The sequence below is a fragment of the Lysinibacillus sp. Y5S-8 genome, assembly GCF_036894365.1.
In the GTDB taxonomy this organism is placed as follows: domain Bacteria; phylum Bacillota; class Bacilli; order Bacillales_A; family Planococcaceae; genus Lysinibacillus; species Lysinibacillus fusiformis_D.
This window is the reverse complement of sequence record NZ_CP145889.1, coordinates 523,699-754,384: the sequence shown is the minus strand read 5'-3', so window position 1 is coordinate 754,384 and position 230,686 is coordinate 523,699. Positions and strand designations below refer to the sequence as shown.

The window sequence follows — 230,686 nt, the reverse complement described above, 5'->3', positions numbered from 1 at the left end:
AAAAAACTCATGTTTGTCCCACCTCATTCATTTTTCTATCAAACTCTATCCTACCATGCGATGGAAAGGGTTTCAAACATTACAACAGTGTTCACATAATTTACATCAATTATAGCTCGACATCTCACAGCCTATCGAGTGTAGAAAGAAAAAATCCGCGGAGTAAAGACTCACGCGGATGGTTATCGTCATTATTCAAAATGGTTGACTAATGTACCAATGCCTTGAATAGATACTTTTACTGTATCCCCAGCCTTTAAGAACTGTGGCGGGTTCATCCCTTTTCCAACTCCTGCAGGCGTACCTGTTAAAATAACATCTCCTGGCTCTAATGTTACATGTTGAGATAGTATAGATACTAAGGTTTCAACAGAGAACATCATATCCTTCGTAGAACCGTTTTGGCGTACTTCATCATTGACCTTTGTCACCACTGTTAAGTCTTGTGGATTTGGAATTTCATCCTTTGTCACAAGGTATGGCCCAAGAGGGCAAGTACCTTCCAAGCTTTTACCTAAGAAAAATTGTTTATGTTTGTCTTGTAAATCACGAGCTGATATATCATTAGCAATTGTATAACCAAATACATAATCAAATGCTAAATTTTTAGGGATATTTTTACCACGTTTTCCAATAACAATCGCTAGCTCACCTTCATAGTCCATTTTTGAAGAAAGGTCAGCATGAATGGAAATTGTTTGTCCATCCGCCGCAATAGCAGTTGGTGATTTTGTAAATACCATTAAATCTGTTGGTGCTGCTTCTGCACCCATTTCTTTGGCATGTTCATCATAGTTTTTACCGATACACATAATATTTTTGGGTGTACGTGGAATTGGTGAAAGCCACTCGATATCTGTAAATTCACGTTTAAAACTATCGGCACGATCTGATTTTTCTGCTGCTTCTACTAATTTACGAATCTGTTCAACGAAATCAAAGCCTAAAGCAATGCCATCCACAATTGAACTTGAAAAAGAAGGGAGAACTTGAAGTTCATTTTGAATAGCGAGTACATCCCATACCGCTTCTTCTTTTTTTACTTTTGGTCCAAAGCTTACATGTCCACCTAATTTGAATGATAAAATTTTCATGATTTTAAGAGCTCCTTCTTTTTTCTACATAATACAACAATATGATAGAAATTGCCTTACTTTTGCGACAATAATTTTATAAGTTGTACTATCTTCATAAATTATGCATGTGAAGAGGCATATATTAACGTGATTCCACGTTTTGCTTATACGTTACTTTACGCCATATCGCCTCTAATGGTCCTTGTTTCCACTTAGATAACCAAACTTCAGCTAGGATCATTTGCACAACAATAATGCCGATAGCAATTAATACCCCTGTTTCCACAGTGACTTTACCGTACCAGCCAAAGCCAAATTGGTAGAATAAACAAGTACCTATAATAGATTGAAGAATATACATCGTTAATGACATACGACCAATTTTAGCAAAAGGACTAAGCAACTTCGGTACAATTGGCACTAAACAAAGTAACACAATGACCCCAATATACCCTACTGCTAAAATTGGACCACCTATGTATACCTTTAAATAATCTAGTAAATATGTTCTTGTAAACATAATTGGTAAACTTTTAACACCGATACCAATGACCAACCCCGTGATCGCTAATGTAAGCCAGAGCCATTTCAATTCTTTAGCTCGTTCTACTAGACGCCATTTTGACGCTGCGGCACCTATTAACATATACGGTAAAATGGTGAACAGTGCTGCAAACCACATCCCTATGCCTGCCTGCGTCGATAAATCTGTTAAGCGTTGCATAAAGGCATCTACCCAATTGCCTGTACCATAAGCCGTAATAGCCTTCTCTACAGATACGATATCTAAATAATCATCTACCTTGGTATTAAAAAGAATAATTCCTACAACGAATAACATAAAAACTTGCATTAAACTGTTAATAATAAATGCACTAGCTACTAACCAAATAGGACTAAAGCGCAGGAATAGCACTAAAAAAACGCCACAGAACGCGTACATCATTAATATATCGCCCCACCAAATCAGCACAGCATGTAGAAAACCAAAAACAAACAATACAGACAGTCTACGAAGACCTAGTGTGTAAAAATTTTGTTCACGGCTCTGTGCTTTTTGCCACTGCATGGCAAGCCCATAACCAAATAGCATTGCAAATAATGGGTAAAAGCTCCCCTGCACATATATGTCTATATTTTTTTGCCAAACGATATCAGATGGTGTTGTAAACCACGATGCCAAATCAATATGCGGCATTGGCAAATAAAAGGTATACATATTTACAAGTAAAATACCTACCAAACTAATGCCTCGTAAAATATCTAATGTTGCCATTCGTTCCTGCAACATGGTCGGTTTTGACTCCACGAAATAGCCTCCTCTTGACTAAATGCTATGGTGCAAGCAAGGCAAAAAAGGCTTGCCTGCTTTGCCATAACAAGTTCTTTATGCCTGTACGGCCTGTTCATTATCGAATAAATATAATACTTTATCGCTCACATTGATGTGTAAAATTGATTCAATGGCCTCACTATAAACACGAAGCTGTACAGCATAACGATTTCGTATTTCCTTTGTCAGGGCAGGCTCCTGTGCAAAATGCGGCAGGATACGGTCAGTTTTATAATCTAGCAAGACCCAATCGCCATATTCATCTTCAAATAAGCAGTCAATGATCCCTTGTACAATTTGAGCATCGCCATCTTCATCAACTCTACTAATGGTAAAGGGCATTTCCCTCCGTATTTGCTTTGCCTTTTTGAACCGCTGCCCTATTTCTGTCTCAAAAAAATGATAAATCTTCGCTAGTGGAACCATTTTTCCCTCTGCCTCGGTTAACAATTGTCTCACCACTAAATCATCTACAAAATCCTTCACATCTTGGATTTCAACAAAGCCATACTGTGGGACATGCTGCATCACTGTATGCACAGCTGTTCCAATTTCAGCACCTGTTAGCTGTTGTTCCTGTAAAAAGGCTGGTCGAGATGCAATGGAAGAAGCTTTTAGCTTGGCAGGTGTGGCAAAGTAAAATTCAGGTTCCGCCTGACGCTGTAAGTTTTCTAAACGCTTAATCTCACTAACAGATGTTTTAGAACGTTTTTTTGTAGACCTTTGGTAGGCGTACTGCGCTTGAAAGCGTGACGTAATTTCATCTAGTAATGCCTCGTCCTCTGGCATCGTGAGCCATTGTTGTACTTCTTCATCCATCGCATGTATTTCATATGAATAATGGCTTGTGTTGATCGCTTGTACCGACCAGCGGGAATGATCTTCTAACGCCCTATAAGAAGTGGTAGCAACTGTAGTAAAGTCTGCATGCCTTGCCACTGCTGGCCCTACCCAATCCAAATAGCTATTAGCTCTTGCTCGCAAATATTCCTGTAGCGGTGCATCTATCGGTAAACTTTGTGCATCCTGCCAGTTGTCACGTGTTTTCTCCCAATTCTTCACAGAGCCCACTAAAATTAGACGTTCCTTCGCACGAGTCATGGCAACATATAAAACACGCATTTCTTCTGCACGCATTTCCAGCTCTTTTTTTTCTTTTAACGCTAAAAACGGTAACGATGTATATGTGATGCGATTTTCTGGGTCAATAGCCTTGACAGCGAGTCCAAAATCTTGGTCGAATAAATAAGGCTGATGAAAATCCATTTTGTTAAACGGGCGTCCCATTCCTGCAACAAAGACTACTGGATACTCTAGTCCCTTTGAGGAGTGAATCGTCACAAGACGCACAACATCATCCTTTTCGCCAATTGATTTTGCAGTACCTAAATCATCCCCACGCGTACGCATTCGATCAATAAAGCGTAGAAAACGGAATAGTCCACGAAAGGCCGTTTTTTCATACATTAATGCACGGTCATGTAAGATGCGTAAATTCGCCTGACGCTGCTTACCATTTGGCATTGCACCAACCATTTCATAATAATGCGTATCTAAATAAATCCTCCAAATTAAATCGGATAATGACCCACGACGTGCTAAATCTCGCCAGTTTTCGAAGGCCAGCATAAAGCGTTGAAGCTTTTCAAATGTAGTTGATTGCACGCCATGCCCTTCGCTACGAATAAATTGACGTAAAGCATCATAGAACGGTACCTTCTGATCGGCTAAACGAATTTTTGCCAACTCATTTTCCGTTAAACCAACAAACGGTGCACGCAGTACAGAAGCTAGTGGTATATCCTGATAGGGATTATCGACTACCTTCAAGACATTTAACATAATCATCACTTCGAGCGCATCAAAATAGCCTTTAGATGACTCAGCATAGAGTGGAATCCCTGCCAGCTTAAATTCCTCCACTAAATCTGTCGACCATGTCATGGAGCGCATTAAAATCACAATATCACTATACTTTAATGGTCGCTCACACTTCGTTTTCGTATCATAAACAGTTGTCCCATCTTCCATCATCAGTCGTATACGATCAATGATAAAGCGCGCCTCATATTGTGATTTTTTCAATTCTTCTAGCTCTGTAGTAGCTTCATTGCCCATTTCCTCAAGCTCTTCTGTTGCTTCCTCATCCTGTGGCGGATGCATCACTACAAGCTCAACAGGTATTTCTTTTTCATCATAAGGTGCTGCTGGCTTTAATGATGCATTGTCATCATAAAGAATCTCACCAACACGCTCTCCCATAATTTGTGCAAATACGTAGTTCGTAGCATTCAACACTTCTTTGCGACTACGGAAATTAGCATTTAAATCAATTCGCATTCCCGTTACATCAGGCATCTCCAAAAAATCACTATATTTTCGCATAAAGAGCTTCGGTTCAGCTAATCGGAAGCGATAAATACTTTGCTTTACGTCTCCAACCATAAACAGGTTGCCATCCCTCTCTTCACCTGTTTTGACAAGCTGTAAAATGGTTTCCTGTAGCATATTCGTATCCTGATATTCATCCACAAGTACTTCTTTAAAACGTTTTTTCATATCTAATGCAACTGGCGAAGGCTGAAGTTCACCATCTACTTCTACCGTTAAAATTTGTAGCGCATAATGCTCTAAATCTGAAAAATCAATGATTCCCCGTTCTAGCTTAGCTAGGTGAAACTGTTCACTAAAAGTAGCGGTCAGATCTACTAGTGTGGCAATTATTGGCGCCATTAATCGTATTTCTTCAAGTAGGCGTGCAGGTGTACGAACAAAATACGTTTCTTTGATTTTATTCATTATTTTTTTAGCTGCTTCTCTTTTTTTCTTCGCAAGCTCCTGTAACTCTACATCTACTAATGCATCTTTGGATACTCGTTTTAACGTAGACCATTTGACCGTCGCAAAAAAATCAAATAGCTCCTGCCATGTACCGTTTTGGCTAATTCGAATCCCTTCTTGAATCATGGCAAAATCAACTTCTGCCGTTTCAGCATAAGGAGCCGGTCCGTCTGGCTGTAATGTAATCGCCCTCATTTCTGAAATTAACACGAAGGCTTCTTCCAAACTATGGCGAACGGTCAATTTAACATATTGAGAAAGCTCTAGATCATCAATTGTTACATCCTCTGCTAACTCGTATACCTGAGGAAGACTCCATAGCCATTTTTGAGGCTCTGCATGTACACGTGATGTATCATATAGTTTACTAATCAGCGTTTCGATTGCTTGATCATCACGATCCGAAGTAAAGCTATCAACAAGGCGATAAATAGCCTGTACTTGAGCCTCATCCTCAGCATCATAGGCATCTTCTAGAACATCCGTTAATACATCATCTCTTAATAAAGCGATTTCTGCTTCATTGGCGATACGAAAACCTGGATCTATATCAAGCAAGTATGCATATTGCTTCACAATGGCTAAACAGAACGAGTGCAACGTGGAAATTTGCGCTTTATTGACAAGACTAAGCTGGCGTCTTAAGTGATTAGATGTTGGATTTTCTGCGATTGCCTTTTCTAATGCCTCTGACATACGATGGCGCATTTCAGCAGCTGAAGCATTCGTAAAGGTCACTACCAATAGTTCATCCACATTGATAGGATTCTCGGTAGCAATGACTTTTTCAATCATCCGATTAATCAGTACTGCTGTTTTCCCAGACCCTGCCGCGGCTGAAACAAGTGTGTCTTGACCACTAGCATAAATCGCCTTCCATTGATCGTCTGTCCATGTGACATCTGCTGGCTTAATAGGAATTGTTTGTGCCATGCTACTCCATCTCCTTCCGAATTTTATCAACAATGTCATTCGGCTTCGTTTGCGCCAACTGACGATAGCTTTGTTTACCATCTGAAGGATCAAATTGACAAACTGCGGCGAATTGACAGTAATCACATGCTGTTTTGGCTTTTAATTTATAGGGGCTAATGGCTGTATCACCAGATAAAATGCCATTCCCTGCCTCCTGATGTTTACGTCGAACGAAATGTTGTAACTTTTTCATATCATTGACAGGAACAATGCGTGATTGTGATTCAGACGGTGTCCCATCCTTTTTCATATATACAGGAATAATTTTTGAGTGCCCACTACTTTCTTCTAATTGCTCGTCCATTGATAAAATCGCCTCAGCATTTTCTGACAGTAGACCCTTCATTTTATATTGCTTTAATCGATCTTCCTCTATTTCACTATCTGTTAAATCCTTATCTAGCTTTAACATTGGATTATGGACATGGACATACAGTACTCCAGCTGGTTCAGTTTGATCAGGTAGCCAATAAGAGCTATTTTCCATTGCTACATCTAAATACGTAAGAACTTGTAAGGACAATCCATAATAAACCTCATTTAAATCAAGATCACGAGCTGATGATTTATAGTCGACAACCCGCAAATAAGAACGATCATCGATTGTTGCACTATCCACTCTATCAATACGTCCTCGCATAAACATTTTCTTACCGCTAGTCAAATCAATTTCAAGCGGTGGTAGCTGTTCATGCTGCCCTGGACCAAACGACGCCTCAATAGCAATAGGCTTGAAGTGAGATACATTGGCATGCTGTGTCAGTGCAGTCATTGTGCGCTCAACAATGCGAATAAGTTTACGCTGAATATAGCGATAACGAGCACTCGACAATAAAATTTGATGTGAAAAGACGGGCACAATTTGCTCTACTGCTTGTCGTGCTAATTGTTTAATTTGCTGTGTTGTTAAACGAATCCACGATAACTGCTGGCGATGTGTTTCCTCTGTAATCCACTTTAATGCCTCATGGAATAAATCACCCATCGCAAAGGTTTCAAGTCGGTATTCAGCACGTTCTTCTAAACGTAGACCATACGTAGTGAAATGAGAAAATGGGCATCTAAAGTATTTCTCGATTCGTGACACACTTGATGTTAGCTTCTGACCATATAATTCCTGTGTAATGTATGTTTCAAGTGGCTCAGCTTCATTTTTATGGGTAATCGGATAGAGGACACGCTCAAAAATGAGTGCCCAATACGGATCTTGTTTATAAAATTTTTGTAATGCTAGCCATTCTGGTGCTAGTTCACGGCTATGCTCAGCTTGACGTAACTGCACCATCAGATGCGCTAAAGCTGTACGAGGGTGGCGTAAATAGGGTAAAACATCTCCGTTAAGTAATTCAATGGGATCCATCACCACTCGCTCAATAGCAACATCACTTAATAGACCAGCTGTTTTATCATTGCCAATCATTTTCTTGATATAAAGAGAGGATAGCAATGCCTTGCCCTCTTCATCTGCCGTCGGATATGTCATATACAGCCTGTTCGATGGTGTTGTAATAGCACGGTAGAATAAGTAATTTTCCTGTAATAAACGATTGGTGGAGGTTGGTGCAAGCTCATAGCCAATTTGGCTAAACCATTCTCGCTCTGTATCTGACAATAAACCCTCATATTCCATTCGAGTTGGATAAACACCATCATTCATACCCACTACAAAAGTAACTTTGATATTAGACAATCTGGCTAACTCAACAGTAGCGACCATGACCTCATCTAAGGTCGGCGGAATACGAGAAAATTCTAGCGTATCAAACCCTTCATCAAGAATTTTAGCTGCCTCCTCCAAAGTCATTTCTTGCTCCCCAAACATATAGACGAATTGGTCAAGAACACCAATCCATTCGTTCCAAGCTTGCTCATGTTCACTCGCTGCTAATGCGTCACCTCGCTCTAGCTCACGATCTTTCATTGCTTGAAGCTTATCATAAACCTGTAATGACTCCACTAGCTCAAATAATGCAGTCGCAATAGCTCTACCCGTTTTCGCACTATCAAGCTTATCTTGTAAATTCTTTAACGGTAGACGAATTTCATCTCGAATAGCCTCGATTTCCGCCTGCATAGCACGTTCCTCATCTGTTTGAACACGCGAATGGAATTCTAATCCGCGATACTTTTTATAAAACCAACGTGCCTCCTCAAACCACCGTTCTCCATAGATGCCTTGTGCCAAGCAATAGTTTTCTAATCGATCTGCTCGCTCACGCCAGATGGTTAGCTCAGCATGTAATGGGAAAAACAAATCTGTTTTCACACTACGAAAAACAGGTTCGTACTTCCAATTAGACGTCATGACCTCCAGTGCAGAACGACTTAGCTCGATTAGTGGATGATGTAACATCGTCTTTTTTGTATTTGTAAAAATAGGAATTTCATATTGTTGGAAAATACTTGTAATAAGTGGATCATATAGCTCTGCTTGTCTATATAAAAGAACTATATCCTGATAACGATAACCGTCTTCTCTTGTCAGCTTTGTTATTTCCCGGGCAATCGCATGTACTTCGGCTCGACGATTAGACGCTTCAAGTACCATCACATCTCCAGAAGATTTTTTCGTTTTGGGTACTAAATCAGTAAATTTAGCCTCCACATGCTGCAAATCTTCAGAATGAAATCTTTTAGTATTGTAAAAATGTAATGGTGCATCAACAGTGATGCCCTCTTCATTTGCGATGTCATGCAACCGTTGATTTGTTAAAGCCGCCTCATGGAATAGTGCCTGTTCATCAAATGCTTCATCTGAATGATCAAACGGAAGAACAATGGTTACTTGTTTAGTTACTTTTAACAACTCACGCACCAATTCTAACTGCCGCACAGTGAAGGCGGTAAATCCATCAATATAAATGGTTGCTTGCTTCATCGTATCAGCATACTGTAATTGCTCTGTTAAAATTGGATAATAGCCCTCACTGTCGACATATGTCGTGCCTAGTCGTTCCTCTAAGGCCTGTAACACTACATGTAAATCATTTGCTTTAGCCTGTAAGGTATTTGGAGCATCAATTGCCTTTAATGACTCCGTTACCTCTGCTAAGACTGAGCTATTGACGCTATAGCGGCTAAATTCTTTTAAAAGTGTTTCAATCTCCTCCGTAAAGCCACGTTTTCCTGCTGCTTGTCGGAATAAGGAAAACTCACTTTTTTGTTCCTCTAAAAGTTTACGTATGAGCATTCGATAGCCATAGCCATTTACTTCTTTGCGAGCAATCCCGCCAGTTTCCTGTAAAACCAGCCACGCTAAAAGCTTAAACGTCATCACTTGTGCACGGATCAAACCTTGTAAACCATGCTTATTCGTCAATTCATATTCTGTAGAATAAGACATCTGGTCGGGGACAATTATGAAAATCGGATGTCCCAATGGCTCCGTTTTAAGCTGTTCAATGATCTCCTGATGAATAAATGCGGATTTTCCTGTTCCTGAACGTCCTGAAACAATACGCAATGACATATTCTTTCCCCCTCCTCATTGACTTGCCCATTTTGGGTGAACTTTTGATGATTTGATTATTTGATACGCTTTTTGAGCATTCCTTTGCTAGTTAGTTAACATGCCTATGTTACAGCAACTTTAATCGTCTATCTTAAATTCTATCGAAAAAAACTAGTAAATACTATCTATCAACCTTCATGTGAGAAGATAATGACACAAAAAAACAGCCTCTTTAAAAATTAAAGAGGCTACAAACAATTGGTTAGCGAGCATGGTGATCCTGATTTTTCGTCAATTTTCGCGCTTGCTTCAAATCTCTTTCCACACGAGCGTTCAAGCGCTTCTCTATCAGCTTGCCGACCCACCATAAAATTACAATGGCTACAGCAGCAATGACCAATCTGACGGGGCTTGTCAATAACGATTTTAAGTCATAGCCCAACACACTCATGCCTAAAATCATCACGAACTTCCCAGCCAATAAAACGACTAAGTAAAACTTTTTATGAATATGGGATAACCCAGCAACAATATTGACAATAACAGATGGTGTAAAAGGGAAACAAAGGAGGACAAAAAGAGGGCTGATGCCATTCATATCCACCCATTTAATAAGTTTCTGAACTTTTTTACTACCTGTTAAAAATCGTAGCCTTGGATGCTTGCCAAAATGGCGAACAAGCAAGAAGACAGCATAGGAGCCCGCTACAGAGCCTAACCATGATAATAAAAACCCTAACCATAAGCCAAATGCACTTGCATTCGCTACAACAAATACGACTAATGGCAGAAAAGGTAAAAACGCTTCTAAAAATGGTAGCAGTAAACCAATGATTGGGCCAAATGTTCGATATTGTGCCGCAACCTGTTCAATATTTTCTACAGTAAACCATTCACTCAACATCGACACCTCTATTTATACTGTAAAATTAAATGAAAAACTGTTAGCCCTTCCGAAGTATTGCGATATTCATGGGGCTGATGCCCTGAGAATACTAGTGTATCCCCTTCATCCAGTAATTCATGCATATCCCCAGCAGAAATAACTGCTTGTCCTTTGATGACCATTACAGTTTCCTCTACCCCTTCTGTATGAGCTTCACTCCTACTAACTGCCCCTGGCTCCATTTCAACCTTATAAAACTCCCAGCCTCGCTCAGGATTATACGGAATAATGGAGTAGACACGATAGCGTCCCTCATCTTCATCCACATGTGGCACATCCTTACTGCTATAACGCATGTAATGAGCGGTTGGCGGCTGTAATAATGAAGAGAATGATATACGCATACCAGCTGCGATTTTCCAAATTGTTGAAACAGTCGGATTAGCCTCACCCTTTTCAATTTGTGCAAGCTGTGCTTTACTAACACCTGTCGCTTTAGCTACGTCATCTAGACTTAGATGACGCTGCTGTCTAATTTTCTTTAATTGAAATGCTAAATTTCGACTCATTTGTTCCATTTTAATCACCAATTTCTATTGTTTATTTTATCAGACATATGTATACTTTAATAAACATCAAGAACTATCAAACAATTCCATCAATAGTATACATGGAAATGATTAAGAAAGGATGGCCTATTTATGACAAGTACAACAGAGCTTCATCATGATGATTCCATAAGCCCTTCCAACGACAGCTTTCTACAGGGCGTCAAAGATTGCGTACCCACTTTACTCGGTTATATTAGTATAGGACTTGCATTCGGTGTTGTAGGTTCCGCTTCTGGATTATCTGTCCTTGAAATTGCCCTGTTAACGATACTTATTTATGCAGGATCTGCACAATTTATTTTTTGTGCACTTCTTTTAGCAAGCAGCCCTGCCTCTGCTATCATTGTAACCATTTTTGTAGTTAATCTACGCCATTTATTAATGAGTTTAACATTAGCACCTCATTTTACACGCTACTCTATGCTTAGAAATGTTGGCTTCGGTACATTATTAACGGATGAAACCTTTGGTGTCGCAGTAACAAAGCAAATGCAAACAGGCAAATTATACGGCAAATGGATGGATGGGCTTAACATCACAGCCTACATTTTTTGGATTCTCTCCTGTGTTGCAGGTGCCTTTTTAGGACAATGGGTAGCAAATCCCGAAAAATGGGGCCTAGATTTTGCTTTAATTGCCATGTTTGTTGCATTGTTAGTACTGCAATTGAGCAGTGTTGGCAAAAGCAAAATCATGCATTATATCAAGTTAATCGGCTATATGACAGTTATTATGTATGGCCTTTCTTATCTAGTTCCTTCACATGTAGCTGTGCTTCTAGCAACAGTCATTGTCGCAACAATTGGGGTGGTGACAGATAAATGACAACAACTTCTTATATGATCTGGCTTATTATTGGCTGTGCACTTGTTACATGGCTGCCGCGTGTCATTCCATTTATTTTTGTACGTAGTGTAACACTCCCTGATGTTGCACTCAAGTGGCTCAGCTTTATACCTGTTTGTATCTTAAGTGCTCTTGTAATTGAAAACTTATTCGATACTGAAAGTGGGAAAGTAGTGACTCTTGATTGGCCCGTCTTTGTTACATTTGTGCCAACTCTTATTATTGCACTTATCACAAAAAGTTTATCGATTACTGTCATTGCAGGCGTAATCATTATGGCAGCTGTTCGATTTTTCATGTAAAAAGGTCAATCCCCTTTGAGAGGACTGACCTTTTTATTTCTTCAATTTACTAGCTAACCAAAAGCCTACGGTTAATGAAAATGCATCCATCACATAAATAATAGGCGAAGATGTATAGCCTGCATAAACAGAAGCCGCGATAAGTGCAATCGCTAATAATAGCGCAACATAGCGGTTATAGGTAATTCTTGTAAACAATAATACAAGGATCGCTGGTATAAATAGCGCTAACATCATTTTCCCAAAAACATCCATTATATTTCCCTCGGCTCAGCTAGTAATAAACCAATACGATAATGATCATTGCTGTAAATCACATGCTGTGTTAAACGAATTTCATTGTTGCGATCCAACACTTCTAGACGACAGTGCGCTGCATTTAATTGCAATGCCTCGTATAGCTCATTCTCTGTAAAAATAGATTTCCCATTTACTTTACGAATACATTCCCCTGCAAGCAGGCCCATTTTTTCTGCTGGCGAATCAGGAAGAACAGCTGCGATAATGGCACCCTTTGTACTTGGTGCAACGGCATAATGATCTGTTTTATCCTGCTGTGCAAAGTAGATAGAGATGATGATACGTATAATTGCCCCAACTCCAAGTACGATGAAACCGATCATCGGCTTAAAATAAGCAGCTAAGCCACCTATTAAAATAAGCTCTCCAAGCAATAAGACAGATCGCCCTATTTTAGGTAATTTTATGACTGGTAATTCCTTTCTTGATAGCTTAGCAAAGCCAATGATAAGAGGGAATAAAACAAGTGCAAAGCTACTATCACCTATCGTAAACAGTGGCCAATATGGCAAGACAGCCGATATAGCATCACCAGGCATAACAAAGAAAATAGGTAATACCCATACATTTTTTGTGCGATAGACAATAGCCTGCATACCCCGCTTTGTTTTCTCTATGGAAGGCGTTGATACCTTCATGGCAGCACGACGGATTAATAGCCCCTCTGCGATAACACAAAGGCCTGCCAAAATGGTAATCGTAACGATTGCGCCATCCTCTAAATCGCTCCCCTTCAAGGAAAATATCCACCAAGAAAATGTCCAATTGTAATAGGACATGGCCCATATCGCAAGTGTTGCAATACCCATTGTCACTATGGGCGATAATGCATTAATAAGGTACAGGACTAGCGCTACTATAGAAATTACTATTAAAATGATTAAAAATTCTTTTGGTACAGTAAGCCCTGCGACAATACTGATAAGAGAAATGAGCAGTGCATAAAGCCATCCATCTTTCCATTGACCGATTAACTCTGTCCAGCCCCAAATAATACGTCTATTAAAATATTTACGCTCCTGTTTTACACGACGATATCCTAAAAAAATAGCAAATATTATGACTATATACAGTAATGGGTTGAGTAAAAAGCGGCCAATCGCTGTTACAATTTCTATTAAAATCTCACTAACCATACGAACACCCGCCATTTCTATCTTGAATACTATGAATTTATTGTATCAAACGACTACACTCTTGCGTAGTACAAACTCATAGAAAGCTTTGTAATATGTTATTTTTGTTCTGTCAGATAGGTTTATTGTTCAATAGTATGCAGTAAAAAGCTAGTGGCCATCTGGAATTGTTGATCATTTTGACGATCCGCTTTATAATTTTTTAACGTCTCATTTAAGCTATTGAAGAAAGTTGTATCCATATAAAATTCATCTTCTGCTAATTTTAATTTTTTCTGTTTGCGATAAAGGTTGACGGCCTCTGCAGTCGTTTCATCCATATAGCCATCTAAACGATCTATTTGATAGCCTAGTTTCTGTAAGGCAGTTTGTGAATAGGCGATCTCCTCACTCATATCACCGACTTTAAATTTACCTGTTAATGGATGTAGTTGAAAAGCAAATAATTCATTTTGCTCAATTACTAAACTTGCTTCAATGCCTTGCCCATGAATCCATTCGCGTTTTGGTGTCAGCCATTTATTAGTTGATAATTTCAGCTCTCCACCATTTGATAGCTCCCAAGATTCCTGCACAGTCCCTTTCCCAAAACTCTTGACACCAATCAGTGAAGCACGTCCCCAGCCTTTTAAAGCACCACTCAATACTTCACTCGCTGAAGCACTACCTTGATTTTGTAAGACAACGATTGGGATTTTGTTCATCGTTGCTACATATTTTTCATCAAAGCCTTTCGTTTGCGTTTTCAATGGTTCCATAGCACCTTCCGCATTTTGCATATATGCAAATACCTTGCCATTGTCCAATACCGTGCTCAGTAGCGCTGCGACGCTATGTAAATAACCACCTGGATTATCACGTACATCAATCACAATACCTTCAACATCTTTACGAAGCAATTTACTCGTTTCAGCAACCCATTCATTGGCCGTTTTTTCCCCAAACAACGAGATAGCCACATAGCCAATAGTTGTGTCTTCTACTTTTATAACCTCACTCGATACCGTTTTATTAGAGATTGCAGCACGCTCCATTGTCATCTTAATATGTTTATCCTCACTCGGACGGTAGACAACAATAGTTACCTTCGACCCTTTTTCACCTTGAATTAAATGCATTAATTCACTCATCGTTTTCCCATCTACACGCACTCCATCAACTTGTACAATTTCATCGAGTGAACGCATACCAGCTTTCTCAGCAGGTGAAGAACGAACTGGAGACACAACAATAAACTTCCCTTTATTTTCTGCTAGTTCAATCCCAATACCTACCCTTTCCTCAGCCAGCATTTGCCGATGTTGCTCGGCCTCTTCCTGGGAGTAATACGTACTATATGGATCCTTAATGGCATCAGCCATACCACGAAGAGCCCCCTCCACCAATGCATCCTTTTTTGTGCTGTAGACTGATTTTTCTTCAATAAGTGTCATGGCTTCACCAATTGTATCAACCTCCGTAACAGGCTCCTTTTTATCGTCACTAGAAAACCAATCAAAGTAAATACCACTACCTACCACCAAACTACTAAGCAGGACTCCGACACCGGCCGTTAATTTGCGCAATTCTTCCCTCCTCCGTCTCTTTTACTGTATGACTCTATTTTTTCAAACATACAAGATTACCTTTCAAATTTATGAAGAGAGAATATTTCACTTTTCTCATGGGTGTTGGTTGTTGCTTCGAGAGTATTTTCCTTTGTTCCGCGAGTATTTCCTCTGGCTCCGCGAGTATTTCCTCTGACTCCGCGAGTATTCCCTCTGGCTTCGCGAGTATTCCCTCTGGCTTCGCGAGTATTCCCTCTGGCTTCGCGAGTATTCCCTCTGGCTTCGCGAGTATTCCCTCTGGCTTCGCGAGTATTCCCTCTGGCTTCGCGAGTATTCCCTCTGGCTTCGCGAGTATTCCCTCTGGCTTCGCGAGTATTCCCTCTGGCTTCGCGAGTATTCCCTCTGGCTTCGCGAGTATTCCCTCTGGCTTCGCGAGTATTCCCTCTGGCTTCGCGAGTATTCCCTCTGGCTTCGCGAGTATTCCCTCTGGCTTCGCGAGTATTCCCTCTGGCTTCGCGAGTATTCCCTCTGGCTTCGCGAGTATTCCCTCTGGCTTCGCGAGTATTCCCTCTGGCTTCGCGAGTATTCCCTCTGGCTTCGCGAGTATTCCCTCTGGCTTCGCGAGTATTCCCTCTGGCTTCGCGAGTATTCCCTCTGGCTTCGCGAGTATTCCCTCTGGCTTCGCGAGTATTCCCTCTGGCTTCGCGAGTATTCCCTCTGGCTTCGCGAGTATTCCCTCTGGCTTCGCGAGTATTCCCTCTGGCTTCGCGAGTATTCCCTCTGGCCCCACAATTGTTCACCTTAATTCCTATAAAAATAAAAAATCTGCTCGTTTCTACTATAGAAAACGAACAGATTTTTTATGAATTAATCTAGTGCATCTACATAATCATTTAACATATCTACATCCATTGGTCCTCTGATGGCGCGTTGGATATAGCCGTTGGAATCAATAAAATAAGTGGTTGGAATGGTGATGATTTGATAATCTAAGCCAGCGTCATTGTCTGGGTCCAATAAAATGGGGAATGTTAGCTCAAAGCTATCTCTAAATGTCATCACTGTGTCTACTTTGGCATCGGCTGTCACATCCCGTTCTGCACTTGTTAAATTGACAGCTATAATTTCAACGTTTTTCTCTTTAGCATACTCATCGTAGAAGCTTTGCATATGCGGCATTTCCGCCTTACAAGGTGGGCACCATGTCGCCCAGAAATTTAGTACAACCTTTTTCCCACGCAAATTACTTAATGTGATATCTTCTCCGTCTAAGCTTGTTAAGGTGAAATCAGGCGGTATATCCCCTTTTTTTAAGCCAGTTTCTAGCTCCTCCATATCCTTACCAAGAGCAGACTTTTCAATAGCACGTTCTTCATTAATTTGTTGTCTCACATATGTACCAATCATCGCAATCACTAATAGCACAACGATCAGTAGCCCAATATTTTTTTTCATTCTTTACCTCCCACATTGATTCGTTCATATTGAATGGCTAATCCCAAACAAAGTAGTACTACACTCACACCCACAGTTGTTTGCCATATACCAAGGGTTTGGAAGAGAGCCACGATCAAATAGCCAACTGTATACAATAATAAAGCTTGTTTCATCGCTGCTAGTTTCCATAATATGATGATGGTTAATACACTTAGCACAACTAATGTAATGATTTCACTCGATGTAGTGTTGTCATTGAGTAGCACGACAATCATTTGGTAAATAGATTGCGTTAAAATAATAGCCCAGCTACAAGGGATAATATCTTGTTTTTCAAACTGCAGATTGTGCCGCTTTCTCCATATTTGTAAGGACACTACGATGACGCCGAGATAAACACCTATTGTACCGCCATTGAAATAAAGTAATGACATTGGATTATTCACAACAGCTTTGAAATCAGTCACAAGTAGGCTTAGTTTCCAAACAATGAGAAATGTAAAAATCGCATCAGCATATACTTCAGACCATTTTTTTGAAAATTGCACGCGTAATATGAGCCACACTATAAAAAATGTAATGAGTAAAGCCACTGCAGTAGCTGGTAAAGTTAGTGCTCGAATCGAGTACCATTCTGTATTAATCACTCCAACAAATCCTCCTCCGAAAGTTAGATACAGCATAGCATAGAACCCTTTTAAAATAAGAATATTTCACACTGTGTTCAGAAAATCTTCAGAAATTAACATCTGTTAAAAATACCCCACTATGTATATATTCATCATAACATTAAATAGAATCGTATAATAGCCGTTACTCATAGAGTAGGGAGTTCTTATCTTCTAAAGATATAGATGAAATAAAAAAAGCTATACACTAGAATTCTCTAATGTATAGCTGTTCTATTTTACAATGGAATATATTTTAGTGGGTTTACACTGCCCACAGCTTGTCCTCGCCAAGGACCAATATGCACTTCAAAGTGTAAGTGAGGGCCAGTAGAGCGACCTGTACTACCCATTGCTGCAATTTGCTGACCTTGTGTTACTTCTTGTCCTACACTAACATTAAATGCACTTAAATGGGCATAAACTGTTGTATAAATTTGTCCATCAACAGAGTGCGTCAAAATGACAACATTACCATAAGAACTAAGTGGTGCTGCATAAGAAACTACACCATCCGCCGCTGCCCAAATCGGTGTTCCTGTTGCATTTGCAAGGTCCACGCCGTAATGGAATTCAGGGCCAGCTCCAATATTACGCCAGCCATAAGGTGATGTTAGGCGGCCGTTCGTTGGTTTAATCCAAGTACCATTTGATTGAGGCGCGTTCACAGTACCACCTGATGAACCACCACCATTGTTGGCTGCTGCAGCCGCTGCCGCCGCAGCAGCTGCTTTACGTTTTGCTTCTTGTTGACGAGCAATTTCAGCTAAACGTTTTTGCTCTGCAATGATTTGATCTTGTAATTCTTGGCTTACTTCTAATGCTTCTGAGTACTCTTTTTCAAGTAATACTTTTTCAGATTTGAGCTTTTCTTGCTCTTTTTCTAATTGGTCAACTAGTTTATTTTTCTCAGCTTTTTGGCTATCTAAAGATGCCTTTAATCGTTCAAGCTCAGCTTTCTTGCCTTCCAATTTTTGACGTTTTTCTTCTACACTTTGCTTTTGCTCTTCTAACTGTTGTTTATCATCTTTTTGATCTTGAATAATTTGACGATCCGCTTCTAATAGTGCATTAACTGCAGAGAAGCGATCAATGAAGTCTACAAAGCTATTAGATCCAAGCAAAACATCTAAATAGCTTACCGAGCCACCAGCTTGAATCGCACGTGCACGTTCTTGTAATAATAAATCTCGCTCTTCAATTTTATGCAGAAGTTCTTTAATAGAAGCTTCTAATTTTTTTATTTCTTCATTTGTTGTATGAATATCTGCTTGAACATTTTTAATATTACTATTGGTTTTGTCGATTTCAGCGTTCAATGCTTGAATTTGATCTAAGATTTTTTGTTGCTTTTCTTGATTAGCCGTGATGGCATTTGACTTATTACTAATGGATGAATTTAAATCATATTTCTTTGTTTCAATTTGTTTCTTTTCTTCTTTTAAATCCGATAAACTTGTTGCATACGCTGATGGAGTTTGGATAAAAAGAAATAGAGCAGATGCTGCTGCAAGTGTTTTCAATGTTTTTTTCGCCTTACTTTTCACCGATTGAACTCCCCTTCGACTATTCTTTTTCTTCTTCACAAATATCCGTTGTGACTAAATTTTTAAAAACTTACGGACTGACATAAAGCTTCCCCAAACACCGATAAGCACGCCAATGAGTAACAGGAGACCGCTCACCTGATACACAAGTGGAGAAAAATCAAGTAATTGAATTAGCTCACCTTGTAAACGTGGTGCAATAATTTTATATACATTGTGGTAAAGGGTTGTGACAACCGCAATCGGAATAATCGAACCTAAAATTCCGAGCCACATACCTTCCAATAGGAATGGGATACGTACGAATGAATTCGTAGCCCCTACAAGTTTCATAATTTCAATTTCATCTCTACGAGCAATAATAGTAATACGAATTGTATTCGAAATTAAGAAAATCGCCGTGAATAATAACCCTAAAATAAGTACGATGCCTACATTACGACTAATATTTAAGAAATTAAATAGTTTTTCAACTTTTCCTTCGCCATACATAACGTCATACGTATACTCATATTTATCTATCGCTTTTGCTATTTTAGCTGTTTGCTGGGGATCAGCAGCTTTTACATAGATTACATTACGTAAAGGGTTGCTTTGTTCAAATAGCTTAAAATCATCACCAAAATCTTTTACTAACTTAGTTAACTCATCTTCCTTAGTGGAATAGGTCATCTCTGACACACCAGGCAATTTTTTGACTTTTTCGACGAGTGCTTTTTCTGCAGCTTCATCAGCTGTCTCATCAATTAAAACTTTAATCTCAACATCGTTTTCTAAATCAGTCGCTACTTTATTTAAATTCATCATAATAAGCGCAAAAACGCCTACTAGTATAAGCGTAACTGTTACGGCACTGACAGACGCAATGGTCATCCAGCTATTTCGGCCAAGTGATTTCACACTTTCTCGGAAGTGGCGCTTTACTGTATTAAATTTCATAGCCGTATTCACCTCCGTGTTCATCACGGACAATTAAACCGCCTTCAATTGCGATAACACGACGACGAATCGTATTGACAATTTCACGGTTATGGGTCGCCATCACAATGGTTGTCCCTCGAGCATTAATTTCCTCAAATAAATTCATGATTTCCCAAGATGTTTCAGGATCGAGGTTCCCTGTTGGTTCATCTGCAATCACCACTTTAGGAACATTGACGATTGAGCGTGCAATCGACACTCGTTGCTGTTCCCCACCTGAAAGCTCATTCGGGAACATTCTTGCTTTATGCTTTAATCCGACCAGTTCTAATACTTCCATCACACGACGTCGGATTTCATCTGGATTTTCCTCAATTACTTCAAGTGCAAATGCTACATTCTCATAAACATTCAAACGAGGTAGTAATTTGAAATCCTGGAAAACTACGCCAAGTTGACGGCGCAAAAAAGGGACCTTCTTATTTTTTAATGTTGCTAAATCAATACCATTGACTATAATTTGCCCTGATGTTGCCTTTTCTTCACGATACATCAATTTAATAAATGTAGATTTACCTGCTCCACTTGGACCAACTACATACACAAATTCGCCTTGCTTTATATTAACGGAAATACCATTTGTCGCAACTACACCGTTTGGGTACTTCTTTGTCACATTTTTCATTTCTATCATGATTAAACCACCTAAAACTCTCATCTATGTAAGAGGTATTTCTTTTACTATTATAGCACTCTATTTCTGTTTTTTTATTACAGTTTCATTTCAATACGTGCCAGTTCCTTCTATTTCGTTCTTTCATTGCCATTATCATTAAAAAAATGACAAAAATAAAAACAGCAATCGACGATAATCCAAGTCGAATACTGTTTGAAATAGCAAAAAGCATTCAAGCTTTCGCCTGAATGCTTCCCATGTTACATCTGTTGTTCGTCCGTTGTTGTGTAGCGCACTAAAACGGCGCCAGTTTTCGATTCGCCTTCGATAAATAAGCGATTTGCACTTTCAACTTCTTTATCAAAGCGTACTACTTTGGATAGGAATTGATCCTGTGACTCCATTTTAGAAACATCCTGAATGCCTACATCCACTTTCCCGAAATTCGTCACAACTTTACCACTTAATGAAATGGTACGTGGGACATATATTTCCACCGCTCCAGCAACTGTTTGAGCTTTTATTTTAGATGAATTTGTAGAACAAGTTGTTACCACTACATGTCCATTGACAGACTTCGCCTCTACCTCATCCAAAGCACCATCTAAATAAACACGTCCATTCAATGTTTCAGCCTCTAAATCCTTACCACGAACATTCGTTAATTCAATGGAACCATTAGAAGAGTCCACTTCCGCTTTTCCAAAATTAAACTTAGTGCCTTTAATAGCTCCGTTCAATGTTTTAACTTTTAATTCTTCAAATTCTATATCCTGTAGTGACGCACTACCATTCATGAGACGAACAGATAATTTTTCAAGTTTATCCTTAGGTACTTGCACCTTTACATTGACTTGAACAAGCTTTAATTGGCTTAAAATGCGAAGTGAATGCTCATCCTCTTTTACAACAAATTGCTCTAAAAAGTGATTGCGTGTTTCTTCCTCGCTCTCATTCATCAGCGGTGCTTTCACCTTACAAACTACCTGAATCGTATCTCCTTCACTGGCTTCCAATGAGAAATTACCATTTGGCAATTCAACAATAACATTGTCTACGTTAGCAGCTGCCACTTCTTCTGTATGTGTAAATTCAATTTTATCTCCAAATGGAGATGCTACATCAAATTCCTTTACCTTTTTAACAGCGGTATTCATCATATCCATAAAAAGAGAACCGATCTGCGTTAAATCCTTACGAAAATCTTGCATTTCATCTTGGAAATATTTCATAAAATCATCTTTTTTCTTGTCACCATCTTTTGATTTTTCTTCAAATAGTGACTCTTCTTTTTCAGTTGAAAAGGATTGCGCCTCTTTTGACACATCATCCATAACATTTTGAGTAGACTTGCCAGGTTGCTCTAATGCTTCTAGTAATGTAATCGCCTCTTGTGCCGAAATCGTTCCTTTTTCTACAAGTTCTAAAATTCGTTGACGTTCATTTTGCATAAATAAATAGCCTCCCTCAGTTCGTTATACTATTTATACGATTCATCATGTGAAAAGTTTCACTGCAAAATTGAATAAATTGGGTCTTTTAAGATTGAGACGCTTCTACTAGCAATGCATCCATTCGCAGACGATCACGTTCCAGGATAGGTTTTAAGTATTTCCCTGTGTAAGAGCCAGCGACTTTTACTACCTCTTCAGGTGTACCTGTTGCAACGATAGTGCCACCTTTATCTCCACCTTCTGGCCCTAAGTCGATGATATAATCAGCGGTTTTAATAACGTCTAAATTATGCTCAATGACTAATACAGAGTCCCCATTTTCAACAAGCCGCTGCAACACGACGAGCAATCGAGCAATATCATCGGCATGTAAACCTGTCGTTGGCTCATCCAAAATATAGAAGGATTTCCCTGTAGATCGTCGGTGTAACTCAGAGGCTAGCTTTACGCGCTGTGCCTCACCACCCGATAAAGTTGTAGCTGGTTGTCCCAATTTCATATAGCCCAAGCCCACATCGACAATCGTTTGTAGTTTACGCTGGATTTTAGGAATATTTTCAAAGAACACTACTGCATTTTCAATCGTCATATCAAGTATATCTGCAATACTCTTATCTTTATACTTCACTTCAAGTGTTTCACGATTATAACGTTTGCCATGACATACCTCACATGGAACATAAACATCTGGAAGGAAGTGCATTTCAATTTTAATAATGCCATCTCCTCGACATGCTTCACAGCGTCCACCTTTAACATTAAAGCTAAAGCGGCCTTTTTTATAGCCTCGTACCTTTGCTTCATTTGTTGCCGCAAAAACATCACGAATATCATCAAAGACACCTGTGTACGTTGCTGGGTTTGAACGAGGCGTACGACCAATTGGTGATTGATCAATATCGATTACTTTTTCAAGCTCATCTAGGCCCGTCACTTCTTTATGTTCTCCAGGCTTAACCTTTGAACGATTCAGCTTCTGTGCCAATGATTTATATAAAATTTCATTTATCAGTGTCGATTTCCCAGAGCCTGACACACCTGTCACCGCTACAAATAAACCCAGTGGCACATCCACTTTGACGTTACGTAAATTATTTTCCTTAGCACCTTTAATGGACAGCTTACGACCATTTGGTTGACGTCTTTCCACTGGTAATGGAATGAATTTTTTACCACTTAAATATTGCCCTGTTAGAGAGTTTTCATTATTCATAACTTCCTGTGGTGTACCTGCTGCCACAATTTGACCGCCATGAACACCTGCTCCAGGTCCCACATCAATAAGATAATCGGCTGCCAACATCGTATCTTCATCATGCTCTACCACAATTAACGTATTGCCGATATCACGCATATTTTGCAGCGTGCTAATTAAACGATCATTATCACGTTGATGCAAACCAATAGAAGGCTCATCTAAAATATAGAGAACTCCTGTTAAACGTGAGCCGATTTGTGTAGCGAGCCGAATACGTTGCGCCTCACCGCCTGATAATGTCCCTGCTGCACGACTCAATGTCAAATAATCTAAACCAACATTGACAAGGAAGCCCAATCGTTCTTCAATTTCTCGTAAAACCAGTCGAGCAATTTGCATATCCTTTTCAGTTAAATCCAACTCTTTGAAAAATGTGTCCGCTTCCTGAATCGAATATTGTGTGACCTCACCAATATGCTTATCTGCTACTTTCACAGCTAACGTCTCAGGCTTTAAACGATAACCTTTACAGGACGGACATGGCTGCTGTGCCATATATTTTTCCATTTGCTCACGAACATAATCGGATGTTGTTTCTTTAAAACGGCGTTCCACATTGCGCACAACACCTTCAAATTCAATCATTTGGTCTCGCACATTGCCAAACTCATTTTCATAATGGAAGTGAATTTTGTCTTTTCCTGAGCCATATAAAACCTTATCCATCTTTTCCTTTGGTAAATCCTTCACAGGCACGTCCATTGGGATATCATAATGATCACACACCGCTTTTAATAATTGTGGATAGTACTGTGAACTAGTCGGTTCCCATGGAGCAATAGCATGCTCTAACAAGGAACGATCCCAATCTGGAACGACTAAATCTAAATCCACTTCCTGTGTTGAGCCTAAGCCATCGCAGCTTGTACAAGCACCAAACGGACTATTAAATGAAAACATACGAGGCTCTAGCTCGCCTATAGAAAAACCACATATCGGGCAGGCATGATGTTCACTAAATAATAATTCTTCATACTCCATCACATCAACAAGTACACGACCATCAGCCAAACGTAAAGCTGTTTCTAAGGAATCACTCAAACGTGAGGCAATACCTTCCTTCATAACAACACGGTCCACTACTACTTCAATCGAGTGCTTTTTATTTTTATCAAGATCAATCGCATCATCTAAATCCCGTAATTCCCCATCAATTCGCACACGAACAAACCCTTGCTTTTTTAAATCCTCTAGCAGTTTAACATGGGTTCCCTTGCGTCCAGAAACCATCGGCGCAAGAAGCTGCATTTTTGTTCTTTCTGGATATGATAATAAACGGTCTACCATCTGCTCAATCGTTTGGGAAGTGATTTCTATACCATGATTTGGACAGATCGGTTTACCAATGCGTGCATAAAGTAATCGTAAGTAATCATAGATTTCCGTTACCGTACCAACCGTAGAACGTGGATTACGACTCGTTGTTTTTTGGTCAATGGAAATAGCAGGCGATAATCCTTCTATTGCATCGACATCTGGCTTATCCATTTGTCCTAAAAATTGACGGGCATAGGCAGAAAGGGACTCAACATAACGACGTTGGCCCTCCGCATAAATTGTGTCAAATGCTAGAGAAGATTTTCCTGAGCCTGATAAACCTGTTAATACGACTAATTGGTCACGTGGAATTGTGACATTGATATTTTTCAAATTATGAGCACGTGCACCTTGCACGACAATTTCAGTATTTTTCACAAGTCATTCACCCTTCTACCTTCAATTCAAATATTGTATCTCGCAACTCAGCCGCACGTTCAAAATCAAGCGCTTTTGCTGCTTCCTTCATTTCGACCTCTAAGGAAGCCAAAAGCTGTTCTCTTTCCGCCTTTGTCAGCTTTTTGCCTTTCGTAGCCTTTGTCACATAGGATTCTTCTTCTTCTGCCACTTGTGTCGCACGAATTACATCTGGGATTTTCTTGATAATGGTTTGAGGCGTTATGCCATGCTCCTCGTTGTAAGCCATTTGCAATGCACGACGACGTTGTGTTTCATCAATTGCCTTTTTCATCGAATCTGTTACATGGTCCGCATACATAATGACATGACCATTTGCATTACGTGCAGCACGACCAATCGTTTGAATTAATGAACGTTCTGAACGTAAAAATCCTTCTTTATCAGCATCAAGAATCGCTACAAGTGACACCTCAGGAATATCAAGCCCTTCACGCAAGAGATTAATACCGATGAGTACATCGTACGTTCCTTTACGTAGCTCACGAATAATCTCAATACGTTCTAGCGTTTTAATTTCGGAATGTAGGTACTCGACCTTTAAGCCCATTTCTTTCAAGTAGGCCGTTAAATCTTCTGACATTTTCTTCGTTAATGTTGTCACTAAAACCCGTTCATTTTGGGCAATTCGATCTTGAATTTCATCGATTAAATTATCGATTTGCCCTTCAATAGGTCGCACTTCAATTAACGGATCCAATAATCCAGTAGGTCGAATAATTTGCTCAACCATTTCCGGCGTATGCTCCAGCTCATAAGGGCCTGGTGTGGCTGATACATAAATGGCCTGATGCACTCGGTTTTCGTATTCTTCAAAACGTAGTGGACGGTTATCAAGTGCTGATGGCAAACGGAAACCATGTTCTACGAGTACACCTTTACGAGCTTGGTCACCATTGTACATACCACGAACCTGAGGAAGTGTTACGTGACTTTCATCTACTACAAGCAAAAAGTCATCTGGGAAGTAATCTAGCAATGTATATGGAGTGGCACCTGCTCCACGCAATGTTAAATGGCGTGAATAGTTTTCAATCCCTGAGCAAAAGCCCATTTCACGCATCATTTCTAAATCATAACGTGTCCGTTGCTCTAGGCGCTGTGCCTCTAGTAATTTATCCTCTGCACGTAGCAACTCAAGACGTTCCTCTAATTCTTTTTCAATGTTTTCAATCGCTTTTCGCATTTTCTCTTCTCGTGTAACGAAGTGGGATGCCGGGAATATAGCAACATGCTCTCGATCCGATAAAATTTCTCCCGTTAAAGCATCCACCTCTCGAATACGATCGATTTCATCACCGAAAAACTCCACCCGAATACAATGCTCATCACGTGAGGCTGGGAAAATTTCCACTACATCTCCACGTACCCGAAATGTCCCCCGAGTAAAACTGACATCATTACGCTCGTATTGAACATCTACAAGTTTGCGCAGTAGCTGATTACGTTCAATTTCCATACCTGTGCGAATCGATACAACCATTTCTCGATATTCTTCAGGAGAACCTAAACCATAAATACAGGACACAGATGCAATAATGATGACATCATCACGCTCAAATAATGCAGAAGTAGCAGAGTGACGCAGCTTATCAATTTCATCGTTAATGCTGGAATCTTTTTCTATATAGGTATCTGTCTGTGGTACATAGGCTTCTGGTTGGTAGTAATCATAGTAGCTGACAAAATATTCAACAGCGTTATTCGGGAAGAACTCTTTAAACTCACTATATAACTGGCCAGCTAGTGTTTTATTATGTGCCATAATGAGTGTTGGTTTTTTAATTTGCTGGATGACATTAGAAATGGTAAACGTTTTACCTGTTCCCGTAGCACCAAGTAATGTTTGATGACGCTTGCCCGCTTTTACACCCTCCACTAATTCCGCAATTGCCTGTGGCTGATCCCCGTTAGGCTGATATGGCGCTTGTAAATCAAATGTTTGCACACATGTCCCCGTCCTTTCCTTCCAATTTGTACATATATTTTAGCATAGCAATATTAAAATTTCGAACATTTAACGAACGAATGTTTGTAAAAAATTTTTTTATCCCTAAAATTTAAATGAATAACCGTGAAGCGAAGAATACTTATTACTCTCATAATAGCCGCTTCAACACGTTTTCAAGCTTAATCTATTCAATAGATTTCGATTCTTGAGTAGAAGTCATAATATTTTCGGTAAAGGGCTTCTGCTTTTGTGAGCGGGGTAACAGATTTTTGGCGTGGGTTGCATTCTTTTATGAGCCAGGGCTCTTGCTTTGAGAGCGGATTTACTCCTGAGCAGGATTTCTTACTTTCTGAGCAACTCTCCCTCTTTTATAAGCGAAGACTCTCACTTTTTGAACGAGCAGCCCTCCTTCAATCAAAAAAATCCCGCTCTCCAATAGACATGGAGAGCGGGTTCGTTAGTATGATTCATCCTCTGTTTGCTGCAAGGAATGTAGTTCGGCTGCGTATTGGTAAAATGCGTTTTCATCTTTTTCATCGAGTACTCTGTCTATCAGAACCATGAGCTGCTCTTGACGATGCATACGCTGGATACGATTTAAAAATAAATCTAAATAAATCTCGTTTAATAATTTCTCTGCCTCATCAACTTTTTTCGACTGACCCACGGCTTTTAGAAAATCTGTGTACGAATAATATTTATCCAACGATCTCACCTCGATCCTTTTCTAAATTATATGAAAATTGAAATTAAATTGCAATGCTTACGAATCGAAAATAACTTGGATTAGCTATTAATCTCGTGACATTTGCAGCGAATTCTCTAAGCATTTCATACTTTTCTGAAGGGTTTTCAGCTACTTTGTCTATTTTTTGAAACTCTCATTTTGTTCTACACTACCGTTATCAACAGAAAAGGAGGCTTTCTCTATATGACTAGCAATTTTGTCAATAGCTACTTAATTTCATTCAACACTTACTTGCTTCAACCTATTCAGCACAACTCCAAGGTTTTCACTCATGTTATCGATAAGCACAATGAGCTGATCGTCACGCGTAAACCGATGCACGTGCTTCGAAAATCTTGTATCTCATTAGGTTCAACCTATGAAGCTGCAAAACTATCGGCTAAACGTTTCTTTGGCAATCAACACAAGCTACCAATCGTCGTGGCCTTTGACTACGGCTATCCCTGTATTTTTCTACCAACCTACTCCCCGAACTCCATTCATAATATATGGATTGGACTTCACGCGATTATCAATATTACCCCAAGTCAGACGGGGTGTGTTGTCACATTAAAAAACGGTAAAGCAATTGAACTACCTATTCAATATGCCTCGATTAGTAAACAGTTTTTGAATGCATCAATGCTCTATAAATATTACATGAACGAGCGCAAGCAGCTTAGCCAAGATGCGCCATATCATCCTCCCTTTTAACTAGAAAATCCCCCAAGAACACCTCTTGGGGGATTTGTGTATTAGCCAATTTTCGAGCGTAAATAGGCATTAATAAACGGATCTAAATCGCCATCCATCACTGCACCAACATTACCTGTTTCTTCATTCGTACGGTGATCCTTCACCATAGAGTATGGGTGGAATACATACGAACGAATTTGTGAGCCCCAGCCGATTTCCTTTTGCTCACCACGTATTTCATCTAGTTGCGCTTGCTGCTTATCTAACTCTAATTGATATAATTTCCCTTTTAGCATCGTCATCGCTTTTTCACGGTTTTTAATCTGTGAACGCTCTGCTTGACACTGTACAACAGTACCAGTCGGAATATGTGTAATACGAACTGCTGAATCTGTCGTATTAATATGCTGACCACCCGCACCTGTAGCACGATACGTATCAATTTTTAAATCCTCTGTGCGAATTTCGATTTCAATATTTTCGTCGAACTCTGGCATAACATCACAAGAAACAAATGATGTATGACGACGGCCTGACGAATCGAATGGTGAGATACGCACTAGACGATGCACGCCTTTTTCAGCCTGTAAATAACCGAAAGCATTGTGACCTTTAATCGACAATGTTACCGATTTAATCCCTGCTTCATCACCAGGAAGATAGTCCACAGTCTCCACTTTAAATCCACGTTTCTCCGCCCATCTTGTATACATACGTAACAGCATAGAACCCCAGTCCTGAGATTCCGTTCCACCGGCACCAGGGTGTAGCTCTAAAATGGCATTGTTTTGATCATATGGACCACTTAACAGCAATTGCAGCTCAAAATCTCCCATTTTTTGCTGGAATTCTGCTAGCTCTTTGCCTAGTTCTTCCTGTAACTCTTCATCTGGCTCTTCCTGTAAAAGCTCCAGTGTCATATCTAAATTTTCATGGGTTTCCACTAAATCTTTATATTCATTGACGATTGCTTTTAAGCCATTGCCTTCATTGATGGTCACCTGTGCCCCTTGCTGATCATCCCAAAAGCCAGGCTCTAGCATCATTTCATCTAGCTCCTGAATGCGTGCCTCTTTGTTTTCTAAGTCAAAGAGACCCCCTGAAGTCCGCCAGTTTTTTGGCTGTAGTGTCTAACACATTGCGTACATCTGCTAATTCAATCATTGTTAAATCCTCCGAACGTTAGTAATGGAGCTAACATTGCACTCACAAAGCTCCGTATCTTTTCATTATAACGTTTTTACAAAGGAAAACATACTATCTAGCAGTTGTTTTCTCGGAGTAATCAATGATCCTGTGTCTCGTCCTCTAGCATATTAAGAGCGAGACGCTGAAAAACCTTTACACGGTCATACTGAACAAGCAAATGCTTTGTTCGTTTTTCTAACCTATATTTTAATAAATAGGCTCTCTGAATACGATATTCTAACGCTTTAACACTGACATCCACTACCAGTTCCTTGCCATTCGTAAAAGTTATTTTTGCTCTCTTTTTATCCACAGCGATATATTCATCAATATGATGAACGGCGAACCAGATACATTCAGGCTGTAGAGGAGACTTACTTGGAAACCATAAAATATTACATCGTTCATCCACTACAATTGGATTTTTATTAAGCTTTCCTAAAATCATTTTCGAGCCATCAAATGCCCCTCTTAAACTCGAACCAAAATAACGAAGGTTATAGTCCATTAACTTCGTTGGTGCTAATTTCGATAGATATTCATTATTTTTCTCAATCACCCGCGTACATAAATTTCCAAAGGAATCATACACAGGCATATACATCATCGTTTCACTATTCATAATATCTTTTTTATGCACCTATAGTCCTCCTTTATACACTTTATGTTTTTTCAATTAAAATAAAAAGGGATATACCAATATTCGTACATTCCAGATGTTTGTGACTCGTAAAATTGCTTTATTATCATGCATAGCACCCCTTCCCTTTCTAGGTCTAAGTCTTCATAGCACCTTCTTATTTAGGATAATAACAGGAGCTTCCCTGAACTAAAATCCTAATATTACAGCTATTGTATACCCATATTTTTCAATTGTCTATAAATTCTGACTTTTATTCCTAAATTTCTTCCTAAAACAGTATGATGTCAAAAGAAAAAACCATTTCAACATGTAGTTAAAATGATTTTTTTCACTAATATATTATTGACCTGCACCATGACAGTTTTTAAATTTCTTGCCGCTTCCACATGGGCATAAATCATTACGACCAATGTTTTCAGACTTACGTACAGGTTGCTTTTTCGGAGCTGAGCCGCCTTCTTCCTTCGGATTAACCGCTTGGCCCTTCGCCACCTCTTCACGCTCAAGATTACTACGAATTTCTGCCTTCATTGCATATTTCGCGACATCCTCACGAATAGACGCAACCATATCCTCAAACATAACAAAGCCTTCTTGTTGATATTCTCGAAGTGGATCATTTTGTCCATATGCACGTAGATGGATACCTTGACGAAGTTGGTCCATCGCATCGATATGATCAATCCATTTCGTATCAATAGAACGTAATAAAATTACCTTTTCAAACTCACGCATACGCTCTGGTGTCAGTTCTGCCTCTTTTTCATCATAACGAGCATGAACAGCATCCGAAATCAACTGATTAATGTCTTCAGCAGACTTGCCTTGGAAATCTGCTACTTTAAGCTGACCCTCTTCTAACAGATTAGCCGCTACAAAATCTTCAATTGCTTTTAAGTTCCAATCTTTCTGCTCACCCTGAGTATACAGACCAACAACATTATCGATTGTCTCTTGAATCATAGACTCTACGAGTACACGCATATTCTCTGTTTCCAATACATCATAACGCTCTTTATAAATAATCTCACGTTGCTGACGTAGCACATCATCATATTGTAATAAGCGTTTACGTGCATCAAAGTTATTACCTTCGACACGTTTCTGTGCTGATTCTACAGCTCTCGACACAACTTTTGATTGCAATGGCTGAGAATCATCCATGCCTAAGCGCATCATCATCGATTTCATATTATCAGAGCCAAAACGACGCATTAAATCATCTTCTAGGGATAGATAGAACTGCGTAACCCCTGGATTCCCTTGACGACCAGAACGTCCACGAAGCTGGTTATCGATACGACGGGATTCATGTCGCTCTGTCCCGATGACCGCTAAACCACCAATTTCTAGTACACCTTCACCTGGTTTAATATCTGTACCACGACCCGCCATGTTTGTCGCAATCGTTACTGCGCCCTTAGTACCGGCATTTGCAATAATTTCTGCCTCGCGTTCATGATTTTTCGCATTCAAGACATTATGAGGGATTTTATGTTTATCAAGTAACTGCGAAATAATTTCAGATGTTTCAATCGCAACTGTACCAACAAGCACCGGTTGTCCTGCCTTATGACGCTCAGCAATATCGGCCGCCACCGCTTTATATTTTCCTTCCATCGAAGCAAAAATTAAATCTGGACGGTCATCACGAGCTATTGGTTTATTCGTTGGAATCGCAATAACGCTCATGTTGTAAATATTTCGGAACTCTTCTTCCTCTGTTTTCGCTGTACCTGTCATACCCGCAAGCTTTTGGTACATACGGAAATAGTTTTGGAACGTAATGGTAGCCATTGTCATTGATTCATTTTGAATGTCAACGCCCTCTTTGGCTTCAATTGCTTGGTGAAGTCCATCAGAATATCGACGTCCCTTCATTAAACGACCCGTAAAGCCGTCAACAATTACAATTTCGCCCTCTTGGACAACATAGTCAACATCATTATGCATACTCACATGTGCCTTTAATGATTGGTTTATGGCATGGTTTAAGCGTACATGTGTTAAATCAAACAAATTGTCGATTCCAAATGCTTTTTCTGCCTTTTCTACACCTGCATCTGTTAATGTAACACCTTTTGTCGACTCTTCGTATGTGTAATCTGTATCTGCACTTAACATGCGTACAAAAGCATTAGACTGTTTGTACAACTGTGCTGATTTCCCAGCTTGACCCGAAATAATTAATGGCGTACGAGCCTCATCAATTAAAATAGAGTCCACCTCATCGATTACAGCATAGTGAAGCGGTCGTTGAACACGTTCTTCTTTATAAAGCACCATATTGTCACGTAAATAGTCAAATCCTAATTCATTATTTGTACTATAAGTAATATCCGCTTCATATGCCGCACGCTTCTCTTCTTTTGACAGGCTATTTAAATTTAAACCTACTGTAAGACCTAAGAAATTATACAGCTGTCCCATTTCAGCTGCATCACGACTAGCCAAATATTCATTGACTGTTACAACATGTACACCTTTACCAGTAATCGCGTTTAAATAAACCGCCATAGTAGCTGTTAATGTTTTACCTTCACCTGTTTTCATCTCTGAAATGTTACCTTCATCCAGTGAAGCAGCCCCCATGATTTGAACACGGAAAGGATACATCTCTAAAACACGTTTAGATGCTTCGCGACAAACAGCAAAAGCCTCTGCACGAATCGACTCTAAATGCTCACCATCAGCATAACGCTTTTTAAACTCTTCTGTTTTTGCTTGTAATTGTTCATCTGAAAGCTGTTCCATTTGAGAAGCGAATCCCTCTACTTGGTCAGCGATTTTTTCTAATTTTTTTAACTCACGTTTATTGAAATCAAATAATTTATTTAATAGGTTTGCCATGAATGTTTTTCACTTCCTATATAGATTCAACTTCCATTTTACCATTGTGTAACAGTTTCATGCAAACAGTCACCCTACTTGCAGAAGAAAGTCATACAAAAAAGACTCTCGCCATCGCGAGAGCCTTTGTCATCATGAAGTTTTAAGTTGTTTCGATTAAGCCATATTTACCGTCTTTACGTTTATACACAATATTTGTGCCATTAGATTCAGCATCTGTAAAGACATAGAAATCATGTCCTAACATATTCATTTGTAAAACAGCCTCTTCTTGATCCATCGGTTTTAAATCAAATTGCTTTGTACGTACAATTGAGTATTCCTCTTCCTCTGTAGTAGCATCAGCGGCTGCTTGTGTAGTAGCAAAATAAAGGCCTGCACCTTCACGCTCACGGAATTTACGGTTTACTTTTGTTTTATGCTTACGGATTTGACGCTCTAATTTATCAACGATTAGATCAACCGCAGCATACATGTCATTATGACGCTCTTCAGCACGAAGAGTTAAGTTCTTCATCGGAACTGTGACTTCCACTTTTGTTTGCTTGTCATTATAAACCTTTAAATTTACGTTAGCATTGGCGTTAACATCTTCGTTAAAATAACGTTCAACTTTTTCGATTTTATTCTCAACATACTCACGAATAGCTGGAGTTACCTCAATATTTTCACCACGAATGTTAAAGTTTAACATGTAAACTCCTCCTTTATAACTGCTATACTATCTATTTCTACACAAGTGTGTGAAATTCCTCTAAAATAATTCTTTTTTTTACAAAAAATTTTTATAAAATTAATGGTTACTTTGCTTTTTTGCTTCTGCCGCTTCCTTTTTACGTCGCAGCTTTAATTCTTCTACAATCAAATCTTCTACTCGTGCCTGATCATTGAAATAAATGCCATATTGCTTGCCGCTACCAAACGGACGGCTCCAAATAACTTCACCATAAGCCCGCACCTCTTGTGTATCAAGCACAAAATGGATATCCAATGGTGGAGGATTCACGCCTAAATCCACTTCAGTAAACATCTTTAACCCACGTGGACTAATGTCCAGCAAGTCCGCCATAGCCGTTTGTCCATGATTGACCCTTCCGTTCTCATAAATAGCAAAAGTTATTTGAACAGGCTCCTCAAATTTAAATCGGAAACCTTCTTGACGCTTAAAGATCATATTCCCACCCCAGTACTATGTTAAACATTTATATTGCTTTGATTATGACACGATGCCCTTCTTACAGCTAGAGGGAATAAGTAACATATTTTACCGTCAAATAACCTAATTTATGACTATTTAGTGTTAATTTCTAGTTATTATTCCTGTCATATAGAAAAGAGACCATCTTCTGATGATGGTCTCTAATTTTGTCTAAATTTGTCCGTTGTTTCCCTGACCAAATTGCTGTTGTCGAGTAATGCGAATAACTTCCTTCCACGTATCGCGGAATTCCGTCACCAATCCTTCTACTTCTTCAATAATCGCTACATCATTTTGAATGTTCGCTTCGACTAAACGGCGATTCATATACTCGTAAAGAGGTAGCATTTGCTTCGAAATCTCAATATCCATATTGAGTGTAGACATCAGCTCGGCAATGATTGCCTGTGCCTTTATAAGATTTGTATTTTTTTCTTGGACATTTTTCTCTTGTATAGCCTGTTTTGCCTTATTCAAGAATTTCAGACATCCATTATAAAGCATTAATGTCAGCTCGCCAGGAGATGCAGTAGTTACACTATTTTGTTTGTACGCATTTTGTGCTGTTAAATTTGCTGCCAATAAAGGACAACTCCTTTGAAAGGTTACTTATTTACTAGTTTAAACCATTTTACGAAGAAAAGCTATTTGATCAATTACGCCTCGACGTAATTGTGTCGGGATTTTGAATTGTGTGATCATAATTCATCCTTTTAAAATTCTTGACGTCCGCTGGAGCTTTATCTTCCATTCGGTTGGCGACTTCCACCACGCTGACTGAAGATAAAATGTTAATTCTTTTTGTCATAATACATGCCATCCATCACACGAACATTCGAGTAAGGATTGTAATATTGCTGTTCACTTTTTTTCGTTTTTTGTAGGTTTGCCATATCTTGCTTAACTGCATCCATAACAGCTGCTAATCGTTCTTTAATACCATTATCTAGATCCAACAGTGTACGATGAATACGATTTTGTTCATCGAAATGAAAACCTTCTTGTTTCAAGCCTTTAATAATCGTTTCACGCTTGTCCAACATGTTGTTTATTGTGTCGATATATTCATCGCGGTCTTCGCCTTTTGGAATACCACCTAATAATTTATATAGATTCGCTGATGCCTGCAATAGTTGATTTGTTAATTGCATAAAATTCCCCACCTTGCTTCTTTAAAAACCTCATCAAGAACCTTGTGAGAACAAACTTGATTGTGAATTGGCTTTATTAATAGCTGCCTCCATAGCAGTGAATTGCTTCCAATAGCGAGCTTCGATACTTTCTAGTTTGCTCTTCCAAGTGCTAATTCGACTTTCTGTATCTATAAGATTTTTCCCAATTGTATATTGAGCGTCCGTCATTGTAGCACGACCAGCTTTTTTCTCAATACTGATTTCAAAAGATTTCATCGATTCACGTAATTTATCTATGTAACCACGTGTATCAACTGTTTTACCATCTACTACGTCTTCTTTTTTACCTTCACTATTTTTAAAAAGCTTTTCGACTGCATTTGGATCTTCTTCTAAAGCTTTTCGTAATTTATTTTCATCAATTTCAAGTGTTCCGCCATCATTGTAGTTTTTAGTTGTCGTAATTCCAATACTAAATAACGTATTATATTTAGAATCAATACTTGGATTAGCTTGATACACTAATGAACGCATACTAGACAGTCCTTCACGAATAAGAGTATCACCTCTTAATAAACCACTCTTCGCTTTTTCTTCCCAAAGTTTAATCTCACTTTCGGACATCTCTTCTTTTTGCTCGCTAGTTAATGGTGTATAATCACGATATTTTGTTTCTTTCGTTTGATCATTAAAATCTTTAATCAATCCGTTATAAGTAGTAACAAATTCTTTGATTTTTGCCATGATGTCATCAACATTTGTTGTTGATGTCATTGTGACTGCTTGTGCTTTTGGTGCAGCATTTACTTTCGCATCATCAATACTACCATCACCATTTAGGATACCAGCTGCATCAGCATCTGCTTTTGCCGCATTTTGCGTACTAGTAGCTTCATTTAAACGCGTAGTGGCTGCTTTTTCTTCAGCATCTGCAGTTAAGTACTCTGTACGCAAGATATTTTGTCCCGCTAATGCGTAAAATTTATCTTTTTCACCAGATGACAAATCATTCCAAATCTTCTTTTGTTCCTCTGATAAATCAGCCTCTTTTTTACTACCATCTTGTAAACCTTTTAATAAAGCATCGCCGAATTTGCTGTACTTTTGTTTTAAATCATCAGCTTGAGCTTTTTCTTGATAAGTTTTTAAAGTTGCCGAATCTGTTGCAATTAATTTAGTCAAATCATCTTTACTTAAAGATTTTAATGCATCTTTTACTTCTTGTGAAAATTCCGTATTATCATCTATATCTTTATGAATTTTTTCGATAGAATCATTACTGTTATATGGAAAGCTTTTTAATGCATCTATGGCATTTTGGTCAAAACCTTTTAATTTTGTACCATATTTTTCGTACTCAGCTTGAACTTTAAAATCTGTAAGTTGATTTTTATTTGTAAATAAAACGTCTAACGCTTCATTAGATAAACCCTTTAATTTGGCTTTGCTTTCATCACTTAAAGAACTTCCGTCTAGATTATCTTTAATACCTTGTACTGATGACTGGTTGTTGATGAAATCTATTTCATCATTTGATAAATTCCTCCATGTGTCACTTCCAATTTTGTTGTATTGCATACGCTGTGACAAAGTTAAAGTATTACCAAAGGCATCTGCATAAGCAGTTTCGTGTGCCGCTGTGTAGCTATTAATATCACTAGCACCATAAGCTCCTTTTTTTGTTGCCAGATTTGCTTGTTTATTTGCTAAATTAGTGGTAGCATTTTTAAATTCTTCCACAGCAGCCTTATACTTATCTGAAATTGTTTGAAGGCCATTGAATGTATCCTTTAACGTTACATTATAACCTGAAATCGTAAACGTATTTGTTGTTCGTTCAGTTGCTATGCCATTCACAGTGAAAATAGCATTTTTTCCTTCTGTATTTTGAACTTTATTTGGATCAGCAAACCCTAACTTGTTGAAAATGTCTAAACCGCCTACAACTTTAATTTCATCATCGCCTTTAACATCACCAGTGTTTTTGGCAGTAAATGAGAATCGGCCATTTTCAAATACAGCGCTGATCCCTGCATTACTTGTATTTACTTTACTAATAAACTGATTCACAGTCATATCAGAAGTAATTTCAATTTTTGTTGCTGCACTTGCTAATTGACCGTTGCTTTGAATAGCTTTAAATTCAATCGTCCCTGTTGCCCCTAAATCAGACATTTTCGTCGAACCTACAGCACTTACTTGATCACCAACTTTACGAGCCGCTGTAGCTAATTGCGAAACACCTTCAATTGACAGTGTTCCCGCAGCACTTCCTGTTGCAGTAGCAGATACTAAATTAGAGTTTGAACTAGCTGCCGTTTTAGATAGGAAACTTTTTAATACTAAGTTATCAGCAATGTAGGTATCCAATGTTTTTAATTTTGTATTAACACTACGATATGCGTCACGCTGCCACTCATATGTTTGTTTCTTTTGATATAACTTGTTTAATGGTGCTTTTTCCGCAGACATTAATTTTTTTACTATTGAATCTATATCCATCCCTGATGCTAATCCACTTATTCTATTTACCATTATAATTTCCTCCTAATTTTGCTTATATTTTTTCGTCAACAATCATCCCTAATAACTTTTGCATCTCATAAAATGCGTCTAAAAGTTTTTTAGGCGGGATTTCTTTTACAACTTCTTCTGTTTGGGTATCGACAACCTGTACGAAATAACGATCTAAACCGTCATGCAACACAAATTTTGAAGCGTTATGATTAATTTGTAAAAATTCATTTACTGTATCTACCACATTTTGCAGCTTGTCTTTCGATATTTCTTGCATCTCAGTAGTAGGTATTTTATCTCCCTGTAATTGCGTTACTGACTGAAATTTACTAGTAGTCGTCGCAGTTTCCTCTAAACCAGCTTTCTTAGAAATTGTCGATGACGTTGCATTTCCTACATCTGTAGACTGTCCCTGAGCTGCAATACGCATAATATGTAACCTCCTAAACATTTCTTATTCTTATATTTAATATCGGAAGTTTTTAGGAATGTTTCACCTTTTTACAGTAATCTACTTTTGCTGATACATTACTCAAAAAAAGCCTCTAGTTTAGAAGGCACTAACAGCCTTTTTTGAGACAGTAAGAAAACACCCTTTAAACAGCCAGTTGATAGTATTTTACCGGCGACTGGTAGTTTTGTTTTGTTTGGATACGAATATTTATAATAGTGTATATATTCTTCGACGATACGATTCACACAAGCATTAGCCGTGCTATGCTTCCTCTCAAGTTCTTTGTCCTTTTTAGTACTACAATTTGTTGTTTTAAGAAACTAATTTCAGCTTGTAAACGTGCCTCTTCTGTATCATATTCAAGACCTTTCCCAAATGAATATTGTTTCCCAAGTGGTTGTTGTAATCGTTGATGCCCTCCTTCACTGGCACACCAGCTAACCTCATTTCAATCGCTTTCATTTTTATTCTCAATGGGATAACTTACTCTTGTACCCATAGAAAAAACACCTCCACATTGATTGTTTGGTATTCAATACCCGTTTTTCAACGAAAGGTGTTTTTATTTGTCTTATATTTTTAGGTCAGTCCGAGAATTTGCTGCTGAACCAAAGGCTTTTTTATATTTCACGCTTTTATACTAAATATTAAACATAGTAAAATATTAGTCTACCCATAATTCTTGGTTCTTTTGGTCCCGTAAAACCTATGCCTTCTTTCGTAATTGAAAAACTACTGCTGCGTCTACCAAAGATAATGTTAAGTTTTTTCTGTTCCATTACCAACCGCGTGTAATATGCCTTGGATAAAAGACAAATGTTATAGTATAATAATTCTTCTCTTAATTCCTTATAAATACTAATCCATCAGCCAACATCATACGGTATATTCGTCTAATATAAACTTTGCATAATTAAAATCATTATGTTCTTTACTCTTTCTTTTCACTATGCTAGTAGTATATCTACCATTTCCTGGTGACACACTTTAAGATACGTTTGATATGTTTTCTTTTTAACTGTTATATTCCAACTTGTGTAGGAAGTATCTTCACACACACTTCCTACACCACTAAAGTCATTTAAATATTTAAGTATTAATATAGATCTCATTCTTCACACTTCATGAAAATCACAATCAATGATATTAATGTAATACTTTTCTAGAAACCACAACATATAAAAATGAGATCAAACAAGTTTGTTATACATCAGTACAAATAATCTAATTTAGACACTTCAAAACACCAATAATTTAACCTATTTTTTTGTATAATAATCGAAGAAATAGGCCCTTTTAATTTATCTGATGTAATAAAAGGCTGACAACATCATTAATATCCTGTTCTGTCATACTTGGATGGAGCGGCAATGTTAACGCCCCTTTATACCATGTTTCCGCTAAAGGACACAGTCCTTTCTTATAGCCTAATCCCTGATAATAAGGATGCCAGTAAATAGGTAAGTAGTGAACATGCACACCAATATTTGATTCTCGCATTGCCTCAAAAACTTGTTTTCTTGTTTTTCTAATATTTTGTTCATCCAACTGAATTGAATATAAATGCCACCCAGAATTTGTATTCTCCAATTGATAGGGAATAGTGATTCCATCTACATTACGTAATAACTCATTATAAAGTTTTGCTAGCTTTCGACGCTTTTCTATATAGTAGTCCAGTTTTTTCATTTGAGAGATTCCAAGTGCTGCTTGTATATCTGTCATACGATAGTTAAAACCTAGTGATGTCATTTCATAATACCATGCGCCCTGTTCTTCAGCGTAGGCTGTTTGTTCAATACCATGACTTCGGAATAACTTTAGCTGTTCAAAATAATGCCAATCATCTGTAACAATAACCCCTCCCTCAGCAGTAGTTACAGGTTTTACTGGATGGAAACTGAACATTGTCATATGGGCAAGTGTACCTACTTTACGCCCCTTATATTCTGCACCTAATGAATGAGCACCGTCTTCGATGACTACGAGATTATATCTCTTAGCCAGTTCCATTATCGAATCCATATCTGCTGGTTGTCCTGTAAAATCTACAGGAATGATTGCTTTTGTTCTTGGTGTAATTTTCTGTTCGATTTCTAATACATCAATATTATAGGTTTCTGTATTTATATCAGCGAATACAACATCGCCACCAACGTAACGTACACAATTAGCGCTTGCGGCAAAAGTAATAGGTGACGTTATCACCTCGTCACCATCCCCAATCCCCGCAGCAAAGCAAGCGGCATGTAACGCCGCTGTACCGTTAGAAAACGCTACTGCATATTTAGCACCAACATAAGTAGCAATTGTTTCTTCGAACTCAGCAATTTTAGGTCCTGTTGTTAAAAATGGGGACTTTAATGCTTCGACAACTGCAGCAATGTCATCATCATCAATACTTTGCTGCCCATAAGCTAAAAATTTTTCGCGTTTGTTCACAATAAAAGCTCCCAACTTAACGGCGTGCCCTTTTTAACATCTACTTTTATAGGTTTACCAAGTACAAGGTCATAATATTTTGTAGGTAAACCTTGACCAGGTCGAACATTACGTAGATTTTCAACGGTAAAAACATCGCCAGCTTTCATATCTTCACCTACATAGAGAGAGCGGCGGTCAGTCACTGATTTCAGTTCTGCTTCAGTTGGTCCATACTTGACCTTACCAATCGACTGCCATGCGTGCTCTGTTTCCTCAACAAGCATCTTTAATTCATGTGGTTCCATCGAAAATGATGCATCTACTCCACCTTCTGCTCTTGCTATTGTAAAGTGTTTTTCAATAACTGTTGCCCCTAATGTAACTGCCGCTACAGCAACGCCAACTCCCATTGTATGATCAGATAATCCTATCTCTAAATTAAATAACTCTCGCATATGTGGAATTGTTGCTAGATTTGAGTTCGCAGGAGTGGCTGGATAAGTACTCGTACATTTTAGTAAAATAATTTGGTCATTGCCTTCTTCTCTTGCCGCACTTACTGCCTCATCTAACTCCGCTGCTGAAGCCATACCTGTGGAAATAATGATTGGCTTTCCTGTTCGTGCTACCTTGCGAATTAATGGAATATCAACATTTTCAAACGATGCGATTTTATAAGCAGGTACATTCAATTTTTCTAAAAAGTCAACTGCTGTTTCATCAAATGGTGAACTAAATGCCATGATTCCTAATTCACTAGCTTTCTTAAATATAGCTTCATGCCATTCCCATGGTGTATAAGCCTGTTTATATAAGTTATAAAGTGATTGTCCCTTCCATAAACTATTTTCATTTGAAATGAAAAATTCGTTTGTATGTACATCTAGGGTAATCGTATCAGCTGTATAGGTTTGTAATTTTAATGCGTCCACACCTGCTTCTGCCGCTAATTCTACTAAACGCAATGCTCGCTCTAACGATTGATTGTGATTCCCCGACATCTCAGCAATAATAAATGGTTTCGCATCACGACCTATTTCACGGTCTCCAATTTTTATCATAATTATCAACTCCATTATTATATTCAAACGCTTGGGTATTTTCCTTCTTTGAATTTTTGTTAAAATAGTTTAAATAAATGTTCATACACTTTTTCTATATCTCTCATGCAACCTAAATTTATATCTGAATCAAGCTCAACAACAATTATTCATGGTCCTGTAAAATATTAAACTGCCACAACTCTCACACTTGAACAAATTAACGCATGGATTATTTTGAAAATTTTCATTACATGAACGTTCATCCAAAATACACAAACATCTCTTATCCTCGCCTGTATATAGGTTTAACAATAACATCGCGTTTCAACTTTTTATTTATCAAGACCTAATTCTCTTTGTCTAGCTAAAATAATGCTACAAACCTTATTTAGTCCATATCCATTTATAGTTTCAAAAGCATATTGCCCTATTCGATTTATATTTTCTAGATTACTTAATGCATGTACTAACTTAGTTAAAGTCTCATCATTAAAATCACCTAAATTTACCAACAAACCTAATGAACCTAGATAAGAAACATATTGGCCCATGTATTTCCACTCTATAGATAATACAGGTACACCTACATACATAGCCTCGTAAGAAGTAATCCCTCCCATAGTTATTAAAACATCAATTTCATTAAAAAAATCAGCAACTAATTTATTATCAATATATATTACATTGAATAATGTTTTACTCTTCAAAGATAATTTCCGATTTTTACTAATGCCGCTACCTAAAAAAATATGAAATGTGAATCCATAATAATCATTTCCTTGTAATTCATTGATGAATTTCTCTGTTAATAAGCCTGGATCAGATCCTCCAAACATAATTCCTATATTTCTTATTTGATGTAAGGTAGGGTATATCAATGGCCTATAAGTTTTCAAATCATTTCTTATAATTTGATATTCAGCACCAGCGTATTTTCTTGTATTATTAAAAATATAATTTTTACTATTATCTCCATTGATATATATACTCGGTTCAATATCTAAAGCATATTGATCATTAATTGAGATAACCTTTTCTCTTCTTTCCCTATAAAAATAAACTAATGCTAAGGGGGCTACTGGTATATCTATTACAAAAATACCAGTATGTCGATGTAATAAAGAAAATATCGTATCATTTTCGATAATAAAAATAATATTTGTTAAATCAAATTGACTTACTAACTCTTGATTTCCTTCCACAAGAAAAATACATTCTTCACCATCCATTTCAAGTTGCTTAAAAATAGAGTAACAACGGCTGAAATTTCCTATCCCTACCGTTACATTCAATATCGTATGAATAAGTATCATTTTTAACTCTCTTATAATCGCTTACTAGCTGTAAAAATCCACCAACTATGCTGTTCAGATAAATTATTTTTCCAAAAATCCTCGCGCTCTACATTTTCTATATAGAATCCAGCTTCCTCTAAGAGTCCTTGTGCTTCTTCTTTAGAAAAAAAGGTATAAAGCATACCTGAATATGTAGGATACGTTTCATCTAGTACAAAAGAACCCTCACCTACTTCTTGACCCTTACCATATAAAAAGTCGAATTCAGTTCTGAAATTGATTAAAATTTTCCCATTATTTCTAAGTAGATTATAAACAATGGATAAATCCCTTTTAATATCACTTTTTTGACGTAAAAACATCATACCGAATAATACCACTGCATCTAATGAAGATGTCTCAAAAGTATTTTCTTCTATGCTTTCTAACTTGAGATTAACCTGAGATCCTAATATTTTCTTACACTCATCTAAACAATCTTCACTATAGTCTATTCCATATGTATTAAATCCGTAATCTACCATTACACTCAAATGTCTTCCTGAACCAAATCCAACATCTAGTGCATTTTTGGCAATATTACCTTGTGTGTCAGGAAAATTTTTTGCAAAAAAAGAAACTACCCTTTCATTCGGGTATAGCATTTGATTTTTTCTAATAACTCTTCCCCATGCTTTTTTATTACTCTCATCATAATTCATTATTTTCTCCACCTTTAATTAAAAATAATTCTAATATTTTAATTCTGTTTTTTATTACCTCTTCTTTTGTATCGCCTTCTATAATAAAATAACCTCGTTGATAAATACCTAAGCCGTCTTTAACAACAGTAATTTTATCTCCTTTATTTAAATTACATTCGTACTCAGTTATAACCTTTAGTTTACTTATCTCTTTTGATGATGGTTTTCTATACAGTACTCCTTCTTCTTTAAAATCAAAGAAAAACAAGCCATAAAATTTACTATTTTTTTTCGATAATTCAGATTTCTTCTCTTTTATAACTTCTTTTAATAATATTGAAACTGGTGATTCCTCTACAATGAAAGGTAACAAATTTTGTGTAACTCTTAAACCTGATGGTCGAGCAGCTGCCTCTATTATATAAACAAAGTTATTAGACAATAGAATTAAATCTACTTGCATTATGCAATTATTTAATTTTAGCTCATCGATTATTTTCTGTATTTCAACAGCTATATTTTTTTCTAATTCGATATCGAATGAAGTAATGTATCCTATTTCTTGACGATATGGTAAGTTTGTCATGATTTTTTCTCTAACTGCTACAATTTCTAAATTGTCATTTCTAATTAGACAATCAACACCGTATTCAGTTCCTATAACATACTCTTCAATAACAGTATTTTCATTAGTTAATAAACTACTGACATGTTGTTCTATTAGATTATCATTATTAAAATTGTTATATAAGGTAACAACTCCTCTGCTTCCCGATCCATTAACTGGTTTTAAAATGCAAGGATAACTTAAAGTGTTTATTTCTTTCATTATGGTAAATAAATTTGGTTTATTAATAATTCTATGAGTAGGTGTAAACATATTTAATTTATTCAATAACTGTGAAAACAAATGCTTATCTGCTAATATTCTAGCAGCAACTTTCGAAACCCCTGGCAAATTTAATGCATCATTTACAGCACCAACAGTTACTAAAAAACGACCTATAGGCGAAGGTATTATGAATTTAACGTCATACTTCTTAGCTAATTCTATAATCTGCCGTTCTTCAGCAAGATCAATAGGAAAGCTATAATTTGCATATTGAAATCCTACTGCATTTGCATTACCATCTACTGCAATGACTGTGAATCCTAAGGCCCTTGCCTCGAGAATACTAAATACTTGTTCTTGTCCTGCTCCTATAGACAACACGTTCAATACTATCATCCCCTAACGCATTGAAATTCAAATAATTTCAACATAACGTTTTACCCTTTTAACTTTTTATTTTATTATTTTATTTAGTATAAAATAATAAATATGTATCTTCCTCTTTGTTTCGTTTTTATGATTCTTCATTGATGACAATTGAATACTTTTTACTTCTAAAAAGGAAAATTCCAACCTTCATATACATCAATTTATTTCCCTGAGCTTCAGGAAAAAATAACAAATTAATAGACTCATCCTCTTTTTATAACATAGAAGTAATAAATTTTCTTCTATATCACGGGTTTTTGCTCAATATGGGCATTTAAATTTGCGATATTTGGCGTTTCAATAAGAAAGCTAACTACTTCTGCACTTGAAACAAGCTCATCATTAAAATGGTTTGCAACAGCACGGCATAGTGCGTAATCCTCTTCTGTATCTAGTGTAATACGTAAATTCGGGTATTGACGGTTCACTGAGGGTTTATAGCCCACACGTGTAAATTCATCTTGAAATTCGTAGGCATAATACGTTACGTGTTCCCTATGTCTCTCTTCTCTTCCAACGTTATAAATACGGCATAGTGCGTCATATGAAATAACCTCAACAGCTAAACCCCGTGGTAGTTTTTCTATAATGTCGATAACTTCTACACCCGTTTCTTTTGCTAATGCCAGCATATCACTCCCAATCTCATAATCTACAAACGGGCAATCTGACGTAACACGCATAACATAATTTGGCTGATATATTTTTGCACATTTTACATAACGATCAAGTACATCTTTTTCTGAGCCTCTAAAACACGTTATTTCATTTTTTATACACCAATCTTCAATTACATCATCTTGCGAAAGCTGAGAAGTGGCAACTATAACCTCATTGACACCTACAATTTTTTGACATCGTGCAACGACAAATGACAGTACATCTTTTTCCCCCAATGGCATTAACACCTTGCCTGGAAGGCGTGTAGACCCCATACGCGCTTGAATTATTGTGATTGTTTTCATAGTACCCTCATCACCTTAATTTAGTTAATTATTTTTCTTGTATATGTGTTATTTTAGATTTCTGTTCCTCTCGTTTATACTTACAAAAGTCATCAATTATTTGGATTATTTATAAATACTTATAGAATAAATGTATTAAAGGGTACTCAATAACTTAATAACCTTTTATTACTTTAAACATTTTCATTACTGACAAAAAAATCCACAGTAGCATTTTTTAAAAGTTTATTCTTTAAATATTTGGTAATTCTAACGTGATCCGCATAACTGCATTTTTTAGGTTCAAATTTGTTCTAAACAAAATTCGTTACTCCATTATAGCTCTTCAACCATTTTAATTAGTTGCTCAACTGTTAACCACTCTGAATTGCTGTCACTTGTATAAGCAAAGCCATCTGATAATGCTTTTCCTTCTTCTGTATATGCCTTAGACCACCAATTAAATTCAGGCTGAATAACATAATAGGTATCGAATTCGCGTGTGTGACGTGCATCGTCTTCCATAATCATAGCCTCATGTAACTTTTCGCCTGGACGAATTCCGATTACCTCATGCTTACACTCTGGAGCAATCGCCTTCGCTAAGTCTAAAATGTTCATGCTTGGAATTTTTGGAACAAATATCTCTCCTCCATGCATTCGCTCTAAACTTTCGAGTACAAATTGTACACCTTTATCTAATGTAATCCAAAAACGTGTCATACGTTCATCAGTAATAGGTACAACTCCCGTTTCTTTTATTTTTTTAAAGAATGGTACAACACTACCTCGACTACCAACTACATTGCCATATCGAACAACTGAAAATCTAGTCTTCTTTTCACCTACATAAGCATTGGCCGCCACAAATAGTTTATCAGATGCTAATTTTGTAGCGCCATACAGATTCACTGGACTACATGCCTTATCGGTGCTTAATGCAATTACCTTTTCAACACCACGATTAATTGCGGCTTCTACAATATTTTGTGCACCGTGTATATTCGTTTTAATCGCTTCGAATGGGTTGTACTCACATGCATCCACATGCTTCATAGCAGCTGCGTGGATCACAATATCAACACCATCAAATGCACGATATAAACGGTCTTTGTCCCTCACATCGCCAATAAAGAAGCGAATGCGTTCATCTTGGAATTCTTGCTTCATTTCATATTGCTTCAGTTCATCGCGACTGAAAACAATAATTTTTTTCACACCTTGTGTAAGTGCTTTTCCGATAAATTTTTTACCAAAAGAGCCTGTACCGCCGGTTACTAACACTGTTTTATTAATTAGAGACATCATTTTTAAACTCCTATCTTATAACAATTCAAAATTATAATAGTACATAATCGAAAAACAATTTAAACATATTTTTTCTTGAATTTTATATGTTATATATCGACAAATTTTTAAAATAATAAAGAAAAACTCATAAATCTATGAGTTTTTAATAAGTTCATATAGTTGTTCTTCCTCTAGCAAAGAAACACTAGCAATTTTTGCCCCTTTTTTAGCAGTATTATAAACTTGACAATTAGTTACTCTACATTTTTGATTAAACCAATTTAAGTAGCTATATAAATTAGGCATTGTTTTAATAAGTTCTCCAGTGTTGGACTCTATTTCTATATATTCCTCGTTCTTGGACAACTTTCTTCCTGAAGTAGAATTAGTGGCATGTGTGTATTCATCCGTAAAACCTAAATCCTGACCAAACAGTACTATAGAATTAAACCCTAAGTACTCCAACAAACTAAAGCCAGTGGTAGCTACTGAACCACCCGTTTCTAACAATGGATAATTCATTTTCTTAGCGTATTGTTCTGCTAGTTCGTACCCTTTTTGTAATAATATATATTTATCTCCCTCATGAGACCTTACCGTATTAAAATCTGCAGTACTTAAAAAGAAGAGATCTCCGGTATATCCAGAATCACTTAATTGCTCTGAAATTGTTGGTTGACAATCTGATATAATGACCCCATCTGGAACAATGTCTTCCTCCAATAGAACTTTCAATGCAGATCCTACACATAGTAGGTACACCTTTCCATTAACTACTTCCAACCACTTTTTAGTAACATCTAAAGAAGGTCCGCTAGAAATTAGACAAGAAACCTTTTTCTGCTTTAAATTTTCTTGATAATATTGTAATGTGTAATACTGTTGCTTAATATTTGCATAAAAGTTCATTTCCATCATTGATGAGAAACGTTTAAACGACATCTGCTTCATTTTAATATCCATTAGCAAATAATACAATGGATGCTGTTTATCCATTACTTGTAGCCAAACGTTTGGTATAATAATTTGACAATCATTTACATTAGCAATTTTTCTATAGTCTGTAGTAATAGTAACATTACTCGGCAATTTTTCACCACAAGAAATAGACTTATATAAGTCTATTTCTTTACTATCCAAAGAATAAACAATAATTGGTTTCGAATTGGTACCTAGTTTTAATAATGCATGTAGATGGTAGCCTAATCCTAACCCAATTAATAAGTATCCTTTACTGTCACTATTAAACTCACTTTCAATGAACTTTTCCGCATCTGTAATAGGCCGATACTTACTATATAGCAATATATTATTTACCTTTAATGTGGAATTTCCATCCTTTGCTTCTATTTTTTCAAACTGCATCAGATTTTAGAAGCTCCTAAATCAATATTTGAAAAGAACGGAACAATCTCATACTCAAATAAATCTGCAACTAAATTATAATCACCAATTGACAATCCATCATTTATTTCCGATAAATAATCTACAATCTTTGTCATATCGAAAGTGATAGTCACATTATTTTCTTTTAATAACCTGCTTGCTTCCACTATCCAGCCTGCTCCTTCTGAAAAATCGCGGATATGATTAAGACCTTCGGCAATACGATCATCGCGAAGGTTACTAGCAATCATCATACATCCTTCAGGTAATCTCTCTATATATTCATTAAAGCTTTTAATTGTATCGTTTAAAAGTTCGTTCATCATCGTAACCTCACATTAATTTATTGGTGTTTTTTATTACATCCGAAACATATTGTCTAGAAATTTTAAAAGCTTCTAATAGTCTTGAATACAGTTCTTTATTTTGATTGAATGCTCTTTCATAAGCTGCTTGACTACTTTCATTTGGTACTGGTGCATAATTACGTAGGACATCCATTGTAATTGGATCAAATATATGATTCATTGCGGTTTTTTCCTTATATTTTTTAATCAATTTATCTATCTTATCTAATTCACGTAATACACTTTTTTCAAATATGACATTCGATTTATTATTATTTAACTTAGCTAGACCAACCTGAATTTCCCCAATAATATTATTATAAATTGCTATCTCCGCCTGCATTTTTTCAATAAAGAAATCACTATTTTTTGAATTCGGTTTAGATCGCACATTTACCTTATTGTTAGTTTCTCCAATAATATATAAATTACAAAACTCCGTGAATGGAATTTGTTCCATCCCTTCTATTTTCGCTCCCCCCTCTGTACAATTGAAAATAGGCGACGGATGCTGTATATGCCTATTAAGCCTTTCAAAATCCTTCTTCATAAGTAAAAACGCATAGTCGGTTAGAACTTTATCATTGTAGTATCCTGTTATTTCAAACATCCCACGACTCTTCTTGTATGCTTCGTCTACTTCTATAAAGTGTTTATTACTATCTTCATGAGATTTATTATCCGTATAGGCCAAGTCTTGTCCAATTATTGCAATTGGGCCGCTCGTCATATAACAAGCTACTGTAAAAGCAAAATTCGCTACAGAAGCTCCACCTGCAATAAGAGGCACCTCTAAACTAAATACGTTTTTTAAGTAATTTTGAAATTCACTATCTCCAATATCTAAAAGAGCGTATTTTTCGTTTGAAAATATCTCTTGAATTTTATAATGACTACTAAAACCAAAAATTAATTGGGACTTTATATTGCTAATTTCCTTAAAATGATTATAATTTGCTATTCCCCCATCTATAGATATTACATAATCAGGCTCAATTCCATGATGTAATAAAGAATTAATAGTTGACCCTGAGGCAATTGTAATAATGTTATCTTTTATTTCCTTCACCTTTAATATCTGTTTTTTTAAAGATGGACCGCCTGAGATTACGATAATTGGGCAGTCATAGAGTTTTTCTAATTCTATTAAAGAATGATTCATATATGAATGCAAAATATTATGTACATAATTCTCCTGCCAGTCTAAGGAAAATTGTCTTGACGTATTTTCTCCAATTTGATGAAGCCTTTGCACTGTTTTAATGGTTTCTAATACAACCAGATATTCCTCTCTTAAAATTTTATCATAATTCGGTGAGCATATTACTTTTACTTGGGTGCTTAAGTTAGCTAAATTGGTAGCTAAAGCCTCTTCTATAACTTCACTTTTCACCTCTTCTATAAGAGTAAATGAAAGAGTATTAGCTATTACTTCACCTTTGAACTCCTTAAATAAAGGATCAATAACAATTAATTTACCGTTTTTTCTTAATTTTCTATTCAACTCATCAATAATATAACCTAATCCATACCCAAAAACTACATGAACAAAATTGGGTTCGAACTCTTTTTCTACAATTCTCTTCGCTTCTTGGATAGGATTGTATTTACTATGTAAAAAGAAATTATTTACTCTAATTGTTTTTAAATTGTTATTTGTTGTTATATATTCGATATTATATTTACTCAAATTCAACCACCTCTTATCTATTATCGTCCTAAAATAAAAAAAATAAAGGAATCTGTCGAGGACAGATTCCTTTATTTTAACCTAAATGTTAATCAATTATTGTAATAATTGAAGAACGCCCTGTGGTTGTTGGTTAGCTTGAGCTAACATAGATTGAGCAGCTTGCATTAAGATATTGTTCTTAGTGAAGCCCATCATTTCTTTAGCCATATCTGTATCACGAATACGAGATTCAGCAGCTGTTAAGTTTTCAGAAGTAGCACCTAAGTTGTTGATTGTGTGCTCTAAACGGTTTTGAACAGCACCTAAGCTAGAACGTGCATCTGAAACTGTAGTAATCGCTTTGTTGATTGTATCAATTGCAGTGTTTGCGTTAGTTTGACTAGAGATACTAACCTTAGAAACTGATAATGCAGATGCTGACATATTACCAATAGTTAAATTGATTTTTTGGTCTTTATTTGCACCGATATGGAATGTTTTATCATTAAATGAACCATTTAGTAATTTTTGAGTATTGAACTCTGTATCAGTTGAGATACGTGTAATTTCTGCAGATAATGCGTTAATTTCTTTTTGTAGATCCCCACGGTCAGAAGTTACGTTTGTATCGTTCGCAGATTGTACTGCTAATTCACGCATACGTTGTAAAATTGAGTGTGTTTCGTTAAGAGCACCCTCAGCAGTTTGGATTAAAGAAATTGAATCTTGAGCGTTTTTAGTCGCCATATCAAGACCACGAATTTGTCCGCGCATTTTTTCAGAGATTGCTAAACCAGCAGCGTCATCGCCAGCACGGTTGATTTTGTAACCTGAAGATAGTTTTTCAAGATTTTTTGAAGCTTCAGTGTTGTTGAAAGAAAGGTTACGGTGTGTGTTTAAAGCTGAAATGTTGTGTTGAATTCTCATTTAGAATTCCTCCTTGAATGTTTGTTTTGTTATTCCACATCCTTGTGGAATATTGTCGGTTTAGGTTGTATGTATGTACTCCCCTTACCCTACAATCTATATATCGTTAGTAGTTGGAAAAGTTTAATAGTTTTTTAAAATTTTTTTTATTTTTATGTAATAGATTTGAAGTTCATAATTATCCTTTAAAATTTAGTTACTATTTTTTCTTTAACTGTTCTAAAAAGCTTGAAGGTGAAGACAGTGCTTCTTTATTTTGTGCTTGGATTGCTTCAAAAACTTCTGATCGATGTACTTTCACCGTTTTCGGTGCAACAATCCCCAGTTTGATTTGGTCACCTTCAACTGCTAATATTTTTATTTCAACTTGATCGCCTATCATAATTGACTCATCTTTTTTTCGTGAAAGAACTAGCATTACTTCGCACTTCCTTCCAATGGTAGCATTGGATAGCGTAAAGGAAAGGCTTTATTGTCTTGGAGAACGATTTGCTTACCGCGTTTTTTTTCTATATTTAGAATAACAGGTGCCAGCAAGTTAATCGTAGAGTCTTGAAATGCTTCTTTTAATGTTACAATAGCGTATGGAAGAACATCTTCTTGCTTTTCAATTTGTAATTGCTCACGATCTTCTTCACTAATATCAAAGCTATAATCTTGTTTGAATGCAAAAGGATAGGCTACGACAAAACCAATTTCTTTATTCTGAACAGATTGTAATAATGCAAGTGGGAGGTCTGCATCAATCGGTAACAAAACAAATTTTCTCTCCTCCTCTAATCCTAGTAAGCCATGCTCAAATGTAAGGATATCTTGTTCACTAATTTCGACTTCTCCTAAAAATTTAGTAGCAATTTTCATTTATAAACTCTCCTTTAAATGATGACATCGATGTCAACATCCGGTCTTTGTACCATTGTACCAGTTACTTTTCCTGGTGTGTATTCATGTATAGGTTTGTTCACTTTAGCGTCAATTACTGGTTCTCTTCGTTGGATATTGACATCCGTTGTACCTGGTGTGAAATTAATTTTGACTGATCCTACGGATGGTACAAATTTGACATTAAATTGTACACGGTGTGGACCGTGGTTTTGTTTAGCTATATTTTGAACTATTGCCCGTCCTTGATCTTTTCCAGCATTCTCCATCATTTGACGTCCCTCTTGTGCTCTGCGTGCCATTCCTTTTATTGCCTCTTTTTTTCCTTTTTCTGCGTAATTTGTACTTGATTCTAAAGGACTGATCATTCCTATGTCTCTTCTTGCCTGTGAGGAATCAATCTTCAAAACACTTCTCGTTGTATTTATATCTAAAGTAGCGGCTGGTTGTTCAATATGCTGTGTCGCTTTTGGCTGTTCAATATGCTGCTGAGGTTTACCAATATGAAGATCAATTTTGGCATCGATTGTACGAATTTGTATTTGTGGTAGCCTCACAATACTAGCTCTCCTTTCAAGAAAAGCGTTTGAACAAAGTGTCCAAACGCCTAAATTATATTAACGGATAAAATCCACTAATGTTTGTTGAATGATTTTAGAACCTACTGAAAGTGCAGCCTGATGAATTGATTCATGTGTCACCATTTCAGTAATGGCCTTTGCATAGTCGACAGACTCATTATCTCTGAGCTGTTTTGTGACGTTAACCTCACGTATACCTAATCGATTTTCCATCATCTCTACACGATTTTGTCGTGCACCAATATCCGCTTGTGCTGCTAAAACTTTATTATGCATAGCTGTAATATCATCATCAGTAGAAGATGATGATACACCTCCAAGCATATCTCCGATTTCTTCACCTGTTTTTGTTGGGTCGCCTAATAAATCAGAAATTTTCCCCATCATATCATCTATATTATTAAATAGATCTTTCCCTGGGGTATTCACAGAAAGTTGAATTCCATCATATATTTCTATTTTTACACCTTCTTGATTAGTATTCGGATTTATGGCTCCGCCAATAAATAAAGGCTCGTTAGTCCTAGTTCCGCTAAATATGTAACTGCCACCAATATTCGTATTTCCCACATCCTGCAATTGTTGGCGAATTTGGTCAATTTCTTTTTTTATTTTGTCACGATCCTCTGATGTATTTGAATCAGTGGCAGCTTGAATAACAAGTTCACGAACTCGCTTCATTTGCTCGCCAACCTGATTAAGAGATTCATCTGTCGAATCCAACCAGCTACTTGCCGTAATCGTGTTACGAGTGTATTGCTCTACTTTAGCTAAATCTCGACGATAGCCCATACCCTTTACTGCAATAACTGGATCATCGGATGGACGAGTGATTTTTGAACCTGAGTTTATTTGGTCCTGTAGCTTAGACATTTTACCATAGCTGTTATTTAAATTTCGTAGCATGTTATTTGATAGCATTGATTGTGTTACACGCATTTTATAAAAAACCTCCTTCTTGTAGGTTGATAAATTGGTCATAATTTACTTGATTCTATTGTTATAAACCAACTCGGCCCATACCGTTAATAATTTTATCCAATGTTTCATCGACAACCGTAATCATACGTGCATTTGCATTATACGCTTGTTGGAAAGTAATCATATTTGTCATTTCTTCATCTAAAGAAACCGCACTTACAGCATCGCGACTATTGGATACCATCAGAAGTTGGGATTCAGAAGTTGCAGCTATACGTAATGCCTCTTCACCATCTACACCAACTTTTCCAACAATCGCTTGATAGAATGATTGTAAGCTTGCATTATCTATATCTGCATATAATTTATGTTGCATATTGGCAAGTTCGTAAGCATTCTTACCATTTCCTTCTTCTGTTGGGTCAGAAGATACTGCTAAAAGGTTAGGATTTTTTAAGATATCTTCATTAACCTTGATTCCACCAGCACCAGTTCCTTCAAAGAAAACGCCGCCTGGTTTCGAAGGATTTATGATGTTTCCATTCGCATCTTTTTCTTCAAGGGTATAACCTTTTGCATGCTGCGCATTGAATTCTTTAATAAATGCATTGGCTAATTGATCTAATTTTTGTAAAGTTTCTGTGTAGTATCCTTTAATATCGCCACCCGCACTTTGATAACCATACGAATTAATTAGTGAAAGTAATTTTCCTTTTGATGCTTCAAAGTCTTGCTGTTTAATTGCCGTTTGTGCACTAGTGACAGCACCCGCTTCATGCGCATCTAAAGATTCCAATCCTGTTAATTGTAGTTCAGAGAAAGAATTTGTAATTTCATCGCCAGTCACCTTCGTGCCGTTTGTGCCCATTGCTGTAAATTGAGCGAAATCTTTACCGTTTACTAAATCTCTGATAACACCGTCATTACCTTTAAAAGTAATTTTTAAGCTTCCTTCTGCAACCTCTGATGCTAAACCACCAGAAGGAATACGTTCAATCGATACTGGAATATACTCATTTAGTTTATCAACTAGAGTATCACGCACATCATATAAATCATTTGGTACATGCCCACTAGGTTCAACCTCTTGAATTTGCTTATTAACGGCAGCAATTTGTTTAAGGATAGTATTAATTTGAGTTGTCGAAACATTAAGTTCATTTCCAAGATTACCCTGAATCATTTTTAACTGTTTATCAAGGTAATTTAAAGAATCAGCTAAGTGCTCCGCACGGCTAATGGCTACTTGACGTGAAGCACCATCTGCAGGCTTCGTCCCCACATCTTCAAGTCCCTTCCAAAACTGTTCAAAAGCTTTATCTAAACCGAATTCCGAAGGTTCATTCATAACATCTTCCATTTGAGAAATGGCATTTGTTCTAGATTCCCAATAACCTAACTTATTCGTCTCTTGACGATATTGACGGTCAATAAATTCACTGCGAATACGTTGGATCGAACTTGCTTCAACCCCAGTACCAAGATGTCCTGGATAAGTTGGTTGGTTTAAGCCGGCTGTTGGAAAACCTGGTGTCGCCTGCATGTTTACTCGTTGGCGTGAGTAACCTAATGTGTTGGCATTGGAAATATTATGTCCTGTTGTGTATAAAGCTGTTTGTTGTACGAAGAGGCCGCGTTTACTTGCTTCTAGACCCATAAATGTTGAGCGCATTTTTCTTCCTCCTTTTAGGCTTGTGAATCGAAATATGATTTTTTAGCTATGTTATTTGTGCCGTGAACCTCGTTGCTAGAGTAGTTCATTTGCTCTGTGCGAGGTCTTACAGCATCTAATGTTAGGTTGACGATTTGTAGTGATTGGAAAACAAGTTTTTGATTTAAGTCATTTTGTTTTCGTAGGTCAGTGATAATTTGCAGTAAACGATCGCGAACTACTGATAAGGTTGCTTTGTCAGCCTGTTGGTCAGCAGCCTCGATGACATCTGCGACAGTCGTTTTGTCAGATGAAGCAAGTCCCTTTGCTTCGAGGTAGTCCGTTACCTGTTTCTGACGCTGTTGCTCGAGCTTATCGATGGCCGCTATGTGTGCCTGCTCATCCTTGAGCAATTGGTCTAGAGCTTCGATATCGCCAGCTTTAATGATTTCTGTTTTTTTCAAGGCTAGTTCAAGTAAACTTTTATGCATTCTCTCTAGCATCGTTAATGTAGAATTAATCGCTTCTACAGACATATCGCTATACACCCTTTCTGCTATTCCCTAGAAACGATAATATTTCAGCATATCCTCTGCTACTTTGCGAGCATCTACTTTGTATTCACCAGAATCAATGTCTTTTTTCAGCTGTTGTACGCGGTCAGCTCGCTCTGTACTGTATGTTGATACGCTTTTCATATCTTGAGCAGCTTTCGAAATCTCAATTTTATCAGCAAAAGATGCTTTGTTTATATCTGATTTAACGTTACGTACTTGGTTTTTATAGGCGTTTACTGCATTAATTCCATAAGATGTAATTTTCATTTTGAAACCCCCCATCTAAAAATCTTATCTTCCTATTATTTCGGATTGTCTCACATAATGTTAAGTTTTCACATATAAAAAAGTGTGCTAATTTTGTTTAAAATTAACACACTTCCAGTTATTAGCGTTTTCGCTCTGCGTGATAGGTTACACGATCGCGTTGCTCTACACTGTCGCGGAATTCCTTAGCTGCTTCAAATGTACGTAAGTCTGCCTTTAATTCATCTTGACATTTTGTACAAAGCTTTCCCGTTGTTGTCAGGTGACCACAGTTATCACATGGATAGCCAAGGTTAGGGAACATAGCTGGCTGCAAGCGGCCTTTACGAACCCATTTATACAATAGCTCCTCTTCTGCTCCAGTTGCTTCTACAATACGCTCAACTGTTGCTGCACGGTTCTCACGTTTACGAAGGAAGCGATAAACGATTTGATAAAGCTCTTCCTCCGATTGTGCACACTTATGACATACTTCTCGAACCCCTGTATAATTAAAAAATTCATTACATTTTGGACAATTACGAACCTCAGCCATCTGCTTTTCCTCCTCTTTCAAGAAATCTTATCTACGAATGCTATACCCATCATCTATTATACATAATACATTGGAAAATTCATCCTTCAATTAATGTGAAGTATTGGACATTTTTAGCACCCGCCTGCATTAGCACATCTGCGGCATGCTGTATGGTTGTTCCTGTAGTTTTAATATCGTCAAAAAGAAGGTAATCTTTATGCTTTACTTGTGAGCCTACCTTTACGCGAAAAAGAGGTGCTACATGTATGCGCTGCTCTCTATTTTTGGAGCTTTGTGTCTCTGTTGTTGTCTTTTCTAATAGCTGAATGTACGGAATAAAAGCTGCCTTTAATAGTTCCTCTGTGTGTGAGAAGGTACGCTCCTGTTGCTTGAGGGGATGCATAGGAATTGGTAGAATCATCGCTTTCTCTTTTCTAAATCGAGCATAAAGCTCCTGTTGAAATACTTTTGCAAGAGCTACATCCTGAAGAAATTTAAACTGATGTAAGTAATCTTTCATCGCGTCATTATACTGATAGAGTGCTGTAGCTGACTGTGAATGTTCAAAGCGTTCAGCACACCTATCACATATAGTCGGTGAAAACTGCTTTGTTAATAGCATTTTCCAGGATATAGTTGATGTCAACGGCTGCGAGCAAATTAAGCAATGCGATTCTATTTTATTCATTGGGGAAATTCTTTTCTATTATATAAAGCAATTTTTGCACATGCCTCATCCATCTCTATTGTGATGCCGTGATGAAAGAACAAGACCTCACCAGCAGGAAATTGTCTATCCCGCCCAACACGGCCTGCAATTTGAATAAGAGCGCTGGCAGTAAAAATCAATGACTCTGCTCCGATTACTGCCACCTGTACATTGCTAATTGTAATGCCTCTTTCTAATATAGTTGTAGTTAATAATCCTGGAACTTCTTTATTTCTTAGCTTCAGCACCTTTTCCTTTCGCTCCGAATCTACTGCATGTACAGCTAATATCTTTTCATCTAGCAACTGAAAAAGGGGTTCTGCTCTATTCATTAAGGCGATTGTTGGAAAGAAGATTAAAAATGGCTGCTTTTGGCTAAGACGTTCCTCTGTCCACTTTTTTAACCTTTTGGGGATCGTACCTCGCTGGAAGCTTTTATCATAGCCCCATAAAGCACGCACTTGAGGAACTGGCAATGGATGATTGTGAAAGCGTTTTGGAATAAAGGAGTAGCTTTCTTGCTGAAAAGCATGTAGTAATGATGGTGATGGGGTTGCTGTAACAAATACAAGAGGAGCATGTTCTTTTTTAGCCTTTCCTACTGCTCTTTGTAGGGTTTCATCAAATGTATAAGGAAAAGCATCTGCTTCATCGACAATGATAACATCAAAAGCCTTGTCAAATCGGTAAAGCTGGTGGGTCGTTGCTATAACCAGCTGGGCATAGCCATGTTGTTGTGAGACACCACCGTATAATGCATGAATAATAGTTTCAGGTAATACTTGCTGGAAGCGTGGAGTCAATTCCAACACTACATCTGTGCGTGGTGTTGCAATACAAACACGTAGCCCTCGCTTTAGCGCATCATAAACCGTTGGAAAAAGCAGCTCGGTTTTTCCAGCACCACACACTGCATGGATTAAATGCGAACGCTTTGCTTTCACACTTGCTAAAGTTTCATTTGCAGCCTGTTGTTGGAGTTCCGTGAATTGCCCTGCCCATTTGAATAAATGCTTGTACGTCTTAATGGCTTTAGGACCAATCCAAACCATCAAATTCGTACAGCTGCTCACCCTCCCCATTTTGATACAATGCCGACAATATAAACATTGTTGCTGGCATTTTGAGCAATCAAATAGAGTGAATAATTGCGGGTTTGTATTGTGGCAGCGATTGCAACGAATAACTGGCTTCATTTGAATTCCTTCTATTAAATTAAAATATTTTCGCTCGATTGCGTTATCAATATGTGCTGATGAATATGGAGAATGATTTTTTAACCAAATGCGACCTTCATGGAAATCACGTAATGCTGGTGGTAACAGCCAACCTTTATATTTCATAATTTCTCTCCCTCCATAGAAAAAAGCCTCTACTTTGCTGTAGAGACTTTCTCATAGAAATTTTATTTTTTTGTCCAGCCTAAGCCCATCGATCCTTCACCTAAATGTGTGCCGATGACAGGGCCGAAATAGCTTAATTTAAAGCTTACGTTCGGGTACGCTTCTGCTAATTGCTCTAGCCATTCTTGTGCCTCTGCTTGGCAATTGCCGTGTATGACAACAGCGTCCATAGCTTCATACTTTCTCGCATCCTCTGCTAGCAATTCCTCAGCACGTTTTAATGCCTTTTTACGTGTTCGGATTTTTTCAAAAGGCACAATTACCTTGTCTACAAAATGTAGCACAGGCTTTACTTGTAATAAGCCGCCGATCAAGGCTGCCGCAGAAGACAAACGCCCACCACGTTGTAAATGAGCTAAGTCGTCTACAATGAAGTAAGCACGGATATACTGCTGCATGTCCGCTAATGCCGCCAGTATGTCTTGCGCTGAATGGCCCTCTTTCGCCATTTCAGCAGCTTTTAAAACATAAAAGCCCTGAACCGCACAGGAAATTTCACTGTCAAAGGCATGCACTTTTATGCCTTCCACCATTTCACCTGCCTGTACTGCCCCTTGATATGTTCCACTAATACCACTTGATAAATGGATCGAAATAACCTCGTCATAATCCTTCGCTAGCTCGTCAAAGAGAGCAACAAATTCTCCGATTGGAGGCTGTGTTGTTTTTGGGAATTCTTTTGCTCCACGCACCTTATCGTAAAACTCAGATGCTGTGATGTCTACTTCTTCTGCAAATAGTTCACCTGAGATATTAACACTTAAAGGTATCATGTGAATGTTTAAGCGTGCACGTTCCTCAGCTGAAAGATATGCAGTACTATCTGTTACGATTGCCGTCCTCATCCATGTCCACTCTCCTATGATTCTTAGTTTACAATCTATTTCTTCTTGGTGCAATTGTTGTTGTTTGTTCACTGTCGCACAGGATACGGAATGAAAACAAAAAGAAATGAATGTAAAATGAATGACGAACGTGAGATTCACGTTTTCGTTATTCATTTCGCATTCATTTTCTATGTATAGTAGGCGTATCTTCACTCAATTCTTATATTGAATGAAGATAGCTCCTGTTAGTTGCCTGTACTAGACTGTGAGTCATCACCAATATAAAAGACACTTGTAACCTTCCAATCATCGTCTTCCTTCACAAAGACTGTTACTTGACGTCCTGCACTTTCGTGTTCAACATTTGTCTCAATCTGAAGAGAGTGCATTTTCATGTTGGCAAACACCTGAGCCTCTTCTGGTTCATATTTAGCAATCGTTACGTTTTCTACATCACGCTTAATATCAAATTGATCGAATACTTCTGTTGCATATGTTTTTTCTTCATCGTATTTAAAACCCTTTGGATTTTTCGAGATTGTCTTCATATAACGCTCGATTTCTTCAGCATTTAATGCAGCAATATACTCATCGAAAGATGCTAAAATTGCCTTTTCATCTGCTGCTGGCACATTTTCAGCTTTTTCCACGTTACCACCCATCATCTCAAAGCCTACTGTACCATCTTCTATTACTTTTTCTCGATCCTCGTCACTCATCTTCTCTTCTTTATTACCACATGCAGTTAAAGTTAATACGAATAAGATTAACACTGCTAGAAAACTTTTCTTTAACATCAAAAAACCTCCCGCGCATATTGTAGCATATAAATGCTGTAGTAGGAATTTTGTTGTGCTTTTTCAACATTTAGGTGCTACATCTTTCTTATGACGCATTTACTTGTAAAATGTTGCACGTTCTGTTAGTTTTCATGTTTATACGTATAAACAGTCCCTTTTAGCAATGTTACAAAATTGTGAATAGCCTCTTCATGATTTCGTAAACCTTTATAAATAATTACCAAAAAACAATAAAAAACTGTTTTAAAAACTACTTCAATAGAAAGTAGCCTTTAAAAACAGTTTTAGCACTTATCGTACTTCCACCCAACCATTTTTAATGGCTGTTACAACAGCTTGTGTACGGTCATTAACATTCATTTTTTGTAGAATACTTGAAACGTGGTTTTTAACCGTTTTTTCAGAGATAAACAATGTCTCACCAATTGTACGGTTTGATTGACCATCTGTTAATAGCTGTAATACTTCACATTCACGTTTAGTTAATAAATGGAATGGACGACGAATTTCCGTTTGGTGGAAGTTCCCTTTATTTTCGTGTTCAGACAGGCGTTTGAACTCAGCTACTAGGTTTTTTGTTACTTTTGGATGTAAATAAGATCCACCATTAGCAACGACTTTGATCGCTTCAACGATTTCATCAGCATCCATCTCTTTTAACATATAGCCAAGAGCACCTGATTTTAATGCATGTGTCACATATGTTTCATCATCATGGATCGACAGCATAATCACTTTCGCATCAGGAAAATCATTGATTAACTCTGACGTTGCTTCTACTCCATTTTTACCTGGCATGTTAATATCCATTAATACAACATCTGGTTCGTTTTCAGCATATAACGTAACCACGTCAGTACCATCATCACCTTCAGCTACTACATCAAACGTATCTTCAAAATCTAAAATGCGTTTTACTCCTTCGCGGAATAGCTGGTGATCGTCTACAATTATAATCTTTGTCATTTGTCTTTACCCCCTAAATTTCTGCAACATTGCATCACTCTACTTCTAACGGTATTTTAAATAAAACCGTTGTCCCTCGATTGATTTCACTAGTAATCGTGATTGTACCATTTAAAATTTCGATACGTTCTTTCATTCCTAAAATCCCAAAGGAATGGTCTTTCACTACTTGTGGATCAAAGCCAATGCCATCATCTTTCACAACGATATTGACAGCTTCTTTTAACCACTCAAGCTTTACCCAAATGTCTTTACATTTTCCATGCTTCATGGCATTTGTTACGCATTCCTGCACTAATCGGAAAATGGATACCTCATAATTTGAAGGTATACGTTTTTCTGTACTTCTCGATTGGAAATGAACTTCAACACCTGGATTATATTCAGTTACTGTCGATAAATACTTCTTTAATGTCGGAACAATTCCCAAATCATCAAGTGCCATTGGTCGTAGATCATAAATAATACGTCGCACCTCAGATAAAGCATTTCGCACCGTTTTCTTTAAATCAGCAATTTCAGCCAATGCATTTTCAATACCCTTTTCACGATACGTTCTATCTATTAAATCAGTGCGCATTAGTACATTTGCAAGCATTTGAGCAGGTCCATCATGAATCTCTCTCGATAAACGCTTACGCTCTTCTTCTTGAGCTGCAATAATACGTATCCCAAAATCTTGCTTCATTTTTGCTTGTTCAAGCGCTAAACCAACATTTTTTAAATCTGAAGTTAAGTAATTCAAAATGACATTTACCTGATTGACAATATGATCAGCACGTTCAATCGTATCGAGTAATCCTCTTAATCTTCTCTCTAGATCATCTCTTTTATCGCGTAGCTGTTTTTCTTGCGTTCTAATAACGGAGAGCTTTACCTGGAAATCATGTGCAGTTTCATATGCTTCTCTAACTTGTTCTTCGGTATAATTATCAAAAGCTTTACTTACTAATACAAGTCTTTGCTTAGCAAGCTGCGTACTTTTTTCCAGAGCATCGCCTTCATCAATTACAATTGATATTTGTTTTCGAACAATTTCCAGCTCTTTTTGCATATCTTCAAAGCTTCTTCGGCTTTGTTCACTTATAATAAAGATGTCATCCTTTGAGCTCATGATTGTATCTAACATTCGATTGAAAATGTCATCAAGCGACTTTAAATCGAAGGTATCATTTGAAAACATAGTATACTCCCCAGTCTAATGTCTTATGATTACTCACTATTTTAATAGACCAATTTCATATATTCCATAGTCTACACCCATTATAGCATTACCATGCTAAAATTTAATGCTTTTTCTACACGAAAATTATAGAATAGAACTCTAATTAAAAGGAGATTGATACGGATGAGAGAAAACTATTTAACAGTAAAAGGATATGGTGAAAGCGAAATTGTTATTTCCAAATCCCGCTTTCTCACTTATATAGAACGTGCAGAAACGGAAGAGGATGCAATTTCCTTTATAGATCGTATAAAAAAAATGCATCATAATGCAACACATAACTGCTCAGCCTATATTATTGGTGAGCATGATCATATTCAAAAAGCGAATGATGACGGGGAACCTAGTGGTACGGCTGGCGTCCCTATGTTAGAGGTCTTAAAAAAACAAGGCTTAAAAGATACGGTCGTCGTAGTTACTCGCTATTTTGGAGGTATTAAGCTCGGTGGCGGTGGTCTCATTCGTGCTTACGGGAAAGCGACAACAGAGGGTCTCATTGCTGCACAGGTAGTTGAACGTAAACTTCATCATTTCATGAAAGTAGCCATTGATTACACATGGCTAGGGAAAGTCGAAAATGAAATAAGAGGTTCATCTTACTCTTTAGAGGAAATACGGTATTTAGAGGGTGTCGAAATCATTACTTCTGTGTTAAAAGAGGAAGAAGAGCAGTTCCGAAATTGGATTACAGAAATCACGAATGGACAAGCATCCATTTCATTCGAAGATGCTCAATTTATAGAATTTATTGTCAAATAAATAGTTTTAATTGTCGAAACTAAATATGCATAGTATAATTTTTTTGTTAGGCTATTTTTATTGACCATTCGTTTGCTTTATTGTAATTGAATAAAATTTAGCTTTATCGCATTATTATTCCCAATAATTAGAGGAGAATATATCTAATATGAAAAAAAGATCTGTTAAACCGTACAAAAAAAGATCTTCTAAAGCTTCCTTAATTATAAAAGTTACACTACTATTAGTTGCCAGCTTGGTGATTTGTGTAACGGCTTATGGTGTTTACCTTACAAAACAGGTAGAGCATGCTGCAAACTCAGCATACGAGGAATTAGAAGGTCGACAGGTTTCTACTCAGCGAGAAGAAAAAGTAGAGCCAGTACATGATAATGTATCTATTTTATTTGTCGGGGTTGATGATAGTGATAATCGTGGACAGGGTTCTGAAAACTCACGTTCCGATGCACTTATTTTAGCTACGTTAAATAACAAAACACATACAATTAAAATGTTAAGTATTCCTCGTGATTCTTACGTTTATATTCCTAAGGTCGGTTATAAAGATAAAATTACTCATGCTCATGCAATGGGTGGAACACTTACTACTATCGAAACAGTAGAACAACTATTTGACATTCCAATCGACTATTATGTGCGTATGAACTTCAATGCCTTCATTGACGTTGTCGATGCACTCGGTGGTATTGAAGCAGAGGTACCTTATGCTTTACACGAATTAGATGAATTTGATAAATTCACAATCAATTTACAGCCAGGCTTACAGCATTTAAACGGTAGTGAGGCTCTTGCCCTTGCAAGAACACGTAAGCAAGATAGTGATATTGAGCGTGGTAAACGTCAACAAGAAATTCTTTCAGCTATTATCAAAAAAGTTGCTTCTGTTGGTTCCATCACAAAGTATGATGATGTCATTAAAGCCCTTGGTGATAACATGAAAACAGATATGACATTCACTGAAATGAAATCCTTCATATCTTATTTATCAAAAGGTGCTCCACGTATCGACTCTTTAACATTGGATGGTACAGATGACATGTCTACTGGTATTTATTATTATCAGTTAAATCAGGATTCTGTAGATGAAGTGAAGGAAATCTTCAATAACCATCTTGGACGAAATGAAAGTTCATCAAGCCTAACAAGTGGCAATACTTCAGGAACAGACAGTGCTGCAAGCGATGATAATTCAGCCATTGAATAACCAGTAATGACTTTCCAAAGCCCTTAGACAAGCCATCTTGTCTAGGGGCTTTTTCTATTACTTCCCCAATGATTAAACTGCTCTTTTCATTTACCCTGTCATGAACTAGTTAAACAAGCCTATTTTAGCTTTCCTCCCTTTCCATTTCCTATACATTATAATGGTAATGTCCGTCAGTAATGGTTCACTCAAAGTTGCTATTTATGCTTATCAAGTAAGAAAGGCATTGAGAAGCGCTCTCTTAAGCTATACATCCAAGTAGCCAGTTTCTTTGGCAACAAAAGTCAGCCTCACCTGCATGAACAATGTTTTTAGATCTCTTAAGGTTTTCCATCACAATCCATGCTTTTGCTTCGCGTCCGCAAAGACACGTTCAATCGTCTCTTTGCGCTTTGCATAAATTTGTTTGCTGTCATAGGAATGTCGTAAATGTTCAGCTTCCTCTATATACAATTCCCAAATATGGTGTTGAATAAGTTTTTAGTGATTCTTATTTTCTGTACATTGTGATGCATGGACCTTAACACAAATCAAAGGCTTCGGTTTATATTGGCGATATGCCATATTCGTTGCGATTTCTTTCATTTTCGTACTAAATGCTTCTTAGGTACTAATGAATCAATCGTTAACATCTCTAATCGTTCACGATGAAGTATTTTATGTAGAAACTGATTGGTGCGAAGAACGGTGACTTCTGCGGGAAAAGTGGAGAAGTCGAGATTTGGGACTGAACCGATGCTTCTGTACGAAAGCGAAGTGGCGGCAATAACAAAGCGAGGGAAGTAGCTCGCCCCCGCCCTTAGCATAAATCAACGGTTTTAATAAAAAAAAGACTGTAGATAAACTCAATTTTTTTGAGTTTATCTACAGTCTGAGCAATCATACAAAATGTATGATTGCTTTCGTTTTATTTACTGAAAATCCGTACAAAGTTTAATAATGGTCTATAGTTTTTACCTGCTAGCCCAATGACCTCAACAAAGATTTCAATGGCTGTTAAAATAACAGCTACAAGTAAAATAGCTCCCCATAATTTTGCCATAGAGAAGATGATCGCTGCTAATCCAAACATCATCGCGATGCCATAAATAATTAATACAGTTTGACGATGTGTAAAGCCCATATCCAGTAAACGGTGGTGTAAGTGAGATTTATCTGGATCAGACCATTTCTTCTTCATGCGTACACGACGAACAATCGCAAAGAATGTATCAGAAATCGGTACACCAAGAATAATAATTGGGATAATTAAAGCTACGAATGCAACATTTTTAAAACCAAGTAATGCCAACACGGAAATCATAAATCCGAGGAACAATGCCCCTGTATCACCCATAAAAATTTTCGCTGGGTGGAAATTATAAAATAAGAAACCAAGTGAAGCTACAGCTAAAATGGCTGCTAGCGCTAAAACAAACATATTGCTCATAATAAACGCCATGATTGCTAATGTAATGAGTGCAATTGTAGAAACACCTGCTGCTAGGCCATCTAAGCCATCAATTAAATTAATAGCATTTGTAACCCCAACAATCCAAATAATTGTTAATGGGATACTTAGTAAACCAAAGTCTAATGTACCTAAGAATGGTAAATTAACCATTTCAATTTGAATTCCACCTACAAAAACAACAATTAGTGCGGCACCTAGCTGACCAATCATCTTTGCCTTGGCAGAAATCTCACGCATATCGTCAATAACACCAGTGGCAACGATAATACAAGCACCTATAATGATTGCTAACAAAGATTCGGGACTACCATGTTTAGTATGGATTAAAAATGAATATAAAATCGTCACACCAATTATAAACGCAAGGAAAATGGCTAAGCCGCCAAGTCTTGGCATAATTCGAGCATGTACTTTTCGGTAGTTTGGTGCATCAACAGCACCTATTCTAAACGCTAAACGTTTCACTAATGGAGTTAACAAAATGGATGCAACGAACGCTGCTATTAAAGACACGTAAAGCATGTCTCTCCTCCTCAAATAAATAATCTACATTGAAATCCAAATTGATTATAGCATGAACAAGCATTGAAATATACTTTTTCTAAACATTTTCCACGATTTCACAAATATTTTGTACATTTTAGCATTCATAGATTCCTATACAGTCAATTGTAGTCACCATTCGCAAAATTTGATAAAATAATGAAGTGTCTAGCATGTAGACAACTTTAAAGGAGCGTATATTTCATGTTCTCAATTTTCAAAAGTAACAAAGAGCAAACTAGTGCTCGTCAATTAAAGCGCTACTATAAAATAGTAGATCAAATTAATAATCTTGAAGAAACGTATGTTAACAAGTCAGATGCTGAATTAAGAGAAATGACTTTTATTTTCAAAAATCAATTAGAACAAGGTGAGCCTATTACATCAATCATCCCGGACGCCTTTGCAGTTGTACGCGAAGCCTCAAAGCGTGTATTAGGAATGCGTCATTTTGATGTACAGCTTATCGGTGGTCTTGTATTGACTGAAGGCAATATCGCTGAAATGCCTACAGGTGAAGGTAAAACACTCGTTGCTTCCCTTCCCTCTTATGTACGAGCATTAGAAGGTAAAGGTGTTCACGTTATCACTGTAAATGATTACCTTGCAAAACGCGACTATGAGTTAGTTGGTCAAATCCATCGTTTCCTTGGCTTAACTGTTGGTTTAAATGTACCGATGATGGAGCAAGATGAAAAAAAATTAGCTTACAACGCAGATATTACATACGGTGTTGGAACTGAATTCGGTTTCGATTACTTACGTGATAATATGGCCCATAGCTTGGCAGATAAGGTTCAACGACCATATCACTTTGCCATTATTGATGAAGTAGATAGTGTCCTGATTGATGAGGCCAAAACACCTCTCATTATCGCAGGTAAAATGGCATCGAATAACGAATTACATCAAATTGCTGCCATGCTAGCCAAACGTTTCAAAGTCGAGGAAGATTATGATTTTGATGAAGAAACAAAAGCTACTTCCTTAACAGACAAAGGTATTGAAAAGGTCGAGGCTGCCTTCAATATTGATAATCTGTATGATTTAGAACATCAAACACTTTTCCATTATGTGATTCAAGCAGTTCGTGCACACGTCATGTTTAAACGTGATGTAGATTACATCGTTAAAAACGACAAAATTGAGCTTGTTGATATGTTTACTGGCCGTATTTTAGAAGGTCGCTCACTCTCTGATGGCTTACATCAAGCAATTGAAGCCAAAGAGGGCGTTACCATCACGGATGAAAATAAATCAATGGCGCAAATTACAATTCAAAACTATTTCCGTATGTATCCGAGACTTTCCGGGATGACGGGTACAGCGAAAACACAGGAAAAGGAAATTCGAGAAGTGTACGGTATGGAAGTTGTGCAAATTCCAACCAACCGTCCACGTCAACGTGTCGATCAGCCTGATATTATTTTTAGCACCCAAGAGGCAAAATATAAATATGTTGCAGCTGAGACTAAAAAACGTCATGAAAAAGGTCAACCAATTCTCATTGGTACCACATCAATCTTACAGTCCGAAACGGTTGCTGATTATCTAAAAAAAGAAAAATTAACTTTCCAATTACTCAATGCAAAAACCGTAGAGCAAGAAGTAGAGCTTATTTCACAAGCAGGTCAAAAAGGTCGTATTACTGTAGCAACAAATATGGCTGGTCGTGGTACAGATATCGTACTAGGTGAAGAAGTGCATGATCTTGGTGGTTTATATGTAATGGGTACAGAAAAGCATGAAAGTCGACGTGTAGATAATCAGTTACGTGGTCGTTCAGGTCGTCAAGGAGACATAGGCGAAAGCCGCTTCATTCTCTCTATTGAAGATGATATGTTCCGCCGTTACGCAAAAGAAGAAGTTGAAAAATTCTCTGCAAAAATGGTCACAGATGAAAATGGCATTATTCAAAACAAAGAGGTGCAGGAGCTTATAGATCGTACGCAGCGCATTGTGGAAGGTTCTCAATACGGCATGCGTGAATACAACTTAAAACTAGATGATGTTATTAATGATCAACGCACGGTTCTCTATGGATTACGTGACAAAATTTTAGCTGGTGAAGACTTAATGGGCGAGCTGAAAAAAATGCTACGTGAAACAGTTGATTTTGCTGTTCGTGATGCTGCACCAGAAGATGTTTCTTCTATCGAATGGGATTATGATCGTATGGAGCAAACATTAAACTCACTATTTATTACGCCTGTCACAATCGATCGTGAGGTTGGAAGAATTAAACAGATACTAGCAGATATCGAACCATCTGAACTAGAACTACTCAATAAAATCGAAAAATTCTCTGAAAATGAGCAAATACTTCAAGCTATCCCTCAAGTTATGCTTAGCTACATCGATAGTGGCTGGGTAAGACATTTGGAAGCCATGGCGCATTTAAAAGAAGGAATAGGCTTACGTCATTATCAACAAGAAGATCCGATGCGAATTTACCAACGTGAAGGACTGGAATTGTTCGGTAAAAATTTCCAAGAACTACGTCGTTCAATCATTATAGAAATTACAAGCTTCATGAAAACAATTGAAGCACAGCAGGAGGAACAATAATGGGCTTATTTTCATTCTTTAAAAAATCAGACAAAATCGTTCAAGAAAACACAATTGACTCAAAAGACTTGCTAGGTACTGTTTCTACAAATAAAGGTGAAAACCGTGATGTTGAAACAAAGCTTTCTTTCCATCCAGAATGGGACGTACCTCAGGAGCAAAAATATATCTTTAACTTCCTTGCTAATGAGCTAGAACCATTGAAACCAAATCAATTATCTCTATCTTCTATAAGTATTGAAGAAGGTCGTGGTGGGAAATGGTTAGTACGTGCATTTTTCCGTTCATCTTTACCACAAGCGATTGAGCTAGGTGAAATCGAACTATTCATTATGGATAAAAATGATGAGCTTGTTGCATCTAAAAAATTCGATTTTAAAGCACTTGGCACAATTCCAGCAGAAAGTGCTCGTCCATGGGTATTCGAATTTGACAAGTCTACAATCAAAGTTGATGAGGTTCCTGAAGAAGGCTGGAAAATTGCCTTTAACCTTGTTTCGCTTCGCGGACACCAATTAGAGCTTGATCCATCTTGGGAAAAGCAATTACCAGCAGCTCAAAAAGAGGAGCTTGAAAAAATCGTTAAAACATTACCAGAGCTAGGCGAAACAGAGGTAAACTTCACAGGTTTACAGGCAAAGCTAGCTGAAAATGGTAATTTAAATGTATCGATCTTTATCCGCAATGGCCACAATAAAGCAATTAATCTTGAACAATTGCCATTAGAAATTATTGATGCAACAGGCAAACAGATTGCCAAAGGTTCATTTAAAATGGACCCAATCTTAACTGTGCAACCAAACTCAACTAAGCCTTGGACATTTGTTTTCCCAGCAGAGCTTGTTGATGCAAATGATGCTGATCTCTCCCGTTGGACAGCGCGTGTTACACAATAACATCAAAACCCCCTTCTTTCGTTAAGAAGGGGGTTTGTTTATGTCATATAAAAAGTGATTTCTGCGTAAGCAAAAATCACTCCTTTTTTATTTCACACTATCAAAACGTTTATAAGCTACTAGTTTAGAAGACCAGTAAGTGTAAGTAACATCTGAAATTTCTACGCCATCTGTGCCCGCGTGGATGAATTTATTATCCCCAATATAAATGCCCATATGAGAAATACCTTCTTTATATGTATTTTCAAAGAAAACTAAATCTCCTGGTACTGGGTTTTCCACAAGTGTTGTGTTGCCATTAAAATACCCCTCACTACTTGTTCTTCCTATTTTTAATCCGCCTTGATTAAAAGCATAGAAAATAAATCCACTGCAGTCAAGGCCCACTGGCGTATTACCACCGTATAGGTAGGGTGTCCCAACCAATGTATTTGCCACTTCAACTGTTTTTTTATAAATAGCTTGTCCATTTGCTGTAGGATCTTTATCTGTCACTTTGGATGGTGTGCCTGTATCTGAAGTCACATTATTATGTATAGATTCGCCCTCGGGTTTCACGGCTCCTGAAGAAATCTTTAGTACTTGTCCAATGTAAATTATGTCTTTCTCAAGCTTGTTCCATTCCTGTATATCTTTAATTGACACATTATATTGCTTTGCAATTTTTGATAATGTGTCACCTTTCGCTACTGTATGAGAGCCAGCGGTAGGTTTTACAGATGTTGATGGGGTTGAAGGTTTTGTCCCCTCACTCGTTGTTTGCTTTTGAATTTCAAGCTTTTGAGCTACAAAAATCGTATCTTTCGATAGATTATTCCACTTCATAATATCCTCAATCGTAACTTGATGATGTTGCGCGATTTTGGATAAAGTATCGCCTTTTTGTACGGTGTAAGTTGCTGCTTCTGCTGTTTGTAGTGCTAAAAATGAAGTTGCGATAGTACTTAAAACAAGAATTCTCCATTTTTTTGTCTTTTGCATACCAAATTGCCTCCGTTCGTGCTAGAATATTTCCTTGTGTGTCTATCATACTAGATAACTGCTTCATGAAAAATCGGAAATACTGACTATTTTTCAAACATTTTAGTAATCCTATAGAATACGACAAAATCCGACTATATTGCAATAATATATTCATTGCCAGATTCTTGTTCCTATGATAACATACACTTCTGTATTTAAAATTTTTAGAAAGTTTTATCTTTTCAATCTTAAAGGAGTTTTTATACTTATGAAAAACATCTTGCATTTCATCAAAGGAAATTTAGCAGTAGGATTGCTATTATTTGCCTTATTCTTGGGTGCTGGGAATATTATTTTTCCACCGTTATTAGGTCAACAAGCAGGTGAAAATATCACAGTTGCTATGATAGGTTTCTTAATAACAGGTGTCGGTTTACCACTATTAGCTATCGTTGCTGTCGCCAAAGCAGGAGGCGATTTACAGCTGCTTGCCAATCGTGTTAGCCCTGCTTTTGGCGTAATTTTTACATCCATTGTTTATTTAGCCATTGGACCGTTCTTCGCTGTACCGCGAACTGGATCTGTGTCCTATGAAATAGGGATTGTACCGTTCCTTCCTGAAGCATTGAAGGGGCATTGGGCGCCGCTTTTAATCACATCTATTTTATTTTTTGCCTTAATTCTTTATCTTTCTATTAACCCTTCGAAGCTTGTCGATCGAGTAGGAAAAATCTTAACGCCTGCCCTGCTTCTTGTTATTTTATTGCTCGCTGTCAAAAGCTTTATCTCTCCAATGGGAGAACCAGGGGAAGCGGTAGGAAAATATATTAGCTCTCCTTTTGCTGAAGGCTTTGTACAAGGATACTTAACAATGGATGTTCTAAGCGCACTTGTTTTCGGTATCGTTATTTTACAAGCATTACGTGATATGGGCATGACAGATAAGAAAAAGCAAGTTAATACGACGATTTTTGCCGGTGTGGTTGCAGCTATAGGTTTATCTTTTGTTTATATCTCACTCGGTCATATTGGGAATACAAGTATCACTGCAATTGGTGCCTCTGCCAATGGCGGAGATATTATTGCAAAATCAGCGGAAGTGCTTTTTGGTAGTTTTGGAAGTATTATTTTGTCTGCTACTATTTTACTAGCTTGTATATCAACGGCTGTCGGTTTATTAACTGCTAATGCCCAATATTTCCACAAGCTCTTCCCAAAAATCTCGTACAAGACTTTTTTGATTGTCTTCACTATTATTAGTGCAGCTATTACAAATGTTGGTCTTTCAACGATTATTAGTGCATCTTTACCTGTACTGTTAATCATTTATCCACTGGCAATGGTATTGATGGTATTATCATTAGCGGATCATTTCTTTAAAGGTGGACAAATTGTTTATATTTTAGCACTCATTCCAACTTTCCTTGTTAGCCTTTATGGTGGCTTAAAAGAAATGAAAGTGGAAATTGTGCCGTATGAAAACATGCTAAAAGCTTTGCCTCTGTATGAGCAAAATTTAGGATGGCTTTTACCAGCCATAGTTGGCGCATTCATTGGCATTATGATTCATAAGCTAACTAATTACGCCTCAGCGAAATAAAAGAATAATTTATTGGAATCTGCTTGCTGTTCATAACAAGCAGATTCTTTTAACTTATTTAATCCCCCCACAATTCCTACAGCTCATGTATAATAAAAATAGAGACTCAATTGTAAAATGTATCCATCCATTAAAAGCCTAATGAGCATAGTGCATTCCTTTTTTGAGTTCTAGAAAAGAGGTGTCCAATGAAAAAATTAATGTGGTCGTTTGTATTTGTTCTAGCCTTCTTTCTAATTCCTTTCACGGCTACTCATGCTGCAAGTAATGATCAACAGCTTATGAAGGAAATTAAGGAGATCATTAAAAATACTTATGTTGGAACAATCGATGGAAACTTAGAGAAAGCCACGTCCATCTCAGAAATTATGGAGATGCTTGATCCATATTCCACTTATTTTACAAAGCAAGAATTTGAGGATTATATGAATAGCATTAACCTATCAACAATTGGGATTGGTGTTATAATTGAAAAACACGAAGATGGGATTCATATTTTACAAGTAATTGAAGGTAGCGGCGCCTTTGAAGCTGGTATTAAGGCTGGAGACATCATCATTGCCGTTAATGGTGAATCTATTATTGGTCGCTCTACACAAGAAACCTCTTCCCTCTTAATCGGTAATGAAGGGACCCAAGTGAAGGTTACAATCAAGCATAGCAATGAAACGACAACGACTAAAACTATTGCACGAAAAAAATTCACATTACCAAATGTACAATCTGAATTACTGTTTGGGCATGTTGGCTATATTTCGTTGGCTTCCTTTTCTGAAGATGGCGCACAGCTTGTCAAAAAAGCGCTTATTGACTTAAAACAACGTGGTGCAACATCGTTCATTTTGGATTTACAAAATAATGGTGGGGGTTACGTGACAACAGCGGAAGAAATGACAGGATTATTCCCATCTGCTAAAATCGCCTATTTATTAGAGGAAGCACACGCCTCCTACACAATACCAGCAGTTCACCAAGATACAAAGTTTCCTAAAAATACTCGTATTCTCGTGAATCGTTATAGTGCTAGTGCTTCTGAAATGCTCTCCGCCTCACTAAAAGACCAAAAGGCGGCTATATTATATGGTGAAACAACCTATGGAAAAGGTGCTATGCAAGGCTTTTATACCTTACATGATGGAAGTTATTTAAAGCTAACAGTCGGTAAATTTACAGGACCTGCTAGTCAGACTATTCACGAAGTAGGCGTTAAGCCAAATATACAAACAACATCAGCTCCTATTTTCCAAGCACATTTTGATGCTCTAAAGGAGCAATATCCAAAATATAGAAAGTTATCTACTGCAAAGAATACTGCAACAAAAGAAAAAGTAAGTGTGAAAATCCCTGCAGTTCTTTCTTCACAAATTGCTAAAGGTCACGTTCAACTAGTTGCTTTAGGGGCAAATGAAGTATCTATAACTGCTAAAGTTGAAGGGCAAACACTTGTCGTTACCCCAGCAAAACCTTTAGTAGCAGATCAAGAATATATGCTACTTATTCATGCAAATAGCAAGGGTCAAAAAGGCTACTATCAGCATATAAAAATAAATCAGTAAAAAAAATCCTCTCATCGATAGACATTTTATCGTTGAGAGGATTTTTTATATCGTTTCTTTTGTTTTCCAAAAATATAATTGTATAATATCATTTGCTAGATCAGCAGGTAATCTTTTTTGCTCTAATAAATAAATTATGATGAGTCGCTCCATTGATCCGACTAAGCTGTCTATCATTATTTTCATATCCACACTATACATCTGCAAATCTTTGTCGCAATCATGAAGATAAATTAGGTGGATAATTTGCTGTGTCAGTTGTGTTTTCACTATATGGGATTGCTCTGATTCGATAAAACCGATTTTTGTCAATTTGGGATTTTCCGTAATATAAACGAACAAGTTTAATAACTTTTGCTCTAACAGAGTGACAAATCCTATTAAGCCGTTTTCAACAATTTCAGTTGATTGACTTTCCAGCGCTTCCAAAAATCCACTTTGGAATTGTATATTTAAATCATTATAAAGGGCATCCTTGCTTTTAAAATACAGATAAAAAGTAGGCTGTGTTACATTGGCAGCCTTTACAATGTCACTAATTTTTGTCTGATAATAACCTTTATCAGAAAATAGCTCTATCGCTTTTTCAAGTAATATTTGTTTGCTTCGCTCTCCATTTGAATTAAATTTTCTGCCTCTTGCCATACTTTCCACCTTATCTTAGTTTAAAGTAGTCATATTGCCTTCAGTATTACAAATCAAAAGTAACTATATCTTCACAAATTGTACATATTTTATCCATGATTATACACCATTCTATTATAATACACCCACTTTTTTTTTACTATGAACTACTATTAATATGATATTTATAATGGAAATAAAAAAAGTAATTATCTTAGAATTTCTTCTAAAGATAATTACTTTTAATGTTATACTAAAATACTAACAGGACTCAAAAATCAATTGAGCACCTTGATTAAATATCAGAAAATTCCCTTAACAAACACATACTTTGTATAATACACATACCTTTCAACATAATTCAAAACTATTATTTTGAAAAGTCCCTTTTATTGAAAAAATTTTTTTTATTTGTTTTTTTCACTTTCAAAAGTCAATCAATACAATAGTTTTCTCCCCTTATCGCTTCTTCAAAAAATTTTTTTCTAAAAATCTAGCCATTTTACTTTTCAAAAAAAGTGTTATAATCGCCAAGAATTTAAAATTTTCAATTTTGGAGGCATATGATGGTATTACGTGATTTTTTCATTTACTTATCAGAAAACAAATTATTAAATAGCGCTGCACAAAAATATGGTCTAAAAATGGGTGCTCAAAGTGTAGTTGCTGGAACAAGCTTACCTGAAGTTGTGCAATCGATTAGAGAATTAAACAATGCTAATATTTCATGTACAGTCGATAATCTAGGCGAATTCGTCTACGAAAAATCAGAAGCAACAGCTGCAAAAAATAATATTTTAGCTGTTGTTCAAGCTATTCATGATGAAAAGCTTGATGCTCACATCTCCCTTAAACCTTCTCAATTAGGTTTAGATATTGATTATGCATTTTGCTACGAAAACTTAAAAGAAATCGTGGCTCTGGCACATCAATATAACATTTTCGTAAATTTCGATATGGAAAACTACGAACGCTTACACAGCTCTTTTGAACTATTAGAGGAACTACACAAAGAGTTTGATAACGTAGGTACAGTTATTCAAGCTTACTTCTTCGAGTCAGAAGAAAATATTGAGAAATACAAAAACTTCCGATTACGAATCGTTAAAGGTGCCTACAAAGAGCCAGAAAATGTAGCTTATCAATCAAAAGGTGATATTGATCGCAACTATTTAAAACTAATCGAGTATCATTTATTACATGGTAAATTTACTTCGATCGCTACACATGACCATAATGTTATTAACCATGTAAAACAATTTGTGAAACAACATAATATTCCAAATGAAAAATTCGAATTCCAAATGCTATATGGTTTCCGTAAAGAAATGCAGCTAGATCTTGCACGTGAAGGCTATAACTTCTGCACATACCTACCATTTGGTAACGATTGGTACGGTTACTTTATGCGCCGTTTAGCAGAACGCCCACAAAATGTGGCACTTGTGACAAAACAAGTGTTTAATAAAAAAACAAATATGGCAATCGGCTTAGGAGCTGCGGCATTTGCTCTTGGTCGCCTTTCAAAAAAAGGAAAATAATCATTACAAGCTAGATGCTATCCATCAATTTAGTGATTCTATCCATCAGTTAGATAGTTCTATCCATCACTTTTGGGAGTCTATCCATCAAATCAACAATAAAAGCGAAAACATCGTTAATCAATGTTTTCGCTTTTTTTATTGAGCTTATAGTTTTTAACACGATATTGTAAGCTTTGACGACGAATCCCCAATGCCGCAGCAGTTTTAGAAATATTCCCCTGATGAAAATCCAACGCCTTCGAAATATAGTACTCCTCTACCTCTTTCATGTAGACGTCTAACGGTCGAATATCCTGCTGATTTTTAATTACAAACAAGTCACTCGTAGATACTTCTTTTTCCGTTTCCTCACATGAGCTTTGGATTTTCCATTTGAAATGGACAGGTAACATATGTGACTCCACAATCATTTCATTGGTAATCAACGACGTAATTTCATCCAATAGAACTTCCAATTCCTTTAGATTACCTGGCCAATCATATTTTAAAAAGGTTTCACGCACTTCTTCTGAAAGCCCTTGAATCGATGAGCCAAAGCTATCACGATGCCGTTTGAAATAGTCATCAATAAAGGGCATGATATCCTCTTTTCTTTCTCGTAAAGGTGGTACATATATTGTGATGCCAGAAAAAAGTCGATACAGCTTTTTAGATAGCTCTTGCTTTTGAATTAAATCAATTGGGTCTTTGCCAACACTAGCGATTAGAACATGCTGATGATTTGGGTGATTATTAAAAAGCTCAACAATCTTTTCCTGTGCTTCAAGCGATAAATATTCGATACGCTCTGCAAAAAAAGTGATTTTTTCCTTTTCAATAATATATTTTTCAAATTGCTTTAAAACCGTTTTTTCGTCTCGACGGCAAATTAAAGCAATAAACATATCATTTTGAACCTTTAGATCATGATGAATTCCCTCAGCCACCATATCAATACCTGTACCTGATTCCCCTATTAAGACAACAGGCATTCTACTTAGCGCTACAATCTTTGCTTTTTCAATAACATCCTTCATGACTGGGGATACAGCGGTGATAATATCAAATGTCAATGGCGCGCCATATCTTCTTAATGGCTGATACATCATATATTCAAGCTGTGTAATATCTCGCGCAAATTCCACAGCCCCCACTAAAGCACCTTCATAGTGCAACGGATAAATATTGCTTATATAGGTCACTTCTTGATTTTTTTTATTCCAATACGTTTTTTTGATATTGTAAATGGGTGTTTCAGAGCTGAGGACCTTATAAATATCACTTTTTTCAATCTCAAAATCAATAATCTCTAAGGCTCGCCTTTCCTCAAACTCATCTTCGTTAACACCCTCTAATTCCCTCATTTTTTTATTATATATGAGCAACTTGCCATCCGTATCTACGACGCAAATTCCCATATCACCTTTTTCAACGACATATTTATAAATACTTTGTAGTACATTATTATCCATCTTGTCCTCCTGTATTCCATTAAGCTTATTCTAACACCAATACGAAAAACAGATGCAAAAATTGAAAAAGTTTTAAGATTTGAGTTGATAAATGCCAAATTATATTGCATTATATAATTATCACAATCTTAAAAGGTGCATAATCATTTGGCATCACTTATCCATGGGGAGGAAACTGACATGATTCCATACAAACACGAACCATTCACAGATTTTTCACAAGAGGCAAACTACAATGCTTATGTGGAGGCTTTAAATAAAGTTGAAGGTTACTTAGGTCAAGACTACCCACTTATCATTGGTGGCGAGCGCATTACAACAGAAGATAAAATCGTTTCGTACAATCCTGCAAAGAAAACAGAAGTGATCGGCCGTGTGTCAAAAGCAAGCAAAGAGTTAGCTGAAAAAGCGATGCAAGCAGCGGATGAAACATTCAAAACATGGAAAAAAGTTGACCCTGCGATTCGTGCTGACGTTTTATTCAAAGCAGCAGCTATTATTCGTCGTCGTAAACATGAATTCTCTGCATTATTAACAAAAGAAGCAGGGAAACCATGGACAGAGGCAGATGCAGATACAGCGGAAGCAATCGACTTCTTGGAATACTATGGTCGCCAAATGCTACGCATTAAAGGCGGTCAACCAGTAGAAAGCCGTCCAGGTGAATATAACCGTTATGACTATATTCCATTAGGAATCGGTATCGTTATTTCTCCTTGGAACTTCCCATTTGCCATCATGGCTGGTACAACAGTGGCCGCTTTAGTAACAGGGAACACAGTCTTATTAAAACCAGCTTCTACAACACCAGTAGTGGCGTATAAATTTATCGAAGTATTAGAAGAAGCAGGTCTTCCAGCAGGTGCCGTGAACTTCGTACCAGGTTCTGGTGCTGAAGTAGGCGACTACTTAGTCGATCATCCAAAAACACGCTTCATCAGCTTCACAGGTTCACGTGATGTTGGTTTACGTATCAACCAACGTGCTTCTGTATTAAATGATGGTCAAATTTGGATTAAACGTGTCATCGCTGAAATGGGCGGTAAAGATACAATCGTGGTTGATAAAGAAGCAGACTTAGAATTAGCTGCACAATCAATCGTCAAATCAGCATTTGGCTTCTCAGGTCAAAAATGTTCAGCATGTTCTCGTGCAGTCATCGTAGAAGATGTATATGAGCAAGTTGTTAATCGTGTAGAAGAATTAACAAATGCTTTAACAGTTGGAGATCCAACGGATTTCAGCAACTTCATGGCAACGGTTATTGACCAAGCGGCATTCAACAAAATTACGGAATACATCGAAATCGGTAAAGGCGAAGGTCGTCTAGTGGCTGGTGGTACAGCAGATGATTCAGTTGGTTACTTCGTACAGCCAACTGTATTCGCAGACGTAGAACCTTCTGCACGTATTATGAAAGAAGAAATCTTTGGGCCAGTGGTAGCGATCGCAAAAGCAAAAGATTTCGATCACGCAATTGAAATTGCGAACGATACAGAATACGGTTTAACAGGTGCAGTCATCACGAAAAACCGTGTGAACTTAGAAAAAGCACGTGAAGAATTCCATGTAGGAAACCTTTACTTCAACCGTGGCTGTACAGGTGCCATCGTTGGCTACCAACCATTTGGTGGCTTCAACATGTCAGGTACAGACTCAAAAGCAGGTGGACCAGACTACCTACAACTGCATATGCAAGCAAAAACAACTTCAGAAATGCTTTAATATTTTTCAAAAATGCCGTCCATTCCAAACAATGGGCGGCATTATTTTTTGGGCTAAACAGAAAACCACTATATAATAGAAGAAACTCATATGAGTTTTGATTCACTCCCCCTCCCTTATTCCATACAAAATCTTTCTGCAAAAACGAAAAGCCTACTTATTTCCTAGAATTTGTTGGCATATTTTATGATATTTCTAACATTTGACCCTTAACTTGATTGTATAACTTTGTTAAAATGATATCAGTTTAGGAGGGTAAAACTATGAAAAAACGATCAATTTTTATGTTGCTTATGATGCTTATTAGTGTAGTCATTTGGCAACCCCAATCGGCCAATGCTGATGAGCTATCAGGCCATATGCACGAAAGTGGCTTGCGTTATTTAATCTCTAAAGATGCATTGATTAAAGATGCAAACGGTAGCTATCGTCCAAATGACACAGTTACACGCGGTGAATTTGCCACATACATAGCAAAGGCTTTAGATTTAGGTACAAAAAGCGACATGACGTTTACAGATGTCTCAGACACCTATTTATATGCAAATGAAATTAAGCTTGCTGCTACTGCTGGAATTATCACAGGGTATACGGATGGCTCTTTTAAGCCTGACGCACGCATTTCAAGAGAGCATATGGCAGTTATGCTAATTAGAGCGGTGGATTATTTAAAAATACCAAAAGGTACTTCTTCTATTACGTTTAAAGACAATGCCACTATTTTTAAAGATTTCCGTCAGGATATTGCCATTGGTGCACAATTAGGACTGATTAAAGGAAGCTCTAATGGCATGTTTTTACCTAGAGACAATGCCACTATCGGTGAAGCTTCAACATTCATTCTACGTTTAATTCTCCTTGCCGATCAAATGGATACTGAGAATAACGAAAACAACGGAAATTCAGAGAATAATGGCAATAATAATGGAAACGCTGGTAACAACGAAAATACTGGGAATAACGGTAATACTACAGCATATATCATCAAAGAAATTTCAAATGGCAATCTAGTAGACAAGCAAAGTCTTACTAGCTTTGAAGCAGCTGAAAAAGCGATGACAAGTAATTCGTTAGTGATTACTCAAAATAATAAAATTATAAAAATGACTTCGGGTTATGTTGTAACGAATAATTACGTTGCACTGAGCTCTGAAACAATTAAGGATCAAATCGCTGTTGCTGGAAATACAGAAATGGAGTATCTAGGCAGTGATGCCACACAAGTAAAAGTACGCTTAGCTGGTCATGTAGGCTATTTAAAACAGGCTGACGTTAGCTTAATTCCTTCTGCATTAGTAAAGGGACGTTCTTTCTATTCAAATGAAAATGGTGAAATCAAGCATACCCTATATGATTATAAAACCAATAAGTATTCCTCTAGTTACGTGTACGGTAAGGCTCCTAGCTTTATGAAGCAAGGTGAAAAATACTTTAGCTGGGATGGCATTAATTTTACAAATGCCAATGGTTCTTCAAAAGGAGAAGGCTATAATTACTATCAATTCCTACCCGCTCGTGCGACAACTCAATATACAGCAGAAGAGCTAGATCAATATATTTTGCAAAAACTAGCGGAAGTTGAAAGCTCAGGTGCTACCATTTATAAGGATGCAACAACCAAAAGTAAATTAATTGGCTTAGGCTCTGTGTTAAAGGAAGTAGAAGCGAATGCCCATATAAATGCTATGCTTATTTTATCTCTAGCACAGCATGAGAGTGCTTATGGGATGAGTGATCACGCACAAAACTTGAACAATCTATTTGGTTTATATGTCTATGACACAAACCCACTAAACAAAAAGTTTGATAGTGTTGGTGCAAACATCAATGAGCTTGTCGAAAGGTTCTTACAGCCTAATTATATTACACCAGGGGGACGTTATACGAATGGTGCAGTGGTTGGCTCTAAGGCTATCGGTTTCAATGTAAAATACGCTTCAGATCCATTCTGGGGCGCTAAAATTGCTGGACACTACTATCGTGCAGAAAAATCTTTAGGCTTTAAAGATGCAAATAACCCTTATAAAATTGCACTAACTACAACAGCGGGTCTAAATGTTCGTGCAGATGCATCAACAAGTCAAAGCCCATTATTCACATTTAGCAAAAGTAACATGCCCGTCATTGTCACAGATACAGGAGCAAATGGTTGGTATCAAGTTGTTTCAGATAAATTACACACTGAACCTGCCTATATTAGTAAGGATTATATTAAATTCATCAATACCGTGAAATAATAGTAAATGGCTGCCTCCTAAGAAACGAGGCAGCCATTTTTTATAGATTTGTTTGTATTTTTCGAATGCGAGTATATATATGAGTAAGAAAAACGATCCCAAAAGATAGCCCCCTTTTGGAATCGTTTCTTCAACTATTATTGTTTCTTATAATATTGCAAAATACCATTGTAAATAGATTCTGCAAATAATTTAACGTATTGATCATTCGTCATTTTATTGTGATCCTCTGTATTCGTTAAGAATCCTAGCTCCACTAAAATAGATGGAATCACCATGTTACGAATGACGTAGTATTGCTCTTGCTTCACACCACGGTTTTTCATATTTAAATTGTTAACAATTTGGTTATTAACAAATGTAGCTAAATCTATGTCCTCCTGATACATATCTCCTGTAGATATTGCATAATATGTTTCAGTACCCTGTGCTGACGCATTGGCAGCGGAGTTGACATGGACACTAACGAAAATCTCACCATAGTTTGCTTGTGTAAAATCTACACGATCTTGTAATGATGGATACGTATCACCAGTACGTGTCATATAAACTTTTGCACCAGCATTTTCTAGTAATTGCTTTACTTGTGTGCTGACTTTTAATGTAATACTTTTTTCAGAAACAGAGCCTTTTACAGTACCTGGATCTTTACCACCGTGACCTGGGTCTAAGATGATAATACGATTTTGTAAAGGCTTAGCTGTTTGATTTAATAGTTTTAAATAGGATTTATGAACATATCCTGTTTGACCATTATAGGTGATTTCTGCCCAATAACCATTAATGCTATTAACTTGGACATACTCTCCCTTGTTCAGCTTAAATAGCACTGGCGAAGTTGAGTTACCTTGACTACGCACATTTAGGTTAGCAACCGTTACCTTACCTAATACATCTCCAGAAGCTGGGGGTGGTGTAGGTGTTGGATCCGGATTAGGTTTTACTTCTCCAGTAGCATCCGTAGTACTGTTTGCTACAATATAACCTGGCAAACCATTTACTTGTGTTAAATAATAGCCACCGACTGTTTTGTAAACTGGTAATTTTTCGTTGGCTTTAACTGATGAAATTACTTTTGCGGAAGATGTTGGCTTCACATATAAGTTTACAGCACCATTTGTCGTAACTTCTTTTTCGACTGCTCCTAGCTCATTGCCATCTGCATCTAAAAATTCAGTGTATTGCTTAAAAACATAGGCAAATGCACCTTTATAAGTCACCTTTAACCAATTGCCTTCAACTGCATATACTGATAATTTACCGCCTGTATTGACTTTACCTACGATGTTAGTACTAGAAGAGGAATCCTTTGATTTACGGATGTTTAACCCCTCTGTAGTAACTTTTACTAAGCCAATCACTTGTGATGTATCTGGCACTTGTACACCTTTTACAGGTAGTTCTAAGCGATATTTTTCACTTTTTGCACGCGCAACGAATAAAGAAAATTGTGAACGAGTTACAGTACTATTTGGTAAATACTTATCACCCGTTCCGTTCGTAATACCATTATAGTAGATGGTATTAATGTATTTCACATATTCATGTGTAATCGCTACGTCCGTAAATGGTGAGTCAATTCCCTCATACTCACTAGTATCTAAATTGAATGCCTTTGTTAATACATAACTCATTTCTCCACGAGTTAGAGGCTTATTTGGTAGGAATTCACCTTTTATATTTTTGTCGAAAAATCCTAATTGGACAGCACGTTCTATGTAACCTGACATTTCAGTGCCTACTGTAACATCTGAAAAGCTTGATTTATTAACAACTAATGGTTTGTTACCTGAAGCAACTACAACCATCTTAGCAGCTTGTCCTCTTGTTACATTGTTATTTGGGCCAAATACTCTTTTACCATTGACAAAGTATCCTTGAATAACACCTAAACTTACTAAATAATTGATTTCTTCATAGGCTGGATGTGTTTTAGTGACATCTTCAAATGTTATATTTGAATTGGTAGCTGCACTGACACTTGCACTATGTATCGTAAACATAGAAGCCGAAATCAATAAGACGCACAAGATAAGACTAATTTTTTTGATGTTCAATGTCTTATTTCCTCCCTTCTTGTTCTCTTAACGTGTCCATTTTAACAAAATTAGCTAAATAATGCATCAGACAATAGAACTGTTAAAATTTAATTTTCCAAGTCACACCCTTTCCTACAAAATTATCATAAAAATAGAAGAGTCTGCGATTGCAAACCCTTCTTCCATTATACGCTATTCAAAAGATCAATTCTTGCAATCTATAACACAATTAAAGTGTTAACTTTATGAACTTATTGTTGAATTCGTTTGATAAATACTTTTAGTTGGTCAATTTTTAGTAACTCATCTGAACCGAAGCTACCGTCTCCATCGCCATTTGTAATACCATTTGATGCTAAAGTCGAAATATATCCATTAGCCCAGCTATTTTGAGGTACATCGCTAAATGCTACGCTGCCACCGTTGTTTTCAAGGCCAAATGCTACCACTAATACTTTAGCAATTTGTGCGCGTGTAATTGGTGAAGACGGGTTGAATTTACCATTCGCATCGCCCTCAAAGATGCCTAGTTTTGCCACAGCTGCGATTGCACCTGCATGAGCATAGGATGGTTTTACGTCTGCAAAACCAGCATTTGTATCAGATGTATCTAAGTTCAAAGCTTTCGCAATTTGGACAGCTACCTCTGCGCGAGAAGCATATACTGAAAAGTCAATTGCTGCTTGTTTAACTTCTGCTTGCTGTTGTGTATCAAATGTCGCAACGCGTTTAGCACCTACATAACGAGAACTCCAATAGTATGGATCATTCACATTTGAATAACTTACGCCTTGACCAGTTTGAGAGTGGATCATTTTACCATCACCTATGTATATAGCCACATGTGAAATACCACTACCACTTGTATTGAAAAATAGTAAATCGCCAACTTGTAGATCGCTCTTCGCTACTGCAGTACCTTGTTGATACTGTGAGCCAGATGTGCGATTTAATTGAATGCCTAAATCTGAAAATACTTTAGAAGTAAAGCCAGAGCAATCAAAACCACTTGTTGTTGTACCGCCGTATTTATATGGAATACCTACGTATTTAGAAGCTGTATCAGTAACATCTGCTTTAGTTGCTGCTTCAGCAGTGTTTATATGAGCTGTTGAAAATAACATAAAAGATGCAAAAATCGGTAATAACCATTTCTTATTCATACTTTTGTTATACCCCTCTCAAAACTTTTTTGCCTATACATAGACTATCACAAAAAAAGCGATTGTTATTTTTCAATTGTGTAACGGTTTTAGACAGCAAAAAAACGCTGTAATACCAACGTTTGGTGGTATTTCCAGCGTTCAAATGGAATTTTTTTTATCGTATTTTGGATCTTTCGTAACATTCCTGTAATATTAGAGACTCTTTGTTACACAACAACTTATTGACTAGAGAACATTTGAACCCAATAGTAATTTCCTTTGATGTCCTGTGCTATCGCAACACCTGTATTTGTATAATGTTCTTTTAAAATATTCTCTCGATGACTAGGAGAAGCCATCCATGCCTTTACAGCAATTTCAGGTGTTTTTATATTTCTGGCAATATTCTCGCCAAAGCTTGTGTAATCGTAATCAAATAATGTCGCTAAATCCCAAGGTGCACCATAAAATGGAGAAACATGTTCAAAATAATGGCGATTCACCATGTCCTGTGCTTTGATAATCGCGATTTGTGTCAGCTCTGGATCATAGACAACCTTTTCTAGCTTATTCTTTTTTCTTTCCACATTAATTAATTCAATGACCTTTTTAGACCACTCTGTAGAAAGGTTTACTGTTGGGATATATTCCTTCGCTAAATAATCATAGGCCACTTCCAGCTTCTTTATCTTTTGCTGAAAATTTATGCTGCGCTCAACAAAAACAGCAAACTGTGCACGCGTCACCAATTGGTCTGGTGCAAAATGTTTCGTATCCACTCCACTAACAATGCCTATATCTGCTAAGGATTCGATATAATCCTTTGCCCAATGTGTGCTAGCAATATCTGCAAACTGACTGTTGTTTTTGCTATCTACTTTAAACTGATAGGCAAGTGTTAGCATTTTCGCTACCTGCATTCGCTTCAAAGGCTCTTCTGGATGAAATTCATCACCTTTTTGAATAACACCTAGCTTAACGAGCTGACAAATTTCCTTGTAATAGGGATGTGTTGCAGGAACATCCTTAAATTTTGCTGAATTCGCAATGTCTACATTTACCTGGAGAGAACGAGCAATGGTAGCAGCAGCCTCTGCCCTCGTAATAGCTTGCTCAGGCTTAAATGTGTGATCGCTATATGTAGTCATATATTGTTTAGTGAGCATATGTTGAATCGAAGCATTTGCCCAGTATGAATTAGTCACATCTACAGCTTTTGCAGATGCAGCTTCTACCTGACTTAAATTAGTTAAACTTCCTACGGTTGCAGCTATTGAAAGGACCACTATATAAAGTATTTTTTTCAACAGGGCTACCTCCTCACTCTGTCAAATGAATATGTATCCATGATGCAATAAAAATAAGTAAGCACATTATAAGATACGAATTTCATCTGATATAGTTTCACTTTTTTTGGAAATTTATAAGTAGATCCATTATTTTCTCGTTATAAAAGGAGTTTTCCCGCAATATTCATTGGGAAAACTCCTTTTTCGTCAGACTATTGTATCATTTTTAGATATTCTTCTAAAATGCGGAAATTATAAACTAACCCCTGTTGCTCAATCGATAAATTACTATAATCTTTTTGAGCAGCTAATACTTTTTTCTCGAAGGATGAGCTTTCTGGATCAATGCTGCCAATGGCTTGGACAACTTTCAAAACAGCTGCCACATCTTTTTCAGCCTGCTTTAATACATCCTCATTGATGACTTGTCCTCGTACTTTTGAATCTAGCGCTTTATAAGCAGCAACTGCATTAGCCACATCTTCAATATAGGTTGGCGAGCTTGGTGAAAGTCCCGCTATTAACTCAACCACTTTCTTGACATCAGCCATGCTTTTCTCTGCCTCTAATAAAATAGAGTAGTTGGAAATACGCTGTTTATCTATTGTATTCAAGCTATCATACTCTCTACGCACCGCTTCGATCATACCAAAGTAGAACTTATCCTTCGGGTTCAAGTTAGCAATGCTATTATAAACTTTTATCACGTTGTCTAATGATAGCAATAGCTGGTCGTTATAGACATAGCGTCTTTGATCGGCATTGAGCTTATCATAGGCTTTTAAAATCTTTTGATACTGGCTGTTCATATCCTTGGCTGTTAATAGTCGGTCAATATCCTCTACCACACTAATAACAGGCTTAATTAGCTTCTCTTGATCTTGTAGCACTCTATAATTTTGTACAGCTCGCTGCTGATCCTTTGGTAAAGCATTATAAGCCGCACGAATCTCTTGAATACGTTTCACATATTGCTTTGGATCAATAGATGGTAAGTCATTGATCATCTGCATTACATTACCAGCACCTAAAATACTAGACTCAGCTGCTTGCAATAAATAATAGTTTGTCACATATTGCTGCAAATCAGCAGGCAGTGCATCGTACAATGATCGTGCTCGTGATGTATCCTGAAGGAATGTACTATTAGAAGATTTTAGTTTGCTAATCAATTCCATCACATTAGAAACGGGCTCAAACTTTAAGAGTATATCAATATTATCAATATATTTCTTCTGATCCTTTGATAGTTTGTCATAGGCCTTACGTGCGGCGTTAAACTTACTAACAAAGTTTTGCGCTTCTGGATCTAGTTCATTAATTTGAACCATCACACTTAAAATCGGCTTAACCGCTTTTTCACGTGTTGTTAAATCTTTAATATTTGTCACTAATTTCTTTTGATTCGATGACAGCTTATCATAGGCTACTCGTGCATTCATCAACTTCGTTAAATAGTCTGCATCTTGTTCTTCTGTAAAATTAATAAGCTCAATCACGCTCTGTGCTAAGCCCTGTTCATTTTCTGCTGCCACCAGTGCATCATAGTTGATGATAGCTTGTTGTTTCGCTTCAGGTAGTGAATCGTAAAGCTCACGGGCTGTTTTCATATCCTGATAGAATGTTTTACTCGTTGGCTTTAATGAAGCAATAAGACCAATCAAAGAAGCTACATCCTCAACTGCTGTCAGATTATCATAGTTCGTCACTCGTTTTTGAGATACTGTATCAAGTGCATTATAGGCTTTGCGAGCAGCAAGTACCTTTTTCGTATAATCCTTACTTGTTGGATTTAAGGCATCAATCATTTGAATAACCTTTACTACAGCCTTATTGTTTTTTTCATACGCACTTAACGTTTTGTACTCTTCCACCAGCTTTTTAACATTTTTATCCATTGTCTTATATTCTGCAGCTAGGTCGGCTACCTTTTTGACAAATGTGTCAGGATTCTCATTCGCCAATGCTGCGACACGGGCATCAAAGTTTTTGGCTATATCGATATACCCCTGTGCTTTTATTAGGTCAGCATAATTGACAACCTTCCCTTGAAGTGTTTCATCTGCTAATGCCGCGTATGCCTCTGTTGCTTTTGTTACATCCACTTTATACGTTTTTTTAGAAGGATTTAAAGCATTAATTTGAACAATGACATCTACAACTGGTACTATATCTTTTAAATCCTTGTAATTTTTTACATATACTTTATTATTGTCATCTAGCTTTGCATAGGCAGTAAAAGCTGACTTCGCTTTGGAAATATAGCTTTTAGAGGATGGATCAAGTTTTTCAAAGAGTGAGATGACATTCACAACAGCTTTATGTGATTTTTCAAAATCTGTTAAAACTTTAATGTTCGTTACACGACTTTTTGCTGCTGATGGTAGTGCATTATAAGCTGAACGGGCATCTAGCATATCCTGTACAAGATTAGATGATGTATTTAAACTGTCGATCTTGCTCATAACATCTGTTACTGCTGATGCTTCGTTTGTAAGAGCTGTTAATTTTTCATTGAGTTTATCTTTGATATTATCAAGTGCTGCTGCATATTCACTGCCCGAAGCATCTAAAGTAGCAACTGCAGTTTTCAATGTTTCAAGCTGTGCGTTGTAGTCAGACATAGAAGAATTTAGTGCATTAACTTTTTTCGATACATCCGCATATTTGAAAAACAGAGTTAGTTTATTTGTGCCTTGAACTAACGTCTTTTCACTTTCTCCAAGCTTATCGAAAGCAGCCTGTGCAGCTAATGTCTTGCTTTCAAAAGTAGAAGCTGTTGGATCAATACTGTCGATTAATTTATCCACAGTTAAAGACGCGTTATAAACCTTTTCCCACTTCGTTAACTCTGCTAGATTATTAACAATTTTTTTGACATTTGCCGCATTGATTGTTGTTCCAGATGGTGCTGGAGGAGCATCATAAGTAGTTCGAGCATCTTTAATTGCTTGTACTTTATCTGAAGCACCTGCAATTGCCAAGATAAGTCCTTCAATCTGTTGTGCAGAAGCAATATTCGCGACCGCTATTTCAAAATCAGCCGCATTCTTTATATATCCCTTTTCTAAGGTTAATTGATTATCATAAATATCTTTAATTGAAGCTACTTCTGTACGATAAGCAGCATCACTGGATACACGTAGTGCTGAAATTCGCTTGGAAATATCAGCCGCTTTTTTATACTCTTCAAGTATAGAAGCGTTTGTCACCAAATTTTTTGATGCCGTATCAAGACTGTTATATGCTTTTTCAACAGACGATACCGCACTAATGAAACTTGTTGCTGATGTGAATTCAGACGGTTGTTTTGCTTTCAGCTGATTAATACTTAAAATAACTTTTTCTACAGCAGACTGACTCGTTAGAGCTTCCTTATATTTTTTGAAGGGCGTTACGGAAGCATCGTTTGGATTATAAGCTTCAACCACCTTCTTTTGATCTGCAGTTAATGTATTATATCCAGTTGTAAAACTGTTTAGTGCAGTCGAAATATCTTCAAAACTTGCAGAACTCTCCAATAAATCAACTAAATCAACTAGCTCGCTGGCAATCAATTCAGTAGCTTCTACATCCTTACCTAATTTTGATAGTTTTCCAACATCCAGTCCTTTTTTGCCAAAATACGCATCACGTGCTGCCTTATCATAACCATATTGCAACACCGAGTTACGCATAGTAGGAGCAATACTACTTGCGTTATTTATAAGCGCTGTATCAATGGCCTGTTTAAATTGAGCTTGTACATATAGATAGGATGTTGTATCTGTTGGTTCTTTTTCCCCTAAAAATTTAACATATTCGTCATTTACAGCTTCAACTTCTTCAAAAAACGTTTTACTTGAATACAAAATTCCATTAACTTTATTGCCCATTCCTTTAAGCTTTGTTAATAGTTCGCGATGCTTTACTACATATTCATACTTCGCTTTTATAATTGCTTTTTCATCAGCATGAAAATCTCCAGAATTTTGTACAACAATGAGATTTCCTTCTGCAATCACCATCTCATCACCTGAAGAATTCTCAGATAACTTACCAAATTCTGCAATGAGCTGCTCTCTTGTCGTCGCAGCTGCTACCGCGTTGGGATAGCCAACTTGCTCTGTCTGTGGTGTCACACGAGTTTGCGCATCATTTTCCTGTGCATTCGCTATAGCCGTAGGTGCAAGTAAAAGACTTGTTATGACCCCTGCTGTCAATTTTCGATTCAATCGAACCACCCTTTCATCTTTTATGTATGGGAAAATGATTATGTTCATTTTCAATTATCTTGATTCAGAATTTATCCCCTTCCACTATATAGAGTTAAATTCTTGTTTTACTTTTTTCATCGATTGATCAAATGCCCACCGAAATAAGGGAACACCGTCTAAATGTGCCACGTCTTGTAGTAATGAAGGTTGTGTGACCAGCATCATGTAGCCCCAATACCTCTGGCGGATGTCACAGATTTTGAAATAAAACGTTTCGAGCAGGCTCGAAAAAATCCGGACGTAATTACAGCAAAATGTAATTAATAATCATTACTTTAGTATCGGTATAAATATCATGTTTTCAAGACATTCTAGTATATTTACAAAATTATGAGTATCAAAAGTAATTTTTCAAATTTACTAGCTAGAAAAACAGGAAGTTATTTCAATTATACTATACAATAGATTTATGTGATGTTTACATCAACCGACATGTAGTGACGGCATATGATTTTTTCTACGAAATTAATGAAAAAAAACAGCTAATTTCATATGTCATAATCTTTTTACAAGGTGTATACTACAACTTTGAAATCCTATTTTGGAAGAAAGGACACTGTTTATGTTTTACCATTATAAGTTCTGGCATAGCTTAAAAAATCCTACCTACTTTACAAACATAGTAGAGGAAGGTGAGGTCATCGGATATAAGAAACGCGTATTATCAGTGTTTATTTTATTTATCCTGTTGTATGCTGTACGCGAATATTGGGGAATGGGGACGGAAAACTTAACGACCTTATTCGCAATGGATCAACAAAATGATTATTTTGTAGCACGCGTACTTTCCATGCTCGGTGCTGTATTATGGGCAATCGTCTATTTTTGCTTCCATTATTATGGGGTTACCTATCTATTACATCTATTAACGGACATTCCTTACTCTTGGATTAAAAAAGTCCAGCTTTATGTTGTTGCTTTCCTATTAATCGAAAAAGCAATTCTCTTTGCTGTTTTCTACGCAGTAGGCTATACAACAATGTTTTCGTTCTTCTCATTAGCTCCAGCTGCCCTACAGGTGATTGAAACAGATTTCGTCTTATTTAGCATCAACCAATTAACAGTAACGACCGTTCTAATCATTATTGTGCAGTATCTATTCCTATCTAAATGGGAGGAAGCAGCTAGTAGAAAAATATTAGTAGTCAAATTGATTGGTGTACAACTATTTATGGCCTTATTTGTTGGGATGATTAGTGTGCTACCAATAAAAGAATGGATTGCTAGGGGGTTAGGATGATGGCATTTATCAAAGCAAGACCATGGACAAGTATGACCATTGTGTTGGCGATGCTAGTAATCGGTATAAATGCTTATTTAGTCTTCAAGAATGATAGCAACATCACACGATCCTACTTTATCGACGAGTTTCAAAAAGCTTATATCGGCACAAATACTGAGCGTGTCAATAAAGAAACGATTGTAGCACCTGCTGAAACGTTTACCATTACGGCTGATGCAACTACCTTATCGGCTGTGAATGTAAAGCGTGGTCAGGAAGTGATGATGAATGATTTGCTTGCTACCTATCAAACTGATGAGGTAGATGAAGAGATAACAAAGCTTGAATCAGAACGTACTGCCTATGAAACAGAATTAAGTGATTTACAGGATGCACTCGACCAAATTGAGGATGAATATGGAGATGGCTCTAATCCGAAAAGCTCGATTAATACGGACCAAATCAATGATAAACTATCTGTTACGCTAAAATTAGAGCTCGCTCAACAAAATTCAGCATCGACAGCCGTTGCACTGTTAAATCGACATATTGCCGAAACAAATCGTCAAATTGCGCTAATTGAAGCACAAATTACACAAATTCAATCTCGTCAAGGCATTGTTAGCCCTATTGACGGTATCGTATCTGCCATTAAAGAAGAAGCTGGTACAGTAACGTTTGAAATCTATTCTAATGAAAAAGCAATGTATGCCTATTTATCAGAAAAGGAATGGCAAAAGGTACAGGAAGGCCAAACCGTTGATTTTAAAGTCAAACATGTTAAAGATGCCTTATCAGGTGTGGTTTTAGAAAAACAAATGATCGCTACAGATGATCATACATTTTGGGCAAATGAGCTAGCCAAAACAGCAGCTTTACCACAGCCAACAAATTATGAAGTAACGTTACAGCAAGATGCTCCATTAGAGGACATCCCCTTTTCAACTACAGGCAAGGCATCCATTATTGTCAATGAAGCATTCGATTCTTACAAAGTCGATAAATCGTGGCTAGCGACGACTAAAAAAGGAAATAAAAAGCTTTATATTATCAATCAGGAGGGCAAAATCCAGCTGATCGATATCAATGTGCAATTTAACACAGCGAAATCCGCTATTTTTATGGACTATGTAGAGGAAGGCACGCCAATGCTCTCTAATGAGAAACGTAATATTGCAGCCTATACCTTCCGCACATTGCCTGTTGAGAAAATACAATGGAGCCATTTTAAAGATTTAACTTGGAAACAATATGTGAAATACATTGTATTCTAAATAAAAAATCCGCTTCGCTCTCTTATGAGCTAGGCGGATTTTTTCGTTATGAACGAATCCCCTGTAGTAGCTACAGGGGATTCATCAATATTATTTGAATGATAAGCATCTATTTAAGAAGCTTGCAAATTGAGCACGTGTAATTTGTGCATCTGGTCTAAATGTATTGTCTGGGAAACCTCCAGTTAAATTATTCGCCACAAGTGCTTGGATATTGCTATATGCCCAATGTGTTGATTTAACATCTGTGAAGCTTACCTTACTTGTACCTGTTAATTTATACGCTCTTGTTAAAATCGCAGCCATTTCTGCACGTGAAAGCTGTCCATTTGGATTAAACTTCCCTGCTTCTTGCCCTTTAATAATGCCAGCCTGCTCTACGGCAGCAATGGCACTGTATGCATAGTGGCCTTTACTCACATCTTTAAAGCTTGAATCCTTCGTCGTTGTTAGATTTAAAGCTCTTGCAATGATTGTCGCTGCCTCTGCACGAGTAATCGATGCTTCTGGCTTAAATGTTCCATTGGCATACCCTTTAATAAGCGATTTATTGTTTAGGCTTTGGATTTCAGAAAATGCCCAATGTCCTTTTGCAACATCTGTATAAATTAATTCCTCATGATTATCTTTATAGACAGCCTGTAATTGATCGAAGTATAGCTGCCCTTTCTTTTGAAGAGACGCTGTTGGTTGAGCAACATATAAACGTTCAAATTTCAATGGTTGCGCTAAATCACTCGGAATATTCGCCGTAACGTACTTCCAGCCATTCCAGTCTAAACCGCCCTGACTTGTGAAATCAATCGTATGCTTAGCGCCAGAACCATCAACAACTACACCTCTTAGCCAATGCTTACCGCCATCACCAAATACCCAAAGACCGATGTTTTTAGGCTGACCTGTCATCGCAATTGGTGTCTTAGCAACCATATAGGCCGCTTTTGTGCCTGTGCCTGCTGTCGTAAAATCATAGTTTAATTGTAAGCTAGCAGTTCCCTGTCTAGCATACTCTTTAGAGCTTGCTAATGAAGCATTGGCTTTTGCCACTTCAGTTGTCCAAGATGATACATTATCGAAGCTATCTAGTACGATAGGTTTTTCTGCTAAGTCTATTACTTTTACAGGTGTAGACGTACGAATTCCTTCGTATTCTGCGATAATTTTCCCTTCACCTTTTTGTGTAGCGGTAAAGGTTGCCCCATCCATTTTTCCGATATTTCCTTCCACAGTCCATTTCATATTGGCTGGGTTAATCGTCATCGGATTCAAGTATTGATCATAGGCACTTGCTACCTGCATATCTACAGACGAACCTTTCATTACTTGACTTACACTACTTAATGTAATCGATTTTGCTTGTCCTGGTGGCGCTGTATTCACAACCTGCAAAATGGCTGATACACGACGCTCACTGCCCTCTGATGGTCTGTTCACTAGATTGGCAAAATAGCCACCTGGATTACGCACGACCATCGCTGTAGAGCCGCCTCCATCTAAGTTAATAGCCGAAGAAGCGCCCATTGAAATTAAATGAGAAGCTAAATCTGATAAATTAACACCATTACTGTGACCGCTTATGCGACCATCAATTGTTACAAGAGATACCTTCGTACCAGTGGCATCCACTGCAACTGCTGTACGTGGACTACGTGTTGAAGCAAAGCCAGAATTCGTCGGCATCGAAATATCAACTTTGCCGTTTCGCACTAGCATTGGTCCAGCAGCTAAAATGAATTGAGCATCCATCCATTTTTGATCAATGGATAAGCTTACATCGACATTCGTGCCTGAAGTAATTGTACTTAATTCAGCAGCTAACTCTTTATTTTGAACAGAAATAACAAAGCCATCCGCTGGTACAGATGAGTTACCTTCTGCCCCATAGGCTGTTACATGCGAAACTGTGCCTGAAAACTGGTCGCCAAAATGCAAGACATTTGTATCTTGGCTAGCACCTGTCACCACTAATTCTACACCCCATGTATTCGTACCTGTCGTTCTTTTTTCAGGTGTATATAAAACTGTTTTATTCGTTCCTCGTTCACTATTAATGAGATCAATAGGATAGCTTTTGCCATTCACTTGGAACGTTAGATTTGTTGTATAATAATCTGCTATCGCTTTTCCTGATTTTGATAAACCAAACGCAACTGGTTTTTGTGTTGGGCTATCATAGGTATCTCCTAAAATACCATAGTTCACTATTTCATTTTTTTCCGCTAACAAGTTCGCGGGCATACCATTACCTAAAAAGTAAGAAGCATTGACAGCTCCCACAACACGATGTCCATCATACGTATTTTGCTTTGCCATCGCTGATGTTGTTTTTAATGAATTAATAGGATTGGGCATACCGATTTCTAATTTTGTATATGTATTATTTAAATTAACATCTAAAACATTTACAAACTCACGAATTGAACCTGAAGTATAGCTTTGCTGTATATGTGTTACCTGTGGTGAAACCTCCGTTTTAACTTCACTGACTTTATTGCCTAAACCGGCTGCTTGTCCATTGATTGGGCTAACTGTTAGTATAAGCACAAATAGAGCTACAATAATTGTTACTAGTTTTCTTGCCAATTTCTTCACTCCGAATATATTCAAAGTATGGCACGATCTCATGTCACATGACCCGTGCCAGTGACTTTTTTATTTTGTTCCTACATAGATAGCTACTGGAAGATTGACACCACCAGCATGCATTAGTTCTAATTCAATTGTTCCTGATGAACCATCAATTGTGTACTCTGGCAGCTCAACATATTCTGTTCCTACTCGTAAAGAAGGCACTAAATATACTTTACCATTGACCTTAATAGCACCACTATATAAACCACCACGACCAGCTAATTTCATCTTAATCGTTTTTGATGTGCCAGATGAATTCACCACTGGAATCGACACCTTATAGTTCATGCCAAAATGACCTGGATTCCCTACTGCTCCATTGATTTGGGAGAAGGAATTTTCAGCCGTTTGTAAATGGTCTGTACGTCCGTTAGAAATGTTATAGCCTACCTCTGGAGAATCTACTGTATAGGCTGGTAGCTCTGCTAGAATTGTAGCACTTGGCCACGCACCCCTTGGATGTTTAGCATATTCATCAACAGCAACCTGCTCTGATTGAATCGTTCTTAAGTCACTATTATCCTTTGTAAGCACTGTACGAATCGTATACTCTGGCTTTCCACCGTTAGCCGCTTGGATATCTAAATCATGTAAAAAACCAATGATATAGTCGTATTCTAAATCGTATGTTTCAATAACCTTTGTTTCTCCTGGTTCAATCACAGTACCTTTACTTGTTGATCTTTGAAGCTTGTTATTTAAAACAGCATCAGCAATTGTTAAACCAATATCGTGGCCTACCCAGCTGTTCCCAGTTTTTTGGTTAATGCCCTTCGATTCTGTTACCTTGATACTCTCTGTAGTAGATTTATTTTGAACCGTAATCCCAAGCTTCACATCTGTCCCTAATGTGTTATAATGCCAACCAAAGATACGGTGCTTATTCGTTGCTGCTGCTGCATTAACATCGTATTGTGCAAGCGTAGCATTTGATTTAGGAACTAATTTACGTGTTAAAGTTTCTGGGTTGTCACTAATAAATAAATCACGATCTCCCTCTAAACGAGCAGAAGGAACGGCTTCTGGATAAGCTGTTGAACCAAATGATTTTTCAAGGAAAGAGCTTGTATACATATAATGATAGACATATAAATACATTTCTCGTTTTTCACTTATATAACGCAAGTTTCCGCCTAATGCATTCACTACAAAGGTAATAGGAACGTACATCTTCCCTTTTTGAACAAAAGGAACCTCTTCTAATGTGACAACTTCATTATTCACTAAAACTTGATTACTGTTATCCTTAAAAACAAAGCTCATGCCAGCTATTTGTAATTCAAAAGAGTTATCTGGTAGCCACATACCTGTTGAATCATCAAGGTATTCATATATATAATTCGCTGGGATATAGGATCTTGATTGCTTCATCACAATTGGATCTTTCATCACAATGCGATGATTATTAATATGTAAAATATATGGGTTTTCTTGAGGTTGCTCTGGTGTTTCATCAGATAACGTAATATCTACACTTTGAGTATCGGGGTCCCAATTCACAGTGCCATCAAAGTTTTCACTGACAAAGCGTAATGGCATATAAGTTCGGTCCTTATACATAAACGGTGCGACATCCATCGCCACCTCTTCCCCATCTACTAATGCGTTCATAGAGTCAATCGTTAAATCGACAAGCTTACCATTTCGAGTAGCTGACGCTGTCAATGTATCCTTATTCCACTCCACATTCGCACCAATCGCCTCATATAATGCGCGCATCGGTAATAATAAGAAATCCGATTTATTTAAGATAGGGTCATTGACACTAATCGTCTCTCCATTAATCATAATCGAAACATTGTTTTTTATCTGAATTCCATCTTTACCAATAGCTGTTGCAGATGCTTGTCCAGGCAAAATGGTAGCCAAAGCAACTGCCGATACAATACATGTATTCCTAAGTTTCTTAAACATGCTAATCTCCTTTTTCACATTCCATAGTCTTTAACATCTTAACACGAAAAAACCCTAAAATGTGGGATTTTTATCGAAAAGAGTTGAATTCGGTACTAGAGTGCTAACCCCTCTCCTTCAAAAGCTTCATAGAAAGAAAAGGCTATTTCCAAATCTCCATGAACATTTTCTATCAAACTCATTGCTACTTGATAAATCCTTATGTATAACCCCCATCGTACTGTATTTTAAAGGTAATGAAGTCAGCTTTTTATCAAATTATATGTGAATAATATTTGATAAGTAACTTCATTACTATTAGAACTCCCAGTAAAGTTATATTTTCTTAATTAGACTCGTTTTATAGAAAAAAGTTACATAACTTTTGGGTAATCACCATAGAAAATGAAGTATGGAGAACAGAGCCTATTAAGGCTATCCAAGAAGAACAATCCACTTTAAATGTAAGTTAAAAATAAAAGTAGCTAATCTATCCAAAGATAAATTAGCTACTTTTTTTATTTTTTTAATTACCTAAAAATAGAAATTATACATATTTAATACGACGATTATTATAATTTTTTATATGTGTTCAGGGTTATCTTCCATAATATGCATTTTGGGGTTTGAAAGAGTCCACTTTTCATCAGATGCTTTTTAAACGCATTAGTGGCTTACTGCCTACAAATAAAGTTTTTTATATAAGTTACCTGTTCAACTTATTTATAAATTTTGATCCTAGTAATGTGACAATTGAGTAATCCGTTTCGTCACCTTCTATAATTACTCCAACTGTCCTTTTTACATCAATTGGGATATCAACTTTAATTACATTGTTATCTTTTGAGAGTGTATAAGTTTTTAATATTTCACCATCTCCAACAAAACTAATAGTAAATGGTGTTTGGTTTGTGTATTCATAACTATTCATCGTAGGTGAGTAAGATAAAGTCGTTTGGTATTTTCTAGGGACAGTTCAAAGAAGTTCTGTTTTTCAAAATATCCTTTACAAAGTATACACTCTAAATTAAGGTTGATAGGCTTTCACTTTCACTGATGTTTTCTAATTTGTGGATATTATATAACGATTAAACAACAATATAAATAAGCTATAATCCGCAGTGAATACTGATAGAGTTCGATTTTTATTTCCTGTTTAATTACAACAATTGTAAAATAATAGTTATAAGTAAAATAATTCCTTATTAACATACAATGTGATAATCTAGTATTAGCTGGTCACCCAAACAATATATTAGGAGGTTTGAAAAATGAAGAAACTCTATACATTTTCTATTATGACATTACTCACAATATTTTTATTGTCCACAGGTGCCTCAGCGGCCTCAGCGAATTATATTCAGTGGGAAACAGAACCGAACGATAGCTGGGCTACTGGCAGTCAGGTTATTACTTATAACATCGATGAGGCAATAAATAGAGGTTACATCAGTTCAGTAAATGATATTGATTATTGGAAATTTGAATATGGAATTAATTCTAATGGCTATCAAATTGCTTTGCAAGTTCCTGATGGTGGATACAATTATGGGGTAGTAGTATATGAAAAAATAAATGGAAAATATGTTGAAGTAGCCAGAGATAATGGAGACTTCTACCAAAATGTTTATTTAAACATTCCTGGCCTAAAAAGTGATGGCTCTGTGCCACAATATGTTATTGGCATATTCTCGCCATACAACATTATTTATACGCCGGATAAATACTATCAACTTGTGGTTTCTCCACTTTAATAGTTAAACGAGATCCCTGTTTAAATTCGTCATCAGTAAACAGTAAGCCCGTAATAAAAAAATAGCGCGAGATGGACTGCAATGTATTAGACTGTTAAGTTCGATAAAAAAAGTTCTAAAATAAAAGTTTGGGGACACAGAAAAAACGATCTTCAGCAATCAGGTACGATTATGGATTAAGGCATCTCTTTTCCTGTGAAAGAACTTAAACATCTTTCATTTTCTGTGGTATAGCTCTTATTTTAGTGCTACAGGAATGGCTAATGGAATCCTTTAGTAATTTTGATTCATGAAAATCAAACTACAAAAAACAGATTTATTCTACACGCTTTGTAGATTAAATCTGTTTTTTAATTTTAACAGCAACAATCTTTGAGAAAACTACCTTCTTTAAACAATACCTCCCTTCATACAAAAAGGGGTTATTTAATATCGGAATATCTTCTCGAGTGCTTTCCCAGTATTTCTTTATCTCTTTTAATCTTTTAACTCCTTTCAGATTAATAATTTAGTATAGTTATTTACCAAATTTATATTTTTTAAACTAATAAAATGGGATAGTTATATAAAAGGAAAGATTCAAAAGTTCATTCGAAATATAACCTAGAGACACATCTATATTTATGCTAAAAAACAAAATGCAAAAAGTTTTTTTAGTAAACCGAACAAGTTGCTGAATTTGTTGATGAAATAGCTAACGAAAATAATGTCTGTTATTTATCAATAATACGATATGACTCTAATCTATTAAGCATGCACTTCACATGAAGAATCTAAAAATTTTTCCGCTTATTATTGCCTTTATTACTATTGCTTATTAACTTCATATACGAGAAAGTGCCCCCCATTAGTATTAGTATTAGTATTAGTATTAGTATTAGTATTACCATATTTTAGACTTAATACATTTAACTGGACTAAATGATAAAATATTTTTATGAAGAAATTTATTATATTCATAATAAAAAAGCTCTGCTGACACTTCCTTTACAGAGCTTCAAGTATAAACTCTCTATTTAAATATTGATAAACAACCTATTAGTCATTTGATAAGATGTTTAATTATATCAATCCACTTTTCCATCCCCCTCTCAACAGCTCTATTTTGCCATTCAAACCAAATCCCAGAACATTCACCACAATGACTGTCTACCCCGTTCTTTCTATTCATATCTCTATAAGTAAATATAGTTTTTTACGGCAACCGTAGCAAAAGATTTCTTTTTCTTTATAAAATTCCATATTTAACCTACCTAATAATTTTTACTTATTCATCTCCTTTTTTCATTAAAGTTATTCAATAACTAAATACATAGGTGTTAAACTTTTAAGAGTTTGCTATTGCTTATTTATTGGTTTATTAAGAAAAGGTTTGTATTAAAAATCAGATTACATTGATTAAGAAATATAATAAACATTACAAAGTATCACTCTATATTAACTAAACTGGGAATTTTTCTTTCTTAAGTTTACTTTCTTTCATAGAGTAGATACAAAATAAAATAAGAGACTATCATATAATATGATTGCCTCTGAATTTAACTTTGGAAAGAAATAAATTCTGGAAATAAGTTTTTTATAAATCTACTCTAAATCCTACGCTTCTGCTAGTTCCAACCTTCACATATATTGCCATACAAAGTCCAAACGGCTAACTATAATACTTCAAACATTCCATACTTCCAACCCTCATATTGATTTTCTTAGGTTTTTACTATCCATGTATAAGAGCGATCGGTTTAACAGTCAATCCTTCAATTGCCACTAAAGGATTGCGTCTATAGTGAGTTCCTAAATTTAATATCGCAACCATAAAAAAGAAAAGTACTATAGAGAGTATCTCTCCACAGTACTTTACTTCTATTTACAATATTTTTTGGGTGCCAAACATTCCCTAATTATTGAGCAGCAACTGTAAGATTAATTGTTACAGTTTTTTCTTTACCATATTTAGCAACTTTAAATACTACATTACCTGTAGCATCAGGTGCTGGTAATGCTGGATGAGTAACTATACCAGTAGTATTTGCAATAGCAGCATTAGCTGAATTTTCAATTGTTACAGTGAAACCTGTAGCAACTAAGCCTTGAGCTTTATTTAGTACGTTTGCACCAGTTACTAATGCTGGTGTTTCTAGAGCTGCTTTAGTAATGTTAAGTGCTTCAGCATCAACTAAACCTTGCTCTTTAGTTTGAAGAGCTAATTCATTTGTAACTAATGTTTGTTGAGCAGTTGTTAATGCTACATATGCTGCTCTAGCAGCTTCAACTTCAGCAATTGTATTTGCACTAGCGATTTGTGAAATCACTGCATTAACTGCAGCATCTACTTTATCTAATTCTACAGTTGTCGCATCAATGTTTGCAATTGTATTAAGAGCAGCATCTTTAACGAAACGAGCATCTTTTGCAGAAACTGTAGCAGAAACTAATGGCTTATCTAAAGTTAAGATAATTGATTTAGAATCTCCAAGTGCTGATGCTACGTTAGTTACTGTAACTTTATTATTTTCATCTAAATTATCAACTACTACGAAATCAGATTCTGCATTAGTTGCAGTAACTGCTTCGTTGAAAGTAATTTTAATTTGGTTGTCTGCACCAGCAACTTTTACTACTTCTTTAACTGTCGCTTTGATTTTGTCAGCAATATCTTTTGATTCAGCAGTAATTTTTTTACCTAATACATCAACAGTAGATGGAGATGCTTTAACAGTAAGTTTACGTAGAGCTGGTGGGTTAGCTCCATTTAGTACATCTTCAGGTAAATCAGTTTTTAATGTGAAAGTTACTGTTTTACCATCAGTAGAAATCTCAGAGTGAGCAATCTCAGAACCCTCTACAGTGAAATCACCTTGAACTAGTGATTGAATTGGGTTAGTGAATTTTACTTCAACTTTATCTTTTGCAGTTGCTTTAACTGTGTCGATTTTAGTATCAGTTTGAGCTGCAACAGGTAATGTTTTAGATAATCCTTCTAAATAATTTCCAGCTAAATCTTTAACTAGTTGTACTTTAACTGTAAAGGTAGTACTTTCTGCTGGAAGAACATCATTGAAGTTAAGAATTACACCTTTTGCATCTTGAGTTACATTAAATGATGCAATTGTTAATGTTTTACCATCTGGCTTAGTAACAGTATATTTATCAGTATCAACGATTGAGCCGTCTCCACTTGTAGCCATTGCTTCGCTAAATGCAACATAAAGTTGTTTATCGTTTAAACGAGTAACAGATGTTAATTCAGGAGGTGTTACGTCTTTTACTGATAAAGTTGTAGTGTATGGAAGCATTACATTTTTCAATGTAGTGTTATCACTTACACCTGTTACACTTAATGTGTAATCAGAGTTATCTTTTAAATTACCAAGTAAAGTAATTGTTACTTCTTTGTCTTTTGAAACATCGACAGTACTAGAAATTGCTTGTACTTTACCGTCTTTATCTTTAATCACGTAGTTAGCAGCTTTTTTAGCTGTATCTGTGTCTAGTGATTTTGTAAATTTAATAGTAATTTTTTTGTTGTTTGAATCTTTAACAAAAGTAGAGCTAATTACTTCTGGGCGAGTTTGATCGATTACAGGCGTTACTTGAACTTTTGTATCTTTATCAATTACGTTGCCAGAGAAGTCTTTCACATTAGTTACAAATAAATCAGTTGTGTAAACCAGTTTATTGTCACCTACGAATGTAAATTCAAATGTATCATCTTTAAGTTGTTTTACAGAAGAAGCTTGTTTTTTAGCTCCACCTTGCATCCAGTAAACGTTAGAAGCAAATACTTGTTCAACTGGCTCAGAGAATTTAAGTACTACTTTTTCGAATGAAGCACTTACTACTGAAGCTACAGTTGGAGCAGTTTTATCTTCAACAACATTGAATTTAGTGTCAGCTTGAACTGTTTTGAAGTTATTGTAATCTTCAGTACCTTCAGCAGTTAGAGTGTGTTCTCCATCTGCTAAAGCAGAAGATAATTTAATGATTACAGTGTTTAAGTTCGTTTGAATAGAACCTACAACAACTTTACCATCAATTTTGAATTGTGAAGTTTGAGCTGGTTTCACTGGCTCGCTGAAGTGTACACGAATTGTTTTGTTACCTAAAGCTTCTACTTTAGATACAGTTGGTACTGTATTATCAAGAGGCTTGAATTTTAAATCTTTAGCATTGATAACTTTGTCGCCAGCTTTAATGTTGTTAACAGCTAATTTATATTCAGCTTGGTTTTCAAGTTTGTCAACAATATTTAAAGTTACAGAACGACCATCTTCTTCAACAGTTACTGAATCAACTGCAGGAGAATTAGTACCTGTAAGAGTGTAGTTTCCTTTTTCGCCAGCTGTAGATGGATCAACTTTACCGTCGAACTCTACTACTACTTGTTTAAGGTTAGTTGCAGATACAGATTTAACTGCAGTAGCTGTAGTTACAACATAAGTAACTTTAGCTGTGTACTCAACGTCTTTGATTTTGAAAGTAACTTCTGTTTCTTTGTTAGGCTCTAGAGCTTTTTCTAAAGTAACAGTTTCTTTAGTACCATCAGTTAAAGTAACGTTTAAAGTTTTAGCGTCAACTACTTCGATTTTGTCAACTTTTGGAGTTGCATCTACAGTATCAAGTGTACGTGAGAATACAACTGCGAAGTCTTGGCGAGTAATTGAAGCATTTGGGTTTAAGTTTGTTTTACCATTTGCTTCAGAACCTTTGATAACGCCGTTTGCTACTGCGATTTCAAGGTAAGATTTAGCCCATGATTTAACAGTTGAAGCGTCAGCGAATTGACCTAGATCTGCTTCACCTTCTAATTCGAAAGCTTCAACAAGAATTTTAGCTGCTTCTGAACGAGTTAATTGTTTGTTAGGAGCAAATTCAGTTGCGCTTACACCTTCAAAGATTCCATATTCTACAGTTGCAGCGATTGCATCGTAGTACCAAGCATCAGCTTTTACGTCTTTGAAGTCTACAGAACCTTCAGCTTCTAATTCTAGAGCATTTGCGAAGATTGTTGCAGCTTGTGCACGAGTGATTGTGCTAGTTGGGTTGAAGTTGCCGTTAGCATCTCCTTGAATTACACCACTGTCAACTAAAGCTTGAACTGCCTCTTTAGCGTAACCTGAAACTTTATCGAAATCATTTAATTGTGCTGCAGATGCTACAGGAACGATTGCTGATGCAACTAATGCAGCTGTTGCAGATGCCGCGAAAAACTTACGGCCTTTGTTTTGCTTTGCCATTATTTGTATTCCTCCCTAATATTCCTAAAAATTGATATTATTCCAATGAAAACTATAGTACCACCATAATTAGTTGCCTAAATTTATGTATTATAGCTTTCCTGAATAATTCAAAACTAAAGCAAATTTTCTTAGTAAAGTTACTAGAAAAAGAGTAGTAGAATACCATTCTAGTAAGCTTATTCACTTTCTACAATAATATAACACTCTTTTTTCCATAATTCAAGCACTGGGACATAAATTTAGTTATAGAAGATTTTTTTTCCATACCTAGTGTGGTATTTTATAGCAATGGAAAATCTCCCATCTATTTATCCCCTCATTTGGATTGGTAACATATAGTTCCGTTACCTATTATACCTGACTCTCCTTAATAACCAAGTGTTTTCTAGAATGGTTACTAAATTGTCAAAAATTAAAGACTCCCGTAATAATTTAGTAATAATTGTAAAGTTACAGTAATACTGTTTGTACTTTTCTGTAAAATCCAGACTTTTCAAGAGTTTCTACTATATTAATAAAAAGCAGTCTCTATCTGTCCTCATGTTGTAATGATAGATTGGCTATTTTTATGCTACACTTTTGATAGTTTGATAGAACATCATCAGCTATTGAAGGGAGCTAAAAAAATGAAACGTAAATTTCCTCTTTACGGGGCCGTGCTTGCTGGAATGTTATATCTGGCGCCTACTTCCGCTTCAGCAGAAGATCTTTCGAAGCACTGGGCCTACCATGAAATGAACTATCTTATTACCAACGATTTAATGAAAGGTGATGAATTCGGCAATTATCGTCCGAATGATGCTGTCACTCGTGCTGAGTTTGCTGCATTTCTAGTTAGAACACTTAATCTGCCAGCTGCTTCTAGTAACGCAACCTTCTCAGATGTTAAGAAGGGCGACTGGTATTATGGAGTCATCGAACAGGCAAGCTATCACGGACTGATCAAAGGTGATGAGCAAGGTAAGTTTAACCCGAATGATCATATTAACCGTCAGGAAATGGCGGCTATGTTAAAAAGGGCTCTCCATTATCAAAACATCAACACAACTTCCTCCCCTATTACGTTTAGTGATAATGCTCGTATTGCCAAATGGGCCTATGCAGATGTACAAGCTGTCGTCACGACAGGACTACTTGTCGGGAAGCCTAATAATCAATTTGCACCTCTTGCCCAAACAACTCGTGCCGAGGCAGCTACTGTGCTCTATCGTTTAATCCATTTGGAAGCACCTGAAACAGGTGGTAAGCAATACACTACGACGAACTACTCACACGATTACTCTACGGTGGTGCGTAATCAGGCGAAGAATAATCCAAAGGTCGATGGTGCAGGCATTTTCACGGCTAGCGAGGCACTAGTGTCATACTATGTGCACCCAAAAAGCTTTATGCAGGATAGCCCATCTTATTATCAATTTTTAAAATTATCTACTGTGGTGAATAACCTTAGTGCAAAGGAACTGAATGATAAGGTACTTGCGAATAAAGGAAGCTTAGCGAATACAGCTGATGCCTTTATAAAAGCGGGTGTCGATAACAATGTCAATGCCATTTATTTGGTGTCCCATGCCTTACATGAAACAGCCAATGGTGGCTCTTCACTTATTAAAGGTATCGAGGTTGGTTTAGATACTAATGGTAAACCGATGATGGCGACCGCAGAAAATCGTGAAAAATTAACAGCGATTAAGAAAACTTACAATGCTTATGGTATTGGTGCTATTGATGCAGATGCTAATAAATATGGGGCTGAGCGTGCCTATGCAAATGGTTGGTTTACTGTTGAGGATGCTATTATCGGTGGTGCGCAATTTGTAAAGGATCAGTATATTAGCAAGGGGCAAGACACACTATATAAAATGCGTTGGAATCCTGAAAATCCAACCGTTCACCAATATGCTACGCATGTGATGTGGGCAGTCATTCAAGCAAAAAAGATTTATGACATCTACGAATTAATTGGTGCTCATACAACAACCAATTTGGTGTTTGATGTACCTGCTTATCAAAGTCAATCTTCCGCGCCATCATTACCAAGCCCAACGAAGCAATATGCGTTGGATTTAGGTTTAGCTGGAGCAACAGGCAAGGCTACAATTAATCTCAATATGAGAACATACCCGACTACCACTGATAATGCTTCAATCATTACGAATTTACCAAAGGATACATCCTTTAAAGTCCTTGGCGAAAATGGTGGCTGGTTCAAAGTAAGTGTTAATGGACAAGAAGGCTGGGTATTTGATGATTATGTCGTTCTTGAAAATGGTCTACAGATTGTTAACATGAATATCACGCTCAATGTCAGAAGTGAACCTTCCACTACAAGCGCTATTTTAGGAACAGTGAAACCGAATGGCTTTATTATTGGTGAAGTCGATGACAAAGGTGAGTTCATAAAAAATGGTGCCTGGTATCAGGTAATCTACAACGGCAAAACTGGCTGGGTGCATGGTGATTATATTGTAAAAAAATGATTCGATTGCGATCATCTAAAAAAGAGTGCGACATTGCTGCGCACTCTTTTTATTGTTCATTTTTGTCCTACTATTTGATCGCTATATAATAGAAGAAACTCGAAATTATATGTTAGGATTATGAAAAAATTCTCCTAAAATTTAGTACAATTTTATGCTTATTTAGCTGTTTCATCGATCATGCTAAGTAATAGGCGCTACTCGACTATGACTATCGACATCCCTTTCCACTTTCATTCCCTTGTCTGAGATATACCCTTTTCCATAACGACTAAACCCCTATACGAAAATTTCCTGTCAATATTGCTTTTATGGTATGATAGATTGCAGTGAAAAAGGAATTACAGAAAGGTTTGAACACTATATGAGGCATGTAACAATTATGGGCGTACCCTTTTTACATATTAATCAGCAAGGGTTTGTTGATTTACTCGTTCATCGTATTGAACAGCAAGAAAAGACTTTCGTTGTAACAGCCAATCCAGAAGTTGTTATGCAGGCAAACGAAAATGCCACTGTGATGAATTATTTACAGCAGGCGACCTACATTTGTGCGGATGGCATTGGTGTCGTTAAAGCTGCACAAATCCTTGGTGAATCACTGCCAGAGCGTGTAACAGGCTATGATACGATGGTACGGCTGCTGGAAGTAGGTCAGCAGAAGCATTTTAAAATTTATTTATTAGGTGCACAAAAAGAAACAATCGAAAAGACGGTTGCGAATATTCATAAAAACTACCCGAATGTTGATGTCGTTGGTTATCATGATGGTTACTTCGACTGGAATAATAATGATTTTGCAAATGAAATCGCGACATTACAGCCTGATCTCGTGTTTGTAGCATTAGGTGTACCAAGACAGGAAAAATGGATTACAGAAAATCTGGATAAATTTTCAAAGGGTGTATTTATCGGTGTAGGTGGTTCATTCGATGTGATCGCTGGCACTGTAAAGCGTGCACCAGTCATTTGGCAAAAGTTAAACTTGGAGTGGCTCTACCGAGTGCTGCGTCAGCCAAGTCGTTTTGGCAGAATGCTCGTTCTCCCTCGCTTTGCTTTAAAGGTTTTTGCATTAAAGCTTAAAGGTCAGGGCAAAACAAAATGAGTCAGTCAACCTTTGTCAAAAGTACACTTATCTTAACAATTGCAACATTACTTTCTAAAGTAATTGGTAGTATTTTCCGTATACCACTGCAAAATATTGCTGGTGATGAAGTACTCGGTATCTTTAGTCTTGTTTATCCTGTCTATATGGTGGCACTGTATTTATCCGTTGCTGGTATCCCTATCGCTATTTCTAAGCTGATTGCGGAAGCTAGGACGAGTAAGGATACTGCCAAAATTAAGAAAATTTATGTGACTGCAAGAATCCTTGCATTATCCTTTGGCGTCATTAGTTTTACAATCATTTACGGCTTTTCAGAGCAGATAGCGAATGCACTTGGTGGCCCTTCAACGGAAATTGCATTAATCATTGTAGCCCTAACACTACTCGTTGCTCCCTATATGGCTGTCTATCGAGGATTTTTCCAAGGCTTTGGGGATATGCGACCTACTGCCATCTCACAAGTAATTGAGCAATTAGTACGTGTCGCTTTAATTTTAATTGTTGCGTATTTCTTAGTTGCGATGGATTATTCAAATGATATCGTAGCTGGTGGTATTATGGCAGGTTCTGTATTAGGTGCACTTGGATCACTTTTCTATTTACTCTTTAAATACTTCCGTTCTTCGGTAAAAGTGACGAGCAAAGAGAAATATTCTAGTAAGGACTTTTCCACATACAGTAAAACCATTTTAAAAATCTCCATACCCATTGCAATTGGTTCTGTAACAATGGCACTTTTTAATTTCGTTGACTCCTTCACAGTCACATATGGCTTAAGGAATGCTGGAGCAGATGCAAGTGAAATTAGCTTCCTTTACGGGATTTATGGTCGAGGACTGACATTAGTTCAAATCACAACGGTTTTCGCTTCTTCAATTATCTTACCACTTGTGCCGCTGATTACAACGAAGCTAGCAGAACGTAAATTGAATGAAACACGCAGTATTATTGAACGAACACATCGTATGACACATCTTATTTCTTGGCCAGCTGCTATCGGGCTGCTAGCCTTAACCTTGCCTTTAAATCTAGCTCTTTTCAAAGACTTAGAGGGAAGCTTAATGTTAGCCATCATTAACCTTAGCTCGGTCTTTACATCCCTGACACTACTTGGAACAGGTATTTTACAGGGCATGAATGCTGCCAAAACAGGAGCCATCATTATTTTGAGTGGAGTTGTCCTCAAGGTGTTTGCGAACATCTTCTTTATTCAAGAATTCGGTTTAGATGGTGCTGCGTATGCAACGTTATTGGTGTACTTAGTGTTGTTTATTGTGAATTCTGTCTTTATTTATCGTATGATTCGCTTCACTGTTCTTGGAAAAGATACGGTAAAAATGATTGTGTCTTCCATCGTGATGGGGGCAGCCGTTGGTTTACCAACGCTTTGGCTTGATTTTACACATTGGTCTCGAATGTTGGCGATGGGTTATCTAACTGTTGCAATCATAGTGGGAGGAGCTCTTTATTTCCTTCTTCTATGGATGATGAAAGCAATCCATAAACAAGATTTAAAGAAAATCCCTGTTATCGGAAAAAGATTTTCATAATTAAGAGAGGTAGGACACTTATGTCGAAACAGAAATGGCTTTGGGGAATCATTGTTCTTTTACTCATCGTTTCCTCCACAGGTATGATGATGAGGTGGAATGCTGAGCAATCGAATAATGCTTATGAAATTGTCATTCCCTATCATGAAATACAAACCGCAGAAAAAAATAGCGATTTAACAATGGATGAAATTCTTTCCTCCTTAAAGGATGCTGGACTGAATACGGTAAGTCTAGAGCCTTTAACATTAAAGGAAATGGAAAAGCAAAACTTCATTACGGTTTATAAAGAAAGCGAATTAGCAGCGCAATTATTATTTACACCTTATAAAGATGCTATTGATATCACTAAGGGTGGCTATTATATTCGAGTGCCTGAAAATGAAAGCTATCAGAAGCTTATCATGGAAAGCATGGAACCAGAGGAAGTACAAATAGGAGAAGAAGCTTTTTATTTCCTCCCTGCTTCTAACCACAATTTTGATTTAAAAACACCAATTGGCTACGATCAGCCTGCGATTGATATGATTAGTAAGCATGGACTAGCCCACATCTTTAAAGTGGAAAATGCAGATAATGAAGTAGCTAATGAAAAAATAGTGAATCAATTACTAGCGTTAAAAGATGCTTCTGCTGGTCGTTTGCTTGGCCAAGGCGATGAAGCCATTGGATTTGGACAAGAAGATGGCAATCAATTAGTTGAAAAATTAAGTGATGCTGGCTATTACTTCTACACAATTGAAAGCAACCCACTTAAAGGCGAAAGTAAAATCGCTCAAATGACGGATTATCATATGATTCGTTTGCATAGTATCAATATCAACAGAGAAACAAAATTAAAGTTAAATGCAAGTATTGACCGTACAACACGAGCTGTCAAAGAGCGTAATATTCGCTCCATCTTCTATCATATTAAAACAACAGGCAATGCCAAAGATAATATAGAAGACACGATTGAATACTTAAATGGTGTTCATGATACAATGCCCGATCATTTCCAACCAGGTGAACCAAAGCTATTTGATAAAGTTGCCGTTCCAGCTTGGGTCACAGCAACCGTATTATTAGCAGGTATTTTATTTACCTTTATCGTTTCAGAGTTAGTAAAATGGATGCCTCTTCGTATAGCGGCAGCTGGCTTTATGGCGTTACTAGCTATTGCGTACTTTATTCTAAAAAGTACTCTATTCTTACAAGCATTTGCACTAATTATTGCAGTCCTTGCACCAACTTATGCAGTCATCAAATCGGCGCAAGGCTCTACGAAAATGTCTAAAATCTTGGTGCAATATGTGAAAGCTGTAGCGATTAGCCTTATTGGGATTATCATTGTCATTGGCTTATTGAATGGTAATGCCTTTATGACAGGCTTTGCCGTATTTAAAGGGGTTAAGCTTGTTTATCTCATTCCAATTATGGGTGTTTTATTATTTACTGTAATTGAGATCAACCGACTAGCTGAGCAAAACATCAAAAAATCTTTATCGAATACCGTCACATTGTTAAACAAAGAACTAAAATATTGGCATGTGCTATTACTAGTGGTTGTCGCAGGTATCGGTTTATTTTACATTAGCCGTACAGGTAACTCTGGCTCTGTCAGTGATATGGAATTAGCCTTTAGACAATGGCTAGAAAATACATTGTATGTTCGACCAAGAACGAAGGAATTTTTAATTGGTTTCCCATTCTTTATTTTAGCGTTATATGTAATGGGGATTAATCGCAAATGGGGTAGTATCCTACTTGTACCAGGTGTTATCGGATTCCTATCTATCGTCAATACATTTACCCACCTACACATCCCAGTAGCTGTTTCTGTCTTGCGTACACTATACAGCGTATCTCTTGGTCTTGTAGTAGGACTAGTGTTTATCCTCATCTTCAAAATTGGTTATCGTTGGGTTTCTAAGGCAATCGCGAGGTGGTCATAATGCACGTTGTTTTATCTGGCTATTATGGATTTGATAATGTTGGCGATGATGCCATCCTGCTGTCCATTATCCACTCTCTAAAAAAGTGGCAGCATGATATAGAAATCACGGTATTATCCAATAATCCAGCAGCTACTGAGCAAACATACGGTGTCAAAGCCGTGAATCGTTGGAAAATGAAAGAAATACGCCAATTGCTTAAAAGTGCAGATGGACTTATCAGCGGTGGCGGTAGCCTTATGCAGGATCAAACAGGAATGAAAACCATTCCTTACTATGCGGGCGTTATCCAAATAGCAAAATGGTTGAAAAAACCAGTATTTGTTTACGCCCAAGGCATGGGCCCGATTAATCACTCTCTAAGTAAATTCATTGTTCGCTCTGTCTTTAATAAGGTAGAGCAAATTACAGTCCGAGATAAAGCCTCTCAAGCTCTTCTAACAGAGATTGGTGTGCGAAAAGAGGCTAAGCTTGTGCCAGACCCTGTTATGGGACTTAACGGCAGCGACTTTCATAGTGAATGGCTCGAAAGTGTCACATTATCAGCAGATAGCTATATCTCTGTAAGCGTGCGTGACTGGCCATCCGCCATAGCGTACAAAGAAAAAATTGCTCATAGCCTAGACGAATTAGTGCGTCAAGGTGAGCAAATTGTCTTCTTACCTATGCATGGTGAGCATGATTTAAAAACATCACAAGAAGTAGCTGTACTAATGAAGGAGAAAAGTTTGATTGCGCCAGCCGATTTATCCATAGAGGAGAAAATCGCAGTAATTGGACAATCTCAATTATTAATTGGGATGCGACTACATTCTCTCATTTTTTCTGCAATCTATGCGACTCCTTTTATCGCCATTTCGTACGATCCAAAAATCGATGCGTTTGCTGACATTGTCAGTCAGCCAGTTATTGGACATGTCGAAGCAGATGATTGGAACGGTGTGACATTGTTTGAACAAGCCGTCACAATCCTTGAATCGTTTACGACGGTTCAAGAAAATATGCGTCAGGCTATCATCCCCTTACAAAATGAAGCAACAGCAACGGCAAAATTAGCCATTGAGGTTTTTTCACAATAAACATGAAAAAATGATGAATTTCAATTAATATTGAAATTCATCATTTTTTTCCGATTTCTAATAATTTTAAAACAGACTGTGCTTGCTGCATATGCATAGCTAAGACATATTGACTAGCCTGCATCAAAATTTGAGCCTTCACCATATTCATCATCTCTTTAGCGATATCTGCATCTCGAATACGAGACTCTGCTGCTTGTAAATTTTCTGCGGTGTTAACATTAGCATTATAAGCATGCTCCAAACGATTTTGGTACGCTCCTAGACGAGAACGCTCATTAGATACACGTTTTAAAGCCTCATCCATTGAAGAAATCGCTTTATCTGCATCCTCACGAGTAGCAATGGACACATCCTTCAAACCAAGTGCTTCAGAGCCCATACCATTGATAAATAATTCTATATGCTGCCCTGCATTGGCCCCTGCCTGAATTTTAATGCTATTTGTCTCATGATCTCCATTGAGTAATGTCTTCGTATTAAATTCTGTATCCGTAGAGAGGCGCTGAATTTCCTTCTTTAATTCTTGGAACTCCAGCTCTAATTTTTCACGATCATCATCGGTTAATGTATCATTGGCTGCCTGCACTCCTAATTCACGCATGCGCTGAATCATCGCATGTGTCTCATTCAGTGCCCCCTCTGCTGTCTGCACGAGAGAAATGCCGTCCTGTATATTTTTAGCCTCCATATTCAATCCCCGAATTTGAGAACGCATTTTTTCAGAAATCGCCAATCCAGCTGGATCATCCGCTGCACTATTGATTCGATAACCTGACGAAATGCGTAGCATAGCTTTACTCATCGCACTTTGATGCCGATTCATATTATTCAGGATCGACATCCCCGTAGCTGACCACTTACCAAGCATGCTTTCACCACCTTCTTAATATGTATATCGGCCTATTCTCTATTCTATTAATCACCATTATGGAAATAGTTGCTAATTTTTTATGTATTATTAACAATTTATAGGCACATGACTCCTTTCAGCTTAATGGTGTCCAGATTTTTTAGTGGACCTATAGCCATTACGAGCGATGATGATTAGCTGACTTGCAAATCGCTCATTCAGCTTTGTGGCAATATGATAGTAGCAGATGTTTAATGAAGGTGTTCTCCTATCGTAGCTTGTGTTGGAATACAATTCTTCTCCTTCTGGAGATACATGCTAAATTTTAGTAAAAGCACCTGCTTATCATTTCTGAAAAGTAGGTGCTTACTGGGCATTCCATCTATTCAATTGTTAAACCTCCAAGTTGATGGCTCTTTTGCTGTAGCAGTTCGAAAAAGAGTTCTTTATCGTTCTCCAATAATGTTTGATCAATTAAATAATCAAAATTTTTCTCCTCTAATTCTGCGATAAGCTGATCGATTTCGCCAACCGTCACAGATGAAACAAGTGGAATTTGTTTCTTCGGTGTTGCGCTTTCAAGTATTGGTGCTAGATGCTCATGAACATTCGTAATAAGCAGTAGTTGATAAAGTGGTAATCGGATAAAACGATTTCCTTTTTGGAAAACAAAAACCTCAGATAAATTTTCAATTTGCTGTGTCTTCATGTTGATAATCATCTCTTTACCTTCTATGGGAATGAAATGGAAAATCTCATTCTCTTTTAAAATAGAGAAATATTGATAAGCAAATACGAGACGTAATTTGTCTCCAGTAACTTTTGTGTAAAACGGCTTCATGTATTGAACTTGCATCATCCTTCATCCCTCCTTAGTTATCTGATTATTCAGATTTTAACACAAATCAATTGGCTTGTTAACTATCTTTGAATTCATTTTTTTCTTTCTGATCATTCAGCTTATCATTACTGCATTTTAATCGTATAATGGAAGGACAGTCTTTTTTTCATTCTTACAATTAACAATGTTAAATATAGCCATACATGATGAAAGGAGTGAGGTTATGGCATTGTCTATATCGCAAATAGCTAAGGAACATCAAGCATTTGTGCTGACTAAATTAAAAGAAGCTGAACAAGGGCTACATCCTTCCTCTACGGAAGATGAAGAACTAGTGCGTCGTGCTGTCTTTTCTGTAAGAAATAAATCCATTGTTTTTGAACGTTTTAATGGAACAAGTTCTATATTATATGCAAGTGTTCAGGATGTCAGACCCGCTTCTGTTGAAATTGATTTTTACAAGGAAGAGCTACATTGTAACTGTCCACAACCTAAATGGTGTCGACATCAAGTAGGTGCTTTACTCGCTCTCTACCAATACTTTGACTCCGTGCAAAATTGGTCGAGTGCTTGGCGTGCTCAAAAATCGGTCCAGCTAAAAACCTTAGCAGAAGAACGTAGACCACAAAGCTGGTCGATGATGGTTGATGAAGTAATGAAGCGCTTATTACCATCTGGCCGAGTATTAGAGGGCTATGGCCTTTCTGCTGTAAGAACAGATGCATTGGAGCGTCTTCGCCGGCATATGCCCTTTGAACGTGAATGGCAACCCCTTTATAAGCTCTATATGGAATTAGCTATTTTTAATACTATATGGCGGCATTTAAATGCAACAGCTGGGCATTCATTAGATTCTCCTTATATGAAATACTTTATCGATCAAAGCATGCAATCCTTTGAGAGCATTCTTACTGAGTTAACGAATCGGTCACGTCTTTTTGCGACTGATCCTTTTTATGATGCCATTCAAGAGCTAGTAAGGGAATTTTTATTAGAAAGACAAGGGCTGTTTGCCCATCGACTTCGTCTATATATGCTGCTTTGGGCAGTGCTTTTTTATGAGAAGCCTCGACGCGAGCAGGAACTAACTTATTTAAATAAACTAGAAAACACTTCGGAAGAAATTTCTTTGCAATCATTAAAGCTATTATTTTATGTGTTATTACAGAAGGAGGATCTGCTGCTCGAAAATTTGGCACAGATTGATTTATCGCAAATGCAGGATTTATTTGAACTGGCTACTTTTGCTCAACGTGCTGGTGAGTCCTATTCATTAGCTGTCATTTTACGAGCTATATTACCATTGACTGAAGCCTTCCTACAGGAAGTTGTACCAGTCGTTCAAAGAGCCCAGTACGTAAGGCAATTTCAGCTTTTATTTGATGACATACAACTTACTGAAGAAGAGGAAGCAATGTTATACAGTGCATTTGGTGTGTATGGGCTTCAGCCATTTTCATCGTTTTTAATTAAAAAAGGACGTTACCGTGAATGGGCTGCTCTCCATCAATTAAATCCTTCATCTCTATCCTATTTAGAAATGTGTGGATTAAAGGACGTCTTACAGATTGAACCAGCTACTGTTTTACCTTTATACCATGTCTATGCAATGGCTGAAATTTCACAAAAATCACGTATGAATTATAAGCAAGCTGTGCGTATTTGGAAAAGTATGCGTAGTGCCGCAAAACGAGCTGGCAAAACAGCTTATTTTGAAACATATATGCAAACTATTCGTGCAGAATATAAACGATTACGTGCGTTACAAGAAGAAATTGAGAAAGGAAACTTAGTATGATGACAATAAATGCTCCTTCCCCCTTTTCCCAAACTCAACAGCTTCGTATTGATGTAGCACGGGAAGGATATTTTACATTGCAGGGTTTTACTGCAAATGGTACGACAATCGACGCTGATACATTAATTTCTTCATTATTCTTTACCTATGAAGCAAATGTCTATGGCTTATTAACCAATCGGACTGATTTCACGATTGAGGTTTCTACTGCTGAATTACTTGATATTTTTTCATCAAGCTTCCAACATCCCTTTATTAATTGGCTTGGTGCAAATGATGAAAGTAAGGAATGGCTCGGAAAAGTACTGGCGTTACAGGAATACTGGCAGGAGCCCTCACTTTGGTCATACGCTGTCATTGCGGAAGATTTTTCTTCGCTAACTTTTCCTATTGATCACGTCGATACAGCATTATTAGAAATAGCTGTTCAGCAAAAGCTTTCACAAGTTGGTCTAATACTAGCTGATTTACCAAAACTTCTACCCTTTTTCTTACGTGGTGGCTGGCCATTGGATCAGGCTCGTCAAGCCGGTGCAGTTTCAGTTTCTTTACGATTAAGTGAACCAGAAGATGAAGCCGATGTCTGGTTATTAGAAACAGTGCTCAGCACTGCTACGACAAAAAACTACTGGACTCCTGCTATTCGTAAGCAATCCTTACCAATTGAAGAGGCGCTTCCTACAAAATGGCGAATGTTCGCCACTGAAATTGAACAACAGCAACAACAAATTGTGAATCTTCTATCCAATGACGATATCAGAAGTGATACCTTTATTCGTGTGACATTGGAGGACTCAGAAGTACGGTCTTTTTTACGTGAGGATCTCGCCAGATTACAGGCACTTGGTTTTGATGTTGTACTCCCTGCATGGCTAAAAGATTTAAAACAATCCAAATTACGTGTACGTGTAACAACTAACAATGTCTCCACAAAGAAGGTAGCAGGATTAGATGATATTTTAACGTTTAAATGGCAATTTTCTATGAATGGGCAAACGATTTCAGCTGAGCAATTTAAAAAGCTGGTGGATGAGAAACGTGAATTTATTCGTATAGGTACGGAATGGTTCCGAGTCGATGCCAATTGGATGCACGAAATGCGCGAACTAATGCAGCAGGCAGAAGATGAAAGTTGGACTGTTCGAGAATTGTTGTTTAGAGAATTACCCGAAGACTTGTCTGCGCCTCTCGAAGAAGATGCCGATGATGCGCTAAGAGATGATCCAATTTTCGCACTGGAAATACAACAATCATTAAAATCATATATGGAGCAGCTTTTGGAGAAGAAGGGCTTGCCAGCAGTACCGATTCCTTTATCCTTACAAACCGAATTACGTCCTTACCAACAAGAGGGCTTTGAATGGTTAATCTTTATGCGTGAACAAGGTTTTGGTGCATGTCTAGCCGATGATATGGGTCTTGGGAAAACGGTGCAACTGATCACCTATTTACTTCATATTTATGAGACAGCAGCTGATTATACGAAGCCAACCATTATTATTTGTCCAACCTCAGTTCTCGGTAACTGGCAAAAAGAACTCGCTCGATTTGCCCCTTCACTGATTGTGCATACGCATTATCAGACAAATCGAGCTAAGGATGAGGATTTTAAAGAGCTAGTGACTGCCGAAAAACCACATGTTATTTTATCAACCTATGGTACTGTGTCGCAGGATACTGAATTTTTACAGAATATAGAATGGGCAACTGTTGTGCTCGATGAAGCTCAAAATATAAAAAACATGCAGACCTTACAATCAAGAGCCATTCGTAAATTGTTAGGAGACCATCATATTGCCCTTACAGGAACACCTGTAGAAAACCGCTTATCTGAGCTATGGGCTATTTTTGATTTCATTCATAAGGGTTATTTAGGTAGCTTTGGCCGCTTCAATGAAGAATTTATTTTGCCTATTGAACGAGACGAATCTGAATCACATAAGCAGAAGTTACGGGCTAAAATTCAACCTTTCTTATTGCGTCGTACAAAGCGTGATCCACATTTACAGCTTAACTTACCAGATAAGCTAGAATCGAACGAATACTGTCCATTAACAGCCGAGCAAGCTTCTCTCTATGAAGGCTATATTTTAGAGACACTCGATCAGCTAGAGCAGTTAACAGGTTTTCAAAAAAAGGGACGTGTTTTAAAGATGCTTAGTAAGTTAAAGCAACTATGTAATCATCCTGCCTTATATTTAAAGGAATCTTTCGAGGATGCCGAAACAATGCTTGCACGTTCGACTAAGCTAGAGCGCATTGTACAAATGGCAGCAGAGATTGTGGACAATGGCGAGCTATGCCTTATCTTTACACAATATATCGGAATGGGGCAATTGCTACAGCATTGTTTAAGTGAACTATACAATGTGGATGCACCGTTTTTAACTGGTGCTATGCCTAAGCAGCAGCGTGACCGCTTAGTAGAGGCTTTTCAGGCAGGAGACTTCCCTATATTTATTCTTTCCTTAAAAGCAGGTGGAACAGGTCTTAATTTAACAGCTGCTAATCACGTTTTACATGCAGATCGCTGGTGGAACCCCGCTGTCGAAAATCAAGCAACTGATCGTGCTTATCGCATTGGGCAGACACAATTCGTGCAGGTCCATAAATTTGTAACTATCGGTACAATTGAAGAAAAAATTGATAAAATGCTGGTGCAGAAATCTGCATTATCCGAAGAACTCATTCAATCAAGCCAGTGGTTGACCGAGTTAGAAGATCAAGAACTTCGTGATCTAATAACACTAGACATATAGTAATTAGATGCGCCAAGAGCTACATTGTTCTTGGCGCTCTTTTAGTGGAACCTCGTTACTTCTTTTCCCTACTTACTTCAAACATTCTTATTTAGTTGTGTCAAAACATCCATTGCTGTGCGGTCTTCAGCAATGTCTTTTTAATATGTGTATACATCATTCCTTTCTGTTGCTACGGTGCAAGAAATATAAGGAGAATGGCGGATCAGACAACGATATTTCTCTTGCTCCGTATGTAAATAGCTTGTCTATGGTAAGACAAAATCTTTTAAGTCTTCCTGTTCATTCGGTGGCTGTGGCGGTACAATAGCCGTTTCGTCACTATTCCTTTGTTTAAGATGATAAAATCGTATATCTTCTACGACCACCTCTGTCATAAAAATCTTAGTGTTTTCTTCATTTACAAATGATCTTGTTTGAATACGACCATTTGCACCGATTAAAGAGCCTTTACCGCAATATTTGACGATATGTTCTGCAAGCCTTCCCCAAGCTGTACAGAAAATAAAGTCTGCATCTACTTCTCCACGATTGTTTTTAAAATTGCGGTTAATGGCCAATGAAAAATGAGTCTGTACACGATTTCCAGATAAGTAACGTAACACCGGATCTTTCGTAAACCTTCCGACCAGTCCGACTTGATTCATTCGTTCACCACCTTTCTGTTGGATTGCTTTCATCTTACAAAAGGATATCCGCATTAGCAAAATACGATATTGTTAATTTCCTTTTGTTTTGCAGCATAAATTGGGTAAATTAGCATTTTTAATTTGCTAATTTTTTTAATTTTCTAGCTGAATGCTTTGGGCTGTAATGGCAAATGCTATTTCATGAAATCAGCATTTTCGCAGGTTTTGAAATATCGTCACAGGTGCACATAACAAACAGCCACTACTTCATGTGTTATAATAAAAGAATGACAGACTTAGGAGGAATATACATAATGAAAACATTTAAAATGCTTTCCTTTGACCTTGTCACGAAAGATGGCGTACAACCATTCCCTTTAGTCGATGGCATTATTATTAATCAGGAAAACAGCCATCAATCTTGGATACTAGAATTGTTTATGGAAAAACAATATCGCTCAACCTTTGATGAGCTCTTAGTAAATGCTACAGTCTGCAATGTCCGTGCAGTTATTTCATTTCCAGATAATGAACCCGCTCCTTTTCAGGTAATCGTACATACAGTTCAAGAAATTGGTGATCATGTTTCAGTACTACTAAAAGGAACACTCAAAATTAAACGCTCTAAATATGCTGAACAATTGCTTTCCGAGCTACTTGCTGAGGGTGTATCCCTAGAGGATTTACTGGAGCGCTTTACGAAAGATATGAAGCAGCGACCAAAATTAAAAAATGATTAGCGATGCGAATTTTGCATCGTTTTTTTATTGGACAAGCTGCCTTTTTTCAGTACAATACTATTTAAAAAGGAGCGTTACATTTGGTTATTGCTATCAGAGAGAAGCCTTTAAAATTATTATGGCTTGAGGCTGTGATGAGGAGGCTTTTAAAGAATGATGTTGAGTTTCACTATTATCAGGAACAATATCGCCGACTGGATGCAGGTTTTGCTGGTGAACAAAAAGTTGACCGCGAATGGCATGAATTACTATGTCCAAATACTTTTCTCGTATTACATAATTTGTGTCTCAAGAACACTGCTCAACATATGCATCAGCTTGATACACTCTTTATTTGCTCTCAATTTATCTTCGTTTTAGAAATTAAAAATATTCATGGTCGACTAGAATTTAATCAACTCACACATCAATGTACACGCACAAAGGCAGATGGCACAATAGAAGGATTTCCAAATGCGTTTACCCAAACTGAGCGTCATATACGTTTTCTTAAAAGTCTTTCTTACTCACTCCCCATTGAAGGTGCCGTTGTTATAGCAAACCCTTCAGCGATTATCGTTAATCCTTCTAAAGCGCTTCCTATTTTTCATGTGTCAGGTCTTCATCAACATCTCCAGTCACTTTTTAAAAAGCATCCGCACAAAATGCTAACAGATGATCAATTAGCTCAACTGGTTCAAGGGCTTCTCTCCAAACAAACGATCCCCCACATTCAAACTTCGATTGCCCCATCACGATTTCGGCATGGTGTGCTTTGTCCTAAATGTTCCTATCAACATAATATGTATTTCTATCGGGGCATTTGGAAATGTTCATTTTGTCATTATCGGAGTATAGAAATTTTTGCAGAAGCGATGCTCGATTATCAACTATTGGTTAGCCATTCTATCACTAATCAACAGTTACGTAAATTTTTCAAAATTGATTCTATCGTTACAGCTACACGATTGCTTCAGAAATTTCAGTTCCCTTATACCGGAACCTATAAAAATCGTGTTTACCATTTACCTGAAAATTTATTGGATTACATGAAGAGATTTTTTTGAGGGTTGATTGGCTCGCTTCACTGGCGAGAGTATTTGCAGCGAGCGCTCATGGGGCATTCACTTCGCTTTCGTGAGTATTCACTTTCCTTCCGCGAGTATTCACCTTCCTTCCGCGAGTATTCGCTTTCCTTCCGCGAGTATTCACTCTCCTTCCGCGAGTATTCACTCTCCTTCCGCGAGTATTCGACTTCCTTCCGCGAGTATTCGACTTCCTTCCGCGAGTATTCGACTTCCTTCCGCGAGTATTCGACTTCCTTCCGCGAGTATTCGACTTCCTTCCGCGAGTATTCGACTTCCTTCCGCGAGTATTCGACTTCCTTCCGCGAGTATTCGACTTCCTTCCGCGAGTATTCGACTTCCTTCCGCGAGTATTCGCTCCTTTTTATCAAAAAAGAGTGTTTTCCATTTAGGAAACACTCTTTTTTATGTTATCGGTTGTTCATACCATCACGGTACTTTTCAGTGTCTTTGACTTTATCGTCGACAATGTCATTATTATTGTTTACGTTGTCATTACGTTCAACACCGTTTACACCATTAGCATTTGGTACGTTGTCATAGCCGTTTGTGCTGTTGATATCGGCATTTGATCCAGGTGTTGTCGCTTCAGGCAATGTTGTATTTTCGTTAACAGTACCTCGGTTAGTACCATCTACGTTGCGATCGTATGCATCGTCACGATTATTCGGGTCTAATGCATCTTCCACATTGTCTACACCACGACGAACGTCATTTTCGACGTCTCGAACAGGGTGATCTTCGACTGCATTATTTCCCCAGTTACATCCTCCAAGGAATACAGTTGCAAGAATAATGGTTAAAAATGACATTTTCCACATAGTAAAAAACCTCCTTTCTTGGGTACTATGTCAGCAAATACATCGTGTGTATTTGTGATCCTACATAGATTGCCCGGGAAAGGAGGGAACTATCCGATATTTGTACAAACTATTTTTGTTTTTCTTTTAATACTTGTTCAATGTATGCTGCTTCTGCTTTACAGTCATAGCTATAGTTTGTGCCTAGCTCTTTTTGCAATGCCTCGATTGTTTCGATCTGCTGCGCTGTTGGTTCTTCATTTAAAATTTTAGCAATGACCTCATCGATTTTTTGTGCCATCTCTTCATGAAACTGTGCACTCAACAATATATCAGCAGGGATTTTTTCGATCCATGCGGCATTCTCCTGAAAATAGGTCTGCCAGCTTGCAATGAAGTCTTCCATAGAAAAACGTTCTTCATCCCAACCAATACTTGCTAAGTATGCTTCAAAAGATGTCGAAATCGAACGAGTAATGCTAATTTTAATACCTGAAGACAATTCCTTATACATCTTAATAATCCTCCTACGTTTGTAAAACCTAAAAATTACATCTATTTCAATTCCCAAACGCTTTTTCGCCACTGCAATTTAAGAACCTACTAATCAACTTTTAACTTGACTTTATCTATTTTATATCTTTTGGTCTACAAATGCAAATTAGGCTTGTTTAGGCTGTTCAGGTCCAATCGCAAATAGAATATCGGCTTCACATACAAGTTCTCCATCTACAGTCGCTATACCATGACCTTTACCCATTGCGCCACGAAGTTTTACAAATTCTACTTCCAATTTAAGTTGGTCGCCAGGAACTACTTGACGCTTGAAACGACAATTATCCACACCTGTTAAAAAGGCTAAACGTCCCTTGAATTCTTCTGCATTTAATAAAGCGACTCCACCCACTTGTGCTAATGCCTCTACAATTAATACACCTGGCATTACAGGATAGCCTGGGAAGTGTCCATTAAAGAAGTCTTCATTGATCGAAACATTTTTTAAACCTACTGCGCGTTTACCTTCATCTAATTCAACAATGCGATCAACGAATAGAAAAGGATAGCGATGTGGTAAAATTGCTTGAATTTGTTCTGCTGTTAACATGTCATTTCCCCCTCAAAATTAAGTATGTATACACAAAGTAAGGTAAAGAATATTGCTATTCTTTACCGTTCATAATATCAAATATATGCTGCCATGTTTCCCTTTTAAAAATATCCATAGCATTGCCTTCTCCAATCACACTGAAGCCAAACATTGCGCCTAATGCTGCGGCAGCAACGACTAAGACGAGAACAATTACAATGCGTAACCAAATCGGAATCAGTCGGATTTGCACCCAGCGAACCTCGCGTTGCTCTCCATTTGAGCGGCGTTCTTTCTTTTCTGGTTGCGTATCGGTTTCTTGTGTCGGCACAGAACGTCGACGTGAATCGTTTGTCATAGATTGTACTCCTCTTCATTCCTAACTATGTGTTTTTGGATGACTTTTTATCGAATGCCGTTAATTAGTCCTAGCATTTGATCTGCTAATGTAACCGCTCTTGCATTGAACTGATAAGAACGTTGAGTTTGTATTAGTTCTGTCATTTCCTTTGAGAGGTTTACATTGGACATTTCTAGTGTACCACTTTGCATGCCAATTTGCTGACGGTTCGCACCCACAAGCTCTGTCAGAACTTCCGCTTGTGTAAAGCCAAGTTCAGCTAGATTGTCTGGTAAACCAACATAAGAACCAGAAACATGTTCCATTAATTGTGGTTTTTGGAATTCTGTTACAGCTAAATCCGTGCGAATGATATCACCATTTGGATAAGATGCTTCTAAAACACCACCATCTCGAACGGCAAACTTTTGAACAGTATCTGGTAATGTAATAGCTTGTCCTGCTGCATTGGCTACGGGATAACCCTCTGCCGTTACGAGCATTACTGTTCCGTTATTCAACGGAGATAAATAAAAGTCACCTTGTCGAGTATACACTGTTTCAGTTCCATTTTCACCATTTGGCATTAAAATATTGAAATATTGTTTTGCTTTTGTGAAAGCAAAGTCTAAATCTCGATTCGTTGTTTGTAATGAGCCTTGCTTTTCATTGGATTTAATTTGTCCAAGCATGGCACCAGATCCATAGCGAATACCAACTGGTGTTTGACGTTCAGCTCGGTCCTGCTTATCATTGTTAAATTGCTGATAAAGTAGTTCATTGAAGGATGCTTCCTTCGTTTTATAACCAGTTGTACTACTATTAGCAATATTATTACTAATTGTATCTAGTTTATTTTGTAATTGACCCATTGTGTTCGTTGCTGTCATCATTGTACGTAGCATTTATAAAACGCCTCCTGTTCGCCCGTTAGATTTTCCCGATTTCATTCACTGCCTTTTCCATGCTGCGATCATAAGCTTGTAATACTTTTTGATTTGCTTCGAATGCTCGGTAGGATGTCATTAAATCTGTCATTGTGCGACCAGAATCTACGTTTGAACCTTCTAAAAAGTTTTGACGTAGCGTAAAGGAAACGCCATTCGCACCATAGGCTGTTGGTAAGTTCTCACCATTTTCTGTACGAATAAGACCATTATCCTGTTTACGTAGCATGTTCGGATTAGCAGCATATGATACACCAACTCGTGCTACTTGCTGATCGTTCACAAAAATGGCTCCATTTTCATCGAGGCGAAAATCATCGTTTGGAAGCTGGATACGTTGTCCTGCATCATTGAGTACGTATAGACCCTGCCCGTTTACTAAATAGCCTTGACCATCTAATGTGAAATTACCATTACGTGTATAGGCCTCACCACCAGCTGGATGTTCTAGACGGAAGAAAATTGAACCCGTAACCCCATCTTCATTTTGTGGTAAGTTTCCATCAATTAGCGCCATATCTGTTGTAAAATCAGTGCTATAGATTTGGCCTTGTATGTAATTTGGCAATGTTTCTTGTAAATATGTTCCTGTATTTAAAGCTCCTACTTGACTCATATATTCAGCGCCTGCTTGTTGATTGGCGGGAGCATTTGTTTTACCAATACTAGACATTAGCATGTCTGGAAATGAGCGAATAGTTGATTGATCTGCTTTAAATCCTGGTGTATTCGCATTTGATAAATTATTTGTTAGTAATTCTGTTCTTCTTTGTTGCGTGATCATACCTGTTGCAACTGTATAAAACCCTTTAAACAAAGAAATCACCTCATTTTATTTTTATAAGGATGCTGGCACACGATCAATGTTTTCTAGCATTATTCCCGTACCAATTGCTACACAATCCATAGGTCTCTCTGCAACGAAGACAGGTACCTTTAACTCTTCTATTAATAGCTGATCCATTCCATGTAATAATGCACCGCCACCTGTAATAATAACGCCACGGTCAATGATATCGGCTGATAGCTCAGGTGGTGTTTTTTCTAAGACATTTTTTGCTGATTGGACAATCATCGCTACAGACTCGTGCAATGCTCGTTCAATTTCCTCGGAATGAATTGTAATAGTACGTGGTAAACCTGTTACCATGTCACGACCACGAATATCCATTGTATCGTTGCGGCTACCTTTGAAAATTGTACCAATTGTCATTTTGATTGCTTCAGCTGTACGTTCACCAATTAGCAATTTATATTCTTTTTTAATATATTGCAAAATGTCGTTATCAAACACATCTCCTGCTACTTTAATGGATTCACTTGTTACAATATCACCCATTGATAGAACTGCGATATCTGTTGTTCCGCCACCTATATCGACTACCATATTACCACTTGGTTGGAAGATATCCATGCCTGCACCGATAGCAGCTACTTTTGGTTCTTCCTCTAAATATACTTTTTTACCGCCAGATTTTTCTGCGGCTTCACGGATTGCTTTTTGCTCAACACTTGTGATGTTCGTTGGACAGCAAATTAAAATTCGTGGCTTCGCCAAAAATCCTTTTACATTTAATTTATTGATGAAATGTCTTAACATCGCCTCTGTCACATCAAAATCTGCAATGACTCCATCTCTTAGTGGGCGAATTGCTGTAATATTACCTGGCGTTCTCCCTACCATTTGGCGAGCTTCTTCCCCTACCGCTAATACTTTGTTTGTCTTTTTGTCAATCGCCACCACAGATGGTTCATTTAGGACGATTCCTTTACCTTTAACGTGGATTAATACGTTCGCAGTTCCTAAGTCAATGCCAATATCTTTCGAAAACATTCTATAATTTCTCCTTCCCGCCAGTTCCAACTACATAACGTTCATTTTATCTCTTTATCTAGAATATTTTATCATATTCTATTGGTAATTTCACCTAAATTTAGTGAATGAGACTGTTTTCTTTTCAGGTTATGAACGGCTATAATATAGAATTACTATTCCATAGAATTCGTCATAAATACATTTCCAAGACAATAAAAAAGAACGAATCAGTCTTGACTCGCTCTCTCTTTCCACTTGTTTTTCGTTGCTTCTCCTCCACGAATATGACGTACGGCCTTATGGTAGGCGAGTATTTCTTTCACTTGGTCAGCTAATCCTTCATGAATTGTTGGTAATCGCTCTGTTAAATCCTTGTGCACCGTACTTTTTGAATAACCAGTCATTTTCGCGAGGACACGCACAGTCTCACGCGTCTCAATCAGTAATTCACCGAGGCGTATGCAGCGCTTCCGAATGTGCTCATGCACTTTCTTCGTCCTTTCCACACAATTTCACAAAATGCTTTGGCAATCAGATGCACATTTGCGCATTTCTTCACCTTATGTAAGGACAAAGCTATTCAGAACATTTTTTGCATTTTCCTGATAAAATGCTGACTTTTTATGCGTTACTAGCTTTTCGAATTAAAAAGCTAGTAATTTTTTCGGATTAATATATTTTCCGTCTTCAAGAACTTCGAAATGCATGTGGACGCCAGCCGCTTGATTCCACTCGTTATCAGTTGCTTTTCCTAATGCCTGACCTTGTGTAACCTCATCGCCTTCTTTAACAGCGATATCCTTTACAGAGCTATAATGTGTTTGCATACCATTTGGATGCTCAATTACAATCTTATTGCCTGTAAATGCGTCTAGTTTTACCTCTAGTACTTTACCACTCATAGCAGCTAGTACTTCAAATTCTTCACCATTCATAGCGATAGAGATACCAGAAGACGTTGTAAATGTTTGATTAAATACCATTAGTGCATTTTCACGGGACTCTTCATTTGCCTCTAACTCGTAGAACTCTTGTAAAACTTGTACTTTACTAAGACTCTCTTCTTTGAATGGGTACTTCATGTTTTCAGTACGTGCATTTGTTTCTACTACAGGACCTGGATCAACTTCCGCTAAATCTGGTAAAGGAGCCTCTTCTACTTTTGATACGAGACTATTGTAACCAAATAACAATCCTGCTAGAACTAGTGCACCACCTGTGTAAACTGCTGGCCAAAACCAAGGTTTCTTTTGTAATTGACCATTTTCCTTTTGATTTGGATTTTGGTTTTGAGAAGTTTTATTGTTTTTATCCTCTCTCATTTTCATCACCTCTAGTTGCAGTGTGAACAACTAGAAGTTATTTTAAACATGCATCTATTTTTTTTATTTCAATATCTTGATAATAATAGTGTAAAATTTCGGCAGCCGTTTTCCCTTCGTTTGCCATTGCCTCAGCTCCATATTGACTCATGCCCACGCCATGACCATAACCTTGGGTTGTCACATGGACCTTTCTTGTCTTCGCGTCATAGACAATTGTAAAATCAGTTGATGGTATGCCAAGAAGTGTTCTAACCTCTCTACCAGTCCAGACATTGCTCCCTAACTGTAAACGCTCTACTCGCCCTGACTCATTGTAAAATAGCTGGATACGATTAAAATCACTAGCTTGCCACTGTACAGGCCACAACTTATTCCATTGGGCTAATGTCCATTCTTGCTGAGCCTCAAACTTCGGCGATGCTTGATCTGAGATACTTGAAACACTTTTCAAATATGGAATATCATTCCCACTATAGCCAAAGGCACTTTCTGTTTTACCATTGCTTGTCGAGTGGAACATGGCTGTAATTAGTTCCTTATTATAAAGAAGAACTTGTCCTTTCGTTTCATTGATTGCTTCGACAATTTTCTTTTCATTTCCCAGGAAATTGCTAGCCCAATTCGCCTTTCTTTGCTCCTCATCATAAAAAACTTGCCTTGCCACAGTTGGAGCAATTGCAGTTTTACCGTAATTTGTCGTTTTCAGTGCGTATGTGCGTGCTGCAATCGCTTGGGCTTTCAATGCCTCCTTTTTAAAAGAAACAGGCATTTCCGCTGCAACAACACCTGTAATATACGTTTCCAAAGGGATTTTTTCCTCTTGTCCCTCCACTTCTATAAATATTTCACAGGCTTTCTCATCACTAGTTGGAGGTTTGACAGCCTCCCGTCTTTCACTAAGCCCTATAACAGGAAGCATGTATAATACTCCAATCAAACAAATGACACCTATACTAATCATCCATTTTTTCATAAGGAATAATATGCTAGATCTCTTAAAGTTATGAGCAAACAAAAAACCCTCTGCTTCAAAAGCAAAGGGTTGAGAAATCCATTTAGTTTGTAGGTAATTCAATTATTGTGTCTTCAACTGTCACTACTTCTTCAGTAAGTTCAGTAATACGTTCAATGTTGGCACCAAGCGATGCTAGCTTGCCATGGAAATCAACATAACCACGGTCTAAATGATGAAGCTTCGTCACACGTGTTATTCCTTCAGATACAAGACCTGCTAAAATTAGGGCAGCCGCAGCTCGTAAATCCGTTGCCATTACTTCAGCTCCCTGAAGATTAACCGGCCCCTCGATAAACACAGAACGTCCTTCTATTTTAGCACCAGCATTCATGCGACGGAATTCCTCAACATGCATAAAACGATTTTCAAATACCGTTTCTGTAATAATACTCGTACCTTCCGCAGTTAACATTAATGCCATCATTTGCGATTGCATATCTGTTGGGAAGCCTGGATGTGGCATTGTTTTAATATCAACAGCTTTTAATGTATGAGGAGCACGTACACGGATTCCCTCATCCAGCTCAGTAATCTCTACACCCATTTCACGCATCTTAGCAATTAAAGCTGTCATATGCTCAGGAACAGCATTTTCAATGACTACATCACCCTTCGTAATAGCTGCTGCCACCATAAATGTACCAGCCTCAATACGATCGGGAATAATATGGTGCTCTACTCCATATAATGTATCGACTCCTTCGATACGAATTGTATTTGTACCAGCTCCAATTACACGACCGCCCATGCTATTGATGAAGTTTGCAAGATCGACAATTTCGGGCTCCTTCGCAGCATTTTCAATTACAGTTGTCCCTTCTGCTAAAGATGCGGCTGTCATAATATTTTCAGTAGCACCAACACTAGGGAAGTCTAAATACACATTAGCCCCTTTTAAACGACCTTCCGTTTTTGCCTCTACATATCCGTGACCAAATGAAATTTTTGCACCCATAGCTTCGAAGCCCTTTAAGTGTAACTCAATTGGACGAGAACCGATTGCACAGCCTCCTGGTAGTGCCACGCGAGCATATCCATTACGAGCAAGTAGAGAACCCATCACTAAAATAGATGCACGCATTTTACTAACAAATTCAAATTGAGCTTCACTTGAAAGTTCTTTTGTTGCATCTATATATACGGCATTATCTTCAGGTATATATGTAACTGCTGCGTTTAAACTTTTAAGTACTTCGTTTATTGTAAAGACGTCTGCTAAATTAGGGACTTCTTTAATTACATTTTCTCCTTTTGAAGCAAGTAAAGCTGCCGCAAGGATTGGTAACACTGCATTTTTTGCGCCCTCTACACGTACTTTTCCCTGTAGTTTTTGGCCGCCAGTCACTATTATTTTATCCACCCTATGTCCCTCCGAATTCAATCTATTAACCTATCGAATTTTTATTTTAAAAAGAAGTATAATGTCATAATCAGTAAACAAACAACTCTATAGTACAACTTTTCTAACGCTCGTTCAAGCGTCCAAATCACTATTTTAAGGCATTATTAGATATTTTGCTATTTATTTATTGTACGCTGTCATTTTTTTTTTGTGAATGACCAATAACCCGTTCACTTTCAATACATACCCAAAGATATATGCACAAAAAACCTATTTTATCTTCATTCAGTAAAATATTCCCTTTACTATATCAATGCATCATGTACATATTTTGTTAGCGTGCGTCTTACCAATAACAGACGCATCGTAAGCTGTAATGATGCCAAGGCAAAACTGGTACGAAAGATTTTTATACATAGTTCAAAGGGCCACACAAATGGTATTATAAAGTCCTTTGAAGCATGTAGGTGCATAAATCTTATAGTATTTAACAACGATTGCTTTAAAATAAATAGGGAAGTTTGCCTGACCAGCTAGATATTTGGAGAAAGAAATTAGATACTGCTGAGCCTATCGTAATACTGAGTAAAATATAAATAAGTTGAATTTGAAATACTCGATTCTTCTTAAATAGTTTCTCAACCATAAAAGCTTGTAATGCGTAAAAAGTAATAGCAATAAAAAACAGATGAGATAAAATACCCAGTAATGCTTCTTGTCCTATCGCTTCATACAGTTCCATGCTATCCCTCCTTCAATTTACTTCACCTTAAAAAACGGGCAGATACTATATCTGCCCGTTAAAAATGAATTAGATATTACCCTCATGAACGTTGATACGATTCAACGCACGTTTTAATGCTAGGTCAGCACGTTTGAAATCAATGTCGTCTTGTTTACTTTGAAGACGTCCTTCAGCGCGTTTAACGGCTTCTTTAGCACGTTGAACATCGATATTTTCAGCAATTTCAGCAGAAGGCGCTAAAATTGAGATCTTTTCTGGACGAACTTCAATGAAACCACCGCTTACAGCAACAATATCAGTCGAACCGTTTTCTTTTTTCAGCTTCACTGCACCAATTGCAAGTGGAGCAACCATTGGAATATGGCCTGCAAGAACACCGATTTCTCCTGAAGTTGTTTTAGCGATTACCATTGATACTTCAGAATCGTATACTGGGCCGTCGGGAGTGACAATATTGACTTGAACTGTCTTCATATTTTTTCCTCCTCGTCCCTAGTATTAAACCTCTACGCCCATGCTTTTCGCTTTTTCAACTACTTCATCAATAGAACCAACTAGACGGAAAGCATCTTCTGGAAGGTGATCCCATTTGCCATCAAGGATTTCCTTGAATGAACGAACAGTTTCTTTTACAGGTACATAAGAACCTTTTTGACCAGTGAATTGTTCCGCTACGTGGAAGTTTTGTGATAAGAAGAATTGAATACGACGAGCACGTTCTACTGTTTGTTTGTCTTCATCAGATAACTCATCCATACCTAAGATTGCAATGATATCTTGTAATTCACGGTAACGTTGGATTGTACGTTGTACACCAGTAGCAATTGCGTAGTGCTCAGCGCCTACGATTTCAGGTGATAATGCACGAGAAGTCGAAGCTAATGGGTCAACCGCAGGGTAGATACCCATTTCTGATAATTTACGCTCAAGGTTAGTAGTTGCATCTAAGTGGGCGAAAGTTGTAGCTGGAGCCGGGTCAGTATAGTCATCGGCTGGTACATAAATCGCTTGGATAGAAGTTACAGATCCTTTGTTCGTAGATGTGATACGTTCTTGTAGTTTACCCATTTCAGTTGCAAGTGTTGGTTGGTAACCTACCGCAGAAGGCATACGTCCTAATAGGGCAGAAACCTCTGAACCTGCTTGTGTGAAACGGAAGATATTGTCGATGAATAAAAGTACGTCAGCGCCTTGCTCATCACGGAAGTATTCCGCCATTGTAAGACCAGTTAAAGCTACACGCATACGTGCACCAGGAGGCTCGTTCATTTGACCGAATACCATCGCTGTTTGCTTGATAACGCCTGAATCGCTCATCTCGAAGAATAAGTCGTTCCCTTCACGAGTACGCTCACCTACACCAGCAAATACAGAGATACCTGAGTGCTCTTGTGCGATGTTATTGATTAATTCTTGGATTAATACTGTTTTACCTACACCGGCACCACCGAATAGACCGATCTTACCACCTTTAATATAAGGTGCTAATAAGTCTACTACTTTGATACCTGTTTCAAGAATTTCAACTGTAGTTGAAAGTTCATCGAAAGATGGAGCTTCGCGGTGAATTGAATCACGACGAGCATCTGCTGGAATCTCTTCACCTAAGTCAATTACTTCTCCAAGTACGTTGAATACACGACCTAGTGTCACTTCACCAACTGGTACTGAGATAGCTTTTCCTAAGTCTGTTACTTCTGCTCCACGTTGTAAGCCATCAGTAGATGACATTGCAATTGTACGAACAGAATCATCGCCTAAATGAAGTGCAACTTCTAATGCAAGAGTTGTTGGTTCTTCATTAGGACGTTCAATCTTAACTGTTAATGAGTTATAGATTGCTGGTAATTGGCCGTTTTCGAATTTTACGTCGACAACCGGACCCATTACTTGAATAACATGTCCTTTATTCATTACTGTGTACCCTCCTATCGTATTCTTATACGACATTGGTGAGCTGAGCCTATTCTAAGGCTGCAGCTCCACCAACGATTTCTGTAATTTCTTGTGTAATCGCTGCTTGACGTGCACGGTTATATTGCAATGAAAGATCTGCAATAAGATCAGATGCATTATCAGTTGCATTTTTCATAGCAGTCATACGAGAAGCATGTTCACTTGCTTTTCCATCCAATAATGCGCCATAAACTAAGCTTTCCGCGTATTGTGGAAGTAATACTTCAAGAATTGCTTCGCCAGATGGTTCGAATTCATAAGAAGCTTTACTGTTTACAGGTGCTATATCTGTTAATGGAAGAAGTTTTTTCTCTGTCACTTCGTTAGCAATTGCGCTGACAAAGTGATTATAGTACATATAAAGCTCATCATACGTACCGTCAATGAACATACCAACAGCATTACGAGCGATTTCTTTAATATCAGCGAATGTTGGTTGGTCAGGAAGAGCAACAACACTGCTGATGACATTATGATCACGTTTCACAAAGTAATCACGAACAACACGACCTACTGCTAAAATAACGTATTCGTCTTTTGATTTATGACGCTCGTTAATTGTACGTTGTACTTGACGTAGGATACTTGAGTTGTAAGCACCTGCTAGACCACGGTCAGAACCAATGACTAAGTAAGCTGTTTTCTTTACAGGACGAGCAGTTAACATTGGGTGTCCACTGTCTTTTGTACCTGCTGCAATCGCGCCTACTACGTCTTGGATTTTTTCCATATAAGGAACGTAAGCTTTAGCATTTTGCTCTGCACGACGTAATTTTGAAGAAGAAACCATCTGCATCGCTTTCGTAATTTGTTTCGTACTCTTTGTTGAATTAATACGACCTTTTATTTCGCGTAAGTTTACCACTGGTATTTCACCACCTTTTGTTTTTTAATCAAGTGACTAGCTAGAACTTATTCTGATTTAGCGAATGTTTTCTTGAATGCATTGATTGCTGCTTCATAATCCGCATCCGGAGCAAGCTCTTTTGTAGTACGAACATGATCTAGAACGTTAGTGTGGTTTGAATCTAACCAGCTTAAGAATTCGTTTTCGAAACGAACGATATCTTGTACTGGGATATCATCTAAATGACCTTTAGTTAATGCATATAGGATAGCAACTTGTTTTTCAACTTTAAGTGGTTTGTTTAGGTCTTGTTTAAGCACTTCAACCGTACGTTTACCACGTTCAAGTTTAGCAAGTGTAATTTTATCTAAATCTGAACCGAATTGAGCAAATGATTCAAGCTCACGGAATGCAGCTAAGTCAAGACGTAGTGTACCCGCAACTTTTTTCATTGCTTTAATTTGAGCTGATCCACCTACACGTGATACTGAAAGACCTGCGTTGATCGCTGGACGTACACCTGAGTTGAATAAGTCAGATTGTAAGAAGATTTGACCATCAGTAATTGAGATTACGTTAGTTGGGATGTATGCAGAGATATCCCCAGCTTGTGTCTCTACGAATGGAAGGGCTGTGATAGAACCACAGTTGTAAGTTTCATTTAACTTCGCAGCACGTTCAAGTAAGCGGCTGTGTAAGTAGAATACATCACCAGGGTATGCTTCACGACCTGGAGGACGGCGTAGAAGAAGTGAAAGTTCACGGTAAGCTGATGCTTGTTTAGAAAGATCATCATACACGATTAAAACGTGTTTACCTTGTAACATGAATTCTTCTGCCATAGAAACACCAGCAAATGGTGCTAAGTATAATAATGGAGCAGGTTGAGATGCTGCTGCAGTTACAACGATTGTATAATCTAAAGCACCGTGTTTACGTAAAGTTTCAACAACACCACGTACAGTAGATTCTTTTTGACCGATTGCAACATAGATACAAATCATGTTTTCACCGTTTTGGTTTAAGATTGTATCGATTGCTACAGATGTTTTACCTACTTGACGGTCACCGATGATTAACTCACGTTGACCACGGCCGATTGGCACTAATGCGTCAATCGCTTTAATACCCGTTTGTAGTGGTTCGTGTACTGATTTACGAGCCATTACACCGAAAGCTGGGCTTTCGATTGGACGAGATTTTGTAGCGTTGATAGGACCTTGTCCATCCACTGGTTGACCAAGTGGGTTTACAACACGACCAATCAGTTCTTCACCAACTGGTACTTCCATGATACGACCTGTACGACGAACTTCATCGCCTTCTTTGATGTCAGTGTATGGACCTAAGATTACGATACCAACGTTACCTTCTTCTAGGTTTTGAGCCATACCCATAACACCGTTAGAGAACTCTAAAAGCTCTCCAGCCATGGCGTTGTCGAGGCCATGAGCAAGAGCGATACCGTCACCAATACGGATAACTGTACCAACTTCGCTTACTTTAAGTTCAGATTCATAATTCTCAATCTGTTGTTTAATCAGACTGCTGATTTCTTCAGCCTTGATGCCCATGTATGTCACCTCTCACATTTCTAAATTATTAACCGATTAATTCACGTTTTAGACGCTCTAGTTTGTTAACTACTGAGCTATCATAAATATGGTTACCGATTTGAACACGAATACCACCAAGTAAAGTTGGATCGATTTCGTTTGTAATGTTTAATGATTGTTTTCCAACAAGTTTCGCAAATGCTGTCGAAATATTAGCGCTTTCTTCTGCAGAAAGTGCACGTGTTGAAAATACTGTTGCATCTGCCATACCTTGTGCTTGTGCAGCAAGCTCAGCATATGCATTGGCAATTAGCTTAATCTCGTTTACACGTTTTTTCTCAACTAGAAGTTGAACCGTGTGTAAAACTTCTGGTGTTGCACCAGTGAAGATTTCAGCTACCATTTGTTTTTTACGTTCGATGGAGAACTTAGGCGCACTTAAAAGCGTTAAAAAATCAGGAGATTCTTTCATTACTTTTGTTAGTTCGTTTAAGTCTGCTCCAACTTCAGTAAGATTGTTTTTTTGTTGCGCTAATTCAAAAAGCGCTTGAGCGTAACGTTTTGCTACAGTTGAATTACTCATCGAGCTTCGCCTGCCTTCGCAATCGTCTCTTCAATTAGAGCACGGTTGTCTGCCTCAGAAATCTCTTTGCTAAGGACTTTAGATGCTGCAAGTACAGATAATGAAACGACTTCATCACGTACTGCTGCAATAGCTTTTTCTTTTTCAGACTCAATTTCACGTAAAGCCGATTCTTTTAAGCGGTTTGCTTCATTGCGCGCTACAGTAAGAATTTCTTCTTTTTGTAGTTCGCCTTGTTTCTTAGCGCCTTCAACAATCGATTGTGCTTCCGTACGAGCTTCTTTAAGAAGGCTCTTTTGTTCTTCTAAAAATTGGTGCGATTCTTTGCGCGCTTTTTCAGCTGCTTCGATTTCACTCGCTACTAATTCTTCACGTTGCTGCATGATGCCCATAAGTGGACCCCAAGCGAATTTCTTAAGTAATAACATTAACACTATGAAGATAACCAATGTTGAGATGATGTCACCATTGTTAAAACCTCCACCAGTGCCAGCACCTAGTACAAGATAATCTAAAAACACGATTGTTTCACTCCCTTCAAGAGCTTTAACTTCAACATAATTTAATGATTTAAAAAACTACCTATTTTAAAAAGCTATATTTACACATAGCTTTTATCCGTTCCAAAATGAAGGGCGAAGTTTCATCTGGTGAATCCTGCTTCGCCACTAGTAAAATTCAGTGTTCAACTGAATTATTTGTTCATTACGATGAATGCTACTACTACTGCGATGATCGGTAGGGCTTCAACTAATGCAACCCCGATGAACATTGTAGTTTGAAGAACGCCACGAGCTTCTGGTTGACGAGCGATACCTTCTACTGTTTTTGATACGATAAGACCGTTACCAATACCTGCACCAAGTGCACCTAAACCGATTGCGATTGCTGCTGCTAATAAACCTAATGAACCTGTCATTTGAAAATTTCCTCCTTGGAATTGTTTGTTTTTTTGTGATTCAAGCATAGGATATATGCTTTATATTAATGGTCATCGCTCACTTTATGAGCCATGTAAACCATTGTTAACATTGTGAAGATAAAGGCTTGGATAAAGCCGATGAAAATTGAGAAACCTTGCCATGCCATCATAGGAACGATTGCCCCGATGAATCCCACAGCACCTGATGATGCTAAACCTGCAAGTAAGCCAAGTAAAATCTCACCCGCGTAAATGTTACCGTAAAGACGTAAACCTAATGTTAATGTGTTTGCAAATTCTTCTACTATTTTCAGCGGGAACATGAATGACATTGGTTTGAAGAATGTACCAACATAATGACCTGTACCCTTCATTTTAACACCATAGTATTGCGTTAAGACTAAAATCATTGCTGCCAATGTCATCGTAACTGTAGGGTCAGCTGTTGGTGATTTCCACCATAGCTGATGATCATAGACGATAGAGAATGGAAGACCTAGTAAGTTAGATACTGCGATAAACATAATTAGCGTAATGGCTAGAACGTGGAATCGACCACCAGTTTTCCAGTCCATGTTGCTTTTAATAATATTCTTAACGAAATCCATAATCCATTCCATAAAGTTTTGCATACCAGTAGGTTTTAACTTTAGGCTTCTAGTTGAAATAAAGGCAATTAAAAATACGATAATTGCTGCAACCAGTAACATCATAACTGTCGATTTATTAAATGTTAAAAAACCGACTTCTAGTAACGGAGCTTCATGATTCATTGTTATTTTTCACCTCTCTTTCTAATTTAAAGCACATTAGCGGTTCCTTACATGTGACACAATTCTCTCGACAAAGAGAAAAACGTACGGAATCATTAGCCCTATAACCGTGCTAATTAAGTGAAAATAGTTTGGCAACGAAATGGCTATTGCGACTGCCGCAACACCTGATCCAAAGCGAAGCGCTGTACCAAGTGAGCCTATCTTCTTCCCTTCACTAATGGATCTGTCAAACTTCTCCATACGGCGAACTAGAATCCAAAAATTATACGTACCAAAAAATGCACCTATTGCGATGCCCGCAAAAACAGTTTGATAGGGAGTAAACCCCCAGCCTAATGCGCAGAGTGCAAGCAAAAAAAATAACGCCCTCTTCTGCACAGCAAAAATGTGATGCAAATCTAGCATTGGTTATAATCTCCTGAATCATTTTTTCGAGTAATGAAAACGTTTGCTGACCACTATGTGAAATCAGAAAAGAGCAGTGAAAGACACTACTCACAGCGGAATAGTAATGGGAGAGTCATTTCAATTACAGGTGTAAATGCCCAAAAATAACTTACACCCCTTACCGACTCGGTAAAAACCGAAACGCACAAAACGTTGCAAATCGACAGTTTTATTTTGAACTGTCAATTTAGTAGAAAGTTGATATAACAAGTGTTTCAACGTCCTATTTATGAACTGAAACCCTTATCATTCTTACCCTTTGTAAGCATACAATAGGTGATATTTGAAGTCAATTGGTAAAGGAGAAAAACTTCACAGCCTATATACTCTTGTCAAATTGTTGACAAATTTGTGTATGAAATTTCATAGTTTCAAAAGTTCCCAACCTTCTCACACGAAAAAAAAGCTAATTTACGACATGATTATGCTCGTAAATTAGCTTACCCATTTCAATAGGTACATTAGACTTATTTTTCCGAATTAAATATAGTACATTAATTAGTTCTTTGTAAAAATTCTAGCAGTGCCTCAACAATACGCTTCGATGCATGCCCATCTCCATATGGATTCGATGCTTTCGCCATTACTTCGTAGGCATTTTTATCTGTTAGTAATTCCTTTGCTAAGGCATAGATTGTTTCTTCTTCCGTTCCTGCTAGCTTTAATGTGCCAGCTTCAATACCTTCTGGACGTTCTGTCGTATCTCTTAGAACAAGCACTGGTTTCCCTAATGAAGGTGCTTCTTCTTGTACGCCACCTGAGTCCGTTAAAATCATATATGAATTTGCCGCAAAATTATGGAAATCAAACACTTCAAGAGGCTCTATTAAATGTACACGTTCATTGTCTCCTAAGATTTCATTCGCAATTTCTCTAACAGCTGGATTCATATGCACTGGATATACAACTTGAACATCCTCATGCTCTGTTAATATTCTCGTAATCGCTTTGAACATATGGCGCATTGGTTCACCCAGATTTTCACGACGATGTGCCGTTAATAAAATCATGCGATCTTCGCCAATCTTATCTAATACAGGGTGTGTGTAGTGCTCACTGACCGTTGTTGCTAATGCGTCAATGGCTGTATTTCCTGTCACAAAAATAGTGTCTGGATTTTTATTTTCATCTAGCAGGTTCTTTTTAGATACTTCCGTTGGAGCAAAATGTAAATCTGCCATCACACCTGTTAGCTGACGATTCATTTCCTCTGGATATGGTGAATACTTGTTCCATGTACGTAAGCCTGCTTCCACATGCCCTATAGCAATTTGGTTATAGAATGCCGCCAAGCTCGCAATGAAGGTTGTTGCTGTATCACCATGTACCAAAACGATATCTGGTTGTGCTTCTTTCATTACTTTATCTAAGCCCTGTAATGCGTTTGTCGTTACATCAATTAATGTTTGACGATCCTTCATTATATTTAAATCATAGTTTGGTGTTATGTTAAATGTCTCTAATACTTGGTCGAGCATTTGGCGATGCTGTGCTGTTACGGTTACAATAGATTCTATTTGCTCAGGATACTTTTGTAACTCCAAAACGAGAGGAGCCATTTTAATTGCTTCTGGTCTTGTACCAAAAATCGTCATTACTTTCCATTTTTTTATCAAAACGATCTACACCGTCCTTTTTGTTATTGTATGAAATGGTCAACTACATCTATTAATGGTCATCAATAGGCGTACTTGCCTACACATACTAGGAAACGCCCTTCAATTTGAAGGACGCTTTCACAAGTTATTAGTTTCCTAAATGAGGAAATTACATGTATTGATTTTTATTTTGTACCGAATAGACGGTCTCCGGCATCACCTAAACCAGGTACAATATAGCCATGATCGTTTAATTTTTCATCAAGTGCAGCAATATAAATATCTACATCCGAATGTTCTTCTTGAATAGCTTTTACACCCTCTGGTGCAGCGATTAAGCACATGAATTTAATGTTTTTAGCTCCACGTTTTTTCAGTGAGTGGATGGCTTCCACTGCTGAACCACCAGTTGCAAGCATTGGATCTACAATGATGAAATCACGCTCTTCCACATCTGCTGGAAGTTTTGCATAATATTCAACTGGTTTTAACGTTTCAGGATCACGATAAAGACCAATATGACCAACTTTAGCCGCTGGGATAAGCTTTAATACGCCATCTACCATACCAATACCTGCACGTAGAATTGGTACAATCGCAAGCTTTTTACCAGAAAGTACTTTTGTTTTGGCAATTGTTACAGGTGTTTCAATTTCAATTTCTTCTACTGGCATATCACGTGTGATTTCAAACGCCATAAGTGTTGCTACTTCGTCTACTAGCTCACGAAATTCTTTTGTTCCTGTGTTCTTGTCGCGAATATAAGTTAATTTGTGTTGGATTAGTGGATGATCAAATACATAGACTTTGCTCAAAGGGATTCTCTCCTCACCGTTCGGATTTCATTTTTATCTCAACTAGTATAACAGAAAAAAGGAGTCGCCTCAAAAATTAATTTAGGACGACTCCTTTTGTTATTTTATATTTGTCAAAAATAAGCTATTGATCAAGAATTTTATCTACTTGTTCAATGGGCATTGGCTTATAATAAAAATAGCCTTGTCCTACTGTACAGCCTAGTGCACGTAAAATTTCTACCTGCTCTTCCGTTTCAATGCCCTCTGCAACTGAAATCATCCCTAAGTTTAATGCCAACTGAATAATGGAGCGTACAATCGCAAGTGTTGCCGCATCTTCAATCGCATTAATAAAGCTACGATCAATCTTTAATTCAGTGAAGGGTAGCTGTTGTAGATAGCTTAATGATGAAAAACCTGTCCCAAAATCATCTACTGATGTTTTAAAACCATAGCTTTTTAATTCTTGAATAATTTTAAAGGCAGATTGAAAATCTACTAAACCAATATTTTCAGTCACCTCTAAAATAATATAGCTAGGGTCAATATTATATTTTCGAACAAGTTTCAGTGTATCCTGAACGAAATGCGTATAGTAAAAATGATCAGGTGAGATATTAACTGCAATTTTCACTAATTTCTTTCCTAGCCGTTGACGTTCTGAAAGCCATGAAAGCACAGTCTCTAAAACAAGAACATCTATTTCCAGAACCTTCCCGGTACTCTCAGCTACTGGAATGAAGATGGCTGGTGACACAAAGCCTAGTTTTGGAGAAATCCACCGTGCCAGTGCCTCAATACTGTGTATTTCACCATTACGTAAGTCTACCTTAGGCTGTAAATGGACTGTAATTTCTTTATTTTTGATTGCTTGTGATAAATGATTTAAAACCGTCATTTTCTGTATAAGCACATCATTTTTTTCTGTTGTAAAAATTTCAGTATGTGTACCTGGTCTATCAATTGCAAAGGAAAGAGCATTATCAGCAAAGCGAATCGCATCAATGATTTTTATATCATTATTATAGGAAGCGATTCCTGTTTTTAGCGTGATATAGATTTGCTTCCCCCCTATAATAAAGGGCTGCCGAATTGTTTCCTTTATCCGCTTATCATACTCCTGTAAATTTTCATTTTGTGCCAACGTAGACATAATGAGACTAGAGCTTGTAAATCTAGCAACATATTCATTATCTTCTGGCTTGTCTTGCTCCAATCTTTTAGCGAGTTGCCTTAAAAGCTCATCTCCAACCTCACGCCCGTAAAGTTCCACTACTTGATGAAATTCACTTGGTTTTAATATTTTGATAAAGCCGCTTAAACCATGCTCCACTTCTTTTTCAATCGAATTAACAAAGCTATGACGATTAGGTAGACCCGTTGTAATATCCGTGTAGGCTAAATCCCAAATTTTTTTTTGAGTTCGAGCATAGGTAACAGCCAACGCAACAAGTGACCCCATTTTTTGAAGCATATTTTTAAAAGACATTTGGTCGCTTCGTGTTTTTTGAAAATAGATCGAAAATAGCCCTATCACTTGCCGTTGTTGATTGCGTATAGGTACAAACCATCCATACGGCTTTTCAGATAATGTAGCATATTGTTTATGTTCCTCAGGGATATTTACTTCATCTAAATTTTCCACGAGCCTAGCATTTCCTGATTGCATTACTTCAATAAAAAATGCATTGTTTTCACAGCACCTTGGCACACTTTCCTCCGAATCATTACCTGTGAAAACTTGTAATTGATTGGACTCTGTTTTTACCAGAACCATACTTGTAATATTCGGCGTAAAAAAATCATCCAGTCCACGGCAAATAATTTTCATCTTTTGTTCAAGAGTGCTATCTCGCTCGATGGCCTTGTACATATCATTTTCTAATCTCATTAGGAAGTCTTCAGTACGGTAATACGTTACATCCTTCACAAGCACTAAAACATATTTCGTACGATTAGCCTCATTGCAAAATGGTAATGCTTGTATCTCTGCCCAAAAGGGCGACTTATTAATGCCATTATGATAGAGCTTTGCCTGGACCATTATGCCGTTATGTATTTTTTCTTTTATCATTTTTATGGTTGTCTTTTTTTCATCTATAGAGAGCCATGAAAAATAATCAGTATTTAGGATTTGTGAACGCGAAGCATTTGTAAGCATACAAAATGAATCATTACACGCTAGTATGCCATGATGATTTGTCGCATCAAAAATAACATAGCTTTCTTTCGAATTATCCCCTAATTTACGAATGCTACTTAATAAAACATCATTTTCTATGTCTAATGATTTAGTGACCATCCAATCCCTCCATCTCTATCACTTCATCCCATTTCCATTGTACATAAAATTCAAATAAATTTTCACCTTTATGAAAAAAAACTTCTTTTCTAGGACATTATCTGTCCTTAAACTATTATAATAAAACCCTACTTATCTATTTTATGTAAATTTATTCAAAAACAAGATGATTATTCTATTTTTTAGAAAAAATATGTTTTTTATAGTTTAGTCCTAAATTCACAAAATAAAAGGCTGTATTTAAAGTAACAAATGTACTTTAAACACAGCCCTCTCATTTCTATTATGCGTATAATGGGTGTCTATCTGTTAATGCTTTTACACGATCTTTTGCTTCTGCTTTAACTGCTTCATCTTCAGGATTTTTAAGAACCGCAGCAATAATTGCTCCAACTTCTTTCATATCTTCTTCTTTAAAGCCGCGAGAAGTAACAGCTGGCGTACCGATACGAATACCAGAAGTAACAAATGGAGATTCTGTATCGTAAGGAATTGTGTTTTTATTCGTTGTAATACCTACTTCATCTAGTGCATGCTCTGCTACTTTACCTGTTAAACCAAGTGATTTTACATTTAACAGTAATAAGTGGTTATCTGTGCCACCAGAAACGATTTCAACGCCTTCAGCAATTAGTACTTCTGCTAAAGCTTTGGCATTCGCTTTAATTTGCTTTGCATAGTCTTTAAATTCTGGTTGTAATACTTCGCCAAATGCTACAGCTTTTGCAGCAATGACATGCATTAATGGACCACCTTGAATTCCTGGAAATACAGATTTATTTAATTTTTGCTCCCACTCTTTTGAAGCAAGAATTAAACCACCACGTGGTCCACGTAATGTTTTATGCGTTGTTGATGTAACAAAATCAGCATACGGCACTGGTGATTGATGTTCACCAGCAGCTACAAGACCAGCAATATGTGCCATATCCACCATGAAGTATGCACCCACTTCGTCTGCGATTTCACGGAATTTAGAGAAGTCAATTTCACGTGGGTAGGCAGATGCACCAGCAACGATAAGTTTTGGTTTATGTTCTAATGCTTTTTGACGTACATCTTCATAATCGATTACTTGATTTTCTTTCGTTACACCATATTCCACAAAGTTATATAGGATACCAGAGAAGTTTACTGGAGATCCATGTGTTAAGTGACCACCATGAGAAAGGTTCATACCAAGAACTGTGTCACCTGGTTCTAAAATTGTATGGTAAACAGCCATGTTTGCTTGTGCACCAGAGTGTGGTTGTACATTAGCATATTCTGCTCCAAAAATTTCTTTCACGCGATCACGTGCAATATTTTCTACTACGTCTACATGTTCACAACCACCGTAGTAGCGTTTACCTGGATAGCCTTCAGCGTATTTATTTGTCAGTACTGATCCTTGTGCTTCCATAACCGCTTCGGAAACAAAGTTTTCAGATGCAATCAATTCAATATTTGCTTGTTGACGTTTTTTTTCTGCAAGAATTCCGTCTAATACTGCTTGGTCTTGTACTGCTAATTTTTCATATGCCATGTTTGAAAAAGCCTCCTAAAGTATCGTTAATTATCTATACCACTTATAATAAGGGTAATTATTTATATATTGCACGTTCTCCGCCAATTAGCTTTGGACGTGTTGTTGCAACCGTAACAACCGCTTCTCCCACCATTTTCACTGATGTTCGAACGGGAACAGCTACTGCTTTCAAATGCATACCAATTAATGTTTGTCCAATATCAATACCTGCATGTGCCTGTATTGTTTCAACAACCACTGGATTAGCAAATTGTGTATAGGCATAAGCAGACATCGATCCACCTGCTGTACGTACTGGAACTACTGCTACTTCATCATAGCCAAATCGTTCAGCCGTTGATGCATCCATAGTAATAGCGCGGTTAATATGCTCACAGCCTTGGAATGCTAAATGTAATTGATGTTTCGATGCAAATTCTTGTAACGGCTCAAAAATGGCTTCAGCTATTTCCAATGCCCCTGCTGTGCCAATTTTCTGACCAATCACTTCAGATGTAGAGCACCCTACAACAAAAATTGTATGAGGTCGTAACGTTACCTGCTCTTCAAACTCACTGAGTAACTGAGTCAAATGCGTTCGTATTTGTTTTACTACCATTAAGCTCAGCTCCTTCATCTATATCCATTAAAATCATGCCATATAGGACATCCTTGACGAATGCCATATATGGAATCATGAAACGATTATTGCTCTAGCTCAGCAATTTTTTCTATGCGGCGTGTATGACGGCCACCTTCAAACTCTGTTTCTAGCCAAGTTTGGACGATTTCACGTGCAAGGCCTGGACCAATGACACGTTCACCCATGGCTATAATATTTGAGTCATTATGGCAACGTGTTGCCTTGGCACTGAATACATCATGCACTAATGCACAACGAATGCCCTTCACCTTATTAGCAGCAATGGACATACCAATTCCTGTGCCACAAATTAAAATACCTTTATCAAATTCTCCATTAGCAACACCTTCAGAAACAGGTTTTGCATAATCAGGATAGTCTACTGAATCCGCAGATTGTGGACCAAAATCTTCGTAGCTAATATGAAGTTCATCTAATAGCTGCATAATCTCACGACGTAAGTTGTTGCCTCCGTGATCAGAAGAAATTGCTATTCTCACTGGGTTCCCTCTTTTCGAATTATAGTCACCCTTAGTGTACCACTTCTTTCTGAAGAATAACATGATTTTTCTTGTTTTTTTATGCTGATTTCTCCTAAAAGACGAACATTTATTGTATATTAACACAAAAATATTCACTTTTAAACTCATTTTTCTGTGGATAATGTGAATATCATGTTAATAAGTTCGGATAAAGGTCCTTTGTTGTAATATTCCATCTTCTGAATTTTTTTTAGCTTTTCACTTACGATGGACATAAATACTTTGACAGAACGTGATCCTAAGATGGACGCTCTCTAATAAAAAAGGCTATACATAAATCCGATTTTACGTCGCATTTATGTATAGCCTGTTGGACTATGCTTGTCTATCAAATTGTTGAATCATCTTATGCAATGCTTCCGATTGCTTTTTCAAACTTTGAGCCAAATGCTCTACCTGCTCGATAGCATAAGCTTGCTCCTCAGCGGCACTACGAACTTCCTGTGCACCTGCTGACGTTTCTTCAGCAATGGCTGCAACTTCTTGTGATTGGCGAGCTGTCGTTTCAATATTATGCATTTGCTGTTCAATTAACGAGGAAATTTCAACAATTGCTGTTGCCATTTCATGTACGTTGGAAGCCATACCTTCAACGGCTGTCGTTGTTTCAGAAACGCGATCAGCTTCCTTCGTCGCAAATGCTACTTGTTCATTCATTTGTTTAACAACTACCTCTACATTTTGCTGCATGGACTGAATTAAAGCTGTAATACCTTGGACAGCTTTCGCACTTTCATCAGCCAAACCGCGAACTTCCTCAGCTACCACTGCGAAGCCCTTTCCATGCTCTCCTGCTCGTGCTGCTTCAATCGAGGCATTTAATGCCAGTAAATTTGTTTGTGCCGCAATGTCACCGACTAAGCTAATAATCCGTTCTACTTGGCCAGCATTTTCTTCAAGTGCATGAATACTTTTTAGTGCCTCATTATTACCTGTAGCAATTTGCTGAATACTATTCACTAGTATTTCGATGGCCTTTGTTGTTGTCGATAAATTATGTAGAATCTCTTTTGATTGTGATGCTGATGCTTCTGCTCTACTATTTACTTCTGTTGCAAGAGCTCGCACATCTTCAATAGCTTCGGCAGTGTCTTGTACAGCTGTTGCAGATGCTTCTGCTCCTGCAGATATATGCTTCACAGTAGAGGCAATTCCTTCTGCCTTTTTAGTTGCCACTCCCGCCTCATCAGATAGCTGAATAATTGATTGATTTGTTTGCTGAAAGTTTTGATCGATACTTTCCACCATTTGACGCAGATTTAACACCATTTGTTGGAACGCTTCAGCAACGGATCGAATTTCATCATTTGTTTTAGGCATTTGTACATCCTGTCCAATTTTCCCTTCAGCTACAAGGATTGCTGAATGTTCGAGCTGCTGTAAAGGTTTGATTAAGATCACGCTTAACAACGCTGCTAATATACCTGACCATATAATACCTAATGCGTAAGTAATTACCTCAAAAACCATTCGATTCGTGTCTGGGAAGAAAGTAGGTTGTAAAAACTCAATGAATATAAAACTGACACTGTAGGTGATAAGCGCAAGTACACTAACAAATAATACCAATTTAAGCCGTAAACCAAATTGTTTTTTCATAGGGCCCCTCAATTCTTTTCAAGTTTTTGTATTAATTGATCAACTAATTCCTTTAATTCTGCAAATGTTGCTTCATATATTGCTTTATTGCCACCATAAGGATCTACTACATTTTCCAGACTGCCCTCATTTGTATATTCTTTCAAGGTAAATACTTTATGTTCAGCTTCTGGATAATTTGAAATCACGGCGTCTTTGTGAGCAGTCGTCATCGTTAAAATTAAGTCTGCCCATGCCATTTCTGTCATTGATAATTGCGTTGCAAAATGCTGATGTGACATTTGCGCTTCATTTAACACTTGTTGTGCATGTGCTGACATTTGTGCATTTGGCATGGCATAAATACCTGCTGAGCGCACCTCTACATTGTTGATTTGTTTATGTTTTAAAATAACTTCTGCCATCGGACTGCGACAAGTATTGCCTGTACAAACAAATAATATTTTCACACTTATCACTCTCCAATTTCATCTATTGTTGAATAGCTAGAATACTCATGATAATAAATATAACGCCAGCAGCTATTTGAATTTTATTGCCAAAAAATACTTGGCTTCTACGTGCAATGACTAATGACCCATAAGCGCAAATTAGAGCACTCAAGCCTGCACTCATGATAAAAATAGTTTTTTCTAAGTTAAGCATACCAAAAGAAACACTAACTGAAAAGGTATCTAGGCTTGCAGTCACAGCTAAAAGTACAGGTGATATTGTTACTTTTTCATCTCGATGAGAGAATAATAGTAAATGCATACCAATACAAAATAATAAAATACTTGAAATCCATTGTCCCCATTCTAATAGAAATCGAACTAAATAGCTTCCTAGCTCAAAGCCTAATAACGGGAAAAGCATATGCAATGCTGCTGTCCATAGTGACAAAAATAAGCGATATCTAACATTCGGCAGTAAGACATATAGACCAATCACATCAACAGACGTTAGTATACCTGCAAGAATTCCCTGCAAGAACGCACTCCTTCTCTCCCTAATATTTTATCATTTTATGCTCGAAAATACATTATTATCATAATTGTCCACAATAGTTTTTCTTTTATATTTTGTAATGATAAACAAAAAGGACAAAAGACATGATTTATATCAATGTCTTTTGTCGCTAATGTACCTGAACCATATTCATTTATAATGAATACCATTTACCTCCAGAGGCCTTTTCAAGTCTATTCATGATAGCTGCTCCTACACCTTCTGTTGAGGTTGTTGTTGCTAAAATAATGGTAGCGGCGGTTTTATCACATGCTCTAAGTGCATTGTATAAGTTCGCACCCATTTCTTGTTTACTTCCAGCTTCACCAATCGAGAAGTAAAAATCAGCTTTGATATCTGCAAAATTCACTGGTGCAAGCAATGCTACTATATGTCCTTCTCGCTGCATTCGCTGAACAGCCTCGCTGACTTTCTCATAATGGCAATCTATTAAATACACAGGAGCATTTGGAGCATAATGTGTATATTTCATGCCTGGTGCTTTAGGCGTTGTTTCTAGCTTCTGCTCTATATTGGTTGGTTGAATAACGGGACCTATCTTCGCCTCAAGCATTTCCTTTGTAATGCCACCTGGACGTAAAATTACTGGAGGTTCATGTGTCACATCTAACACAGTAGATTCGAGCCCAATGCCTGTAGAACCTCCATCCAAAATATAAGGTATGTATCCTCCCAAATCATCTAATACATGGACTGCCTCTGTAGGGCTTGGTTTACCGCTACGATTGGCACTTGGTGCAGCAAGCGGTTTTTGAAGCTGCTGTAACAATCCAAGTGCTACTGGATGATTCGGCATTCGAATGCCCACTGTTGATAACCCAGCTGTGACACTTTGTGCTAAAACATTTGGCTTTGCTGGCATTACAAGCGTTAAGGGGCCGGGCCAAAAGAAATCCATGCACTGTTTGGCTACTTCAGAAATTTGATCGATATAAATGGCTACTTCCTCTTTTGTCCCCACATGGACAATTAAAGGATTATCTGAAGGTCGGCCTTTCGCTTCAAATATCTTTTTCACTGCCAAATCATTTGTGGCCACTGCTCCTAAGCCATAAACCGTTTCTGTCGGAAATGCTACTACCTCTCCCGCATTTAAGATATCCACAGCTTGTGTATAATTAATCTGACTATTCACATTACTGTCCACAACCTTGCAAACGGTTTCCATCATTAAAACCTACCTTCAATTATTGGTTTTTACTGAATTATCCACATAATGTTTATAACTTACGAAAAAATGTGTATAAGTTATCTGAATTTGTGCACAATTCATTCAAAAAGTCCTTTAATCCATTCCCATATAAAGAATGTTACTTGCTCTTTTTCTTCTTTTACTTCTTCTTTTACTTCTTCTTTTTCAGGCTCACAAATAGATGGAAAGATACTGCACCACCAGTTATCCCCACGTGCATCACCAATCTTCACAACAATCGAGTGATACACATTTTGTGGATAGAGTACAGCACCTTGTCTTTTTGGTGGAAATAAGTTATCCCCAATGACAATTTGTGTATCCATCTGTGGATAATTTTCGCTCAATTCTGTTTCAATTTGTTGTTTTAGCGAAAGAATTTGCTCACTCCCTACATTGCCAGCAGTGGCTACTTGCATAAAGTATGGCTTTAATTCTTGGACAAGCTGCTCTTTCTCTAGCTGATCTTGTGTCGTATTACTGTTCGCAATAACACGTATACGAAAATCGTTTTCTTGCTCATCATTGGTAGCTTCCTTGGCAAAGCCTACTAATGATGGAATATATAAAATACATAATTGTAAAGCAATCGCGATTAATACTAGTCTAGCAAAAGCTAGAAAGATATTTTGTTTAGGTAATCTAATAATCTTGTATTCATTTAACATATAAATCCCTCCTTGCTCAACATTGTTGGCAAGATTAAGAAACTTTATACATGAATCTCACAAAAAATCATTCGAGGCTTACCGTTAATATCTTTTTCTATTGAAACTGTCGCATGTGGAAAACTATCTTGAAAGAATTTGGCTACTTGCTCACCTTGTGTATAACCGATTTCTAACCCAATCAATGCTGGTTTATTCATGTAGGCTGGTAGTTGCTCAGCTAATTTTCTATACAAAATCAGACCATCTTCCTCAGCAAATAGTGCATTATGTGGCTCATGCTCTAGTACAACATTCGACATTTCCTGTGCCTCATCAAAGGCAATATACGGTGGGTTTGATAAGACAACATCCAATTTTTCTCCTGCAAGTGGCGCTGTCAAATCGCCCAACCTAAAATCAATATCAGCCTCTAATCGTTGAGCATTTTTTTGCGCCGTTGCTAGTGCATCCTGTGATAAATCAGTGGCTATAACAGTTAGCGTTGGACATTCCAGTTTCATCGAAATAGCAATAGCTCCACTGCCTGTACCGATATCAGCCAACTTCAGGGTTTGTTGTGGAAATAGTTTAGGCAGGCGATTGATTGTACCAAGTACTAGCTCCTCTGTTTCTGGCCGAGGAATTAAGACAGATTCATCGACTAGGAAGGAGCGACCATAAAATTCCTCACTTCCAACACAATACTGTACTGGGCGTCCATTGACATGTTCTTCTATGAGCGCTTTAAACTGCATTTGCTGTGCTGCTGTTAATTCATCCTGTAAGTGCAACATAACTTTTGCATAACTTGTACCAAGTACATGTTGCATGACGATACGTGCTGCTGTTTGCTCACGACCATTACCCACTAAAAAAGAAGAAGCCCACTCTAGGGCCTCCATCACATTTTTATAAGTCATCATTTAATCGCTCTAACTTTGATGCTTGTTCTTCTAAAATAAGGGCATCGATAATCTCGCCTAGTCTTCCTTCGACGATTTGATCTAGCTTTTGAATCGTTAAACCGATACGGTGATCTGTTACACGGTTTTGTGGATAATTGTATGTGCGAATTCGCTCGGAGCGATCGCCTGAGCCTACAGCAGATTTACGTGTAGCATCAATCTCTTTTTGTGCTTCTTGCATATACATATCAGCAACACGAGCACGTAGAATTTTCATGGCTTTTTCACGGTTTTTAATTTGTGAGCGTTCATCCTGCATCGAAACCACAACACCTGTTGGTAAATGGGTCATACGAACTGCAGACATCGTTGTATTTACAGATTGACCACCAGCACCTGAAGAGGCAAATGTATCTACACGAATATCCTTTTCATGGATTTCAACATCTACTTCCTCCACTTCAGGTAAACACGCAACTGTTGCCGTCGATGTATGAATACGACCTTGAGATTCGGTAGCAGGGACACGTTGTACGCGGTGTGCACCATTTTCGAATTTGAATTTTGAATAGGCTCCTTGTCCGTTAATCATAAAGATTACTTCTTTATAGCCGCCCATTGGGTTTGGTGTAGCTTCCATAATATCAATTTTCCAGCCTTGTGTTTCCGCATAGCGAGAGTACATACGGAATAAATCACCCGCAAAAATATTGGCCTCGTCACCACCAGCTGCTCCACGAATTTCCATGATAACGTTTTTATTATCATTAGGATCTTTAGGAATTAATAAAATGCGTAGACGTTCTTCTAGCTCTTCCTGCTGTGCTTTCAATAGGTTAAATTCTTCCTTTACCATCTCATGCATATCAGGATCTTTTTCACTATCTAACATTTCACGAGTATCTACTATCTGCTCTTTAACACTTTTATATTCACGATAAGTATCCACTGTTTCTTGGATATCTGATTGTTCCTTAGAATATTCACGTAATTTCTTACTATCATTCACAATATCTGGATCGCTCAAAAGCTCTGTTAGCCTTTCATAACGATCCTCCACTGCTTGTAATCGATCAAACATGGATTTCACCTCTATTTAGTTTTTTAAGGTATGCCCCTTTTTGACAAAGAAGCTTTCATTCAGTAATTACAATGTTTATTTCCACTACTTAGTATAAGAAAAATTTCGCATGTATGCTACTTTTTCTTAGCGTATCCACCTGTCTATTGGCTTTAAAGTGGTGGCTGCGCGTGACATTTTCGACAAACCGGATAATACGAGTCATTACCACCAATTTGAATTTGATCACCTGTGTAGACTGGCTTTCCACTTTCATCTACTCGTAAATTCATTGTTGCTTTTTTATGACAGAACCAGCAAATTGTTTTCATTTCCTCAATTTTATCTGCATATGTAAGCATGTATTGGCTACCTTCAAATAGCTCATTTTGAAAATCATTTTTTAAGCCAAAGCCCATCACGGGGATGTCCAATTTATCCACAATGTTAGCAAGTTGTAAAACATGTGCTTTTTTTAAAAATTGAACTTCATCCACAAGCACACAGTATGGCTTGACAGTATTGGATTCCACTAGTTCAAAAATATTTGTATCCTCATAAACAGGGATGGCTTGTTGGCGTAAACCCACTCGACTGGAAACAAAGCCAACCTCATCACGTGTATCTAAACCTGAAGTAAACATCATCACAGGCTTTTGTTGTTCTTCATAATTATGGGCAACTTTTAGAATTTCTATTGATTTTCCACTATTCATTGCACCATGTTTAAAATATAGCTGTGCCATTCTGTCTTCTCCCTTTCTTTATGTCAATGTGGATTTTGAAAGGTCTTGCATCAAACGTGTATTATTTACTGAAAAAAATACCTGCCAAGCGCATGCTTGGCAGGTATTAAACTAACATTAGTTTTTAAGACCGTATTTTTTGTTGAAACGATCCACGCGACCATCAGTAGACGCGAATTTTTGACGGCCAGTATAGAATGGGTGACATTCGTTGCAGAACTCGACAACGATGTTTTCTTTTACTGAACCAGTTTTGAAAGTGTTCCCACAAGAGCAAGTTACTGTTGCTTCTTTGTAGTCTGGATGAATTCCTTGTTTCATATTCGTTTTCTCCTCTCGCCCTGAACCATCTGGAACAGAGTATTATCGAACTGTACCTTACATAGCCCGAATATGTCGACTACAAAATTTGCGTCGAAAGGGTCAGCTACATATGTACACGTTGCATACTTTTGAAGTATAGCATAGTCATTTTATTATTTTCAAGTAAAAAATATTAAAAACGAACCTTCCATCTTTCTTATCCACGAACTTCGCGATAATCATTGTCTACTAACCCAATTTGCTCGTTTCGTTCTTTGAAGCGAATATTATGTGATGACACATAGGCTACTTTCGGTGCATCTGGCTCCAAATATAGCTTGGCACTATTTAATGCTAGTATTCCATCCGCAAATGCACCTGCTATTAATCTTACTTTACTAGGATGATCAATAAAATCACCCGCTCCATAGACACCTTCAATGTTCGTTTCACGCTTCTCATTGACAATCGCTACTTCATCTTGGATATTTAATCCCCATTCTTCAAGTGCACCATAATCACATTTCAAGCCATGGTTTACAATGACAGCATCTACCTCTACTCGTTCACTTTCACCTGTCTCTTTATTGACTATGGACACATACTGAATTAAATCACCGTCACCATGCAATTGAACAACCTCATATGGCGTTTTTACACGAACTGAGGATTCTTTCATGCGCAAGACATTTTTTTCATGGCCGCCAAAATCATCTCGGCGATGAACGACTGTAACACTTGCAGCAATTGGCTCTAGCTCATTTGCCCAATCAACTGCAGAATTACCACCGCCTGAAATTAACACATGTTTGTGTCGGAAAATCTCTAGTTCCTGTACTGTATAATGTAAATTTGTTACTTCAAATCGGTCTGCTCCTTCTATTTCAAGCTTTTGCATAGAAAGAACACCATACCCCACTGCTAAAATAACTGTTTTCGAAAAATGCTTCTCACCTGTAGAGGATGTCAACATAAATGTTCCATCCTGTTGCTTTTCTAATTTTTCCACCTTTTGATTTAAAACAATTGTAGGATCGAATGTTTTAGCTTGCTCAACAAGTTGTTTAATCAGCTGTCCCCCTAAAATAGGTGTTACTCCGCCGACATCCCAAATCATTTTTTCAGGATAAATTAACATACGACCGCCAAGCTGTGAGCTGTATTCAATAATTTTCGTTTTTAAATCTCGCATTCCACTATAAAAGGCAGTATAAAGCCCAGCTGGACCACCACCAACAATCGTTACATCATATAGTTCTTCTGACATTTCCGTTCTCCATCCCCTTCTGTCTCGATCTGATCATACAGTTTTGAGGTTGTGTTAAGCTACTACCTGTCTATTCTTTCCGACGATGATCATACTATTCACACAACATCCACAAACTATAGTTACTCTTTCAATCGCGCCAATAAATATAAGAAATAAGGTGCTCCTAAAACAGCAACCACAATCCCCGCCGGAATTTCTGAAGGCTCTAATATAGAACGACCGATTGTATCAGCCATCAACACTAAAAATCCTCCTAACAGAGCTGCAGTTGGCAGTAAAAACTGGTGTTTAGCGCCAACAAGCTGTCGAGCTAAATGTGGTGCAACAAGACCCACGAAACCAATGCCTCCACTTACAGAAACACTAGCTCCAGCTAAACCAACGGCAGCAGCCAACAACCAACGGCGCTCTTTTTCAATAGAGGCACCTAGCCCTACAGCTGTTAATTCGCCTAGATTTAATACGTTTAATACCCGTGATTTTGCATAAACAAAAGGCAATAAGATAATTAACCATGGTAACAGCGACAGCACAAATCGCCAATTCGAGCCCCAAATGCTACCTGCTAGCCATGTCGCTACAAATTGATAATTTTCTGGTGATAGGCGTAGTGTTAGCACAATCATAGCCGAGCTAATCCCTGCTGCTACAGCTACCCCTGTTAAAATTAAACGCATTGGTGTAATACCTTCATGTCGTCTATAAGAAAGTGAATAAATCAGAACAGCTGTCAAACCTGCCCCTACAAAAGCCAGTACTGGCAGTAAATAAACAGGTGCTGCTTTCGTAGTTGGGAAAAATGATACATAGAGCATGACAGCAAGTCCTGCCCCAGCATTAATCCCTAAGATTCCTGGGTCCGCTAAAGCATTTTTGGAAATGCCCTGTAAAACAGCGCCTGAAACCGCTAAGCCCATACCTACTAACACAGCAATCACAATTCTAGGAAGTCTGAACTCAAATAATATAAGTTGCTGTTGTGCATCACCTTGACCAAAAAGTGTCCGCAGAACTTCCATTGGCGTCAGTTTAATAACACCAGTATTCATACTAATAACAAAGGTAATAATGATTAACACAATAAGTGTAACAAGAATGGAGAAATTTTTTCTTTTCGCCTTAAGCTGACTCGGTGTTAAATAGCTGTTACTCATAGTTCTTTCCCTCCTTTACGTGCTAAATAAAGGAAGAATGGTACACCGATAAAGGCAATTAGTGCGCCAATCGGTGTTTCATAAGGTGGATTGATAATACGTGCCACTAAATCAGCTAACACAACAAGCAATGCCCCATATACTATAGAACAAGAGATAATCCAGCGATAATCATGTCCAACTATGTATCTCGTTAAATGAGGGATAATTAACCCTACAAAACCAACCGCACCGACTACAGACACGGCTGCACCTGCTAAAACTAAAACAATGATCATTCCCCATACTTTTACAACTGCTGTACGTTGCCCAAGTCCAACTGCAATTTCTTCACCTAAGCTCAGCACAGTGATTGATCGTGATAGGATAAGCGCTCCTATCATCGCAATAAAGATCCATGGGGATAATATTTGTAGATGACTCCATTTTGTGCCTGAAACACCGCCAGCATACCAAAATGCTAGGTCTTGTCCAATACGAAAATAAAGTGCAATCCCTTCTCCTAACGCTCCAAGCAATGCACTAACAGCTGCACCTGCTAGAACTAGCCGCATCGGTGTTAAGCCACCTTTTGACAGTGAGCCAATACCATAAACAATGGCTACGCCAAGACCTGCGCCTACAAAGGACCATAAAATTAAATACATGTAAGGCAGACCAGGGAAGAAGGCAAAGCACAATGCTAACATAAAGGCCGCTCCAGAGTTCAGACCAAGTAGCCCCGAGTCTGCTAATGGGTTACGTGTCATCCCCTGCATAATAGCACCCGCTACTGCAAAGCTTGCACCTACTAATGCTGCTCCAAGTACTCGAGGTAAGCGAATATCATGGATAATTTGATGTGTTGTTAATTCCGGTGAAAAATGGGTAACTGCTGTCCAGACAGTACCCAATGAAATATCTGCTGCTCCAAAAGAAATCGATAAGCCAATGGCAAATATTAATCCAATTACTCCTACGATTAAAGCCACTACTCCACGGATCGGATGAGATCGTTTCTGTAGCTCATCTAAATCGTTGAGCTCTCCTACTCCTGTCGACGTAGTCATTTTACTTCCTCCTCATAACTTTCAATTAAACTTTTATTCCTTCATGTCGTACAACTGATAAGATAGGCAGATTGGATTTTTACTATATGGACAAACAGCCATTTCTGCATCGATATTAAATACTTTTTGTAGATTTTCCTTTGTCATCACTTCTTTTGGACTACCGTTCACCATTAAATCGCCGTCTCGCATAGCCATTATAAAGTGGGAGAATCGTGACGCATGATTTAAATCATGCAAGACCATGATAATTGTTCGTCCTTCTTCCTTATTTAGTTTTTGCAGTAGCAATAATATATCTAGCTGGTGCGCTAAATCTAAATAAGTTGTTGGTTCATCCAGTACTAAAATATCCGTGCCTTGCGCCAATGCCATAGCAATCCATACTCTCTGACGCTGGCCACCTGATAATGCTTCAATTGGTCGATCACTAAATTCTCTTAGCCCCGTTACATCAATCGCCCAGTGGATATATTCGTAGTCTTCCTTTTGCAAGGAACCAAACCCAACTTGGTGAGGAAAGCGACCATATGATACCAATTCAAAAACCGTTAATCCTCCGGGTGCTGTTGCTGTTTGAGGTAAAATAGCCATTCTTTTGGCCACATCTTTCGTTTTTAATTGATGTATCGCCTTGCCATCTAAATAGACAGCTCCATTTTGTGTTCGTAATACACGGGCAACAGCCTTTAATAAAGTAGACTTGCCACAACCATTTGGGCCGATGATTGTGGAGATTTGCCCTTTAGGAATCTCCACACTTAAATCGTTGACGATGAGCGCTGATGAATAACCAATCGCAACATGATCTATTTCAAGTACTGACATCTTTAACTTCCTTTCATTTTTGAGAATGCGTTCCACTCTTACATTTGTAAACCAAATTGAGCTGTATACAAGCCATAGTAAGCATTTTGGCGTTCCATTAATTGCTCGTGTGTACCTTCTTCAATGATGCCCTTTTTCGACACAACGACAATTCTGTCTGCATCCTTAATTGTTGCTAATCGGTGAGCAATCACTAATGTAGTACGTCCAATGGAAAGTTCATTTAATGCCTGTTGGATAGCTTGTTCAGTTTCTGTATCCAATGCAGATGTTGCTTCATCTAGTATTAAGATTTTTGGGTTTTTCAAGAAAATACGGGCAATGGATAATCTTTGCTTTTGACCACCTGATAATTTCACACCACGCTCACCAATTAATGTATCCATACCTTCAGGTAGAGCATTGATGACATCCGTCAGTTGCGCTCGTTGTGCTGCATACCAAATATCTTCTTCACTGGCATTTAAATCACCATAGGCAATATTTTCACGAATGGTACCATCGAATAAAAAGACATCCTGCTGGACAATCCCAATATGCGAACGTAAGGAATGCAGTTTAAAATCGCGTATATCCATACCATCAATACTAATGGATCCTTCATTGACTTCATAAAAACGTGGCAATAAACTACAGATTGTTGATTTTCCTGCACCAGATGGACCTACCAAGGCAACGGTTTCGCCAGGATTTACTTTTAAATTAATATGATGTAGGGCACGGTTATTGGCAGCATAGCCAAACGATACATCGGAGAAAGTAATTTCGCCATTAATTTCATCAACCATTTTTGCCTCTGGACGATCCGCAATTTCAGGTTCCGTTTCTAAAAATTCGATATAGCGTCTAAATCCTGCCATACCTTTGGGATAGCTTTCTATAAACATATTAATTTTATTAATTGGGCCTAAAAGAATACCTGATAGTAAAATAAATGCGATAAAATCTCCATTTGTTATATGTCCATTTAAAACAAAATACGCTCCTACAAATAAAGTAAAGAGTGATAATACTTTAGTGAGTATGCCTGAAATAGCTTCATTCCAAGCCATTACTTTATAGGAGAACAGCTTTGTCATACGGAATCGTTCATTATTTACTTTAAAGCGTTTAATCTCATGATCTTCATTTGTGAAAGCCTGTACCACACGAATACCACTTACATTATTTTCAACTCGCGCATTGAAATCTGCGATATCTCCGAACATTTGACGGAATGCTTTGGACATTAACTTCCCAAAAATAATCGTTAAAATTAAAATGATCGGTACAAGTAAGAAAATAAGAATTGTAAAGGTTGGATCAATATAGTACATGACCCCAAACGTCCCAATAATCGTCATTGCCGCAATAAAAATATCCTCTGGACCATGGTGAGCAAGTTCACCAATATCCATTAAATCGTTCGTTAATCGAGAAACAAGATGCCCTGTTTTATTGTTATCAAAATATCGGAAAGATAGTTTTTGCACATGGCTAAAGGATTCCTTCCTCATATCTGTTTCAATATTAATCCCTAGCATATGCCCCCAGTACGATACGATAAAGTGAAGAATGGAATTGAAAATATATAGACCAAACAGCAATAAACTTGCCATAAGAATCCATTTTAATTCCCCATCTGGTAGAATATCATCAATTACTTTATTTAAAACAAGTGGAAATGCTAGCTCGATTAGTGCCACTAATATCGCACAGCTAAAGTCTAAAATGAATAAACCTTTATAGGGCTTATAATATGAAAAAAAACGCCTTAACAACATGTTGCAACCTCCTATGGTAATGTCATTTTCGTATCTAATAAATGAACTATCTGATTCTACATACAGATAGCTCACATGTTTTCACAGTTATTGTTGCTGAGCCTTCGTAAAATCAACTATTTTGCCAGCTAATTCTTCAGCTTGGTGTAAGCCAGAAAGCGGATCAGAAGCAAAATAGTATTCAGATGGCAGCTCTAATATTTGATTATTTTTAACAGCATCTAAGTTTGTCCATGTTTCAGGTAACTTCCCATCTTTGTTAAAGAAGTTTATCATGAAGTTATAGTCACCTACATAGTCTCCTACTACCTCATAGGATATTTCATAACGTCCTCTACTTGCATCCTTTGTATCAAATAACTCCTGTACCTTTTCTTGAGGTTTCATGCCCAAAATTTGATAGAGTGCTCTACCGCCAGATACACTTGAATTCCCAACAATTGTTGCATTTTTTTGGAACATTTCATAAATAGTAAATGTTGATCCTTCTGGAATCACATCATTAATTTTTTTCTTCGCTTTTGCTATACGATCTTCAAATTGCTTTGTAAAGGTTGCTGCCTCTTCTTGTCTTCCTAAATAATTACCCATCGCCTCAATCTCCTCCATTGCTGATGGATGAGCATCTTCGGCAAAAACAATTGTCGGTGCAATTTTTTCATACTTGGCTACATCTTCTGCATTCCATGTAATAATCAAGTCTGGTTTTAACTCTAAAACCTTTTCTAACGACACCTTTCCATCTGTACCGATATTTGTAATAGCCCCGTCTTTATAGTGTTGCTTTAAAAAAGCAGCATAATCGAGGTTAGCCGTCACACCTCCAACTGGTACAACATCTAACGCTAAAATCTGACCAAGATACCAATCTGTTACGATTCTTTCAGCTCTCACTGGAATTTCTACTTCCCGTCCACTGTCATCTGTTACTGTTCTTGTATCTGCAGTATCTGGTCCAGTTTCTTCGTTTGCCTTGGATTGGCTCGTGTCTTCATTACATGCTGCAAGTAAAACTATTAAACTTAGTAAAAAAGGTAGTTTTATATGCTGAATCATTTTTTCCATCATGATTTCATTTTCTCCATTCTCGAATCGTTTAGCTTGCGCGAGCTGATTCTTATTGTATTGAAAATGATTCTCACTTGTAATGGCAATTTCGGACATTTGAGATGTATATTTCAGCCTAAAGCTACTAGGTGCCAAATTTGTAGCTTTTTTAAAAGCTCGACTAAAATAATATTCATCTTCAAATCCAAGCGAAATAGCTATTTCTTTTATACCGTATTGATTGGCTAATAAATGCTGCTTAGCCTGCTCTATCCGCAGCTGCTGTAAATAAATTTGTGGACCTACTTCATAACGAGCTTTAAAAATGCGAAGTAAATGACGTGTGCTAATCTGAAGCATATCTGCTAATGTCTGGATAGATAATGGTTGATGAATGTTCTGCCTAATATATAGTCGTGCCACTTCAGCCTTATCGATTTCATGTGGTTTGCCCTGTCCATCAGCTAATTCTTGAAACACACGATAGATAAGCTCATAGAAAGAAGCCTTAACAGATAAATGCTCCTGAATAGAACCAGACTGCCATTTACTGTACATATCCTGGAGAATGGTATGAATGGCTATAGGATTGGCGGGTACACAAGAGAAATGCGTTTGGAAAGGTTGATAATATATCTGTAAATGTTGCAGAAAAGCATCTTTGTACATGATATCCCCTTTATAACTAATGAGGAAATAGCTAACATTCTGTTGCGCTGTTATCTGAAGTCTTTGAGATTTCCCTATATGAAAAATACTGAAGCGTTGCATATGATAAGGTTGTTCATCAATGACGATCTGTGCGTCTCCCGCTGTGATAATAAGAAATGTGCTATATGTTAAAACCTTTGACACTTGAACATCTGATTTATTTATGTAATCAATTTGCTTCAACTGGATAAATGCATTTTGCCAAAGAAGCATATAAGCGTCATAATTCATCTTCGTCTCCTTCAATAAACATACTTTATAGCCTCATTATATTGATAATGATTATCAATTTCAATATACATTTATAAAATAAAACATATACAAAAATACCTGCCAAGCGCAAACTTGGCAGGTATTAAACAAACAATTGTTTTTAAAGCCTCTTTTTATTCAAAGGATCATCCAGACGCCAAATTTTAACATCTAATATGAATGAGGGTCCTTCGTTGCAGAACAAGACAACAATACTAGAAGGTTGCTTCTTTTTGATAAAATAACTTGTCCATGTGTTAGTGCCATATGGATAAGTTATTTGTGAACTGTCTTCTCTTCAATAATTTTCTTTGAAGCTATTAATTTCTTATATTAAAAAACTTAAATAGTCCCCTATTGTTGAGTCAATAATAAAAGAGAAGATAATTGAAGTTAAGATAGCTGTTACAACTAGATAAAAAATAAAACTATAGAAATTATCAATAATTTTAGATGTATTACTCAATAATTTAACCATAACAAAAATAGGTATGATCCCGATAGCTAACACAAATCCAATATATAACATAATCATGGAATATGTATAAGATTTCAACAAGCCAAATAAAATACTTAAAATCGTAACTGCAATAGGAAGAGCGTAGTAACTTCCTATTTTACTAATCACATTTGTAAAACTGAGGTTTTCAGAAAATAATTTTGAAGTTAAGAATATGGCTAATACGTTTATCGCCATTAGTAAAATTAGAAATAATGACACATATAGAATCACTTGAATTATAGAAGGTCCATAACTTTCGAAAAGCCCAAACGTCCGTGAAGTGAAACTTTTTATTAATAAAAATACGGATAAAGCCGTAATTAAAACATAGATAATCATACTAGTAAGATTATTTTTCCAAGCTATTTCTACATTAAAACCTGCAGATGGTTTTTTTAATTGTTCTAGAAAATGATTAAAGTATAATTTAGATTGTTTTTTTAATAATTCAATTTGATCACTACTGTGCGAAGTTTCCTGAGCAGCCTGTCCGGCTTGTGACTGCGGCTGATTTTGATAATCCGTCATATTATTTATTGTTGCTGCTTGTTCAAGAGCAGCAGCGCTTTCTAGTGGGGTCCCGCATTTCCCACAGAATTTTCCATCCTCCTGCGAATGTCCACATGTTAAACAATTTTTCATTTACACATACCTCACTATAATTTTGTCTTTTTCGTATCTAAATCCACAATTTCATCAATAAAGTATTTTCCATTTTCAAATGAGAAAATATATTTCTTTTTACGTTCATAGTTAATAGAACCTTCTTTATCTGAAGAATAATTAAAAGTTTCATATGACTGTAACTCAAATTGTTTATCTGATAATGTATTAAATGATATTATTTCATTTAATAAAAATTCATAGTTATAGCCAGGAATATTATCATGATCCGTTACAAATTTCGCGTAATCTTTTTTTATTTTACTTCCTTCTCTGAAATAATCACCTATGTAATCAAAATTTGTGTATCGAATAGCAGAGGAATAGTCTGAGCGGAAATTTTTATAAATATCCCTTATGATATCTTCATGTTCTGCTAATTTTTGTTCCGTTCGAATATGTTCAAATGGTAAATAAATAGTATCACTATCTAGTGGCAATACATCTGACTTTACCGTTTTACCATCTTTATCTTGACTTTGTGCATAAACTTCTATTTTACTATTTAGTTTCGCAGGATAAAGCTCTCTTAATTCACTTACTTTTTTTTCAGTCGATTTTCCATTTACATATAAAATCGCATCCTCTAAATCGGAGTCTACAGATACTGTTTGGAAACCCCAGTCTACATCAATTTGTGCAATATTGTCGGCTTGTGCTTCAAGCATTAGTTTTCCTTCGTCTGCTAAAGGTATATAACCACCTTCATAACTATAAGACCAAGCATACTCTCCTGGAATATAGTGACCAAATCCTACATTTTCCTCATCACTCTTACTGACAATTTCCTTATCCCCAAACTTTAAAGTCATATTTTTAAAAGGTGCATAAATAAACACTTCAGTCGGGATAATGATGAATTCAACCCTGTCATACAACCCAAATAAAATAGGTTTACTATTTACAGAAATAAATTCACCCCCATTGTATATAATATCTGGATTTTCATTATTCATAATACGTTCTACTTCATATGTAAGTTGATTTCTCAAATTTGTCCAACCGTACTCTTTAACAATCGCATAAAAATTTTGAGCATCTGCTACAGTGCCCTCTTTAACTTCAAACTCTTGAAAGAAAGCATCTTTATCTTGATTATTATACGCATCATTCATCGCACTAATCTGCTTAGTTGGCTCATAAATGCTACTTAAAACGAAATGTGTAATAGCAAGAACTAATAGTAGGACACTTGAGATAGAAAATATCCATTTCTGTTTTTTAGTCATATTTTTACGATGCTTCTTTTGAGCACTTAGTTTTGGTTCAATTTTCATAGATGTTTTATTTTGTACATCGCTAAGACTATTACCACAATTTGTACAATACAATACTTCTTCACTATTTTTTTCACCACAACTTATGCAAAATCTCATTAAAAATCACCATTCCCTATGTATAATAACAAAATTATACAATACATTTATGGTAAATTGTAGTTTTTTAATTTAAATTTCATAGTTTCTATTTTGATACATTTAGTTTCTAGCTCCCTTTATCAGTAAAATAGTATTAGGAAAATGATTATATAATAATACAATATTTTCCTTTTTATATCACAAAAAATCACCATCAACTAATTTTAGTTAATGGTGATTCTTTTCTGAAGATTATAATCAGCAATATGAAGAGCTAACTAAATTTTAAGTTAAAGTAGCCCCTTACCTTTTGTGGCTTTTTTCATATCTTCGTTCAATTTTTCAAAAAATTCTTCATTTGATTTTGTTGTGCGCAGCTTTTTCAGGAAGCGCTCTGCAAAATCAGGCGCATCTGAAAATGTTTTACGGATCGCCCATAGTTTTTCAAGCTGTTCTGGCTCAAGAAGAAGCTCTTCTTTACGTGTACCTGAGCGGCGTATATCAAGCGCAGGGAAAATACGGCGCTCCGCCAACTGACGGTCTAGATGAAGCTCTAAGTTACCTGTACCTTTAAATTCTTCATAGATGACTTCATCCATACGAGAGCCTGTATCGACTAAAGCTGTTGCTAAAATTGTTAAGCTACCGCCTTCTTCAATATTACGAGCTGAACCAAAGAAACGTTTTGGTCTATGGAAAGCAGCAGGATCAATACCACCTGAAAGTGTACGTCCACTTGGCGGAATGACTAAGTTAAAAGCACGTGCTAAACGCGTGATAGAGTCCATTAAAATGATAACATCACGCTTATGTTCAACTAAACGGCGTGCACGTTCTAATACAATTTCTGCCACTTTCACGTGATTCTCTGGTACTTCATCAAATGTTGAGCTGACAACATCTGCATTTACAGAACGTTCAATATCTGTCACTTCCTCAGGACGTTCATCAATCAGCAAGACAATTAATTCAGCTTCTGGATGATTGGTTGTAATAGCGTTTGCAATTTCTTTTAATAAAGATGTTTTCCCTGCCTTTGGTGGTGCAACGATTAAACCACGCTGACCAAAACCTACAGGAGCCACTAAATCCATTATACGTGTTGATACATTGCGCTGTGTTGTTTCAAGCTTAATTTGTCGATCAGGATATAAAGGTGTTAATGCAGGGAAATGCACACGTTCCTTTGCTACTTCAGGATCTTCGCCATTGACAGCATCTACTTGTAAAAGACCGTAATAGCGTTCATTTTCCTTCGGTGGTCGCACCTTCCCAGACACCTTGTCCCCATTACGTAGGTCAAAGCGACGTATTTGAGATGCAGAAATATAAATATCTTCTTTACTTGGTGAATAGTTTATTGGTCGTAGAAAGCCAAAGCCCTCTTGCGAAACAATTTCTAATACGCCTTCCATAAAGAAATAGCCCTCTTGCTCTGAACGCGTTTTCAAAATAGCAAATATTAATTCTTTTTTCGTTAGCTTGCTATAATATGAAATTTTATATTGGCGTGCGAGGGCGTAAAGCTCTTTTAACGTCATGTTTTCTAATTGAGCGATTGTCAATGTAGACATATGCACAACTCCAGTCTTTTTCAAAATATAATACAATTATTGGGGTTATCATTGAAGTTTTCGATAGGCTCTGTTAATGCTTATATGGTAGCCTGAGTTTAATAATAACTACTGATACACTTTCTACCATACAACTAAACATTGCCTTAAAATATGGGATGGTTAATTTAAGAAGAAGGTACCTAGCACAATAGATGTACTAGGTATATTTTAGAAGAAAATATCATTAATATCTAGGTTTTTTCTCAAGAGCGTGACGGCCTTCTACAAAGCGAACCGTACCGGATTTAGCTCGCATAACTACTGAGTGTGTTAGGGCATAAGCACCTTTATATTGAACACCCTTTAAAAGCTCGCAATCTGTTACAGCAGTTGCTGCAAAAATAGCATCATCGCCTTTTACTAGGTCATCTAAATAAAGCACTTTCTCAACATCTACACCCATTTTTGTGCAGCGTTCTAATTGCTCTTCATCCTCTGGTACTAGTTTTGCTTGGAAGTCCCCACCAAGGCATTTTAAGGCCACTGCCGAAATAACACCCTCTGGAGCGCCACCTGTTCCAAACATAATATCAATACCCGTTTCATCAAAAGCGGTATTGATTGCTGCGCCAACATCGCCATCTTGGATAAACTTAATACGTGCGCCAGCTTCACGAATTTCATCAACAATTGCTTGATGGCGAGGTCGATCTAAAAGAGTAGCAACTACATCAGAAATATCTTTATTTTTAGCTTTTGCTACTTGTAATAAGTTATAAGTGACAGAAGCATTTATATCCACTTTACCAGCCGCTTCTGGCCCTACAGCAATTTTCTCCATGTACATGTCTGGCGCATTTAACAAATTGCCTTTATCTGCAATAGCAAGTACTGTCATGGCACCGTTCGTACCTTTTGCCACAATATTTGTTCCTTCTAAAGGATCCACTGCTATATCTACTTTGGGACCACCATTTCGTAGACCAAGTTCTTCACCAATATAAAGCATTGGTGCTTCATCCATTTCACCTTCACCAATTACTACTGTAGCATGCATTGGAATTGTATCGAACATTTTGCGCATCGCTGTTGTTGCTGCATCATCTGCTTCAATTTTCAAACCGCGTCCCATCCATTTCCCGGATGCGATTGCTGCTGCTTCTGTTACTCGTACTACTTCCATCGATAAACTACGTTCCATTGTTGCTTTGCCTCCCGTTATCGGCATCTTTTTATGCCAAAACATTCAAATTACCTCTATTGTAACATAATTGGCTGAAAACTTTTAGCTCTCATTATTCCTTTGTCTCAGCTACACGTGCCATGATTGTTTCACGTCGAATATCAGCGCCTAAATCACGTAATTTCTCAATAAGTGAGCTATAGCCACGTTCGATATGATAGATATCTTGAACCTCTGTTTCGCCTTCAGCTAAGAGACCAGCTAAAACTAGAGCTGCACCCGCGCGAAGATCTGTAGCTGTTACCGTTGAGCCATGTAATTTACTCGGCCCTTTAATAATAGCTGTATTTCCTTCTACACGAGCATCCGCATTCATACGACGAAGCTCATCAATATGTTTAAATCGAGCTGTATAAATAGTATCTGTTACTTTAGAAGAACCGAATGCCTGTGACATTAACACCGCAAGTGGCTGCTGAATGTCCGTTGGGAATCCAGGGTATACCAGCGTTTTGACATCCACTGCCTGTAATGTTGAGAGATCTGTTTTTGGTACATAAATACTTTCTTCACCAATCTCGATTTTCACACCCATTTCACGAAGCTTTGCGATAATCGCTTCTAAATGCAGTGGAATAACGTTATCAATGGTAATACCATCACCAACTGCTGCAGCCATTATCAAAAATGTAGATGCTTCAATGCGATCTGGTATAATCGTATGCTCAGTACCATGTAGCTCTTCTACACCTTCAATACGGATGACACTTGTACCTGCACCTTTAATATTGGCCCCCATATTCGTCAGAAGTGTCGCTACATCGATGATTTCAGGCTCTTTTGCGGCATTTTCAATGACAGTCCGTCCCTTTGCAAGCACTGCTGCTAACATAATATTAATCGTTGCCCCAACACTTGCTACATCTAAATAAATTTTTGCCCCAATCAATTCATCTGCACGTAAATAAATGGCTCCATGTTCATTGGTAATTTTAGCTCCCAATGCCTCAAAGCCTTTTATATGTTGGTCAATTGGTCGTGGTCCTAAAAAGCAGCCTCCAGGTAACCCTATGACTGCTTTCTTAAAACGTCCAAGCATAGCACCCATTAAATAATAAGAAGCGCGTAACTTTTTCACGTTTCCATTTGGTAAAGGCAATGCAATCATATCTGTAGGATCAATTGTCATTGTGCCATCCTCAAATGAAACTTCCCCACCAATTTCCTCTAATAAAGCCTTTAACGTCCAAGCATCTGAAATTTCGGGTATCCCCCCAATAGTCACTGGAGAGTTCGCCAAAATTGATGCAGGAATTAAGGCGACTGCACTATTTTTTGCACCACTAACTTTAATTGTACCTCGTAGACGATTTTCGCCAGTAATTTTATAAACATCCATTTTGCGTTCTCCCTCATGATTGGAAAGTAGTATTTTTTGCAATTGGCTCACTTTATAATCTTATTATTCGCCTTTTCTCGTATTCCAATCCGTTAAAAATCCTTCAATTCCTTTTTCCGTTAATGGATGGTTGAAAAGTTGCTTTAATACTTTAAACGGTGTAGTTGAAATATGTGCGCCAGCTAAAGCTGCTGCTGTAACATGCTGAGGATGACGAACAGAGGCAGCAATAATTTGCGTATCGATATTATGAATAGTAAAAATATCTGCTATTGTTTCAATTAGCTCGACACCATTTTGACCAATGTCATCTAAACGGCCGATAAATGGTGATACGTATGTAGCACCTGCACGCGCAGCCATTAATGCTTGGTTCGCACTAAAGATTAATGTCACGTTTGTTTTAATACCTTTATTTGCAAAGAAACGACATGCCTCTAATCCAGCTGGTGTCATTGGTAGCTTTACTGTTATGTTTGGAGCAATCGCAGCTAATTCCAAACCTTCTTTAATCATACCTTCTGCATCAAGTGCAATAACTTCTCCGCTTACAGAGCCATCAACAAGCTCAGCTATTTCACGAAGACGATCATGGAAAGAAACATTCTCTTCTTTAGCCACTAATGATGGGTTTGTTGTTACCCCTGATAAAATACCCCATGCATGTGCCTCTTTAATCTCTTCAAAGTTTGCTGTATCAATGAAAAATTTCATTTTTATTTCCTCCTGATCATTTTTCTTATATTATTAAATATTTTCCAAAATTTCATTATTTCAAAAACAAGAGAAGGTCGATTGAAAGCATCAACACTTCTCTTAGTATGTGTATTTAACTATGCTTTTGTAACATATTAAATGCAAAAATTATGCTTTTTGTGCACTACCAAATTCACGAATTTTACCAGTAACCGTTGCCTTAATGGCTTCACGTGCTGGACCAAGGAATTTACGTGGATCGTAAACAACTTTGTCGTTGTCCAGAATTTCACGGATTACTTTTGTTGCTTCAATTTGGTTTTCAGTATTGACGTTGATTTTAGCTGTACCTAATGAAATGGAACGTTGAATATCCTTTGTTGGGATACCTGTACCACCATGTAAGACAAGTGGAAGATCCGCTAATTTAGAGATTTCTTCCATTTCTTTAAAGCCTAAGTTTGGCTCTCCTTTGTAAGGACCGTGTACAGAGCCAAGTGCTGGTGCTAAGCAATCGATGTCTGTCAGTTCAACCATTTTGCGGCATTCTTCTGGATTAGCATAAATAATACCACCGATTACGCCATCTTCATCTCCACCAACTGTTCCTAATTCTGCTTCCACAGAAACGCCTTTAGCATGTGCGTATTCTACTACTTCTGAAGTAATTTTTACATTTTCCTCAAATGAGTGATGTGATGCATCAATCATCACTGAAGTAAAGCCTGCATCAATTGCCTCTTTACATTTTGCAAAGCTAGAACCATGGTCAAGATGAATCGCTACAGGAACTGTAATACCGTAAGATTCCATTAAACCTTTTACCATATGAACAACGGAAATAAATCCGCCCATATATTTACCTGCACCTTCAGAAACACCAAGAATCACTGGAGATTTTTCTTCTTCAGCTGCTTGTAAAATTGCTTGAGTCCATTCAAGGTTATTAATGTTGAATTGACCAACCGCATAACCTTCTGCTTTTGCTTTAATTAACATCTCTTTCATAGATACTAATGCCATACTAAAAATCCTCCTCATAGGACTATTCTTTACATAAACATGCCCCTCAATCATAGCAAAAATAAGAGCCCCTGAAAAGCAGGGGCTCTTATTTTCTACACGATAGCGCAGTGTAACGTAGCGACAGTGTCTGCCGTAGTGGAGTGTAACGCAACAGAGGCTTGCCCCTGAAAAGCAGGGGCTCTTATTTTCTACACGATAGCGCAGTGTAACGTAGCGACAGTGTCTGCCGTAGTGGAGTGTAACGCAACAGAGGCTTGCCCCTGAAAAGCAGGGGCTCTTATTTTCTACACGATAGCGCAGTGTAACGTAGCGACAGTGTCTGCCGTAGTGGAGTGTAACGCAACAGAGGCTTGCCCCTGAAAAGCAGGGGCTCTTATTTTCTACACGATAGCGCTGTGTAACGTAGCGACAGTGTCTGCTGTAGTGGAGTGTAACGCAACAGAGGCTTGCACCTGAAAAGCAGGGGCTCTTATTTTCTACACGATAGCGCTGTGTAACGTAGCGACAGTGTCTGCCGTAGTGGAGGGCAACGCAACAAAGGCTTGCACCTGAAAAGCAGGGGCTCTTATTTTCTATACGACAGCATAGTGCAACACATTGAAATTGAAGGCAATGCCCTGTCGCTCCTTTCAAAATAAACATAAAAAACAGACCGTGTGTCCACTGTCTGTTTTTTACACCTCTAAAGCCTTATTTACTTCATCTCGCACTTCAAAAATATCAAATGGTTTTGTAAAGTAACGAATAGCTCCTAATTCTAAAGCTTCTTGCACTACATCCAATTCGCCATATGCTGTCATCATAAATACAGGTAACTTCGGGAATTTTTCTTTTAAGCGTTTCAAGATTTCAATACCATCCATTCCTGGAATCTTCATATCCAGTAAAACACAATCCATCTGTTGCTCATCTGCATATTTTAATGCCTCTGAACCATTAGCCGCTAAATATGTAAGATAACCTTCCTTTTTCAACACTTCATTTAAAAGTAAACGAATTCCCTGCTGATCATCGACAATTAGTAATCGTTTCACATTTCATTCCGCCCTTTTTTAGTTTTATTCTTACACAAAAACTTTCTTTATTATGTATAATTCTCCTTTTTCAGCTTAATACCTTCTAGTATTATAAATTATCTGCTTTTGCTTTCTACCTTTTCCGCCCCTATAATATGGTTAGAGGTGGGAACATGTCAAAAATTCTAACAACACAATTAAGTGGATTATTACAAAGAATAACACAAAATGAAGAGGAGGCTATTGAGGAAACAGCAAGACTCCTTGCACAAGCAGCCATTGGAGAAGGTCATGTGTATTTCGCTTGCTTTGGTGAAATGCAAGTTATTGAATCCAATGCATTTCAAGCAGTTGAACCGTTTAGCAAATTAGCTCCTTGGACTTCGAGTACAAGCTTAACTGAAGCTGATCGCGTTTGCATTTTTACACGCAGTGCGCACGATGCGGCAGCACTGGCTTTAGCTCAAGACTTAAATAATCGGTTTATTCCTTTCGCTGCTGTTGCGAGTGAAGTAGCGAATACGGAAAATCCTCTTGCAGATTTGGCCTATACGTATGTTTCTACACGCGTTAAAGGTGGTTTATTGCCTAATGATTTAGGGCAAAGAATCGTTGTACCACATGCAATTGCTGGTCTTTTTGTATATGAAGCAGTGAAAATTGCTTATGATGAAATGCTTGGTATTGATGAAGAAGAACTATAAACATTCATTTAAAAAGAGTTGTCTCATTAATAGAGAGACAACTCTTTTTGATTATTTAAATGTTGCTCCGATAAAATCACGGAACAATGGTTGTGGACGATTTGGACGTGAAACTAGCTCTGGGTGGAATTGACATGCTACAAAGAAGTTGTTACCTGGTAGCTCAATAATTTCAACCAATTTGCCATCAGGGCTTGTACCTGAGAAGACAAGACCTGCTGCTTCCATTGCCTCACGATATTCATTGTTAAACTCATAGCGGTGACGGTGACGCTCATAAACAAGCTCTTTACCGTATGCATTGCTTGCCTTTGAACCATCTTTCAATTTACATGGGTATAATCCTAAACGTAATGTACCGCCAATATCTACACTATCATTTTGATCTGGTAAGAAGTCGATAATTGGGTACTCTGTATTTGCATCAAGCTCTGTAGAATGTGCACCTTTTAAACCAAGGACATTACGAGCAAATTCTATTGTTGCTAATTGCATACCTAAGCAAATACCAAGGAACGGTACATCATTTTCACGCGCATATTGTGTCGCTAAAATTTTCCCTTCAACACCACGATCACCAAAACCGCCTGGTACTAAAATGGCATCTGCACCTTTTAATAGTGAAGCAACGTTATCTGCATTGACATGTTCTGCATTAATCCAGTCAATTTCAATATCAGAGTTAAATGCGTAGCCCGCATGCTTTAATGCCTCAACTACTGAAATGTAAGCATCTTGTAGTTCCACATATTTCCCTACTAATGCTACTTTTCTTTTATTTGGTAAGTTTTTCACTTTGTCTACCAGCTCGCGCCATTCTTCCATATCTGCCTCTGGTGCTACAATGCCAAAATGATCAAGAACGATATCATCAATATCTTGTGCATGTAGGTTTAATGGCACTTCATATAAATGCTCTGCATCACGAGATTCAATAATTTCATGTGGTTGCACGTCACAGAATAATGCTAATTTCTCTTTCATATCTTGTGGTACTTCTTGTTCTGTACGTACGACGATAATATTTGGCTGGATACCTAAAGAGCGTAATTCTTTAACAGAATGCTGAGTAGGCTTTGTTTTCAATTCACCAGCTGCTTTTATATAAGGTATAAGTGTACAGTGAATATACATCACATTGTCATGACCTAAATTTGTTTTCATTTGACGAATCGCTTCAAGGAATGGCAATGATTCAATATCCCCTACTGTTCCACCAACCTCTGTAATAACAACGTCTGCATTAGTTTCACGACCAGCACGTTGGATACGGTCTTTAATTTCGTTTGTAATATGAGGAATTACTTGTACTGTTCCACCATTATAATCACCACGACGTTCTTTCTGTAATACAGATTGGTAAACGCGACCTGAAGTTACTGTAGAATGTTTCCCTAGGTTAATGTCAATGAAACGTTCATAATGTCCTAAGTCTAAATCAGCCTCAGCACCATCATCTGTTACAAAAACCTCACCATGTTGATAAGGGCTCATTGTACCTGGATCAATATTGATATATGGGTCAAATTTTTGAATCGTCACTTCTAAACCACGGTTCTTTAATAAACGACCTAGAGATGCTGCAACAATCCCTTTTCCAAGTGATGATACAACCCCACCTGTTACAAAAATATACTTCGTCATGAATAAATTCCTCCTTATGATGTTCTAAAATTACTAGCTCGCTTAGGGGGGAACAGAATCCTTTATATTCTAATACCCTAAAAAAAGAAAAGCCGAGAATGTCTACAAAAAATGTAGTCGATTCGAAGCTGTAATCGGTTCTATCTCTTTTCCACTTTCCTTTAAACCTTAAAACTCTAACATTTATCCAGTCACCGTTACCTATACATCATGAATAAATCCAAACTTTTATATTCATTTCTGGATGAATGTATGAGAGAACTGAATATAGTTAAAAACAAAAAAACGCTCCTCCTGCATAGGTTTGCAGGGGGAGCGTATTATATACACGGTCTTTCTCCTTCTTTTAAGGAGCCCAAGTAAAAGATTAAACGGAACCGTGATAGAAGTCAAGATTTTTTACTCCATGCCTAATAGAAAGAAAATTCTAAGAGTACTTTATTAGTTTTCTTCCTCTTCTTCGTCGAACTCTTCTTCCTCTTCATCAATAAAGTCTTCATCAATTTCTTCGTCAATATCTTCGATTTCTTCATCGTCAAAATCGATTTCTTCTTTTTCTTCGTCCTCTTCTTCAATATCTTCTTCATCAACAAACTCTTCGAAGTCTTCGTCAAAGTCGATATCTTCTTCTTCTAAATCTACATCCTCATCAAGATCTTCATCATCAAAGGCAGCTTTAGATTTTTTCTTTTGAGTCTTAACAGAAGGTGCTGTTTCTTCTTCAATTTGCTCTACTTTAAACCATTCACGTAGGCCCCATCCTGCTTCTTGATTATATAAGAAGCGGCCATCAATATTAATATCTGTATAAAATTGTAACAGACGGGATTTCATTTCTGCATCACTATAGCCCACAAGCTCTTGAATTAATTTTAGTAAATCATTAAAAGACACTGAGGCACGTTTTTCATTTAAAATTGCATAAGCTAAGTTAATTAACGATTCTTCCGTTAATTGTTCCTTTGTCATTTCACGAAAATTCAATTCGTGCACTTCCTTTCCCTCATCACAATGGACGTTTTAAAATTACATGGTGCTTTATTTTCCAAGCGCAGCAAAAAAGGCCACGCAAAAGGTACTTTCTATACATAAGCATAATACCCATTATATACAAAGTTTTAGCCCCTTTGCTAGCTTCAATTACTGTTTTTTATATTACGCATTTTTTTTATTCCAAGATAAAACAAATAAACAGATAATAGTAGTAAAGGAATAGCGCCAATTTGCTTATTATACAGGAAAATGGCTACCAATACTAAAGCTAATATAATTATGTAGTGAATAAATGATTTCATCCCTACTGCGCCTCCCCTTTTTTTACATTTCTATTATAACGAAAATAAAAAAAAGTGCCTAATCTTAAGACTAGACACTAGAAACTAGAGAAGCATGTTACATAAATTAGAAAAAAATGTTAGAAAAGAAGCAGTTTTGAATGTCTACAATTACATATTTCGACGATATTGTCCGCCAACTTCATATAAAGCTTTTGTAATTTGTCCTAAACTTGCTACTTTTACTGATTCCATAAGCTCAGCAAAAATATTACCATTGTTAACAGCAACTTCTTGTAACCGTGCGATTGCGGCTTCACTTTCTTCTTCATTCGTCTTCCAAAATGCTTGTAAATTGCGAATTTGCGTTTCCTTCTCTTCTGTGGATGCACGAGCAATTTCCATATTATCAATAGCAGCATCTGAAGGTGGATTTGGATTCAGGTACGTATTGACACCAATGATCGGTAGCTCCCCTGAATGCTTTAACATTTCATAGTACATAGATTCCTCTTGAATTTTACCTCGTTGATATTGCGTTTCCATTGCACCTAAAACACCACCACGATCATTAATACGATCAAATTCCTCAAGGACCGCTTCTTCTACAAGATCTGTCAATTCTTCTACAACAAATGCCCCTTGCAGAGGATTTTCGTTTTTTGCCAAGCCATGCTCTTTCGTAATAATCATTTGGATAGCCATGGCACGACGTACAGATTCCTCTGTAGGTGTTGTAATAGCCTCATCATAGGCATTTGTATGCAATGAGTTACAGTTATCTTGTAACGCCATCAATGCTTGTAATGTTGTACGAATATCATTAAAATCAATCTCTTGCGCATGTAGACTACGACCAGATGTTTGAATATGATATTTTAGCTTTTGCGCACGTTCATTGGCACCATATTTATCACGCATAACAATGGCCCAAATACGACGAGCAACACGTCCAATTACTGTATACTCTGGATCAAGTCCATTCGAGAAGAAGAACGATAGATTTGGTGCAAAGTCGTTAATATTCATGCCACGACTTAAATAATACTCTACATACGTAAAACCATTTGCTAAGGTGAAAGCTAATTGGGAAATAGGATTTGCCCCTGCCTCTGCAATATGGTAACCCGAAATAGAAACGGAATAGTAGTTACGTACCTTATGATCAATAAAGTATTGCTGAATATCACCCATCATACGTAAAGCAAACTCTGTCGAGAAGATACATGTGTTCTGTCCTTGATCTTCTTTTAAAATATCAGCTTGTACTGTACCACGTACAACTTGCAATGTGTTTTCACGTGTCTCGGTAAACTCTTCTACTGTCAAAGTTCGTCCTAGCTCTTGTTCGCGCAATTTAACTTGTTGATCGATCGCCGTATTCATGAACATCGCTAAGATAATAGGCGCTGGACCATTAATGGTCATAGATACAGATGTAGACGGTGCACATAAATCAAAGCCTGCATAAAGCTTTTTCATATCCTCTAATGTACAGATCGATACACCTGATTCTCCGACCTTACCATAAATATCTGGACGGTAATCTGGATCTTCCCCATAGAGAGTTACAGAATCAAAGGCTGTAGATAAACGTTTCGCATCGTCATCCTTCGACAAATAGTGAAAACGTTTATTTGTACGCTCAGGTGTTCCTTCACCAGCAAATTGACGCTTCGGATCTTCTCCCTCACGTTTGAATTGGAAAACACCTGCTGTATATGGGAATTCGCCAGGAACATTCTCTTTGTATACCCAGCGTAATATTTCACCGTAGTCCTCAAATTTCGGCAATGCTACTTTAGGAATTTTTGTGCCCGAAAGACTTGTTGTTTTTAAAATAGTGCGAATTTCTTTGTCTCGAACCTTCGTCACAAACTCATCACCAGCATAAGCTTCTTTTAAAGTTTGCCAATTATCTAATATACGCTTAGATTCTGCTGATAATTCATCTCTGACACCTTGTGCTAAAGAAGTAAGCGATGCTATAAGTGCATCATCTGGTGCTTTTTCCTTAACTGCTGTAATGGCACCTTCTAATTGGAACAGACGGCGAGCAAATACTACCTGCTGTTCGGATTTTTTATGATAGCCACGAACAGTGTCAGTAATTTCACGTAAATAATAACGACGATCGTTTGGAATAATGACATCTTGCTTTTGCGTCTTAGCAAATTGCTCATAGCTTGTTTCCCAATTGTAGCCTGTTTTTTCGTTAATAATATGAACTAAAGCTGCGAATAATGCATTGGTCCCTTTGTCATTAAACTGGCTAGCAATTGTACCATAAACAGGCATACTATCAAGTGATTCTTCCCATAGCTCACGAGATCGTTGGTATTGTTTTTGTACTTGACGTAGCGCATCCTCTGAGCCTTTACGCTCAAACTTATTGATCGCAATGACATCTGCAAAATCAATCATATCAATTTTCTCAAGCTGTGTAGGTGCGCCAAATTCACTTGTCATAACATACATGGAAAGATCTGTATACCTTGTGATTTCGGCGTCACCTTGACCAATACCACTTGTTTCGACAATGATTAAATCATAGCCTGCTACACGTACTACATCTATTACATCACCAATAGATGCAGATAATTCAGTGCGAGAGCCTCGTGTTGCTAAACTACGCATATAAACGCGGTTATTGAAGATGGCGTTCATGCGAATTCTATCTCCAAGTAATGCTCCACCTGTTTTTTGCTTTGTTGGATCGACTGAAAGAATGGCTACACGTTTATCTGGGAATTCTTTCAGGAAACGGCGAATCAGCTCATCCGTTAATGAAGATTTCCCTGCGCCACCCGTTCCTGTAATCCCCATGACGGGTGTACCTTTTGAACGCTTTCGTGCCTCAATTAACATCTCTTTCGTAGCTTCATCCTCATTTGACTCAGCTGCTGTAATTAGATTGGCTAAAATTTCAGGCGTTTCTGTCGTTAAAGCCTCTAATTTATCTAAATAGTTGCCTGTTGCAGTTGGAAAGTCCGTTCCTTTAATTTGCTCATTAATCATCCCTTGTAGCCCTAAAACACGGCCATCCTCTGGTGAGAAAATGCCTGCAATGCCATACGCATGAAGCTCTTTAATTTCACGAGGTAAAATAACCCCACCACCACCGCCATAAATTTTAATATGCGGTGCCCCTTTTTCACGCAGCAAATCATACATATATTTAAAGTATTCCATATGCCCGCCTTGATAAGAAGAAACAGCAATACCTTGTGCATCTTCTTGAATCGCGGCATTCACGACTTCTTCGACAGAACGGTTATGCCCTAAATGGATTACTTCTACACCGCTCGATTGTAATATGCGTCGCATTATATTGACTGAAGCATCATGTCCATCAAAAAGACTTGATGCTGTCACAAAACGTACGTGATTTTTTGGGCGATATACTTCTACCTTTGTCATATGAAATCCCCACTCTCTCCCCTTAATGAATTGAAAAAAGCCGACAATTGCAATGTCGATGTATGCAATTGCCGACAAACCCCTTACGAAATATTAGAACCCCTTTATGCCTGAAATGAACAAGGTGATTTGCATGTCGATGAACTCATCAATTGAATGTTGACGATGTAATGCCCATTTGCGGAACGCCCAACTTTGTCCTGAGACAACTAAGTTGTTGGCTGCTAAATGGATTTGCTTGTCTGTCATTGTTAGTTCCCCAGACTGCACACAGCGCTGTAGCAAGCGTTCAAAAGTGGCAACCATTTCAAACTCTTTACTAAAGACATAGCGTTGTGCTTCTTTTGACAATGATTTTGTTTCTTGATACATGATTGTTAGCTCATCAACCATGCTATCAATTTGCACGAAATATTCTCGAATCATTTCTTTTAACTCATCAATTGTTCCAGCTTTAATCTCGTAACTTGAAAGTCGCTCCATTGCATGATGATAGATACTATCACAAACAAGATAAAGAACGTCTTCTTTAGTACGGATGTACTCGTATAAAGTACCAATACTAAAGCCTGCAGCTTTTGCGATTTCTCTCGTCGTGGCACGATGAAAGCCTTTTTCTTTAAATAGCTTAATAGCTCCTTGAATCATTTGTTCACGACGAATGGCGATTAAATTTTCATCTTTTACAGTTGACTGTACTTGGGGCCTTTTATCTTTTTCTGTCATCAATTATTTCGTTAGCATACGCGAGATTACAAGACGTTGAATCTCCTGCGTACCTTCGTAAATTTGAGTAATTTTCGCATCACGCATAAAGCGCTCTACTGGATAATCCTTTGTATAACCATAGCCACCAAATACTTGAACCGCCTCTGTCGTTACACTCATTGCTGTATCGCCAGCCATTAATTTCGCCATTGCAGAAGCCTTACCATATGGTAGGTTATTAGACTCTAACCAAGCTGCTTGGTATGTAAGAAGTCGAGAAGCTTCAATTTGAGTTGCCATGTCTGCTAATTTAAAAGATACACCTTGGTTAGCAGAGATTGGTTTACCAAATTGCACACGTTCTTTGGCATAGTCAACTGCTGCATCCAGCGCTCCTTGTGCAATTCCTACAGCTTGAGCCGCAATACCATTACGTCCACCATCTAGTGTCGTCATAGCAATTTTAAAACCTTCCCCTTCAGCTCCTAGTAGGTTTTCTTTTGGAACACGGCAGTTGTCGAAAATGATTTCGGTTGTAGGAGATGAACGAATTCCTAATTTCTTTTCTTTCTTCCCTACAGAGAAACCTTTAAATCCAGCTTCCACGATAAATGCTGATGTACCGTGTTTAGCTTCTGGATCTGTTACTGCAAACACAATATATGTATCTGCCACTCCGCCGTTTGTAATAAAGATTTTTGAGCCATTTAAAATATAATCATCGCCATCACGTTTAGCATATGTTTTCATGCCACCCGCATCAGATCCTGAACCTGGTTCTGTTAAACCATACGCACCAATATGTTTTCCTTCTGCCATTGGACGAAGGTATTTTTGTTTTTGTTCTTCTGTACCGAACTTGTACAGGGGCCATCCTGCCAGTGAAGTATGTGCTGATAATGTTACCCCAGTGGAGGCACAGACACGTGATAATTCTTCAACAGCAATGACATATGCAAGGTAGTCAAACCCAGCTCCACCATATTCCTCTGGCCACGGAATACCAGTTAACCCAAGCTCCGCCATTTTATCGAAAATTGCACGGTCAAATTCTTCATTCTCGTCACGTTCAGCAGCTGTTGGTGCCACTTCATTTATAGCAAAATCACGAATCATTTCACGTAATTGTTCATGCTCTTCTGTTAACTGAAAGTTCATTGTCCATTTCCCCTTTTTAATTAGACTCTGTTCTATGTTACCTGTGTGTTGTTCTGGGTTCAGCGATTGTCAATCATATTGGAGAGCAAGTTTCCATTTTTGATGAGGGTCTTTATTCCACTTTAATAAGTCATCCCTAAGATGAATAGCCTATCATCAGGCTTTATTTCAGTAAATGTTTACTAATAACTAGTTTTTGAATTTCACTTGTACCTTCATAGATTTCTGTGACCTTTGCATCACGGAAATATCGCTCTACTGGATAGTCCTCTGTGTAGCCGTAGCCGCCAAAAACTTGAACCGCTTCTATTGACGTTTGTACAGCTGTTCGTGATGCGAAAAGTTTGGCCATTGAAGCTTCTGCTCCACACGGTAAACCTTTTGCACGTAAATCTGCTGCACGATACACTAATAGTTTTGCCGATTCAACAGCTGTTGCCATATTAGCGAGTGTAAAGCCAACTCCTTGTTGAGCAGCAATCGGTTTACCGAATTGCACACGCTCTTTTGCATAAGTAGTAGCCGCCTCTAGTGCTGCTTCAGCAATCCCCAATGCCTGTGCTGCAATACCGATTCGCCCTACATCTAAATTCGCCATCGCAATTTTGAAGCCTTCTCCCTCTTCCCCTAAAAGGTTGTCGGTTGGGATGCGGCAATTATCGAATGTCAGTTGAACAGTGCGTGAGCCATGTAAACCCATCTTTTGTTCATCTTTACCAATGATTAAACCTGGTGTTCCTTTTTCAACAATAAAAGCTGAAATACCTCGTGTTTTTTCAGCAGGGTTGGTTGAGGCGAATACGATATATACATCAGCCTCTCCGCCATTTGTAATAAAAACTTTAGAGCCGTTAATCACATATTCATCGCCATCTCGTACTGCCTTTGACTGTAGAGAACCTGCGTCAGAGCCTGCACCTGGCTCTGTTAAACAAAATGCGCCTAAATATTCCCCGGCTGCAAGCTTTGGTACATAACGCTTCTTTTGTTCCTCATTTCCAAAGTAAATGATCGGATTTGTTCCAACCGAAGTATGCACTGATAAAATAACCCCCATTACAGCGCTTACTTTTGATAATTCATTAATCGCAATAATATACGATGTAAAATCCATACCAGAGCCACCTAAGTCTTCTGGTGTCGTAATCCCCATTAAGCCAAGTTCACCCATTTGTTGTAGAAGCTCACGTGGAAATTCTCCTGCTTCCATCCGCCCTACCCATGGTTGAATTTTTTCCTGAGCAAATTGACGAACCATATCGCGCATCATCATTTGCTCATCTGTAAATTGCAATTGCATCTATAATGTCACCCCTCTAAGTTGTCCCGCAACATCTACATAACCCCATCCCCATAGGATTATTCGTAAACGTAAAAGCCTCTACCTGATTTCTTTCCTAGCCAGCCAGCTGCAACGTATTTACGAAGCAGTGGGCAAGGGCGATATTTACTATCTCCTAGACCCTCATGTAAAATTTCCATGATGTAAAGGCAAGTATCTAAGCCAATGAAGTCTGCTAATGTTAATGGTCCCATCGGATGGTTCATACCTAGCTTCATCACATCGTCAATTGCTTCCTTCGTAGCTACACCTTCATAAAGCGCATAAATTGCTTCATTAATCATTGGTAGCAAAATACGGTTTGAAATAAATCCTGGGAAGTCATTCACTTCTACTGGTGTTTTCGCTAACTTGACTGTCATCGCTTCAACAGCTTTATATACTTCATCCGTAGTTGCTAAACCTCTAATGATTTCAACAAGCTTCATTACTGGCACTGGGTTCATAAAATGCATACCAATTACTTGCTCTGGTCGATTTGTTACCGCTGCAATTTCAGTAATAGGCAACGAAGATGTATTCGTAGCTAAAATGGCATGTGCTGGTGCAATGCCATCAAGTTGCTTAAAGATGGATTGCTTAATGTCCATATTCTCTACAGCTGCCTCGATGATAATATCTACATCACTAGCATCCTGTAAATCTAGTGACATACTAATTCGACCTAAAACAGCCGCTTTGTCATCCTCCGTTTTACGGCCCTTTTCTACATCACGTGATAAATTTTTTGTAATAACTCCTATTCCACGCTCGAAGAACTCTTGTTTGATATCATTCAATTTCACATCATAGCCTGCTTGTGCACAAACTTGTGCAATGCCAGAGCCCATTTGCCCTGCACCAATGACCATTACCTTTTGAATTCCCATTAGTTCAGTCCCCCTGTTTTTGGTACTTCAATCATAATCGCATCACCTTGACCCCCACCTGAACAAATTGCAGCAATACCGATGCCTCCACCACGACGCTTCAATTCTTGTGCAAGCGTTAAAATAATACGTGCACCAGATGCTCCAATAGGATGACCTAAAGCAACCGCACCGCCATTAACATTCACCTTTTCAGCATCTAAATCAGCTAACTGCTTGCTGACCAAAGCGACTGCTGCAAAGGCCTCATTGATTTCGATCAAATCAATATCTGCTAATGATTTATTGGTTTTTTTCAGCAATTTATTAATAACAAGACCTGGTGTTTGTGGGAAGTTTTCTGGCCCAATGGCAAGCTCTTCATGACCTAAAATTATTGCTAATGGCTCTCTTCCTTCACGTGTGGCACGTTCCTCACTCATAACCACGAGGGCACATGCACCATCGTTAACGCCAGGTGCATTACCTGCTGTAATCGTGCCATCCTTGTCAAAGGCTGGTTTCAGTTTTGCTAGTACCTCCAACGTTGTACCTGCTCTTGGTGCTTCATCTGTATCGACGACCAGTGGTTCTCCTTTACGTTGTGGAATCTCCACTTGTACGATTTCTTCAGCAAAGTAACCTTGTTCAATCGCCGCTAGTGCGCGCTCATGACTGCGAACAGACCAAGCGTCCTGTTCCTCACGACTGAGCGAGAATTCCTTAGCTGTTGCATTACCATAGCTCCCCATATGCGGTCTCGCTTTATCGAAAGCACATGTTAAACCGTCATAAAGCATGCCATCCACCATTGTGGAATCTCCCATACGCAAGCCATTTCGACCATTTAACAGATAGTATGGAGCATTGGACATAGACTCCATTCCACCAGCAATAATCACTTCTTCGTCCCCTAATCGAATCAATTGATCTGCTAATGTCACTGCACGCATCCCTGATGCACAAACTTTATTGATTGTTTCTGTTTTTACCGCTGTTGGTAAATTGGCTTTTATCGCAGCTTGCCTCGAAGGTATTTGCCCCTGTCCCCCTTGTAAAACAGAGCCCAAAATAACCTCATCTACTTCGTCAGATGCAATATTTGCTTTCTCTAGCGCACCTTTTATTGCAATTGCCCCTAGATCACTTGCATGTAATGTTGATAAGGAACCTCCAAATTTACCAAATGCAGTTCTTGCCCCTGCTAAAATGACAGCTCTATTCAAGTAAAACACCCCTTTTGTTTTACGTACTCGATGAAGTAGTACAGCATTTCATTGACTGAACGCTCGCTCGACTTCTATCGATGAAAAATGGGAGCTTGTTAGTTGCAACTCCCATTTCCATTTAATCTTATTCTACAAAACAATTTTTTATTGTGCAATTTATATTTTTCAGATAACTAAAATATTTCTACAATAGCGATCATTTTTCTGCGTTCGCTTCCGTATTCTCGTCCTGTTGAACATTTTCTACGGATGCTACCACTGCTTCTAATGTTTCTTCTTCAGCTTCCTCAGATGAAGGATCAACAGCCTTCACTTTTTCACCGAACACTGAACGCTCTAGTAATTCTGCTACATCGAATGTGCCAATAGAGTCTTCCACTTCTTTTGCCTTTGTACCATCCTCCAGCATTGTTAAGCAATAAGGACAGCCAGATGAAATAACGGATGCATTAGTAGCAAGAGCTTGCTCTGTACGAGCCACATTAATGCGATTACCAACATGCTCTTCCATCCACATTAAGCCACCACCTGCACCACAGCACATAGCAGTTTCGCGATTTCGTTCCATTTCCACAAGCTTCACACCCGGGATACCGCGTAGAATTTCTCTTGGCGCATCATAAACATCATTATAACGGCCTAAGTAACAGGAATCGTGGAAAACAATTGTTTCATGAACCTCATAATTGAGTGCCAGACGATTTTCCTCAATCAACTGATTTAGTATTTCAGTATGATGATACACTTCGCCATTCCAGCCAAAGTCTTGGTATTCATTTTTAAAGATATTGTAAGCATGAGGGTCAATTGTCACTATTTTCTTCACATCATTTTTCTCAAACTCATCAATATTTGCTGTAGCTAATTCTTGGAATAAAAATTCATTTCCTAAACGACGAGGTGTGTCCCCAGAGTTTTTCTCTTTATTTCCTAAGATCGCAAACTTCACACCAGCTTCGTTTAATAGACGACAGAAAGCTAAAGCAATTTTTTGAGAGCGATTATCGAATGCCCCCATCGAACCAACCCAGAATAGATATTCCATTTCTTCGCCAGATTTTTTTAACTCTTTTACTGTTGGAATATGGATTGTTGGATCAAGATCACGCCAATTCTCTTTTTCTTTACGATTTAAGCCCCAAGGATTCCCTTGTCGTTCGATATTTGTCATGGCACGTTGTGCATCAGGATTAACTTTTCCTTCCGTCATTGTTAGATAACGACGTAGGTCGATGATTTTATCAACATGCTCATTCATTACTGGACATTGATCCTCACAGTTTCGACAAGTCGTACAAGCCCAAATTTCTTCTTCTGTAATCACATCGCCAATTAAAGATGGGCTGTAAATATCTTCAATTACTGCGCCTTCAGCACCAGCAGCCATCGCAAGCTGATTACCCTTGGTATTGGCAAAGAATTGATAAGGTACCCAAGGCTTTTGCTTTGTTACAACAGCGCCAGTAAATGTTAAATGATCACGCAATTTCACGATTAAATCCATTGGAGACAGCATTTTTCCTGTCCCAGTTGCAGGACACATATTGGTACAACGTCCACATTCTACACAAGAATACAGATCGAGCATTTGCTTTTGTGTGAAGTCTTGTATGCGTCCAACTCCAATTGAAGGCATATCCTCTTCACTTTCAGCATTTTCTCCTGCTTCTTCTAATGCCTCAAAATCAATAGGCGTTAATGTACCCACACGATCTAAACGATTCATGTAAACATTCAGTGGGCTAACAATTAAATGGAAATGCTTAGATTGTGGTACATACACAAGGAATGTTAATAGAATTAAAAGATGTGCCCACCACATAACATAAAACACTCCAGCAGCTACTGATGCAGGTAGGAAACCAAATATAGCAGCAATGCTTGAAGCAACAGGCTCCGTATAAGTCAACCCCTCACCATGCCAGATTAATCCCATACCATTAGCAATTAATGTTGAGACCATTAAGCCACCAATGAAAATTAATACAAGACCGTTTTTCCATCCTCTTTTTAGACGCACTAGCTTTTCTACATAGCGGCGATAAAATGCCCACACTACCGCAACTAAAATCATTAAAACTACAAGCTCTTGGAAGAATGTAAAGACACCATAGAAAATACCTAATGGCAGATGTGATCCCGGTGCTAGTCCTTTCCAAATTAAATCAATGGCCCCTAACTGAACCATCAAAAATCCATAGAAAAACATCACGTGAATTAATCCACTCTTTGGATCCTTTAATAGCTTGTTTTGACCAAATACATTGACCATAATATAGCGTAGTCGCTCTTTAACACTTTCATCAAACTCAACCTTTTTCCCCAATTGCACATACTTATAGCGTGTTTTCAACAGATAGAAGAACAATCCTACTGCATAAAGCACAACCACGACTGTTAAGACTATGTTAGCAATTAATAATGGACTCATGGTTGGTCCCCCCTTTAGTTTGTCGTAATTTTCTCTCTTTGCGGCAAATTTGCTAGTTCATACAGAAATGTGCGTCACTATATCAATATATTCCTATTCTAATAAATGAGTGAGCATTCAGTCAACATAAAACGGAAATATTTCTGATAATTTTATATTCTTACACTTTACAAGAAAAAAAGCCACCCTGAAATTTATTCAAAGTAGCATTTTTTTTACTTTTCTTTTTTTACATTTAATTAATAAAAGCTGCGACATCCACATAACAAGTTTATTTTTTGAAGACATTGCCACTGCGAATGTATTCAATATCCGCTACGTTTAATCGAGCATTTACAACACGTGCGGCTGCAAATAAATAATCTGATAATCGATTTAAATATTTTTGTACAACTTTCGGCACGTCCTCCACTTCTTTCATAAGTGTCACCATTTCACGCTCTGCTCGTCGTGCAACTGTACGAGCAATGTGTAAAGTTGCAGCTGCTGGTGCGCCACCTGGTAAAATAAAACGTTGTAATGGTGGTGCTTCATCTGATAAAGCATCTATACGAGCTTCCAGCACTTCAATCGGTTGCTCTGTTAATTTATAGTGGCGTTCTTTCATCACATTGGCAAGGTCACCACCAGCATCGAATAGTTCATGCTGAATTGTTTCAAGATCTGTTAAAATATCCTTAAAAAGTGCTTGATCTAATTCACTTACTGCCTTCCCGATAAAAGAGTTTAATTCATCAATCGCCCCGTATGTTTCAACACGTAAGCTATCTTTATCAACGCGTCCGCCAATTAGACTTGTTTTCCCCGTATCGCCTGTTTTCGTGTAAAGCTTCATTTCTCTCATCTCCTAAAACTGATTTTTATAATTTCTGATGGCCTGAACTGTTGTTTCATAAATACCCTTTGCAATCATTTTACCAACTTCCGTAATCGGGCCACCATACAGCATTTCTTCCCCTTTTTGAGTTGCTGCAATTAACAGACTATCTGTAGCAGTTCCTGTAGCAATGGTTCCACTACGCTCGTCACGAATATCTTCTGATTGCAAAGCTTTTGTTTTCGCCTCTGTAGCTGTCATCAGTGCCTGGAAAAATGCCTCCTCCGATAAACAGCCATTGATTATGATCCATGTATTGATAGTACCAATATATGGATCATCTTGTCTTTCGTGTACACGTGATACATCAACCGCATTGCCCACACCAGCCGTTACAGCTACTATCATACTGCCAAAAGGCGCTGAAAATTCATTGATGGCGACAAGAGCTGTTGGCACTGCTGTCAGCATCACAACAGTACTTGTAGGGGAAAAATTCTCTCTTTGCAAAAATTCACTAACTTCTCTTTTTACATCACTTATCACATAATCACCAGGTACAGAGCGGTTTAATAGGCAATTATGCCAGCCAATACCTGGGTTATGAACAGCAGAGGACACTGTTTTTAACGGAATCTCTGATTGGAGTTGAATATAGTGTTCCGTTATCATGAAATGTTCTTTTTTGATGACAGCTCGCTGCTGGTAATCAGTTGTTGCGGGCATCATTGTAATTTGAGGTTTTGGTATTTCGGGATGGGCATATGTAGCCACTCGTGCTTGATAAACTTCTTCAATTTGGGAGGCAATTAATACTTCATGCGGTGCTCCAAGTGCTCTCATTTGCCCACCCTCCATAAGCAATAATTCATCACAATAGAGAGAGGCTAAATTCATATCATGTAGTACCATAACAACCGTTAAACCACACTCCACAGCTTCCTTCCTGACCATATCTAAGATTTGCCGTTGATGTGCAATGTCTAGATGATTGGTTGGCTCATCCAGCAGTAGAATTTCTGCTGTTTGCGCTAATGCCTGAGCAACAAATACTCTTTGTTGTTCACCACCCGATAAAAATTCTAACGGGGTGTGCTCATAGCGTTTTACACCCGTTTGCAGCATGGCATGCTGAACAGCCTGTTCATCCTGTTCAGACCAACTTGAGAAAAAACCTGTTTGATGGGGGTAGCGCCCTAGTGAAATGGCCTCCCTTACACTATTTGAGAAAGCATTTGCATGAAGCTGTGGTAGTACAGCCATCTTTTGCGCCAAAGCACGGGCATTATAAGAAAGGATATTTTGTCCATCAATTGTGATTGTTCCAGCAGTAGCTGGTAATATCCCACTCATTACCTTTAATAATGTAGATTTCCCACTACCATTCGGTCCTAGAATACCAAGAATTTTCCCTTTTTCCACAGTAAAACTAATGTCCTTGACGATTGGTACATCTTCATAACCACCTGATAGATGTTCGACAATAATCATGCCCGTACCCCCTTACTTCTACGTTGCTTATAAAAAATATAGGAGAAAACAGGTGCACCAATAAACGCTGTAATAACACCGATAGGCAGCTCTCTTGGCACAATAATTGTCCGTGCTACTAAATCGCAAACAATGAGTAAAGTTGCGCCATTGAAAAACGATAATGGCAATAAATGGCGGTGGTCGGAACCCCAAATCATCCTTGTCATATGCGGTACAACTAATCCTACAAAGCCAATTGTGCCAGAAACCGCTACAGCAGCTCCCGTTAACATGGAGCCACCCGCTAAAATCAAATACTTACTACGTTTCACATTGACACCTAAATGCTTCGCGCGCTCTTCACCATATAACAAAACATTTAGCTCTCGTCTTTGCGTCCAAAGCATAATGGAACCAATAATAACAAATGGCGTGATCATTTGGACATATGGCCATCCACGCATTGACACAGAACCTAGTAACCAGCCAATTACTTGGCGTAGCTCTTCTCCAGATAAAGCAATCATTAATGAAATGAGAGAGCCTAGAAATGAGCTAAAAATAACACCTGTTAAAATTAACGTTTCCATCTTCAATGAACGGTCTACCATTCTAGCAAAGCTCATGACCACTACCATTGTGATGATTGCGCCTATCATACTAAAAGTGGGTAGGGCATACAAGCCTACGACCGGTATAGATATACTAAAAAAGATCGTAATAACAGCACCAACAGATGCCCCCGATGAAACGCCTAATGTATATGGATCTGCCAATGGATTTTTTAACAACCCTTGGAAAGCTGCTCCAGCAATGGCCAGAGAAGCTCCCACTAGTCCCGCTAACAACACGCGTGGCAGACGGATTTTCCAAAAGATATTAGCAGCCGTTTCATCAACTGCTTGATTCCATAAAACTTCTAACGGAATATGAACTGAGCCTATCGCTACGCCACACCAGATACTAATGACAAGAAGCGTACATGTTAGTACATAGGCTAGTGCTATTTTTTTCACTTAAATACCTCTGGATAAATAGCTTTTGCTAATTCTTCAAGACCTTCTCCTAAACGGGGACCTTGACGACTTGTTGTGCTTTCATCTACTTGAACGATTGCCTTATTTTTCACGGCATTAACAGTATCGAAACCAGCACGTTGTGGTATTTTTGTTAAAATATCTGGTACATAATGATATGTCACAACGATGACATCTGGGTTTTTCGCAATAATTTGTTCTGAACTAATTTCATACCAATCCTTCGCATCTGCCGCTACGTTTTCTGCATGAATCATCTCCAGCATAGCATTCATAAATGTGCCATTACCCGCCGTATAAATAGTAGGTTCATCCGATGCTTCGACCAGCACTTTTTTTGGTTCAACATCCTTTACTTTTGTCAGAACATCTTCCACTTTTTCCTTCATATTAGCAACGATTTTTTCAGCCTCTGGTAATTTCCCTGTTGCACGACCAAGCAGCTCAATCGTTGTGTAAGTTTCATTAAAATCTTGTGCATTTTTTACGACAAATACTTTCAAACCTGCTGACTCAAGCTGTTCAATCGCCGCTTCTGAAAGGGACATGCTAGATTCATGTGAAAACACGATATCTGGCTTTAAGGCAATAATTTTTTCAATATTGTACTCCATGCCCCCAACTTTATCCTTTTCAGCGACTTCTGGTGGATAATCATCATTGTCTGTCACCCCAACTATTTCATCATTTAAACCAAGTTCAAATAATATCTCTGTGTTACTTGGAATAAGAGAAACAATTTTTTCAGGCGGTGCTTCAAGTGTAATATCCTTGCCAATGGCATCTGTTATGGTCATTGGGAATGTTGCTTCATCCACCTGTGGAGTCTCTTGCTGTGTTTGCTGCTCCGTAGCTACTGGCTTGTCATTTTTGGCTTCTTGCCCGCATGCAGCTAACAAACCTACTGCTAAAAATGCTGATAATCCTATTTTCCAAAATTTCTTCATGTGAATCCTCCTTTGTTGATCCGTGCGTCAATTGGTTAGAAATATTTTCTCCATCAAAATAAGACCCCTCATCTTCGAATGATGAGGGGTCAAAATCGCACCAAAAAACTGATACAAAATCCACCACCCTATCCTCGTAGGCTGTCATGTCTATACTATAAAGGCAGGTCTCCTGGCTCGTGCTTATTGCGTTTTTCAAGCCTTCCCGAAATCTTCAGTGGCATTATTTGAAAAAACTCACACTTACAGTGGCGGGACCGCATCGGAATTACACCGACTTCCCTTTTCACTTTACTTAAGTAAAGAACCTTTATAATATTCAGTTGATTTCATTATACATGAAAATAAAAGAAGTCGCCTCCATTCCAGACGACTCCTTGGCAATTATACAATTTCAGAAAAATATTGTACGGTTTTCATTTGTGCACCTATTTGTCGCAATGACCACGTTTGCTCTAAATAGATATCCGCTAGCTTTTCGTACTTTCCGCCAAATTTTTGTGCCCATTCAACCGCTACAACACTTTCATAAAGATGGGCCATCTTTTTCGCTATATCTTTTGCTTCGAAAGTTTTAGTTGCTTCATCTAAAGCGCTAAAAATTTGTAATGTAGCCGCAAGACTTACCAACTGCTCTTCCACAATTCGCACTAGTGGACTATCCGCCAGCTTCTCTAGCCTTGTCTCCATTTCACGGACAAACAGTTCATGTGCATGGAACTTATCCACTAAACGAATAATTTCTAAGGCCAAAATATTTGCCGTTCCCTCCCATACCGTCAATACTTGTGCATCCCTTAGTAAGCGTGGTGTCACAAAGTCTTCAATATAGCCATTACCACCATGTAATTCAATCGCTTCACTAGCATAATGAACGGCTTGCTCTGCCGTTTCCTTTTTCATAATGGCAATATATAAACGATTCATAATGAGATCTTGTTGTGTTCCCTGCCCACTTGTCACTTTATCGTATAATTGAATAAGATCAAATACTGTCGCTACTTCCACATGCAGCTTAGCAGCAAACTTCCCTAGTGTATCCTGGATCATTGGGTATTGTGTTAAGGGCTTGCCAAATGCATATCGATTGCTCACATAATGCTTTGCCTCTAAAAAGCCTCGACGCATAATACCAATCGATGCTACTGCATTACAAATTCTTGAAAGATTTAGTGCTTCTAGCATGTAATAAATCCCTTTATTTTGTTCCCCTACAATATAAGCAAGGGCACCATCAAACTCTACCTCGCCCGATGGGACTGCTCGAACGCCTAATTTATCTTTCAATCGACGAATACGAAGATGATTAGCCGTACCATCTTCATTATTCCATGGAACTGCAAATAACGTTAACCCTTTAGAGCCTGCTTGTGCGCCTTCTAAACGTGCCAACACCATTGCTACGCCACACATACCTGCATTGGATGCGAAGTATTTTTCTCCATAGAGACGGTACTCATTGCCTACTTTTCTGGCCTCCACAACATTCGCCCCAACGTCTGACCCTCCTTGACGTTCAGTTAAAAATGTTGCCCCTTCGTATAGCTCCGTCTCTCCTGTTGCACAAACATGTGGCAAGAAACGCTGCTTTACATCCTCATCAGCATAATGATCTAATAGATAAGCCGTAGCCATCGTCAAAGTAACGGGACAATAAAAACCAGGCTCTGCATGAGATAGTAAATAACCTTGTGCAAAGCTATAGACATAATTCCCTTTGTGACCTAACTGTGGAATTTCTTTGTGCACGTAGCCAACTATTCCCGTATTATATGTCTCTTCAATTGTTTTTTTGTAGCCGTCATTCACCCAAACCTCTGATACCTCTTCTCCATAAGCATTATACCGTTGGAGGCGGGGCTCTCCCTGCCGATCTGTATGTTTTGCCCTTACGTCAATATCACCTGCACATAACTCACCGAAATCTGTTAGTTCTCTATGTGCATAAGACAAAAACTCTTTATCTAACATCATTTCTAACACTTTTTGAAGGGTTTCTTCCTCTGTAAAAAAGTTTGTTGCACGCATTTCTTCCTGCTGTAAAACCTTCATGCTATCTCACCTCTTGTCCTTTCAAGGATTGTTTTAAAATTTTGCCTGAAGCATTGCGTGGTAGCGCTTCCACTTTTTCGAAAATACGTGGTAGTTTATACTTCGCAAGCCTTTCCTCTAAATAAGCTTTCAACGCATCCTCATCTATGTCTTGTTTCGTAGCATATACAGCCTTCACGGTTTCCCCCCATTGCGGATGTGGTATACCGATGACAGCAACTTCAAATATCCCTTCAAAGCTTAATAGGCAATCTTCAATTTCCTTCGGATAAATGTTGACACCACCTGAAATAATGACATCTTTTTTGCGATCCACAATCCAAATAAAGCCGTCCTCATCCATCCGAGCCAGATCTCCTGTTTTTAACCACCCATCAATGTAAGCAGCCTTGGTTGCTATTTCATCCTTGTAGTAGCCAAGCATATTACCCTCACCAAATAAGACAATTTCTCCTACTTCGCCCACATTTACATCTTCTCCATTGTCATTGACAATACGAAGCTCTGTGCCAAGTGGCGCCCGTTGACCAATACTCCCAGCCTTCGTTTCATGCTCCTTGCCAAATAACAATGAGCCACTCGGACCCGCCTCTGTTAATCCATAAACACAGGTTAAATTAGTTGTTCGAAATGCCTGTTGAATGAAGCGAACCTCATTTTGAGATAATGGTGCTCCACCATATACCCACCACTTCATGGAAGACAAATCAGCCGTTTGTAGCCTTGGCATCTGTGCTGTTAATAAATAAGCAACAGGCGCTCCAAAGAAATGCGTCGTTTTTTCCTGCTCAATGGCATCGATAAAAAGGTCTGGTGTAAAGGTTGGTGTTAATACGCTTGTTGACCCTACAAATACGCCCGCCATTAAAAATAAATGCAATGGTGCTGAATGAGTTAATGGCATCATGAGCAATATACGGCTTTCAGGTTTCACTTCCATTTCAACAGCAATCATTTGTGCCACTGTTAAAATATTACGGTAGCTAAATAACACACCCTTTGGTTTTCCTGTTGTACCAGATGTATACAAAATAGTAGAAGGGTCATCTTCTTGTAGCTGGCAATCAATTGTTTGTGTGCTCGCATTTTGAAGCATTGTTTCGTAATGCTGCCACCCTGCTTTTTCTTGGCCGGTTTTAATTTTTAATGGTACAGCAGCTAATTGTTCAACTGCGGCAAAAATCGCCTCATGAACAACAATTGCCTTCGCTTCGGCATGCTGTGCCACATACTCTACTTCCTGCAATGTAAATTTCGCATTGACTGGAACAACGATTGCACCAATACGCTGAATAGCAAAATAGCTTACAACAAACTCTAAAACGTTCGGCATAAAGATTAAAACCTTATCATCCTGACTTACTCCCTGCTCTAGCAAAGCATGACTAAAACGTGTTACTTGCTCATCTAAATCACGATAGGTCACTCTTCTGCCATGACAAATAATGGCTTCATTTTTTGGATACTTACGGGCATTTCGTGCTAACAAATTGGAACTATTCATCATGCATCTCTCCCTTTAAAGTAGCTAATTTTTCACTAAACATGCCTTGCATTTGCTGTAATTCCTGTTTCATTTGCGTCAGCTCAGCAATTTTACTCTCAATCTCTTGAATTTTTTGTTCTCCATACTCTACTGTTCGTTCTAATTGCTGAATACCTGAGCGATCAAAATCAAAAAGTAAAACCATCTCTTTGATTTCCTCCAGTGAGAACCCGTAACGCTTGCCTCTGAAAATAAGCTTGAGCTTCGCCAATTCTTTTTTTGAAAAGGTTCGTTGATTGGTAGATGAGCGATCAGGACGAAGAAGACCAAGTTCCTCATAATAACGAATAGTGCGAGTAGACACATTAAATTCCTTTGCTACCTCCTGAATCGTCTTCAAAATCATCTCCCCTTTCCTTATTGTCAACAGTATATCATTGACGTTGACGTAAACTTCAACAAAATTTTCGAAATTAACAGAAAAATTAAGTTTGAAACAGCTAATTTTTAGTGCTATCCGTTCCTTGTGTCTTTTTATCTTTCACATTTACTGTTTTATCAACCACTTTTAGAATGTTATCGTCCACTTTTAGCCTTCTATCCATAAAAAAAACCCCTAACATTCGTCATGTTAGGAGCTTAAAAAGTATTACATTTTTTCTGGTGCAGATACGCCGATTAAACGTAGTGCATTAGCAATTGTTGTGCGTACAGCTGTAATTAATGCTAAACGAGCCTCTGTTAACTCCTTGTTGGAAGCATCCAATACTTTTTCTGCATTGTAGAAGCTATGGAACGCTGCTGCTGTCTCTTGAATATAGTTAGCGATTCGGTGTGGTGTACGGTGTTTCGCCGCTTCTGCTACCACTCTCGGGAAATCGCCAATCTTTTTCAGTAAATCAATTTCTTTTTCTGCTGTTAACAGATTAAGATGGTCTGTTGCTACAGCAAATCCTTGCTCATTTGCCGAGCGTAAAATAGATGAAATACGAGCATGTGCATATTGTGCATAGTACACTGGGTTTTCATTGGATTGTGATACAGCAAGATCAAGGTCAAAGTCCATATGAGAATCGCCTGCAGTTTTCACGAAGAAGTATCGTACTGCATCAAGGCCAACCTCTTCTACAAGTTCACGCATTGTTACCGCATTCCCTGTCCGTTTAGACATTTTGAATTTTTCACCGTTTTTATAAAGCTGAACCATTTGAATAACTTCTACTTCTAATGTATCACGATCATAGCCAAGGGCCTGAATAGCTGCTTTCATACGTGGAATATAACCGTGGTGGTCAGCTCCCCAAATATTGATTAATTTATCGAAACCACGGACAATTTTGTCTTCGTGGTAAGCAATATCTGGCGTTAAGTATGTGAACGAACCATCATTTTTAATTAACACACGGTCTTTATCATCACCAAATGTTGTAGAGCGGAACCAAGTAGCACCATCTTCTTCAAAGACATGACCATTTGCTTTTAATTTATCTAACGCTACTTCGATTTTACCGTTTTCATATAGAGACGTTTCAGAATACCAGACATTAAAGTTCACGCGGAAGTTTGCTAAGTCTGTTTTTAATTTATCTAATTCTAAGGCTAAACCGTGTTGACGGAAGAATGCAAAACGTTCATCCTCTGATTTTGCTAAAATAGCTTCACCATGCTCCTCAGCTAATTTACCCGCAATATCAATAATATCTTGCCCATGATAGCCGTCTTCTGGCATCTCCGCTTCCATACCTAGTGCTTGTTTATAGCGTGCTTCTAATGAGTAAGCTAGGTTATTAATTTGATTGCCCGCATCATTAATATAATATTCACGAGAGACGCTGTAACCAGCCATATCTAATACATTACATAATGAATCTCCAACAGAAGCTCCACGTGCATGTCCTAGATGAAGGTCTCCTGTAGGATTTGCTGAAACAAACTCCACTTGAATCTTTTCCCCAGCACCAGCATTTGAACGGCCGTAGTCAGTACCTTGTTCAAGAGCCTGTGTAATTACCCCAGTTAGGAAATCTTTACGTACTGTGATATTCATGAAGCCAGGACCAGCAATGTCGATCTTTTCAATATCTGTACCTGCTGTATCAAGATTTTCTAAAATAGCTTCCGCAATAGCACGAGGTGGTTTTTTAGCTAATTTCGTTAATTGCATTGCAATGTTTGTTGCATAGTCCCCATTCGCTTTATCCTTTGGTGATTCCAAGTGAATCGATAATTCTGTACCAGCCTCAACTAAGCCTGCTTTTTCAACAGCCTGAGCTATTGCTGCTTTTATAGCCTGTTGTACTTGTTCTACTGCGTTCATCATTGTACCTCCGTAAATGTAATATCTAATGTATAGTTGCCAACGGATTGCCCACCCATTAGTAAATCGTACTGTACATGGAAATCTCCGCTTAATGCCTGTTTCGTAAAGGTCATTTTTTTCGTGTCAATAATGAGTGACATGGAACCAAACTCACTCTCATAATGCCCTTTTTGTTGCTCAATTATGTTAAGTGGTAAGCGCATATTGACCGAGCCAGCACGCATAATCAGCGCTTTCTCATGTCCTAACTTCATTGTTGTGCGGATAGTTTTATCCTCCTGCACCTCATCATATTTCAAATATAAGCTTCCTGCTTTTTCAAGTAGCTGCCCTTTGAGCCACATTTCATAACTGTCGGACTCTCCATCACTTGGACGAATCGTAGAAACGAGCTTAATGTTCACTTGCGATCTTATTTCGTTCGCCATAATGGACGCTCCCTTTTAGTCTTTTACTATAACCTTTTTATTATAGGATGAATACTCCTGTTTTTTCAAGATAGAAGTCATGTAAAGCATCACACAAATATAGATGGAGAATAAATAAAAACTCCTCTCTTTACATAATCGAAAGAGAGGAGTTTCATTTTATCTATACCATTTTTTAATGATTAATTGTTGAACTATTAATAATATAGCACTAACTGTCCAATAGATAGGGATAATCGCTGGATTGAATAAACTAAAAATGAGGATCATGATTGGATTAATGAACACCATAATCTTCATATTAAGTGGTTGGCTTTCCTCTAAGGAGAAAACACTTTGAATCAAATAAATCAAACAAGCAATAATCGAAATGCCAATATCTATCGTACCTAAATTCATCCATAGGAAATTTTCACTTGCGATGACGGTATCTAACTTAATCGCGTAATACAGTGAAAATAATACAGGCAATTGAACAATAATAGGTAAACAGCCTAATAAAGAACTTTTCAATGAATCTGACGTTAATGCTTGCATTTTTTGTTGTACTATTATTTTTTCAGATTCATTTTGACTGCTCTTATATTTAGTGGTAAGCGCATCTAGTTCAGGCTTAATGGCTGACATTAGTTCTTTCGAGCGCTTTTGATGTTTTGCAGATTGAATAAATAGCGGCATTAGAATTAATCTTACTGCAATCGTAATGCCAATGACACTCACTGCATAGCTACCTGTAAATGAATGAATGGATGAAATGAATGAAGTAAATGATCGGTTGTGCTAAAAAGGTTAACAATGATATTCCTCCTAGTTTAAAAGTTTACATGAAACTAGGAGATACACTTTCTTCCTAACTGTTTTCCGACGTCCTAATACATAGAACAAACCACGTTAGCATAGGTGGAGTCCAAGTATTCGTGATATTATAGTCAACTTCAAACGCTTCGTCCTTTACTTCTTGAACTGTTATTTTATTGACCAGATACAGATGCAAATGAACACTTAGCACAGTTAAAACCAAAGAAGCTAGTAGCCAAAAGTATTCCATTGTACTGACAAAGATGAATAAATCATTGATGAGAAGTGACCAAATCATAATACTCCTCCTTCCTATCACTAATTTTAAAGAACCCTACATTCTACTGACCAATAGATGACAGTTGTTTCATCAATTTTTCTCTCTTCTTTATATAGAAACTACTACTTAACTTATCTACGCAACTACGTAAAATAAGTTTCAAATTTATGACGTATATCTATTCTTCATTTCAATAGAAAATACAAAATGGGGCAAGCCTATCGCTAACCCCATTCAATCAATCTGTTTTTAAAGCCCTACTTATTTTACCCAGCCTAATATTACAAATTTGCAAGTGAACACAAAAGACTAATGAACCCTTGATATATCAACGGTTTAAGTATCTATCCCCATTTTGTATAATGCAGAACACTGCATATAATAGCCTTATGTTGGGGCTGAGTGGGGCTGAGTGGGGCTGAATTGGGGCTAATAAAATACGGCGAGCGTGTGTACAGGAATGCGTGAGTTATAACAGATTGGGGCTAATTGCTTCAATCTTTTTTATTGGGTATAAAAATATGAATACTTATATATCTGTATTATTTGGTTACATTTTCTTTTGATTATCAACGTAAAAGCTCGCTCCATATCCACAGTTTTTTTAAAAACGAAAAGTATTGAATTATTAATTAACGAGTTATACTATATTAATAATATGTTAATAACTAGTTATATTAAGTTATTAATAAAAAGAAAAGAGGTATTTAAAGATGACAGACAATAACAAAGTGTGGGCTCCAATAATTATTTCAAAAGCAGATGAAATACTATCTAACGCACTAAAAGAATCCCAAGCAAATGATTCTTCAGTTAAAGCGTATACTTTCGAACGTCAGCACCTAGAAAACCTTTTAATTGAGGCTTTTTCAAATGAAAGAATCCCTTCAGGCGCTATGATTGGGGCCTTAAATCGTATTTTATCTTCAAATCCAAAGATACGTAAAATAAAACGAGGCTTATACAATTACATGCCAGAAGGTGATAATTTCAAAGACATTGCTGAAGTAATAGAAAAAATAAATAAGTTTATTGAGGAATTAGAAGAAAATGCAACTCAGTCTGTAACAACAGAGAATACCACTTTAGATTTAAAGGATATACGTATGATATGGTCTATCCAAGAAACCATTGACACTTTGGAAGATTTAAAAAAACGTATCATCGATAAAACTGAAGAGCAATAAAAATCAGCGAGCGGCAACAATAATAGTTAAAGCCGCTCAATGATTTTGATATAGTTAATTTGCAATGTTTTCTTTAGTCGATGTTAGCGCATCGGCTTTTTTATTTTTCTCGCTTTTATCCATAACTCTCGCTACGGTTTCAGTTATATACGTTAACACTTCCTCAAAGCTTTCTGGTTCTCTACCAAACTCTTTAGTAAATGTTTTTATGTTTCCTTCCATGGCAAAAGCACTCCAACCTTCTTTACTGTTTATATCAAGCTTAGTAGCTACATCGATAGATTGCTCTAAATCACCCTTAACTACTGTGTTGAATAGTTCTTCTGAATGAATGTTAATTGCTTCAACTTCTTTTGCCATTTCTTTAAACAATGGATAGAATCCCATATCAATTAAACGGACAGTTTCGCGTATTTCATTAATTGATAGATATGACATACCAGGATCTTTATCCCAACCTTTAAAAACGATTTCATCAATTCTTTCCATTAGCTTTGATACTGCGTTCTTCACAACCTCTAACTGAATCATCTGTGCTGATAAGTTATATACATTACCACTAGTTTCTTGTACAACTGTTTCTAATAAGTGTTGTGTTCGTTGCATACGAATTCCCCTTTTCTTATTTTACATTTTGCACTCAATCAAAGTGAGTTGCTCTTTTTTAATATCGATTTTGTTAAAAATACAATGAATCTAAAGCTTTTTTGTTATCGATCTTTAATACTATTTCAATTATATTTAAATGATCTTGCTTTATACTGTTTGAACAACTCCCCATTAAATTGATCGCTTTTTCAGTATAGCCACCATTACCATTCACCATACAAACACCTCTTATTTTTATTTTAAATTAGTAGAAATAGATTCACTGTAATGCCATTTATTAGCAACCACATTTAACAACAGTTGTTTATTGTGGTCAGACATGTTACGCCATTCTTTAGCTGTCACTTTCATGTGTCCTCACTTCCTTCATATTAAAATACTTCTGTTGATTGATCTCTATCAGTCAACCAATTGTAGAAAGGCACAGGACGTTCGTTTATAGGATTTTGAACTATCGGTGATATAATCCCATCTCTACGTTGCAATGCCTTATTATGAGCCCCTACGAATATGGCACGTATTGTTTTAGTAACCGTCAGCACACCTTCTTTAATGTCATTAGCTATTTTAAAAATGATGTTCTTGGCCAATATAAATTCCTGAATGTTACTTACATTGGATGCTAATACAACTTTGTGCAAATCGTCTTTCAAATTGTCTGGAAGAGGTAATGAATGCATAAATTCATACAGCATCATCTGATAATCATTCATAAACTCTTTGCATGATTCTCTATCAGCCAGAACCTGGCTATATGCTTGATATAATGGAACAATCTCACATTCGTCAAAAGGCACCTCAGGATCTTCGCATGTTTCTGACTGGCTAGGCAAAATAATATAGATGTTTGCACCACGTCCTCCCTTTACCTTTGTAGTTGTCTCTCTCTTGATAATGCCTAGTGATTCTAATTTCTTGATAGCACGATAAACTGTCTTTGTGCTGATCTCCAATGCTGCAGCAATTGTGGCAGCTTTCAAATGACAGGCTCCTGGATGCTCTAATGCATGACTAGCAAGTTTGAAAACGATGGCACATTCTGATTCCGTTAAATCGTAGTAATGAGCTGCCATGTGATTTTCAACAGCTGTGTCCATATCTGCTATTGATTCAAATGTTGTGTATTGTGCTAAGTATTCAAATGCCATCGTTTTCACCTCGCTTTCAATCACCAAATAAATTAATAAACTACATGTACATTTCCATCTTCTCGAATTTGTACTGGTTGTCCGTCTACATCATCAAAATAAACTTTTCCCCAACCTTCGATATGTTCCCAGTAACCTAAATTGTATTTGTCGCCATATCTCTTTTTGAAATACTCTCTAGCTTCTTTGTAGTCCTTGAATTTCGGAAAATTTGCTTCATCTTCTCTTGAAATTTTAAAACCAAAGTATGTCATAATGTTTCACCTCTCTTTCCTGCAGCAAGTGAGTAATCTTCTATGATAAATAAACCCCAACACATTAACCTTACAAGGTTAATATATCACCACGTAAAGTTATTGTAAAGTTAATTTTTAACCCCGCAAGGTTACTTTTTAATATTTTCAAAAACTATTTAACTTCAAAAGTGATATAATTAAAGTTAAAAAAGAGGTATTGTAATGGCTATAAAATCAAATTTAAGAATTTTAATGGCTGAGCATCGTATTGATGGAATATCAGAATTAATGGCGAAGTCTGGACTTAGTAGAAATGCTATTAATCGATTGTATAAAGGGACTGAAGAGGAGATGAAATCAACAAATTTAAAAACCTTGATAACTCTATGTGAAGTTTTTGAATGTAAACTATCAGATTTACTAGAATTCACTCCAGATTTCACAAAGTAAGATCAACACATAAAAAGGACGCCCAATAATTCAGGTGTCCTTTCACTATTTATCAATCTTATTTTTGATTTTTAAATTATCATACCTTTTATTATTTAATTCATCCCTTCTAACTGTTATCCCACCCACTGTCAAATCCTTTAATTTGATTTTTCTTCCGTATTCTCTAGACAGGATACTTTCACACAATGGTAACAACTTTCGAACCTTTTCTTCTGTCATCTTGAAATCCTTAAATCCATCCACATCTATCCCTCCCTTCATTTTTATCATTGCCAATTATTAAGCTGTATAAAATGAAAAACAAAAAGCAACCACATTTCTGCAGCTGCTAGATTATATATATTAATTATTAAGAGCATGTTTTAAAAGATTAAAAGAATTAATGATTAAGTTCCAAATTTCATCATTTAAAACATACGCCCCCAATGGATTTCGGCGTTTCAACGGTAGGACATTACGGTGGGACAAGTTAAAAAGAATATTAAAGTCAATATCTGGCCAAACTACAAAATCTGCAAATACGAATATGACTATTGCCGTGACAAAGTCACTTTTAATTGTTGATTAGACAACACTTATTATTCATTATGCATTCAGTATAAAGGATGTTGGTTTCTAATGCGTTCCAATAATTTAATATAAAATAAAACGGAACAAAATATTGATAAAACCCACTTTTAATGATATGTTTTATTTGTTCCTTATGAACGGAGGTAAAATTAAATGAAACAAATAGAAAAGCATTTACCTAATTTAGTTAAAGCTGCTTTTGAGAATGATAAAGAAATTATTGAGGCAAGTACACTGAGTATAATGCGCATTTTAAAAAAAGAGAGTCCAGAAATCGCAAGTAGAATTTCTGAAATATTAGCTAATTATAGAGCAGGCGCATCTCTAACAAGAGCATATGGACAGGACCCTTTACCGAAAGATGAGGAGTCATTGAATTCCTTAGTGAAATTAGAAGATAGTAGTGTACTACCTTCTGAAATATTTTTATCAGACATGTACAAGAAAACAATCGAAGAATTTTTACAAAACAGAAATCATATGAAAGAGCTATTAGAGTTTGGTATAAAACCTACTAATAGCATATTACTTTATGGTCCACCTGGTGTCGGAAAAACTTATTTAGCAAAATATCTAGCTCACCAAACGAACTTACCACTTTTAACACTTGATCTTTCTTCAACAATTTCTAGTTATCTCGGTAAAACTGGGAAAAATATCAAAGAAGTTTTAGATTATGCTAAGAGATCACCTTCCATTTTATTAATGGATGAATTTGATGCTATAGCAAAGAAAAGAACAGACGCTAGTGATTTAGGAGAATTAAAACGTATAGTTAATGTACTTTTAAAAGAACTCGAAACATGGCCATACGATTGCATCTTGGTAGCTGCTACTAATCATCCAGAAATACTGGATGATGCCATTTGGAGAAGGTTCAATATAAAAATTGAAGTAGAAAAACCAGATAAAAAGCTAAGATTTCAACTATGGAAATTTTATCTAGATAGAGGTGTTGTCGAAATTGATAAAAAGTTTTTGAATTTTTTAAGCTCTACATTTGAAGGTATAACTCCAGCCGACATAGATCAAATTAGTACTCATTCACTACAGAAGCAAATCATTTTTGGCGGAGATATAAAGATAAATGTCTTGAAAAGCTTTATAGATACAAAAATAAGTACTGGCAACATCCCTAAATCAAAATTAGTGAACTCAATAAAAGAAGAATACGGTAAATCTATCACACAAAGAGAAATTTCGGAACTAACAGGGATTTCTTTAACTTCAGTTAATCGATATTTGCAAGAGGGGGATAAATAATGAGTGATAATTTAAGAAGACCAATACTAGGTCGAGGTGAAAATCTGGTTGAACCTATTAATAAAAATAGCGCTGGAGGTCCTAAAGAATTTCCTAGATCTTATGAGGAAGCAAAAAAATTAGTAAAAGAAGAACTAGTAAAAGTGAAAAAAGATATCGATTCTATTCCATTTGAAAAAAAGATGGATGAAGTAGTAATTGCAGTTCGTCTTAATGAAAAGTTTCTCGCAAAATCTTACACTCCCAACAGTTTTTTCGGGGCTTTAGATGTCGAAAATGTTGGATCAAGAAAATGGATTACGGATTCAGGAAAAGAAAGTAAACTTAACTTCGTAAAAATCCAACCTAAAAATATCGATAACGGATTAATGTTACTCGATTCTATTAGATCAAAAAGCTTTAAAGAAGATCTACGAAAGATAGAGGAAATTAATTTACTCAATAAAGATGAAGTGGCTCTCGGATTTGAAGATACTTGGGATAACGGAAGGGTCGAGCTCGTGCTACACCCTTATGAAGAAGCAGAAATTGTTTTAGATAAATTGTTCACTTTATTAAACATCCCTAAAGAACATCGAAGCAAGATTAAATACAAAGCATATGAACACGGACCAATCTTTGTCAGTATCAATTTATCAAGAGAAGATATAAATTTACTGACAGATTTCAACCCTTTAAGAACTGTTCATCCTATGGATTTTGAATTAAACTCTGTCTTTACTGACCTAATTCCTAATAAAGTTAATCCACCAGTAAGCACTGTTACACCAGTTAAAAAGGTTGGTGTAATTGATGGCGGTGTTAATATACAGAATCCATTCTTCCAGCAATCTACCACTCAATACTATGAGGTCGATTCTTTACCAAGTGATAGTTTCATGACTCACGGAACTAACGTATCTAGCCTAATTCTATATGGTGATTTACAGAATTTCCAAGAAGGGGTTGCTGTTCCAAGTCCAGTACTTGGAGTTGAGAGCATAAGAGTTTTCCCAACATCTAATCCTTCTGATGTAGATTTATATGAATCTATTGATTTAATTGAAAAAGCTGTACCTCAGTTAACAGATATAGATGTTTTTAATGTTTCTGTAGGTCCAAAAGGAAGTATTCTCGATGATGATATTAGTAGATTTACAACCGCATTGGACCAATTAGCTTACGACCATAGAAAGCTGTTCATTGTAGCTGTAGGTAATTCTGGAATGAGTCAAGAACCATATAATAGAATAGAATCACCTTCAGATATGGTTAATGGCATTGGAGTGGGCGCCTATCAGATTAATGTTGATGGAAATTATTCGAGAGCACCATATAGTTCTATTGGTTTTGGGCGTGAAGGCTGTAAAATCAAACCCGACTTTTGTGAACACGGTGGTTCAGCTCTCCACCCTATACAAGTTTTAGGAACAGAAGAATACGCTATGCAAAATGTTCAGGGGACAAGCTTTGCAGCTCCGATAGTCGCAAGAAAGGCTGCAGAGTTAATGTTAAAAAGTAATGATATTGGCGTTTTAACTGCTAGAAGTTTATTGACACAGGCTTCATCCAGTGAAATTGATGAGATAGATCACGAATTTGGATATGGTATCTGTGCAAAAAATGTGGATGATATTCTGTTATGTACTCCAAATAAAGTAACAATTGTCTATAATAATGAAATGTCAGTAAGAAACTATGCAAAGTTAAAACTACCAGTACCACAAACATGTGGTGCAAAGAAAATTAAAATATCTTGGACAGTTGTAGTTGTCACTCCGCCGAATCCATTATTTGCAGAAAGTTATACATCTACTGCGATTGAGGATGCACTGCATCCACACGAAGATAAATATAATTTATACAAGAATAGTAGAACACTGAAAAGAAATATAATAACAGATGCTGATTCTATACAAGAGTTATTAGATGATGAATGGAAACTAGGCTCTATACCAGCTAGTGTGACACCAAATAAATTTGCCACAGAATCTGAAAGACGTGATGATTTAAAGTGGGATACAGTAGCAAAAAGAAGTAAAGTTTTCCAAGCAAACTCCCTAAAAAACCCTTTTTTAACATTCCACGCTCTAGATAGAGATACTGATAAAACACGAGTACGATATAGTGTTGCTGTAACAATTGAGGCAATAGAATACCAGGGTGATTTATATCAAGAAATCCTAAGTGAATACCCAGTACTTCAACCAATTAACGTGAGACTAGAACAAGAAATTAGAACATCTATTCAAGGTAACTAACGATTATATAAGGCAATCAAAATTTTACTTTACTTATTAACTTTAAACCTTGCCGCAGAGATCACTTTCGTGATCTCTTTTTTATTAATTTTCAAGTTCATGCTAATTTTCAACAGAAAATTCCAATAAAAAACACCTACCGAAGTAAGTGTTCTATCCACTCAACGCCTTATCAATTTTAGAAATTAACTCTAACAGTCTATTATTGCATCCGACTCGTACACTAGATGTTTTATAAGCTGGATTCTCTACTATACTTATTTCTACTAAATCTACACGTTGTATTAACCTAAACTTTTTACTTCCTCTTTTTGTCTCTTTATATTCTGCATTTTTAAATCCCACTGAAACATGACTTAATTGCCCATCCCTTACTAAGTTGTATAAGAGACGATTTTCATGGTTGTTTTCTAATTCAATACGAAATGACAAACCTTTTTCATCTTCGAATAATGTAAGTTGTCCAGCTTCTGCACTAGCAAAATCTAGGGAACTCAAGTGAGAATATCGAACCGTTTGATTCCGCTTTTTTATAGAGTCTACAAAGGCACCTGGTAGAAACTGTTCGTAAAATCTTCCTTGGTCATCATGGATACACGCTCGTTCATTCCAACAAAGCGCGTATCCACTAATAACTAAAGGTTTTGTCATGACCGTTTCATAACCTCATTTGTGATTTGACCGTGAAAATCAATAATTCGTTCAATATGGCCTTCTCTAATACGTGGATCAAATTCCAGTGTTACAGGAATAGTAAATTTTTTACTTGGTTGGTTCGGATAAGATGGATTTTGTGAAGCAACTGCTACCTTCTGGTACTCTCTATCAATGGTGTTTTTAATCTCATTGCTAAAATGACTTGCTGAACTCTTTATCTCGCCATATTGTTTCAAAAGATCGAAATATTGCTTTTGAGCAGTTAATACTTTCTCAGCAATTTCATAGAGCTTACTTTTTGAAGTGTTTAATACTAACTCCATTTCAGTTGAGATTTTCGATACATCATACAGTTCAATTGATTCAACAGCTTGCAAATTCTTAATTTCAGTTTCTTCATTGGAAATTTTACGTTGTAATTCTTCAATTTTCCTCGCACATTCTTCTGAAGAAAGTTTGTTAAAGAATCGTTTAGGATTAAGTAAACTATAGCTATTATTTAATTGAATCCCTTCCAATTGCTTAATTTCTTCCTGGAGCTTTTTAATTGCTTGCTTCTTTTTTTCTATTAAAGCTGGCTTATCATCCACTAACATTAGTAACTCAGCAAATGAAGGGACCATTTTTAAAAGGTCTTTGCTTTTAGATTGCGATAACAATTCTGCTTTACTTAATTGTGGTCTTTTTGGACCGTCAGCCGTAAACATTCCATTTTTAAGTAGTGACAGTGCCGTTGTAAAGCTATGAGTTTTCTCCATATATTCTTTTTGTGCCTTTTTGCGCATATTTTCACTCTTGTGTTGCATTAATTCACTAGAGGCATAATATTCTTCTTCAATCTTTAAAAATGCTTCTCGATCTCTTTTAGGTAATTTATCAACTAATGCTTTATAATCAATCATACTTATTTCATCTCCTTGGAATTGGAGCGTGTAAACAAACATACACGCTCATTTTTAGGTTATTTCTTCAACACTTTATCAATCTTAGCCATTAAAGCTTGGCGCTTTTCGTGAAGCACTTTACCATGTTTAATATTCTCAATAGCAGCTGCACGTGATTCGGTAAACATAGAAGCATGTTCAATTCGTTTCATAACTTTCACCTCCTTTCAAAACATTTGTTACTCTTTTGTAGTGCTTTGTCACAATGGAGTACTGTGACAAAGTGTCACAACCCTTTATGCACCAAGAGTTATACGTCGTTTATGCATTTGTAGTACACTTAAAAATTTTTCAAAAAATCAATTTGAGGCGCGCAATTACATGCTCATACGGTCTACAGCAAAATGGCCAAAATTATTATTTGGTAGGGGGGCTATCGCTCAAGTGTGACAAAAATAAAAACCCACCACACACCATTGCTGGAATGTAATGAGCTTCGTGAGCTTCTAAAGTTATTTAGCTTTAAAACGATTAATCACTTTGCAACCTGATCGTGTGCATTGAACTTCTAAGTCACATTGGATATGTACAGCACCAGCTTCATATTCACGCGAAGCTTTTAATAATAGCTTTCCGCATTTTGTGCATCTTAGTTCTTTCATAAAACCACCTCATTTATCTTTTAAGTATTAAGAGAATATCGCGTGTGTTCCTCTTTCATTTTTTCATCACGCCTATAACGTTCACCAATTAACGTTAGATTGTTTATCACCGCTTTCCTTAAGGTTTCATAACCCGCCTTCTGAGACTGCTCAAAATAGCGTATAAACAGCTTTCTATCCTCTACACTAATTAGTTCGCATATCTCCTTGAAACGCTTGTATTGGAGCCGTATGCGTTCTAAGCGTTTCTTATATGATTCTTTTTCGTCAATAATCATAAATGATAGAATATCTGTCCTATTCGAAAGTGATTGATCTTTATCATACATAGACACGCCATAACTAAATTCATACAGTTGAGCAAAGTGTGCTGCTTGTCTTTTCTCCAAATAGTTTGCTAGTTTGTTGGCCTGGGCATCCATCCACAATGAATACATATACTCCCTTACTTTATGTTCTAGTTCTGAAACAAAAGTATCTGAATCACTTTCAATTGCATAAGGTGTATTAGCTGTAATAAGCGCTAATTGTTCACCGAAAGCTTCCGAAATAATAGTTTGATTCATGCAGCACAACCTCCTTCAACTAAACCTAGCAGGATAGTTTGTTTGAATTAAATGTTCAATTTCCACACCTGTATCAAGTTTTAAAAACAATGAAATTTTTATCATAGCTGTATCTCTAATCTTTGTGTAAGTCACTGAACTTATTGGTGGATCAAACTTTAAATTGTAGACATGATAATCTGTCGAGTATTCACTATTAGCTGACAAATACCTTGCTTCAATTAGAAAGCGTTCTGGTGTCGGTAATCTCTCAATAGCTTGTTCAATCATTTGGTGAAAAGCAACATTATCATTATCTGAATTCTCTGCTGCTAATTTGGAAATTCGATATCGCGCCAATTCTTTTACAACAGCTTTACGAATTTTTACCTTCTCTGCTCTTGTTAAGTGTTTTAATAGTTCCATTGATATCATCCTCGCTTCTTACTTTTGATAATCTATTTTTCAATCACTCCAATCAAAATTATCTGGATCATTCCCATCTTGTATCCAACGCTGGAACTCTATTTCTTTATCTCTCGGATCATATTGAGGCTTTTGCTTTGGTTGAGAAGTTTTTTTATCAACGTTCATTTTTATAGCTAATTCCATAAATCTCTCACGAAGCTTTTTGGCCGATAGTACATTTGTTTTCCAAAATGAATCTTCTGTTACCCAATCCATGACTTGTTTAGCCTGGTGCTTATCAACTTGATCTATTTCAATAAGCTTTCGCATATCATCAGCCCAAGATTGCATATTGGACTTTTTAATTAAATGAGATATGCCAGCCTCATTTGCAACTACAGAAACTTTCTCATGGAAGTATATTGCCATCTTGAAATAGGTGCTGTCCTCGTCATATTTTTTTTGACGAGTAGTATTTATATCTTTTATATCTTTTATATCTTTTATATCTTCTTTGTTCCCGCCACTTTTGACGGTTCTCTCTACCAAAAGTGGCGGTTCTCTATCCATATTTGGCGGTTCCCTTTTTTTAGTTCCGCCATTTTTGGCGGTTCTGTCTTTATAGAATTTTTTTGATTTTTTAACCTTGAATATATTTCCGTAGGGAGTTCGTTTCGTATCAATGTATCCATATTTTTTCAGTCTGGAAATATTGCGTTCTGTACTCCTCAAACTTGTTCCTAGTGATTCGGCTATTTCCACGTTTTTAATGGGTCTTCCACCGAGAACAATGCCAATAGTTTCACCGTTCTCAGTGGTTTCTTTTGTTGTTTTCGCAATCAACCAAAGGAACTCCCATAAAGCTGGACCAATTTTTTCGACATGTTCTTCTGTTAGTAAACCAGTGAAAACCGGAAAATAGAAACTATCAGGCATTGTTATATCACCACCTTGTCAATGCCTATGTTGCTTAAACTGTATAAGTGCTCTTTTATTCATCATGTTCTAATTCAAGTTGCAAAAATGCTTGTGTAGCTTCTTCATGGGTTATGAGCCCATTCTTAAGGGTAAACATTACTTTATTTATTTTTAGACTTTTTTCCGTTAAAACTGCTAGTTTGTTTCCTAGAGGGTCTAGCTTCACCCTAACTTGAGCACCTTCATAAATTGATGAACCACGATTCCATACCTGACTTGAATCGTGTTCAACAATTTTATTCAATATATCTTTAATAGTAATAGTCTTGTATTGGTCATCCTCTCTTACTTCGATAAGATCACCTTCTACTAAATCCATGTACGAAAAACGTCCATGGACTTTGTGCACTAAGGAAACAATATCAATGCCAAAATGCACAGTTATACGTCCAAATAAATATTCCTCGTTCATCTATTTCACCACCTTGTTTTTTACTCATATTAAAAATTACCGATTCCTTTACACATGCTTCGCCCAAGCATTTTTTAATTACCATTCACTTGTAATCTCACTTATTACTTCAAAAGCCTGTCTCGCTGGCCACCATCGTTTACGGTTTTTCTTGACCTCAATGGCTCGCATACGAACATCACATACAAGTTCACTTTCTAAAAATCTTTGTGACATGTTAGTTAGTTCTGCCATTTTATTTAAATCGATCCACCACAATACTTCTCTTATTTCTTCATCAAGCCGCTTTTCTATGTACTGTTTAATAGCGACTCTATCAATATTGACCTCAATGTTTGCTGGTAACATCTTTAATCTCCTATCTCATTGTAATTTCAAAAATCTCATCAAATTCCACATTTAAAGCACTGCAAATTTTTTTAGCTGTTTCGGGTCTAGGCGATTGCTTCCCGTTTGAAATTTGAATCAAAGTCGCTTCTGAAACACCTATAGAACGGGCAAATCCTCTTTTTGAAAAGCCTAATTTAATTAACTCTTGTCTAAAAGCATCTTGAGATTTCAATTGAATAGCCAAAATAAAACCTCCTCTCTAATCATTTTAACCAATACATTGGTTATATCAACTTGTTAATTGATGATAATTCCTTTTTAATTGAAAGTCAATTGTTTTTGATTAGTGTATTGGTTATTTTGATTCGTCTATGATATAATTCAAACAATCGTTAGGAAAGGGGTATGGAAATGACAGGTTTTATACACTGCAATTTGAGGGTTTTAATGGCTGAAAGAGGCTTAAATATACAGAATGTGAAAGACCAAACTACGTTGTCTCGGACAACTATTTCAAACCTATACAATAATTATGGATCTGGTATTCAATTTGATACACTAACGCAACTATGTACACTTTTAAAATGTACTATAGGTGACTTGTTCACCTTTGTTAATGTGAGTGTTTCATTTAAAGACATTTCAATAGATTGTAAAGTCGATTTGATGTCAAAAAATCAGATTAAGGATCCTAAGTGGGAAGGTACGAACTATGCTTATATGGCTAAAAGTAAATTTTTAATTAACTTAATGCTTAAGTATGAGGGTGAACTTTTAGTTTTTGATTTTGAAGTAGATACTTCTGTACTTTTTAACAAACTCAAACAAATCATATTTAAAGAAATTTTAATTTCAAACGAATTTCGTTTGAATTTAGACAATGTAAAAGCCCCTGTATATGTAATTGACTATATAGAAGAACAGTTTGATAAATTTTTATCTGAATGTATCCAAGATAGATTTATTAATATATTTGACAATTTAGATTAATCACACTCACCTATTCCTGTACACACGCTTCGCCCAAGCATGAAAGGAATGGACAAGGTGAAACTATATAAATCAGCAAAAGAACCTGAAATATATCACTATTTCAATGCAAATAAAGAGAAACTGTGGATGTTTCGACATAAGTATTATGATGCTGCTAATAAACGGAGAGAAAAAAAGAAAAGTGGCTATAAAACAGAAAAAGCAGCATTGAAAGCCCTCCTGGAAGTGAAGGCTGCAACGCTGCGTGGTGAAACTAAACATATAGAACATGATAACCTAACCGTCTCTCAATGGCTAGATATGTGGTTTAATATGAATAAAGGTAAATGGAAACCTTCTACTGTTACTCAGCGTGAGGGCTTTATAAAGCTTTATTTTAAGCCCCTTCTTGGCTCCTACAAGTTACAGAAGCTGGATAAGGTTATTTATCAGATGTCGTTTATCAATGTGTTAGAGGACAAGCTAAAGCCCTCTACGATCCGTGCTTTGCATTCGATTTTTAGGATTGCTTTGAATGCAGCTGTTGCGGAAGAAATCATAATTCGCAATAAGTTACATGGAGCTGCCCTTCCCTCTCTAAGAGATAAGGAAACAGAAAAGAACTATCTAACACCTGGCCAACTTAGTATATTACTGAATCATATTAAGCAGCATGGGGATATTGCCTACTACAGCTTATTTTTAACGATTGCTTATACAGGTATGCGTAAAGGAGAGGCACTGGGGCTTCAATGGCGAAATATCAACTTTGCCAGTCAAACAATAACTATTGAGCGAACTAGAGGAAATAACGGTGTAGGCTCCACTAAAACAAAGAACAGTGAGCGTACCATAAAAGTAGATGATATAGTGTTGCAGCAGCTACAGAGCTATCGGGTAGCTGCTAAAGCATTGTTACTTTCACATGGTCGTAAGCTACAGAGTGATATAGCAAAAGATGATTCATTTATCTTTTTATCGCCACACACAGCAGAGCTTTTTGTTTCCACAGGGTTAAACGCAATATTTAACCGCTTTGTAGAAGCTGTCGGTCTGCCAGCGACAACGATACATGGTTTAAGGCACACACATGCCACCATACTTATGAATAACAGTATTCCTGTCAAAGCGATTGCCGAACGATTAGGAAATACTCCTGAAATGATCCATACAGTTTATGGCCACATTCTTCAGGAAATGGAGGCACAAACGGTATCTGTATTTAGTGAGAGTCTAAAAGGAATTGGGGCTAAAAGTGGGGCTAGCTCATAGCTAAACCCCACTCAAACCGCTTCATATAAGCACTTATAAAGCCCTCTTTATTTTACCCAGCCTAAAATCATTTCTCGTAATAATTTAGAGGCTGTGTTTGCCGTCATTTCTGATGAATCATAGATAGGTGCGACTTCTACTAGATCAAAGCCTACAACATTTACACCACTAGCTGCTATCGCGTGGATGGAAGCTAGTAATTCTTTTGATGTAATACCACCACAATCTACTGTACCAGTGCCTGGAGCGTGTGCTGGATCTAAAACATCAATATCAATCGTTACATACACATTGCGCCCAGCTAATGTTGGTAAAACCTCTTTTAACGGCTCAAGTACTTCAAATTTTGAAATGTGCATGCCGTTTTCCTTTGCCCATTCAAATTCTTCTTTCATGCCTGAACGAATGCCGAAAGAATAAACATTTTTCGGTCCAATATGTTCCGCAATTTTACGAATTGGCGTTGAGTGAGAAAGTGGTTCTCCCTCATATTCCACACGCAAATCGGTATGTGCATCAAAATGAATGATTGCAAGATCATCATATTTAGCAGAGACAGCCTTCATAACTGGCCAAGACACTAAATGCTCCCCACCCATACCAACAGGAACCTTGCCATCTGCTAATAATGTTTCAATAAATTTTTCGATTTCATCTAATGAGCGCTGTGCATTCCCGAAAGGTAGTGGAATATCACCAGCATCAAAGTACTTTACTTCCTCAAGCTCGCGATCTAGATATGGGCTATACTCTTCAAGACCGATCGATACCTCACGGATACGCTGTGGACCGAAACGTGATCCTGGACGGTAACTCACTGTCCAGTCCATTGGCATGCCATAAATAACGGCTTGTGCATCCTCATAGGTAGGATGACTTTTTATAAAAACATTTCCTGAATAAGCTTCATCAAATCTCATTGCTTGCCCTCCGTATCATTAACAAATTGTATTGATTATCAATTCTCTTCAACTTCTTCTATTATGGCTTACAGGATTGTAATGAAACCTGTATCCTTTTGTCCTCGTATACATTATTGGAACATCTAGCAAATTTCGATTAAAATCTACAAGGTGTGATTTTTCTGTCGAATGCTCGCATTTCAAGTAGTACAAAAAAAGTATAGATGTTTTTGAATAAAGTGCAATAGTTTTTAGTTAGAATTTCGATTAAAGATGAACGTTCGAACACATACTAAAGCTAAAATTAGAAGTTGTAAGAAAACGAGGTGAAGTCGGATGAAACGAAAAAGCTATCATCGAAAGCAAAAGCGTGTAAAGCGCACACGGAAATCCCTTACTCTTTTTGTCGCCTTTGCATCTGCAATTGTCGTAGCATTTGTCGCTCTACGCATCTATGTTCAAGTGGCTGGTGCACCGCCTTTAACCGTACCGAAAGCTTCCATCTTCTTAGATGAAAATGAGAACCAAATTGGAGATCACTTTACAAATCAACGACGTTATTGGGTTGGTCTTGATGAGATGTCACCTTATTTAAAAGAAGCAGTAGTTGCTGTTGAGGATAAAGATTTTTATAAACATGGTGGTTTTGATTATTCACGTATTGCTGGTGCCATTTTAGTGGATATTAAGGCGGGCGGAAAAGTCCAAGGGGCTAGTACCATTACGCAACAATATGCACGTAATCTTTATCTTTCCCATGAAAAATCTTGGACACGTAAATTAAATGAAGCCCTGTATGCTTATAGATTAGAAGTTTTTTATGACAAGGACGAAATATTAGAAGGCTATTTAAATACGGTATACTATGGACACGGCATGTATGGAGTAGAAGCAGCCAGTCGATTTTACTTCGGTAAATCTGCCGCTGATTTAACACTTGCGGAAGCTGCAATGCTAACAGGCGTACCAAAGGGACCAAGTATCTATTCACCTATTGCCAATTTAGAAAAGGCTACGAATCGCCAAAACGTAATTTTAAAACTAATGGCGGATCAAGGTGCCATTACACAAGAAGAAAAAACACGAGCTGAAAATGAACAGCTTGTCTTAAAAAATGATAGCTGGGTTGCAACAAAATCTGTCGCCCCTTATTTCCTTGATGTGGCATGGCAAGAGGCTAGCGAAATTTTAAAGTCAAAAAATCTCGATATTAGCGAAGGTGGCTGGACAATTCAAACAACGCTTAATCTGGAACACCAGAAAGCCGCTGAAGAAGCAGTAGTAAAAAACATGCCTGCTAATGATCTTCAAACAGCATTCGTTAGTATGGAATCGAAATCAGGTGCTGTCACTGCATTAGTTGGAGGTCGTGACTATTCAGTAAGTTCATTTAACCGTGTCACACAGGCTAAACGTCAACCAGGCTCTACTATTAAGCCGATTTTATATGCAGCGGCACTAGAAAATGGTTACACGCCGCTTACATTTTTAGATGTTGGTGAAACAACCTTTACTTATGATAATGGGCGTGGCACTTATGCACCTAAAAATGTTAATGGTCAGTTTGCAGATCATGATATGACGATGGCTCAAGCGATTGCGATCTCAGACAATATTTACGCCGTCAAAACGTTAGAGGACATTGGCTTCAAGGAATTTCATGATATGGCAAACCGTTTTAGTGTAGGGATTGGTGCTAAAGATAATTTATCTATCGCACTCGGTACGATTGAAACAACATTATATGAGATGACGAATGCTTATAATATTTTAGCATCTCAGGGACAGCAAACCATTCCAACAACCATTGTGTCCATAAAAAATGCTCATGGGGACGTTATTTATGAAAATAAAGATGTTTCAAGCAAGGCGGAAACGGCCATTTCAAAAGAAAATGCATACATTTTAACTGAGATGATGACAGGTATTTTTGACCCGGTTTTCAGTGATTATTCTCCTGCTACAGGCATTAGTATTCGTTCCCGCATGACACACACATATGCGGCTAAATCAGGTTCTACCAATAGTGACCAATGGCTAATTGGTTTTACACCAAGTCTAACTGCTGGTGTGTGGAACGGCTATGATCAGGGTAAAAACCTTACGACGAAGGAAGATACTGCTGCCACTAAGCAAATTTGGATTGACTTTATGGAGACCGTCAACAAAGGAACGAAAAATGAGGATTTCAAAAAACCTAAAGGTGTAGAGGGCGTTGTCATTGATATCGAAACAGGTAAACTCGCTACTGATGCTTGTCCAAAACAGCGTCTTGTTTATGTAGAAGCTAAGGATGTACCAACTGAAAAATGTACAAACTTCGATATTCTCGACAGTGATACATGGGGAGAATTTTGGAACATGCTGCCATTCTCACTTTTTAAAGGTGATGATAAAAATAAACAATAATGTGGAAACCTTTTTGAACAACTCTCGTTCTATGTTATGAAGGCTCTCGACAAAGTAACTAATAGACGAATAAATAAGAAAAGCTTTCTCTTCCCCGGAGACGTGTCCGTGGGAACAGAAAGCTTTTCTTTTTTTTATGGTACGCGAAGTATGAGCATCATGGGGCATTTGGCTTGGGTTTGGGTTATTCAAATGCCGCATAGCGCTCATCATATTCGCGATACCAAGTGTCCTAGCTTACTAAAATGTAAGCTCTGCCTCAAGTGTACTTTGTTTCAAACCCACTTTCAACCTAATATCGAAAGCGATCGCAAAATGTCACAGATTGTTCAATCATTATTGGTCTATTCGACAAATAAGTCTTGACGCAGTTGCTCATCACTACGTTCCCACAAATCTGGATTAAGTTGCTCTAGGAAAGTAGCCAACACTTTTTTAGACGGTGCATCCATATGCTCTACAATAATCTGACGCTTCATGGATTTATCCATTTTGTTCACATGGTCAGCTAGAATTTTATAGCCACGTCTCTTTTCACGGTTAACGACCATTTCACAAGCTGTTACACCCGCATAATAGGGTCCATCTTCTTTATGGTCTACCGTCACCCACACTAACCAATAGGATTTCCCACCTTCTGAATCAGCACGGTCCATCGTAAATTTAATACCTCGCTCAACATCACTTCGTGCATGCATGGCACCAATTTCAACAGTAGCTGTCCCCTCTTCTACATCAATCATAACGGGCGATACATTCTCTAATGAAAGTGAACCAATTCCAAACCCTTTATGTCCATCTGTTGGATCGTTTTTTATAATGGTAAAACCCATTTTTTGTTTTGGTTTTTCTTCATTTGCCATACTTAAATATCCTCCATTCTGCTATTATAAAGGAAAGCATATCGCGTATATTTTGTCGTATAACACACTATTTCTAACGCGCACTTATGCCTCAACGCAAGTAAGAAGTTTATACTTTCTTATAAACTAACTATACAACATTATTCTATAAAGGAGGCAATATTATGCCATACGTAACAGTGAAAATGCTTGAAGGTCGTACAGAGGAGCAAAAACGCGCCCTTGTAAAGGAAGTAACAGAGGCCGTTTCGCGTACAGTTAATGCACCTGCAGAAAATGTAACAGTTTTTATCGAAGAAATGTCAAAAAACCATTATGGGGTTGCAGGCGTTCGTTTTAGTGATAAATAAGATGAAGATGGGTAGAGCATCTTAGCTCTACCCATTTTTAAACTGACAATCATCGTTCCGTTATTTCAATAACTAGGATGTGCTATACAAAATGAATAAATTTAGACTGACCTTGCTCGTTTGCGTGCTACTTTTTGGCCTGTTATTAATATTTATTAATCCCATTCAACATGCTATTATCGCTCATTTGAGTGACCAATTAAATACAACTGACTACAGTGTTAAAGACATTGAAAAAAACAAAAAAGCAGCAGCTGATTTTGAGTTTGAAGCCGTTCAATCATTATCTATCGCTGAGGTACTTCAAGCACAAGTAAAAGCTAGTAATATGCCTGTTATCGGCAGTATTGCTGTTCCAAGTGTACATATGCAGCTACCAATTTTAAAAGGTGTTGGCCATTCTGTACTTGCTATTGGAGCAGGTACGATGAAACCCAACCAACAGCTCGGCCAAGGAAACTATGCGTTGGCTGGTCACTACTTTGAGGAAAAAGATATTTTATTCAGCCCGCTCTATCAAGCACAAATTGGCGATATCATCTATATCACGGATATGAAAGATGTCTATGAGTATAAATTAACAACGAAAAAAATCATTGCTGCAACTGATGTTTATATCATTGACGATATTCCCAATCAAACTACACTAACATTGATTACATGTGCAGAAAAAGGTTCTAAACGTCTGGCATTACAAGCAGATTTTGTTCAAAGCTACTCGTTAGAAAATGCCAAAGGAACTTTTGATACAAGCAATACGCAAAAAGCGCCATCCTAAAAAGGATGACGCTTCAGACTGTAGACAAAAGCCCATCGAGAAGTTCACTCTCGATGGTTTTTGTCATTTTTCTTCCTATTTTATTTTTAACATTTGGTAATATACTACCAAATTCAACATACTTTTCGAGCTTAGTTGCTCTCTTAAGCTACTTGCCACGTCCAAGTAGCCAGTTTCTTCAAATTCATGGCAGCAAAAGTAAGCATCGCCTGCATGGACAATTTTTTTAGACCTCTTAAGGTTGTCCATCGCATACCATGCTTTTCTTTTGCATCGGCAAAGACACGCTCAATCGTTTCTTTGCGCTTTGCATAAATCTGTTTGATGTCATAGGAATGGCGTAAATGTTCAGCTTCCTCCACATACGACTCCCAAATATGGCGTTGAATGAGTTTTTGATGATGCTTACTTTCTGTACATTGGGAAAGGCTTGGACACTTCGCACAAATCAAAGGATTCGATTTATATTGGCGATATCCTTCCTTCGTCGTTGTCGCATACTTCAATATCTGCCCTTGTGGGCAAAGATAACAATTATAGTGCTCGTCATATGTATACTCGTGCTTTCGGAAGAATCCATCTTTCGTTTTAGGACGTGTATATGGAAGAACAGGCAACATTTGATTCTCTAACAAAAAGTTCGTAATCGCTGGTGTTTTATAGGCTGCATCTGCCGCAACGGCGATTGGTTTTTGAACGTTTTGAATGACCCTTTCAACAAGTGGCTGCAATACATGGCTATCGTGCACATTTCCCGGAGTCACAATGGCACCTAAGACAAAGCCTTTTTCATCTGTGGCTGCATGAAAGGAATATGCAAACTGCTTCGTACGTTCATCCTTCACGTAATACCCACTTTCAGGATCTGTCGTGCTTTCCTTTATTTCTTTCCATTCTTCCTTTTCAAACTTCTCCGGGGGAAAGGGCTTTTTTCCGTGTTCTTCACGGTCCATATTTAACTCTAATTGAAGCTTCTCTTCATAAGCTCGTGTTTCTTTTCGCACGACCTTTTTATCATACTTCCGTTTATTCGCACTCGCTTTCACATGCGTGGAATCAATAAATAGATGGTCTGCATGGAGGAGTCCCTGATGCATAATCTCTTTTAATATACGATAGAATATCTGTTCAAATATATCGGTGTCTTGAAAGCGACGGGCATAATTTTTACCGAAGGTAGAGAAATGCGGGACTTCTGTATGGAAGCCAAATCCTAAAAACCAGCGATACGCCATATTCGTTTCAATTTCTTTGATCGTTTGACGCATGGAGCGAATGCCAAAAACATATTGAATAAACGTCATTTTGAAGAGAACGACAGGATCAATACTAGGACGCCCATTAGGTGAATAAAGATTTTCTACTAAAGGATAGATAAATGAAAAATCAATAGCAGCCTCCAGTTTTCTCACTAAATGATCGTTGGGAACTAATTGATCAATCGTTAACATTTCTAATTGTTCACGTTCATTGGTTTGATTCTTCGTCATCATGCTTCATCACCTCAAAAGTTTACTTTTCAACACCCTATGTAGATAGAGTACTTTATGTAGAAGTTGATTGGAACGAAGGGCGGCGACTCCTGCGGGAAAAGCGGGAAAGTCGAGATCCTGGACTGAGCGAAGCGAGGGAAGCAGCTCGATCCCGCCCGCGGAAAGCGTCCGCCCGTAGTGGAAATCAACGGCTTTACTTTTTTACTTTATTTTATTGTAAAAGAAAAAAGACTGTAGGCAAACTCAAAATTCATCGAGTTTGTCTACAGTCTGAAGCGCCATCCTAAAAAGGATGACGCTTCAGACTGTAGAAAGAAACCTAATTTTTTTTATAAGCACTGTATCATTGGTATGTATTTTAGCTTTGTATACGTAAAGCTGTGCTAACTTGACTGAAAGTTTTATTTTACGAATTGGCGTAGTGTTTTTACATCTTTCGATTAGTTTCTATATTTATTTAGGAAATATAAATGTAGAAACAACTGTAAGAATATTTCTTTACGAAAGGGCATATGGAGCAGGAGTCTAGTATCCTAGTGGTATATGTAATATAAAATTTCTTAGCCAATTAATGTGGGGCATCATTTTTTACAGATTCTTTTCTTTCCACAAATGAATGTTCACAAAATTTATATTTTGTGAACAGTTGTTAAGACTGGAGGATCTACAACATGGCTATAACACCCGAGAAATTGAATATGCGTAAATTATTAGAGAAACATAGTGACTCTATGCCCTTTTATATTAAGGAAGCATTAAAATCACTTTTTAATTACTTAACAAAAGAAACTGAGGATGAGGGTGGTGAATGCTACTTCTATCGAAAGGTAATGTCAAAGATTGTAACCCATAAAAAAGGAGAAACAGCTAACCGAAGAGCGCGCGATTTAAATTCAATTATACTGAACGAGGATGAAATATCAGCATATCTAAAATTCATAGATAATGGTTATAGTGAGACTTTAGAATCTGCAGAAGCAAAAGGCCGTTATGAACGAGATAAGATTCGTGATCTAGCAATTAATACGTTAATTTTGGGAACAGGTATGCGTGTTGGAGAAATTGCCAGTATAGAAATGAAAAATATACACTTACACAGTAGATACATAGACATAGTTCGAAAAGGCAACAAGCCTGACTCCATGTCCGTTTTAGAAAAGTACATGGATGTTAGAGAATCTAGGTATTCAAGTGCTCAAAAATCCCCTTTTTTGTCAGTGTTTATGGTGGAGTTGTTAGACCGTTATCTAGAAGAGCAATTCAAAACATTGTAAATAAATATACATCAGCTTTCTTTAGAAACGGTAAAAATCCCCATAAACTACGACATTCATTTGCAGTAGATTTTATCCGTAGCGGTGGTGACATTATTCTATTGAGGGATCAATTAGGACATTCTGATATTAAAACGACTTCATTGTACACCAACATGTCTTCTAAAGATGGCGAAAAGGTTTTAAATGAAATGGATAAAAGAAGATGATATAACAGAAGAAAAGCCTAAAATACTGATTATATAGGTTTAAAATAAAGTTTGATCAAAACACCTTTCAAACCCATTACTTACGTTAAATTAAAAGAACCCGTTTTGAAATAAGATCGATCAAAACGGATTCTTTCTCTGTGAAGTATTGTTTAATTTTTATAAAAAAGTTTGATCAATTTCTGTGATCTAATCTTCAATAAAAACCTATCTCTTTTCCTCTCTTAAAATTCTGGTATCTGACATACATTTCACAATCCAATTGCAGGGTTCCTACTATTTCAACCATTAGATCTTTCTTTTTAAATTGTAGCTTTATTATGGATAAAAAATATTAATAAACGAATGCATAAATTGCACTATAACTGTTACTATAAACATTCCAATTACAGCTATTGTCCCTAATTTAGTGACTTTTTTTAATTTAAGATTTATCAAAAATATTAATATACTTAATATAAATACAGTATTAATTTCAAGATAGACAATTTGCAACTCTATATTTAATAAAGTAATAATTATACTGCAGATTAGAATATAGATTACTATTTTTTTTAAGTCGCTTTTAATATATTTTCGAAACTTATTTTTGGAAAAAATTAATATTACAGACACAGATCCTGCAACAATCGAAATGGTAACTAAAATAATTTTTTGAAATATTTCAAGCATTTGTTCACCTCAATCTTACTTTCTTTTACCAAAGTCGATATACTCGAAGCTCATTATAGGTCCCCACCAATAAAATAACTTTTCTTTTTTAGTATAGGATTTAAAGAAATATTTCTTTAAGGCCCAAGCGGCTATAGCACCTACTGATGAATTAAATGCTCCTAAAAATGTATTAAAAATAACACTTGCTACAGTTGTAGCTAACGATATCTTTAAACCTATTTTAGTAAAATATTTTCTCATTTCCGCTGTGATAGTAATCTTTTTTCCATTTAACAATTTATGAACCTGTGTTTTTTTACCTAATTTATATAAATTGTTTATTGTAGATAGACCAGGTATTAAAGTAATCAAAACATTAATAGCACCTATCAAGACTCCAGTCCGAATACTAAATTCTCCATCAGGGTCGACATACAGCACTGGGTTATTATTAGCATAATTATAGCCATTCAGCGATAAAGGGTCCATTGTATCTCCACGCACTGGATCTAACGATAAGAACACACCTGTATCTGGGTTATAGTATCGTGCCATTAAATAGTAGAGCTTTGTATCTTCATCATAACGATAACTAGCATATCTATAAGGGTTAATAGTTGCCATTGTACCGCTTTGGCTCAAAATATTGCCCCATGCATCGTATGTGTATTGCGCTACAACGTCACCATTAGTATTTGTTAAGGCTATTACATCCCCACGATAGTTCGTTAAATAGTAATACGTTGAACCCTGATATGTCATTGTTAATGGATGACCACTCGCGTCATATGTGTAAGCTTTAGTAATCGCACCACTCACATCTTCCTCAAACAACACTTGGTTCGACAGACCAATATAACGATAATACGTTTCGCCATTAATGTCTTTACTGTATACACGACGTCCATTTTCATCATAACGATAAGATGCAACTGTCGTACCAGTTAGAGACTTGACTTCTGTTAATTGATCAAAGGCGTTCCAAACATATTGGAAAACACCATCATTTGTCACATTTCCATTTTCACTTACAGTGTAAGCTTTCCCACCAGCAGCCTTCATTTGATTCGCATCATTATAACTATAGTTGGTTGTAGTTGTACTACCGTTTTGGAAAATCGTTTTAGAAGTACGATTTCCTACTGTATCGTATGTGTATGAAATAGTTAAACCATTACTGTATTGTTCTTTGACTAGCTGGTTCAAAACATCATACGTGTATGAGACTGTACCATCATCATTCGTTATTTTGGTAATTTGCTGATTTTTATCATACTCGTACTCATTTGTACGCCAAGTTGTTGCACTTTTTGTTTTCAAAGTTTCTTTTTGTAATTGATTAGCATTATACGTATTTAGAATAGCTGCACCATTTCTAAAAGTCGTGTTCTCCAATAAGCTATTTTGATTCCATGTGAAGCTCGCTGATGGTTGTCCATTGAGTGCAACTGCTGTTGTTTGACCATTATCATCCGTTGTATACTGAATAGTATCTGTACCGTATTGAATGCTTGCTAAGTCTTTTTCATTTTTATAAGTAAAGCTTATCGAACGATTCACAGGTGAGCTAATATCTACTTTTTGTAAAAGTTCGTTTTCTGATAGTGTATACGCAACCTTTTGATTGTTCAGTGTGTGATTTGTCACAGTCTTTGTTAAGCCGTCTGTTTGAGATGTATACTGATTAACTCCATTGATTTTCACTACTTTTTCATTAGTATCTGTAGAAGTGGTAAAGGTAATTTTATCTCGTGCTGGTTTCACGATCTCAATTAAATCACCATCTGCATTATAATTATAGGCTGTTTCTTTTTCTTCGGCGTTTGTTTCTTTTTCTATGACATTTTGCGCATTATATTTGAAAGAAGTTTGTTTACCAGCAGCATTTGTCACAGATATTAAATTACTGTTGGCATCATACGTATAAGTCGTTGTTTTATTTGCTGCATCCTCTACTTCTACTAATTCATTTTTCAAATTATAACGATACTTCGTGATCTCCCCTTTACCATCTTGATATGAGAGAATATTACCGTGAAAATCTGTTGTAGTAATAGTAGTTATATTAAGTTGATCATCTCGGGAAGTTGTTTCTTTTTGGTTATTGACGTAGTTAGTGTTATACGTTTCTTTTTTTCCATCTGGAAACTCAACTTTTGTCATATCCCCATAGTTATTATAAGTAAAGGTTGTCGTTTCACCTTTTGGTGTTGTTGATGTTATCAAGTTACCTTTTTTATAGGTGTTTGTAGATGTTTTATTATTCGCATCTGTCTGAGTTAAAAGATTACTATATTCATCGTATGTGAAGGATTCCGTTATACCTTTTGAATCAGAACTTTTTAACACATTCCCTTTTGGATCATAGTCATAATTTTTAGTATAAGTAGACCCCTCAGTATAGGTTACCTTTTGAGAAAGAACATTATAGTTATCATCTAGTGTATAGATTGTTGTATCCCCTGAAGGATCGAACATTTTCGTCACACTAAAATTGTTATTTAAACCATAGCGTGTAACTGTACCTTCTGGGCTAGTGACTGATACAATATTGTTTATTCGATCTAAAGAGTAATTGGTGATAGAAGCTACTTGTCCATCTAATGATGGTTCTGTTACAGAAACTAAATCCAGCTCACTATTATACCCATAAAGCATTATTTTTTGTCTACTATCGATGATTTTCGTTAACTGTCTATTAGTTGTGTAGTAGAACGAAGTAGGTGTTGATGTAGTGTCATCTTTCTTAACCAGTACTCGTGTTAAATAACCATCAGTGTACGTATACGTTATATCCTGGTTATTATATTTTGCATTTGTAATAAGACCATCAGTATAAGTTAACAGTAATTTTGTGCCTAGATTAGTACTGATAGAAGTAAGCTGATTTGATGTATCATAATTATAAGTGATTGTATTGCTATTTAAATCTTTTTGCTCTGTAATATATGCTACTTCAACATCTGTATCACTAGTGCTTTCTCTAACTTTAAATGTTGTTATGAGACCAGTTTTGCTAGTCAGTTTAAAAGTGTACTTATCCGACATAACTAAACTATCATAATTACCTGCTGGTGCAATATACTTATCTCCATCCCATGAGTAAACATGGACCGTACCATCTGCATCTTTATATTCGACATTAAAATATTTATCATTATAAAATAATTTCTCTGAACCTGTAAAACTCCAACCATAGCCGAATGGAGATTTTTCAAAATCCTTACTATTATACGTTCGAGTAAAATCTAAACCAAATCCTCCATAGTTGAATAAGCTAAAATCTGTGTATTGAACAACATTATTATTTGTGCCTAAATTTACATAGTTCGTTCCATTTGAAATATCATGTGTGGCATAATCCCAATAGTCTTCCAACCCTAAACGGTTAGGAGTTTTATAAGTAACGACAAGTTTTGGTTTATAGGCGAGTGGGTTGGTTGTGCTTTCACTACTGATGAATTTTTTGTAAATCATTGTACTTTCTGAAGTGCTTTTTAATAATAAACCAAGATTTGATTCTGGATTATATAGCCATCCGCTCACCATACTCGTTGGAATAGACCATCGTTTAATACCTTCTTCTACATTACTCGGTACTGAAGAGACTCCTGTAACAGTTGAAAGAGGCGTGGTATTATAATCTCCCCCTACTGTTGTCCAGCCTCCTGCTGTTGAATAGTTATTCCATGTTGCTGTATTTTCATCCCATGAACGTTTCATAGCATGCATACTTAAATTAATTGGGCTTGAATCATTTGTCGAAGAGAGATAAAGACTCACATCCGCAGACATAATAATGCTTTTCTCTGGAATAGGTGTTACATCAAACTTCAATAAACTTCTAACAATATTCCCGTCTGTGGCTGTACCTGTAGCTAATTCTGTATCATTTCCTCCAGTTTGGGTTGGGAATTTTTTACGTATTGTTGTATCCACCATTTTAGAGTTTCCTTGGATACGGACAATTGTTGGGTCAATGACAATAGGGTATTGTCTTTTAGTATCCTGTAGCCAAGCTGCATCAGGAGTTAAATCAATCCATAAAGTATTGTTTTCTTCTCGTGTTTTTAACGTAATATCATAGGACTTTGCTTCCTCTGGTATAGAATTTGCACCGTCAATAGATTGAAAGCCTACAGGTTTATAAGCATCATACATAAACGGAGCTTCTATAACATAAACCATCTCCCCCGTTTTAGCGTCCTTTAAATGGATTTGATTATTAATTTGTTCATATGTCAAACTTTCAAGGGATAGCTGATATGAGAAGGTTTGTGGTAACCCTTTTTTGGGCTTTTTGTTAATTATAATATCTTCTTTTACAAAGTTTTCTCCAACAGAATATGTAGTTGAAATATTATCAAAAACATTTTGGTACTCAACTTGGTTATCTGTAGCCACCCCGATAACCTCTTTAGCAGGAATGATTTCACCTTTTTGTTCCATTTCTTTTAATCCAATATTAAGGTTGTATTGGTTATCGGCTACTTGTACGTTGTTTGTTTCCTCTTCAATTTTTTCATCAAATGTCACAGCAAAGTTATTGGCTTTATTTTCAAATTGCCCTTTGCCATTATTTTTCTTTTTTTGTAGGTCGTTATCAATATCTTTCCAGTTACCTTTATTATCTTTAAAGTGAATAGGAGTTTCATATATTTCAGTTGTATAAGTACCATCAGAATTGTTAAACGTTTTAGAAGTTTGCGTACGTTCTCCTACTACTTCAGTTTTTTCGTTTCCTTTCGTATTTGTTTTGGGAGATTCTTTGGCAGCAACACTTGCAAAATTCCCAAAAGGAATAAAAGCAATGAACATTGCCAAAACAATCAATTGAATGAAAATTTTCTTTAGCAATTAGTTTCCTCCTAATAATTGTGATTTTTGAAACATTATCTATTATAGACAGACACTCACTATTAAGATGGTGCTAAACTAACTGTTTTAGGTAGTACATTATGGGAATTAATATATATAAAGGACTAAATGTATTTGCATAAAAATGATTAAACCATAAATCCTATACTGTCAAAAGATTTACAATATATATCATATAGTGGAAATCAACGGCTTTACTTTATTTCATTGTAAAAGAAAAAAGACTGTAGGCAAACTCAAAATTCATCGAGTTTGTCTACAGTCTGAAGCGCCATCCTAAAAAGGATGACGCTTTTTCTTATTATACCTCTGTTTCACGGCGGCGCATAAACCATACTGCCCCAGCTACAAGTAGTAAACCAACAAAGACAAGAGCTGTTTGATTTGCTTCATCTGTTTGTGGTAATTTGCCTTGGGCTCTTAGCAGTGCTTCTAAGCGTGCTGCATCTGCCTTAATTTGATTAATATCAATCGCTTGGGCTACCTCTGCCTGTTGGTCTTTAGATAGCTTACTATATCTATTAAGGAAATCTTTATAGGCATCTAACGTATCTTTTGTAGCGTTAGATGGATGATATGGTGGTAATTGCTTCCCTTGATCAATCACATTTTGTACTGATGTACCACCATTATCAGGGGTCGTAGGTTTGTTAGGATCTGTCGTTGGCTTACTTGGATCCACTGGTTTATTTGAATCTGTGTTCGGCTTATTTGGATCTACCGGTTTAGTTGGATCTGGATTTGGATTATTTGGATCTACCGGTTTAGTTGGATCTGGCTTTGGATTATTTGGATCTACTGGTTTAGTTGGATCTGGGTTTGGGTTAGTTGGATCTACTGGTTTAGTCGGATCTGGATTTGGATTGTTTGGCTCCACTGGTTGTCCTGGATCTGTTGTAGGTGGTGTCGGCTGTATTTTAGCCTCACATGTATTACCTACTGTAACTGTCCCAATAATGGTATTACCATTCTCCCTAACTATATATTTACCCGGTTTGATCAATGAGTGGTTAATCGTAATTTGCCCTTTGCTATCTGTAACAAATTCTATTAACCCATTCTCTTCTACCGCTTTACCATTTTCATCTGTAAACGTAACTTTCACACCTTCACGTGGCTGACCATACATATTGTTAATTGTTAATGTGAAGTTTGGACAAACTGGAGCAATAGGTAATTCAGCTTTACAAGTTTGTTTATAAGAAACTTCAATTTCGCCTAAATAAACTTTGTTGTCGTAAACTTCATACTTTCCTGCAGGTACATCTTCAGAAATAAATGTAATACTACCATCTGCTTCTATCACTGTTGGAATAATGTTACCTTGTTTATCTTTAATGACAACATCTTTACCAGCCTTAACCAACACATTATTTTCATCTTTCAATACTACAGTAAAGCGCTCGCAAGCCGGTTTTGGTTGAACCGTTGCTTGACAATGAATATTACTTGCGAAATCGCCAATTTTATTGCCATCCTTATCAAATACTACGTAAACACCTGGTTCTAAATCTTTTAATTCTACTTTACCGTCTTTTGTTTCTTCAGTAGCTACCGTCTTGCCATCTATATCTTTAATTGTTACTTCCGTTTTATCTGCTACTAATTCTCCATCAACATCTTTGACCGTTAATTCGAATGTTTCACACTTCGGTGCTTGTATAATTGTAAATTCATAACCGCAGCTTTTTTTGTACGTTAGTGTGACTGTACCTAAGAATTGATTACCCTCATACAATGTATATTCACCAGGTTTTACACCATTAGTAGGATCGTTTTGATTGGATCCAACAATAAACTTACCTGATGCGTCAGGAGATACCTTTGTCACTACTGTAGTACCTTGCTTTAATGTTAATTCTAAAATATTAGTACGAATATTACCTTGATCATCTTTCACAACAATTGTGTAGTTTTCACATTTTGATACTGGTTGAACCTCAGCTTTACATCCGCCGTCATATTTCACTGTTACCTTCCCTAATTCACCTTCAACTGAATGAGTTACTGTATACTCACCAGCAGTAAAATGATTCGGTAATGTCACTTTGCCATTTGTTACTGTGTACGGCGCTGTTTCTATACCATTGTGATCCTTTAATGTAACTGTGCCTGTTGTAATGGAATGACCATCAGCATCCTTAATCGCTATTTCAAATTGTGTACAACTACCACCAATGATTGGTGTTGTATTGACAAGTTGTGTAATGAAGTCTGGTTGCTTATCTAGGGTTGTGTTTTCATCTAACTTAAATTTAAAGTCAGACATTTTACTATAACCAGTTGGTGCAGCTACTTCACGAATAAGATAATCGTTGTACGGTACATTTTCAAATGTGAATTCACCATTTACATCTGTAGTAGCTGTTTGGATAATATATTCATTCGGTTTTGCAGTTTTTTTAATAAGTTGGAATTCAACACCAGCTAAATTTTCTTTAAATTGGCCTGTAGCTGAATCGATACCAATCTTTTTAAATTTAGCACTGCCTCGTGTTGACGTAAAATCTGATTCAGAGCTACTAAAGCTAAATTTACCCTTATAGTCGCTCTCCGTTTTTTGATTAGCTTTTGTTTGACCCGTATAATGCAATGTTGCTGTATTTTCCAATGCATCCCCAAATTGACCAAAGCCTATTGTTTTATACTGTACTTGATACCCCTTTTGATTTAAATCAGGAAATTCGAGGCTAAAGCCACCTTGTGTATCGAATGTGACAGTTACCCCTAATTGCGAAGGTGTTTGCCAAGTAGTTCCTTTTTGAATACCAGTTTTAGATACTGTATATGGTGTTAATAGAATACTACTTTCCAATAACATTAAATTATTACCTGGTAAATCTGTTAAGATGACATTTTGACCTAAATTAGAATGAGATTTATTCACATCTAATGTCCAAGTAATTGTTTCTGTATTCGCGTTTTGTTGTGGTGTATTTTTTGTCACTAAATTATTCGCTACATTCTCGTCAATCGTTACTGGCTTTGATTCAAGCGTAAATTCTTGCGTACCTTTTGTTTTAAATGTGGCATCATTCGTGTAAACATTCCCTCTATCAGTAGCCGTATCAGAACCAATACCTAAAATGTGATCGTCATCCATTGTGTTATAACGAACAACGTATGCTTGGTAGTTTATGTCTCCTGCTAAGGAATCACTGAATGTTAATGTAAAGCCCTTATCTGATTCAGCTGAAATTGTGTAATTACTCGAGTTAATCGGTGTAGTACCAATCGTTCCACCTGTATCACTACCACCTAAGTCAGTTAAAGGTAATACTTCAATTGTTCCTGGTAAATACTTATGTCCCTCACCAACTGTATCAATTAAAATGGCTCCATTAATATCCTTTTTATTGATATTCACTTTCACATCCCATGTAAATTGCTGCATGGAGTAGTTAAAGGTTCCCGATTTGCTGCCATTGTTAACAGTAGTTGACTGTGGGATATAGCTCGTTGAAGATGATTTTTTATATGTTTTACTGCCACTAGTCCACTCTGTAGCAGCTGTATTGCCATACCCTTGCTTTTGTACAGTACCCTCATCACCAATTGCGAAGCTCGTTTGATAAGTGATAGTTGATGTACTACCTGCTGGTACATTAATACCTGAAATTGTAAAGCCTTTTTTCTTATCTCCATCAATTAGAGTATAAGTAGTTGCTATACCATTAAGCTTTACAGTGTTATCTATTAACTCATGCACACCATCTGCAGCACCTGCTGTAAATGTATCTGTTAGTGTTAGGTTGTTAATTGGTTTAGTTGGATTATCAGATATAATGTCGACCGTCCATGTAATTACTTTTTTATCAAAATCAACTGTATATGATTTTTTTAATAAGTTTTCAGTAAGTGCATAGTTTATATTCTTCTCTTTACCTGAACCACTTGTCACACTATTGTTAAACAGACCTGCTTCATTTTCATAAAAATCCTGTTTAGTATAGTTCGCATCATACACTATTGTATAGGCATCTGAAATACCGTTATCAAAGGTTAATGTGAAGCTTTTAACATCTCCAGTTGCAGGGGTAGGAGTAATAGTAAATCCACTTGTTACTCTATTAGCTTCCGAAACTGTTGTCGCCACATTGCCAGCCGCATCATTCATTTTATATACTTTAATGCTTGATGCATCAATTTCGTGAGGACCTTGGATTGTATCTTCAATATAGGCATCAGCTTGATCAATACTTAACAGATTATGATTATAATCAATACGCCATTTTGTTTCATAGTTTGTATTGCTCACTAGCTTTTTATCTAGTGCTTTACCATACGTAATGGTGTGAGTAGCCGTATTAGAAGTTTCTAGTTGCCCATTGTTAGTAAATAGTACCTTGTTATGAAAGTTAACTGCACCATCACGTTTATCAGCATCTAATGTTACAGACGTTTTGTACGTAATTTTATATGCATATTTACCAGTCAACTTACTTTCAATATCGCTCCAACTACCATTTGTAAGAACATTTGTTTCAGTACTTGTTCTTACACCATTAAGACCAACCACATATTGATATACATTCACGGAATTAGCCATAATTTCATGTGATGTTGGATCGTCTGTCAAAGTTGGATTGCTTAATGATTTACCCGCTTCATTAACCCATACTTGCCATTCCATTTCATGGTTACCACTTGCTGTTGGTGTAGGAGTGCCTAGTTTTGACTTACTTACCTTTTTGTTGCTCGTTGAAGGTAAAAAACTAAATTGAGCTTTAATTATCTCACTACCACCAGTGGCTGCTGGAATTTCCAGCTCTTGCTCAATGTTATCAGAAAGGAGGTTAAATCCAGAATTAAATGTAATGCTTAATTCCTCCGGTTGAGAGCTGCCTGAGCCTGGTTCCATACCGCTTAACTCTACACGTACTTTATTATCTGTAGTTACATAATTATATGTGATACCGTTCACTGTTCTGCTTCCTGTAAATGCCCCATCAAAGTCAATTAATGATTGCGGCAGTTGGAATTCAAACCAGCTCCCGTCTCCCCATGCTTCGCCTTGACTATCTTGCATTGGTACGGAAAATTTAACAGTGAAGTTAGCTGTTGTATTTGGATCTAACTCTGTACCAAATTCACCTGCTCCAACCGTTGTTCCACCAATTTTCATCACAAATGATGATAGTGAAGCTGGAATTTCTTGAGCGACTAATGGTGCCTCATTCATTGGCAATGTTTTCA

General features: G+C 37.3%; 196 protein-coding genes, 2 pseudogenes and 1 riboswitch (2 of these 199 running past the window's edge). Of the genes and pseudogenes, 36 read left to right on the top strand and 162 right to left on the bottom strand.

Annotation, left to right across the window (positions count from 1 at the left end):
* From V6670_RS03480 to V6670_RS03450, 7 genes are all read right to left on the bottom strand, one after another.
* Window positions 1-11, bottom strand: the start of a protein-coding gene (locus V6670_RS03480) for a YisL family protein (RefSeq protein ID WP_036120921.1). It extends 355 nt beyond the left edge of the window; the window shows 11 of its 366 coding nt (coding positions 1-11); its start codon is at window positions 9-11; its stop codon lies beyond the left edge, outside the window.
* A gap of 180 nt (window positions 12-191) precedes the next feature.
* Complete coding sequence (locus V6670_RS03475) at window positions 192-1,094, bottom strand: fumarylacetoacetate hydrolase family protein (RefSeq protein WP_036120924.1); 903 nt, start codon at window positions 1,092-1,094, stop codon at window positions 192-194.
* 124 nt (window positions 1,095-1,218) lie between these two features.
* Entirely contained in the window at window positions 1,219-2,385 is a 1,167-nt protein-coding gene (locus V6670_RS03470; RefSeq protein WP_338652627.1) for a DUF418 domain-containing protein, read from the bottom strand.
* 78 nt (window positions 2,386-2,463) lie between these two features.
* Entirely contained in the window at window positions 2,464-6,183 is a 3,720-nt protein-coding gene (addA, locus tag V6670_RS03465; RefSeq protein WP_338652626.1) for a helicase-exonuclease AddAB subunit AddA, read from the bottom strand.
* 1 nt (window position 6,184) lies between these two features.
* Window positions 6,185-9,694 carry a helicase-exonuclease AddAB subunit AddB gene (addB, locus tag V6670_RS03460; RefSeq protein ID WP_338652624.1) on the bottom strand — a complete coding sequence of 1,170 codons (3,510 nt, stop codon included), beginning with the start codon at window positions 9,692-9,694 and terminating at the stop codon, window positions 6,185-6,187.
* A gap of 244 nt (window positions 9,695-9,938) precedes the next feature.
* Window positions 9,939-10,577, bottom strand: coding sequence for a TVP38/TMEM64 family protein (locus tag V6670_RS03455; protein WP_170829911.1), 639 nt, complete (start codon window positions 10,575-10,577; stop codon window positions 9,939-9,941).
* An 11-nt stretch (window positions 10,578-10,588) separates the two neighbouring features.
* Window positions 10,589-11,140, bottom strand: a complete 552-nt coding sequence (locus V6670_RS03450) for an XRE family transcriptional regulator (RefSeq protein ID WP_338654458.1) — start codon at window positions 11,138-11,140, stop codon at window positions 10,589-10,591.
* Between the two features lie 123 nt (window positions 11,141-11,263).
* Here V6670_RS03450 and V6670_RS03445 point away from each other — a divergent pair, with 123 nt between their 5' ends.
* Window positions 11,264-11,998, top strand: coding sequence for an AzlC family ABC transporter permease (locus tag V6670_RS03445; RefSeq protein ID WP_141904768.1), 735 nt, complete (start codon window positions 11,264-11,266; stop codon window positions 11,996-11,998).
* Window positions 11,995-12,321 (top strand): AzlD domain-containing protein, encoded by a 327-nt coding sequence (locus V6670_RS03440; RefSeq protein ID WP_141904767.1) that lies wholly within the window; start codon window positions 11,995-11,997, stop codon window positions 12,319-12,321. The genes V6670_RS03445 and V6670_RS03440 overlap by 4 nt, the downstream gene beginning before the upstream one ends.
* Before the next feature lie 33 nt (window positions 12,322-12,354).
* Here the strand turns inward: V6670_RS03440 and V6670_RS03435 are convergent, their stop codons facing one another.
* The 13 genes from V6670_RS03435 to V6670_RS03375 form a co-directional block, all read right to left on the bottom strand.
* A complete protein-coding gene (locus V6670_RS03435; protein ID WP_338652621.1) occupies window positions 12,355-12,576 on the bottom strand; it encodes a DUF2198 family protein in 222 nt (73 codons plus the stop codon).
* On the bottom strand, window positions 12,576-13,757 hold the full coding sequence (locus tag V6670_RS03430) for a PDZ domain-containing protein (protein WP_338652619.1): 1,182 nt from the start codon (window positions 13,755-13,757) through the stop codon (window positions 12,576-12,578). Before V6670_RS03430 ends, V6670_RS03435 begins: the two co-directional genes overlap by 1 nt.
* Window positions 13,758-13,879: 122 nt before the next feature.
* Window positions 13,880-15,322, bottom strand: coding sequence for a S41 family peptidase (locus V6670_RS03425; protein ID WP_036120961.1), 1,443 nt, complete (start codon window positions 15,320-15,322; stop codon window positions 13,880-13,882).
* A 34-nt stretch (window positions 15,323-15,356) separates the two neighbouring features.
* The gene (locus V6670_RS03420) at window positions 15,357-16,094 is read right to left on the bottom strand and encodes a hypothetical protein (RefSeq protein WP_338652618.1); all 738 of its coding nucleotides are present in this window, start codon (window positions 16,092-16,094) and stop codon (window positions 15,357-15,359) included.
* Window positions 16,095-16,171: 77 nt separating this feature from the next.
* Entirely contained in the window at window positions 16,172-16,759 is a 588-nt protein-coding gene (locus V6670_RS03415; RefSeq protein ID WP_338652617.1) for a redoxin domain-containing protein, read from the bottom strand.
* Window positions 16,756-17,388 (bottom strand): hypothetical protein, encoded by a 633-nt coding sequence (locus V6670_RS03410; RefSeq protein ID WP_036128484.1) that lies wholly within the window; start codon window positions 17,386-17,388, stop codon window positions 16,756-16,758. The genes V6670_RS03415 and V6670_RS03410 overlap by 4 nt, the downstream gene beginning before the upstream one ends.
* Window positions 17,389-17,648: 260 nt before the next feature.
* Complete coding sequence (locus V6670_RS03405) at window positions 17,649-18,956, bottom strand: M23 family metallopeptidase (protein ID WP_058843821.1); 1,308 nt, start codon at window positions 18,954-18,956, stop codon at window positions 17,649-17,651.
* A 54-nt stretch (window positions 18,957-19,010) separates the two neighbouring features.
* Window positions 19,011-19,895, bottom strand: a complete 885-nt coding sequence (gene ftsX, locus V6670_RS03400; RefSeq protein WP_036120971.1) for a permease-like cell division protein FtsX — start codon at window positions 19,893-19,895, stop codon at window positions 19,011-19,013.
* The gene (gene ftsE / locus V6670_RS03395; RefSeq protein WP_036120973.1) at window positions 19,885-20,571 is read right to left on the bottom strand and encodes a cell division ATP-binding protein FtsE; all 687 of its coding nucleotides are present in this window, start codon (window positions 20,569-20,571) and stop codon (window positions 19,885-19,887) included. The genes ftsX and ftsE overlap by 11 nt, the downstream gene beginning before the upstream one ends.
* 242 nt (window positions 20,572-20,813) lie before the next feature.
* Window positions 20,814-22,004 (bottom strand): DUF4097 family beta strand repeat-containing protein, encoded by a 1,191-nt coding sequence (locus V6670_RS03390; protein ID WP_141904762.1) that lies wholly within the window; start codon window positions 22,002-22,004, stop codon window positions 20,814-20,816.
* Window positions 22,005-22,092: 88 nt separating this feature from the next.
* Entirely contained in the window at window positions 22,093-24,960 is a 2,868-nt protein-coding gene (uvrA, locus tag V6670_RS03385) for an excinuclease ABC subunit UvrA (RefSeq protein ID WP_338652615.1), read from the bottom strand.
* A gap of 7 nt (window positions 24,961-24,967) precedes the next feature.
* Window positions 24,968-26,947 (bottom strand): excinuclease ABC subunit UvrB, encoded by a 1,980-nt coding sequence (uvrB, locus tag V6670_RS03380; RefSeq protein ID WP_338652613.1) that lies wholly within the window; start codon window positions 26,945-26,947, stop codon window positions 24,968-24,970.
* Between the two features lie 460 nt (window positions 26,948-27,407).
* Window positions 27,408-27,656, bottom strand: coding sequence for an IDEAL domain-containing protein (locus V6670_RS03375; RefSeq protein ID WP_036120988.1), 249 nt, complete (start codon window positions 27,654-27,656; stop codon window positions 27,408-27,410).
* Window positions 27,657-27,881: 225 nt separating this feature from the next.
* Between V6670_RS03375 and V6670_RS03370 the strand changes: the two genes are divergently transcribed.
* Entirely contained in the window at window positions 27,882-28,391 is a 510-nt protein-coding gene (locus V6670_RS03370; protein WP_141904759.1) for a competence protein ComK, read from the top strand.
* 41 nt (window positions 28,392-28,432) lie between these two features.
* Here the strand turns inward: V6670_RS03370 and prfB are convergent.
* From prfB to V6670_RS03195, 35 genes and pseudogenes are all read right to left on the bottom strand, one after another.
* Window positions 28,433-29,534 (bottom strand): peptide chain release factor 2 gene (gene prfB, locus V6670_RS03365; protein WP_141904856.1). Its coding sequence is split into 2 segments (ribosomal slippage): window positions 28,433-29,461 and window positions 29,463-29,534, totalling 1,101 coding nucleotides; the frame shifts between segments, so codons are not numbered across the junction.
* Window positions 29,535-29,658: 124 nt separating this feature from the next.
* Window positions 29,659-30,201 carry a competence protein ComK gene (locus V6670_RS03360; protein WP_036120994.1) on the bottom strand — a complete coding sequence of 181 codons (543 nt, stop codon included), beginning with the start codon at window positions 30,199-30,201 and terminating at the stop codon, window positions 29,659-29,661.
* Window positions 30,202-30,543: 342 nt separating this feature from the next.
* Window positions 30,544-33,054 (bottom strand): preprotein translocase subunit SecA, encoded by a 2,511-nt coding sequence (gene secA, locus V6670_RS03355; protein ID WP_338652610.1) that lies wholly within the window; start codon window positions 33,052-33,054, stop codon window positions 30,544-30,546.
* Between the two features lie 142 nt (window positions 33,055-33,196).
* A complete protein-coding gene (gene raiA / locus V6670_RS03350; RefSeq protein WP_036121000.1) occupies window positions 33,197-33,748 on the bottom strand; it encodes a ribosome-associated translation inhibitor RaiA in 552 nt (183 codons plus the stop codon).
* 99 nt (window positions 33,749-33,847) lie between these two features.
* Complete coding sequence (locus V6670_RS03345; protein WP_036121003.1) at window positions 33,848-34,228, bottom strand: PilZ domain-containing protein; 381 nt, start codon at window positions 34,226-34,228, stop codon at window positions 33,848-33,850.
* Between the two features lie 195 nt (window positions 34,229-34,423).
* Entirely contained in the window at window positions 34,424-34,834 is a 411-nt protein-coding gene (gene fliS, locus V6670_RS03340) for a flagellar export chaperone FliS (protein ID WP_338652606.1), read from the bottom strand.
* A gap of 209 nt (window positions 34,835-35,043) precedes the next feature.
* Complete coding sequence (locus V6670_RS03335; protein WP_338652604.1) at window positions 35,044-35,403, bottom strand: flagellar protein FliT; 360 nt, start codon at window positions 35,401-35,403, stop codon at window positions 35,044-35,046.
* A 33-nt stretch (window positions 35,404-35,436) separates the two neighbouring features.
* Window positions 35,437-37,920 carry a flagellar filament capping protein FliD gene (gene fliD / locus V6670_RS03330; protein WP_338652602.1) on the bottom strand — a complete coding sequence of 828 codons (2,484 nt, stop codon included), beginning with the start codon at window positions 37,918-37,920 and terminating at the stop codon, window positions 35,437-35,439.
* Between the two features lie 22 nt (window positions 37,921-37,942).
* A complete protein-coding gene (locus V6670_RS03325; RefSeq protein WP_338652600.1) occupies window positions 37,943-38,332 on the bottom strand; it encodes a flagellar protein FlaG in 390 nt (129 codons plus the stop codon).
* Between the two features lie 298 nt (window positions 38,333-38,630).
* Window positions 38,631-38,855: pseudogene (locus V6670_RS03320) on the bottom strand (IS3 family transposase); the annotation flags it as partial.
* A 797-nt stretch (window positions 38,856-39,652) separates the two neighbouring features.
* A complete protein-coding gene (gene pseC / locus V6670_RS03315) occupies window positions 39,653-40,798 on the bottom strand; it encodes a UDP-4-amino-4,6-dideoxy-N-acetyl-beta-L-altrosamine transaminase (protein WP_338652598.1) in 1,146 nt (381 codons plus the stop codon).
* Complete coding sequence (gene pseI, locus V6670_RS03310; protein WP_338652596.1) at window positions 40,795-41,841, bottom strand: pseudaminic acid synthase; 1,047 nt, start codon at window positions 41,839-41,841, stop codon at window positions 40,795-40,797. Before pseI ends, pseC begins: the two co-directional genes overlap by 4 nt.
* Window positions 41,842-42,155: 314 nt before the next feature.
* Window positions 42,156-43,136, bottom strand: a complete 981-nt coding sequence (locus tag V6670_RS03305) for a hypothetical protein (RefSeq protein WP_338652594.1) — start codon at window positions 43,134-43,136, stop codon at window positions 42,156-42,158.
* Between the two features lie 11 nt (window positions 43,137-43,147).
* Window positions 43,148-43,819, bottom strand: a complete 672-nt coding sequence (locus V6670_RS03300; RefSeq protein WP_338652592.1) for a class I SAM-dependent methyltransferase — start codon at window positions 43,817-43,819, stop codon at window positions 43,148-43,150.
* Window positions 43,809-45,014, bottom strand: a complete 1,206-nt coding sequence (locus tag V6670_RS03295) for an ATP-grasp domain-containing protein (protein WP_338654456.1) — start codon at window positions 45,012-45,014, stop codon at window positions 43,809-43,811. The genes V6670_RS03300 and V6670_RS03295 overlap by 11 nt, the downstream gene beginning before the upstream one ends.
* Window positions 45,015-45,304: 290 nt before the next feature.
* Complete coding sequence (locus V6670_RS03290) at window positions 45,305-46,027, bottom strand: glycosyltransferase family protein (RefSeq protein ID WP_338652591.1); 723 nt, start codon at window positions 46,025-46,027, stop codon at window positions 45,305-45,307.
* 315 nt (window positions 46,028-46,342) lie between these two features.
* Window positions 46,343-47,311 (bottom strand): UDP-N-acetylglucosamine 4,6-dehydratase (inverting), encoded by a 969-nt coding sequence (gene pseB / locus V6670_RS03285; protein ID WP_338654455.1) that lies wholly within the window; start codon window positions 47,309-47,311, stop codon window positions 46,343-46,345.
* A gap of 138 nt (window positions 47,312-47,449) precedes the next feature.
* Window positions 47,450-48,661 (bottom strand): 6-hydroxymethylpterin diphosphokinase MptE-like protein, encoded by a 1,212-nt coding sequence (locus V6670_RS03280; RefSeq protein WP_338652590.1) that lies wholly within the window; start codon window positions 48,659-48,661, stop codon window positions 47,450-47,452.
* Window positions 48,661-49,008, bottom strand: a complete 348-nt coding sequence (locus tag V6670_RS03275) for a hypothetical protein (RefSeq protein WP_338652589.1) — start codon at window positions 49,006-49,008, stop codon at window positions 48,661-48,663. Before V6670_RS03275 ends, V6670_RS03280 begins: the two co-directional genes overlap by 1 nt.
* 7 nt (window positions 49,009-49,015) lie before the next feature.
* Complete coding sequence (locus tag V6670_RS03270; RefSeq protein WP_338652588.1) at window positions 49,016-50,719, bottom strand: 6-hydroxymethylpterin diphosphokinase MptE-like protein; 1,704 nt, start codon at window positions 50,717-50,719, stop codon at window positions 49,016-49,018.
* A 96-nt stretch (window positions 50,720-50,815) separates the two neighbouring features.
* Window positions 50,816-51,628, bottom strand: a complete 813-nt coding sequence (locus V6670_RS03265; protein WP_338652587.1) for a flagellin — start codon at window positions 51,626-51,628, stop codon at window positions 50,816-50,818.
* Between the two features lie 199 nt (window positions 51,629-51,827).
* Window positions 51,828-52,046, bottom strand: a complete 219-nt coding sequence (gene csrA / locus V6670_RS03260; protein WP_338652585.1) for a carbon storage regulator CsrA — start codon at window positions 52,044-52,046, stop codon at window positions 51,828-51,830.
* The gene (fliW, locus tag V6670_RS03255; RefSeq protein ID WP_338652583.1) at window positions 52,046-52,489 is read right to left on the bottom strand and encodes a flagellar assembly protein FliW; all 444 of its coding nucleotides are present in this window, start codon (window positions 52,487-52,489) and stop codon (window positions 52,046-52,048) included. The genes csrA and fliW overlap by 1 nt, the downstream gene beginning before the upstream one ends.
* A gap of 14 nt (window positions 52,490-52,503) precedes the next feature.
* Window positions 52,504-53,067, bottom strand: a complete 564-nt coding sequence (locus tag V6670_RS03250; RefSeq protein WP_338652581.1) for a DUF6470 family protein — start codon at window positions 53,065-53,067, stop codon at window positions 52,504-52,506.
* 60 nt (window positions 53,068-53,127) lie between these two features.
* Complete coding sequence (gene flgL, locus V6670_RS03245) at window positions 53,128-54,030, bottom strand: flagellar hook-associated protein FlgL (protein ID WP_338652579.1); 903 nt, start codon at window positions 54,028-54,030, stop codon at window positions 53,128-53,130.
* 61 nt (window positions 54,031-54,091) lie between these two features.
* Window positions 54,092-55,684: a flagellar hook-associated protein FlgK gene (gene flgK / locus V6670_RS03240; RefSeq protein WP_338652578.1), complete on the bottom strand. Its 1,593-nt coding sequence runs from the start codon at window positions 55,682-55,684 to the stop codon at window positions 54,092-54,094.
* A 14-nt stretch (window positions 55,685-55,698) separates the two neighbouring features.
* Complete coding sequence (locus tag V6670_RS03235) at window positions 55,699-56,199, bottom strand: flagellar protein FlgN (protein ID WP_058843853.1); 501 nt, start codon at window positions 56,197-56,199, stop codon at window positions 55,699-55,701.
* 27 nt (window positions 56,200-56,226) lie between these two features.
* Window positions 56,227-56,487: a flagellar biosynthesis anti-sigma factor FlgM gene (gene flgM / locus V6670_RS03230; protein ID WP_338652577.1), complete on the bottom strand. Its 261-nt coding sequence runs from the start codon at window positions 56,485-56,487 to the stop codon at window positions 56,227-56,229.
* A 121-nt stretch (window positions 56,488-56,608) separates the two neighbouring features.
* Window positions 56,609-57,022 carry a TIGR03826 family flagellar region protein gene (locus V6670_RS03225; RefSeq protein WP_036121090.1) on the bottom strand — a complete coding sequence of 138 codons (414 nt, stop codon included), beginning with the start codon at window positions 57,020-57,022 and terminating at the stop codon, window positions 56,609-56,611.
* A gap of 79 nt (window positions 57,023-57,101) precedes the next feature.
* Entirely contained in the window at window positions 57,102-57,692 is a 591-nt protein-coding gene (locus V6670_RS03220) for a ComF family protein (RefSeq protein WP_338652575.1), read from the bottom strand.
* Entirely contained in the window at window positions 57,689-59,056 is a 1,368-nt protein-coding gene (locus V6670_RS03215; RefSeq protein WP_338652574.1) for a DEAD/DEAH box helicase family protein, read from the bottom strand. The genes V6670_RS03220 and V6670_RS03215 overlap by 4 nt, the downstream gene beginning before the upstream one ends.
* A 62-nt stretch (window positions 59,057-59,118) precedes the next feature.
* A complete protein-coding gene (locus V6670_RS03210; protein ID WP_338652572.1) occupies window positions 59,119-59,961 on the bottom strand; it encodes a DegV family protein in 843 nt (280 codons plus the stop codon).
* A gap of 227 nt (window positions 59,962-60,188) precedes the next feature.
* Window positions 60,189-60,740, bottom strand: coding sequence for a DUF3225 domain-containing protein (locus tag V6670_RS03205; protein WP_036121101.1), 552 nt, complete (start codon window positions 60,738-60,740; stop codon window positions 60,189-60,191).
* Window positions 60,741-61,034: 294 nt separating this feature from the next.
* A complete protein-coding gene (locus V6670_RS03200; protein ID WP_036121104.1) occupies window positions 61,035-61,709 on the bottom strand; it encodes a response regulator transcription factor in 675 nt (224 codons plus the stop codon).
* Between the two features lie 34 nt (window positions 61,710-61,743).
* A complete protein-coding gene (locus V6670_RS03195) occupies window positions 61,744-62,892 on the bottom strand; it encodes a sensor histidine kinase (RefSeq protein ID WP_036121108.1) in 1,149 nt (382 codons plus the stop codon).
* A 165-nt stretch (window positions 62,893-63,057) separates the two neighbouring features.
* On the opposite strand from V6670_RS03195, the gene V6670_RS03190 reads away from it, so the two are divergent.
* Together V6670_RS03190 and V6670_RS03185 are read left to right on the top strand one after the other, a co-directional pair.
* The gene (locus tag V6670_RS03190; protein WP_330493576.1) at window positions 63,058-63,693 is read left to right on the top strand and encodes a YigZ family protein; all 636 of its coding nucleotides are present in this window, start codon (window positions 63,058-63,060) and stop codon (window positions 63,691-63,693) included.
* Between the two features lie 148 nt (window positions 63,694-63,841).
* Window positions 63,842-64,897, top strand: coding sequence for an LCP family protein (locus tag V6670_RS03185; protein WP_058843858.1), 1,056 nt, complete (start codon window positions 63,842-63,844; stop codon window positions 64,895-64,897).
* A 197-nt stretch (window positions 64,898-65,094) separates the two neighbouring features.
* On the opposite strand, the pseudogene V6670_RS03180 reads toward V6670_RS03185, so the two are convergent.
* Together V6670_RS03180 and V6670_RS03175 are read right to left on the bottom strand one after the other, a co-directional pair.
* Window positions 65,095-65,407, bottom strand: a pseudogene (locus tag V6670_RS03180) (transposase); the annotation flags it as partial.
* Between the two features lie 397 nt (window positions 65,408-65,804).
* Window positions 65,805-66,872 carry an MraY family glycosyltransferase gene (locus V6670_RS03175; protein ID WP_036121117.1) on the bottom strand — a complete coding sequence of 356 codons (1,068 nt, stop codon included), beginning with the start codon at window positions 66,870-66,872 and terminating at the stop codon, window positions 65,805-65,807.
* Window positions 66,873-67,097: 225 nt separating this feature from the next.
* Between V6670_RS03175 and secA2 the strand changes: the two genes are divergently transcribed.
* Together secA2 and V6670_RS03165 are read left to right on the top strand one after the other, a co-directional pair.
* Entirely contained in the window at window positions 67,098-69,461 is a 2,364-nt protein-coding gene (gene secA2 / locus V6670_RS03170) for an accessory Sec system translocase SecA2 (protein ID WP_036121120.1), read from the top strand.
* Entirely contained in the window at window positions 69,461-70,357 is an 897-nt protein-coding gene (locus V6670_RS03165; RefSeq protein ID WP_036121124.1) for an accessory Sec system S-layer assembly protein, read from the top strand. The genes secA2 and V6670_RS03165 overlap by 1 nt, the downstream gene beginning before the upstream one ends.
* Before the next feature lie 87 nt (window positions 70,358-70,444).
* Here V6670_RS03165 and V6670_RS03160 read toward each other — a convergent pair whose 3' ends face one another.
* Window positions 70,445-71,338: a LysM peptidoglycan-binding domain-containing protein gene (locus V6670_RS03160; protein ID WP_338652566.1), complete on the bottom strand. Its 894-nt coding sequence runs from the start codon at window positions 71,336-71,338 to the stop codon at window positions 70,445-70,447.
* A gap of 250 nt (window positions 71,339-71,588) precedes the next feature.
* On the opposite strand from V6670_RS03160, the gene brnQ reads away from it, so the two are divergent.
* The gene (brnQ, locus tag V6670_RS03155) at window positions 71,589-72,920 is read left to right on the top strand and encodes a branched-chain amino acid transport system II carrier protein (protein ID WP_141903817.1); all 1,332 of its coding nucleotides are present in this window, start codon (window positions 71,589-71,591) and stop codon (window positions 72,918-72,920) included.
* A gap of 188 nt (window positions 72,921-73,108) precedes the next feature.
* Window positions 73,109-74,476, top strand: a complete 1,368-nt coding sequence (locus V6670_RS03150; protein ID WP_338652565.1) for a S41 family peptidase — start codon at window positions 73,109-73,111, stop codon at window positions 74,474-74,476.
* Between the two features lie 45 nt (window positions 74,477-74,521).
* Here V6670_RS03150 and V6670_RS03145 read toward each other — a convergent pair whose 3' ends face one another.
* Entirely contained in the window at window positions 74,522-75,121 is a 600-nt protein-coding gene (locus V6670_RS03145) for a TetR/AcrR family transcriptional regulator (protein ID WP_141903819.1), read from the bottom strand.
* A 545-nt stretch (window positions 75,122-75,666) separates the two neighbouring features.
* Between V6670_RS03145 and V6670_RS03140 the strand changes: the two genes are divergently transcribed.
* The gene (locus V6670_RS03140) at window positions 75,667-76,641 is read left to right on the top strand and encodes a proline dehydrogenase family protein (RefSeq protein WP_058843863.1); all 975 of its coding nucleotides are present in this window, start codon (window positions 75,667-75,669) and stop codon (window positions 76,639-76,641) included.
* Between the two features lie 116 nt (window positions 76,642-76,757).
* Here V6670_RS03140 and V6670_RS03135 read toward each other — a convergent pair whose 3' ends face one another.
* Window positions 76,758-78,095 (bottom strand): helix-turn-helix domain-containing protein, encoded by a 1,338-nt coding sequence (locus tag V6670_RS03135; RefSeq protein ID WP_141903820.1) that lies wholly within the window; start codon window positions 78,093-78,095, stop codon window positions 76,758-76,760.
* Window positions 78,096-78,275: 180 nt separating this feature from the next.
* Between V6670_RS03135 and pruA the strand changes: the two genes are divergently transcribed.
* Window positions 78,276-79,820 carry an L-glutamate gamma-semialdehyde dehydrogenase gene (gene pruA / locus V6670_RS03130; RefSeq protein WP_338652562.1) on the top strand — a complete coding sequence of 515 codons (1,545 nt, stop codon included), beginning with the start codon at window positions 78,276-78,278 and terminating at the stop codon, window positions 79,818-79,820.
* Window positions 79,821-80,083: 263 nt separating this feature from the next.
* Window positions 80,084-82,057 carry an S-layer homology domain-containing protein gene (locus V6670_RS03125; RefSeq protein WP_338652560.1) on the top strand — a complete coding sequence of 658 codons (1,974 nt, stop codon included), beginning with the start codon at window positions 80,084-80,086 and terminating at the stop codon, window positions 82,055-82,057.
* 137 nt (window positions 82,058-82,194) lie between these two features.
* Here the strand turns inward: V6670_RS03125 and V6670_RS03120 are convergent, their stop codons facing one another.
* From V6670_RS03120 to V6670_RS03105, 4 genes are all read right to left on the bottom strand, one after another.
* Entirely contained in the window at window positions 82,195-84,114 is a 1,920-nt protein-coding gene (locus tag V6670_RS03120) for an N-acetylmuramoyl-L-alanine amidase (RefSeq protein WP_338652559.1), read from the bottom strand.
* Window positions 84,115-84,347: 233 nt separating this feature from the next.
* Window positions 84,348-85,259 carry an NlpC/P60 family protein gene (locus tag V6670_RS03115; RefSeq protein ID WP_141903823.1) on the bottom strand — a complete coding sequence of 304 codons (912 nt, stop codon included), beginning with the start codon at window positions 85,257-85,259 and terminating at the stop codon, window positions 84,348-84,350.
* A 221-nt stretch (window positions 85,260-85,480) separates the two neighbouring features.
* Window positions 85,481-86,548, bottom strand: a complete 1,068-nt coding sequence (locus V6670_RS03110) for an S-layer homology domain-containing protein (RefSeq protein WP_338652558.1) — start codon at window positions 86,546-86,548, stop codon at window positions 85,481-85,483.
* Window positions 86,549-86,742: 194 nt separating this feature from the next.
* On the bottom strand, window positions 86,743-90,792 hold the full coding sequence (locus V6670_RS03105; RefSeq protein ID WP_338652557.1) for a cell wall-binding protein: 4,050 nt from the start codon (window positions 90,790-90,792) through the stop codon (window positions 86,743-86,745).
* Window positions 90,793-91,348: 556 nt separating this feature from the next.
* Here V6670_RS03105 and V6670_RS03100 point away from each other — a divergent pair.
* A complete protein-coding gene (locus V6670_RS03100; protein WP_058845006.1) occupies window positions 91,349-92,026 on the top strand; it encodes a hypothetical protein in 678 nt (225 codons plus the stop codon).
* Complete coding sequence (locus tag V6670_RS03095; RefSeq protein ID WP_338652556.1) at window positions 92,023-93,282, top strand: HlyD family secretion protein; 1,260 nt, start codon at window positions 92,023-92,025, stop codon at window positions 93,280-93,282. Before V6670_RS03100 ends, V6670_RS03095 begins: the two co-directional genes overlap by 4 nt.
* A 90-nt stretch (window positions 93,283-93,372) precedes the next feature.
* On the opposite strand, the gene V6670_RS03090 is transcribed toward V6670_RS03095, so the two are convergent.
* The 3 genes from V6670_RS03090 to V6670_RS03080 form a co-directional block, all read right to left on the bottom strand.
* Window positions 93,373-95,874: an S-layer homology domain-containing protein gene (locus tag V6670_RS03090; RefSeq protein ID WP_338652555.1), complete on the bottom strand. Its 2,502-nt coding sequence runs from the start codon at window positions 95,872-95,874 to the stop codon at window positions 93,373-93,375.
* A gap of 60 nt (window positions 95,875-95,934) precedes the next feature.
* Window positions 95,935-97,827 (bottom strand): stalk domain-containing protein, encoded by a 1,893-nt coding sequence (locus V6670_RS03085; RefSeq protein ID WP_338652554.1) that lies wholly within the window; start codon window positions 97,825-97,827, stop codon window positions 95,935-95,937.
* Window positions 97,828-98,512: 685 nt separating this feature from the next.
* The gene (locus V6670_RS03080; protein ID WP_338652552.1) at window positions 98,513-98,737 is read right to left on the bottom strand and encodes a hypothetical protein; all 225 of its coding nucleotides are present in this window, start codon (window positions 98,735-98,737) and stop codon (window positions 98,513-98,515) included.
* A 340-nt stretch (window positions 98,738-99,077) separates the two neighbouring features.
* On the opposite strand from V6670_RS03080, the gene V6670_RS03075 reads away from it, so the two are divergent.
* A complete protein-coding gene (locus V6670_RS03075) occupies window positions 99,078-99,560 on the top strand; it encodes a hypothetical protein (RefSeq protein WP_338652550.1) in 483 nt (160 codons plus the stop codon).
* A gap of 1,898 nt (window positions 99,561-101,458) precedes the next feature.
* Here V6670_RS03075 and V6670_RS03070 read toward each other — a convergent pair.
* Window positions 101,459-104,794 carry an S-layer homology domain-containing protein gene (locus V6670_RS03070; RefSeq protein ID WP_338652548.1) on the bottom strand — a complete coding sequence of 1,112 codons (3,336 nt, stop codon included), beginning with the start codon at window positions 104,792-104,794 and terminating at the stop codon, window positions 101,459-101,461.
* A gap of 629 nt (window positions 104,795-105,423) precedes the next feature.
* Between V6670_RS03070 and V6670_RS03065 the strand changes: the two genes are divergently transcribed.
* From V6670_RS03065 to csaB, 5 genes are all read left to right on the top strand, one after another.
* A complete protein-coding gene (locus tag V6670_RS03065; protein WP_338652547.1) occupies window positions 105,424-107,274 on the top strand; it encodes an S-layer homology domain-containing protein in 1,851 nt (616 codons plus the stop codon).
* 364 nt (window positions 107,275-107,638) lie between these two features.
* Window positions 107,639-108,379 carry a WecB/TagA/CpsF family glycosyltransferase gene (locus V6670_RS03060; RefSeq protein WP_338652545.1) on the top strand — a complete coding sequence of 247 codons (741 nt, stop codon included), beginning with the start codon at window positions 107,639-107,641 and terminating at the stop codon, window positions 108,377-108,379.
* Window positions 108,376-109,932 carry a polysaccharide biosynthesis protein gene (locus V6670_RS03055; RefSeq protein WP_338652544.1) on the top strand — a complete coding sequence of 519 codons (1,557 nt, stop codon included), beginning with the start codon at window positions 108,376-108,378 and terminating at the stop codon, window positions 109,930-109,932. Before V6670_RS03060 ends, V6670_RS03055 begins: the two co-directional genes overlap by 4 nt.
* Window positions 109,933-109,952: 20 nt before the next feature.
* Window positions 109,953-111,866 (top strand): DUF5693 family protein, encoded by a 1,914-nt coding sequence (locus V6670_RS03050; RefSeq protein WP_338652543.1) that lies wholly within the window; start codon window positions 109,953-109,955, stop codon window positions 111,864-111,866.
* Window positions 111,866-112,945, top strand: a complete 1,080-nt coding sequence (gene csaB / locus V6670_RS03045; protein ID WP_338652542.1) for a polysaccharide pyruvyl transferase CsaB — start codon at window positions 111,866-111,868, stop codon at window positions 112,943-112,945. Before V6670_RS03050 ends, csaB begins: the two co-directional genes overlap by 1 nt.
* A 40-nt stretch (window positions 112,946-112,985) precedes the next feature.
* Here csaB and V6670_RS03040 read toward each other — a convergent pair whose 3' ends face one another.
* Window positions 112,986-113,816 (bottom strand): flagellin, encoded by an 831-nt coding sequence (locus V6670_RS03040; protein ID WP_338652541.1) that lies wholly within the window; start codon window positions 113,814-113,816, stop codon window positions 112,986-112,988.
* Between the two features lie 364 nt (window positions 113,817-114,180).
* The gene (locus tag V6670_RS03035; RefSeq protein ID WP_036124322.1) at window positions 114,181-114,657 is read right to left on the bottom strand and encodes a transcriptional regulator; all 477 of its coding nucleotides are present in this window, start codon (window positions 114,655-114,657) and stop codon (window positions 114,181-114,183) included.
* Window positions 114,658-114,862: 205 nt separating this feature from the next.
* Here V6670_RS03035 and V6670_RS03030 point away from each other — a divergent pair, with 205 nt between their 5' ends.
* Both V6670_RS03030 and V6670_RS03025 read left to right on the top strand, forming a co-directional pair.
* Window positions 114,863-116,437, top strand: a complete 1,575-nt coding sequence (locus V6670_RS03030) for a hypothetical protein (RefSeq protein WP_141903839.1) — start codon at window positions 114,863-114,865, stop codon at window positions 116,435-116,437.
* On the top strand, window positions 116,434-119,196 hold the full coding sequence (locus tag V6670_RS03025; protein WP_338652539.1) for a DEAD/DEAH box helicase: 2,763 nt from the start codon (window positions 116,434-116,436) through the stop codon (window positions 119,194-119,196). Before V6670_RS03030 ends, V6670_RS03025 begins: the two co-directional genes overlap by 4 nt.
* Before the next feature lie 248 nt (window positions 119,197-119,444).
* Here V6670_RS03025 and ssb read toward each other — a convergent pair whose 3' ends face one another.
* Window positions 119,445-119,843, bottom strand: a complete 399-nt coding sequence (gene ssb, locus V6670_RS03020) for a single-stranded DNA-binding protein (protein ID WP_036124475.1) — start codon at window positions 119,841-119,843, stop codon at window positions 119,445-119,447.
* A 296-nt stretch (window positions 119,844-120,139) separates the two neighbouring features.
* Here ssb and V6670_RS03015 point away from each other — a divergent pair, with 296 nt between their 5' ends.
* Window positions 120,140-120,565, top strand: a complete 426-nt coding sequence (locus V6670_RS03015) for a YwpF family protein (protein WP_036124472.1) — start codon at window positions 120,140-120,142, stop codon at window positions 120,563-120,565.
* A gap of 80 nt (window positions 120,566-120,645) precedes the next feature.
* Window positions 120,646-121,611 carry a nuclease-related domain-containing protein gene (locus V6670_RS03010; protein WP_338652538.1) on the top strand — a complete coding sequence of 322 codons (966 nt, stop codon included), beginning with the start codon at window positions 120,646-120,648 and terminating at the stop codon, window positions 121,609-121,611.
* A 17-nt stretch (window positions 121,612-121,628) separates the two neighbouring features.
* Here the strand turns inward: V6670_RS03010 and V6670_RS03005 are convergent, their stop codons facing one another.
* From V6670_RS03005 to V6670_RS02750, 52 genes are all read right to left on the bottom strand, one after another.
* A complete protein-coding gene (locus V6670_RS03005; RefSeq protein WP_338652537.1) occupies window positions 121,629-122,000 on the bottom strand; it encodes a hypothetical protein in 372 nt (123 codons plus the stop codon).
* A gap of 39 nt (window positions 122,001-122,039) precedes the next feature.
* A complete protein-coding gene (locus V6670_RS03000) occupies window positions 122,040-122,450 on the bottom strand; it encodes a hypothetical protein (RefSeq protein ID WP_036124468.1) in 411 nt (136 codons plus the stop codon).
* Between the two features lie 109 nt (window positions 122,451-122,559).
* A complete protein-coding gene (locus V6670_RS02995) occupies window positions 122,560-122,943 on the bottom strand; it encodes a hypothetical protein (RefSeq protein WP_036124467.1) in 384 nt (127 codons plus the stop codon).
* Between the two features lie 147 nt (window positions 122,944-123,090).
* Entirely contained in the window at window positions 123,091-123,534 is a 444-nt protein-coding gene (fabZ, locus tag V6670_RS02990) for a 3-hydroxyacyl-ACP dehydratase FabZ (RefSeq protein ID WP_036124465.1), read from the bottom strand.
* Window positions 123,535-123,589: 55 nt separating this feature from the next.
* Window positions 123,590-123,874, bottom strand: coding sequence for a DNA-directed RNA polymerase subunit beta (locus V6670_RS02985; RefSeq protein WP_089932984.1), 285 nt, complete (start codon window positions 123,872-123,874; stop codon window positions 123,590-123,592).
* 47 nt (window positions 123,875-123,921) lie between these two features.
* Entirely contained in the window at window positions 123,922-124,761 is an 840-nt protein-coding gene (locus V6670_RS02980; protein WP_058843805.1) for a flagellar hook-basal body protein, read from the bottom strand.
* 25 nt (window positions 124,762-124,786) lie between these two features.
* Window positions 124,787-125,620, bottom strand: a complete 834-nt coding sequence (locus V6670_RS02975) for a flagellar hook-basal body protein (protein WP_338652536.1) — start codon at window positions 125,618-125,620, stop codon at window positions 124,787-124,789.
* A 21-nt stretch (window positions 125,621-125,641) separates the two neighbouring features.
* The gene (locus tag V6670_RS02970) at window positions 125,642-126,637 is read right to left on the bottom strand and encodes a rod shape-determining protein (protein ID WP_338652535.1); all 996 of its coding nucleotides are present in this window, start codon (window positions 126,635-126,637) and stop codon (window positions 125,642-125,644) included.
* Between the two features lie 209 nt (window positions 126,638-126,846).
* Complete coding sequence (locus V6670_RS02965) at window positions 126,847-127,107, bottom strand: sporulation transcriptional regulator SpoIIID (RefSeq protein ID WP_025114760.1); 261 nt, start codon at window positions 127,105-127,107, stop codon at window positions 126,847-126,849.
* A gap of 156 nt (window positions 127,108-127,263) precedes the next feature.
* Window positions 127,264-127,941: a M23 family metallopeptidase gene (locus tag V6670_RS02960; protein WP_036123599.1), complete on the bottom strand. Its 678-nt coding sequence runs from the start codon at window positions 127,939-127,941 to the stop codon at window positions 127,264-127,266.
* 37 nt (window positions 127,942-127,978) lie between these two features.
* Window positions 127,979-128,917: a stage II sporulation protein D gene (gene spoIID / locus V6670_RS02955; protein WP_338652533.1), complete on the bottom strand. Its 939-nt coding sequence runs from the start codon at window positions 128,915-128,917 to the stop codon at window positions 127,979-127,981.
* An 82-nt stretch (window positions 128,918-128,999) separates the two neighbouring features.
* Window positions 129,000-130,319, bottom strand: a complete 1,320-nt coding sequence (murA, locus tag V6670_RS02950; RefSeq protein ID WP_036123602.1) for a UDP-N-acetylglucosamine 1-carboxyvinyltransferase — start codon at window positions 130,317-130,319, stop codon at window positions 129,000-129,002.
* 484 nt (window positions 130,320-130,803) lie between these two features.
* Window positions 130,804-131,043: a DUF1146 family protein gene (locus tag V6670_RS02945; protein ID WP_036123606.1), complete on the bottom strand. Its 240-nt coding sequence runs from the start codon at window positions 131,041-131,043 to the stop codon at window positions 130,804-130,806.
* 69 nt (window positions 131,044-131,112) lie between these two features.
* Window positions 131,113-131,520, bottom strand: a complete 408-nt coding sequence (locus V6670_RS02940) for a F0F1 ATP synthase subunit epsilon (protein ID WP_036123609.1) — start codon at window positions 131,518-131,520, stop codon at window positions 131,113-131,115.
* 24 nt (window positions 131,521-131,544) lie between these two features.
* Complete coding sequence (gene atpD / locus V6670_RS02935; RefSeq protein WP_089932989.1) at window positions 131,545-132,960, bottom strand: F0F1 ATP synthase subunit beta; 1,416 nt, start codon at window positions 132,958-132,960, stop codon at window positions 131,545-131,547.
* A 49-nt stretch (window positions 132,961-133,009) separates the two neighbouring features.
* Window positions 133,010-133,867 (bottom strand): ATP synthase F1 subunit gamma, encoded by an 858-nt coding sequence (gene atpG / locus V6670_RS02930; RefSeq protein WP_036123615.1) that lies wholly within the window; start codon window positions 133,865-133,867, stop codon window positions 133,010-133,012.
* Between the two features lie 47 nt (window positions 133,868-133,914).
* Window positions 133,915-135,423 carry a F0F1 ATP synthase subunit alpha gene (gene atpA / locus V6670_RS02925; protein WP_036123620.1) on the bottom strand — a complete coding sequence of 503 codons (1,509 nt, stop codon included), beginning with the start codon at window positions 135,421-135,423 and terminating at the stop codon, window positions 133,915-133,917.
* A 28-nt stretch (window positions 135,424-135,451) separates the two neighbouring features.
* Window positions 135,452-135,988: a F0F1 ATP synthase subunit delta gene (locus V6670_RS02920; RefSeq protein WP_036123623.1), complete on the bottom strand. Its 537-nt coding sequence runs from the start codon at window positions 135,986-135,988 to the stop codon at window positions 135,452-135,454.
* Complete coding sequence (gene atpF / locus V6670_RS02915; protein ID WP_089932992.1) at window positions 135,985-136,509, bottom strand: F0F1 ATP synthase subunit B; 525 nt, start codon at window positions 136,507-136,509, stop codon at window positions 135,985-135,987. Before atpF ends, V6670_RS02920 begins: the two co-directional genes overlap by 4 nt.
* 173 nt (window positions 136,510-136,682) lie before the next feature.
* Complete coding sequence (gene atpE / locus V6670_RS02910) at window positions 136,683-136,907, bottom strand: F0F1 ATP synthase subunit C (protein ID WP_004269474.1); 225 nt, start codon at window positions 136,905-136,907, stop codon at window positions 136,683-136,685.
* 65 nt (window positions 136,908-136,972) lie between these two features.
* Complete coding sequence (gene atpB / locus V6670_RS02905; protein WP_058843803.1) at window positions 136,973-137,683, bottom strand: F0F1 ATP synthase subunit A; 711 nt, start codon at window positions 137,681-137,683, stop codon at window positions 136,973-136,975.
* A 36-nt stretch (window positions 137,684-137,719) separates the two neighbouring features.
* Window positions 137,720-138,091, bottom strand: a complete 372-nt coding sequence (locus tag V6670_RS02900; RefSeq protein ID WP_036123631.1) for an ATP synthase subunit I — start codon at window positions 138,089-138,091, stop codon at window positions 137,720-137,722.
* A 536-nt stretch (window positions 138,092-138,627) separates the two neighbouring features.
* Window positions 138,628-139,749 carry a UDP-N-acetylglucosamine 2-epimerase (non-hydrolyzing) gene (gene wecB / locus V6670_RS02895; protein ID WP_036123633.1) on the bottom strand — a complete coding sequence of 374 codons (1,122 nt, stop codon included), beginning with the start codon at window positions 139,747-139,749 and terminating at the stop codon, window positions 138,628-138,630.
* Window positions 139,750-139,916: 167 nt separating this feature from the next.
* Entirely contained in the window at window positions 139,917-140,546 is a 630-nt protein-coding gene (gene upp, locus V6670_RS02890) for a uracil phosphoribosyltransferase (RefSeq protein WP_004269470.1), read from the bottom strand.
* A gap of 124 nt (window positions 140,547-140,670) precedes the next feature.
* A complete protein-coding gene (locus tag V6670_RS02885; protein WP_338652496.1) occupies window positions 140,671-142,830 on the bottom strand; it encodes an EAL domain-containing protein in 2,160 nt (719 codons plus the stop codon).
* Window positions 142,831-143,113: 283 nt separating this feature from the next.
* Window positions 143,114-144,355, bottom strand: coding sequence for a serine hydroxymethyltransferase (glyA, locus tag V6670_RS02880; protein WP_338652495.1), 1,242 nt, complete (start codon window positions 144,353-144,355; stop codon window positions 143,114-143,116).
* Between the two features lie 58 nt (window positions 144,356-144,413).
* Window positions 144,414-144,956 carry a TIGR01440 family protein gene (locus V6670_RS02875; RefSeq protein WP_330493594.1) on the bottom strand — a complete coding sequence of 181 codons (543 nt, stop codon included), beginning with the start codon at window positions 144,954-144,956 and terminating at the stop codon, window positions 144,414-144,416.
* Complete coding sequence (locus V6670_RS02870; protein ID WP_338652492.1) at window positions 144,910-145,035, bottom strand: hypothetical protein; 126 nt, start codon at window positions 145,033-145,035, stop codon at window positions 144,910-144,912. The genes V6670_RS02875 and V6670_RS02870 overlap by 47 nt, the downstream gene beginning before the upstream one ends.
* 7 nt (window positions 145,036-145,042) lie before the next feature.
* The gene (rpiB, locus tag V6670_RS02865; protein WP_036123645.1) at window positions 145,043-145,480 is read right to left on the bottom strand and encodes a ribose 5-phosphate isomerase B; all 438 of its coding nucleotides are present in this window, start codon (window positions 145,478-145,480) and stop codon (window positions 145,043-145,045) included.
* A gap of 357 nt (window positions 145,481-145,837) precedes the next feature.
* Window positions 145,838-147,121 carry a HAMP domain-containing methyl-accepting chemotaxis protein gene (locus tag V6670_RS02860; protein WP_338652491.1) on the bottom strand — a complete coding sequence of 428 codons (1,284 nt, stop codon included), beginning with the start codon at window positions 147,119-147,121 and terminating at the stop codon, window positions 145,838-145,840.
* Window positions 147,122-147,129: 8 nt separating this feature from the next.
* Window positions 147,130-147,570 carry a low molecular weight protein arginine phosphatase gene (locus V6670_RS02855; RefSeq protein ID WP_036123665.1) on the bottom strand — a complete coding sequence of 147 codons (441 nt, stop codon included), beginning with the start codon at window positions 147,568-147,570 and terminating at the stop codon, window positions 147,130-147,132.
* Between the two features lie 22 nt (window positions 147,571-147,592).
* A complete protein-coding gene (locus V6670_RS02850; protein WP_338652490.1) occupies window positions 147,593-148,090 on the bottom strand; it encodes a manganese efflux pump in 498 nt (165 codons plus the stop codon).
* Between the two features lie 172 nt (window positions 148,091-148,262).
* A complete protein-coding gene (locus V6670_RS02845) occupies window positions 148,263-149,297 on the bottom strand; it encodes an L-threonylcarbamoyladenylate synthase (RefSeq protein ID WP_338654451.1) in 1,035 nt (344 codons plus the stop codon).
* A 101-nt stretch (window positions 149,298-149,398) separates the two neighbouring features.
* The gene (locus V6670_RS02840; protein WP_036123670.1) at window positions 149,399-149,989 is read right to left on the bottom strand and encodes a stage II sporulation protein R; all 591 of its coding nucleotides are present in this window, start codon (window positions 149,987-149,989) and stop codon (window positions 149,399-149,401) included.
* Between the two features lie 44 nt (window positions 149,990-150,033).
* Window positions 150,034-150,894 (bottom strand): peptide chain release factor N(5)-glutamine methyltransferase, encoded by an 861-nt coding sequence (gene prmC / locus V6670_RS02835; RefSeq protein ID WP_338652489.1) that lies wholly within the window; start codon window positions 150,892-150,894, stop codon window positions 150,034-150,036.
* Window positions 150,881-151,957 carry a peptide chain release factor 1 gene (prfA, locus tag V6670_RS02830; RefSeq protein ID WP_036123674.1) on the bottom strand — a complete coding sequence of 359 codons (1,077 nt, stop codon included), beginning with the start codon at window positions 151,955-151,957 and terminating at the stop codon, window positions 150,881-150,883. Before prfA ends, prmC begins: the two co-directional genes overlap by 14 nt.
* 152 nt (window positions 151,958-152,109) lie before the next feature.
* Window positions 152,110-152,682, bottom strand: a complete 573-nt coding sequence (locus V6670_RS02825) for a thymidine kinase (protein WP_036123677.1) — start codon at window positions 152,680-152,682, stop codon at window positions 152,110-152,112.
* A 117-nt stretch (window positions 152,683-152,799) separates the two neighbouring features.
* Window positions 152,800-153,003, bottom strand: coding sequence for a 50S ribosomal protein L31 (rpmE, locus tag V6670_RS02820; RefSeq protein ID WP_025114780.1), 204 nt, complete (start codon window positions 153,001-153,003; stop codon window positions 152,800-152,802).
* A gap of 199 nt (window positions 153,004-153,202) precedes the next feature.
* Window positions 153,203-154,252: an NAD(P)/FAD-dependent oxidoreductase gene (locus V6670_RS02815; RefSeq protein ID WP_058843794.1), complete on the bottom strand. Its 1,050-nt coding sequence runs from the start codon at window positions 154,250-154,252 to the stop codon at window positions 153,203-153,205.
* A gap of 122 nt (window positions 154,253-154,374) precedes the next feature.
* Window positions 154,375-155,409, bottom strand: coding sequence for an iron ABC transporter permease (locus V6670_RS02810; RefSeq protein WP_141903848.1), 1,035 nt, complete (start codon window positions 155,407-155,409; stop codon window positions 154,375-154,377).
* Entirely contained in the window at window positions 155,406-156,458 is a 1,053-nt protein-coding gene (locus V6670_RS02805; RefSeq protein WP_141903849.1) for an iron ABC transporter permease, read from the bottom strand. Before V6670_RS02805 ends, V6670_RS02810 begins: the two co-directional genes overlap by 4 nt.
* A gap of 33 nt (window positions 156,459-156,491) precedes the next feature.
* On the bottom strand, window positions 156,492-157,286 hold the full coding sequence (locus tag V6670_RS02800) for an ABC transporter ATP-binding protein (protein WP_036123689.1): 795 nt from the start codon (window positions 157,284-157,286) through the stop codon (window positions 156,492-156,494).
* 38 nt (window positions 157,287-157,324) lie between these two features.
* Entirely contained in the window at window positions 157,325-159,049 is a 1,725-nt protein-coding gene (locus V6670_RS02795; RefSeq protein WP_036123690.1) for an ABC transporter ATP-binding protein, read from the bottom strand.
* Window positions 159,050-159,136: 87 nt separating this feature from the next.
* Window positions 159,137-161,038 carry an AraC family transcriptional regulator gene (locus V6670_RS02790; RefSeq protein WP_338652479.1) on the bottom strand — a complete coding sequence of 634 codons (1,902 nt, stop codon included), beginning with the start codon at window positions 161,036-161,038 and terminating at the stop codon, window positions 159,137-159,139.
* A 349-nt stretch (window positions 161,039-161,387) separates the two neighbouring features.
* Window positions 161,388-162,203, bottom strand: a complete 816-nt coding sequence (locus V6670_RS02785) for a hypothetical protein (RefSeq protein ID WP_338652478.1) — start codon at window positions 162,201-162,203, stop codon at window positions 161,388-161,390.
* A gap of 14 nt (window positions 162,204-162,217) precedes the next feature.
* Window positions 162,218-163,501, bottom strand: coding sequence for a hypothetical protein (locus V6670_RS02780; RefSeq protein ID WP_141903852.1), 1,284 nt, complete (start codon window positions 163,499-163,501; stop codon window positions 162,218-162,220).
* 371 nt (window positions 163,502-163,872) lie between these two features.
* Window positions 163,873-165,156, bottom strand: a complete 1,284-nt coding sequence (gene rho / locus V6670_RS02775; protein WP_141903853.1) for a transcription termination factor Rho — start codon at window positions 165,154-165,156, stop codon at window positions 163,873-163,875.
* Window positions 165,157-165,382: 226 nt separating this feature from the next.
* Window positions 165,383-166,339 carry a class II fructose-bisphosphatase gene (gene glpX / locus V6670_RS02770; RefSeq protein ID WP_036121428.1) on the bottom strand — a complete coding sequence of 319 codons (957 nt, stop codon included), beginning with the start codon at window positions 166,337-166,339 and terminating at the stop codon, window positions 165,383-165,385.
* Window positions 166,340-166,433: 94 nt separating this feature from the next.
* The gene (locus V6670_RS02765; RefSeq protein ID WP_036121421.1) at window positions 166,434-167,720 is read right to left on the bottom strand and encodes a UDP-N-acetylglucosamine 1-carboxyvinyltransferase; all 1,287 of its coding nucleotides are present in this window, start codon (window positions 167,718-167,720) and stop codon (window positions 166,434-166,436) included.
* 63 nt (window positions 167,721-167,783) lie between these two features.
* On the bottom strand, window positions 167,784-168,434 hold the full coding sequence (gene fsa / locus V6670_RS02760) for a fructose-6-phosphate aldolase (RefSeq protein WP_036121423.1): 651 nt from the start codon (window positions 168,432-168,434) through the stop codon (window positions 167,784-167,786).
* Window positions 168,435-168,584: 150 nt separating this feature from the next.
* Window positions 168,585-169,439 carry a class II fructose-bisphosphate aldolase gene (locus tag V6670_RS02755; RefSeq protein ID WP_141903855.1) on the bottom strand — a complete coding sequence of 285 codons (855 nt, stop codon included), beginning with the start codon at window positions 169,437-169,439 and terminating at the stop codon, window positions 168,585-168,587.
* Window positions 169,440-170,116: 677 nt separating this feature from the next.
* The gene (locus V6670_RS02750) at window positions 170,117-170,476 is read right to left on the bottom strand and encodes a response regulator (RefSeq protein WP_141903856.1); all 360 of its coding nucleotides are present in this window, start codon (window positions 170,474-170,476) and stop codon (window positions 170,117-170,119) included.
* A gap of 155 nt (window positions 170,477-170,631) precedes the next feature.
* Here V6670_RS02750 and V6670_RS02745 point away from each other — a divergent pair, with 155 nt between their 5' ends.
* Window positions 170,632-171,162, top strand: coding sequence for a DUF2529 family protein (locus V6670_RS02745; RefSeq protein ID WP_141903857.1), 531 nt, complete (start codon window positions 170,632-170,634; stop codon window positions 171,160-171,162).
* 51 nt (window positions 171,163-171,213) lie between these two features.
* Here V6670_RS02745 and V6670_RS02740 read toward each other — a convergent pair whose 3' ends face one another.
* From V6670_RS02740 to V6670_RS02645, 20 genes are all read right to left on the bottom strand, one after another.
* Entirely contained in the window at window positions 171,214-172,806 is a 1,593-nt protein-coding gene (locus V6670_RS02740; protein ID WP_141903858.1) for a CTP synthase, read from the bottom strand.
* 441 nt (window positions 172,807-173,247) lie between these two features.
* Window positions 173,248-173,775: a DNA-directed RNA polymerase subunit delta gene (gene rpoE, locus V6670_RS02735; protein ID WP_231745054.1), complete on the bottom strand. Its 528-nt coding sequence runs from the start codon at window positions 173,773-173,775 to the stop codon at window positions 173,248-173,250.
* A 476-nt stretch (window positions 173,776-174,251) separates the two neighbouring features.
* Window positions 174,252-177,500, bottom strand: coding sequence for a fused isobutyryl-CoA mutase/GTPase IcmF (gene icmF / locus V6670_RS02730; RefSeq protein WP_338652469.1), 3,249 nt, complete (start codon window positions 177,498-177,500; stop codon window positions 174,252-174,254).
* Window positions 177,501-177,593: 93 nt separating this feature from the next.
* Complete coding sequence (locus tag V6670_RS02725) at window positions 177,594-178,226, bottom strand: TetR/AcrR family transcriptional regulator (protein WP_036121448.1); 633 nt, start codon at window positions 178,224-178,226, stop codon at window positions 177,594-177,596.
* A gap of 3 nt (window positions 178,227-178,229) precedes the next feature.
* Window positions 178,230-179,366: an acyl-CoA dehydrogenase gene (locus V6670_RS02720; RefSeq protein ID WP_036121450.1), complete on the bottom strand. Its 1,137-nt coding sequence runs from the start codon at window positions 179,364-179,366 to the stop codon at window positions 178,230-178,232.
* A gap of 163 nt (window positions 179,367-179,529) precedes the next feature.
* Window positions 179,530-180,666 (bottom strand): acyl-CoA dehydrogenase, encoded by a 1,137-nt coding sequence (locus V6670_RS02715; RefSeq protein ID WP_141903859.1) that lies wholly within the window; start codon window positions 180,664-180,666, stop codon window positions 179,530-179,532.
* 59 nt (window positions 180,667-180,725) lie between these two features.
* The gene (locus V6670_RS02710) at window positions 180,726-181,577 is read right to left on the bottom strand and encodes a 3-hydroxybutyryl-CoA dehydrogenase (protein ID WP_036121460.1); all 852 of its coding nucleotides are present in this window, start codon (window positions 181,575-181,577) and stop codon (window positions 180,726-180,728) included.
* The gene (locus tag V6670_RS02705) at window positions 181,577-182,782 is read right to left on the bottom strand and encodes an acetyl-CoA C-acetyltransferase (protein ID WP_338652467.1); all 1,206 of its coding nucleotides are present in this window, start codon (window positions 182,780-182,782) and stop codon (window positions 181,577-181,579) included. The genes V6670_RS02710 and V6670_RS02705 overlap by 1 nt, the downstream gene beginning before the upstream one ends.
* Before the next feature lie 199 nt (window positions 182,783-182,981).
* Complete coding sequence (locus tag V6670_RS02700; protein ID WP_089933015.1) at window positions 182,982-185,216, bottom strand: heterodisulfide reductase-related iron-sulfur binding cluster; 2,235 nt, start codon at window positions 185,214-185,216, stop codon at window positions 182,982-182,984.
* Between the two features lie 271 nt (window positions 185,217-185,487).
* Window positions 185,488-186,051 carry a cob(I)yrinic acid a,c-diamide adenosyltransferase gene (locus V6670_RS02695; protein ID WP_036121468.1) on the bottom strand — a complete coding sequence of 188 codons (564 nt, stop codon included), beginning with the start codon at window positions 186,049-186,051 and terminating at the stop codon, window positions 185,488-185,490.
* A 12-nt stretch (window positions 186,052-186,063) separates the two neighbouring features.
* The gene (locus tag V6670_RS02690; RefSeq protein WP_338652465.1) at window positions 186,064-187,524 is read right to left on the bottom strand and encodes an adenosylcobinamide amidohydrolase; all 1,461 of its coding nucleotides are present in this window, start codon (window positions 187,522-187,524) and stop codon (window positions 186,064-186,066) included.
* Window positions 187,521-188,522 carry an iron ABC transporter permease gene (locus tag V6670_RS02685; RefSeq protein WP_141903864.1) on the bottom strand — a complete coding sequence of 334 codons (1,002 nt, stop codon included), beginning with the start codon at window positions 188,520-188,522 and terminating at the stop codon, window positions 187,521-187,523. Before V6670_RS02685 ends, V6670_RS02690 begins: the two co-directional genes overlap by 4 nt.
* Window positions 188,519-189,490 (bottom strand): ABC transporter substrate-binding protein, encoded by a 972-nt coding sequence (locus tag V6670_RS02680; protein WP_141903865.1) that lies wholly within the window; start codon window positions 189,488-189,490, stop codon window positions 188,519-188,521. The genes V6670_RS02685 and V6670_RS02680 overlap by 4 nt, the downstream gene beginning before the upstream one ends.
* 144 nt (window positions 189,491-189,634) lie before the next feature.
* Window positions 189,635-189,817, bottom strand: a riboswitch (cobalamin riboswitch).
* A gap of 57 nt (window positions 189,818-189,874) precedes the next feature.
* Window positions 189,875-191,542, bottom strand: coding sequence for an acyl-CoA dehydrogenase family protein (locus V6670_RS02675; protein ID WP_141903866.1), 1,668 nt, complete (start codon window positions 191,540-191,542; stop codon window positions 189,875-189,877).
* A 1-nt stretch (window position 191,543) separates the two neighbouring features.
* Window positions 191,544-193,046, bottom strand: a complete 1,503-nt coding sequence (locus tag V6670_RS02670; RefSeq protein ID WP_338654446.1) for a long-chain-fatty-acid--CoA ligase — start codon at window positions 193,044-193,046, stop codon at window positions 191,544-191,546.
* Window positions 193,039-193,428 carry a MerR family transcriptional regulator gene (locus V6670_RS02665; protein ID WP_036121497.1) on the bottom strand — a complete coding sequence of 130 codons (390 nt, stop codon included), beginning with the start codon at window positions 193,426-193,428 and terminating at the stop codon, window positions 193,039-193,041. The genes V6670_RS02670 and V6670_RS02665 overlap by 8 nt, the downstream gene beginning before the upstream one ends.
* Window positions 193,429-193,677: 249 nt before the next feature.
* Window positions 193,678-195,345, bottom strand: a complete 1,668-nt coding sequence (gene argS, locus V6670_RS02660) for an arginine--tRNA ligase (protein WP_141903868.1) — start codon at window positions 195,343-195,345, stop codon at window positions 193,678-193,680.
* Complete coding sequence (locus V6670_RS02655) at window positions 195,345-195,776, bottom strand: DUF1934 domain-containing protein (protein ID WP_338652462.1); 432 nt, start codon at window positions 195,774-195,776, stop codon at window positions 195,345-195,347. Before V6670_RS02655 ends, argS begins: the two co-directional genes overlap by 1 nt.
* 159 nt (window positions 195,777-195,935) lie before the next feature.
* Complete coding sequence (yidC, locus tag V6670_RS02650; RefSeq protein ID WP_338652461.1) at window positions 195,936-196,496, bottom strand: membrane protein insertase YidC; 561 nt, start codon at window positions 196,494-196,496, stop codon at window positions 195,936-195,938.
* A gap of 130 nt (window positions 196,497-196,626) precedes the next feature.
* On the bottom strand, window positions 196,627-196,872 hold the full coding sequence (locus V6670_RS02645) for a hypothetical protein (protein ID WP_338652459.1): 246 nt from the start codon (window positions 196,870-196,872) through the stop codon (window positions 196,627-196,629).
* A gap of 695 nt (window positions 196,873-197,567) precedes the next feature.
* Here V6670_RS02645 and V6670_RS02640 point away from each other — a divergent pair.
* Window positions 197,568-198,041, top strand: a complete 474-nt coding sequence (locus V6670_RS02640; RefSeq protein WP_141903872.1) for a hypothetical protein — start codon at window positions 197,568-197,570, stop codon at window positions 198,039-198,041.
* 54 nt (window positions 198,042-198,095) lie between these two features.
* Here V6670_RS02640 and V6670_RS02635 read toward each other — a convergent pair whose 3' ends face one another.
* The 4 genes from V6670_RS02635 to V6670_RS02620 all read right to left on the bottom strand — a co-directional run bounded on the left by V6670_RS02635 (window position 198,096) and on the right by V6670_RS02620 (window position 200,052).
* Complete coding sequence (locus V6670_RS02635; RefSeq protein WP_141903873.1) at window positions 198,096-198,647, bottom strand: hypothetical protein; 552 nt, start codon at window positions 198,645-198,647, stop codon at window positions 198,096-198,098.
* Window positions 198,648-198,720: 73 nt separating this feature from the next.
* The gene (locus V6670_RS02630; RefSeq protein WP_186436125.1) at window positions 198,721-198,867 is read right to left on the bottom strand and encodes a hypothetical protein; all 147 of its coding nucleotides are present in this window, start codon (window positions 198,865-198,867) and stop codon (window positions 198,721-198,723) included.
* 154 nt (window positions 198,868-199,021) lie between these two features.
* The gene (locus V6670_RS02625) at window positions 199,022-199,798 is read right to left on the bottom strand and encodes a helix-turn-helix domain-containing protein (protein ID WP_141903874.1); all 777 of its coding nucleotides are present in this window, start codon (window positions 199,796-199,798) and stop codon (window positions 199,022-199,024) included.
* A gap of 32 nt (window positions 199,799-199,830) precedes the next feature.
* Complete coding sequence (locus V6670_RS02620; RefSeq protein ID WP_141903875.1) at window positions 199,831-200,052, bottom strand: hypothetical protein; 222 nt, start codon at window positions 200,050-200,052, stop codon at window positions 199,831-199,833.
* 204 nt (window positions 200,053-200,256) lie between these two features.
* Here V6670_RS02620 and V6670_RS02615 point away from each other — a divergent pair, with 204 nt between their 5' ends.
* Window positions 200,257-200,484 carry a helix-turn-helix transcriptional regulator gene (locus tag V6670_RS02615; protein WP_141903876.1) on the top strand — a complete coding sequence of 76 codons (228 nt, stop codon included), beginning with the start codon at window positions 200,257-200,259 and terminating at the stop codon, window positions 200,482-200,484.
* 45 nt (window positions 200,485-200,529) lie between these two features.
* On the opposite strand, the gene V6670_RS02610 is transcribed toward V6670_RS02615, so the two are convergent.
* Window positions 200,530-200,730: a hypothetical protein gene (locus tag V6670_RS02610; RefSeq protein WP_338652456.1), complete on the bottom strand. Its 201-nt coding sequence runs from the start codon at window positions 200,728-200,730 to the stop codon at window positions 200,530-200,532.
* 480 nt (window positions 200,731-201,210) lie between these two features.
* Here V6670_RS02610 and V6670_RS02605 point away from each other — a divergent pair, with 480 nt between their 5' ends.
* Together V6670_RS02605 and V6670_RS02600 are read left to right on the top strand one after the other, a co-directional pair.
* Window positions 201,211-202,320 (top strand): AAA family ATPase, encoded by a 1,110-nt coding sequence (locus tag V6670_RS02605; RefSeq protein ID WP_141903877.1) that lies wholly within the window; start codon window positions 201,211-201,213, stop codon window positions 202,318-202,320.
* A complete protein-coding gene (locus V6670_RS02600; protein ID WP_141903878.1) occupies window positions 202,320-204,560 on the top strand; it encodes a S8 family peptidase in 2,241 nt (746 codons plus the stop codon). The genes V6670_RS02605 and V6670_RS02600 overlap by 1 nt, the downstream gene beginning before the upstream one ends.
* Before the next feature lie 153 nt (window positions 204,561-204,713).
* Here V6670_RS02600 and V6670_RS02595 read toward each other — a convergent pair whose 3' ends face one another.
* The 9 genes from V6670_RS02595 to V6670_RS02555 form a co-directional block, all read right to left on the bottom strand.
* Complete coding sequence (locus V6670_RS02595) at window positions 204,714-205,211, bottom strand: HK97 family phage prohead protease (RefSeq protein WP_141903879.1); 498 nt, start codon at window positions 205,209-205,211, stop codon at window positions 204,714-204,716.
* A complete protein-coding gene (locus V6670_RS02590) occupies window positions 205,208-206,119 on the bottom strand; it encodes a hypothetical protein (protein ID WP_141903880.1) in 912 nt (303 codons plus the stop codon). Before V6670_RS02590 ends, V6670_RS02595 begins: the two co-directional genes overlap by 4 nt.
* A gap of 59 nt (window positions 206,120-206,178) precedes the next feature.
* Window positions 206,179-206,313, bottom strand: coding sequence for a hypothetical protein (locus V6670_RS02585; protein WP_338652455.1), 135 nt, complete (start codon window positions 206,311-206,313; stop codon window positions 206,179-206,181).
* Window positions 206,314-206,783: 470 nt separating this feature from the next.
* On the bottom strand, window positions 206,784-207,329 hold the full coding sequence (locus tag V6670_RS02580) for a hypothetical protein (RefSeq protein ID WP_141903881.1): 546 nt from the start codon (window positions 207,327-207,329) through the stop codon (window positions 206,784-206,786).
* A gap of 15 nt (window positions 207,330-207,344) precedes the next feature.
* Window positions 207,345-207,734: a hypothetical protein gene (locus V6670_RS02575; RefSeq protein ID WP_141903882.1), complete on the bottom strand. Its 390-nt coding sequence runs from the start codon at window positions 207,732-207,734 to the stop codon at window positions 207,345-207,347.
* Window positions 207,735-207,773: 39 nt separating this feature from the next.
* Window positions 207,774-208,652: a hypothetical protein gene (locus tag V6670_RS02570; protein WP_338652454.1), complete on the bottom strand. Its 879-nt coding sequence runs from the start codon at window positions 208,650-208,652 to the stop codon at window positions 207,774-207,776.
* Window positions 208,653-208,707: 55 nt separating this feature from the next.
* Window positions 208,708-209,106 (bottom strand): hypothetical protein, encoded by a 399-nt coding sequence (locus V6670_RS02565; RefSeq protein ID WP_141903883.1) that lies wholly within the window; start codon window positions 209,104-209,106, stop codon window positions 208,708-208,710.
* A 78-nt stretch (window positions 209,107-209,184) separates the two neighbouring features.
* A complete protein-coding gene (locus V6670_RS02560; protein ID WP_141903884.1) occupies window positions 209,185-209,454 on the bottom strand; it encodes a hypothetical protein in 270 nt (89 codons plus the stop codon).
* A gap of 10 nt (window positions 209,455-209,464) precedes the next feature.
* On the bottom strand, window positions 209,465-209,680 hold the full coding sequence (locus V6670_RS02555; RefSeq protein ID WP_338652451.1) for a helix-turn-helix transcriptional regulator: 216 nt from the start codon (window positions 209,678-209,680) through the stop codon (window positions 209,465-209,467).
* A gap of 161 nt (window positions 209,681-209,841) precedes the next feature.
* Between V6670_RS02555 and V6670_RS02550 the strand changes: the two genes are divergently transcribed.
* Window positions 209,842-210,426: a helix-turn-helix transcriptional regulator gene (locus V6670_RS02550; RefSeq protein WP_338652449.1), complete on the top strand. Its 585-nt coding sequence runs from the start codon at window positions 209,842-209,844 to the stop codon at window positions 210,424-210,426.
* A 48-nt stretch (window positions 210,427-210,474) separates the two neighbouring features.
* Entirely contained in the window at window positions 210,475-211,680 is a 1,206-nt protein-coding gene (locus V6670_RS02545) for a tyrosine-type recombinase/integrase (RefSeq protein WP_338652447.1), read from the top strand.
* Window positions 211,681-211,727: 47 nt separating this feature from the next.
* On the opposite strand, the gene speB is transcribed toward V6670_RS02545, so the two are convergent.
* Complete coding sequence (gene speB / locus V6670_RS02540; RefSeq protein ID WP_141903886.1) at window positions 211,728-212,600, bottom strand: agmatinase; 873 nt, start codon at window positions 212,598-212,600, stop codon at window positions 211,728-211,730.
* A gap of 318 nt (window positions 212,601-212,918) precedes the next feature.
* On the opposite strand from speB, the gene V6670_RS02535 reads away from it, so the two are divergent.
* Entirely contained in the window at window positions 212,919-214,991 is a 2,073-nt protein-coding gene (locus V6670_RS02535) for a transglycosylase domain-containing protein (protein ID WP_141903887.1), read from the top strand.
* 344 nt (window positions 214,992-215,335) lie between these two features.
* On the opposite strand, the gene V6670_RS02530 is transcribed toward V6670_RS02535, so the two are convergent.
* Complete coding sequence (locus V6670_RS02530) at window positions 215,336-215,854, bottom strand: YwhD family protein (RefSeq protein WP_141903888.1); 519 nt, start codon at window positions 215,852-215,854, stop codon at window positions 215,336-215,338.
* Between the two features lie 164 nt (window positions 215,855-216,018).
* Here V6670_RS02530 and V6670_RS02525 point away from each other — a divergent pair, with 164 nt between their 5' ends.
* Together V6670_RS02525 and V6670_RS02520 are read left to right on the top strand one after the other, a co-directional pair.
* Entirely contained in the window at window positions 216,019-216,204 is a 186-nt protein-coding gene (locus tag V6670_RS02525; RefSeq protein WP_004231516.1) for a 2-hydroxymuconate tautomerase, read from the top strand.
* 91 nt (window positions 216,205-216,295) lie between these two features.
* On the top strand, window positions 216,296-216,982 hold the full coding sequence (locus V6670_RS02520) for a class A sortase (protein WP_141903889.1): 687 nt from the start codon (window positions 216,296-216,298) through the stop codon (window positions 216,980-216,982).
* A gap of 143 nt (window positions 216,983-217,125) precedes the next feature.
* Here V6670_RS02520 and V6670_RS02515 read toward each other — a convergent pair whose 3' ends face one another.
* A complete protein-coding gene (locus V6670_RS02515; RefSeq protein WP_338651864.1) occupies window positions 217,126-218,475 on the bottom strand; it encodes an IS1182-like element ISBsp5 family transposase in 1,350 nt (449 codons plus the stop codon).
* A gap of 671 nt (window positions 218,476-219,146) precedes the next feature.
* On the opposite strand from V6670_RS02515, the gene V6670_RS02510 reads away from it, so the two are divergent.
* Window positions 219,147-219,749, top strand: coding sequence for a tyrosine-type recombinase/integrase (locus V6670_RS02510; RefSeq protein WP_338652438.1), 603 nt, complete (start codon window positions 219,147-219,149; stop codon window positions 219,747-219,749).
* Entirely contained in the window at window positions 219,677-219,958 is a 282-nt protein-coding gene (locus V6670_RS02505) for a tyrosine-type recombinase/integrase (protein ID WP_338654445.1), read from the top strand. Before V6670_RS02510 ends, V6670_RS02505 begins: the two co-directional genes overlap by 73 nt.
* Window positions 219,959-220,645: 687 nt before the next feature.
* Here the strand turns inward: V6670_RS02505 and V6670_RS02500 are convergent.
* Both V6670_RS02500 and V6670_RS02495 read right to left on the bottom strand, forming a co-directional pair.
* Window positions 220,646-225,469, bottom strand: a complete 4,824-nt coding sequence (locus V6670_RS02500) for a DNRLRE domain-containing protein (RefSeq protein WP_141903890.1) — start codon at window positions 225,467-225,469, stop codon at window positions 220,646-220,648.
* Window positions 225,470-225,791: 322 nt separating this feature from the next.
* A protein-coding gene (locus V6670_RS02495; protein WP_338652436.1) for a collagen binding domain-containing protein crosses the window boundary here: on the bottom strand, window positions 225,792-230,686 show its 3' portion. 295 nt of this gene lie beyond the right edge of the window; the window shows 4,895 of its 5,190 coding nt (coding positions 296-5,190); its start codon lies off the right edge, out of view; it ends in the stop codon at window positions 225,792-225,794.

Excerpts from the sequence above, each read along its gene's own strand:
- V6670_RS03475 (WP_036120924.1), bottom strand. The coding sequence starts at position 1,094 with ATGAAAATTTTATCATTCAAATTAGGTGGACATGTAAGCTTTGGACCA.
- addA (WP_338652626.1), bottom strand. The coding sequence starts at position 6,183 with ATGGCACAAACAATTCCTATTAAGCCAGCAGATGTCACATGGACAGAC.
- addB (WP_338652624.1), bottom strand. The coding sequence starts at position 9,694 with ATGTCATTGCGTATTGTTTCAGGACGTTCAGGAACAGGAAAATCCGCA.
- V6670_RS03450 (WP_338654458.1), bottom strand. The coding sequence starts at position 11,140 with ATGGAACAAATGAGTCGAAATTTAGCATTTCAATTAAAGAAAATTAGA.
- V6670_RS03445 (WP_141904768.1), top strand. The coding sequence starts at position 11,264 with ATGACAAGTACAACAGAGCTTCATCATGATGATTCCATAAGCCCTTCC.
- V6670_RS03440 (WP_141904767.1), top strand. The coding sequence starts at position 11,995 with ATGACAACAACTTCTTATATGATCTGGCTTATTATTGGCTGTGCACTT.
- V6670_RS03435 (WP_338652621.1), bottom strand. The coding sequence starts at position 12,576 with ATGGATGTTTTTGGGAAAATGATGTTAGCGCTATTTATACCAGCGATC.
- V6670_RS03430 (WP_338652619.1), bottom strand. The coding sequence starts at position 13,757 with ATGGTTAGTGAGATTTTAATAGAAATTGTAACAGCGATTGGCCGCTTT.
- V6670_RS03415 (WP_338652617.1), bottom strand. The coding sequence starts at position 16,759 with ATGAAAAAAAATATTGGGCTACTGATCGTTGTGCTATTAGTGATTGCG.
- ftsX (WP_036120971.1), bottom strand. The coding sequence starts at position 19,895 with ATGAAATTTAATACAGTAAAGCGCCACTTCCGAGAAAGTGTGAAATCA.
- ftsE (WP_036120973.1), bottom strand. The coding sequence starts at position 20,571 with ATGATAGAAATGAAAAATGTGACAAAGAAGTACCCAAACGGTGTAGTT.
- V6670_RS03390 (WP_141904762.1), bottom strand. The coding sequence starts at position 22,004 with ATGCAAAATGAACGTCAACGAATTTTAGAACTTGTAGAAAAAGGAACG.
- V6670_RS03370 (WP_141904759.1), top strand. The coding sequence starts at position 27,882 with ATGACTAGCAATTTTGTCAATAGCTACTTAATTTCATTCAACACTTAC.
- secA (WP_338652610.1), bottom strand. The coding sequence starts at position 33,054 with ATGGCAAACCTATTAAATAAATTATTTGATTTCAATAAACGTGAGTTA.
- raiA (WP_036121000.1), bottom strand. The coding sequence starts at position 33,748 with ATGTTAAACTTTAACATTCGTGGTGAAAATATTGAGGTAACTCCAGCT.
- V6670_RS03345 (WP_036121003.1), bottom strand. The coding sequence starts at position 34,228 with ATGATCTTTAAGCGTCAAGAAGGTTTCCGATTTAAATTTGAGGAGCCT.
- V6670_RS03335 (WP_338652604.1), bottom strand. The coding sequence starts at position 35,403 with ATGCAATTAACAAATCAACTATTGCAGGCATCAGCGAATCTATATAAA.
- fliD (WP_338652602.1), bottom strand. The coding sequence starts at position 37,920 with ATGGTAAATAGAATAAGTGGATTAGCATCAGGGATGGATATAGATTCA.
- V6670_RS03325 (WP_338652600.1), bottom strand. The coding sequence starts at position 38,332 with ATGCGTATTGCAGCTCAGGGACAGTCTACAGATGTAGGAAATGCAACG.
- pseI (WP_338652596.1), bottom strand. The coding sequence starts at position 41,841 with ATGATAAAAATTGGAGACCGTGAAATAGGTCGTGATGCGAAACCATTT.
- V6670_RS03305 (WP_338652594.1), bottom strand. The coding sequence starts at position 43,136 with ATGATACTTATTCATACGATATTGAATGTAACGGTAGGGATAGGAAAT.
- V6670_RS03300 (WP_338652592.1), bottom strand. The coding sequence starts at position 43,819 with ATGAATTATGATGAGAGTAATAAAAAAGCATGGGGAAGAGTTATTAGA.
- V6670_RS03290 (WP_338652591.1), bottom strand. The coding sequence starts at position 46,027 with ATGAAAACAATCACAATAATTCAAGCGCGTATGGGGTCTACACGCCTT.
- pseB (WP_338654455.1), bottom strand. The coding sequence starts at position 47,311 with ATGTCTCTAATTAATAAAACAGTGTTAGTAACCGGCGGTACAGGCTCT.
- V6670_RS03280 (WP_338652590.1), bottom strand. The coding sequence starts at position 48,661 with ATGCAGTTTGAAAAAATAGAAGCAAAGGATGGAAATTCCACATTAAAG.
- V6670_RS03275 (WP_338652589.1), bottom strand. The coding sequence starts at position 49,008 with ATGATGAACGAACTTTTAAACGATACAATTAAAAGCTTTAATGAATAT.
- V6670_RS03265 (WP_338652587.1), bottom strand. The coding sequence starts at position 51,628 with ATGAGAATTCAACACAACATTTCAGCTTTAAACACACACCGTAACCTT.
- csrA (WP_338652585.1), bottom strand. The coding sequence starts at position 52,046 with ATGCTAGTTCTTTCACGAAAAAAAGATGAGTCAATTATGATAGGCGAT.
- fliW (WP_338652583.1), bottom strand. The coding sequence starts at position 52,489 with ATGAAAATTGCTACTAAATTTTTAGGAGAAGTCGAAATTAGTGAACAA.
- flgL (WP_338652579.1), bottom strand. The coding sequence starts at position 54,030 with ATGCGTGTAACACAATCAATGCTATCAAATAACATGCTACGAAATTTA.
- flgK (WP_338652578.1), bottom strand. The coding sequence starts at position 55,684 with ATGCGCTCAACATTTATGGGTCTAGAAGCAAGTAAACGCGGCCTCTTC.
- V6670_RS03235 (WP_058843853.1), bottom strand. The coding sequence starts at position 56,199 with ATGTCTGTAGAAGCGATTAATTCTACATTAACGATGCTAGAGAGAATG.
- flgM (WP_338652577.1), bottom strand. The coding sequence starts at position 56,487 with ATGAAAATTACATCTTATGGAATTAATGCAGTAAACGCCTATAAAAAC.
- V6670_RS03225 (WP_036121090.1), bottom strand. The coding sequence starts at position 57,022 with ATGGCTGAGGTTCGTAATTGTCCAAAATGTAATGAATTTTTTAATTAT.
- V6670_RS03220 (WP_338652575.1), bottom strand. The coding sequence starts at position 57,692 with ATGAATAAAATAGAATCGCATTGCTTAATTTGCTCGCAGCCGTTGACA.
- V6670_RS03215 (WP_338652574.1), bottom strand. The coding sequence starts at position 59,056 with ATGAAATATAAAGGTTGGCTGTTACCACCAGCATTACGTGATTTCCAT.
- V6670_RS03210 (WP_338652572.1), bottom strand. The coding sequence starts at position 59,961 with ATGAGGACGGCAATCGTAACAGATAGTACTGCATATCTTTCAGCTGAG.
- V6670_RS03205 (WP_036121101.1), bottom strand. The coding sequence starts at position 60,740 with ATGTTAAAGAAAAGTTTTCTAGCAGTGTTAATCTTATTCGTATTAACT.
- V6670_RS03200 (WP_036121104.1), bottom strand. The coding sequence starts at position 61,709 with ATGACAAAGATTATAATTGTAGACGATCACCAGCTATTCCGCGAAGGA.
- V6670_RS03195 (WP_036121108.1), bottom strand. The coding sequence starts at position 62,892 with ATGTTTTCAAATGATACCTTCGATTTAAAGTCGCTTGATGACATTTTC.
- V6670_RS03190 (WP_330493576.1), top strand. The coding sequence starts at position 63,058 with ATGAGAGAAAACTATTTAACAGTAAAAGGATATGGTGAAAGCGAAATT.
- V6670_RS03185 (WP_058843858.1), top strand. The coding sequence starts at position 63,842 with ATGAAAAAAAGATCTGTTAAACCGTACAAAAAAAGATCTTCTAAAGCT.
- V6670_RS03175 (WP_036121117.1), bottom strand. The coding sequence starts at position 66,872 with ATGCTTTACGTGTCTTTAATAGCAGCGTTCGTTGCATCCATTTTGTTA.
- secA2 (WP_036121120.1), top strand. The coding sequence starts at position 67,098 with ATGTTCTCAATTTTCAAAAGTAACAAAGAGCAAACTAGTGCTCGTCAA.
- V6670_RS03165 (WP_036121124.1), top strand. The coding sequence starts at position 69,461 with ATGGGCTTATTTTCATTCTTTAAAAAATCAGACAAAATCGTTCAAGAA.
- V6670_RS03160 (WP_338652566.1), bottom strand. The coding sequence starts at position 71,338 with ATGCAAAAGACAAAAAAATGGAGAATTCTTGTTTTAAGTACTATCGCA.
- brnQ (WP_141903817.1), top strand. The coding sequence starts at position 71,589 with ATGAAAAACATCTTGCATTTCATCAAAGGAAATTTAGCAGTAGGATTG.
- V6670_RS03150 (WP_338652565.1), top strand. The coding sequence starts at position 73,109 with ATGAAAAAATTAATGTGGTCGTTTGTATTTGTTCTAGCCTTCTTTCTA.
- V6670_RS03145 (WP_141903819.1), bottom strand. The coding sequence starts at position 75,121 with ATGGCAAGAGGCAGAAAATTTAATTCAAATGGAGAGCGAAGCAAACAA.
- V6670_RS03140 (WP_058843863.1), top strand. The coding sequence starts at position 75,667 with ATGGTATTACGTGATTTTTTCATTTACTTATCAGAAAACAAATTATTA.
- V6670_RS03135 (WP_141903820.1), bottom strand. The coding sequence starts at position 78,095 with ATGGATAATAATGTACTACAAAGTATTTATAAATATGTCGTTGAAAAA.
- pruA (WP_338652562.1), top strand. The coding sequence starts at position 78,276 with ATGATTCCATACAAACACGAACCATTCACAGATTTTTCACAAGAGGCA.
- V6670_RS03125 (WP_338652560.1), top strand. The coding sequence starts at position 80,084 with ATGAAAAAACGATCAATTTTTATGTTGCTTATGATGCTTATTAGTGTA.
- V6670_RS03115 (WP_141903823.1), bottom strand. The coding sequence starts at position 85,259 with ATGAATAAGAAATGGTTATTACCGATTTTTGCATCTTTTATGTTATTT.
- V6670_RS03105 (WP_338652557.1), bottom strand. The coding sequence starts at position 90,792 with ATGAACATAATCATTTTCCCATACATAAAAGATGAAAGGGTGGTTCGA.
- V6670_RS03100 (WP_058845006.1), top strand. The coding sequence starts at position 91,349 with ATGTTTTACCATTATAAGTTCTGGCATAGCTTAAAAAATCCTACCTAC.
- V6670_RS03095 (WP_338652556.1), top strand. The coding sequence starts at position 92,023 with ATGATGGCATTTATCAAAGCAAGACCATGGACAAGTATGACCATTGTG.
- V6670_RS03085 (WP_338652554.1), bottom strand. The coding sequence starts at position 97,827 with ATGTTTAAGAAACTTAGGAATACATGTATTGTATCGGCAGTTGCTTTG.
- V6670_RS03080 (WP_338652552.1), bottom strand. The coding sequence starts at position 98,737 with ATGAATAGTTATGAATACACAAACCAAACACCATTTACTATTAGTTTT.
- V6670_RS03075 (WP_338652550.1), top strand. The coding sequence starts at position 99,078 with ATGAAGAAACTCTATACATTTTCTATTATGACATTACTCACAATATTT.
- V6670_RS03070 (WP_338652548.1), bottom strand. The coding sequence starts at position 104,794 with ATGGCAAAGCAAAACAAAGGCCGTAAGTTTTTCGCGGCATCTGCAACA.
- V6670_RS03065 (WP_338652547.1), top strand. The coding sequence starts at position 105,424 with ATGAAACGTAAATTTCCTCTTTACGGGGCCGTGCTTGCTGGAATGTTA.
- V6670_RS03060 (WP_338652545.1), top strand. The coding sequence starts at position 107,639 with ATGAGGCATGTAACAATTATGGGCGTACCCTTTTTACATATTAATCAG.
- V6670_RS03055 (WP_338652544.1), top strand. The coding sequence starts at position 108,376 with ATGAGTCAGTCAACCTTTGTCAAAAGTACACTTATCTTAACAATTGCA.
- V6670_RS03050 (WP_338652543.1), top strand. The coding sequence starts at position 109,953 with ATGTCGAAACAGAAATGGCTTTGGGGAATCATTGTTCTTTTACTCATC.
- csaB (WP_338652542.1), top strand. The coding sequence starts at position 111,866 with ATGCACGTTGTTTTATCTGGCTATTATGGATTTGATAATGTTGGCGAT.
- V6670_RS03040 (WP_338652541.1), bottom strand. The coding sequence starts at position 113,816 with ATGCTTGGTAAGTGGTCAGCTACGGGGATGTCGATCCTGAATAATATG.
- V6670_RS03035 (WP_036124322.1), bottom strand. The coding sequence starts at position 114,657 with ATGATGCAAGTTCAATACATGAAGCCGTTTTACACAAAAGTTACTGGA.
- V6670_RS03030 (WP_141903839.1), top strand. The coding sequence starts at position 114,863 with ATGGCATTGTCTATATCGCAAATAGCTAAGGAACATCAAGCATTTGTG.
- V6670_RS03025 (WP_338652539.1), top strand. The coding sequence starts at position 116,434 with ATGATGACAATAAATGCTCCTTCCCCCTTTTCCCAAACTCAACAGCTT.
- ssb (WP_036124475.1), bottom strand. The coding sequence starts at position 119,843 with ATGAATCAAGTCGGACTGGTCGGAAGGTTTACGAAAGATCCGGTGTTA.
- V6670_RS03015 (WP_036124472.1), top strand. The coding sequence starts at position 120,140 with ATGAAAACATTTAAAATGCTTTCCTTTGACCTTGTCACGAAAGATGGC.
- V6670_RS03000 (WP_036124468.1), bottom strand. The coding sequence starts at position 122,450 with ATGTGGAAAATGTCATTTTTAACCATTATTCTTGCAACTGTATTCCTT.
- V6670_RS02995 (WP_036124467.1), bottom strand. The coding sequence starts at position 122,943 with ATGTATAAGGAATTGTCTTCAGGTATTAAAATTAGCATTACTCGTTCG.
- fabZ (WP_036124465.1), bottom strand. The coding sequence starts at position 123,534 with ATGTTAACAGCAGAACAAATTCAAGCAATTTTACCACATCGCTATCCT.
- V6670_RS02985 (WP_089932984.1), bottom strand. The coding sequence starts at position 123,874 with ATGACAAACGATTCACGTCGACGTTCTGTGCCGACACAAGAAACCGAT.
- V6670_RS02980 (WP_058843805.1), bottom strand. The coding sequence starts at position 124,761 with ATGCTACGTACAATGATGACAGCAACGAACACAATGGGTCAATTACAA.
- V6670_RS02970 (WP_338652535.1), bottom strand. The coding sequence starts at position 126,637 with ATGTTTTCGAAAGATATTGGCATTGACTTAGGAACTGCGAACGTATTA.
- V6670_RS02960 (WP_036123599.1), bottom strand. The coding sequence starts at position 127,941 with ATGAGAGAGGATAAAAACAATAAAACTTCTCAAAACCAAAATCCAAAT.
- spoIID (WP_338652533.1), bottom strand. The coding sequence starts at position 128,917 with ATGAAAAAATGGATGATTAGTATAGGTGTCATTTGTTTGATTGGAGTA.
- V6670_RS02945 (WP_036123606.1), bottom strand. The coding sequence starts at position 131,043 with ATGGAACTGTATGAAGCGATAGGACAAGAAGCATTACTGGGTATTTTA.
- V6670_RS02940 (WP_036123609.1), bottom strand. The coding sequence starts at position 131,520 with ATGAAGACAGTTCAAGTCAATATTGTCACTCCCGACGGCCCAGTATAC.
- atpD (WP_089932989.1), bottom strand. The coding sequence starts at position 132,960 with ATGAATAAAGGACATGTTATTCAAGTAATGGGTCCGGTTGTCGACGTA.
- atpA (WP_036123620.1), bottom strand. The coding sequence starts at position 135,423 with ATGGGCATCAAGGCTGAAGAAATCAGCAGTCTGATTAAACAACAGATT.
- V6670_RS02920 (WP_036123623.1), bottom strand. The coding sequence starts at position 135,988 with ATGAGTAATTCAACTGTAGCAAAACGTTACGCTCAAGCGCTTTTTGAA.
- atpE (WP_004269474.1), bottom strand. The coding sequence starts at position 136,907 with ATGACAGGTTCATTAGGTTTATTAGCAGCAGCAATCGCAATCGGTTTA.
- atpB (WP_058843803.1), bottom strand. The coding sequence starts at position 137,683 with ATGAATCATGAAGCTCCGTTACTAGAAGTCGGTTTTTTAACATTTAAT.
- V6670_RS02900 (WP_036123631.1), bottom strand. The coding sequence starts at position 138,091 with ATGCTAGATTTGCATCACATTTTTGCTGTGCAGAAGAGGGCGTTATTT.
- V6670_RS02885 (WP_338652496.1), bottom strand. The coding sequence starts at position 142,830 with ATGGTCACTAAATCATTAGACATAGAAAATGATGTTTTATTAAGTAGC.
- glyA (WP_338652495.1), bottom strand. The coding sequence starts at position 144,355 with ATGGCATATGAAAAATTAGCAGTACAAGACCAAGCAGTATTAGACGGA.
- V6670_RS02875 (WP_330493594.1), bottom strand. The coding sequence starts at position 144,956 with ATGGTAGTAAAACAAATACGAACGCATTTGACTCAGTTACTCAGTGAG.
- V6670_RS02870 (WP_338652492.1), bottom strand. The coding sequence starts at position 145,035 with ATGATTCCATATATGGCATTCGTCAAGGATGTCCTATATGGCATGATT.
- V6670_RS02860 (WP_338652491.1), bottom strand. The coding sequence starts at position 147,121 with ATGAAAAAACAATTTGGTTTACGGCTTAAATTGGTATTATTTGTTAGT.
- V6670_RS02845 (WP_338654451.1), bottom strand. The coding sequence starts at position 149,297 with ATGGAAACCGTTTGCAAGGTTGTGGACAGTAATGTGAATAGTCAGATT.
- V6670_RS02840 (WP_036123670.1), bottom strand. The coding sequence starts at position 149,989 with ATGTTAAATGAATACAAGATTATTAGATTACCTAAACAAAATATCTTT.
- prmC (WP_338652489.1), bottom strand. The coding sequence starts at position 150,894 with ATGATGACTTATAAAAATGTGATGGAGGCCCTAGAGTGGGCTTCTTCT.
- prfA (WP_036123674.1), bottom strand. The coding sequence starts at position 151,957 with ATGTTTGATCGATTACAAGCAGTGGAGGATCGTTATGAAAGGCTAACA.
- V6670_RS02825 (WP_036123677.1), bottom strand. The coding sequence starts at position 152,682 with ATGGCACAGCTATATTTTAAACATGGTGCAATGAATAGTGGAAAATCA.
- rpmE (WP_025114780.1), bottom strand. The coding sequence starts at position 153,003 with ATGAAACAAGGAATTCATCCAGACTACAAAGAAGCAACAGTAACTTGC.
- V6670_RS02815 (WP_058843794.1), bottom strand. The coding sequence starts at position 154,252 with ATGTCAGAAGAACTATATGATGTAACGATTGTTGGTGGTGGTCCAGCT.
- V6670_RS02810 (WP_141903848.1), bottom strand. The coding sequence starts at position 155,409 with ATGAGTAACAGCTATTTAACACCGAGTCAGCTTAAGGCGAAAAGAAAA.
- V6670_RS02805 (WP_141903849.1), bottom strand. The coding sequence starts at position 156,458 with ATGACTACGTCGACAGGAGTAGGAGAGCTCAACGATTTAGATGAGCTA.
- V6670_RS02800 (WP_036123689.1), bottom strand. The coding sequence starts at position 157,286 with ATGTCAGTACTTGAAATAGATCATGTTGCGATTGGTTATTCATCAGCG.
- V6670_RS02795 (WP_036123690.1), bottom strand. The coding sequence starts at position 159,049 with ATGTTGTTAAGGCGTTTTTTTTCATATTATAAGCCCTATAAAGGTTTA.
- V6670_RS02790 (WP_338652479.1), bottom strand. The coding sequence starts at position 161,038 with ATGAATTATGACGCTTATATGCTTCTTTGGCAAAATGCATTTATCCAG.
- V6670_RS02785 (WP_338652478.1), bottom strand. The coding sequence starts at position 162,203 with ATGAAAAATTGTTTAACATGTGGACATTCGCAGGAGGATGGAAAATTC.
- V6670_RS02780 (WP_141903852.1), bottom strand. The coding sequence starts at position 163,501 with ATGAAAATTGAACCAAAACTAAGTGCTCAAAAGAAGCATCGTAAAAAT.
- rho (WP_141903853.1), bottom strand. The coding sequence starts at position 165,156 with ATGTCTACATTGACAATCGCTCAATTAGAAAACATGACGTTAAAAGAG.
- glpX (WP_036121428.1), bottom strand. The coding sequence starts at position 166,339 with ATGGAACGTAGTTTATCGATGGAAGTAGTACGAGTAACAGAAGCAGCA.
- V6670_RS02765 (WP_036121421.1), bottom strand. The coding sequence starts at position 167,720 with ATGGATGTTTATAAAATTACTGGCGAAAATCGTCTACGAGGTACAATT.
- fsa (WP_036121423.1), bottom strand. The coding sequence starts at position 168,434 with ATGAAATTTTTCATTGATACAGCAAACTTTGAAGAGATTAAAGAGGCA.
- V6670_RS02755 (WP_141903855.1), bottom strand. The coding sequence starts at position 169,439 with ATGGCATTAGTATCTATGAAAGAGATGTTAATTAAAGCAAAAGCAGAA.
- V6670_RS02745 (WP_141903857.1), top strand. The coding sequence starts at position 170,632 with ATGTCAAAAATTCTAACAACACAATTAAGTGGATTATTACAAAGAATA.
- V6670_RS02740 (WP_141903858.1), bottom strand. The coding sequence starts at position 172,806 with ATGACGAAGTATATTTTTGTAACAGGTGGGGTTGTATCATCACTTGGA.
- rpoE (WP_231745054.1), bottom strand. The coding sequence starts at position 173,775 with ATGACAAAGGAACAATTAACGGAAGAATCGTTAATTAACTTAGCTTAT.
- icmF (WP_338652469.1), bottom strand. The coding sequence starts at position 177,500 with ATGACAAAGGTAGAAGTATATCGCCCAAAAAATCACGTACGTTTTGTG.
- V6670_RS02725 (WP_036121448.1), bottom strand. The coding sequence starts at position 178,226 with ATGACAGAAAAAGATAAAAGGCCCCAAGTACAGTCAACTGTAAAAGAT.
- V6670_RS02720 (WP_036121450.1), bottom strand. The coding sequence starts at position 179,366 with ATGAACTTTCAGTTAACAGAAGAGCATGAACAATTACGTGAAATGATT.
- V6670_RS02715 (WP_141903859.1), bottom strand. The coding sequence starts at position 180,666 with ATGCAATTGCAATTTACAGATGAGCAAATGATGATGCGCGATATGGTT.
- V6670_RS02710 (WP_036121460.1), bottom strand. The coding sequence starts at position 181,577 with ATGGGAATTCAAAAGGTAATGGTCATTGGTGCAGGGCAAATGGGCTCT.
- V6670_RS02700 (WP_089933015.1), bottom strand. The coding sequence starts at position 185,216 with ATGAGTCCATTATTAATTGCTAACATAGTCTTAACAGTCGTGGTTGTG.
- V6670_RS02695 (WP_036121468.1), bottom strand. The coding sequence starts at position 186,051 with ATGAAGCTTTACACGAAAACAGGCGATACGGGGAAAACAAGTCTAATT.
- V6670_RS02690 (WP_338652465.1), bottom strand. The coding sequence starts at position 187,524 with ATGATTATTGTCGAACATCTATCAGGTGGTTATGAAGATGTACCAATC.
- V6670_RS02680 (WP_141903865.1), bottom strand. The coding sequence starts at position 189,490 with ATGAAGAAATTTTGGAAAATAGGATTATCAGCATTTTTAGCAGTAGGT.
- V6670_RS02675 (WP_141903866.1), bottom strand. The coding sequence starts at position 191,542 with ATGAAGGTTTTACAGCAGGAAGAAATGCGTGCAACAAACTTTTTTACA.
- V6670_RS02670 (WP_338654446.1), bottom strand. The coding sequence starts at position 193,046 with ATGAATAGTTCCAATTTGTTAGCACGAAATGCCCGTAAGTATCCAAAA.
- argS (WP_141903868.1), bottom strand. The coding sequence starts at position 195,345 with ATGAACGCAGTAGAACAAGTACAACAGGCTATAAAAGCAGCAATAGCT.
- V6670_RS02655 (WP_338652462.1), bottom strand. The coding sequence starts at position 195,776 with ATGGCGAACGAAATAAGATCGCAAGTGAACATTAAGCTCGTTTCTACG.
- V6670_RS02645 (WP_338652459.1), bottom strand. The coding sequence starts at position 196,872 with ATGATTTGGTCACTTCTCATCAATGATTTATTCATCTTTGTCAGTACA.
- V6670_RS02640 (WP_141903872.1), top strand. The coding sequence starts at position 197,568 with ATGACAGACAATAACAAAGTGTGGGCTCCAATAATTATTTCAAAAGCA.
- V6670_RS02635 (WP_141903873.1), bottom strand. The coding sequence starts at position 198,647 with ATGCAACGAACACAACACTTATTAGAAACAGTTGTACAAGAAACTAGT.
- V6670_RS02630 (WP_186436125.1), bottom strand. The coding sequence starts at position 198,867 with ATGGTGAATGGTAATGGTGGCTATACTGAAAAAGCGATCAATTTAATG.
- V6670_RS02625 (WP_141903874.1), bottom strand. The coding sequence starts at position 199,798 with ATGGCATTTGAATACTTAGCACAATACACAACATTTGAATCAATAGCA.
- V6670_RS02620 (WP_141903875.1), bottom strand. The coding sequence starts at position 200,052 with ATGACATACTTTGGTTTTAAAATTTCAAGAGAAGATGAAGCAAATTTT.
- V6670_RS02615 (WP_141903876.1), top strand. The coding sequence starts at position 200,257 with ATGGCTATAAAATCAAATTTAAGAATTTTAATGGCTGAGCATCGTATT.
- V6670_RS02605 (WP_141903877.1), top strand. The coding sequence starts at position 201,211 with ATGAAACAAATAGAAAAGCATTTACCTAATTTAGTTAAAGCTGCTTTT.
- V6670_RS02600 (WP_141903878.1), top strand. The coding sequence starts at position 202,320 with ATGAGTGATAATTTAAGAAGACCAATACTAGGTCGAGGTGAAAATCTG.
- V6670_RS02595 (WP_141903879.1), bottom strand. The coding sequence starts at position 205,211 with ATGACAAAACCTTTAGTTATTAGTGGATACGCGCTTTGTTGGAATGAA.
- V6670_RS02590 (WP_141903880.1), bottom strand. The coding sequence starts at position 206,119 with ATGATTGATTATAAAGCATTAGTTGATAAATTACCTAAAAGAGATCGA.
- V6670_RS02585 (WP_338652455.1), bottom strand. The coding sequence starts at position 206,313 with ATGAAACGAATTGAACATGCTTCTATGTTTACCGAATCACGTGCAGCT.
- V6670_RS02580 (WP_141903881.1), bottom strand. The coding sequence starts at position 207,329 with ATGAATCAAACTATTATTTCGGAAGCTTTCGGTGAACAATTAGCGCTT.
- V6670_RS02575 (WP_141903882.1), bottom strand. The coding sequence starts at position 207,734 with ATGGAACTATTAAAACACTTAACAAGAGCAGAGAAGGTAAAAATTCGT.
- V6670_RS02570 (WP_338652454.1), bottom strand. The coding sequence starts at position 208,652 with ATGCCTGATAGTTTCTATTTTCCGGTTTTCACTGGTTTACTAACAGAA.
- V6670_RS02565 (WP_141903883.1), bottom strand. The coding sequence starts at position 209,106 with ATGAACGAGGAATATTTATTTGGACGTATAACTGTGCATTTTGGCATT.
- V6670_RS02560 (WP_141903884.1), bottom strand. The coding sequence starts at position 209,454 with ATGTTACCAGCAAACATTGAGGTCAATATTGATAGAGTCGCTATTAAA.
- V6670_RS02550 (WP_338652449.1), top strand. The coding sequence starts at position 209,842 with ATGGAAATGACAGGTTTTATACACTGCAATTTGAGGGTTTTAATGGCT.
- V6670_RS02545 (WP_338652447.1), top strand. The coding sequence starts at position 210,475 with ATGGACAAGGTGAAACTATATAAATCAGCAAAAGAACCTGAAATATAT.
- speB (WP_141903886.1), bottom strand. The coding sequence starts at position 212,600 with ATGAGATTTGATGAAGCTTATTCAGGAAATGTTTTTATAAAAAGTCAT.
- V6670_RS02535 (WP_141903887.1), top strand. The coding sequence starts at position 212,919 with ATGAAACGAAAAAGCTATCATCGAAAGCAAAAGCGTGTAAAGCGCACA.
- V6670_RS02530 (WP_141903888.1), bottom strand. The coding sequence starts at position 215,854 with ATGGCAAATGAAGAAAAACCAAAACAAAAAATGGGTTTTACCATTATA.
- V6670_RS02525 (WP_004231516.1), top strand. The coding sequence starts at position 216,019 with ATGCCATACGTAACAGTGAAAATGCTTGAAGGTCGTACAGAGGAGCAA.
- V6670_RS02520 (WP_141903889.1), top strand. The coding sequence starts at position 216,296 with ATGAATAAATTTAGACTGACCTTGCTCGTTTGCGTGCTACTTTTTGGC.
- V6670_RS02515 (WP_338651864.1), bottom strand. The coding sequence starts at position 218,475 with ATGATGACGAAGAATCAAACCAATGAACGTGAACAATTAGAAATGTTA.
- V6670_RS02510 (WP_338652438.1), top strand. The coding sequence starts at position 219,147 with ATGGCTATAACACCCGAGAAATTGAATATGCGTAAATTATTAGAGAAA.